Below are 197853 nucleotides of genomic sequence, written 5' to 3' on the forward strand. Positions count from 1 at the left end.
GGACCTGGGCCAGCTTTCTGCGGCCCATGAGGTGTGTCTTGGCTATCTGCCTGTCCGATTCGCCAAGGCGCATCCGGACAAGAGCATGGCGATATTCAAACATCTCGAACCTCCGATTGGACATCCCGCGTACCTCCCGCTCGTGAATCCGGCGGAAATACGTGGCATCTCGAAGGTCCGAAACCCGGTTCGGCCAGGCTAGACTGGCTCCATTACCTGATCATCAAATGGCCCCATTGCGTGAGCACTGGGTGGCTCCATTAGGTGAACATCCGGTGGCTCCATTGGGTGAACATCGAATGGACCCATAGGGGCGGTCGCCGACAAAGGTGGGGCATTTTGAACTTTCCCTGCCGTCCACAATGTTTTCAGACGTAATTGTGCTGGATGACAGGCCCACTCGTGGGGGAGGTTTGCCGGACTTTTCTCATGCAGTAATTGCAAGACTTATATCATCGCTAGAAAGCAATCCTAATGCTAGTGTTGTTTATTTAATTGGTGACCAGGCGAATGGGAAGAACACAGTATCAGAGTTGAGGCAATTCGATAGTAAGTCTATTGACATTGACCGTGTGTCTAATAAGACTATGATGCCTCACAGTAGTATTCGAAACGTTGCAGATAGAATTGCTGGAAATATTGTTTTTTGTAGTGGTGAAGCGGACATTTCAAGTGATCTTGCAAACAGGTTGAGGCTAGCTCGCGATTTAAAATATAAACAATTTGTAAATAACGAGTCATCAAAAATATTTTTAAATAGGAATCTCAAGGATTTGGAGTTTAGCCTTAGGCGCGAGGATGGCTGTCGTTTGCATACTGCCTCTGAAGCATATCCGACGGTTCTTGAGATCGCACGTACATCTGTTGGTATCCCACTTATAACTGATCAGGCTGGTCAGGAGTTGCGTGAACTTGATGATTTTAAAGTTTACCTTGAAAATCCTACAAAAGACAGAATACCTGAATTCCTGCATGATGAAACTGAGCAGTTGAATAATTATTTTCAAAAAACTTTTCTGGATGAGGAAAGTCTTTTTGGAAAACCCTTGCAAAGAGATAAGCAACTTGAATGTGTGTTAAGGCATGTCAAAAATATTCTTACTGAACGTAATAGATTCGCAACAAGGCGTGCGATTTTGGTTGTTCCTCATGACGTTAAGGAGGGTTCTGACATTTCACCGCTGGGACTAGTTTCTGTTCGAATTCTTCCCCGCTTTGAAAATGATAGGGCCATACTTCATTATAGTTTTACGTGGCGAACTGTTGAGGTACTTGTTGGCTTTCCATATAGCTTGTATGGCTCAATTTGTTTTGGTGAGTATCTAACTGATAAGGTCAAGTCGATGTGTGGACCAGCCCTTGAAAATGGTGTTAAGATGGGGTCTTTGTCTTATGTTGCTCACAGTTTGCATATGTTTGTTGATGGATATGGGCAAAACATAGCTAGGTGGATTGTTAATAGCGCGACAAAGTAGTTTATGGTTGAAATTTTTACTGATGAGTTCTTGACCTATAGGGTCATGCAGTTGTTAGGTGATAACAATTTTTCTTGTCGTTGTATGGGGCAAGGTGTTATTTGGTGCTCAGGTTCACTTGGCTTGGTTCATCAGGTGTTGTCTGCAAATTTATTGTTTGAAGTGCGCCGCTATCTGGATAAATATATTTTGGTTTTTCCTGACAACTGCGACAGGTGCCAACAGGTTGTCGATGCATTCTTTTCAAATAAATCATTTGATTATGATCAGTCTGTTGACCAGTTTCGTAATATTGAAAACATCAATAATCTTTTTTCTATTGTACGTTCATGCGGTCTTTCCGAAAATGCAACTATTCTTGACTACGGGTGCGGTAGCGGTGTTTCGGCTTCCATTGCCTTGCCATCTTCTTGGACAATGTTAGGCGTTGATAGATGTGCAGATATGCGATGTCTGGCCAGCGCGAACGGGTTGAGTGTTCTTAGTCCTTCCGAATTTAATGTTTCATATCTTTCGCACTTTGATGCGATATTCTCTTCATATGCAATGCATCTTGTTTATAGCACGTTTGATTTGCGTGCTTTGTGGCAGTCATTGAGGGAAAATGGTGTTTTTGTCGCTAATTTTCATAAGGGTTATGGGGTGAAGCGCATTTCTTTGTTTTTTGAGCAGCTTGGGGCTGTGGTTGTCAGTGCGCCATTTAGCGGCAACGTTTATGATCATGGTCCATATATTATTTTTAGGAAAGGGTCGAAGTAATATGGTATTTCTTTCTTTAAATGATCTGATGAAGAACTGCACAGGTTGTCCCGGCCCTGATGCTTGTTTTAAAGCGGCGCGTGTGCTCATTGAGAGTTGTATTCTCCCCGTGTTTGTTGATAATGGAAATGATGTTGTTCTTGTGTCTGATTATATGAGGTTAAAATATGTTCTCGAGCAGCTTGCTGCTGATGATAGTCAGGCTTTGTCGGGTGAACTTCTCGTGCAAAAAGATTCATTTATTCGACTTAAACTTTCGAGTGACACAACTGTTTATTTTCCTAGGTGCGCTTCTGTTAAAAATTCTTCATTCTATTCATCAATTCACGGTCTTATTTCGAGTGTCTCGGATTCTACTAATGAAGATACTTGTACAGTGATTGAGGGGAGATCATATTTCTTGCCTTCTAAAGTTTTCACACGTTCCCATTTTATCGTGCACTCATGTGAGTCGCATCTCGAAAGATCAAGTGTTTTATCGACAGTTGAAGCGTCACAATTTGCAAACACCGCATACTATATGGGGTCAAAGCGTTCAGTTCTCGGGTTTCTTGTGGAGGCTGTGTCGCATATTACTCCTGATGATGGCGTTGTTGTTGATCTCATGTGTGGATCTGGTTCCGCTACTGCCGGTTTTAGTAGGTATTGGCCTACCATTTCTTCTGATGTTCAAAGCTTCTGCACTTGTTTGTCAAAGGTTCAAGGTGGAGGTTTTGATCGCAACAAGGCTTCATCTTTAATTGACAGGTTAATTCCCCATGCACGTGCTCATTTGGGGGATTTATGTAATAGTCTGAGTCCCATGGTTGATAAAGAAGACGATTTCTTTCATAGTGATATTGATTTGGATCTTGTACGGCAATATGTTGAATTTCATAAAGATTACGTTGTGTATCCTCGCACTGGAAATAATCTTGCTTGGTCTCCTTATGCTGAGGTGCAACGTCGAAGAAAAGTTCACAGCTTATATCCTTATTGTCTGTTTACGGCATATTATGCTAATATATTTTTAGGAGTTAGGCAGTGCATCGAAGTTGATAGTCTTCGATTTGCTATAGATCAATTGACTGACGACAATGAGAGGTTGTGGGCTCTTGGGGCTCTTGTTGCAACTGTTAGCTCTCTCGCTACGACTTATGCTGGACATTTTGCTCAACCGCCCTTTTCTAATATTGAGAATCTTACCATCCCAAAAGTTGCGAAACTTATCGACAAGAGATCTAATCCAATTACTCAAGAATTTTGTATTCGTCTTTTGGCGTTGTCTCGAGAAAGTGAACTGGCTTCGTATCCTGTTGAAGTTGTGCCAGGTCCGTGGAAAATAGCTTTGGATGAGTGTGAAAAAACTTTAAGTGAAAAACCGGTGACTGTTTATCTTGACGCTCCTTATACAAGGGATGAGTATAGCCGATATTATCATGTTCTTGAAACTTTGGTGGCGTATAATTATCCATCTGTCAGTGGAAAGGCTAGTGTTCCAGATAAACGCACTGGGGGACGAGCCCATTCTGAGTTTTTTACAAGGAATAAGCATAATACTGAACTTGCTCTTGCTAATGTAATATCGAGTGTTGTTGCGCGTGGTTGGAATTGCCTTTGGAGCTATTCTGATACTGGTTGTGCCAATATGGCAAATGTGATTGAAAATGTTGTTAAATTTTCAAAATGTCATGTTAAATCATGTGTTGCGCCTCATAGACATAATTCTCAAGGAGGAATGCGTCCCAAGCAGGTTTTAGAGTATGCTGTTTCGTTTATTTCACCTTAACATTTCACTCAGAGTCGCCTTTCGGCGACTCTTTGGACTGCTACCGAAACAACTTCGGAACGTGAATAAACAATAATGGCATTATTACCCCTACACCGAGGCATGCGGTAAATAATTGTATTAAATAACTTCGATGGAAGTCGCTATGCATGGTCTTTGCCTTATCATATAATTCGGCAGCTTTCTTGGCTGCATCTTCGCAACGGGCAACGCAAACTTCAAGTCGTGTGGAAAGCTGTGAGACGACTTCAACGGGATAGGTCCTGACCTCGTTTGCGGATGATCTCACGTTCTCGCTCGCGCTCTTTATGTCCCGCTGCAAAGTCTGCAAGAGGGAAATTACCTCCGACGTACTCTTGGCACGAAGGAATTCCTGCTTGTTCAAAAGAGCAAGCCTGTCCTGGAGCATGGCCGCCTCTTCCGAATCCGGCATCTGCTGCGTCCTGGTGGCTCCTCCCCATCTCCCGTCCGAGCCAAGCCCCATCCCCAAGCTCTTGTTGCGAACGTCCTCTGTCTTGCTCATGGCGTAAACCTCTTTGCTGAAGTGAATTCCAAGTATAGCTTTTGCCGAGCTTGCTCCCCTTGAAGGCGACGCCATCAAGAGAGAAGCTGATTCCCGAGACGAAACCCGTACTGGCTGTGTTCAGGCGGACTTCAACCCCTACCAAGGCCAGCCGGTCGCGGAAGGCGTCCAGTGAACACCCACGGCCAAGCGCTGTGTCCACCGCGTTTTGCAGTTTCATCCGAGCCGAGGACTCTCCCGTCCTCAGGGAGTGCTCAAGTTCTCCCTTTTTGGGGGCTGTACGGCCCACTTCCTGGCTTGGTGGCACCATACGCAAGCCGAATTGACGCTCCAGGCCGCGAACGATGGTCTCCTGGCGTTTGTAGTCGTGGGAGTCGCTGACTACCTGGCCGTCCAGCATGATCCGGTTAACCAGAATATGAATGTGCGGATGCTTCGCGTCGGTGTGATGGCTGATGATGTATTGATTGTTCACGAACCCCATGCCCTGCATCCAGGCGTGAGCCGCCTCACGCCATTGGTCGTCGGTCAGGCGCTCATCAGGATGGATGCTCAGGCTCGTGTGGCAGACCGCCTTGGCGAGCCTAGGTCGCATGACACGCACGGCTCCGAATTCGGAGGCAAGCGCGCGTGGCGTTTCCCCGGCCATGTTGGTTTCCAGCAACACGCTCTTGCCGGGTTGCAGGTCGTATTCCACCGCGCCACGGAAGCCTTTCCCCTTGATCAGCTTGGCAATCACAATTCTTCCCCCAGCAAAGCCCGCTGAAGGCGAATGATTTCCTTGCGGACGCCAAGGAGGATAGTGGACGAAACAACGGCGCGCCCCTCGTTGGCGGCCCGGGCGATTTGGTTGATGTTGACGGCAAGGCGCGTCAATTCGCCATAGGCTTCACGATTGGCCTCGGGTACGGGTGCAGGTGGCAACTGACGACTCAACGCCGCAGTGCGAAGCCATTGCGCTGGGCTCATGCCCATGTGACTGGCCTTGCGCTGGAGTGTTTCCCATTCGGTGGCATTGACGCGGACACCGATTGTAATCCGGCGCACGGCAGAAGGATCGCCCTTGGGGCGTCCCCCTGGTCGAATTCTTCCTTGGAGTCTGTCTTCCATCACGGCCTTCCTCCTTGAGCCCGGGGCGTGCCATGGGCCACGCCAGCCCGGGCTGGAAGGCCTTGCCTCGCAGAGCAAGACGTTTGAGCGCAGCGAAAACATGGCTTGCTACAAACCGGCTGCCCCGCGCCACGACAAGTTGACGCATCCGGCTGAGGCGTGGCGGTCATGGATTTCAAGCGTGACGCCAGGGAAGAAACGGTGAAAACACACTTAAGAGCAAAATTCGCAATATTCGCAGAAAGCCCGCAAACGCCCCCAGAAGGCATTTTCGCGAATACTGCGAATATTGCGCTATAGGTCTTTTTTCGCGGCGTGAGGTCAGGGTTCATGTCATGACTCCGAAGTAGGATCGGCGTGGATGCAGGGATTGACCAAGAACACCCGGGACGGTCGCCCGCGTCCGCCAGTCGCATGATCCCGAGGCAGAATGAAGCCGCGCTCCTCAAGTATGGTCAGGCCCATGTTCACCAGGGCCATTTTGGGCCATCGTCCCTTGACCTTTTCCAGAGCGCCGCGCCCCGTGAAGGACGCCAGCCGGTCTTGCCGGAGCCACTGCAAAATCACTTTCGCGCACTCGATGCTATCGTCCGCGCCCATGAGACTGAACACTGCCCGAGAGTGCTCGATCAGATGCTTGGCGAGCTTCACCGCACTTTCAAGGGTCTGCCCGGAGATGGGATGATGCTGGGGAACATCGTGAAGCGTGACATGGCACAGTCCGGCCAGACGAAGAGTCTGTCCGGGGAGTTTGCCGCCCCAGTCGCGCATGCGGCTGAGCGGCCCCCCGTCCGCCAGATCGGCTTCGATGGAGTTGGCGAAAGCGTACCAGATGGCTCGCGCTTCGTGGCTCAATGGCAGCAAGTAAGGGACGATGTTCCCCTGAGCATCCCTCTTCCATGGAAGTTGAAGCAGGTTTCTCAAGGTGGAGCCGTAGGCATCGCTGAGGTCCGAGGGGATGGGCAAGGTTTCCACCGCCCGCGTTCCAACAAGACTCTTTGGCAGCAGGAAGAGCATGCGCCCAAGCAGGCCGCGACCTCGAAAGGCAGGCGTCTGGGCTGCCCCGGCCAGCACGTCGGGCTGTGCGCTGAGGATAAGTGTCAAGGTAGGTTCTTCAATCAGGATGGGTTCGGCGTGACGGCGGTCGATCCGCACGGCTTCCCCGCTCCACGACTTGAGCACCGCATCCAGGTTGGGAGCGCCGTGGCTGTAGCGCCCTGCAAGGATGTCAAGAAAGCCGCCCTCGGCCTCGATCATGGCGATGCGCTGGTCCTGCTGGGCCATCAAGGCGGCCAGTCCTTCGGGAGTGGCGTCGTCCGCCAGCAGCCGGGGAGCCACCGGAAGCGATTCCATCTCTTCGCGGAGCTGCGCCACCTGACGGATCAAGTCACGCTGTTCGGAGGAATCCTGGCAGCGTTTGGCCTTGGCGATGGCCACGCGGGTCAACTCTTCCTGCACTTGGCGCTGGGCGTGCGCGTATTTCAGGATTTCAGCGGTCTGTCGCTGCTGTTCGCGTTCCCATTCCAGGAGCGGTGCACGGCAGGCGTCCTTGGCAGCGCTTTTACGCTCGCCAGGGGGCAGGATGGCTACTCCATAGATGTTGAGCGTCTCCGTATACCCCTCTCGGATCAGCACGCGGTATTTTCGCTGGCTGGTCGCCGCTACCGCTCCTAGGGCATTGAGCAACGGCAACTCAAAGGGGACCTGGATCGAAGCGCTAACGGCAGAGGCAAATTCACCGATTACGCCAGGGAGGATATCATGGGGAATGGCTCCCGGGGACTGCTCCTCGAAGAGCACAGGGCTGCCGAAAGTGATCTGCTCAGGCATGGGGGCCTCGCAGGATTTCAGCGGTGTCGCGGGTCTCGACGATCCTAGACGCAGAATAATCGTCTAAGTCTTTAATTTCATAGATAACCCTCCGTCCGTGCTTTCGAAAGCGGGGTCCTTTCCCAAGGGATCGCCAGACTTCGAGGGTGCCAGGACTGAGGCCGAGATAGGCGGCTGCTTCTCGGTTGTTTAAGGTCCGCTTAGGTACGATGTGGGGCATGCTGCTCTCCTTTGCCGGGTTAAGTTCGGCAAAGGAAAGCATAGGCAGGACGCGTTAGCACTCTACGGCAAGGTAGAGTGGTTGTTTGCGCTTAAATTCTGATTACGCTCACGGGATCAAGCAGGGGAACCTCCGACTTCTTGGGCTTGAAAGCAACTCCGTGCTCCCGGTATTTCTCCGCAAGAGCAAGAAAGGCTCCAAGGCCAGAACCAGAGACACTGCGCTCAGCAATGTTGAACTTACTAAAATCAACAAAACAAGCTTGGGCAGGGTCGTCAATTACTTTACCTCGAAAAAAAGCAGCCCAATAATGAGCAACATCCTTGTACCTTGGCCAAATATTGTTAGCAATATTGGACTCTGTAAACCTCACATTGACGCCGTTGACCATGTATTCGCTGACACGCTTACAGCAATCATTCTGAATCTTTTCTATATACATCCTGATTGCTCTTGACTTGCTGATTTTTTCAGAGAGGCAAAGAGCAAGGACAGCGCCAGCGCTAAATCCTTTCACAAGCATTTCACTGAACTGTTGCCTGAAATAGTCCCCGCGCGGCTTCGATATCGCCATCGAATAGTCGTGAATATTCCCGATCCTATTGATAGCTACAGACTGAAGTGTCGACAAATACCTGCTTGATGTGTTTTCATCAAGACCTTTGGAAACCATCAGTGCATATGATTGAGAGGTGTATTCAGGAACAGTCAGATACATGTACTCTGTCTGCTTCTCTTTGTCCCCTGGGAAAAGCATGACAGAGTTTATACGTATCATATTCACATAGTGGCAAGACTGAGCATTCAACAGGTCGGAAATAAAATTGTACATATACGACTTAAAAACCTTTCGCAGCGATATCCAGACGCCAAACATCAAAACAACAAGGCCATACAAACGTTAAGGTCGCAACAACTCGCTGCTACTCCTTATGCCGCAGAGGCAGCTGACTCTCCTCACGGTCTACCGTCCGGCTAGGAAATCCACGGACACCCCGGCGCGTTTCAGCCCGGCCAGAGCACGGCACAGGGCCTCCGTCTCGGCGTCCTCCACGGACTCGGGCCGGACGGCGTGAAGCACATCCTGAATTGCCAAGGCCAGGGCGTGGGGGTCCCCGTCCTCCATGGCGGCCCGCAAGTAGTGCGCCGCCTGTTCCGGGTCGCTCAGAAGCTCTTTCAGAGTGTCGTCATAATCACGAATAGGGCTCATACTTTTCCCCCTTGTAGGCCGCCCAGAGGTCGCGGGCCTTGCTGATGTCCTTGGTCTGGCTGGACTTGTCGCCGCCGCACAGCAGGATCACGAGCGTCTGGCCGTCCTGCCCGAAATAGACCCGATAGCCGGGACCAAAGTCAATACGCAGTTCGTACAGGCCTCCGTCCAGGGACTTGCAGTCGCCCATGCTCCCGGCCCTGACAGTCGCCAGCCGAGATAAGACTTTGGCCATGGCCCGCTTGTCCTTGAGGCCGGTGAGCCAATCCCGAAAAGGCGTTTGTCCGTCTGGCGTCTGATATTCCAGGGTGCGCTTTGGTGTCGCTATCGGCATTATAATCTATTCCCCTACACCGATCTTGAGCACTTTCTTGCCTGTGCCCGCCTTGGCGTCAAGCCCCGCATGGCTGGCCAGCAATTCCGCAGCCTTGTCGCTGGCCCGCTTCTTGGCGTCTGGGAGGAACTGCCCATAGCGCCGGGTCATGGCCGTTGACTTGTGTGTAAGAAGTTCACCGATCATGTCCAGAGTGAATTCTCCCGAGTTGGCCAGGGTCACGGCGAAGTGATGGCGCAGACCGTGGAAAATGCGGAAGCGAGACGGGATTCCAGCGGTCTGCTTGATACGGCATACGGCTCCGCAAGCCACCCGTTGTTCACCCGCCTTGCCGGGAAAGACGTACGGGCTCTGTGGGAACGCTTCCGCCTTCCAGGCGAGTTGCTGCTCCAAGATGGTGCGGGCGATGGAGTTCATTGGAATACTCACCGTCTTCCCACCCTTGGGAGCCGTAATGGTAATGAGCGCGGTCCGGAAATCAATGTCCTGGTCTTTCAGTTTGAACACCTCGCCGCGCCTCATGCCGGTAAACATGGCGAGCTCCAGCATCCGGGCGGCGTCCCGCGACGGCCAAGAATCTAGCACTTCCTTTAGCCTCGCTGCTTCCTCTGGCTCCAGATATTCGACGACCTCATTGTCCTTCTTGGGCATCTCGATGACAAAGGGCAGGGGAGGGCAGAGCTTGGCTCTGGCCCCGAAATTTACGATGCGCCGTACCAGTTCCAGGGCGTTCCAGATGGTGGCCGGGGCGCGGCCCTCCATTGCTTTGCGCAGGCGCACCATATCCAAGGGAGAGAGTTTGCTTGCGCGAAAATTCCCCAGCACAGGCAGGACGTGCTTTTCGTAGCGGTTATGGTCCGTGACGGCACCTTTGAGGCTGTCGCCCTTGGATGCAAAGTAGGCTCGGGCGATTTCGTCAATGGTCTTGTCGCGCTTGTCGCGTTCGCGTGCAATCTCCTTGGCGGTCTTTACGTCCTGGCCGTGCCGAGCTGCTTTGACCCGTTCCGCCCGGACTTCCGCCGCCACTTGCGGCGTGTAGCCTTCGGACTTCCAGCCCACTTTCTCCCAGCGTTTTTTGTCTCCCACCTTGTAGGTGATCCATAGGCACAAATCAGGCTTGCCATCACGGAGTTTGTCCTTGCTTTCATAATAGTAGACGCCCGGCCAACGCTTGGCGTCCGCTCTTTGTTTCTGGTTCCGCTCCATCTCCAACCTCCGTTGATACCCAAGTGATACCCCGACGCCTGGGAAGGCACTTCAACACGCGGATTTTTGATACCCTATTGGTACCCAAAAGGGCAAATCCGGTTCAATTTCGTTAAGCAGTGTTCGGGTGAATGACCCGAGGTGGGATAGTCTGTCAAGCTTGAAAATAAAGGATAAAATGCGTCCATTAAACTCGGTTTAGCTGGGTATCAAATCGGGTATCAATGGCAGGTGTCCGGGCTCATAACCCGAAGATCGTGGGTTCAAATCCCACCCCCGCAACCAGAGAAATCAAGGGCTTACGGAATAAACACCTTAGGCCCTTTTTTCTTTTCCAATCGCATTTCCACCCTCCACTTGTTTTGAAAATGCCGGGCATGGGCGGCACGGGCTTTCTGGTCACGGTCCGGGGGGGGCTCGCCCGCCACCATGCGCAACATGCTCACGGGACACGGCGTCATGTCGGCCATGGAGGCCACCGAGCTCATCTTGCATGGCAAACCATCCGGGCGAAGCCCGGTCGGGCAGCATTTGCGATGTTCTCGCATGAGCCTGTCAGGCACTTGCGAGCCGCCTGACAGGCAGCTTTGGACTTTTCGGCCTGGACTCGGGAGGGCTGAAAGTAGCTTTCGTGTGAACGAGCTTAGAACACGCGAACTGTCCTTGGTCTTTTCTTGTTGTTTTATGGGCATTCATCTGGTCCGGATTTCCGTTTCCACAGCAAACTAGAGCCTGGTGGTTTTAGCCATCAGTCAGCTAGGCAATTCCACGCAACTACATTTTAGCGCAAGCTTATATGTATGTATAAATTGAAATTGATAACAGTACTCACTGGATAAAAGGGCAAGTATAATCCATGTGTGCCCTCTTGCCAGACGTGGAAAAATTATTAGAATACTATTCCGCAGCGAGTTTTACGGCAACATATAACAAATGAGGCTAGAAATTATGAACGTTCATAATGACTTGTCGCATCCAAGAGATTGCTTTTGCTGTCGGTATGAGCCAGTCTGGTATCAAAGCGGAGAGGAGTTTGCTGGGCGCTGCAGGAAGCCAGATGGTAAGGGGGTAATCGTGTTGGCAGCAGGGTGCCGGCTGTTTTTTGAAAAGGGGGATGGGCGAGCACCTTTAGGAACTTGCCCTCGATGGACGAGCATGCTTGAGGTCTCAACCTCCGCCCCGCCACGACGATCCCGTTCACGCCAAAATGGCGCATAGCCACTCTCCATGACAACGCAAGCGCATACGCGGGAGCAGGGCAGGCCACCCTTCGCCTCGCTCTGGCCAGACGCCAAGGCACCCCAGGGGTAATCCAAGGGATGCTGCATTACTGGCGTTGGTTGGGCCTGCTTCACTCTGTCAAGAATTGCTGCCGCTCCTGTTTCTGCATTTCCCGGCACATTTGCAGGGAGATTCCCTTTGGCTACGTTGCGAGCTAGTCAATGAAATTCATGCGGCGCCGGTCATGTTCTCGTTAGGCCAATGCCGACGCCCCTAGGGATGGACCATTAGGGCGCTATTTCGTGGGGCTGACAACCCTGCGGTCATTTCCATGGTCAACACAAGGTGTTCCCGCACTTCCGCACTTCCCTCGAAACTTGATCTCTTTCACCGTATGCCGCCATATCTTAGGGCGTTCCTGTCCCTCGTGACGCTCCTGATGACTTGCCGCAATGAAAGCAGCTGCGGCCATCAGGTATCGTTGGTTGCTGGCCGCCCCTCTCAGGCAGGTCAACACGTGGTGCCTCCTCCGTGGCCGAGTCCAGCGTCATGCCCCCTACCTGCTTACAGCCATAAAGTACTTGGCCACCCCCGCCGACTTGCACGTGAGGTGAACCTTCCGAGCTATGTACACCGAATGCTTGGAGACTCTTGGAAAGCGCCGTCATATGTGTATTCGCACTTGTTGACTTATTCACATCAATATGATGCATAATACACGGTCAGAAATTTATTCTGGGAGGTGCTCCATGTTTACCCACAGGATTTATGGTGTCGTGTCGGCTTTGTTTTTAACCTTGTACTTGGCTGTAGGGCTTGATGTCAGTGCAGCGTATTCCCAGCAATATCCATATGGTACGGATAGACAGACCAGGGAACAGTATGAACGCGAGCGCGCCCGCGAGGAAGGCAGGCGGGAGGGGCAGCGCGAGGAACAGGAGCGGAACCGGGATGACTATCGGAATGAAAGCAGCCAGTACCGGGGTGGAAACTGTAATGTGCAGTGGGACTCTTGCGTACGGGATTGCAATACTATTCGCAACGCCAATCAACGTATGACGTGCGTTGGAAACTGCAACAAGGAACTTGAAAGGTGTAATAAACGCTAGTATCGGTCAGCCACGTCCTGGTGCGCGTCTAGGGCGCGAGTCCGTTCGGTCCGGATAGGTCCGTAACGCCCATTCCCGACCCAACTCCATACAGCCGGATCTCTGTTGCCGTAGCAGGTCCGCGCTCCCTCCTTGAAACCAGGAATCTGCGGCGTACCGGGTGCATCCTGGAGCCTCATCCAAAGGAGACGGCCGTGAAGATGCACACGAAAGATTTGAGCGTCGATGCTGACAAGGTGGCCCAGGCCAGGGAAATGTGCCTGTCCCGCCTGCGCATGGTCCCACGGGAGAGACGCGAGGCCGTGGCCGACTCGATACTCGCGCTTGCCGAGCCTGAGTGGTGGGAACAACGCCAGAAGGGTGCGGACGTGTTTCTTCTTATCCTCGAACTGCGCAAGGCCAAGGTGATGCAGATCATGCAGGAGGCTTCCAAGTAGCCGCCGCATCCCTCTGGCACGGCTGTTGCGTTCCCTGTGCATGATATGAACGCGTGCTATGCGCTGCCGTGGCAAACCCACGGCCCACGGGCGTTCCTGCGGAGAATGCCGGTGCTGTTCAGAAACGGATGTTTCAAAAACGTCCGGACAGGGTACATTTTTGTAGCAAGTCCCGCCTGTGATCATCTCAGGCCTGGGCGTAAAGGGACACAATGAAAGCTCTCGACGACCTGATGCTCTCCATCCGCCGCATGGGCGAGGAGGACGAAACCCCTTCGCTTCCCGAGAAGCCCGCCGACCTCCTTCTCTACGCGCCGTGCCCGGTGAAGCTCGTGGTGAAGGACTCCATCGACGCCATCATCGCGCAGTACGCCGCGCGCGGTGTTGAACTTACCGCCCACATCCCCATGGGCTGCACCTCCATCGACCCCTACGACCCCATCTACCGCCAGCCTGACCCGGACAAGCTGCCCGGACTCATCGGTTCCATCGGCTTTGGCGACTTCTGGCGGCGCGAGTTCGTGGACAACCACGTGCGCGCCGGGGTGTTCGAGGCGGCGCTGCCCGAGAAGGTGAACCCGCTGCACGTGAAGGCCGGGCTCCTGGACCCGCGCGGAGCCTACACTGTGTACGGCGTCACTCCGTACGTGTTCATGGCCGACACTCGCCGCCTGGGCGATCTGCCCCTGCCGCGCACCTGGGAGGACATCCTGCACCCGCGCTACAAGGGCGAGGTAGTCATGTGCGGCGACGGCGACGACATGGCCGACGCCGTGGTGCTGAATCTGTACAAGGATTTCGGCATGCAGGGCCTGGACGCCCTGGCCTGCAACAGCAAGGGGCTCATGCACTCGTCCTCCATGGTGAAGTCCGCCGGTTCCCGGGACGAGGACGCGGGCGCGATCTATGTCATCCCGGCCTTCTTTGCCGAGAGCACCCGCCAGCCCGAGCACATCAAGGTCATCTGGCCGGAGGACGGCGCGGCGGCCAGCCCGCTGTACCTGCTGGCCCGGCGCAGCGAGCACCACAGGCTGTCGGAACTGGCATCGTTTTTCGCGCGCGGGTTCGCTTCCATCGAGAGCGCGGGATGGTTCGCGCCCATGGACGGGTCCGTGCCCTCCAGGCTGCCTGCCGGAGCGTCGCTCAAGTGGGTGGGGTGGGACTTCATCGAGGACAACGATGTGAGCGAACTGCGTGACAAGCTGAACGTGCTGTTTCGGTCTATGGTCAGGAAGAGCGCGTGCGCCTCATAACCGTGGCCGGGCCGCCCTCCTGCGGCAAGACCTCCGTGGTGGCCAAGGCCTGCGGGGTGCTCCAGGAGAGCGGCCAGCCCTGCGCGGTGGTCAAGTTCGACTGCCTGCAAAGCCGCGACGGCGACCTGTACCGCGCCGCCGGTGTCCCCGTGTCCGTGGCCTTTTCCGGCGGGCTCTGCCCGGACCACTTCTTCGCCACCAACCTGGAGGAAGCCTTCGCCTGGGGCGTGGAGTCCGGGGCGCAGGTGGGCCTCATCGAGACTGCTGGGCTGTGCAACCGCTGCTCCCCGCACATCCGGGGCGCGCTGGCCGTGTGCGTGATCGACAACCTCATGGGCATAGACGCGCCCGAGAAGATCGGCCCCATGCTTCGCATGGCGGACATCGTCATCGTCACCAAGGGGGACCTGGTCTCCCAGGCCGAGCGCGAGGTCTACCGCTACCGCATCCGCCAGATGAACAAGCGGGCGGTCATCCGCCACGTCAACGGGCTCACCGGCCAGGGCTGCGCGGAGCTGGCGGCCATCATGGCCAGGGCTCCGGACATCGACTCCGTCACGGACATGAAGCTGCGGTTCTCCATGCCCGCCGCCGTGTGTTCCTACTGCCTGAGCGAGACGCGCATCGGCGGGCGCTACCAGAAGGGCAACGTGAAAAAAGCGAAATTTGCAGGGGGCGTCCATGCTGAGTGAAGACGCCGGGTCGGACGTCCAGGACGCGCAGCACGAGAACAGGGTCTACGCCCCCGCCAGCATGACCCTGACCGCCGGGCGCGACAAGTCCGGCAGGCCGGAAGCCGCGGACGTGGTGTTCCGCTCCGGCGAGATCACGGCGCTGCTCGGGCCTACCGGTTCGGGCAAGAGCCGATTCCTGTCGGACATCGAGTCCCTGGCCTGCGGAGACACGCCCACCGGGCGCACGCTCCTTCTGGACGGGCGCGCCCCGGACGCGGACGAGCGCTTCGGGTTGCAGGGGCGGCTGGTGGCGCAGCTGACCCAGAACATGAACTTCGTGCTGGACATGAACGCGCGCGATTTCGTGCTGGCCCACGCCATGAGCCGCGAGGTGACGGACCCCGAGGCCGCCGCGCGCCGGGTGCTGGACGCGGCCAACGCGCTGGCCGGGGAGCCTTTCGGCCCTGGGGCGCAGCTGACGCAGCTCTCGGGCGGACAGTCGCGGGCGCTGATGATCGCGGACACGGCACTCTTAAGCTGGTCGCCGGTGCTCCTGATCGACGAGATCGAGAATGCTGGCGTTGACAAGCGCAGGGCGCTGGACCTGCTGCTGGCCAGCGACAAGATCATCGTCATCGCCACCCATGACCCGGTGCTGGCCCTGTCGGCGGATCGGCGGCTGGTGTTCGAGCACGGGGCGGTGCGGTCGGTCCAGACTCGCACCGGGAGTGAGGAGGCGATCCTTGCGCGCCTTGAGCATATGGAGACCGAAATGTCGCGAGTGCGGGCCATGCTGCGCGCCGGGAAGGCGTTGGGCTGATGCCGCGCCCTTAAGGTCAGATCAAACAACTTGTGAATCTATCTGCCTGGAATTATACAGTTTGTATGTACTGGCATGGTCATGAGTGACATGCACACTTCGCAGTAGGCGGAACGCCTCCGCAACTCTTTCCCGCGACGCTCCACGTACACGCACCACCTCCCCATGCCCGGAGACGAGAAGCAGTGCTGCCCGGCAGAGCAGGGCACCCTGGGTGCTGATGTATCTTCTTCCGGAAAATGATCCTTTTCTGTTGTGCTGTGTGGAAAATGTGGTATGATTCAAGAGTCTGTAGTATTGTGTAAGTAATACAGGCGGTTGTGAGTGTTTTACTTTTGTGTGCTGCTTTGGATGCGGAGTCGTCAGTCCGACGGAAAAGTTCGAATAACATCTGCTTCGCCTCGGCGGGTAAGATTCATCACCAACTGCTGATGGACGATGACGGGAAATGAGGTATGTTATGTCTGACAAACAAAGCGGAAAGATCGGATGGGCTTTGCTTTGGATTTTGGGTGTTCCTTTGCCAATCCTTTTTGTGGTGTATCTCTTGCGCGGGTGTTCCTAGGAGGACCTCGTGCCGCTTTCCCCGTCGGCGTGTGGGAGAGCAACACTCGTGCTGTCGAGTGATTACCATAGGAGAGGCCGGGGGCTTTCGCCCCCGGCCTCTTCATGTCTGTTTTCGCTTACGAACGCTCCCGGCAAATGCCGCATCTCTGGCCTATTTTTCCCACTCCCTGCGGCGTCTGGCCATCTCGGCCTTCAGCCGGGACACCGTGCGCTCATAGCCGCCGGGGTGATGGGGCTTCAGGCACTTCGTGCAGTCCTTGATGGGACCGAGCATGTCGTAATCGCCCTCGCAGTCCTCCAGGAAGTACAGGGGGCAGTAGCAGAACAGGCAGTTGAAAACGTCCGTATCCGCGCCGGGATGGCAGGGAAAGTACTTGCAGGCCCGGTTCTGGTAGAAAGCGTGGGACGCCTCCTGGCATGCGGATTGCTTATCCATGATGCAGACTCTTCTTCCAAGGGGTTAACGTCATGGTTATGACGCCGCAGAATATCGCCGCCGCCCTGGCGGCAAGGCCGGAAGTGACGAGGCTCGGCGCTTCCCGGCTGTCGCAGGACCAGGGCGCGTTCAAGACCATGCTCACCAGCGAACTGGGTGTAAGCCAGGAGGTTCTGCGGGGCAAGGGCAAGGACGCGCTGTCGCTGCTCAAGCAGAATTCTCCCACAACGCCCGGATTCCAGGACGCTCAAGCAACCGTCGGGAAAGGCGCGTCCGGGGCCATGCAGGCCCTGATGCGCGAGCAGGCCAAGGCTCAGAATCAGTCCCAGTCCCAGACCCAGAACCAGGCCCAGGCCAAAAGCACCGCTCCGGTGCGCACGGGCGAGGTGCGCGGCAAGATCGCCTCCAACGAGGCGCGCGGGGTGATCAACCTGAACGCCCGCCACTCCGAGGACCTGGGCCACCTGCCCGGAAACTCCAGCAAGACGGGGCTCCCCGCAGGATTCACCAAGGCCGAGGAGGACCTCCTGTTCGCAGCAGCTGCAGCCGAGTCCAAGTTCCTGGCGGCCAAGCGCCAGTCCGTGCTGGCCCGCGACGACGCCAAGTACGAGCGTTCCGATAAGATCGGCATCCTGTCTGCGGCATACGAGTCGCGCGGGGCCATCGACGCCATCGGCTACGACGGCCGGGGCGGCACCTCCTACGGCACCTACCAGATCGCCTCGGGCGTGGGCACCATGAGCCGCTTCCTGAACTATCTGGAGGCCAAGGCCCCGGATCTGGCCGCACGCCTGTCCACCTCCGGCCCGGCCAACACCGGCGGCCGCGAAGGCGCCATGGCCAACGAGTGGAAGAACATCGCCTCCCAGCATCCCAAGCGCTTCGAGGCCCTGCAGCACGAGTTCATCGGCGACACCCACTATCAGCCCGCGCTCAAATCCGTCACCCTGTCCACCGGGGAGGACCTGTCCAAGCGCTCCCAGGCCGTGCGCGAGGTGCTCTGGAGCACCGCCGTGCAGCACGGGCCGAACGGCGCGGCGGACATCTTCACCTCCGCCGTGGAGAAGCTCCAGGCCAAGGGGCAGGAGAAGTCCGACAAGGCCCTCATCGAGGAAGTCTACGCCCAGCGCATGACCCAGTTCGCCGGGAGGGGACGCCTGCGCGTCGCCGTGACCACCCGTCTTGCCGACGAGAAAGAGTCCGCCCTGGCCATGCTCGGCGGCAGAAGCCTGAGCTGATCCTTTTCCTTCTTCCCCGACTGTCCGCCCATGGGCGGGCTGCCGCGCAGGCGCTTGCGGCGTAGGCCTGCGTTGCCGCAGCGCCAGCAACGCAGCGGTGCGCTCTTTCTTCAAGCCCGCGCTTGCCACGCGGATGCCCTGCGGCTATCACTGTCCCATACGGTTGAACGGGAGGAGAGCGTGGCAGGACTGATCCGTTGTGTTCTGATGATTGTGATGGTCGCGGTTTTTGCCGTGCCGTGTCTGGCGGCATCCAAGGCCAGGATATCCCCGCTTTCCAAGGGGTTCGGCTCCGTCTCCTGGGGCGAGGACGTGAGCAAGCGCAAGGATTTTCTGAAGCTGCGCTCCGAAGACGGCGTGGACTACTTCGTGAGCCTGCGCGAAACCTACGACATGCAGGGCTACGGCAAGCCCACCGTGTTCTACGGACAGTCCGGCGGCAGGCTCTATGCCGCTCACCTGCGCCTGAGGGAAGACGCCTCCTACGACAAGCTGGCGGGCGAGCTCAGCCGCCTGTACGGTCCCGGCAAGAAAATGCGCGAGGGCGACACCTCCGTGATGCGTTGGAAGACCGGACCCGTGCGCGTGAAGCTCAAGAAGGACCCGGCGGGCGGTGTGAAGCTCTCCTTCTACTACCAGCCCGTGGCCGTCACCCTGTCCATGATCCAGCGCGAGGCCGAACCCGTCTCCGATGAACTGACGCGGCTTCTGCCCTCGGGCGACACCCCCATGGCCGTTCCCACGGGGGCCTTGCCGCCCAAGCAGGAGGATTACGTGGGCATCGACGTGCTGAAATACCTTCGCGAGGGCAGCCAGCTCCTGAAGCTGGACCTTCCCAAGACCCGCCCCGCCCAGTAAGCAGGATGGCTGGCAGTCTGGCAGGCAGGCGCGACCAGGGGCTATTGGCCGGAGGATGCTCGTGTGCCTTCTCTGTGTTGCAGGTGATGTCCTGATTGTGGCCGGAGATATGAGAAAGCTTGGGGCGTGTGGTCGGGGGAGAAGCCTCCGGCGGCCAAAGGGGCGAGCCCCTCTGGACACCCTTATTGGCTCTGTGGTCCGGCGGGTTGTGAAGAGCGTGCGATTGCAGGTGTGAGGCGGGAAGAGTCTCCCCGAAATATTGAGAGCGCGGCGTCCCTGGGGACGCCGCGCTTTTGCGTTGGAGGAGAAGGCGGGGAGGAGGCTATTCCTGGGCGGTCTTCACCACGCCAAGCTTGCCGAGAATCTCACCCAGCTTGGCCTGCACGTTCTGGGTGGCCTTGGCCACCAGCGTCATGTTCACCAGGGTCACCGCCTCCACCTTGAACTCCTGCCTGTTCCACAGGGCCAGCAGCCCGTGCGTCAGGTGCGGCTCCATGTTGGAGAGCTGGGTGGCCTCGGCCAGCTCCTGGGGGGACTTGGCCTTGAAGTAGAGCCACTCCGGGGTGGAGGGGTCCTCCTCGAAAAAGAGCTTCTGGCGGATTCGGTTGAACCCCTTGGCTGCCAGGGCGTCCAGGTCGGAGCGCGATGCCCGGCGCTGCCGCAGGCACTTCACCTGCACCTTGGCCCCCTCGCTCTCCGTCTTGTCGGTTAGCAGGCGGCACAGGGCGAACTCCAGCATCAGCGTGTGGGCCACGGCCAGGGAGGCGGGGTCCAGCGCTCCGGCCATGGTCAGGATTCTCTCCTGTTCGCGTGCGGTGAAGTTCTGGATGGCCTTGCCCAGGTCCTCGCGGGTGATGCCAAGGGCCAGGGCCGCGCCCGCAGCCATGGCCACCATCTGGTTCCGGAGGAACTCCTTGCGGGCCGAGGCGCGCTGCGCCGTAAGCTTCGGGTCCTCATCCGCCGGATGGCCTTCTTCGGGCTCCAGGGGGAGGCCGTCCACGAACACGCTCACGAAGCGCCCGGCCTCCGGATCAAGCGACGCCACCAGCGCCAGGGCCTCGTAGTCCTGCCGGGGCGACTTTGAGGGGAGCAACGGCTTGTCCAGGCCGGGCAGCAGGGCAGTGAGGGCCGCGGCGGCCTTCATGGCCATGGGGTCGGTCCGTGCCGCCTCCACGGTGGACTGGAGGCGGGTCTTGTCGATCTCCTTGTCCGTTCCGGGCATCTCGGCCAGCATGGCGTCCAAAGGAAAGCGCACGGCCACGAAGGCGCCGTCGCGGCTCAGCTTGAACTGCTGCTTGTTAAGCATCTCGGCGAAGCTCTTGTCGATGAAGCCGAAGACGAAGCGATCCAGCAAGGCCTTCCAGTAGTTGTCGTCGGAGAAACCGGCGTGGGAAATTTCGTCGATGTCGGCCAGGGCGCTTTCGCCGAAGCGCTTGAGGATCACGTCGTTGAAGTCGTCGCGGATGAGCCCGGAGAAGATGATGTAGCCTTGCAGGCATTTGGACAGCAGGCTCTCCAGGTTCAGGAGCTGGTCCAGCAGGGCGGACGCCTGGGCCGTGGCCCCGGTGCGGGCCGCGACCTCGTACTGGTTCAGCACCACCAGGAACTGCGACGCCCACTCGCGGTAGAGCGTGTGGGCGAGCAGGGGTTCGGCGCGCGACACGATGGTGGCCGTCAGATGCTGTTGGTCGGCCTCCAGGGCGGGCGATTCGGCCAGGCGTTCCCGGTTGGCCTGGAGCACCGCCAGGAGCAGCTCCCTCTCCAGCACCTCGCGTCGGGGGGAGGATGTCTCCTTGAGGCGACGCAGCGACGCCAGGTAGCTTTCGATGCGGGCAGTGGAGTCGTCTTGGCTCATTGTTGATACCTTCGTGCCTCGTCCTGAAAATGGGACAGGCCGAGCGTACAGCAAAAATAGTTGAAAAAAAAGCCTATCCCGCTGACGGCGGGCGCGCTCTCCAGGGCCGGGCCAGGGAGACAGCCGCAGCCCCCAGCGCCAGACCGGCTGCGCAGACCAGGGAAGCGTCGAACCCGGCGAGGAACGCGGCCTGATCGCTCAATCCGGCGGCAACGGCGCGGTGGTTCCAGGCCTCGTACACGGCGGTGGAAACCGCGATGCCGCTGGCCATGCCCAATGTGCGCACCAGGGCCATCACCGCACCGGCCACGCCGCTCTTGGCCCTTGGCGCGCTGCCAAGCACCGCGTTGTTGTTGGGCGAGACGAAGATGCCGAAACCGAGCCCCAGCACGGCCTGGCCCAGGGCCATGCGCAGCATGCCGGAGGAGGCGGTCAAAAGCGTCTGGGAATAAAGACCGGCTGCGGCCACGGCCATGCCCACACCTGTAAGCAGCGCGTGGCTGATCTTTTCGGAGAGATACCCGCTCACCGGAGCGGCGAAGGCCATGGTCAGGGGCATCACCGCCAGCACCAGCCCGGCGTCGCGGGAGCTTAAGCCCCCCACGTGCACCAGGAAAAAGGGCAGCATCAGCGCGTTGCCCAGAAGCGCCATGAAGCACAGGAGCGAGGCCAGGTTGCCCACGGCCAGACCCCGGATGCGAAACAGCGACAGGTCCACCACGGGATGGCGCACGCGGGACTGGCGGCGCAGGAACAACCACAGCGATACGAAAGCCGCGCCCTCGCAGGCCAGGGTTCCGGGGAATCCCCAGCCCCAGCGTCCGCCGTGGGTGATGGCCGTCAGCAGGAAAATGATGCCTACCGCGTACTGCACGGCTCCGGTCAGGTCGAAGCTGTCGGCGCTTTGTTTGCGGTCGTCGGGCAGGATGCGCTGCACCAGGAACATGCCCAGGATGCCGATTGGCACGTTGACGTAGAAGATCGACGGCCAGCCAAGCCAGCCCACCAGGAGTCCGCCAAGCGCCGGCCCGGCCAGCGAGCCAAGCGACACCACCATGCCGATCATCCCCAGGGCGCGGCCCCGCTTGGGACCGGGGAAGCTCATGACCACGATGGCCGGGCCGTTGGCCATGAGCAGCGCTCCGCCCACGGCCTGGCAGGCGCGCCCGACGATCAGCCACCACATGCCCGGCGCGGCCCCGCACAGCGCAGACGACAGCGTGAACAGGAAAAACCCCATGCGGTATTTGGCCTTGCGCCCGTTCATGTCGCCCAGGCGGCCGAAGGCGGGCAGCAGGCAGGCGATGGACAGCAGATAAATGGTGATTACCCATTGGGCGAAGGGCAGATCCGCCCCGAACTGCGCGGCAATGGTGGGAAGGGCCACGTTCACGATGCCGCCGTCGAGGGTGGCCATGAACGTGCCGGTGGCCGCCACGCCCATGCAGGCCCAGGGTCTGGCGGCGAATGGATTGTCGGGGTGTTCTTGTTTCATTTCAGTACTGTCACAGAGCGGGGGTCATACGCCTTTTGACAGGTTCAGGCAATCGGGCTAAACGCCTGATTGAAACGCTTGTTTGAGGACTTATGCTGCAACCGGATCAGGACGAAACAAAGCTCAGGCTTCTGAACGCCGCGGGCGAGGTCTTTTCCGAAAAAGGCTTCCAGGCGGGCACGATCCGGGAGATTTGCGCCAAGGCCGGGGCCAACGTGGCCTCGGTGAATTATCATTTCGGCGGCAAGAGCGGCCTGTATGACGCCCTGTTGGAGCACTGTCATCAGGAGGGCCTGCGCCGCCATCCCCCCACTGTAGGAATCCCCGAAGACCTGAGCGGCAGGCCCATGGCCGTGGAGGCCCTGGCGGCCTACGTCCGTTCCTTCCTGAAGCGGACTTTGGGGGCGGACGGCCCCGGCTGGAGCACCCGTTTGATGGCCAAGGAGATGGGCAATCCCTCTCCGGCCCTGGAGCGCATGGTGCAGTCGTCCATCCGCCCCAACTTGGAGCGGCTCATGGCCGCAGTGTGCACCCTGCTGGGGGAGGGAGCCACCGAGCAGGACGTGCGCCACTGCGCGCTGTCGGTGGTCGGGCAGTGCCAGCATTATTACCGGGCACGGGCGGCGATAGAAATTTTGTTTCCGGATGTAACCTGGGACGAGCAAGGCATCGACATACTGGCTTGCCACATCGTGCGATTCAGTCTGGCGGCGATCCGTGGCTATCGCGAGGCAGGGCTGGGCGGAACGGCAGAGCAGCAAATACGGGAAGGACAGGAAGGGCAATGATGAAGTGTCTTAATATCTGGTTTCTGGCGTGCGTGCTTCTCGCGTCGGCCCTGCTGGCGGGCTGCTCGGACGACAAGAAAAAACAGACTCAGGCCAAACGGCCCGTGCCCGTGAGCGTCGCCAAGGTCGAGTCGGGCTCCATTCCCGTACAGATAACCGCAGTTGGCAACGTGGAGCCCTACCGCAGCGTGGCGCTGCGCTCCCAGGTGGGCGGACTGATCGTGGAACAGCGCGTGCGCGACGGCCAGGAAGTCGCGGCCGGAGAGGTGCTCTTCGTGCTGGACCCGCGCCCGTTCCAGGCCGCGCTTAAGGAGGCCCAGGGCAAGCTCGAGCGCGACCAGGCCCTGCTGAAGAAGGCCGAGGACGACTTTGCCCGCTACACCGGACTCAAGCAGAAGGACGTGGTCAGCCAGCAGCAGTTCGACCAGTCCCAGACCGACGCCAAGAGCCTGCGCGCCTCCATCAAGCTCTCCGAGGCTTCAATCGAGCAGGCCAGGCTCCAGCTGGAGTACTCGGTGATGAAAGCGCCCTTCGCGGGGCGCGTGGGCGGCGTGCTTGTGAACCTGGGCAACGTCATAAAGGCCAACGACGACCGCAACCTGCTGGTGATAAACCAGATCCAGCCCGTGTACGTGAGCTTCTCCGTGCCGGAACAGTTCCTGCCGGACGTGGCCGCCCGCATGGGCAAGGCCCCGCTGGAAGTGACCGTGTCCCTGGCCGGGACCGGGGCCGTCACCGACGCGGAGGTAGAAAAGGGCGAACTTGCCTCGGTGGACAACGCCGTGGACCGCTCCACCGGCACCATCCGCCTGAAGGGCCTGTTCAAGAATACGGAAAAGCGCCTCTGGCCTGGACAGTTCGCCAAGGTGGCCCTGAACCTGGACAACCGCAACAATGTGATCACCGTGCCGGGCGCCGCAGTGCAGCAGGGCCTGCAGGGCAGCTTCGTCTATGTGGTCAACGCCCAGAACCAGGCCGAGTTCCGTATTGTGGAGACCGGGGCCAACGTGGGTGAGAGGATCATCATCGTCAAGGGCGTCTCGCCCGGAGAGACCGTGGTCACGGACGGCCACGTGAGGCTCGCGCCCAACTCCCTGGTGGAGGTGAAGGGCGGGCCGCAGGCCTCCGGGACCAAGACCGCCGACGCCAAAAGTCCCGAAGCCGCCGCCGGGGAGAAGAAGCAGTGAGCCTCTCCACAGGTTTCATCAGACGCCCGGTCATGACCACCCTGGTCATGGTGGCCATCATGATCTTCGGCGTCATGGGCTACAACGTGTTGCCCGTGTCCGACCTGCCCAACGTGGACTTCCCCACCATCCAGGTGACGGCCACCTTCCCCGGAGCCAGCGCGGAGACCATGGCCTCCTCGGTGGCCACCCCGCTTGAGAAGCAGTTCTCCACCATCGCGGGCCTGGACTCCATGAGCTCCAACTCCACCCTTGGCCTCACTAAGGTGACGCTCCAGTTCGACCTGTCGCGAAACATCGACGCCGCAGCCCAGGACGTGAACTCGGCCATCGCGCAGGCGGTCAAGAACACCCCCGCCGAGATGACCACGCCGCCCACCTACCGCAAGGTGAACCCGGCGGACCAGCCCGTGCTGTACCTGGCCATATCCTCGCCCACCATGCGCCTGTCCGACCTGAACGAGTACGCCGAGTCCATGCTGGCCCAGCGCATCTCCATGGTCAGCGGCGTGTCCCAGGTGGTGGTGTACGGCTCCCAGAAATACGCCGTGCGCATCCAGCTGGACCCGGACGCCCTGGCCTCGCGCGAGCTCGGAATCGACGAGGTGGTCACCTCGGTGCGAAACGCCAACGCCAACCTGCCCACCGGAACCGTGTCCGGCCCCACCAGGGAGTTCACGGTGCAGGCTTCGGGGCAGCTCACGCGCGCCGAGTTCTACGGGCCGATCATCGTGGCCTACAAGAACGGCTCGCCCATTCGCCTGAACGAACTGGGCCGCGCCTTCGACTCGGTGGAGAACGACCGCCGCCGCAACTTCTACAACGGCCAGCCCGGCTTCGTGCTGGCCATCATGCGCCAGCCCGGCACCAACACCGTGGCCGTGGTGGACGCGGTGAAGGCCCTGCTGCCCGGCTTCAAGGTCCAGCTGCCCGAAGCCGTGAACATGGAGATCATGATCGACCGCTCGGTCTCCATCAAGGAGTCCGTGGAGGACGTCAAATTCACGCTGCTGCTCACCGTGGGGCTGGTCATCCTGGTCATCTTCCTGTTTTTGCGAAACGTCTCGGCCACGATCATCCCCTCGCTGGCCCTGCCGTTGTCGCTCCTGGGGACGTTCGCGCTCATGCAGCAGTTCGGGTTCAGTCTGAATAACATCTCGCTTATGGCGCTGACCCTCTCGGTGGGCTTCGTGGTGGACGACGCCATCGTCATGCTGGAAAACATCGTCCGGCACATGGAAATGGGCAAGCCGCCGCTCAAGGCGGCGCAGGAGGGTGCGGCCGAGGTCAGCTTCACCATCCTGTCCATGACCATCTCGCTCACGGCGGTGTTTCTGCCGGTGTTGTTCATGGGCGGCGTGGTGGGCAGGCTGTTTCGGGAGTTCGCGGTCACCATCTGCGTGGCCATCCTGTTCTCCGGGTTCGTGTCTTTGTCGCTGACCCCCATGCTGTGCTCCCTGTGGCTCAAGCGTCACGACCAGGAAAAGCACGGCAGGCTCTACACGATCATCGAGAACGGTTTCACCGCGATGCTTCACGCCTATGAGCGTTCGCTGCGCTGGGTCATCTCGCACCGCCGCATCACCATGCTCTTCTCACTGTCGCTGCTGGGCGTGACGGGATGGCTGTTCTCGGCCATCCCCAAGGGCTTCCTGCCGAGCGAGGACATCGGCCAGATCGCCGTGGTCACCGAGGCCGAGCAGGGCATCAGCTTCGACTCCATGGTGGAAAAGCAGAAGCGCCTCATGGAGATCATCGGCAAGGACGAAAACGTGGAAGGCTTCATGTCGGTGGTGGGCGCGGGCGGCCCCGTGGCCTCGCTCAACTCCGGGCGCATGTTCGTGAAGTTGAAGCCCCGGCACGAGCGCCCGCTTTCGGCGGACCAGCTCATCCAGAAGCTTCGCCCGCAACTGGCGCAGGTGACCGGCATCATGGCCTTTTTGCAGAACCCTCCGGCAATCCGCCTGGGCGGCAACTTCTCCAAGGGCCTGTACCAGTACACGCTCCAGAACCCCGACACCCAGGACCTGTTCAAGTATTCTGCGGAGCTTGAGGAAAAACTCAAGGAAATCCCGATACTTCAGGATGTGAACTCCGACCTGCAACTGAAGAACCCCCAGGTGCGCCTGGAGATCGACCGCGACAAGACTTCGGCCCTGGGCATCACCGTTCGCCAGATCGAGGACGCCCTGTACACGGCCTACGGCTCGCGCCAGATATCCACGATCTACGCGCCCAACAGCGACTATCAGGTCATCATGGAGCTCTTGCCGCGCTTCCAGGGCGATCCGTCGCTCATGTCGCGGCTGTATGTGCGCTCCCCTGTAACCACGAAGCTCGTGCCGCTGGACGTGCTGGTGAAACGCTCCATCGGCGTGGGGCCGCTCTCGGTGAACCACTCCGGCCAGCTGCCCTCCGTGACCATCTCCTTCAACCTGCGCCCCGGCACGTCCCTGTCGCAGGCGGTGGAAGCGGTGGAGGACGTTTCGCGCACGGTGCTCCCGGCCAGCTTCTCCACCAAGTTCGAGGGCACGGCCCAGGCGTTCCAGTCCTCGTTCGCGGGCCTGTCCGTGCTGGTGCTGTTGTCCATCGTGGTCATCTACATCGTGCTGGGCATCCTGTACGAGTCCTTCATCCACCCGCTGACCATCCTCTCAGGCCTGCCGTCGGCTGGCGTGGGAGCGCTGGCAACGCTCATGCTCTTCAAGCAGGACCTGGACATCTACGGGTTCGTGGGCATCATCATGCTGATCGGCATCGTGAAGAAGAACGCCATCATGATGATCGACTTCGCCCTGGAGGCCCAGCGAGACCAGAACATCAGTCCGGCGGAGGCCATCTTCCAGGGATGCATGGTGCGCTTTCGGCCCATCATGATGACCAGCATGGCCGCGCTCATGGGCACGCTGCCCATCGCCATGGGGCTTGGCGCGGGCGGCGAGGCCCGCAGGCCGCTTGGCCTGGCCGTGGTGGGCGGTCTCATGGTGTCGCAGCTTTTGACGCTGTACTTCACCCCGGTCTATTACACCTACCTGGACCGCTTCCAGACCTGGCTCGGCAAGCGCTTCAAGAGCAAGAACGGCGAGGAGGCCCCGGCGGGCGCGAGCCAAGCCCAGCCCCATGCGCCTCATTGACCTGACGGTGCCCGTGGCCGACGGCATGGCCGGGTATCCCGGCGATCCGCCGGTGAGCGTCCGGCAGATCCACGACCTGCCGGTTGAGGGCTGGCGTCTGAGCGAGATACGTCTTGGGAGCCACGCGGGAACGCACGTGAACGCGCCCTGGCACATGGCCGAGGACGGGGCGCGTCTGGAAGAACTGGCGCTTACGCATTTCGTGGGACGGGCACTCGTGCGTCAGCCGGTGACGCGCATGCCGGGAGGACAGAAGGGCGTCACACGTGACGCTTCGCCGGACTCCGGCTGCGGGACAATCCCGGCAGGCGTTGGCCTGATCTACGCCGACGCGCCCCTGGACGGGGACGAGCTCCCCCTGGTGCTGGCGGCGCGTCCGCCGTTCGTGGCGCAGGCCGTGGAGCTCCCCATGGACGAGGCTGTCGAGCGCGAACTGTGCCGGGCGGGGATCGTGAGCTTCGAGAATCTGGCCAACACGTCCAAACTGCCCCGCGACCAAATCTTCCTGTTCATAGGGCTTCCGCTGGCTCTATGCGGCGACGGCGCACCAGTGCGAGCTGTCGCCATGCTCGACTTTGCCTGATCTTGACCCAATCAACCTGGACACGCAGAGCCCATAAGGGTTTCCAAAGGGGCTCGCCCCTTTGGCCGCCGGAGGCTGTCTTCCGCGACACCCTGACCCATGCCAGTCACAGACGTTCGTCGCAAGAAACCCCCGTCGCGGAGGCTTTATCCGCAACGGGGGTACAATTATCTACACCGTCACTGTATCTGACGTAAGGGGAACTCCAGTACTACTTGGGGAGCGCCTTCCAATCCTCAATGACTTTCTTGCAGGCAGGAGTGGCTTTTTCAAGGTTTTCCGGCTTGGCAACGCAACCTCTCCTGCCGCCGCCGCCGGTTTTGACGTCAGCGCAAGGTCCGCCGGGTGCAATCATCGCAGCGCATTCCTTTTCGAATTGAGCTCTGTTGGCTAAATCTGCAGCTTCATCGGCAGCGAATGCAGTGGCACTGAACAGCATCAACGAAATCAAAAGCGACAAGATTTTCATTTCTTACCTCATGATCGTTTCTTGGAGTTCATAGAGAGCCAAGTCTAACGTGTGCGATTCACCCGTTACCTGCCACAGCCGATTTTTGCGCATTGCGCTCCTGGTTTACGGTTTCTGGACCAAACGAATCCGTTCTTGCATCATCCTCTCAGTGGCAAGGATGATCTGCGGACCCATTTCTGATAAAGCGCATTTTTTTTACTATGTCCAGTAAATAAACAACTGTCTGCAGGACAAAGCACAGAACCATGGAAATACATGCGAAGAAACACGGTCCGTGTTCCGCAGTGCATCCATGTCGTGCTGAAATTCAAGAGGCAGCTTGTGGGTATTTCAAAAGAGGGCGCTACACCCCCGACTCCTCGGCGTGCAGGCAGTCCAGGAACCCTTCCAGGCTCCCGACCAAACGTTCCAGGCTTTCGATCACCAGGTATTCACCCTCGGAGTGCTGCGTGCCCGCGCCTTCCGCGCCCCAGACGATGCCGGGGATGGCGTGCTCGGACAGGAACCGGGCGTCGCTGGCTCCATGGGCGCGGGTCAGCTCGGCCTTGGGGGCGAATGTGCGCAGGCGGTCCAGCAGGGGGGACTGCCCGCCGTTGAAGATGGAGTCGCGACGAATAAGCGTGACTTCGCCAGCCACGGCGGCCTTGATGGATTCCAGCAGGGCATCGGGGTCGTCGTGCTCGGTGTAGCGGATGTCCAGGGAGGCCTCGGCACTGGCCGGGACCATGTTCACCACGGTGCCGCCGCTTATCATGCCGATGTTCAGGGTGCGATGCCAGTGCTCGGGGGCGTCCACGTCGAAGAGGGGTCTCAGCGCCGCCAGATCGGCCATGAGGGCCTCGATGGCGTTGACGCCCATCCAGGGGCGCGCGCCGTGGGCTGCCTTGCCGCGCGCGGTCAGCTTCAGGCGCAGGACGCCCTTTTCCAGCACCACCATGCTCTCGGGGTTGCCGCCGTCCAGGGCGATGCAGAAGTCCGCCGAGACCTGCTTCAATGCCTGTTGCGCGCCGCGCCGTCCGCCGACCTCCTCGTCGCCGCTCAGGAGTATGCCCAGAGTGCCTGTGGAGCTGGGTTCGCCGCGCTCCCGCAGGCGCTTGAGCAGCACCATGGATGTGGCCACGGCGTACTTGTCGTCGTTGGCTCCGCGACCAAAGAGCTTGCCGTCCTTCACTTCGGGGGTGAACAGGTGCTCCGGCGCGTCCACCACGTCGAAGTGGGCCATGAACAGCACGCGGCAATGTCCGGAATCGGGCAGGGCCAGGATGCTGTCCACGCCGTCCACTGTGACGCGCTGGCTTTCGATGCCGTGGCGCTTCAGCCAGGCGACGATGAAATCGGCGCAGGCCGTGCGCTCGGCCTGGTTGGAGGCGGTGGAACGGAAGCGGATAAGTTCGCCTGTAAGCTCGATGATTTCATGAAGTGTGGCGTTCATGAGGGCAATGTGTACCCGCCGCGGTTGGCGCGCAAGCGAAAAATGCTTGTGCGCCGGGGGGTTGCCTGTCGGGGGAGTGTGCATTATTTAGGCTCTTCCCCAACCGTAAAAGGAGGATACTCCTGACATGGATCCCCGCGAGGCAGTCATGCGGCTGCACATTCACAAGGTTCTCTATCAGCGCACCCTCGAATCCCAGGACGGCCGCCAGGAGGCCATCCGCGAACTGCTCGGAGCCGTGCGGCCCGACATGTCCAGCCAGGCTGCCGCCTGCGTGGCCGAAACCGTGCCCCCGCTGCTGCCCGAGTTGCACCGCAAATGGATCGGCATGTTCGTGGACCGTCTGTTCGAAACAGCCGAGGCGTCGCAGGTGGAAGTGCTGTGCGACGGATCAGAGGAGAACAACGCGGCCCTGGCCCTGGCCTACGTGATGTTCCTGGAGTCCGAGCGCATGGAGAAGGTTATCGCAGAGGACCTGCAAAGCGTGGAAGCCATGGGCGGCCAGGGAATGGCCGAAGTGGCCGCGTCGCTGTGCGCCCGGCTGTCGCGCGTGGAGGAGGCCATCCTGGAGGCGCGCGAGGCCAAGGCCCGGGAATACAAGGCTTCCGGCAAGGCAAGGCCTGGTTCGGACAAGACCCACTGATCGCCACGCCGGGGAACTTGACCCGGCCTGAGGGCTAGGGTATCTGTACTTCATCGGAACACGCCCGGGGCCGTGAGGCCTCGGGCAACCCTTTTTTATTTCATATCGCGTCCCCAGGGGCCTCCCCTTGGGGCAAGTTTGAGGAATCGAAAATGCAACGTGTCCCCATCACCATGGAAGGTTTCAGACGTCTCGAAAAGGAACTTGGCGACCTCAAGAACGAGCGTCCTGCCGTCATCGAGGCCATCAAAGTCGCCCGGGAAGAAGGCGACCTGCGCGAAAACGCGGGTTACGAGGCCGCCCGTGACCGCCAAGGGATGCTGGAAGCGCGTATCCGTTACATTGAGGGCCGTCTGGCCACCAGCCAGGTCATCGATCTGAGCACACTGAGCGGCGACAAGGTCATCTTCGGCGCCACCGTGGAAATCGAGGACTCCAACAGCGGCGAGGTGAAAACCTGGACGCTGCTCGGCCCCGACGAGTCCGAGCCCAGCAAGGGCAGCATCTCCATCCTCTCTCCCGTGGGGCAGGCGCTGCTCGGCAAGGGGGAAGGCGACGAGATCACCGTGGACGCCCCGCGCGGCCGCATCAGCTACGAGATCGTGTCCATCCGCTTCCTGGGCACGCAGTCCTAATATACTCCCGAGCATACAGGCTCACCCCTTCAAGCCCCGGCCACCCGCCGGGGCTTTTTCTTTCCCGTCGCCGGACTGGCGCAGTCATGTTGCACTCAGGGCACGCGCGCGCGGTATTTGGCAAGTCGCGCCGTTACGCCAAGGGAGCCTGTGCCATGTCCATCGAAGCCATCGATTCCATCCTTGACCATATCCTGGAGGGTTGCCCGGAAACGCCGTCCTGCCAGTGCGGCAACGCCCGGTCCCATACGCCCAAGACATTGGACGAAGTGGTGGACCATCTGGTGTCCGGCACGCCCGCAAGCCCCCTCCGCCCCGTTCTGCCCGAGTCTGTCAGGGCGTGCGCGTCCAGCTCCCAACCCCTTTCCTGAGATCCGCAACCGGATTCCCTGAAAGCTCCTCCGGCTATACCCGGACATTCCCCAGCCTCCCCGGCACTTGCCACTTCCCGCCCCATCCTATAGGGATTCGGGGTTTGCCCGGACATCCGGGCACGTGGGTTGAGCAGACAGCAGGCACACCAAATGAGGAGGCACTCATGAAACGCATCTGGATTCTGGCTCTGGCGATGGTTCTGTGCGGGTTCACCGGATTGGCCCAGGCCGCCGACGGCTCCTGGGACGCGGTCAAGAAGGAAGGCAAGCTGGTCATCGGCCTGGACGATTCCTTCCCCCCCATGGGCTTCAAGCAGGACGACGGCAAGCTGGTCGGCTTCGACATCGACGCCGCCGAAGAGCTCGGCAAGCGCCTGGGCATCAAGATCGTGTGGCAGCCCACCGCCTGGGACGGCGTGATCCTGTCGCTCGACTCCAAGAAGTTCGACTGCATCTGGAACGGCATGACCATCACCAAGGAGCGCGCCGAGAAGGTGCTCTTCACCAATCCCTACATCATGGACGGCCAGATCGCCGTTGTGAAGGTCGACAGCAAGGCCAAGGGCTTTGACGACCTGGCCGGCAAGGTCGTGGGCGTCCAGAAGGGTTCCTCCGCCGTGGAAGCCGTGAAGAAGCTCCCCAAGGCCCCCGCCGAGGTCAAGGAATACGACGCCAACCCCAAGGCCTTCCTGGACCTGGATTCCGGCCGCCTGGCCGCCGTGGTGATCGACAACGTCTCCGGCCGCTACTTCGTCGCCACCAACCCCGGCAAGTACAAAGTCCTGCCCGGCTTCATCACCAAGGAGCCCTTCGGCATCGCCTTCCGCAAGGCCGACGCCGACCTGAAGAACATGGTCCAGAAGACCATCGACCAGATGGTCGCCGACGGCACCATGGGCAAGATCAGCAAGAAGTGGTTCGGTGAGGACATCACCAACCCCAAGAAGTGGTAAGAGTTAAGACCAAGAGAAGAGCAGGGGGAAACTTTTTGAAAAAAGTTTCCCCCTGCACCCCCTTCAAAAACTTTCCATAGGCTTCGCGTCGTGAACGGCAAATCATACAGTTTAAGGCATCTGAGAGTCGCTCTGAAAAGAGGGCTTATCGTCCTGTGCGCCCTATGCGCTCTGTCCGCGCTGCTGGGGGCTCTTCCCGCCCAGGCGCAGGACTCCGAAACGCTGATGCGCCAGGGGCGCGACGCCATGGCCGAAGGCCGTCTCCAGGACGCCGAGGCCATCTTCCTGCAAGTCCCCGCGCCCATCGCCGACGCCGAGGACGAAGGGCTCTACGCCAGCGCCCGCATGCAGGTGGCGCGGCTTCGCATCGCCTCCAAGGATTTCAACGGCGCGGTCGCCGCCGCGCGCGAGGTGCTGGCCCACTATTCCGAGCACGCCGAAGCCAAGAACCTCATCATCTCCATCGAGCGCGAGCGCATGCCCGCCTGGGAGCGCTTCCTCCAGGACTGCTGGCGTTTTCTGCCCTCGCTGCTGGTGGGTGCGGGAATGACGCTGCTGCTGGTGTTCTGCACCATCATCATCTCCCCGGTGGGGGGCCTGCTCATTGCGCTTGGGCGCATAAGCTCCTTTAAATTTCTGCGTGCCCCGTGCTGGATGGTCATCTGGCTGTTTCGCGGCACGCCGCTCCTGCTCCAGCTCTTTTTCATCTACTACGGCCTGCCGTCCATGGGCATCACGCTAAAGCCACTGTCCGCCGCACTCATCGGCCTTGGCGTGAACTACTCGGCCTATCTGGCCGAGATCATCCGCGCAGGCATCGAGTCCATCCCGCGCGGGCAGATGGAGGCGGCCAAGGCCCTGGGCATGACCTACGGCCAGGCCATGCGCCGGGTCATCGTTCCCCAGACCTACAAGCGTCTGGTTCCGCCCATCGCCAACGAGTTCATAGCGCTCATCAAGGACACGGCCCTGGTCTCCACCATCGCCATGGTGGAACTGATGCGCGCCGCCGACCAGATGTTCAACACCTACTTCAACGTGACCGCCATCATCCTGGCGGGCATCATCTACCTGTTCTTTACCACCGTGTTCACCTTCATCTTCGAGCGCATCGAGGCGCGCGTGGGCATTTATGAGCAACGCTGACACGCATCCCCTCATCGAGTGTCTGAACCTGCGCAAACGCTTCGGCGAGCACGACGCCCTGGACGACGTGTCCATGACCGTGTCGCGCGGCGAGAAAGTGGTCATCATCGGCCCCTCGGGTTCGGGCAAGTCCACCCTGCTTCGGGCCATGAATTTCCTGGAGACCATCGACGCGGGCGAGATCCGCTTCGAGGGCAGGAGCGCGGGATACAGGCAGGTGGGCGGCAAGCTCGTGCTGGACACGCAGCAGAACCTGTGCGCGCTGCGCACCCAGATCGGCATGGTGTTCCAGCAGTTCAACCTGTTCCCGCACATGACCACCCTGGGCAACGTGATGGAAGGTCCCGTCACCGTGCTTGGCCGCCCCAGGAACGAGGCGCGCGACCTGGCCATGGAGGTGCTCGGCAAGGTGGGCATGGCCGACAAGGCCGACCGCTTCCCGGCCACGCTCTCGGGCGGGCAGAAACAGCGCGTGGCCATCGCGCGGGCCTTGGCCATGCAGCCCAAGCTGATGCTTTTTGACGAGCCGACCTCGGCGCTGGACCCGGAACTGGTGGGGGAAGTGTTCGAGGCCATCAAGAAGCTGGCCTTCGAGGGAATGACCATGGTCATCGTCACGCACAACATGGGCTTTGCCCGCGAAGTGGCCGACACCGTGGCTTTCATGGAGGCCGGGCGCATCCTGCTGGCCGACCCGCCAGCGAAATTCTTCGGCTCCGACTGCGAGATGCCGCGCATCCGCTCCTTCATGGATAAGATCATGTAGCGGCGGCGGGCTCCGGCGGATACGTCTGGACGGGCAGTTTGCCCGACAACGCAAGCTCCGCGCCACGGGCCATGGTCTCCATCTCTTCCAGCCCGGCCACCACGACCACCGGCCCCAGATAGGCGGTCAGGCGCGTCAGCTCGTGCGTCAGGCGTGTGCTGCGGGCCATCCCGCCTGTGAAAACCACCGCCTCCACCCGGCCTTCCAGGGCAGGGGCCATCGAAGCCACTGCCTTGGCGATAGCGTATACCATGGCCTCGAACACCTGCCGGACCTTTTCGTCGCCCGCGTCCATGCGCGCTTCCACCCGGCGCAGGTCGCTCTCGCCCAGGTGCGCCGCGAGCCCGGCCCGGCGCGTCAGCACCTCGCGCAACTGCGCGGGAGTGTACACCCCGTCCTCGATCAGCTTCAGCACCGGCAGAAGCGGCAGCGAGCCCGAGCGCTCGGGGCTCATGGGGCCTTCGCCGTCCAGGGCGTTGGTCACGTCCACCACGCGCCCCTTCAGGTGCGCGCCCACGGAAATTCCCCCGCCCAGGTGGGCCACGATGAAGCGGCCCCGCTCGTAGTCGAGCCCAAGCCTGCGCGCTGCCTCGCGTGCGGCCCCGCGCTGGCCCAGCGCGTGGAAGATGCTGCGGCGCGGCGCTTCGGGCAGGCCGGTCAGGCGTGCGGCGTCCATCAGCTCGTCCGTGGCCACCGGGTCCACGATGAGCGCCGGGCATTCGAAAAGCTCCGCGAACTCGCGCGCCATGAAGGCCCCCAGGTTGCTGGCGTGATCCCCGTGCGCGGCCACGCTCAGTTCGTCCAGCATGGCCTGGCTCACGGCGTAGACCCCGCCGGGGATGGGAGCCAGAAAGCCCCCGCGCCCGACCACGGCGTCCAGCCTGCCGAGCGCGGTCGGATCGCCCAGTTCGGCCTTCAGGCGCTCCACCCGGTGTTCCAGCTGGTCGATCACGCGTGCAAAGCGCCCCAGTTCGCTCCTGTCGTGGGCCAGTTCCACCTCAAGCAGGCATTTCCCGCCTTCGAAAAGAACAGCCTTGGTGGAGGTGGAGCCCGGATTTATGGTCAGGATTCGGTGCGTCATGCGGGTTGTCATCTCATATCCCCGAAATTTTTCAATAAGATGAATCAGATTATTTGCCGTTGCTGGCGGAGTCCTGACGATATAGTGTCATTCCAAGCTTTTCTGTCACATTGCGACACGCGGGAGAATGCATGAGCGAATCACGTAATCTCCCTGCGGGCGGCCTGTACGGACTCGCGGGAAGACTGAACCGGACGTTGGAAGTGGTCTGCGGCCTGTGCATGGCCGCCATGGTGGTCATCGTCTGGCTGGGGATTTTCTCCCGCTACACCGTGGACCTCGGTCTCACCTGGACGGAAGAGCTCTCGCGCTACGTGATGATCTGGGGCGCGCTGCTGGCGGTGCCCATCGGCGCCTACCGGCGCGAGCACATCGGGCTGGATCTCGTGTTCCGGCACTTCTCCCCCTCCATGCAACGCACGGTCCGCTTCGTCCTGGACCTCATTGGCGTCGCCTTCTTCCTGTTCCTCACCTGGTTCGGCATCGGCATGACCGTCAAGGGCGCGAGCCAGTTCGCCACCATCTTCCACATGAGCATGGCCGTGCCGTTCGCGGCGGTGCCGGTCTCCAGCATCCTGACCGCCTTCATGATCCTGGCCTCCATGGGACACGCCAAGCACGAAGCCGAGGAATGCTCCCTGGCTGGAGGGACCCTCAATGATTAGCGTCGCCATCGCCTTCATCGTGCTCATGTTCATCGGCCTGCCCATCGGCTACGTGCTGGGCGTCACCGGCATTCTGGGGCTCTTGCAGATCGGCGGCGTGAACTTCATGGCCATGGCCCCCAAGCGCTACTTCGAGGGCCTGGACCTGTTCACCTTCATGGCCATGCCCTTCTTCATCCTGGCGGGCGAGATCATGAACAAGTCCGGCATCACCCTGCGGCTGGTGGCCTTCACCGACGCCCTGGTAGGGCACATGCGCGGCGGCCTGGCCCACTCCAACATCGTGGCCTCCACCATCTTCGCGGGCATGACCGGGGCTGCCGTGTCCGACGCCGCCGCGCTTGGCAACACCCTGGTCCCGGCCATGGTCAGCCAGGGCTACACCCGGCCCTTCGCCTGCGCGGTGACGGTGGCCGGGTCCATCATCGGCCCCACCATCCCGCCCTCGAACCTCATGGTCATCTACGGCTCGCTCATGGGCGTGTCCATCGCCGGGCTGTTCGCGGCGGGCATCGTGCCCGGCCTCATGATCTGCGTGGCCTGCATGGCGGTCATCGCGTCGCTGGCGCGGAAACTCTGCCTGCCCAAGAGCCGCTCGCACTTCAGCCTGTGGGACATCTTCGTGTCCTTCAAGGCGTCCATCATCCCGCTGCTCATGCCGGTTATCATCCTGGGCGGCATCCTCACCGGCATAGTCACCCCTACCGAAGCGGCGGCCATCGCCGTGATGTACGCCATCATCGTGGGCATGTTCGTGTTCCGCACCGTCACCCTGGGCGACGTGCTGGAGATGTGCATCCGCACGGCGCGGGTCACGGGCATCGTGTTCCTGATCATCGCGGCGGCGTCCATCCTCTCCTGGTGGATGACATTCGAACAGATCCCCCAGGCCATCGCAGCCTTCTTCTTCTCCATCTCCCGCGACCCCGTGATCATCAAGGCCCTGATCCTGGTCCTGCTGCTGTTTATCGGCATGATCCTGGACATCAACGCCGCGCTCATCATCCTGGCCCCGGTGCTGGGCACGCTGACCGCCTCCATCGGCATGGACCCGGTGCACGCGGGCATCATGATCGTCCTGTCCTTGAACATCGGTCTCATGACGCCGCCGGTTGGAGCTTGTCTGTTCGTTTTGTGCTCCATCACCGGGGAGAAGCTCGAAAACATCGCCAAATCGCTCTGGCCGTTCATCATCGTGGAGGTGACGGTTCTCTTCATCATCACCTTCTGGACGGACCTGGCGATGCTCGGACCACGGCTGCTGTTAAACTAGAACGAAACTTCAACCGCAAGAAGGATGGCAGGCATGCGTAAACTCGTCTCGCTCTTATTGACCGCCGCCCTGGCCGTGATGTTCGTGCTGCCCGGAGCTGCCCTGGCCCAGAAAGTGATCAAGCTGCACCACCTGAACAAGGACGACCCCTTCGACAACTCCACCGGAGCCATGGCCCAGGTGTTCAAGTCCCTGGTGGAGGCGGGCACCAACGGCAAGGTGAAGGTGCAGACCTTCCCCAACTCGCAGCTGGGCAAGGACAACGAGGTGCTCCAGCAGGTGAAGGACAACGTCATCCAGTCCGGCATCTTCTCCGTGGGCGGCTTCGCGGCCATGTATCCGCCCATCGGCGTGCTGGACATCCCCTTCGCCTTCCCCAACATCTCCGCCACCTACGCCGTGCTGGACGGCCCCTTCGGCCAGAAGCTCTCCGCCGACATCACCAAGAAGACCGGCTTCAAGGTGCTGGGCTTTGGCGACTCCGGCGGCTTCTTCGCCTTCTCCAACTCCAAGAAGCCCATCAAGACCCCCGACGACCTGAAGGGCCTGAAGATCCGCACCATGGGCCTGGAAACTCACAAACGCATGGTTTCCGCCCTGGGCGGCCAGCCCGTGGCCATCGCCTGGGCCGAAGTCTACACCGCACTCCAGACCGGCGTGGCCGACGGGCAGATGAACCCCATCCCCATCATCGCCTTCGCCAAGTTCGACGAGGTGCAGAAGTATCTGACCCTCTCCGAGCACATCTTCGCCCCCTACGTGTGGGTCATGAACCCCGAGTTCTACAAGTCCCTGACCCCGCAGGAGATGGACGTGGTCAACTACGCGGCCAAGTCCGCCATCGTGGCCGGACGCGGTCTGGCCCGCGTGATTGAAGCCTCGGATCGCGGCTTGCCCGCCCTGGCCAAGAAGATGGAAGTCTACGCCCTGACCGCCGAGGAGAAGGCCAAGTTCCGCGAAGTGGCCGTGCCTGCCGTGAAGGCCTACATCAAGGAAGCCCTCGGACCCGAAGGCGAACAGCTGATGAACGACTTCCTGACCGCCATCGCCGAGTCCGAGAAGGCTGGCAAGTAGGGGAGAGGAGAGGCGCGGGGCTCCGCCCCGGACCCCGGCGGGCTCCGCCCTGTACCCGCCAGGGGAGAAGCCTCCCCTGGACCCGGCTTTCCGCTTCGCGTCGTGTGCAGGCTGGGCAGGGGGAGCGCGGGGGATACCGCCGGGAACGCCCAAAGCGGCTTATCCCGGCGGCCAGCCATCGCCGAAGACGGCGATTTCCAAGAATATAAGGCCTGGAGCGCGGTTCGCGCTTCAGGCCTTTATTGTTAGAAGTGACGATATGTTACGCGAAGCTAACTGAGGGTCCAGGGGGATCATCCCCCTGGCGGGAGAGTGCAGAGAGGGCGGAGCCCTCTTTGCCCGCCGGAGGCCTTCTCCTCCTTACATTCCCGCCATCACGCCGCGCAGCGCCTGGACGAACGCCAGCACGTCCTGCTCGGTGGTGTCGAACGAGCACATCCAGCGCACTTCGGGCGCGTCGGCCTGCGAGGCGTTCCACACGTAGAAGAAATAGCGCTCCTGAAGCGCGGCCACGGCCTTGGCCGGGATGCGCGCGAACACGGCGTTGGTGTCCACGGGGCGGGTGAGCGTGACGCCTGGGACGGCAGCGGCCTCGCGCGCCAGCAGCCGGGCCATGGCGTTGGCGTTTTGGGCGTTGGAAAGCCACAGCGAGTCGGCGAGGAGGGCGGAAAACTGCGCGGAGATGAAGCGCATCTTGGAGGCCAGTTGCATGGCCTGCTTGCGCTGGTAGCGGAATTCGCTGGCCAGTTCGGGCCGGAAGAAGACCACGGCCTCCCCGAACATCATGCCGTTCTTGGTGCCGCCGCAGCTCAGCACGTCCACGCCGCAGTCGCGGCTGACGGCGGCCAGGCTCAGGTTCAGCGCGGCGGCGGCGTTGCCGATGCGCGCGCCGTCCATGTGCAGGAACATGCCGTGCTGATGGGCGAAATCGGCCAGGGCCAATATTTCCTGGGGGAGGTAGACGGTGCCCAGTTCCGTGGACTGAGTGATGGAAATGACGCGCGGCTGGTTGTGGTGCTCGTTGCCCAGGTCGTTCAGGAAGGGGCGCACGTCGTCCGGCGTGAGCTTGCCGTCCGTGCCGGGGCAGGTGAGCAGCTTGCAGCCCAGCATGCGCTCAGGCGCGCCGCACTCGTCCACGTTGATGTGGGCGGTTCTGGCGCAGATGACCGCGTGGTGCGAGCGGGTGAGGGCGTTCAGGGAAAGGACGTTGGCGGCGGTTCCCAGGAACACGAAGAAGGTCTGGGCGTCCGGGCCGAATTCGGTGCGGAAGGAGTCCTGTGCGGCCTCGGTCCAGGGGTCCGCGCCGTAGCCCACGGCGTGGCCGGTGTTGGCCTTGGCGATGGCGGCGAGGACGGCGGGATGGACGCCGGAATTGTTGTCGCTGGCGAAGCTGTGCATGGTGATCCCCTCGGCATGTCTGGCGATCAGGCTGCCTAATCGAGACCGGGGCCGGGCGCAAGATGCGTGTGGCTGGAGGCGGCGGAAATCGGGTGCGAGGGGAGGCTAGCGCGGGGCGATTGAGAGGATGGCGTCGAAATCCTGGTGCATGTCCATGTTCTGGGAATCTTCCTCGATCTGCTCGATGTGTTGCGCCATGAGGTTCACCAGGTGCCTGTCCAGCTTGCCTTGTTCGGCTTCGTCCTCCAGCACCAGCAGGGCCTTGGCCCTGGGCAGGGCGGGCTTGTAGTGCCGCTCCATGGTGACGGCGTCGTAGATGTCCACGATCATGAGGATGCGGGTTATGAGCGAGATCTCGTCGCCCTTGAGTCCGGAAGGGTAGCCTGAGCCATCCAGGCGCTCGTGGTGCTGGAAGATGGCGTCCAGGAGGTTCTGCATGTTGCGGGGGAAGGGGATGTGCTGGAGGATGCGGAAGCTTTCGGTGGGGTGGCGTTCTATCTCGCGTCGTTCCTCAGGCAGGAGGTTCCCCCGTGCCACCATGAGGGCCATGGCTTCCTCGTCGGTGAGCACCGGCATCAGCTGTCCGTAGACGCTGATCTCCTGCTGCCCTATCTCCATCACCAGGGCGGCGTCGTCGCGGCTTATGGTGTCGGAGCGATTGATGCGGCGCAGGCGTTCGAAGTTGTTCTTCCAGGGCGCCCCGATCACCTCGGAGTGCAGGGCCATGCGCATGCCGATGACCTGCATGTGGGAGTCTGGCAGGCGCGACGCCTTGGTGAGCACCTGTTCGCGCACGCCGATCTTGCCCACGTCGTGCAGCAGGCCCGCGTAAAAGATTTCCGCCAGCCCATTGCCGTCGAAGGCGACGTCCTTGAAGCGGGAGTCGTCCTGATGGACCACCTTGCCCAGGGCCACGGCCAGCCGGGCCACGCGGTGGGAGTGCCCGGCGGTGAAGGGGTCGCGTGCGTCGATGGCGGTGGCCAGCGCCTGGAGCAGGGCCTTCATCAGGGTCTGGATGCTCTCGAAGTGCACGGCGTTGCCCATGGCGGTTCCGGCCACGGAGGCCAGCGTGGTGACGTACTGCAGGTGGGAGGCTTCCACCGGGATGTCGCGCGCGCTGGCCAGGATGAGCGCCCCCACGCGCGAGTCGGCGGCCACGATGGGCATGGCCAGGAGCGACTTCAGGCCGGGGACCTCGTCATGCCAGCGGGAATCTGCGGAGAGGTCGCTTATGATCTCGCCTTTGCCGCTGCGCATGATGTCGGCGAAGAACGGCCCGGAGAGGATGCGTTCCAGCTGGTGCGCGCCTGCGGGGCCGAAGGATGCGATGGGCGAGGGGTCCTCGTTGTCGTTGTCGCGCAGGAAGAGCATGCCCATTTCCATGGGAAGCGCGCCGGACTGGCATTCGGCAAGCAGGGCGCGACCGACCTCGCGCAGGCGCAGCGATGTGTTCAGGCCCACGGTGGCCCGGTGCAGCAGGGAGAGCTCCCGGTATTTCTGCAGGGTGTCCGTGGCCAGGGCGCGCCGGGCTTCGTCCTGCTTGAGGAGCATCTCCAGGCTCTGGGCCAGGAAGTCCGCCACCAGCTGGACGTTCTGGACCGCGAAATGGCCGCCCGTGGCCTGGGTCGGAGCCACGACCACATGTCCGGCGGGCTGGCCGGTTGTGGAGAAGGACGAGCTGAAGCGCAAAGCTCCGGGCTGATCCAGATGGTCGTCCTCGATGCCCAGGCCCGCGAGAAGTCTGCCGCCCTGGACGATGCCCACGCCCCAACCTGGGTCGAGGAGCGCCTTGGCCTTGGCGAACAGGGGCGAAAGATCGTTGTTTCTGAGAAATCTGCGTAAAACCATGGGACGCGACTTCGGGCGCGTTGTCAGCGGGGGATGCCCAGCAGGGTTCGGGCGGTAGCGAGAACCTCGTCGGGGTCGAAGGGCTTGGTCATGTAGTGGCGGGCTCCCAGTTCCAGGCCCTGGCGCCTGTCGACTTCCTGGCCTTTGGCCGTCAGCAGCACGATCTGGAGCGAGCCCGAGAGCGTGGGATCGTCCTTGATGCGGCGGCAGACCTCGTATCCGTTCAATTTGGGCATCATGATGTCCAGGAAGACCACGTCGGGTTTTTCCCGCTTGATGAGCGAGAGCCCCTCTTCGCCGTTGGAGGCGGAAAGGATGGTCACGCCGTGCTCTTCTTCCAGATCCTCAAGCGTCTGCTCGAGGAGCATGCGGATATGTATTTCGTCGTCAACGATGAGAATCTTGCCGGGCATCAGAGCTCCAGAGCATGCAGGTGCGTCGCGATCGGGCACTCATACGCCAATTGTTTCGGGAGGTGAAGTGCAACGATGCCAGGATGCGGAGGGACGGTGGAGAAGGGCGGCGGACTGGCCGCCGCCCTGGAGTGCATAAACTATTGGGAGCAGGAGCCGGAGGAGCAGGAGCCGGAAGAGCATCCGCCGCCGCCGAGTTCCAGGCTCGAATTGACCTGGAAGCCCATGTAGGACAGGTCCACGGTGATGGGCTGGGCCTTGGTCATGAGTTCCTTATCCACCACGAAGGAGTAGCCGTCCGCATCGAAAACATCATCGGTATCTTTTGGCTCGTCCAGAGCCAATGCCAGCCGGGGGCCAGCTCAGCCGCCGGAAGAGAGGTACACGCGGATGGGGGATTTCTCCTTGTCCGCGAAGTACGAATCCAGCTGCTTCTTTGCAGCTTCGGTCAGGGTAAACATTGGAGCCTCCTGAGATGATAAAAGTCAATCTGATAGGTAAGCTCAGAGGTCGTCTTTGTCAAATGCGAGATTTATCTATAGTTGAAAGAGGCAGTGGTAATAACGGCTGAAGGCGAGTTGCTTTGGAAGTACGGCGCCCGGTTCAGCGCTGCGCGAACCATCAGCGGCGATGCGTCCCACCCGTTGCCGGTAGGGACGCATCGCCGCAAACGTTCAAAACTGTTGTGAAGTGTCGCCGGTGGCGAGGCCAGGGGGAACGTTTCGGATCAGGAGCAGCCGCCGCTCGAGCAGGAACAGCCGCCGCCGCAACCGCCGCCGAGCTTCAGGCTGGACTGCACGGCGAAGCCCGCGCCGCCAAATTCCACGGTCAGGGGTTTGGCTTCCGCCAGGAGTTCCTTGTCCACGACGATGGAATAGCCGTTCACGTCGAACACGTCGTCGGAATCCTTGGGTTCGTCCAGGGCCAGGCTCAGCTGCGGCCCGGCGCAGGAGCCGCTGCTCAGGAAGATGCGGATGGGAGCTTTGGGATTTTCAGCGAAGTACGCGTCGAGCTGTGCCTTCGCGGTTTCGGTAACTGTAACCATGAATTCCTCCGTTCGGATTATTCTTGACCAGTGAAGTAGGTCTCGATGTGCACTTGGTCAAATACGAAAGTTTGATGACCGGGTTTGCCTTGCCCGGCGATATCGGATAATATTCAAAAAACAGCATCGTTTGGACAGGTTATGAAGCGCCAAAAAATTGTGATGAACGGCAAGGAAATGTCGCGCACCCTGGAGCGGCTGGCTTTCGAGATCCTGGAGCGCCACGGCGAGTGCACCGAGCTCGCCCTGGTGGGCGTGCAGCGCCGGGGCGTGGAGCTGGCCCAGCGCCTGCGCAGGATACTGGAATCGCGCCTCTCCTGCGAACTGCCCCTGGGCAAGCTGGACATCAACCTGTACCGCGACGACTGGACCAATCTGGCGCACCAGCCCCAGATCAACCAGACGGAAATCCCCTTCGCCATCGACGGGCGCAAGATCATCCTGGTGGACGACGTGCTCTATTCCGGGCGCACCGTTCGCGCCGCCCTGGAGGCCATCCTCGATTTCGGTCGTCCCAGGAAGGTGGAACTCCTGGTGCTGGTGGACCGGGGACACCGCGAGCTGCCCATCCAGGCCGACTACATGGGCAAGCTCCTGCCCACCTCGCGCGAGGAGCGGGTGGACGTGTACGTGAAGGAGCAGGACGGCGAGGACAAAGTGCGTCTGGCCGACGGCGACCCGGCGGCATGATGCGTACCATGCGTTTGCCATTAAGCGCGTTTGCGCTGGCCTGCGTGGCGGTGCTCGGCATGGGCGGCTGCTCCCGGCAGGAGGAATATCCGCAGGCCGTGCGAGACGAATTCATCGCGGGGTGCATTCCCGCTGCCAAGGAGAGAGTCGCCGGCACGGTGGCCGATCCCGCCGAGTTGGAGCGGCTGGCCAAGGCCTACTGCGAATGCAGCCTTAAGGGCGTCATGAAGGCGTTTTCACTTAAGGAGTTCGTGGAACTGGAGACCGTCATGAAGATGGGCTCACCGGTGGACGCAGCTACGGCCAAGAAGCTTTCGGCGGCGATCAGCGAATGTCAGCTCGTGTTCCAGCCCAAGAAATAGCATGCGGGGCGCGCTGCGGCGCGCCTTTTCTTTTAGCCGTACACGGCGGATAAAGAAGGCCCCCGCCGAACCGGCGAGGGCCTCAGTCATTTCTAGTCCTGACGGAGCGTGCCGGAACAGTCCTACTGGCGCGGCGGAAACAGCGCCTCGCGCTGGCGCTTGAGAGACTCCGCCATAGCGGCGTCCTCCAGGCCCCGGAAAGTCTGCTCCAGGGCCCCGTAGGCCCGCTCGGAGACAGGCTCCCGCGCGCGTGCGCGCTCCGCGTATTTCACGGACAGGGTCCGGGCCAGGTCCCGCGCCGACACCCGGTCTCCGGCTCCGGCCAGGGCGTGGGCCGACAGCGCCTCCACGAAGAGCGGGTCATGGTGCTTTTGCAGGGGGATGGCTTCCAGGTACCTGCTGGACAGCACGTACTCGCCGCTTTCGAACGCGATGATGGCCAACCGTTGCAGGGCCAGGGAATATTCAAACATGTCCGGGATGGGGCTGGTCTTCAATACGTCCAGCGCCTTCTCCAGTTCGTCTTTTTCCGGCCCTGTCTGGCCTTGTCTCCGGAAGGCGGACGCGTTCCAGCGGTACAGGCGGGCCTTGAAATTGAGCAGCATGCTGGCGACTGCCGGGTTGGCGGGCCGCTTCAGCCGGGCGTCCAGCACCTTGTGCGCCTCCTTGTTCATGTCCATGGCGTCCAGAGTCCTGGCCAGCAGGATGGGCGCCTGTTCTGAGTCAGGAGAGAGGGCCACGGCTTTCCTGAAGTGCGCGGCAGCCACGGGGAGGCGTTTTTCGTACCCGGCCTTGTTACCCAGCACCATATGCATCTCGGCCAGCGACGGGCCGACGTCCGCTCCACGCGTCCTGGCCTTGCGCAAGGCCCAGGGCGTTGCGGCGTCGATGCCGCCCTTGGCCAGGGCGGTCTGCATCATGCCGTCCAGGGCGTCCACGTTGTTGGGGTCCAGTTTCAGGGCTTTGCGGAAATATTCCTCGTCGGCTGGCGACTGCCGCAGGGCGTGGAGCAGCCAGCCGTGCATATTGGCCACCAGCGCTGCCTGCGGCGCGGCCCCGGCTGCCTGCCGGGAGAGGCCCAGGTCCAGGTAGGCGCGGTTGCCCAGGTGGGAAAACACCAGATAGGATCCGTAGGAGCGCCCGAACAGGCGCAGGGCCTCAAGGCTGGTGGCCTCGGGGGCCAGGGCCTTGGCGGCCTGCTGAGGAGGGAAGGCCATCCCGGCCATCCCGGCCTGGGCCTGCTGCGCGGCCAGGAAATCCATAAGCTCCCTGCGAAAAGCCACAAGCCCGCCCTGGGCGTCCACGGGCAGCACTTTGGAAGCGGTCCTGCCGGTCAGCAGGTCCATGATCCATACTTCCGCGCGGGCGTCGGAGATGACGGTCCCGCCCAGCACGTAGCGCGCCCCTTCCCGCGCGGCCCCGGCCAGGGGGGCGCTGGCGTGGCGTTGGCCCCGGATGTAGTCCTGGAGGTCGGCGGCGGTGGGGAAGGGGTCGCGCATGTGGCGCAGGAGATAGGTCTCTTCCAGGGCCGGGTTCAGGGACAGCATGTTCTCCATGACGTTCTGGAGCGCCGGTCCGGTTCCGTCGTAGTTCATGCCGGGCGCAGGCTGGAGCGGCAGCACCAGGGTGCGTTGCAAGGCGGGAGCAGGTGCCGGAGCCTGGGCGGCAGTGGCCGCTGATGGGGAAATATATCCTGCCGCCAGCGCGAGAACGGCCAGGAATGAAGCGAAAAGCGCGGCGGCCCGCAGGAACCGCCGCGCGAAAGGACTGGGGTGCTTCACGAGTGCTTGTGGGTCACTTCCGTGCCCACGCCGGACTTGGTGAACAGTTCCAGGATGAGGGAGTTTTCCACTCGCCCGTCAATGATGTGCGCCTTTTCCACGCCGGACTGCACGGCCTCCATGCAGCACTTCAGCTTGGGGATCATGCCGCCCTTGGCCACGCCGTCCTGGATTGCCCAGCTGGCCTCGCGAAGGTCCATGGACTCGATCAGGTTGCCCTCGGCGTCCAGCACCCCGGCCACGTCCGTGAGCAGGATCAGGCGGCGCGCGCCCAGGGCCTGGGCCACGGCCCCGGCTGCGGTGTCGGCGTTGACGTTGTAGGTCTTGCCTGCCTCGTCCACGCCAACGGGCGCTATCACCGGGATGACCCCGCTGCCGGTGAGGGTGCGGATGAGCCCGGCGTTTATGTGCACGGGTTCGCCCACGTTGCCCAGGTCGATGATCTCGGGCGGGGCGTCCTCGCGGGTGAGCACCATCTCGAGCTTGCGCACCTTCATGAGCCAGCCGTCCTTGCCGGAGAGGCCCACGCTCGCGCCGCCGTGCAGGTTGATCAGGTTGACGATCTCCTTGTTCACGCGCCCGACCAGCACCATCTCCACCACGTCCATGGTGGCGTCGTCTGTGACGCGAAGCCCCTCGCGAAAATGCGACTCGATGCCAAGCTGCGTGAGCATCTGGCCGATCTGCGGGCCGCCGCCGTGCACGATGACGGGATTCACCCCGATGTATTTGAGCAGCACCACGTTCAGGGCGAAGCTCTTCTTCAGGGCTTCGTCCTTCATGGCGTGGCCGCCGTACTTTATGACCACGGTCTGGCCGTGGAACTTGCGGATGAAGGGCAGCGACTCGAGCAGCACGCGGGCCTGGCTGTGGGCGGTGTTTTCCATGATGCGGCGTCCTTTAAAGGATATAACGGGTGAGGTCGCGATCCTCTGCCACGTCTTTCAGCTTTTCGCGAACATATTCCCTGTCGATGACAACCGTCTCGCCGCCCCGGTCGGGGGCGTCGAAGGACAGGTCCTGAATGATCTTTTCCATGATGGTGTACAGGCGGCGCGCCCCGATATTCTCGGTGTCGTCGTTCACCTTCTGGGCGAACGTGGCAACCTCTTCCAGGCCCTCCATGGGGAACTCCACGGTGACGCCTTCGGTGGCCAGCAGCGCCTTGTACTGCACGGTCAGCGAGTTCTGCGGCTCGGTGAGGATGCGCAGGAACTCCTCTCGCCCGAGCGCCGACAGCTCGGCGCGAAGCGGAAAGCGTCCCTGGAGTTCCGGCACCAGGTCGGACGGCTTGGAGAAGTGGAACGCCCCGGCTGCGATGAACAGGATGTGGTCCGTGCGCACCATGCCGTACTTGGTGTTCACCACGCAGCCTTCCACCACGGGCAGCAGATCGCGCTGCACGCCCTCGCGCGACACGTCGGGGCCTGAGCCGCCCTGGCTGCCGCGCCCGCAGATCTTGTCGATCTCGTCGATGAACAGGATGCCGGTCTGCTCCACGCGTTCCTTGGCGGCCTCGGCCACCTTGTCCATGTCCACCAGCTTCTCGGACTCCTCGGCGATGAGGATCTCGTAGGCCTCGCGCACCTTGAGCTTGCGGGCCTTGCGCTTCTGGGGGAACACCTTGGAGAACATGTCCTTGAACTGGCTGCCCAGCTCCTCCATGCCCGGCATGGCCATGACGTCCACGGTGGGGGAGGGGATGATGACCTCCATCTCCACCTGCTTGTCGTCAAGCGCGCCCTTGCGCCAGAGCTTTTTCAGCTTGTCGCGGGTGGAGCCGCCCTCTTCGCCCGTGCCAGCCGACCCTCCCGGAGTGACATCGATGGCGTCGGCGGCATAGGACGGCGCGGCGCGTCCCATGGGGGGCAAGAGCAGGTCCAGCAGGCGCTCCTCGGCGGCGGTCTCGGCCTTGATGCGCACCTTCCCGGCCTCTTCCTCGCGGATCAGGCGCACGCCAAGCTCCATGAGGTCGCGCACCATGGATTCCACGTCGCGGCCCACGTAGCCCACCTCGGTGAACTTGGTGGCCTCCACCTTGTGGAAGGGCGAGCCGGAGAGTTTGGCAAGGCGGCGGGCGATCTCGGTCTTGCCCACGCCCGTGGGGCCGATCATGAGGATGTTTTTGGGGGCGATGTCGTCTCGCAGCGCCGGGTCCAGCTGCTGGCGGCGCCAGCGGTTGCGCATGGCGATGGCCACCATGCGCTTGGCCTGGTGCTGGCCCACGATGTGGCGGTCCAGTTCGGATACTATTTCACGCGGGGTGAGCGAGTTCATGATTTGTCCACTGTCTCCAGGACGATGTTGGAGTTGGTGAAGACGCACAGCTCGGCTGCGATGTCCATGGCCTTCTGCGCGATTTCGGCAGCGCCGATGTCGGTGTTGCGGGCAAGTGCCCGCGCTGCGGCCAGGGCGTAGGTGCCGCCGGAGCCGATGGCGGCCACGCCGTCGTCGGGCTCGATCACGTCGCCTGCGCCGGTGAGGATCAGGATGGTGGTGGCGTCGGCCACCAGGAGCATGGCTTCGAGCTTGCGCAGGAATTTGTCCTTGCGCCAGTCCTTGGCCAGCTCCACCGAAGCGCGGGTGATGTTGCCGGAGAACTCCTCCAGCTTGGATTCGAAGCGCTCGAACAGGGTGAAGGCGTCGGCGGTGGACCCGGCGAAGCCCGCAAGGATGCGGTCCTTGTACAGGCGGCGGACCTTGCGGGCCGAGTGCTTCATGGCCACAGCCTGGCCGAAGGTGACTTGTCCGTCTCCGGCCATGGCCACGCCCTTGGCGTCGCGCACGGCCAGTATGGTGGTTCCGTGGATGTCCATTGGGATTTCCTACAGGATGCGGCGGGATATGCCCAGCCAGGTTTCATATGCTTGAAGGGAAAAAAGCGTCATGTGGGCTTCGCGCACCAGCCCCTCGGCGAGGCCCCGAGCCAGTTCGCGCAGCGCGATGGGGGCGGCCAGCTCAACGGGATAGCCGTAGGCCCCGCAGCTGATGGCGGGAAAGGCCACGGAGCCGATGGCGTGCTCGCGGCACAGGGTCAGGCTGGTGCGGTAGGCCGAGGCCAGGGCCTGTGGTTCGCCGGAGTGGCCGCCGCGCCAGATGGGGCCGACGGCGTGGATGATGTATCCGGCGCGCAGGCCAAAGCCCGGCGTGATGGCCGCGTCTCCGGGCGCGACGTCGCCGCGCGCGGCGATGATCGCCCGGCAGGCCGCCGGAAGCTGCGGTCCTGCCGCCGCATGGATGGCCCCGTCCACGCCGCTGCCCCCGGCCAGCCGGGAGTTGGCTGCGTTGACCACGGCCTGCGTTTCCGAAGAGGCGATGTCGCCCTGGGCCAGGATCAGCACGCCCGGAGCGACGTCGAAGCGGGTCACGGCCTGAAGGTTCCGGCCCATCCGGGGTCCACGGTCGGACCCATGACGGCAAGTCCGGCCCGGGCCGGGTCGAGGATTTCTGCGGCCAGGGCGCGCACTTCGTCCAGGGTGACCTCCTCGAAGCGGGAGGCTGTCTCCTCGGGCGGGACGAAGCGCCCGAGCAGCAGTTGGTTGCGGGCCAGGCGCGACATGCGGTCCTCGCTCGATTCCAGGGTCAGGTACAAAACGGAAAGCAGGTGGTCGCGGGCGTGCTCCAGTTCCTCCGGGGTCACGCCGCCGCTTGCAAGCTTGGCCAGCTCCTGGCGCAGGCAGTCCAGCAGTTCGCCGGTGCGCTCCGGGTCCACGGCGGCGTAGATCTGCTGCACGCCCTGGCCACTCATGGCGTTGGCGAAAGAGTAAACCGTGTAGGCCAGTCCCCGGCGTTCGCGGATCTCCTGGAACAGGCGCGAGGACATGTTGCCGCCGAGCACGGCGTTCAGCATGCCCATGGCGAAGCGGCGCTCGTCGGTTGCCCCGAGGCCCGGAAAGCTGATGCCCACGTGGGTCTGTTCGGTGTCGCGCTCGCGCATGAGCACGGCCGGGGTGTAGCGGCCTAGGGGCGGGGCGGACAGGGGCGAGCCTTCCGGCAGCGACCCGAAGTGGCGCTCCACCATGCCCTGGAAGGCTTCGTGATGCACGTGCCCGGCTGCGGAGACCAGGATGCTGCCGGGGCGGTAATGGGCGGTGCGCCAGCTCTCCAGCCCGGAAAGATCGAAGCTGCGGACCGTCTCGGGCATGCCCAGGATGGAGTGCCCCAGGGAGCTCTGCGGCCAGATTTCGCGCCAGAAGGCCTCCATCAGGCAGTCTTCCGGGTCCTCCTCCACCATGGCGATCTCCTGGAGCACCACGTCGGTCTCGCGGGCCAGGTCGTCCGCCGAGGGGCGCGGCGAGAGCACGATGTCGGCCAGGATGTCCATGGCCTCGTCCAGATGCGTGTCCACCACGCGGGCGTGGAAGCAGGTGTGCTCGCGGCTGGTGTAGGCGTTGGAGTAGCCGCCCAAGAGATCCAGGGACTTGGCGATGTCCAGGGCGGAGCGGCGCTTCGTGCCCTTGAAGGCCAGATGTTCCCAGAGGTGGGCCATGCCTTCCTGGCCGGGGGCCTCGTGGACCGAACCTGCCTCTATCCAGATGCCGAAGCTTACGCTGCGGGCTCCCTGAAGGTGTTCGGTGGCGATGCGCAGGCCGTTGTCCAGGGTGTGGAGGCGGTTGTCGTAGGGGAGTGTCATGAATTCTCGCGGAAGTACGGCTTGCCCAGGCCCGCCGGGGCGTGACCCCTGCGGCCCAGGGCGGTGGCCAGACTCAGTGTGAGGATTGTGAGAACGTAGGGGAGTATGCGCAACACGTAGAGCGGCACCAGATGGATGCCCGTGGCTTGGAAAAAGAACTGGAGCGCGGAGAGAAGCCCGAAGAACAGCGCTCCGGCCATGGCCCACACGGGCCGCCAGCCCGCGAAGATGACGATGGCCACGGCGATCCAGCCCTGGCCTGCCGTGATGCCTTCCTTCCAGCCGGGCGTGAACACCAGCGACAGATACGCCCCGGCCATGCCCGACAGGAAACCGCCCGCGCCAAGCGCCGCGAAGCGCGTTGCGGCCACGGGCGCGCCCATGGCGTCGGCGGCGGCGGGGTTCTCTCCGCAGGCGCGCACGGTGAGGCCCATGCGGGTGCGGCCAAGGAAATACCAGGATGCAAGGGTGACCAGGATGCCCAGGTACACCACGGCGTTCTGCCTGAAGAGCACCTGCCCGATGAAAGGGATGTCCGAGAGCAGGGGGATGGGCGTCTCCTGGACGCGCAGGCCGATCTTGCCGATGAGTCCGCGCCCCAGATAGTTGGAGAGCCCCGTGCCCAGGATGGTCAGGGCGATGCCCGAGAGCAGCTGGTTGGCCCCCAGGCGGATGGCGAAGAACCCGTGCAGGCAGGCCAGCAGCGAGCCCACTGCCCCGGCGGCCGCGAAGGCCAGCACCGGGCTGCCCGTGACGAAACCCACCCAGAACCCGGTGAGCGCCCCCATGAGCATCATGCCTTCCTGCCCGAGGTTGATCACCCCGGCGCGTTCGGCAAGCACCTCCCCCTGAGCCGCGAGGAGCACGGCCATGGAGGACTTGAAGGTCAGGGTGAGGAGGAATGCGAGATCGTTCATGGAGGGCAACCCTTTAGCATGTGAGGCGGCGCTTTCCAAGAGCGGTTATGCCCCGCATCCGGGGCATGCGGGCCGGAGTGGGAGAGCGCTGCGGCGTCTGCGTTCCCAGGCTCGATTGGCGCGGGGCCATCTGGCTCAGCGGACGGATCAATGAGACGTCCCGATCAGGGGGATCATCTCGAACGGGGTGTACAGGTCGGAGTCCATGTGCAGCTTTTCGCGCATGCTTTCCAGGTACGGGCAGTTGTAGGTTACGTGGGTCAGCTCGAAAGGCAGGACGCCCTTGGAGCACACCGCGATCAGCTTGAACGCGAAGAAAACCGGGTATGATTTTCTGATGTCCTCGGGATAACTCACGATTATGGGCGGCTTGTCCGGGTGGCGGGCGGCAAGTTCCACGGGGGGAAAGCTGACCTGCTTCACCTCCTTGCCCTGGCTCAGGCGCAGGAACGAGACCTTGTCGGGGATGTCCAGGTAGAACTTCTCGATGTTGAGGCCCCCGATAACCAGGAGCTCCGCCAGGCTGGCCGGGGTGTACCAGCGCAGGTGGCCGGTGTGCCACAGGCCGGGGCCGTAGTGGAAGCGCCCGCGCATGATCTCATACTGGAGCTCCCAGTACTGGATGTTGGGGGTGGACACGATCAGCAGGCCGTCTTCGGCCAGGAGTTCGCGGATGCGCGAGAGGGTCACCCACGGGTCGTACAGGTGCTCCACCACGTCGTGCAGGATGATGTACTTGAAATAGCCCTTGTACTCGGGGGGCAGTGTGTCGCCTTTTTCGTAGTCCAGGCACCAGACGTGGTCCACCAGAGGGGCCAGGCGGATGGCGTCCTCGCGGTTGATTTCCAGGGCGTGCAGGTCCGTGCAGCCCTTGTCGCGCTTGAGGCGAAGGATCAGCCCGCCCGCGCCGCTGCCGAAATCCAGTATGGACGAGGCCCCGTCGGGAATCATGGTGTACACGTTCCGGCGGAAGGCCGTGTTTTCTATGATGTAGTCGGTCAGTGCGGCGGTATCGAGCATGGATGCCTCCGGTGGAAACTGCGGCCACAGGACGGGTAGCACGGCGCACCGCACTTTCCAAGTAGGGCGGGATTGACTTTCAGCGGCGCTGATGGCTTATTGTTGGGCAAATCCCGACCATGCATTTCATACACAGGAGGCTCGCCATGACTACCTGGATCTGGGTCGCCCGCTGGTTGAAAAAGCCCGGCAACGAAGCCGAAATCGCCGCCGCTGCCGCCAATGTCCGCGCCCACTGGGAGCAGTCCGCCCTGGACCAGGGCCTGGACCCGGCCAAGAACGTCACCCAGGCCGAGGGAGACAAGGAACTGCGCGTGGGAATCTCCGAGGAGATGGACGAGGAATTCCGCGAGGCGTCCGGAGGCTGGCGCTATTATTAACCTGACCGGGAAGGCGCGTGTCCCGGACGGTTGAACGCCTTGGACGGAGGGGAGCGGCCAGGGTCAGCGACCGGTGTTGCCCTCAGCGTTCATGGCGGCCAGGCGTCCGGCCTCCAGGCAGAGGCGCGCGGTCTCGTGCGGGGGCGGAAAGCCGGGCGGGAACTTCGCGAGGATGTCCGCCTCGGTCATGGCGCGCATGGCGTGGGTGTCCATGCCGACCACGGCCTCGCACCAGAACGAGGCGCACAGCATGCCTTCGTGGGGGATGTCCGTGAGAAACCCCGCGTTGCGCACGGTCGCCCCTTCCATGTCCAGGAACACCTCCACGAACCGGCCCCGCGCGCAGAAGGCCTTGCCCGAAAAGCGCGCCTCGTCGGGAATGCCCAGGAACGGCGGATCGAAGGCCCTGAAGTCGAGATCCTCCATGTCGCTCATTTGTGCTCTATCCGTTTGTAGTGCGTGAAATCGAAGTCTCGGGGAAGTTCCTTCCCCCGCCAGTGGCTGGCCAGCGCGGCCAGCACCATGAGAACCGCCGCGACGCCGAGCCCTGCCAGAAGAAGCCCCGGAAGGATGCGCTCCATGGCTTGCCTCCCTGTTTTCCGGGCAGCATACCGTGCGGGCGCGGCGGGTCAACGTTGTCGGACTAGTCCGACAAGGCGGGTATTGCGGACACGTGTCGGATTATGAAAAACATGAATATGTTTTTCATAATTAAAATCAATGGTTTTGGAAGTTTGCCCTGAGAATCCGTATGGACGGTTTGTGGAGACGCAACACTAGCGGGAGCCTTCCGTTTCGATGAGCAGGCGGATGAACGCGGCCGTGGTGGACACCCCGAGCTTGCGCATGGCCCTGGCCCGGTAGGTGCTGGCCGTCTTGACGCTTACTCCCATGTCGCGGGCGATGTCCGTGAGTTTTTCCCCCGACCCCAGGCGGCGGGCCACCTCGGCCTCCTTGGGGGAGAGCCCGGGCAAGGCCCCGTGTCTTCCGCGCCCGGTGGACAGGTCCGCAACGAGCGAGGCGCTCACGTAGACGCCGCCGTCCATGACCACGGACAGGGCTTCGGAGAGCTCCTCCGGGGCGGAGTTCTTGCCCAGGTAGCCCTTCGCGCCAAGGCTCAGGGCTCGTCTGGCGTATTCGGCCTCCTGGTGCATGCTGAGCACGATGACCGGCAGGCCGGGGCGATGGCTGGTCATGTGTTCCAGGAGGTCCAGGCCGCTGCCGTCGGGCAGGGAGATGTCCAGGACCGCCAGGTCGAAGTCGCCAGCCTCCAGGGCGCGAAGCGTCCCGGCCACGCTGGCCGCTTCGGTGAAGCGGCAGTCAAAGGGCATGTCCGCCATGATGTCCATGGTGCCGCGCCGAACCACGGCGTGATCGTCCACGACCAGGATGTTCACGGCTTCCTCCTGCGTCCGGCGGGAAGCGGCAGGCGCACGGACACGGAAGTGCCTCCACCCTCGCGAGCAGCGATGTCCATTTCGCCGCCCACGGAGCGCGCCCGCTCGCGCATGCCGATGATGCCGAAGGAATCCGGCGACTCCAGCGCCTGGGTCGAGATGCCGCGCCCGTCGTCGGCGATGGTCATGATGAAGGACTCCCGGCTGCGTTCAAGGCGGACAACCACCCGGTCAGCGCCGGAGTGGCGGGCTACGTTGGTCAGGGCTTCCTGCAACACCCGATAGAGTGCCGTGGCCGCATCAGGCGAAAGCCTGGGCGGCCTGCCGGGTTTCACGTCCACGGCGATGCCGGTGCTTTCCCGGAAGGTGCGCGCCCTCCAGGCCACGGCCTCGCCGAAGCCCAGCTCGTCAAGGATGGGGGGGCGCAGCTCGCGCGAGATGCGGCGCACGCTCTCCAGTGTGGCCGCCACCAGCTCCTTGAGTCCAGCCAGATGGCGCGCGGCCTCGGGATCGCGTCCGGCCGCGCCCTTTTCCAGGCGGTAGAGCCCCATGTTCAGGGCGGTGAGGTTCTGCCCGAGTTCGTCGTGGATTTCCCTGGAGATGCGGGTGCGTTCCTCCTCGATGCGCTCCTGGAGGTAGGCGGAAAGCGCCCTGTAACGTTCCCGGGAGAGCTCCAGGTCCCTGGTGCGCGCGAGCACCCGCTCTTCGAGCAGCTCGCGCGCCTCCCGCAGGGCGCGCTGGGCCTCCACCCGCTCCGTGACGTCGCGAAGCGAGAGCCGAAGCCCCTGGTGGATGCCCGCCGGGGAGAGCACGCGGGTGGTCTCCTGGGCCAGCCAGGCCTCTGTGCCGTCCTTGCGGATGATGCGGAAGTCCAGCGAGGGGGCTGCTTTCTCGCGGCTGTCGCGCATGGCCGCGAGCCAGCCGGGCAGGTCGTCCGGGTGGATGATGCGGTGGAAGAAGAGCGGGTCGCACAGGACTTCGCCGGGCTCAAAGCCCGTGATGCGCCGGCAGGAGGGCGAGACGTAGCGGGCCGCGCCGGTCGGGTCGAGCCAGATTTCCCAGTCGTAGGTGAAGTCCGCGACGGTGCGGAAGGTCTCAAGCTCCCGGCGAAGGCGGGCCAGGGGGCGCAGCCTTCTCCGGGAGACGCAGTGCGAACGGGTCATGGGGCATCATCTTGCAGCGCGAGCGGGAAAGCAAGGCCGGATGATCTCGTGTCGCGTTTTTGAAAACATGAATATATTTTCAAAAATAAAATAAATGGTTCTGTCGGGTTAGGTTCGTAAATCGTGTGAATGATCTTTGAGAGAGCCTCGCCCGCGCGTCATTAACGCTTCGCCGTTCTGGTCTGGAGCCACAGCAGGCTGAAAAGAAGCGCCGCCTCGATGACCAGGCTGGCCGCCGAGGGCAGGCGCATCCTGGTCTGCAAATATTCGCCGCCCACCAGCACCGCCGCCAGCACCACGGCCCCGACAGGAGCAAGCCCTGGCCGCAGCCGGGCCAGGCAGGCCACGATCACGCCGTCGTACCCGTAGCCCACGGCCACTCCCTGTTGCAGGCGGTGGTGGATGGCCGTCACTTCGGCCATTCCGGCAAGTCCCGCTATGGCTCCGCTTAAGATCAGCACCCAGAAGCCGCGTTTAGCGGCGTCCATGCCCGCGTAGTCCGCAGCCTTGGGGCCAAGGCCCATGACGGTCAGCTCGAAGCCCCAGCGGGTCTTGGCCAGCGCCCAGGCCAGCAGGCCCGCGCCGATAAGGCCGAAGATCAAGCCCGGATGCACGCGGGTTCCGGGGAAGCGCGGCAGGTGCGCCGCGTCTGCGAAGATGGCCGTGCCGGGAAAGCCGAAGCCCGCCGGGTCGCGCCAGGGGCCAAAAAACATGTGCTCCATCAGGGCTATGGCCACGTAGTTGAGCAGCAGCGTGGAGATGATCTCGCTGACCCCAAGGCGCGAGCGCAGCCACGCCGGACCGCTGGCCCAGACCGCGCCGCCAGCCGCGCCGCCAAGGAAGAGTATCGGCAAAAGAATCAGCGACGGCAGCGTGTTTCCAAGCCAGAGCGCAAACCCCGACGCGAAGATCGCGCCCATCACCAATTGTCCCTCGCAGCCTATGTTCCACAGGTTCATGCGCGCGGCCAGGATCACGGCCAGCCCGGTCAGGGTCAGTGCCGAAGCCTTGACCAGCACCTCGGAGAAGCGCGCCCAGGTGCCGAAAGCGCCCTCGAACATCACGGAGTAGGCGGTCAGGGGGTTGGCCCCCATGAACGCGAAGATGGCCGCTCCGGCCAGCAGGGGAATGGCCAGGGCCAGCGCCCAGAGCGCGATCTTGCTGGTGCGTCCGCTCATTGGCGCACCCCCGCCATCATGGGGCTTATGCGCGCCACCTGATCCGGCTCGGCTGCGTCCACCACGCCAAGAATACGGCCCGCAAACATGACGGCCACGCGGTCGGCCAGGGTCAGGGCCTCGGTGAGGTCGCCGGTGACTATCAACACGCCCGCGTGCTCGCGCGCCTCCAGCAGGCTTCGCCACACGTCTTCGGACGCGCCCACGTCCAGGCCCTGGGTCGGCTGATGCACCACGAGCACCTCGGGCCTGCGCGACAGCTCGCGGGCCAAAAGAAGTTTCTGGAGGTTGCCGCCGGAGAGCTCCCCGGAGGCCTGCTCCGGCCCCTCGGCCTTGATGGCGAAGCGCTTTATTGCCTGGCGGGTGGCGGCAGAGCCTCCGGTCCAGTCCAGCAGCATGCCGCGCGTGAAGTCCTTCAGGCGGGTGAGCAGAAAGTTGTGGGTGAGCGACAGCGGCGGGATGCTGCCCTCGTGGTGGCGGTCTTCGGGGACGTAGGCCAGGGCGTCTTTGGGAGCCTTGGCCCAGAGCGCGCCCGGATGCGTCGTGCCGCCGAACTCCACGCTTCCGGCGAAGCAGGGGGCAAGCCCGGCCAGCGCCTCGGTGAGCTCCGTCTGGCCGTTTCCGGCCACGCCCACCACGGCCAGCACCTCGCCCCGGCGCAGGTCCAGGTCGATGTCCTGAAACGTCGGGCGGCCCGGTTCGTTGCCGCCGGTCAGGCCCTTGACCACCAGCACCTGCGGCCCGATGGGCACGGGGGGCTTGTCGATGGCGAAGATCACCTCGCGCCCCACCATCATGCGGGCCAGGTTGCGCTTGCCCCCGGCTTCGGTCGGGGTCGTGCGGGCCACCAGCTTGCCCCGGCGCAGGATGGAGATGCGGTCGGAGAGCTCCAGGGCCTCCTCCAGCTTGTGGGTGATGAACACGATGGTGCGGCCTTCGCGGCGAAGCGTGCGCAGCACCTCGCAGAAGCTGTCGATCTCGGTTGGGGTAAGCACCGATGTGGGCTCGTCGAAGATGAGCACCTGGGCTCCCAGGCGCAGGAGCTTGAGGATCTCCACGCGCTGGCGCTCGCCCATGGACAGCTCGCAGACCTTGCGGTCCGGATGGGCCTCCAGGCCGAAGCGCTCCGAGAGTTCCCGGATGCGCGCTGCTTCGCCCTCAAGGTCCAGGATCATGCCGCCGCCTGCCGCCAGGGCCACGTTTTCAGTCACGGTGAAGGCGTCCACCAGCATGAAGCGCTGGTGCACCATGCCCACGCCCCGGCGCAGGGCGTCGGCAGGGGACTCGAAGCGCACGGCCTCGCCGTTTAAGCGTATCTCGCCCTCGTCGGGGTGGTAGCGCCCGGACAGGATGGACATGAGCGTGGACTTGCCCGCGCCGTTCTCGCCCAGCAGGGCGTGGATCTCGCCCGCGTGGGCCATGATGCTCACCTTGTCGTTGGCCACGGTGGGGCCGAAACGCTTGGTGATGCCTGAGAGCTCCAGGCTGACGCTCGCGTGGCTCACGGGACTCACGAGCGCGCCCGGAATATGGGCGCGGGCAGCTGGGCCACGCTCACCACGGGTTCGATCGCCGGGGTTCCCTCCACTGCGGCGCAGGCCATGGCCAGCACCGGCGGGACGGCGGGAAGATTCGCGAAGCGGGCGGAGGATTCCAGCAAGGCCTGGAGGGCCAGCATGGTGGACCCGGTGGAGATCACGTCGTCCAGCAGGATGACGCCGTCTGCGGCCTCGTTCACGATGGACAGGGAGCGCTCGTAGAGTGCGAGAAATTTGTCGCCGCTGGTGATGGAGTCCGCGCCCACCTGGAGCACGGGGCGGCGAGCGGGTTCCATGTGGGGCTTCACCCGGTTGTGGGCCACGGCGATCTCGTCGAAGCCCAGCTCCTCGGCCACCACCTGGGCCAGTTGCAGGGACTTTTCCACGGCGGTGAGCATGGCCACGCGCTTCTTTCCGGCCAGCAGCGGGCGCAGCTTGGCGGCCAGCAGGCGGCCCAGGTCGCGGTTCAGGCGGGTCTGGCCGACGAGGTCCAGGGAGGCGATGCGGATTTCTCCGCTGTCGGCGGGCAGCCATACCCAGGGAAGCTGGACGGCGTAGCCCAAGCCTTCCACCTCGAGGGTGAATTTCTCTCCGGACTCGCGCACGGGGCGTTCATAGGTCATGTGGGCCTCGGACATGAAAAAGGGACGGTCCGGGCGGACCGTCCCTTACGTCGTTTCGGTCGGTTACTCGGGCAGCTTTCCGTTCACGCCCTTGAGCAGCCAGCGCATGGTGTAGAGTTCCTTGACGGAGGCGCGCGCGCCTTCGGGGATCATCACCTTGCCGTCCTGGGCGACCATGGGGCCGAGGAAGGAGTTGTCGGTGCCTTTCTTCATCAGGTCAAGCTCGGCGTCCACCTTCTGGCGGATGGGCGCGGGCACCTTGTCGCCGTAGGGGGAGAGCTTCAGGGCGTCCTTTTCGAAGCCCCAGTAGAGCTCCTCGGCCTTCCACTTGCCGTCGAGCTTGGCCTGGACCAGCTCCACGTAGAACTTGCCCCAGTTCCAGATGGTGGAGACCAGCACGCATTTCGCGCCGAACTGGGCGGCGTCCGCGCCGTAGCCGATGGCCGGGACGTTCTTGGCGCAGGCGGCCAGGGAGGCGTCGGGGGTGTCGGCCATCTGGCGGATCAGGGTGCAGCCGCGCTGCACCAGGGCTTCGCTCATGGTGGTTTCGCCGATGGGGTCGCGCCAGCTCTTCAGCCAGACCACGGTGTTCACGCTGTCCGGGTTGAACTTCGCGCCGGATTCCTTCAGGCCGCGCAGCAGGCCGTGGGTGAAGCCGTTGATGCCGCGGATGGGCTCGGGGATGGGGTTGGTGGCCACGGTGCCCACGTTGTTATAGCCCATCAGGCCGGCCATGTAGCCGACGAGGTACTCGCCCTGCTCGATGCGGGCCATGTAGTTGCCCATGTTGGGGGCCAGCTTGTAGCCGGAACAGTGCTCGAAGGCGGTGTTGGGGAAGTCCTTGGCCACCTGGAGCATGGGGTCCATGTGCTCGAAGGTGGTGCCGAAGATGATGTCGTAGCCGTCCTGGGCGTACTGGCGGAACACGCGCTCGGCGTCGGCGGCCTGGACGTTCTCGGTGTAGCTCACCTCGATCTTGTCGCCCAGCTGTCGCTTGAGGTCCTCGATTCCCACGTAGTGGGCGTGGTTCCAGCCCTGGTCGTTGATTGTGCCGAGAAGGGCGAAAGCCACCTTGAGTTTGGCGGCCTGGGCCAGTCCGGGCAGGGCGGTGAGCACCGCCAGACAGCAGAGAACGATGAGCGAGCGCCTGCGCATGAAGCCTCCTTGAGCGGATGTGATTGTGACGGATTGCGCGAGCGAAAGATGCCGCATTTGGACCTGATTGTAAATCGGTTGACGCGGTCATGCAGAGTGCATGCTAGGCCAAAATCCGGGACAGCGCGCCATAATATCTTGTAACAGATGCCCGTGCGGTTTACCGTGAGGACATGGCCGACGAATCACGCGATCTTGAAAAGCAGATCACCGACCTGCGCGGGCAGGTGGCAGACCTGTCGCGCCGGGAGCGCCATTGCCAGATGCTCCGGCGCATGCTGGACGACCTGCGCGAGGAATATCTTTCGCTGGCGCAGTCCGCCCCGGACGCCATCATCTCGGCGGACGACCGGGGGCGCGTGGTGTTCTGGAACCTGGCCGCGCAGAACCTGTTCGGGTACGAACCGGCTGAAATAATGGGCCGCAACGTGGCGATGCTCATGCCGGAGCGCTACCGCGAGATGCACGACCGGGGCTTCGAGGCGGCGCTCCGGGCGGGCAGGGCGCTTAAGCCCCACCTGCCTTTCGAGAGCGTGGCGCTTCGCAAGGACGGCACGGAGTTTCCCATCGAGCTGACGCATTCCAGCTGGAAGCGCGGCGCGGACCTCTTTTTTGCGGCCTTCATCCGCGACATCTCCGAGCGCAAGCGCTACGAAAAGCTGCGCGAGGACGTGGAGCGCATCATCCGCCACGACCTCAAGTCGCCGCTTCTGGGCATCGTGGGGTTCGCGAAGCTCCTGCTGGAGGAAAAGGCACTGCCGGAGAAGCAGCGCGAGTGGGCGCGGCTCATTCACGATTCGGGCATGCAGATGAACCACCTGCTGGCCAACTCGCAGGCCATGCTGCGCATCCACGAGGGCAGCTATCAGGTCACGCCCGCTCCGGTGGATCTGGCCAGGCTGCTGGACGACCTGGGCAAGCGCTTCGAGCCTGCCATGCACGAGAAGCGGGTGGGGTATTCCTGCGACTTGCAGGTCGGAGAGGGCGGCCCTTCCGCCTGCACCATCCAGGGGGAGGAAGCCTTCCTGGACGACATGCTCTCCAACCTCATCAAGAACGCGGTGGAGGCGTCGCCGCCCGGCGAGGCCGTGAACGTGGGGGTGAGGCACGAGGACGGCTTCGTGCTGATCGACATCCACAACAAGGGCGTCATCCCGCCGGAAATCCGCGAGAAGTTCTTCCAGCCCTACGTAACCAGCGGCAAGATGGGCGGGACGGGGCTTGGCGCGCACAGCGCCTTATTGATCGCCCGCGCGCACGAAGGCGAGATATCGTTCACCTCGGACGAGGCAGAGGGCACGCACATCCTGGTGCGGCTGCCGGAATCCGGGAAACCAGCCTAGACATTCAGCGTCGTCTTTTTCTCGACAGTCAGCCGAACCCGCAGAACCCATATGGGATTCCAAAGGGGCTCGCCCCTTTGGCCGCCGGAGGCTCTCCTGACGTCCCAACAAGCCCCCTGATCCAGAGTGGACTTCACCTTGCGATAGTCGGGAATCCTACCGCTCCACCACCTCGTCGAACACGTCCTGAAGCTTGAACTCATTGTAGTAGCGGCACTCCACGTCCGAGAGAAGTTCCATCACCCGCTCCGCCTGTTCGCGGCAGCCTTCTGGAGCTTCGTCCCTCTTCAGGTACGCGCCCAGCGTCCGCCTCAGGTCGTCGAAGATGTGGGCGGCTGCCTCCTTGACGACTTCCTTGGAAATGAACTGGGCGTACTGCCGGGAATAGTGCTCGCACGAATTCGAAGTCATATTCTAGAAATCCTGTTGGGTCTGAAGGTCCGTGCCGTCGATCTGCCCCTTGAGGGGCAGCTTCACGGTGCAGGCCACGCCTTCGGGGGTCTGCTCCAGCGTCACGCGCCCGAAGCATTTGCGCGCCGCCGCCCTGGCGATGGCCAGGCCGAAGCCGGTGCCTTGTGGTTTTGTCGAATGGAAGGGGAGGAACAACTCGTCCACCTCGCCTCCCCTGGGGAGTTCGCCGCAGCCCAGGACTATGATGCTCAGGTGCGACGGCGTGGCCTGATCCACGCGGGAGGTGACGGACAGGCTGCGCTCGGTTGCGGGCATGGCCTGGATGGCGTTCATCAGCACTTCCTTGAAGAGCTCCTTGAGAAGCGCCGGGTCGGCTTCGATCACGGGGTGCTCCGGGGCCAGGGCGAGCGTTGTCCGCATGCCCTCCGGCCAGTCCGGCCCGGAAGCCAACCCGTCCAGCACCTGCTCCAGGAACGCGATGATGGGCACTTCCTGGAACGTCGGTTCGGCCATTTCCAGGGAGTTGTAGGTGGATATGTCGCGGGTCAGGCGCTCCAGGCGCAGGGCCTCGTCCAGGATCACCTGGGCCATGCCCTTCACCTCCGGCCCGCCCGAGCGCATGAGGCGCATGGCCGTGCCGCCGATGATGGTCAGGGGGTTTCTGGTCTGGTGAAACAACCCCTGCAAAAGCGGCTCGGCGCACTGGGAGTTGTAGGAGGCGTGGCCCTTGACGCGCACCATGAGGCACAGGTCCAAAAGATCGTTGACGGCGGAGGCCACGGGGCCGCGCTTGTCCAGGGGCACGTCCTCGCGCACGGCGCGGATGAAGAGCTGGCGGCACTTGACCTCGCCCAGCATCATGTACTGGAGCTCAATGCCCATCCGGGCGGAGTAGACGCCCTGGCGCCACAGATCGGAGAGGAATTCGTCGTCCCAGGGGCGCGTCCACAGCTCGGAGTACCAGCGGAACCAGAACTCCCTGAGCGTGCCGTTGAAGTACTCGAGCGTGAGCTCCATCCGGGTGCGGGGCGCGACCTTGCGGAAGAGGCCGTCCAGATAGGCCCCGGCCTTGCGCGCGCGGGAGGAGAGCTTGTCGGCGTAGGGGCGGATGGCCGTGAGCTTGGTCTCGTCCAGGCCGATTTCCTTGCGGAAGAACTCCAGCCGGGCAAGCGGGATGTCGCCGTTCATGGCCTTGTCTCCTCTGGGAGCGGAAACCGCGCCGCGCCGGTCGCTGTCGCGGTTACTCCGGCAGCTTGAAGGACTGCCCGGCGGCAAAGGCCGAAGCCCAGGCCCAGTGCAGGTTGTATCCGCCAAGCTGCCCCGTGACGTCCATGACCTCCCCGATGAAGTACAGGTTGGGCGCGGCCAGACTCTCCATGGTTTTGGAGGAGATGGCCTTGGTGTCCACGCCGCCCGCCGTCACTTCGGCCTTCTTGTATCCGGCCAGCTCCTTGGGGGTGACCTCCCAGGCGGTGAGGCGCTTCACGAGCCACGCGGCCTCTTCCTTGCGCAGCTGGGCCACGGGCTTGGCGCCCATCTCCGGCGGCACGACCGAAGCCGCCAGCCGCGCGGGCAGAAGCCGCGAGAGGATGGTCTTCACCTGGGACTTGGTGGTCCTGGCCTTGTTGATGACCTCTTCGGGGGAGACGTTCGGCACGAGGTTAATGCTTATGGGCTTGCCGGGCTGCCAGTAGTTGGAAATCTGAAGGATGCTCGGGCCGCTCAGTCCCTTGTGGGTGAAGAGCAGGGCGTCCTCGAAACTGGCGGAGCCGAAACTGACCCGCGCGGGCACGGCGATGCCGGACAGCGTGGACATCTGCCAGCCGGGGCCGAAGTTCAGCGGCGTGAGCGCCGGGCGCGGCTCCACGAGCTCCATGCCGAAGGTCTCGGCCACGCCGTAGCCGAAACAGGATGACCCCACCTGGGGCCAGGCCAGACCGCCCGCAGCCACCACGAGGTTGCGCCCCGGCACGGTGCCGCCGGGGTAGGTGACGCGGAACTCCTCGGTTCGCTCGATGTTCTTTATGCGCACGTCCATGTAGAAGTGGACGCCCGCCTGACGGCAGAGCCTGTCCAGCAGCTCGGCCACGCTCAAGGCTCCCTCGCGGCAGAAGAGCTGGCCGTGGTCCTGCTCCACGCTGGAGAGCCCGTTCTGCTCCAGGAATTCCTTGAAGGCCAGCGGACCGAAGCGGCTCAAGGCCGACACGCAGAAGTGCGGGTTGGCGCACAGGAAGTTTTCCGGGCCGACGTGGGTGTTGCCGAAGTTGCAGCGGCCGCCGCCGGTGACTTTCAGCTTCTTGCCGGTCTGGGCGTTGTGATCGAAGACGGCCACGCTCAAACCCCTGCGGGCAGCGGTGAGCGCACAGAACAGGCCGGAAGCTCCGGCACCAATGATGACGACGTCGTACCCTAACATCCGGCCATGATACGGCATAGCCGGGCGCGGGGCAAGCAGCGCGCCGCATGGGGCCGTCCCGGGCAGAAGGGCGTGCGCAAGAGGGCGGGCCGGAAACGCCTACAGGACGCGCCGCGCCCCCGCGTAGAGCTTGTTCCAGAGCGGATCGTCCAGGTCGCCGACCTTCACGGCCCCGCCAGAGGACGCGGCGTGGATGAATTTGCCGTCGTCCAGATAAATTCCCACGTGGTTGACGCCCTTGCGCCCGAAAAACACCAGATCGCCTTTGCGGAGCTTGTCGCGCTCCACGGGTGCGCCCTGGGAGTACTGCTCGCGGGAGCTGCGGGGCAGGTCCAGCCCGTTCCTGGAGTACACGTAGCTTGAGAGCCCGGAACAGTCGAAACCCTGGCGCGGGCTCTCCCCGCCGAAGGAGTAGCGCTTGCCCAGCTGCGCCGAGGCGGTCTTGATGAGCGATTCCAGGTCTCCGGTCTGGCCAGTCTGGCCGGGTTGGGAGACTTGCGCTGCAACGGCTGCCTGGGCCGGGGGGGAATCGCCGCGCGACGGCGTCTTGGCGCTTGCGCTCCGGCGCGCCGGAGCGCTGACGCGCGCGGCAACGTGCAGCAGGGATTCCTCTTCCGGCGTGAACTGGGCTGGCTTGGCCGCAGGCCCAGGCGCGGGCCCGGATGCGGGTGAGGAAACAGGCTGGGGGGCGGCTTCGGGAGCTTGATCGGGGGGCTTTACGGCGTCATCTGCGGGCAGGATTATCCTGCCGCGCACTTCGTTTCCGCTTGTGCGGCTGTCCGCCTGGGTGGTCAGCAGTATCTGGCCGCGCACCTCATGGAACCGGGATGCTTGAGCTTTCGCGGCATATGGCGCGGACGTACCGGCGTCGCCCCCGGAACCTGTCGGCGTGCTGGCCAGGGTTTCGGCCAACGTGTCTTCGAACGCACGCACCCGCGTGGACCGGGGCCTGAGCCTCGGATGAAAGCCGGACTCCGCCGCGCTGGCGGCGGATTGCGCTGAAAGATGGGCGGACACGTCTACGGCCATGGGAATCCTCTGGGGATTCTCAAGCAAGCGCCGTGCCTAAATAGCAAGCTCCAATCCCACCGGGCAGTGGTCCGAGCCCATGACCTCGTCGGCTATCCAGGCCCTGGCCACCTTGGGGCGCAGCTCCTCGGACACGAAGAAGTAGTCGATGCGCCAGCCCACGTTTCTCGCCCTGGCCTGGAAGCGGTAGTCCCACCATGTGTAGTGGCCCCCGCCCGGCTCGAACATGCGGAAGGTGTCCACGTATCCGGCGGCGATGAACCGGTCCAGCCAGGCCCGCTCCTCGGGCAGGAACCCGGAGGTCTTCTCGTTGGACTTGGCGTTCTTCAGGTCAAGCTCGGTGTGGGCGGTGTTGAAGTCGCCGCAGGCCACGATGGGCTTGTGCTTGCGAAGCTCCTGGGCGTGGGCCAGGAAGGCCTCGTAGTAGGCCAGCTTGAAGTCCAGCCGGTGCTGGCCCATCTGGCCGTTGGGGAAGTAGACGTTGAAGAAGTGGAACTCCGGGTATTCCAGGTGCAAAAGCCGCCCTTCGCCGCCGAACTGCGGATCGGGCAGCTCCGCGTTGACGGCCAGCGGAGCGGGGCGGGTGTACACCCCCACGCCGGAATAGCCCTTCTTGACCGTGCTGGACAGGAAGTTCACCGTGTAGCCGGGAACCTGCGAGAAGCCTGCCTCATGGTCCTTCTGGAGCTTGGTCTCCTGGATGCCCACCACGTCGGCCCCTGATGACTGGAGCCACTCGTTGAAACCTTTGCCTGCCGTGGCCCGCAGGCCGTTCACGTTCCACGAATACAGAATCATTTGCCCCGGCGCTCCCCTGTGTCCATTATCCGAAGTTCTCCCGTGACCTTGCCGCCCTTGAACCCGACGAGCACGTAGCCGCCCGAGGCCAGATCGCCAGGATTTATCACCAGCGTCTCGCCGATCATGTCCGTGCCGCGCGCCTCGTGGATGTGCCCGGTGATGCACAGCTCCGGCTTAACCCGCTCGATGAAGGCGCGCACAGCCTTCGAGCCCACGTGCGTTCCAGGCCCGACCACGTCCGCCGTGGTGTTGTGGGGCGGCGTGTGCGACACCAGAATCAGGTGCTTGAACTTTCTGGCCTTCTCATAGGTTTCTTCCAGCCACTCGGCCAGCTGGCCGTCCGGGGCCTCGCTCGGCGTGCCGAAGGGCGTCGGGCTGGACCAGCCCACGCCCATAAGGCCCAGCCCCGGAGCCAGCTCCACTGCGTGCGCGTGGATGCCCCGGCCTGACTCGTCCAGCCAGACCTGCACCGGCTCATAGTCCATGTTGCCGATCTGGGCCATGACGCGCGGGTTGATGGCCGACACGGCCTCGACCACGCGCGCCGCCTCCGTGACCCCGCCCCGATTGGTCAGGTCGCCCGTGATGATGACGCCAGCGGCACCCGGCAGCTCGGGTATGTCCGAAAGCCGGTTCACATGGCCGTGAATGTCGCCGAAGGCGATCCAGTAGGGGGTGTCGCTGGGCATGGGCGCTCCGGTGCAAAGGTTCTTTTCGGCTGCTCGGTTGCCTGCTAGCATGGAACGCGATGCCTCACAACGCGCCCCCCCACACGATGGACAAGTCGACTTTGCGCAAGGCCATGCTGGCCCGGCGCTCTGCCCTCGCGCCCGCAGACGTGCGCGCGGCCAGCCTGCGCGTCGCCGCCCTTGTGGAAACCCTCGACGCCTGGCAGCAGGCCCGCGAGGTGCTTGTCTATCTGGCCTTTGGCGGCGAGGTTGAGACCACCGCGCTGCTGGACGCGCTGTATCGGCGCGGCGTGCGGGTGTTGGCACCGCGCTGCCGCCCCGGCCAGGCCGGGCTCCTGGACGTGGCCTGCGTCACCTGCCTGTCGCAGCTGGCCCCCGGCGCGTATGGCATTCCGGAGCCGCACCCGGAGTTGTGTCCGGCCCTGGATGATTTCTTGCCCGGCGCGGCGCTCATCCCCGCCGTGGCTTTCGACCGGCGCGGCGGCAGGCTGGGCTTCGGCCAGGGGTATTACGACCGCCTGCTGGCCGGGCCGGAGTTCGCTGATACGTTTCTGGTCGGGCTGGCGCACGGCTTCCAGGTGGTGGACGCGCTGCCCGTGGACCCCTGGGACCGGCCGGTGCACGTTGTGGTGACGGATGAAGAGATTATTCGGGTGTGATTAAGAGATAGAGAAGAAGGGAAGGCAGAGGATGCCTCCGGCGGCCAGAGAGGAAACTTTTTGGAAAAAAGTTTCCTCTCTGGACTCTCCTTCAAAAACTTTTAGTGGGCTTCGCGGGTTGGCGCGATAGAATGGAATTTCGGCGGCGGCTGGGGGCTGTAACGGTCGTGTCTTGCGCGGCGGGCGACGAATCGTCTTCAAATCGGTTCGAGCCCGCCGCGCAGGGCACAGACGGAGCAGCCCCCAGCCGCCGACAAGTACGTGAAGCTACTTTCAGGGCCAGGGGGATGATCCACTTTGGCCCCTGGCTGGAGAGTGCAGAGAGGGCGAAGCCCTCTTTGCCCGCCGGAGGCATCTGTCAATGAGGAGCAAGGCATGTCAGTCACGGTGATACCGTTCAGTTTCCCAGGCCTGCCCGGCGTTCGCGCGGCCTTCACCACCGCCATGAGCGGCCCGGACCGGGGCAACATCTCCTATAATGTGGAGTGCGACCCGGCAGCTGTGCAGGCCAACCGGGAGTCGCTCCAGGCGGACCTGGGCTTCTGGTCCTGGCATTCGTTGCGACAGGTGCACGGCACGGACATTGTGTTCGAGCCGGGGGCCGTGGGCTCGGGCGAGCCGTCAAGCCTCCTGGCCGACGGCTCGGCCACCAGCCAGCCCGGAAAGGCGCTGGTGATAAAGACCGCCGACTGCCAGCCGATTTTGCTGGCGCACGAGAGCGGACGCTTCGTGGCCGGGCTGCACGTGGGCTGGCGCGGCAACGTGCTGGAGTTTCCGCAGAAGGGCGTTGCGGCTTTCTGCGAACGATACGGCCTGAAGCCCGAGGAGCTGATGGCCGTGCGCGGCCCGAGCCTGGGGCCGTCCGCCAGCCAGTTCACCAACTTCGAGGCCGAGTTCGGGGCCGGATTCCGCGAACACTTCGACCCGGCCACCCAGACCGTGAACCTGTGGCAGCTCACCGTGGCGCAGCTCCTGGCCGCCGGACTCAGGCGCGAGCGCATCTTCGGCCTGGACCTGTGCACCCACAGCCTCAGGGCGTTCCATTCCTATAGGAGGGACAAGGCCCAGTCGGGCAGGCAGGCCAGTTTGATCTGGATGGAGTGAGGGCGGGAACCGTGAAAGTCGCCTCGGGGGCGACATTGCCACGTCGTCGGTTTCTTCAGGCCGGATGGCGGCCCAATTGTCGGGCAGCATGCCTTGCTCTGTGCGTCTGCGCCAGGGATCACTCGCTCCCTGCACGCACTGCGTCGATGGCGGCGTTGATCCGTTCGATCACTTCAGTGGGCACTCCCTTCCCGCAGAAGATGAAGCGCTCCCTGCGTTCGTTGAGGTCGGAGAGCGGCATGACCAGGAAGTCCTTCTTCTGCCTGCCGGAGAGCCTGATGATCTCGTCGACTTCCGATTCCCTGGTCAGGGTGTACTGGAAACGTTCGGTGGCCAGCATGAGCCCCTGTTGCGTGGGCGTCGGAATGTGCGTCACCTGGGTGTTGTGTTTCTTGATAACGCCATCGACGTGTTCCCCGTAGGACCAGGACGCGATGAGGCCCAGCTTGAGATTGTTGTTGGTGGCGAGTTCCACGAAGCTGTGTTTGCCCGCGAACAGTTTTTGATTTTTGGCGAGAACCAGGGCCACCAGGGGGCTGTCCTCGAAGATGGGCCGCGTGAATACCCCGTAAGCCTCCCTGCCGGGCACCTTGAGGGCGCCGACAAGGCAGCACTGGACGTCATCGCGTTGCAGTTCCGCAAACATACGAGGAGCGGGCATTTCCGTGAAGGTGGCCTCGATCCCGGCCTTGAAGAGGACGTCCCGGCTGAGTTCAATAAGCAATCCCGTGGGTTTGCCGTCCTGAGTGTAGCTGTAAGGCGGGCGCTCCGGGTAATAGAATTCGATGGGCTCGCTCCGTGCCGGGAACGCTGTGAGAAGAATCAGAGCTATGGCAAATACGGCGTGCATTTTCAGATTATCATTTGCTGGAGATGTCTGTTTCTTCATGAAGAGGCATATGCTCATTATATAGGACCGTTGGTCCTGGCGGGCAACGTGTTTTTCCCTTTCCTCTGAAGCTTGATGCACTCTGCGCGGGCCTGCGGGCTGTTTCGGCCTTGATCAAATTTGGGAAAAGAAACATAAGAATGCCATGAATCCATTTCTTCTCCTCCCTCTCCTCGTGGCGTTTGTTTTTCCGGGGCTTTGCTTCGCCCAGGTCACCACCCTGGAGCAGCAACTGGCCATCTACGACCAGCTGTTCCAGACCACCGGTTCCAACCCGGCGGCGTTGGTCTCCAACATCGCCTCGCTCGTGCCGCAGTACGGCAACTGGTGCGGCGTGAACGCCACGCCCCTGGGCACTCCGGCCATCGACTGCGTGGACGCCGCCTGCCGCGAGCACGACCTCTCCCCCGGCTATTCCTTATCCAAGCCCACGTTGGAGCAGGTGGCCCAGGCCGACCGCCAGTTCATCGCCGCACTGAGCTTCACGCAGGCCTCAACTCCCTACGGTGAACTGTTCCGCGCAGCCGCCATTCCTCTGTTCGAGTCGAAAACAACATACGAGCAGGCCAACCGCGTGAGCCTCATCAGGCCCTGTGCGAATTGCCTGTCGCAACCGTAACGCGACTTTCGCTTGCCAGCAGGGCTTGCGGGCCGTATGGAGGGGCCTCCCAAATATATCGGAGATCAATCCCAATGAACATGTCTTCCAACGACAGCATTCGTAATATTGCGATCATCGCCCACGTCGACCACGGCAAAACCACCCTGGTGGACGCCCTGTTCAAGCAATCCGGCACCTTCCGCGAGAACCAGGACGTGGACGACCGCGTCATGGACTCCATGGACCTGGAGCGCGAGCGCGGCATCACCATCGCCGCCAAGAACTGCGCCGTGTCCTGGAAGGGCGTGAAGATCAACATCATCGACACCCCTGGCCACGCCGACTTCGGCGGCGAGGTCGAGCGTTCCATGGTCATGGCCGACGGCGCGATCCTCCTGGTGGACTCCTCCGAAGGCCCGCTGCCCCAGACCCGCTTCGTGCTGAAGAAGGCGCTGGAGCGCGGCCTGTCCATCATGGTGGTGGTCAACAAGATCGACCGCAAGGACGCCCGCCCCCAGGAAGTGCTGGACGAGGTCTACGACCTGTTCATCGACCTGGACGCAAACGAGGAGCAGCTGGACTTCCCGGTGCTCTACGCCATCGGCCGCGACGGCATGGCCAAGACCAGCCTGGAGGGCGAAGGCACCGACCTGACCCCCCTCTTCGACGCCATCCTCGAGCACATCCCGGCCCCGCGCTACGACAAGAGCGCCCCCTTCCAGATGCTGGTGGCGGACCTGGGCTACTCCGACTTCCTGGGCCGTCTGGCCATTGGCCGCGTCATGAACGGCGTGGCCCACCAGAACGAGACCCTGGTGTGCATCGGCGAGAGCGGCGAAGTGAAGCAGCTGCGCGTCACCCGCCTCCAGACCTACAAGGGGCCGAGCCTGGTGGACGCCACCGAGGCCACCCCCGGCGACACCATCGTGTTGTCCGGCATCGAGAACGTCACCATCGGCGACACCATCTGCACCGCGCAGGCCCCCAAGGCTCTGCCCCGCATCACCGTGGACGAGCCCACGGTGTCCATGAAGTTCGGCATCAACACCTCCCCCCTGGCCGGCCGCGAGGGCAAGCTGGTGCAGTCGCGCAAGATCCTTGAGCGCCTGGAGCGCGAGTGCCTGGCCAACGTTGCCATCAAGGTGGAGCAGAACGAGGACAAGGACAGCTTCATCGTCAAGGGACGCGGCGAGTTCCAGATGGCCATCCTCATCGAGACCATGCGCCGCGAGGGCTTCGAGCTCTCCGTGAGCCGCCCCGAGGTCATCTACAAGGAAAAGAACGGCAAGCGCCTGGAGCCCATTGAGAGCGTCTTCGTTGACTGCGAGGAGACCTTCCTTGGCGTGGTCACGGAGAAGCTGTCCATCCGCAAGGGCCGCATGGTGAACCTGGTGAACCACGGCAAGGGCCGGGTTCGCATGGAGTTCTCGGTGCCGTCCCGCGGTCTGATCGGCTACCGCGACGAGTTTTTGACCGACACCAAGGGCACTGGCATCATGAACTCCCTCCTGGAAGGCTACGAGCTGTACCGGGGCGACTTCCCCACCCGGTTCACCGGCTCCCTGGTGGCCGACCGCTCCGGCGTCGGCGTGGCCTACGGCCTGTTCCACCTGGAGCCGCGCGGCGAGATGTTCATCACCGCAGGCGACCCGGTGTACGAGGGCATGATCGTGGGCGAGCACAACCGCGACAACGACCTGGACATCAACCCCTGCAAGGAAAAGAAGCTCACCAACATGCGCGCCTCGGGCAAGGACGAGAACTGCGTCCTGACCCCCATCCGCCCCATGACCCTGGAGCGGGCCATCCACTTCGTGCGCGACGACGAGCTGGTGGAGGTGACGCCCTTGTCCATCCGCCTGCGCAAGGCCGAACTGAACGCCGGAAAGCGCCACCTGCTGCACAGCCAGAAGAAGCGCGACAAGGCCTAGGCCGGGCGCGAGCCTCTGCGCGAGACGTCGAGGGCGGGCCTCATAATAAAGCGAACGGCAAATGCCGGGGCGAGTGGAGAACACTTGCCCCGGCATTTGTGTTTCGTCTCATTCCAAGCCGACGGCGGCGGCCGGTTCATCACTCCGACATGTCGCCCGGGTCCACCGAGCCTTGCCGCACATGGTCACAGGCTTTGCGTATTTCGCCTTTGAACTTCTCGAAATCCACCTGCATGCCGTTCAGGTAGGCGCTCCACCCGGCGCTGGACTTGGCGTAATGCACCGCTTCCTCGATCTCGGCCTGGGTTGCGCCGTTCAGCTTTGCCAGCTCCGTGTGGTAAAAGGCGCAGTACCGGCATTTCGAGATGGCGGAGATGGCCACCCCGATGAGTTCGCGGTACTTGTTGGGGATGGCTCCGGGAGCGAACTGCACCTGCTTGTACAGGTTCCACTCGAGTTCCAGGGAAGAATCCGGGATGGTCTCGAACATTGAGGGCACCAAGCCCAACATCGCCACCATTTCCTTGTGTATTTCATCTCTGGTCATACGGGGCCTCCTTGGGCAAGCTGCCCACGCTGCCGTATGCCACGGATTTAAAGTGGCGTGCAATCAAATCCCGGCAGCAGGATGTCGGGAATAGGCCGGGACCCGGCAAGGCGAAAGAATTGACTGGCGCCAGGAACGGGAGCATGGGGGTATCATCCCAAAATGTTCGGATGGAGGTTCCACCATGCACCGTTTCCATTCCCTCTTGGCCGCAATGGCTGTTTCGGCCTGCGTGTGGCTGCCTGCGCCCGCGTCGGCGCAGGCCATCGGCGTCACAGTGGTCGGCGCACCTGACGACACGGTCACGGCCCGCCCGGTCATTGGCACGTCGCGCTACGTTTCGAACAATCCCGTCACCTACGCCAAGACCGCCACGGGCCTCCTGGTGGTGCTTTCTCCGGGGGAGCTCGACGGCATTGGCCGCCTTGACGGTGTCGAACATGGGCTGACCCTGGAAATTCCCGATTTCATCTTCCGGCTGCTCTTTTTCTAAGGCCGCATCCCCACGATACGGTCATGCGGTTTTGGGTTTGAGCCTTGAAAGCACATTCATGCATTTCGAAACGCGCAATCAGGAGACATCCATGAAATCCCTTCTGTTCATTCTCCTCATTTCTCTTGCCCTTGCGGTGCCGCCCGCGATAACAGCCGAAGCCGCGCCCATCGGATCGCGCACTTCGCAGCCCGCGACGTTCAGCGTCACCCTGGACTTCTTTGCATACCAGGCGTCCAGCATGATTACTTACGTCCGCACCGCTGGGGGTATGTCCGTGTCCACCAGCCCGGCCGTCATGTTTTCGGCGACCCAACCCGCCGGACCGCAGAACAACCAGGGGTATTCGGTGATCTTCACCATCCCGGAAGACGTCATCGAGCTTTACTACTGATGAACAAGACAACCGCGCTCCTTTTGCTGTTCCTCGCCGCGCTGGGAGTTCTCCCAGTTCAGGCGAGCCACGCCGCCGACCTGACCACCCGTGCCGACCAGCTCCTGGGCATCCCCTACCGCCCGGACGGCGTGCGCGACGAGGCCGGACGCTGGACGTTGTTCGAGCACCCCGAGCAGACCTTCCCTTCGCCGGGCCTCAACTGCTCCGGCCTGGACTACTGCCTCATGCGCATGATCGCCCCGTCCGGTCCGCCCGCGCGCCAGGCCGGGCGCGACCGCCTGGGCGATTCCGGCCCGGCGAGCGCCATGGGGCAGGACTGGGATTTCGGCTACGACCTGATCCTGAACCTGTCCGAGGGGTTGTCCCGGCGCTGGCTGCTGCCCGAACCCAGGCAGGTTTCCACCCTGGACAGCGGCAGCACGGCCCTGGGCTTCCCGGTGGCGGATCAGGCTGCCTGGAAAAAGGCGCTTACGCAGATCGGCCCGGACCAGGCCTGTCTGGTGAGCTTCAGCCAGACCGGGCGGCGCAAGGGCTACACGCTCCAGCACTACCACGTTGGCGTCATCCTGCCGGACGGCTCAGGCGGGCGCTGGCTGTATCAGGCCCTGCCCAAGTCGGGCGTCACCAAGCTGAATCTGTCCGACCCGGCGGGCATGGCCCGGTTCCAGGGAATGTTTTCCGGGGGCGACAAGCGGGTGCTTCTTCTCGGCGTGACCCTGCCTCCGGGGCGTTAGTGTCGCGTTGTTGAAAACATGATGAATGGTTCCCTGCGGTTCGCTTCATGCCCTCTGGGCTGGTATCGAGTCCGCGCCCGCGCGCAGGGGCATCGGGCAAGGACGTTGCCCCCAAGGCCCAAACAGGCTACATCCCAGCCCCAGCAATTCATTCCCAAGGAGCATCGCGTGGGCAAGGAAAACATGAGCCTGGAGAAGATCGAAACCCAGCCCGAGTTCGACATGGAATACTACATGGAGATCAGCGGGCTCATGCGCCTTGAGCGCGAGCTGACCGAACTTCTTGAACACTATTGGGACAAGTGGCAGGGCCAGGTGCAGGCCTACAAGATGGAGCCCTCCGACGGCGAGGACGGCTTCCTGCTTGTCTATCTGGACGCGCAGACCGAAAACGAAGTGCAGCAGGCCTTCGAGAAGAACTCCCACCACGGCTTCGCCTTCCACCATCTGGCCATCACCCTGGTGATGTGCGCAGCCCAGAGCGTGATGCCGGAGCTCATCGGCGGATGCATGCCGCTGCCCACGCCCACCCGCGAGGTGAAGAAGAAGTTCAAGAAGCTCGACCTGGAGTGGGACGACAAGGGCTGCCTCAACCGCATCTACGCGGTGTTCACCGGCTACCCCTACAAGGGCGGCTGCGAGGACTGCTACTCCTGCGACACCTGTCCTTCCAGCCAGCTCAGAGAGATCGGCAGGATAGACTAGACGGCGATCCGCCTGATCATCACGAAGCAACCAGCCCCGGCCATCCCTGAGATGGCCGGGGCTTTTCGTTTGCCGGGTCCCTTGTCGGGACTGTACAGCGGGATTGTGTGTTGGGACCCTGCCCGATGTAATGGTTCAACGCTCTCCAGTGGGACGGGGCTTCTGCGGGGCGTATGCCAATTCGCCTTCCCCTGCTCCTGGTTCACCCGGTAAAGCGCCCTTCATGAAAGCCCCCTGAATGTGCGCTTTGATGCGTGCGCCGCTCGAGCCCAAGGCACGTGAAACGCGAAAAGGCCCCGCAGGGCCTTTTCGTTCGACATGAAAACAGCGCGCCGCTTAGTTGGCGGGGGCGGCCTTCTTGGTCTTCTTGGTCTTCTTGGCCATCTGCTCGGTGTAGGAGCCCTTGTCGGAGGTGGACTTGGAGCCTTCGAAAGCGAAAGCAACGGAGCTGAACAGCAGGCAGGAGGCAACGGCGAAGATAACGGCCTTTTTCATTTTCTGATCTCCTTGGATTAACAGTCTTTGAGATGGTTTTGTCGAAAACTAGGCAACCGGTGTGGGGGGAATCCGGCTGCTTTGCGTGGGAAGAGAGCTACGCCAGCATTCATTACCGGTCCCTTTCCTGGCTATTACACAATTGAAAGGCTCTCGAAGGGTTGATCGCGTTGACAGCCACGGTTGCCGGGTCTATCCATCCAAACCATGCGCATCCTACTCGTGGAAGACGACCCCAAGATTTCGGCCTTCATCGCCCAGGGCCTCAAGCAAAATGGTTTCGCCGTGGACCAGTGCGCCGACGGTGCGGACGGCCTGCACATGGCCCTCTCGGAAACCTACTCCGCCGCCGTTATCGACCTGATGCTGCCGGGCATGGACGGCCTGAAGCTCATCGAGGAGATGCGCAAGAGCAGGGTGAACACGCCCGTGATCATCCTCTCGGCCAAACGCTCCGTGGACGACCGGGTCAAGGGCTTGCAGTCCGGCGGGGACGACTACCTGGCCAAGCCTTTCTCCTTTGCCGAGCTGCTGGCGCGGCTTCAGGCCCTCATCCGGCGTTCCACCAGCAGCGCCGAGACCACCCAGCTGGTGGTGGGCAGCCTGAGCATGAATCTGCTCACCCGCGAGGTGATGCGTGACGGCACGGTGCTCACCCTGCAACCCCGGGAGTTCTCCCTTCTGGAATTCTTCCTGCGAAACCCGGGCAAGGTGCTCTCCAAGACAATGATCATGGAGCACGTCTGGAACTACACCTTCGACCCCCAGACCAACGTGGTGGACGTGCTGGTGTGCCGCCTGCGCAACAAGATCGACCGCGACTTCCAGCCCAAGATGCTCTCCACCCTGAGGGGGGTCGGTTATGTCCTCAAGCCTCCTCGGCAGGATTAGACGCAGCACCGCCTTCAGGCTGACCGCGATCTATGCCTTGCTCTACATCGTCAGCTCGATGCTCCTGTTCATTATCGCCTACGTGCTCCTGGCGGGGGTGGTGCGCTCGCAGGATCAGAAGCTGCTGACGGAAAAACTCAACGAATACAGTTATATCGAGCGGACAAAAGGCCTGCCCGCCCTGCTGGACTTCATCCGGCGCGACACCGAGGAATACGAGGAGTCCGAGTACTTCGTGCGCATCCTCGACCCGTCCGGGGTCGAACGCCTGACGGTGTCCCCGCCCGGCTGGGAGACGCTTCCCCCGGGCCGGCTCGAACCACGCTCCCTCGAGGCCGCGCAGTGGCAACTGCTGGAACAGCCTGGGGCGGGCGGCGGCGTGTTCGAGATCACCTCGCGCAAGCTGGGAAGCGGGACTTTTCTCATCGTTGGGGGCGACGCCCACCAGCGCGAGGCCCTGCTCTCGGAATTCAAGCGCATCTTCCTGTTCATCACGGCCACGGTGGTCCTTCTTGGGGTGGTGGTGGGAGCCATCCAGGCCGACAGGTCCCTTGCGCCCATCCGCGACCTGATAGGCACCGTGAACTCCATCGGGGGCGGCAGCATGACCGCCCGCGTGCCCACGCGCGGCACCGGCGACGAACTGGACGAGCTGGCCAGCCTGTTCAACTCCATGCTGGAGCGCATCTCCACCCTGATCCAGGGCATGCGCGACGCTTTGGACAACGTGGCCCACGACCTGCGCACGCCGCTCACCCGCGCCAAGGCCGTGGTGGAGACGGCGCTCCAGTCCAACCTGTCGCAACAGGGCCTGCGCGAGGCGCTCATGGACATCGCCGAGGAGAACGAGCGCATCCGCACCACGTTGAACACCCTCATGGACATCTCGGAGGCTGAGACCGGAACCATGCGGTTGTCCATCGAACGGGTGGACATGGCCGTTCTGGTGGAAGAGGGCGTGGAGATCTACGACTATCTGGCCCAGGAGCAGGGGATAATCCTGATCTGCGACGCTGCGCCGGGGTTGTTCGCCCTGGCCGACGCAGGGCGTGTGCGCCAGGTGCTGGCCAACCTGCTGGACAACGCGCTCAAGTATTCGAAGCCCGGCGGGCAGGTGCAGGTCAGCGCGTGGATGGACAACGGACGGGTTCGGGTGGCGGTGAGCGACCAGGGCGAAGGCATCCCCTCCGGAGACATCCCGCGCATCTTCGAGCGTCTCTACCGGGGTGACAAGAGCCGCTCCCACCGGGGGCTCGGGCTTGGGCTGTCGCTGGTGAAGGCCGTGCTCACGGCGCACGGCGGGGATATCGCCGTCACCAGCACGGTGGGTCAGGGCAGCGAATTCGTGTTCAGTCTGCCGAAGGCGTAGTATCGCGTATGTGAAAACCATGAATATGGTTTTCACAAACACAATCACTGGTTCTTCTGGCTTGGGTTCGTGGGTAACATGAACGTTTCATGCGAACGCCACTCTTGCGACTCCTGCGCGCTGCCCCAGGTGCAGGCCTGCGATTCCTACATCGGCCCCTTGGGCCAATACTCCGAACGTTCCCTGAATACCTTGTCCAGCCGGGCCACTTCCTTGCGGTCTTCTTCCGTGCGGACGTAGTTCCTGGCCTTTTCCATCTGCATCAGGGACTGGCGCGCGTCATTGGAATACACTGCCGCGTAGGCCAGGTTCAGGTGCGCGCGGAACATGTCGCCCGATTCGCCGTAGATGCGTCCCAGCATCTGGCGCACCTCGGCTGATTCCGGCGCGAAGGTTGCCACCTTGCGCATGAGGGTGAGCGCCTCGGGGTAGCGGCGCTCCTGGGCCAGGATCAAGGCGTATTCCGCCGAGGCCACCATGTCTTTCGGGTTCAGCTCCACGGCGCGGTGAAGAAGCGTGCCCGCCCGGTCGAAATCGCGCAGCTTCAGGAAGAACCGTCCCCCCTCGCGCTGCCACAGGGCGTCGTTGCCGCCCTCTTTCAGGGCTTCGTCGAAAGCCTGGCGGGCGCGGGCGTTCTCGTTGGTGCGGCCAAGGGCCATGGCCAGCCCCAGGCGGTCCAGCCGGGTCATGGAGGAGCCCTTTTTCCCGTAATAGGCGATGGCGGCGGCGGGGTCGCCGTAGCGGGCGCGGATGATGGTCTGCACGCGCAGGAAACGCTCGTCGCGGTCCGGGCGCGACACCACGTCCTTGGGCATGCGGCTCACGCGCTCGGACAGGTAGCCGATGCGCTCGGTGATGTCCGGGTGGGTGGACAGATAGGCCGGGATGGATCCGTATCCCTTGAAGATCTTCATGCGCTGCATCACGTCGAAGGCCTGGGGCAGCCCGCGCGGCGGGTATCCCGCCGAGGAGAGGTAGTTCATGCCCACCTCGTCGGCCTCGCGTTCGTCGTCGCGCGAGTAATTGAGCATGGCCTGCGTGGCTGCGGCCTGGGAGCCCATCATCATGGCTCCGGCGGCGTCGCGCTGTCCGGTGGCCGCGCCCAGGGCGAACCCCGCCAGCACGCCCAGGATGGAGGCGATGCTCAGGATGCGTCCCTGCTCCACGCGCTTGGCGATGTGGCGCTGGGTGACGTGGGCCAGTTCGTGGGCCAGCACGCCCGCCACCTCGGAATCGTGGTTCATGTTGAGCATGAGGCCCGTGAACACGAAGACGTAGCCGCCGGGAGCGGCAAAGGCGTTGATGGCGTTGTCCTGCACCACGGCCACGCTGAACGGGAAGGGCTGGGGCGGCATCTGCCTGGCCAGCCGGTCCACCACGTCGCGGGCGTAATCCACGACCTCGGAGTCCTCGATCATGGGGAGCTTGGAGCGGATGAGCACGTTGAACTTGTCGCCGAGTTCCTTCTCTTCCTTGATCCCGAAGTTGAAATAGCTGGCGTTGGCCGGGGTCACGGACAGGGGCGAAGGCGCGATCAGCGTCATGGCCAGGATGAGCGCTAGGGCGCGGGCCAGGGTGCGGACCAGATTGCGCAGCACGTTCTGGACGGTGATGGAAAAGCGTCGCGGCATGGCCTTGTGTATAAACCCTTTGGTGCTGTTGGCAACCGGGGGGAGTGGGGTTTCCTCGGAGTGTAGCCGCTTTGGCGCCGGGATTGGTTACACGCGCGGCGAAGTGTTCTGCCAAACGAGCTCTGACTTGTCCTGCGTGTCCTGGGTACTCTGTCGCCAGATTCAGCTAGTCGCCCTGATCGTCGGAGGTGAGGGCATGCGCCCACCTCCGAAGTGGATACCATGGCTGACTACGCGATCAGAAGTGCAGACGAGTGCTCACTGACCGTCATCGAGTATCTCCAGGAAAATAAGGGTTTGGTTCAGAAGCTGCGCAGCGATTTCACCAAAGGTGACGGGGCCGGAAAACGGATCGGTGGTTTTGCCCTCCAGCCCGGAATAGAGGTAGTTCAGGATGCAGTTGCATGAGAATACGACCTTATCCTCCGTGATCTGTTGTTTTGTGCCCAAGTGCTCCTTGAATGCTGTTTCGTAATTGGAGACAGGGCGGGCGTGCTTGTAGACAACGTCTTTGAATACTGGAGCATAAAACGTCACTTCTTCAGATACGTCGTCAACGTTCTGGAAGCTGGTGTTAGCCATGATGCCGTTATAGTTGGCCACAAGCGGGAGCTTGGTGTCGAGTCTGTTTTGAGTGATGTATGCTGCGAGATTGTCCTTTTCTCCGTTGACGAAAACAACCCTGGCGGAAAAACCGTCAACCGGAAATGTCAGGCTGTCTCCGTCGCCTTGTTCGAAAAGATTGATGATGCCCAACTTGGCCGCTTTCCCAGGGATCAAATCCGCATGGAGCACGAGCGCCCCTTCGCTAAAGGCCGCGCCGGTCGTGCCGTTGTAGACTTTCGGGGTGATCTCGCCCAACTCGTCCAGGTGAACGCCGGATATCCACCCCACAAGAGGGCGTTTGCCGAAGTCTTGATAGCGGGGGGCGTTCAAGGCGAAAGCCAGGTGCGCGATGCTGCGGGCAGGGATGATGATGAAGCTGAATGAGTGGTCCGCCCCATCCGTGAATACCTTGGACAAATTGTTGTGATCGTAACGGACGATCTCCATGGTCTCAACCACGTCGCTTATGTCCGTGGCGAAAAGAGCCGTGCGGGACATCATGCCGCCCTGGTCGTGGGTGATGAAATAGGGGATCGTTCCGCCTATCCAGTTGCCCTTGGGAAGTTTGCGCAGCACATTCTCATCTCCGGCCAGAAGCAGCTTGTGTCCCTCTTCGATTATCGCCCTTGCCTGTGCGACGGTAAGGATGCATTGCCTCATGGTTCCTCCAGTCAGAAAATGATGGCGTATGTCCGCATTTGTCAGAGTTTGGTTTGTTTCGCCTGGTTCCGTCTCAGATCGCTTGGAGTGGAACCAGGACATTCATCTTGTCCGGGAGCTTGAAACTCTCGCGCATTTTGGAAATCCTGAGCAGGGCGATTTCAGTGATCTCCTGGCCTTTGGCCATGATCAGAAGATTGCTGTCGTCGAAAATGTCCTGGCGCAGAATCATGCCAACGCGAACCTCCTTGAATGGGACAAGTCTGGGTACGAAACCGTCATCGCTGAAGACCATCTCCTCGAATCCCTTGAACACCAAGGGAAAATTCGCAGCCCACTTGCCGCGCATGGACTCTATGGCGGCTTCCTTGTCCACGCCGAGCAGGTCGAGGTCATCGTATTCCAGGCACAGGTTCAGATACACCGCGCCTTCCGGCAGCCTCGCTATCTCCGGGTTTGTGAAACAGTCCAGCTGGTTTCCGATAATTTCTCCCACGTCGTTCATTCGCGGTATCTGGGAAAGAAGGGTGGTGGCCACCGTGGCGTGCATGCGATAAATCTGGGCTTCCTCCGGCGTCAGCTGCTCACCGCGAAATCGCTTGAAGATAATGTCCTGGGGGACCGCCACCATGCCTATCTGGGAGAGCATTCCCGCCAGTTCGAGCTTCAAGGTGTTGGTCAGTCCGAGCCTTTTGGACAACGCCATGAGAAGCCGCTTGACCCGCTCCCCCCGACTGAAGGCCTCAGGGCTGACAAGGTTGAGAATATCCACGAGTACCTTGATGCACCCGCGCAATGTCCCCCGCAGCAACTCCTTTTCGGCTGTTACCAGTTTGTATTGGGCAATCCCGGCATCCAGGGCGCGGATAAGGATTTCCGCAGGGCAGGGCTTGGTCATGAACCGAAAGACGCTCCCCTCATTGACTGCGGCCATTGCCGCATCAAGGTCACCATGTCCGGTGAGCATCATCCTTACGGTGGTGGGCTCCATATCCCTTACCTTTTCCAGAAAACGGACCCCATCCATGCCCGGCATCCGTAAGTCCGAGATCACAACAGCGAACGGCCCCTGCTCTTTGACAGTCTTAAGTGCCTCGTCGGGGCCGCCGGCCACGACGATGTTATAGCGGCGGCAAAGGCCGCGACGCATTGAGTCCAGGAGATTCGTGTCGTCGTCAACTATCAGGATTTTAATGTTCATCTGAACAGACCTCCGTTAGCGCTGCCTCAGCGTGATTCTTCCAGCCAGGCAGGCGATCAGTGAAACCGAAGTGATCAATTGCGTCAAGATTCCATCGGTCCTGGTCATAGTGAGGGTTCTCCACGTTCATTTCATGGTCCAGGGCGTTGGCCACATGGACAATAGTTGCATGAAGAGGAATGTCTCCAGAGTACTGCATAAGATGGTGGTGGTGAAAAACACTCGTAATGGTCTTGTCAGGAAGACCCCATAGGCCTAGTAAGTATGCGCCAAGTTCTGCGTGGGTGCATTCAAGTTGGTCGCGTTCGGCTCTCCAGATTGCAATATTATCTTTCCTGCATGTCGCTAGAACTGATTCGTACATGTCTTGCGCGGAACATAACAGGATCAACTTTCCTACGTCGTGAAGAAGGCCTGTCACGTAGAGTTCGTCTTGTTCCGCCTGGGTCAATCCCTCCGCCCGCGCCAAGGCTTTGCATATACACCCTGTACTGAGGCAGTGCTTCCAAAGGCGGTCAAGGTCGTATCCCTTATGCTGTGTTGCATCGAACCTTGAAAAGAGCTGCACCGTGAGCACAAGTCCCGATATCACGTCCAGTCCGAGCAAGTTCACCGCGTGGGCGGGGCTCGAGACCTTGGTCCGCAATCCAAAAAACGCCGAGTTCACCAGTTTCAGCATGCTGACCGACAGCCCCATGTCCTGGGAGATCAAGTCGGAGACGAGCTTCATTGAGGGCTCAGGCGCGTTCAATTCTGCCAATATGCGTCTGTGAATCTCAGGGAGGGTGGGAAGCGTGTCGATCCTGGTTATCAGCTTTTGCACGCAGGGGCTTACAAAAACCTCGCGCAGGGTGACAACGCGCTCAATGGCGCGCTTCAATTCATCGGACTGAACGGGCTTGGCAAGGAACTGGTGGGCATAGCGGGATGCCTTCAGGGCAAGTTTATTCCCTGAGTGCCCGGAAAGCACGATGCGGGTTATATCAGGGTGTCGAGCATGAACTTCCTCAAGGAGCTTTCCGCCGTCCATGTCCGGCATAAGCAGGTCCGTGACGAGGATGTCATGCTTCTTTTTCCCCAGTATGTTGAGTGCTTGAAGCGCGCCCAGGCAGAACGTCATGTCCCAGGCTTGGCGCATGGGATAGAGCATGCGCTTGAGCGCATCCAGAATGTTAGGCTCGTCATCTACAAATATGATTGAGGGCTTCATTGTAGTGTCTCATTTCCTTCCTTTTGGAGGGGAAAACGCAGGAAGAATGTCGTGCCATGGCCAACTTCAGAGCGCACATCAATGGAGCCCCCGTGCTTTTTCACAACGATGTCATGGCAGAGAGCCAACCCTTGCCCCGTGCCTTTCCCAACCTCTTTGGTGGTGAAGAAGGGGTCGAAAATGCGGTGAAGATTCTGCTCGGGGATGCCGCATCCCGTGTCAGCCAGGGACAACACGAACCATCTCCCATCGCGCCTCGTTTTGACAGTTATGGTCCCCTTGTCTTCGCGATCGTGGTACTTTTCAGTATTTGCGTGGCTGGCGTTCACCATTATATTGAGGAGCGCCTGGTTGAAATCGCCGGGAAAACAAGAGAGAAACTGCATTGAAGGATCAAGATCCAGCTGGATTTCCGAGTGGTATTTCCATTCATTGCGGGAGATCATGACAGTATTCTGAATAGCTTTGGGCACGTCCAGCAGGCTTTTTTCTTCTCCGCCGACATGAGCGAATCGCTTCATGGCGCTGACGATTTCAGCCACGCGGGCTACCCCCTCGCGGGACTGGGTCAACGCCTTGGGCGCTTCTTCCATGAGGAATTTCAGGTCTGAGTCGCCGCCCGTGGTGCGTTCTGCTTGTTGCGCAAGAGCAGCGGACAATTCTGCCCATGCTGATTCCAGGAAGCTCAGGTTGTCCCCGATATACTGGATAGGAGTATTGATTTCATGAGCGATTCCAGCAGCCAGGCCGCCGATGGATTCCAGGCGATGTGCCAGCGCGAGCTGGCGCTCCATGGTCTTTCTGGCGGTAATGTCGAAAAAAATTTCGAAAATGAGGAGTTGGTTGGACCGCATCACGGAGATGACCGTCTTTATCACGGGGACGGTTGTTCCGTCCAACCGCTCAACCCTGTATTCCTCATCGTTTATGTTGCCATCAAGGAGCGGACACGATTCCTCGACTGCACCATCTCTTTCTCGAGTCCACTTGAAACTGCGGCAAGGTCTGCCAATAATAGCAGCCTTTGGTTCACCCAATATCTTCTCGGCAGCCTCGTTGACATCAACTATGGCAAACGTCTTTGGGTCGACGATGATAATCCCCGCATTAATGCCCTCGAGGATCTTTCTGAGAGTGGCCTCTCGCTCTGCAATCTCACTCTCAGCACACTTTCTCTCGGAAATGTCTGTCATGATGGCGATCAATCCCCTGACGTTGCCATCTGTGTCCATGAAGGGGGCCTTGTTGAAGATGATGTCCCGTTTCTCTCCATTGGCCGTTGTGGTTTGTGTTTCGTACGAAATTGCAGTTCCTGTTGCGTACATCTCTATTTCTTTGCTGGAGTGGAAATCGGCAGTTTCACGAGGAAGCATGTCGTAAGCAGTTTTGCCGAATATATCATCTTTTCCTGTTCCACGAAGAGCCTCATAGGCTCGGTTGCACCGAATGTAACGACCAGAGACATCCTTAAGGTAGAGCGGAGAGGGGATTGTGTCGATAAGTGTATTCACGAATTCAAGTTGGTCGCTTATCTCTTTTTCTAATCGTTTCCTCTCGGAGATGTCCTTTTCCACGCGGAGCAGGTATGATTTCCCCCCTGTTTCAATGGCCGCGAAGGTGCTCTCCAGGTAGACATCCTTCCCGAATGAACTGGTGAATCTATTGTCCGCCTTGACCGTGGTCCTTTCAGCCAGAACACGTTCCGCCAGTTCAATGCGTCCCGTCTTTTTCCATGTGTCGAGTTCACGGAAGTTCTGCGCGAGCAGGCCATCCACAGTGCCTCCGAGGAAATCTGCAAGTGTTTTGTTTGCCAGTGCGCAGCGACCGCTTGTTGCGCTGTACACAGCAATACCTACCGTGGCGTGTTCCAGAATAGTGTTGTTGAATGCGAGCGCCTTCTTGAGTTTTTGCTCATAGCGCTTCCGGTCGGACACATCCCGTATGACCACACTGGCTCGGTCCCCCAGTGAAATCCCAGAAATGATTGCCGAGGAAATCTCGCCTTCGAAAGTACTTCCGTCTTTTCGGTTAAAACGGAGTTCCCCTTTTGCTTTGCCGAACTGATCTCTTTCTTGGATAAGCTTGGCAGAGCGATTGTCTGTTGGGTCAACAAGGCCTTTGCGACCAGCCTGCTGTAGTTCCTCGCTTGTCATTCGGAACAATCCACATGCGGCTTTGTTCGCATAGTGAATTGTACCGTCTGTAGAGGTAAGAAACGTTGCATCCAGGCTTGTGTCGACAAGAGAACGAAATATGTGGCTGCTTTCCGCAAGCTGCTGCTCAAATTGCTTGCGGAGCACAAGTTCCCAAACCCCTTTGGAGAACAGTTCAAGCTGGTGAACATCCGTTACAGTGTAGTCACTCTTCTTGTTGCCCACACCGATAACCGCAACGATAGCATCGTTGTGAAATATCGGAATCGTAAGAAAATTTTTCAGGGCAACATGGCCTTCAGGCTGCCCTCGTTTAAGCGGGTGGGGAGCTGGGTAGTCGTTTACCATGAGAGGCTTTCTCATTCTCACCGCTTCGCCCCAGAGCCCTGTCTTATCCAGTTCGTAGCTTGTTTTCTTTTCAACAACCGCACATGAAGCCATGGCCGAGTTTGACCAGGAATAGAGCGTGAAAAGACGTGTGGCCTCGTCATAGAAATAGATATAGCCAACGTCGCTTTCCGTGATCGACAGGGTTTCTTCGAGGGCAGAATCGAGGATTTGGACAATGGATTGGTCTGAGACCCGGTACAACCGGATGAAGGCTTCTAGCGTTTTGTTCGCTGAGGATGCGCAGACGTCATCGTTCCGGTGATTGGGCAGTCTTTCGGTCATCCGGCATCTCCCAGGTCTTACGCATTCGTCTAATGCAGTGTTATTGCGACTGATTATTATCATCGGGTCGATGTGATTCCCAGCCTTGCTCCGGGATCTTCACATAAGGGCTGTGTCCATAGATATATCCACGTTAGCCTGATTTCTGTTCATGCGCTAGGGGCTGAACGTTTCGTATGACTTTCTCTTCCTTCATCGACGCGCCCAGCCCAGAAAACAGGAACCCCTCCCGGCTTGACCGGGAGGGGGTTGCGCGAAGTCTGAAAGGCGGCCGTAGCGCCCGACTTCTGAGACTCACGCTCGAAGAGTCAGGGCAGACGGCACATTTCAGGCCAGCGCCTTGCGCGCCCCGGAGGGGAGCTGCGTCTGCGCGCCGCCCTCGTTCTTCATGGCCGTGATGAGGTTCTGGAGAACCTGGGCCTGATGGGCCAGGTCCGACACGGCCTGGGCGGCCTGAGTCATGGCCTGGGCTGTTTCCGAGGAGATGGTGCTCACCTCCTCGATGGCCCTGTTGATCTCTTCGGATGCGGCCGACTCCTGCTCCGAGGCCGTGGCGATGGACCGGACCTGATCGGACGCGGTCTCGATGAGGCGCACGATGGACCCCAGAGCGTCTCCGGACTTGTTGGCCTGGTCCGTGGCCAGCTCGATGGTCTTCACGGTGCGCTCGACGTTCTGGATGTTCTTGGAGGTGCCGTTCTGGATGCCGTGGATGGCGTCGCCCACTTCCTTGGTGGCGGCCTGGGTCTTCTCGGCCAGCTTGCGCACTTCGTCCGCCACCACCGCGAAGCCTCGTCCGGCCTCGCCTGCACGGGCCGCCTCGATGGCGGCGTTCAGGGCCAGCAGGTTGGTCTGGTCCGCAATGTCGGAGATGACGTTCAGAATCTGTCCGATGCCGGAAGCCTGTTTGCCGAGCGAGTCCATGTCCGACTTGAGCTCCACTGCCTGGATCTGCACGTCGCCGATGCCCTTGACCACCTGGGTGACGATGGCAGCGCCCTCCTCAGCCTTGGACTTGGCCTCCTCGGTGCTCTGCGACGATTGCGAGGCGTTTTTCGCGACTTCCAGGATGGTGGCGTTCATCTCCTCCATGGCGGTGGCGGTTTCCGATATGCGCCTGGCCTGCTGCTCGGAGCCGTGGGATGACTGCTCGATCTGCGCGGAGAGCTCCTCCGAGGCCGAGGTGACGATGGCCACCACGTCCTGAAGCTGCTCGGCCGCCTGGAACATGCCTTCCGCCTTGGCCCGCTCGGCCATGGCCTTGGCTTCCTGCGCTTCGGCGGTGGCCTGCCGGGCGGCCTCGGCTTCCTTTGCCGCTTCTTCGGTTTTGCGGTCGGCCTCGGAGATCTTGGCCTTCAGGTTCTCCACCATCTTGATGAGCACGGCGTAGACGCCGCCTGAGCCGGAGACCGGCTTGAACTTCAGGTCGAGGTTGCCGCCTGCGATCTCGGTGGCCACGTTCTGCAGATAGCCGGGGTCCTCCCCGAGCTGGCCCAGCACGTTGCGGGTAAGAAGCAATGCCAGCAACGTTCCCGCGGCGATGCAGACGCACAAGGTCAGGATGATCCAGAACCTGCCGGAACTGAAGGCCTCAACTGCGTCTTTGGCGCTGTCCTGGCCGCCTTTGATATTCACGCCAACCAAGATGGTCAGATACTTCTGGGCTTCCCGGAAAACCTGCCGGGAGTCGCCGGCAATGAGTTTCCCTGCTTGTTCATTTTGATTGCTGGATGAAAGTTCCATGATGGTCTTGGACAATCCTACATACTTCTCCCAGGCTGCGAGGAACTTGGGGAAATTCTCCCTCTCCGCAGGCTCCGTCATCAGGGGCTCGTATTGCTTGATGAGTTTCTGCACCAGCTGGAGAGTATCGGTCATTTCCTTTTCAAGCTGCCTCATGTCCGTTTCGGACGTCGTGAGAATATGAAGCATCTGGGTTCGCCTGAAACGGTTCGTTTCCGATTCAATTTCACTCACCACCTTGATGGTCGGCATCCAATTCGTGGCCAGTTCGTTGGCGTCCTTGAATATGCTGGCCATCCCGAAATAGCCCACTGCTCCCAGAAGACAGGAAGTAAGAAGGATGAATGAAAAGGAAAGGATGAGCTTGTGCGAGAGTTTCATATCCCCTCCTGCTGGGATAAGATGGGGAGGATAACCTCAACGAACCTGGTTATCGCGAAAGGTGGCTGCCTGCCGGTGCGTCCCTCGGGACGACTGAGAGGAGAGATTGATTAGCCATACATCCGAATCGGAAGTATCGGCAACGAAAAAGACGGATTCCGACCCTGAAGAGCTGCGCGAGCGCCCAAGGAATCAGGAACGCGGGAGTGCGTTTTCCCTCACGAAGGCCCAAATGTCGTCCGCGTGCCGGGGGAACTGTCCGGCAAGAACCTGTGGGTCGCCCAGTTCCACGTCAGGAAGCTCCACACCGGGCCATTCCGTTGTTCCCAGCAGGGCGAACCCGCCGCCAGGCTGGAGGCGCGTTATGTGGAACGTGCCACCTGGGATGAAGAGTTGCGGGCGCATTCCCGAGAGCAGATCCGGCCCGGTCGTGAGTTTCTCGCCCGTGCCGTCCGGATAGAGCAGCAGCGCCTCCAGCGGGCTTCCCAGGTAGTGATGGTACATCTGGTCGCAGCGGATGCGGTGCAGCGCAATGTGAGCGTTCGGAGTGACCATGAAGTACAGCACGGACCCCAGGGGGCGCGGTCCTTCGAATCCTGCTGGCAGCGCCCCGCCGGGAACCGCGTGGGCGCTGCGGTAGGTCTCCGCCACAAAACCGCAGGTGGGGTGCTTCTTGAGTCCGAGAACGCGGATGATCTCTTCGGGCGTGAGCGGCATGCGGGTCTCCTCGCGGGCGCGTGCAGGATAGAGGGTGTTCATACCGTAACCCCATTTTGCGCCGGGAGGCAAACCACCGGGCAAGGCGCGGCAACAAAAAAGGGGAGGCCAGATGGCCTCCCCGGTGATTGCGTGCTTGCTGGATGAAACCGCTAGCGGTTCATCATGTCCAGGAATTCCTTGTTGCTCTTGGTGCCGCGCATCTTGTCCAGGAGGAACTCCATGGAGTCGATGGAGCTCATGGGAGCCAGGAACTTGCGCAGAATCCACACGCGGTTGAGCTGGTCCTCGGGCAGGAGCAGTTCTTCCTTGCGGGTTCCGGAGCGGTTGATGTCGATGGCGGGGTAGATGCGTTTTTCGGAAAGGTGGCGGTCCAGGTAGAGCTCCATGTTGCCGGTGCCCTTGAACTCTTCGAAGATGACTTCGTCCATGCGCGAACCGGTGTCGATGAGGGCGGTGGCCATGATGGTCAGCGAACCGCCTTCCTCGATGTTGCGCGCCGCGCCGAAGAAGCGCTTGGGGCGCTGCAGGGCGTTGGCGTCCAGGCCGCCGGAGAGCACGCGACCGCTGGAGGGGGTCACGGCGTTGTAGGCGCGGCCCAGGCGGGTGATGGAGTCCAAGAGGACCACCACGTCGCGCTTGCGCTCGACCAGGCGCTTGGCCTTCTCCATGACCATCTCGGCCACCTGCACGTGGCGCTGGGGCGGCTCGTCGAAGGTGGAGCTGACCACCTCGGCCTTGACCGTGCGCTCCATGTCCGTGACTTCCTCGGGGCGCTCGTCGATGAGCAGCACGATGAGGTACACGTCAGGGTTGTTGGCGTTGATGGAGTTGGCGATGGTCTGGAGCAGCATGGTCTTGCCGGTGCGGGGCGGGGCCACGATCAGGCCGCGCTGTCCCTGGCCGATGGGGGCCATGAGGTCGATGACCCGGGAGGAGTAGTTCTTGTCCCCGTTCTCCATCACCAGACGGCTGTCGGGGTAGAGGGGGGTGAGGTTGTCGAAGAGGACGACGTTCTTGGATGCTTCGGGGGGCTGGAAGCCGATTTCGGAGACGCGCAGCAGGGCGAAGTAGCGCTCGCCCTCCTTGGGGGGGCGGATCTGGCCGGAGATCACGTCGCCCTTGCGCAGGCCGAAACGGCGTATCTGCGAGGGGGAGACGTAGATGTCGTCGGGGCCGGGCATGTAGCTGTACATGGGGGAGCGCAGGAAGCCGAAGCCGTCGGGCAGGATTTCCAGCACGCCCTCGCCGAAGATGGAGCCGTTCTGGGAGGCGCAGTTCTGCAGGATGCCGAAGATGAGTTCCTGCTTGCGCATGCCGCTTGGGTTCTCAACGTTGAATTGGACGGCCAATTCCATGAGTTCGGGCATGCTCTTGAGCTTTAGGTCGGAGAGATTCATCGAGGACTCCGTGAGGATGATGACGAAGGCTGGAGGGTTTGCGCCTGGGCACGTGGCCCGGTAGGCGGTGTCGGTGCGTCAGTAATTTCGACGCAATGGGGAATAATCACGGTTTTGGGCATGGTGACTCGCCGGAAGACGAAAGCGATACGTTGTCGGGGGATCGTCTGGCTCCTGCGGCAAGCCTGAAGACTCGCCGGATGGCGTACAACACGGCCTAACAACTTAGCCTTGTCTCACGAATTACCGTTTTAATGCAACACAACCGACTGGGCCGTCAGACGCGACACGTGGCAAAGACTGTTTTCTGCTTCAGTGCATACAACGCTTTGCTGGTGGTTTGCGACGAAAAGTGGCGTGGTTGAATCAATGGCTTGCCCAATGGCTCCATATCTCATTTTGAAGTGGTGTCAAGGGCGAGGCCGGGAGGTCCGAAAAAAAGTGGCTCCAGTGGGCATTATTCGGGGGTCTTGGGCTTCAAGACATCCTCGAAAAGGGTGTTGATCTCGTTCTTGACGTCGTCCTGGGGGATGTTCAGCGCGTAGGCCACTTCCAGGGTCAGAAGCCCGGTGGCCTGCTCCAGCAGGCGGCGCTCGCCGAAGGAGAGCTCCTTGCCGCCGCCAATGAGCAGCAGTTCCTTCAGGACGTAGGCCACGTCGGCCAGGTCGCCGCTTTTGAGCTTCTCGGAATACTCGCGGTAGCGCCGGTTCCAGTTCTGGCCGGTGTAGCCGGTGAAGGTGGAGCGGTCCTTGAGCGATTCCATGATCTGCGTGGCTTCTTCCGCAGGGCAGACGTGGCGCAGGCCCACGTTGGAGGCGTTCATCACCGGCACCATGAGGGTCACGTTGTTGGTCAGGATGCGGACGATGTAAAAATTAACCAACTGGCCGCCAACGGTCTGGGACTCGATGCGCTCGACTTTGCCCACGCCCTGGGCCGGATAGACAACCAACTCATCCAGTGAAAACACTTGGGAGATACTCCTTGCTGTGAAGGGCGGCCAGCGTGGACGCGTGGATCTGTCCGCCGGAACCGGGCCGGTCTGAAATTCGGGACCCGGAGTGCAGCGAACCGCGCACTGGCGAGGACGTGTTACGGCACGGTTGACTTGTTACCCCATGTACGCCAAAGAGTCTACCCTTGCTCGTCCCGCCCGGGGCACGCGTTGAACTGCCCCGCCTCGCGCATGGCCGCGTCCAGGCCCTGCGCCAGATACAGCCGCACTGCGGCCACGGACGCAGGCAGCACCTTGGCCACGATGCCCTGTTCTTCGGCGCGGAAATCCTGCAGCACGTAGCTGGCCACATCCATTTTCCCTTCCGGGCGTCCGATGCCCAGGCGAAGCCTGGCGAAATCCTGCGAGCCGGTCTCGGCCGCGATGGATTTCAGGCCATTGTGTCCGGCCAGTCCCCCGCCCATTTTCAGGCGCATGCGCCCCAGCGGAATATCCAGCTCGTCGTGAATGACGATCAGGTCCGCCACCTCCAGCTTGTAGAAACGCAGCACCTGGGCCACGGCCTTGCCGGAGAGGTTCATGAAGGTCTGGGGCTTGAGCGCCAGCAGCTCGGCCTCGATGCCGGGCAGGCGCAACGCGTGAAGCTCGCCGTCCTTGCCCATGGAGAGCGGGCGCGCGGTCCCGGCGTCCAGCAGGGCGTCCACGGAAAGAAACCCGTAATTGTGACGGTTGCGGGCGTACTTGGGGCCTGGGTTGCCAAGGCCTGCGATGAGCATCTTGCGCGACGTGGATGTGTTCATGATGTTGGGTGGCCGGGAGAGGGGGTTGCTTCGGAAGGTTGGCAAAAAAAGATAATAACCCAGCAACCCCTCGCTGGCAACCCGGCAGGCTTGAAACCTGCCGGGTCAGGGCCTGGAAGGTAAAGCTCTGAAGCCTAGTTTTTACCCAGGTCCGGCCATCGCGCGGCAATGGCCTGGCCTATGGCCTCGTACCCCGAGGCCGTGCAATGGGTGTCCCCTGGCTGGTAATAGAGGCAACGTTCTGGAGACGCCGCGAGGATAGGGGCAAGATCCAGCACCTCGAAACCGTGCCGGGTGAAGGCTTCCAGCGCGACGGCCCGCACCCGCTCCAGGGACTGGGCGATCTTGGGGAGGTCCTGGGCCATGCGGCTGCCCGGCTGGACCGCCGAATAGTCTACGTCCTTTGCCAGAAGCGCGGGGGAGGCCGGGATGAGCACGATCTTCATGTTCAGGCCCCGTGCCTTGAGCGCGGCCATTTCGTCCACACACTGCAAAGCCAGGGGAATTTCGTGGTCCAGGTTTTCCTCGAAGAGGTAGGTGGCGTAACCGGGGTGCCAGGAGACAGGCATGTCCCCGGGTGTTTTGCAGCTCATGGGAACCGGAGAGTAGGCCCCGGTGGGCGCTGCGAAGGCCGGGCGAGCTCCGTAGGTGCTCAGCAGGTACTTGCCCCAGGCCCGCAGGGGGCCAAGGAGCATCTGCCAGGCCAGGGCGTCCTGCGAATACTGCTTGCGAAGCGAATAGAGGGCCATGTCCGAGGTGAAGTCGTTGCCGAGATAGACGAGCACCACCACGTCGCGGCCCTTGAACCGCTGGTCTTCCGGGAGGCCCTGCGTGAGCTTGTCAATGATTCGGACGTACTGGTTCAGGCCGTAGCCGCCGTTGCTGCCGCTGTATGTCGGCGTGCCGGTGAGGCGGGAATAGACGGCCGGAGGGGACAGGCGGGTCCCGACTGATGCCCCGTTGCAGAAAGAATCGCCCACGAAGAGCAGCCGTGCCTGGCTTGGCAGGATGGAGTTGGCGAATCCCAGGAAATCGCTCGCGATGTCGTCCGAGGCTGTCTGGACGGTCTCGCCGTAGGCCAGATAGGAATCCATAGTGTAGACCGGGTTTCGCGGCTCGTTGGGGGCGCGCACGAAGCCCATGAGCCATTCGCGGTAGAGGGGGTGCGAATTCGCTGACACCACGCCTGTGGAGATCAGCTGGTCGCGCTTGGCCTCCGGCAGCATTTTCAGAAGGCTCCAGGGGGCATGGAATATGGCCGCTGCCAGCAGGGTCAGGCAGATGTAACTGGCGAGGGCGAAGCAAATGGCTTTTCCAATGCGCGAGGTCAGATATTTCATGGGAGCCTCATGATGCCGAATGCCTTGGTAGTCAAGCGAAGATTCCATGCAGTCCCGGAATGGACAGCCTGAGAAGGGGAGGCGATGCGCGGTGATGAGGTTACAGGATGGTTGCCGGGTTTGCGGGTCAATCTTTCATAAAGTCGGCGCGAGGCTGCTGGCAGGGACAAAGATGCCGGGGCCGCCCACAGGGCGGCCCCGGCATGGGGGCGAAGTGTTTCATTCTCCGGCCGTCGTCGGGATGGTCTGTCTATTGGGTCGGCTTGCCGGCGCACCGGACGCTGTCGGGATAGGCCGCCCTGGCGTCGCGTTCGGCTGAAGCGATGTCGCGAAGACCAGGAATGCTGTTGAAGGACTTCTCGATCAGGTCCTTGTTGGCCTGCGTGCTATATACGGAAAAGTCGGCTTTGCCCTTCACGGGCGATTCGATGTCGATGAACAGCGCCTCGGAATCGCATGCGTAGTCGAACACCTTCATGTCCACAGTTCTGGTGTTCTGATTTGTCGCGGTCTTGTAATGGATCATCATGTTTTTGATGTCGTACACGATGCTCCAGCGCGAACCCCACTTGTCGCCGTCCAGCCTGGTGTCGGTCAGGATCGAATACGCATACGCGACAGGGTCGCCGCTCCCTTTCCAGTCCCGGACCATCTTGTTGGCGCGCGCGAATCTCGGCAGCGAGTTCTCGAACGGATTGCCGTCGAACGGAGCTTTCGCCTCTCCAGGATTATCCCTGGCGAACGCGGCGGATGCCTCGTACGGGCTGTTGGTGAGCACAGGGAAGGGGAGGTCCTTGCCGGTGTAGTGCCTCATCTTGCCGTCGATGAACTCGATAACCGCGACGTTGCCCAGCCGGTCGGCCACCAGGAAGTGAACCACCCTGGGGTAGAGAAAGGACATCCTGACCGCAGCGTCGCTGGCGACGACATCCGCCACCGTGGCCGAGTTGTCCATGTGGTACTGGACCCACTGCTGCATGATGAGGCCCGGCCTATCGTCTTTCTCGGCATACTTGCCCTGCGGCACGAGGAGCGACTCGATCACCAGGCCCGCCTCGTTCATGCCTCCCTGAGCGAACTCCTTGCCCAGCATGTCGAAGGTGACGCTTCCGAACTTCGATGTCCAGGACGTGGCGACCTCGGGGGAGGCGATGCGCGACGTCTTGGAGACGTTACGCTTGTTGACGGTGACGTGGGCGCTGCCTGCGCTGTAGTCGAGATTTTTCCCGAAGATGAGGTTTCCGGAGTCGTCCTTGAAGACAAATGTGGTGCAGGCCATGGGGCGTTCGCAGAGAAAGAGGACGAACAGGGCTGCGGCCAGGAGAACTTGAAACTGCTTCTGCATGGTGCTTGCCTCGGTTTTGCGCGTGCTGTTGGGGGCAGGTAAGGGCCTGGAAATGAGCCGTTCGCTCGACCGGCCTGTAAATAGAATCGCATGTACAGTTCAAGGCGTCAATCTGCGTCCGAGGCAACAAAAAAAAGCCGGGGCCGCCCAAAGGGCAGCCCCGGCCATGGGAGCGCATGCTTGCGAAAGCCTATTTGGCCTTGGCTTCTTCCTCGGCGGTCTCGGCTGCCGGGTTGATGACGCCGACGATGGCGTAGGACTGCTCGTACACGGCCTTTACGCCCTCGGGCATGACCACGTCCTTGACGTTGATGTGCTGGTTCATGTTCAGCTCGGTCACGTCGATGACGATCTTGTGGGGGATGGCGGCGGGCAGACACACCACTTCCATGGCCTCGCGGTAGATCTCCAGCTTGCCGCCCACGGTGACGCCCTTGGCCTTGCCCACGATCTCGATGGCCACGTTGACGTGGATGGGCTTGGTGGGGTCGACGCCGTAGAAGTCCACGTGGTCCACCTGGTTCTTCCAGGGGTGGTTCTGCACCACCCAGATCAGGCTGGGATGGGTCACGACCTTGCCGTCCATCTCGATGTTCAGATCGAACACGCGGGACTTGCCGACCTTCTGGAGAATCTTGCGGAAGGGCAGGTCGGCCACCACCACGGGGATGTTCAGACCCTTGTCGTCATAGTAGACGCCCGGGACAAGTTTCTGCTCGCGCAGGCGGCGGTTGGGGCCTTTGCCTCTCTCGGCGCGTTCCTGCACGTTGAGGCTGAATTGTTCCTTCATGGGATATCTCCTTGGTGTAGCCTCGCGTCGAGGACTAGCTGATCTTGTTAAAGAGGACGCTCACCGAAGATTCGGTGTGGATGTTGTGGATGGCCTTGGCCAGAAGCCCGGCCACGGACAACACCTTGATTTTCGGGCAGGCCATTCCCTCGGGGCTGAGCGGGATGGTGTTGGTCACCAGCACCTGGGAGAAGGGCGAGTTGCACAGCCGCTCGATGGCCGGGCCGGAAAGCACCGGGTGGGTGACGCAGGCCATCACTTCCTTGGCGCCGTTCTCCAGCAGCACGTGCGCGCCCTGGACCATGGTTCCGGCGGTGTCGATCATGTCGTCCACCAGCACGCAGGTCTTGCCTTCCACGTTGCCGATCACGTGCATGGCCTTGGCCTGGTTGGGGGCGTCGCGGCGCTTGTCCACGATGGCCAGTCCGCAGCCCAGGCGCTTGGCGAAGCTGCGGGCGCGCTCCACGCCGCCCGCGTCGGGGGAGACCACCGTGAGCTCGCCCTGGACGGTGGAGCCCACGTACTCGGCCAGGATGCCCGAAGCGTACAGGTTGTCCACGGGACCGTTGAAGAAACCCTGGATCTGGCCTGCGTGCAGGTCCACGGTGAGCAGGCGGTGCATGCCAGCCACCTGGAGGAAGTCCGCCACCAGCTTGGCGCTAATGGGCGCGCGCGGCACCACTTTGCGGTCCTGGCGGGAGTAGCCGTAGTAGGGCACCACGGCGGTAACTCGCGAGGCGCTGGCGCGCTTGAGGGCGTCCAGGATCAGGCACAGCTCCATCAGGTGGAAGTTCACCGGATTGGACGTGGGCTGAATGACGAAGACGTCCGAACCACGGACGTTGGCTCCGATCTCGACCCGGATCTCGCCGTCGGAGAACTTGCTGACCATGGAAGGCAGCAGGGTGCAGCCCAGATGGTCGCAGATGGCTCTGGCCAGTTCCGGGTTTGCGTTCCCGGTGAGAATCTTCAAATCACCATGGGTTGCCATAGGTGTCCCGTATGAAAAAAGTGGCTGGGGAGGAAGGATTCGAACCCTCGAATGCGGGGACCAAAACCCCGTGCCTTAACCAACTTGGCGACTCCCCAACAAAAAAAACTTCACAGACGCGCAGAAAAGACCGCCGTATCGGGTCCATCCAGGACCGAAGCGGCGGCGTCCGCCCAGGCGGCATGCCGGAAGATTCCGAACACCGCCGATCCCGATCCGCTCATGCCAGCCGCCGCCGCGCCCAGAGCCAGCAGCCTTTCCTTGAGGAGGCGGACCGCAGGATAATGACTGAACACGACAGGCTCGAAGCTGTTGGCTGTGAACGTGCCGGAAACGCAAAAAGGCCGCATAGTCGTAGGGCAGAGTCTTGTCAAGGGGCCTGTGAATCCTTTGCCCGCCTGGGCCGCGTGGAGCAGGTCCCATTCGGCGTAGGCCCAGGCTGTGTTGACCCGCCCGGAAGGCACGGCCACGAGCATGGTCAACCCTGCCAGATCGCACTGCGCAGGCTCAAGTATTTCCCCGATTCCCGTGGCCCAGGCCGGGCGGTTCAGCAGGAAAAACGGCACGTCCGCGCCCAGTTTCGCGGCCAGGGCGGAAAGTTCCGGTTCGCCAAGCGCCTTGCCGCCCGCGTTGGCGTTCAGCCAGCCAAGAAGTGCCGCAGCGTCCGCGCTGCCGCCGCCAAGCCCCGCCCCCGAAGGGATGGACTTGGTCAGATGCGCGCGAAGCCCCGGACGCCAGCCTGACGCGGCCGCGAAGGCCTCGTAGGCCCTGGCAACCAGATTGGACGGGCACTCCAGGGCCTTGTCCGAACAGGTCAGAACCAGCCCCTGCGAGTCGTCCGCCCGGTCCAACTCCAGGGTGTCGTGCGGTTCGGACACGGGATAAAAGAGCGACTCCAGTTCGTGATACCCGTTCTCGCGGACCCCGGTGATCTCCAGAAACAGGTTGACCTTGCAGCCAATGCGAAGTGTTGCGCGAGGCGTTTTGCTCATTTTTTTTCAAGCAGCGGCACGGAACGGAACAGGGTCTGCTGGCCGCGTTTGACCAGGAGCAGCACCACGCCCTTCTTGCGGGCGTCCTGGCTCAGGACCTCGTTGAACTGCGCCAGGGAGTTCACCGGGTTCTGGTTGGCTTCCAGGATCACGTCGCCGGGCTTGAGTTCCGCCTCGTCGGCGGGAGAGCCGGGGGCGATCTCGGTGACCACCAGGCCCTTGCCCGCAGCCACGCCCAGCGCGCGGGACTCCTCGGACTTCAGGGGGCGAAGCGCCAGACCCAGTTCGTTGCGGGCCGGTTCCTCTTCCTTGGAGCCTGGGCCGCCCGGCTGAGGCTGGCCCAGCTTGGCGGTGTCGCGCTGGCCGAGCACCACAGTGAGCTTCACGGCCTTGCCTTTGCGCCACACGGACAGCTCGGCCTTGCCGCCGGGCTTGATGGAGGCGATGGCGCGCAGCAGGCCGTTGGCGTCCTTCACGGGCTGTCCGCCCACCTCCAGGATCACGTCGCCCACCAGCACCCCGGCCTTGGCCGCAGGTTCGCCCTCCATCACCGTGGTGACGAGCGCGCCCTTGGGGTCGGGGAGGCCAAGCGCCTTGGCGGTGTTCTCGTCCACATCCTGGATGGAGACGCCAAGCCAGCCGCGCTTCACTTCCTTCTGGTCGCGCAGGTCGGCGATGACGGCCTTGGCAGTGTTGGAGGGGATGGCGAAGCCGATGCCCTGGCCGCTGGCGATGATGGCCGTGTTGATGCCTATGACCTTGCCGTCCAGGTCCAGGAGCGGACCGCCGGAGTTGCCGGGGTTGATGGACGCGTCGGTCTGGATGAAGTTGTCGAAAGGTCCGGCCCCGATCACCCGGCCTTTGGCGCTGACGATTCCCGCCGTGACGGTGTTCTGCAGGCCGAAGGGGTTGCCGATGGCCATGACCCAGGAGCCCACGCGCATGGCGTCGGAGTCGCCGAATTCCAGGAAGGGGAGGTCCCCGCCGTTGTCGATCTTGACCACGGCCAGGTCGATCTCGGGGTCGCGCCCGACCACCTTGGCCGTGAGGGGCTTGTCCTGGCCGCGCAGCTGGACCTTTATCTCGTCGGCCTCTTCCACCACGTGGTTGTTGGTGACGATGTAGCCGTCCTTGGAGATGATGAACCCGGAGCCCATGGAGCGCTGACGGCGCGAGGGGGAGTCTTCCTTGAACTGGCGCTCGAACTGGTCGAAGAATTCCTCGAATGGGCCGCTGCGCGGGTGGTTCTTGAAGAAGTCGCGCAGCTTGTCCTGGTTTTTCACGGCGCGCGTGGTGCTCAGGTTGACCACGGCGGCCCCGGCCTTGTCGGCCAGGTCTGCGAAATCGGGAAGGTTCACGCGGGCCTGCGCGGGCGCGGACGAGAGCAGGCAGCACAGTGCGCAGGCGGTGGTGAAAGCGGCGGTCAGGCGTGCGGAAAGAGCGCGAGGCATGAGGGTCTCCTGGGGTTGGGCGGGGCTTGCGACACACCCGCGAGGCGGCACTATAATCGTCTTGAACGGAAAGTAAACCGCCCAGGAGCAGGGGGCTGGGATGCGGCCCGCAGCGGGGCTCTCCGGGAAATGCCGCGTGACGCGGACATGATGGAGTTGGACGGAAGCGCCCTCGGCGAGAGCCCGGCATGCGCGTGGCGCGTCCCTCTTGACCTTAGGCGGGCCGCTCTATATGAAGAACGCCCTCGCGCATGGTCCCGTAGCTCAGGTGGATAGAGCGACCGCCTCCTAAGCGGTAGGCCACAAGTTCGAATCTTGTCGGGACCACCATGATGGAAATCAAGGGCTTGCAGTTTGACGCTGCAAGCCCTTTTTCGTGTGGGCGCTTTTTGCGTCCCGATTCGGATTGTGTGTCCGTGCGCTCCTAGCTCGCGCCCTGGCCACGCCGTGACACGGTTCCCGGTCACGCCGGGGCGCGGTACTCCTCCTCGGGGACCATTTCAAGCCAGTCGGCGGTCTTGCCGTCCAGCTGCTCCTGCACGGCTATATGGGTCATGGCTGTCGTGGGCGTTGCGCCGTGCCAGTGCTTTTCGCCGGGCTCGATCCAGACCATGTCTCCGGGGCGGATAACTTCCACAGGCCCGCCCAGGCGCTGCACCAGGCCGCAGCCAGCGGTCACGATCAGGGTCTGCCCGAGAGGGTGGCGGTGCCAGACCGTCCTGGCGCCCGGTTCGAAGGTGACGATGGTGGCAGTCACTCTGGACGGGTCGTTTGCCTCGAGGATCAGCGGGTCGATGCGCACTGCTCCGGTATACCGTTCGGCGAGGCCGACAGTGGATGCCTGTGAACCTGCTCTCTTGATCTCCATTCCAGAATCCCCTTTGAGAGTGTGCGGTTTCACCGCCAAGTTTCGGCTTTCTTCTCATATCTTCCGGCACTGGACAACGCCCGTTCACTGCTTACTTAAAGAGTGTGTCGCTGGCGATTCGAGCAACCTCAACGGAGGGAGTTCCATTGGGCAAGTTGGATGACCAGATCAGCAGGCGTCAGGCGTAGCGCAACCAGAGGCCGCGAAAGCATGGGCGACAAGCCCATGATCCCCGGCAAACCAGACGGAGTGACCGTCACCGGGCGCTACCGGAGCCTGAGGCGCAGCAAACTGGAAGCATCGGCATCTCAAAGTAAGAACTGAAATTTGGAAATCGGAACGAACAGTTCCCAGCCTTGGTTTCAGAAACAGCCTTCCGACCGCGCCTCGTCCCTCAACCGGGACGGGGCGTTTTTTTTGTCTCTGCGCTCACCCGCTATCTGATGCTGCTCGACGCCATCTGGCGCAACGACTGGAGCGAGGCCCGCGCCATCCTGCGCGATGTGGGCGTTCCGCTGCCCAAGGCCGCGCAGCTCTCCATGCAGGCCGGGCACAACATGGCCGAGCTGATGGGGGCGCTCAACACGACCACGCACTGACCGGGCTTCGCCGGGTCGGGAGTGTCGCGCCGCGCGATGTTCCGGACTGACCGTGCCGTTGTGTTCTCGAAGATGACGAAAAGGGGCTCTGCCGCAATGGGCAGGCCCCTTGTTTTTGCATTGCCTGTCTTTCTCTGTCTCGAGCGCGCAGGCCGGACACGGTGCCGAAGCTTGGCGCCTGGCTGCCCGTTCAGCTTGAACTGCTGCTGTTTTCCTGGGCTTCCAGCTTCTCGGTCTGCAACTGAGCCAGTTGCGAGTTCAGGTCGGCCAGCTGGGTGTTCAGGTTCTTCACCTTGTCCATCTTGGATGCGTCGGCCTTGGCCTGCTGTTCGGCCTGCTGGACCTTCTTCTCCATCTCCCTGATCTTCTGCTCCATCTCCTCGATCTGCTCCTCGATCTCCTCGACGGTGTCCTCGGTGCTGCTGCTGGAGCTGCTCCCGCCGCTGGCGGCCCCGGACTTGACCGAGCCGGAAGAAGACGAGGCCTCCCCGGTGCTGCCGGACTCAGCCGAATCTCCTGAACCACCTGACGTGCCCGAGGAGCTGGAACCATCTGAGCTGGTCGAGTTGTCCTGCGAGGCCAGATCCTTGCCCTCGGTGGAGATGGTCACCGTGTCGCTGCCGGACGATCCGCCCGACGCCTGCGCCGTGGCCAGGGAGGGCGGTCCCGAGGCGATGTCCTTGAGGCTTTCCATGTCGCCGGTTTCGGCGGCTTCGGCGAATTTGTCGGCCATGTAGGTGAAGGCTGCCTTCTGTCCTGGGTCGGTGGCCTCCTGCGCGCTCTGGGCCAGGTTCCCTGCGATGGTCTGGGCGGTGGCTGTGAAGGCTTGCGGGTCCGAGGTGGACATCTGCTGGAGCTTGCTCATCAGCTGTCCGAACTGCGAGACCTTGGCCTGATCCGTGTCTTTGGAGGTCACGGAGCCGGTTGCCGTATCAGTCGCCTGGGTCTGGCTCGTCTCCTGGGCCTGAGCCGAACTGGTCAGCAGTTGATAGGTGGAAAGCGTTCCGTATGCAGAGCCCGTCGAGCTGATGGTGGACATGGGTCGCTCCTGTGGATGTGTTGCTGTTCGTATCGGCTAAATGTTGTTCAGCATTAGGCCTGATGCGAAATAATGCAGAGAAATTGTATGATTGTATCGCCAAGTTGCATGGATAATATGTCTAGAGGCTTTATATTGCCGAAAAGTTACAGTCAGCTTGAAAAAAAAGTGAGGCTCCGCCGTAGAGGGCGTTTTCAGGCATTCGCATGATCCTGGAAGGAATATCCGCGGAAGTTGTAACTTTCTGCCAACGCGCCTTCTCCAACTTGAGTCCGCCAGGTGGGGCCGAAGAGCTCCCGGCGGCTACAGGACGCGCCTGCACTCCCTCGCAGAGCCGCATTTCAGCGCGTCAGGCCTGCAAGTAAGGACAAGTATGTTGTATATAGCCTTGAAAATGCTTCTCGAAGACAAGACCAAGTATCTGGGCATCATCACCGGCATCGCCCTGGCCTCGCTCATCATGATCCAGCAGCCCGGCATCCTGCTCTCCATGCTCACCCACATCTACGGGGTGGTCTCCGACGTGGGCCTGCCCGACATCTGGGTCATGGACCCCAAGGTGGAGATGATAGACGACTCCAAACCCATGCTGGACACCCAGCTCTACCGGGTGCGGGGCGTGCAGGGGGTGGAGTGGGCCGTGCCCTTCTACAAGGGCGGGCAGAAGGCCCTTCTGGCCGGGGGCGAGACCGTGAACATCCAGCTTCTGGGCCTGGACGATTCCACCCTGATCGGCGGCCCCGCCGTCATGGTGCAGGGCAGCCTTGAGGACCTGCGACAGCCCGACGCCGTGATCCTGGACGAGAACAGCGCCAGCGGGCGCATGGCGGGCGGACCAGGCGGGCCAGGGCATGACCTGACTCCCATCCGGGTGGGCGACACCTTCGAGGTGAACGAGAAGACCGCCCGCGTGGTGGGCATCGCCAAGGCCAGCCAGGCCTTCGACTCGCGGCCCACGCTGTACACCACCTACACGCGCGCCAAGAACTACGCCCTGAGCGAGCGCAAGATGCTCACCTTCATCCTGGTCAAGGCCAAGACCGACGAACCCGCGCCGGACGTGGCCCGGCGCATCACCCGGGACACCGGGCTCGCGGCCTATACGGCGGACGAGTTCAAGCAGAAGTCCCTGGACAATTTCCTGCGCCACTCAAACATCCTGGTCAACTTCGGTTTCGTGGTGCTCATCGGTTTCGTGGTGGGCGCAGCGGTAACGGGCCAGCTGTTCTACAACTTCACCATGGAAAATCTGCGCTATTTCGGCGTGTTCAAGGCCATGGGCGCTTCAGACAAGCTGTTGATCGGCATGGTGCTGCTCCAGGCGGCGCTGGTAGGCTCCGTGGGTTTCGGCATCGGCGCGGGAGCCAGCGCAGCCTTCGCCATGAGCACCAAGGGGAGCGGCGGGCCGTCGCTGCTGCTCAACTGGCAGCTCCTGGCCGGGTGTGGCGCGGCTGTGTTCGTCATGGTGCTGGGGGCCGCGTGCATCAGCCTGCGCAAGGTGCTCACGCTGGAACCGGGCGTCGTGCTCAAGGGCTGATCATGGATTCATACATGAATACTCCCGAGTATCCGGCGGTACGCTGCCGGGGCGTCACCAAGTCTTTCGGAGTTGGCGCGGCCCGCACCCAGGCGCTTCGCGGCGTGGACCTGGACGTGCCTCCGGGGGAGCTGGTCATGCTGGTGGGGCCTTCGGGCTGCGGCAAGACCACGCTCATCTCGGTTATCGCCGGGATAATCACTCCCGACGAGGGCGAATGCCGCCTCTTCGGGCAGGACGTGTCCAGCCTGGACAAGCGCGAGCTCTCGCGCCTGCGGGGCCAGACCATCGGCTTCGTGTTCCAGGCCTTCAACCTGGTCCCCACGCTGAGCGTGGCCCAGAACGTGGCTGTGCCGCTGCTCATAAACGGGGTGCCCCGCCCCCTGGCCCTGGAGCGCGCCCGCGAGTGCCTGGCCGGGGTTGGCCTTGGCGACCGCTGCGACGCAAAGCCCCTTGATCTCTCCGGCGGCCAGCAGCAGCGCGTGGCCATCGCCAGGGCCGTGGTGCACCGCCCCAGGCTGGTGGTGTGCGACGAACCCACCAGCGCCCTGGACCACAAGACCGGTGCAGTCATCATGGAAATGCTCAAAAACCTGGTGGTGGGCGACGGCAAGAGTCTCATCATCGTCACCCACGACCAGCGCATCTTCAACTATGCCGATCGGATGGCCCACATGGACGACGGGCGCATCGAATCCGTGACGCATGCAGAGACGTGAGAATACCGTGCATATACGCAACAAGATCCTTCCGGCCCTGGCAATCCTGGGCTTTCTCCTGGCAGTGTCCTCCGCCCTGATCGCCCGCAAGCCCGCCCCCGTGGCCCAGCCTGTGGCCCAGCCCGCAGCCGCCCCCTTCGAGACCTACATCGGCGGGGCGGGCATCGTGGAGGCCAGCTCCAACAACATCTCCCTGGGCGCCTCCGTGGCCGGAATCGTGTCCAAGGTGTTCGTCCAGGCGGGCGACAAGGTGAGGGCGGGCCAGCCGCTCTTTCAGATCGACGACCGTGAAACCCTGGCGGAGATCGCCGTGAAGCGGGCCAACGCGGCAAAGGCCAGGGGGGCGCTCACCGAGGCCACGGCCAGCCTGAAGGACTACCGCACCCAGTTCGCCATCGTGAAGAGCGTCACCGACCGCAGGGCCGTAAGCCAGGACGAGGTGGAGAAGCGACGCAACGCCGAGGAGCTGGCCAAGGCCAAGGTGGAGAGCGCCAAGGCCGCCGTTCTGGCTGCCGAGGCCGAGCTGGACGCCGCCAGGACCACCCTGGAGCGGCTCACGGTGCGGGCTCCCATCGACTGCGAGGTGCTCCAGGTGAACATACGTCCCGGCGAGTTCGCGGCCACGGGCGTTTTGAGCACGCCGCTCATGCGCCTGGGGAACCTGGACAGGCTGCACGTGCGCGTGGACATCGACGAGAACGACGCCTGGCGCTTCGTCAAGGGCAGCCGGGCCGTGGCCTCGCTGCGGGGACAGCGCGACCTCAAGACGAACCTGTCCTACGAGCGGGTGGAACCCTACATATTGCCCAAGACATCGCTCACCGGCAGCAGCACCGAGCGCGTGGACACCCGCGTGCTCCAGGTGATCTACAGCTTCGCCGGGAGCGACCTGCCCGCCTTCGTGGGGCAGCAGGTGGACGTGTTCATCGAGACGCCTGCCGGAGGCAAGTCGTGAAGCGCCTCGCGGCATTGGCCGCGCTCACGGCGTTCGCACTCGCCGGTTGCGTCAGCGTGGGGCCGGATTACCGGCGTCCGCAGCTGGACGCCCCGGCCGGATTTGAAGGCGGCAACCTACCGGCGAAGGCGGCTCCAGGTCTGGAGTTGGCTGGCTGGTGGAAGGCCTTCGGGGACCCGGTGCTGGACGAACTGATGGTCGAGGCCGCGCGAGCCAACCTGGACGTGGCCCAGGCCCAGGCCCGCATCGCTCAGGCCCGCGCCGACGTGACCATCGCCAGGGCAGCCGCGCTGCCCATGCTGAACGCGTCCGGCCAGAGCGCCACCGCCTACACCGATCAGCGCGCCACGGCGGATAATGCCGACTCTTCGTCCATGGAACCGGCTTCTCCCAACACCCTGTACAAGGCTGGCTTCGACGTCTCCTGGGAGCTGGACGTGTTCGGCGGCCTGCGCCGCCAGCGCGAGGCTTCGCGCGCCAGCCTGGACGCCAGCGTGGAAGACGTGCGCGCCACGGTGCTGACGCTTCTGGGCGACGTGGCCGCAAGCTACGTGGAGCTTCGGGAATACCAGCAGCGCCTGGCCATCGCCAAGGCGTCGGCGCAGTCGCAGCAGCACAACGCGGACGTGACGCGCGAGCGCTACCGCGTAGGGCTGACCAGCCACCTGGACGTGTCCCAGGCCCAGGCGCAGCTGGCCTCCACCCAAGCCGCCATCCCCACCTACGAGGCCGCCGCGCGCAAGGCCATCCATCGTCTGGGCGTGCTGCTGGGGCGCGACCCCGGAGCCCTCACGCAGCGGCTGTCGCCCTCGCGGCCCCTGCCTGCGCCCGAGGCGGCCTACGCCGTGGGGCTCCCGTCCGAGCTGCTGGATCGTCGGCCTGACCTGCGCAAGGTGGAGCGGCAACTGGCCGTGGCGTCTGCCAACATCGGCGTGGCCGCCGCCGCGCAGTATCCGTCTTTTGACCTGACCATGGGGCTTGGCCTGCAAGGCAACGTGCTGAATTCGTTTCTCGGACTGGCCAACTGGTACTGGAGCCTGATTCCCGCCGTGGCTGCCCCGGTGTTCGACGCGGGCAAGTCGAGCGCGGGCGTGGCCAGGAAGCAGGCCGTGTATGACGAGGCTTTGGCCAAGTACCGGGCCTCCTACCTGACGGCCCTGGAGGAAGTGGCCAACGCCCTGGTGGCCATATCGGCGGAGAAGCAGAGGAAGGAAAGCCTCAATCTGGCCATCCAGGCCAACGAAGAGGCCCTGGGGCTGGCCAGGGAGCGCTACACCAAGGGGCTGACCAGCTTTTTGGACGTGCTGTCCGCCGAGAAGAGCCTGTTCGAGGCCCAGGAGAGCGCCTGTTCATCCAGCGCAAGCCTCTTGAAGAATCTGGTGACGCTGTACAAGTCCGTGGGCGGCGGATGGGATTGCCCGGACCTGCCGTATCAGCGGACCGCGCAACGCTGAACGCTGCAGCCGCAGGCTGGCAGTGCACCTGTCCGGGGCCGCGCATGTCCTGCTGGAGAGGGGGGTCAGACTATCCGGCGGCATCTTGCGCTTACCGTCATTTCCCGTTTACTTCATGCGCAAACACTGTAGCGTGTACGCATGAAAAAATTGACTTCTCCCACGATCATCAGCCCCACGCCCGCATGAGCATCCGCCGCAAGGTGCTCCTGCTTTTTGCGCTGACCTCCCTTGGCGTCCTGGCCTTTCTGCTGGGCGGGGCCAAGGTCATCCTTGTTGAGCGTTTCGCCCAGTTGGAAAAGGACGAGGTGGCCCTGAACATGGACCGCATTCAGGCCGCCGTGGGCGGCTTGCTCGATGCCATGCTGGCCGTGGCCAAGGATTACGGCAACTGGGACGACACCTACGCCTATCTGGATGCGCCCACCGACGCTTACGTCCAGGCCAATTTCGTGGAGGCCACCTTCCAGAACCTGAAGCTCAACATGGTGGTGCTGGCCGATGCGCGTGGCCGTATCCTCTTTTCCCAGGGCTACGACCTGGAGGAGAAGAAACTGACGGACATCCCGGAGGGGTGGCTGGAGCTGCTGACCGGCGGCGGACTTCTGGGCGGCGATTCCGCCCAGGGCGATCCTGCCGGGTGCAAGGGCCTTCTGCTGACTCCGGAAGGGCCGCTCATGCTGGTTGTGAAGCCTGTGCTCACCAGCGAGGCCAAGGGGCCGCCCAGAGGCGTTATCATTATGGGCCGCCTGCTCGGGGCTGAGGAAATAGCGCTTCTGAGCCGTCTCACCCTGCTGGAAGTCTCCTGGCTGAACTTGAAGCACATGCCCGGCGGCGCGGCGGCCTGGGAAGGGCGGACCGTTGTGCAGCCCCTCTCGTCCGAGGCCGTGGAAGGGCTGCGGCTGGCCCTGGATATGCGGGGCGTGCCCATGGGCATCTGGCGCATCGAGATGGGCCGCCAGCTCTACTCCAAAGGCATGGCCGGGACGCTGTACTTTCTGGCGGTCATGGCCGCCGGGGGCATAGTCTTCGTTTTCGGGTTCGCCGTGGTCCTGGAGCGGACGGTGCTCGGACGCTTGTGGCGGCTGAACGCGCAAGTGATGGACATCGCCAGCAGGTCCGACCCCTCGGGGAGGGTGGAAACCACCGGCGCGGACGAGATCGGCGAGCTTGGCGATTCCATAAACGGCATGCTCAAGGGGCTGGAGGACTCCGCCCGGGAGCTCAAGGCCGTGGCGGCCAAGCTTCGCGAGGCCTCGGACGCGGCGGACAGCGCCAACCGGGCCAAGAGCCTCTTCCTGGCCACCATGAGCCACGAGATCCGAACGCCTATCAACGCCGTCATTGGTTTTGCCGAGTTGGCCGAGGGGGAGCGCCCCGCCGGGAAGATGAAGGAATTCCTGGAGGGCCTCAAAGGCGCATCCGCGCACCTGCGCGGGCTCATCGAGGACATCCTGGACTTTTCCAAGATTGAGGCGGGCAAGATGGAGTTGGAGATCGTCCCGCTGCGCCTTTCGGATCTGGCCGGGGATGTGGCTTCGTTGGTGAAGCCCCTGGCCGACTCCAAGCAGATCGGGTTTGCCGTGCATCTGGACCCGACCCTACCTCCCTTGGTGTCCGGGGACAGCCTGCGCCTGCGGCAGGTGCTGGTGAATCTGGCGTCCAACGCCGTGAAGTTCACCTCGCAGGGGGGCGTGATCCTGCGCCTGACGACCGCTTGCGCGGCTCCGGGCTCGGCGGAGGTGCGCTTTGAGGTGGAGGACTCCGGCATAGGCATCGACCCACAGACGCGTGAGGAGATTTTCTTCGCGTTCACCCAGGCCGACAGCTCCACCACACGGCGCTTCGGTGGCACGGGCCTGGGGCTCGCCATCAGCCGGGAGTTGGTTGGCCTCATGGGGGGATATCTGGAGGTGGAGAGCGCTCCTGGACAGGGAAGCCGGTTCTTCTTTTCCCTGCTGCTGAAAACCGCTTCCGGCCTGACTGCGAGCGAGGCCGGCTTGGACAGGCCCGTGGACCTCACTGGGAAGACTGTGCTGATCGCCGAGGACAATTATTTCAATCGCCAAATATTCAAGGAAATGGTCGAATCAGCAGGCGGGACGGCCATTCTTGCGGAGAACGGCATGCAGGCCGTGTTCGCCGCAGTAGGCCAGGAGCTTGACGTGGCACTCATGGACATGCACATGCCTGATATGGATGGGGTGGAAGCCGCCCGGACCATTCGCACCCATCCCTTCTGCCGGGAACTGCCCATCATCGCCCTGACCGCGGGAGCCTTCGACACGGATCGCAGCACCTGCCTCGAGGCGGGGATGAACGATTACCTGACCAAGCCCGTGGCCAGGAAAGTCCTTCTGGAGACCCTGGTGAGATGGGCCGGGACGGCTGAAGGGAATAGGCCCGCTCCGGACAACGGACCGGACGCCGGACTAGACAGCGGCTTGGTCGCTGTATTGCCAGGCTCGTCCGGCGGGTGGGAACTGCCCGTGCCAGACGGCGTGAACCGCGCCGTGGCGCTTGAGATCTTCGGGGGCGACCAGGCGCTGCTGGCGCGGATGTTCAGGCTGTTCGCCCAGAACTTCAGGACGGCCTGCACGTCCATAGCGGACCGGATCGCCCAGGGCGACCTGGAGACTGCCTTCCGGGAAGTCCACAGCCTGAAAGGGGCTGCGGGAAACATCGGCGCCGCCGAGGCGGTTGGAGCGGCGCGGCGCGTGGAGGCGGCCCTGAAGAGCGAGGATATTGCCACGGCTGTGGCGGCGATGGCGGAACTTGAGAGCTTCATGGCTTCACTGCTCGCGCAGATCGACGCGCTCGACGAGGATGTGATGCACGCAGTAGAGAATACGGGACGGTAGCATTCATGGACGAGCAATCGATACAGAAGCTCAGGCAACTGCTCGGGCAGACCAATCTCCTGGTGGTGGACGACACCCCCATCATCCGGGGTATCATAAGTGGCATACTGGAGCCCTTTGACCTTAAGAACATCATCCCCGCGGGCGATGGGGAAGAGGCCTGGGAGATCATGCAGCGCCAGGCCGTGGACATCGTGGTGGCGGACTGGCTGATGCCGGGAGTAAACGGATTGGAACTCTTGAGGAAGATGCGCTCGGACGACCGCTATGCCCAAACCCCATTCATCATGATCACCGGTATGCCCGACAAGCGCGTGGTGGTGGAGGCCATGAAGCTCAAGGTGACGGATTTCATGGTCAAACCCATCGAGAGCACGCAACTCAAACAAAAAATCCTAAGAGCCCTGTCCCAGAAGCTGAAGTAGCACCCGCGTCCTTGAAAAACATGACAGCCGCCCGGACACCGGGGCAGACACTCACTGGATGGTCATTCTCTCGCAATGGCTGATGAACTTGCGCGCTTCAACAAATTCCGGATTGAGCGTTGTGGCGATGTTCAGGATGCCGATGCACTTGTCGAACTCGCCCTTGTCGTAGTGGACACGGGCTAGGTTGAAATAGATGTGCTCGTCGTTCTTCTGTATTTCCAAGGCCTTGTTGAAGAATTCGATGGACTCGTCCAGGTATCCCTGCTTGCGCAGGTTGATGCCGAAGGTGTTCAGCTTCTGGCGGTATTCGGTGGAGAACGCGTCGTCCAGCCCCATGAGCACGGTCAGGATGCGGCGCAGCTTCAGGAAATCCTTCTTCTCGGTGTACACGTCGCCCAGGCCGTAGTTAGCCGGGACGTTCACCTCGTCGATCATGAGCGCCTTGAGGAACGCCTTCTCTGCGTCGTCCAGAAGCCCCATGGAGAAGAACTTCTCGCCCTGGTCTATCTTGGCTTTCAAAGACTTGAGCGCCGGGACGGTGTTGGCTTCGTAGTAACGGGGCTCGGGCGTGTATGACTTCAGGAAGTCTGCCAGGATGGCCTGTTTGCGGATGCCGGAGGGCACGTGGTAGGCGTTCAGGGGCTGAAGCTCCACGGCGCGCTGGTCAAGCTGGCGCGCGTACCAGTAGGTCAGCTGGGTGTGGCGCGACTGGGTCGCTCCGGTGCCGACGTCTTCGGCCCTGCGCAGGGAGAAGACCCCAAGAATCGTGGGAAACTCGTTCGCTTCGCTCATGAGATATCCAGTTTGCATGGAAAAGGGTTGAAGCGAAACGACTGACTCGCCTTTCCTACAGGGCCATACGCCCCCGGGAGGCGTAAAGCGCTTCTCCTAGGGGCCAGAACACGTGCAAAAAATACGTTTCCTCAATCACCTACACTATTCCCCTTCGGGACGCTAGGGAGTTAGGAACCTCCCGGTGACCGATTCGGGGTCGGCCATGATCTGTTCGGGCGTGCCTTGCGAGACGATGCGTCCGCCGTATTCGCCGCCGCCCGGACCCAGGTCAAACACGTAGTCCGAGGAGAGTATCACCTCGGTGTTGTGCTCGATTACAACTACTGTCGCGCCGCGCTCCACCAGCTGGTGCAGCACCTGAATGAGCTTCCCCACTTCATGCATGTGCAGGCCGGTCGTGGGCTCGTCCAGGATGTAGAGCGTGCCGGGCAGGCTTCTTTTGCCGAGCTCGCGCGAGATTTTAATGCGCTGCGCCTCGCCGCCGGAGAGCGTGGTGGCGGGCTGGCCCAAGCGCACGTACTCCAGGCCCACCTGCTCCAGAATCTCCAGACGCCGGGCAAGCGGGGGATAGTTCTCGAACAGCTTGCGCGCGTCCGACACGGGCAGGTCCAGCACTTCGGCGATGTTCAGGCCCTTGTAGCGCACCTCCAGCGTCTCGCGGTTGTAGCGCCTGCCGTTGCACACCTCGCAGGTGACGTGGATGTCCGGCAGGAAGTGCATCTCCACGGTGATCACGCCGTCACCCTGGCAGGCCTCGCAGCGCCCGCCGCGCACGTTGAAGCTGAAGCGACCCGGCTTGTAGCCGCGCTTCTTGGCGTCCGCCGACGAGGCGTAGATGTTCCTGATCTCGTCGAAGATCTTGGTGTAGGTGGCCGGGTTGGAGCGCGGGGTGCGCCCGATGGGGGTCTGGTCGATGGAGATGATCTTCTCGATGCGCTCCGCCCCGGAGAAGCCGTCCACCACGCCGGGAAGGTCCACCTTGATGCCCTGCGACAGCGCTAGGTGCTTGTAGAGCGTGTCCACCACCAGGGAACTCTTGCCGGAACCCGACGGGCCGGTGACGCAGGTCAGGCAGCCCAGGGGGATGTCCACGTCCAGACCCTTCAGGTTGTTGGTGCGCGCGCCCCGGAGGCTCAGGAAACCGGTGGGCTCGCGGCGCTTTTCGGGCCGCTCGATGGACAGGTCGCCGCGCAGGTACTTGCCGGTGAGCGTGTCGGATTCCAGAAGATGCTTCACGTCGCCCTGGTAGACGATCTCGCCGCCCAGAACGCCGGAACCGGGGCCAAGCTCGATGACGTGGTCCGCGCTTTCGATGGTGGCCTCGTCGTGCTCCACCACCAGCACGGTGTTGCCGCGCTTCTGCAGCATGCGAAGCGTTCCCAGCAGGCGCTCGTTGTCGCGCGGGTGCAGGCCTATGCTGGGCTCGTCCAGCACGTAGGTCACGCCTACGAGGCCGGACCCGAGTTGCCCGGCAAGCCTGATGCGCTGGGCCTCGCCGCCCGAAAGCGTGCCCATGTTGCGCCCCAGGCTCAGGTAATCAAGGCCCACGTTCACCAGGAAGCTCAGCCGGTGGTTCAGCTCCTTGGTGAGGGGCGCGGCGATCACCGCGCGGGCTCCGTCGAAGCTGCGCTCCGACAGCCACTTGAGCGAGCGCTCGATGGGCAGCGAGCAGAACTGGAAAATGTTCAGGTCGTCCACGCGCACGGCCAGCGACTCCGGGCGCAGGCGCGCTCCGTTGCACACCGGGCAGGGGCGGCTCTGGCGAAAGCGCGAGAGTTCGTCGCGCCAGATGGAGCCCATGGCCTGGCCCATCTCCATCATGTCCAGCACACCCTTCCAGCCCAGGTCCGCGTCGCCGTGGAACAGGGCCTGCCAGGCTTGCGGCGAAAATTCCTTCAAGGGCGTGGTGAGCGAGAACCCGTGGCGCTTGCCCAGGCCCGAGAGCTGGTCGCGGAAGCGGGCGAACACGCGCTCGTTCTTCCAGGGCAGGATGGCCCCCTGCGAGAGTGACTGGCCCTTGTTGGGGGCCAGCAGGTCCGGCTCGTAGTACTCCACGCTGCCGATGCCCGCGCAGGTGGGGCAGGCCCCCTGGGGGCTGTTGAACGAGAAGAGCTGGGGCGTTGGCGGCGGGACGCTCACCTTGCAGGCGTTGCACACCGAGGTGGTGGAGAAGGTGCGGTCCTGCTTGCGGTCCACGTCGTGGATGATGATGCGCTCCGACCCCTGGGCCAGGGACAGCTCCACGGAGTCGGCCAACCGGGTGCGCATGTCGGGCTTGGCAACCAGGCGGTCCACCACCAGTTCCACGGTGTGGCGCTTGTTCTTGTCCAGCTCCGGCAGGGGCTCCAGGGAGAGCACCTCGCCGTTCACGCGCACGCGGGCGAAGCCCTGGGACTTGAGCTTTTTCAGCTTCTCGGCCTGGGTGCCCTTCTGGTGTTCCACCAGCGGAGCCAGCACCAGGAACTTGGTCCCCTCGGGCAGGGCCAGGATGTCGTCCACGATCTGGTCGGTGGTCTGGGCGGCGATGGGCTGGCCGCACTGGGGGCAGTGGGGTTTGCCCAGGCGGGCGTAGAACACGCGCAGAAAGTCGTAGATTTCCGTGACCGTGCCCACGGTGGAGCGCGGGTTTCTGGTGGCGGACTGCTGCTCCAGCGATATGGCCGGGGACAGCCCTTCGATCTTGTCCACTTGGGGCTTGTCCATCTGGGGCAGGAACTGGCGCGCGTAGGCCGAGAGCGACTCCACGTAGCGGCGCTGCCCCTCGGCGTAGACTATGTCGAAGGCCAGGGTGGACTTGCCCGAACCCGAAGGTCCGCAGACAACCACCAGCTGGTCGCGAGGGATGTCCAGGGTGAGGTTCTTGAGGTTGTGCTGGCGTGCGCCTTCAATGCGGATGACTCGTGTGTCGCTCATCGGTGCTCCAGGGAAGTGCTGCGAAAGGGGCAAATAAGGCTTTGGCGGGGAAATGCAAGCGGCTGTTTTGTCCCTATCCCCCCAGGGTGTCCCACAGCAGCAGCACGTTCAGCCCGATGACCACGGCGGCGATCACAGACAGGATAATCGTAGTGGAGCGCTTGTTGACCCACTTGCCCATCACCTTTTTGGACGACGTCAGGTACAGTTGCAGCAGGATGGTGAAAGGCAGCTGGATGGACAGCACGATCTGGGAGACGATGAGCCCTTGGAAGGCGTCGGGGATCACCAGGATGATGAGATAGGCCACAATCAGGGTGAGGCCCACGCCCACGCGGGTGTGGATGTCGCCCATGTTGTAGGGTTCCTTGAAGATGCCCGCGAAGATGGCTCCTCCGGCCATGCCCGCCGTCACCGAGGAGGCCACGCCCGCGAACAGCAGCGCCAGGGCGAAGACCACGGCCGCCGCGCTGCCCACCAGCGGGGTCAGCATGTTCTGGGCCTGCTCCAGCTCCGACACCTGCACCCCGCCTGAATAGAAGGCCGCTGCTGCCAGCAGGATCATGGAAGAGTTAATGGCCCAGCCCACCAGCATGGACACCAGCGTATCCGTGAACTCGTACTTGAGCTGGTGGTGGATGATGTCGTCGTTGTCCAGGTTCCACTGGCGGCTCTGGATGATCTCCGAGTGCAAAAACAGGTTGTGGGGCATGACCACAGCGCCCAAAACGCTCATGATGATGGGGATGGAGCCGTCCGGGAAGGCCGGGACCACCCAGCCGCGCGCGGCCTGTCCCCAGTCGATGTGGACCATGGACAGCTCGAACACGAAGGATATGCCGATGAGCGACACGAACCCGATGATGTACTTCTCAAGCCGCCGGTAGGTGTTGGCGAACAGCATCCAGAGTACCACGCACAGCGTGAGCAGCGCCCCCAGCCATAGCGGCACGCCGAACAGCATGCGCAGGGCGATGGCTCCGCCCAGGAGCTCGGCCAGGGCGGTGGAGATCGAGGCCAGCACGGCGGTGCCCAGCACGAACCGCGCCGCCGGGACCGGCAGGTGGTGCGCCGCGCCCTCGGAGAGGCACAAGCCCGTGGCGATGCCCAGGTGGGCGGCGTTGTGCTGCAACACGATGAGCATCACCGTGGACAGCGTGACCATCCACAACAGCTTGTAGCCGAACCCGGCCCCTGCGGCCACGTTGGCCGCCCAGTTGCCCGGGTCGATGAAGCCCACCGTAACCAGGAGCCCCGGCCCGATATACTTCCAGATCTCCAAGGCCATGAAGCGCGGCTTGTGCTGTTCGGACAGTCCGGCGAGGCTTTTGAAAAGATTCATGGGACCCTTTCTGTGCTGTATCAAGGGTGCGCCCCCGATAAACCGTGGGGGCCGGGGGCGCACGTCGTCGTCCGCAGTGGACGTTCCCTCGCAAGCGTGTTGATTGCTGCGGCCCTATTTCTTGACTGCGCTCATGTACTCGTCGGCGGCCTTGGAGACGATGTCGTAGAAGCTGGGCTCTTTCTTGGCGGCCTTCAACTCGTCTTCGGCCATCCGGGCCTTGTGCATGGCTTCGTCGAAGGCCTGCTTGTCCAGGCCGCTCATCTCAAGCGCCTCCTCCGGGGAAAGCTGCCCCATCCTGGCAAACACAGCCGCAGTTACTCCCAGAACTTTACGGATGTTCTCCTTGGGCATGGATACTCCTCCTTGATGAAAGTTCTCGTCGTATAATTTCTTCCATATATTCAGGATGGCGGCGAAATTGTCCAGCGAAAGAGCGAAGGGCGGCTTGCAGGGATTTTATGAGCCATTCAATTGAGAATAATAGCAGGGGAATCAAAGTGGATCAACACGATCAGACTGTTTGCGCAAGACAATGTGCGCGAAGAGAGCCGTATGTTTCATGACAGGAGATAGGCAGGACTCAATAAGGCTCCAAATACTGTGGCTCCATTGAGGGACAAGACAACGTAGCGAGACCCCGCCTGACAGCAGGTAACGTAGAGGCATCATAGGGCGAAGCGTGTCGATGTTCCAGTTAGGAAGAATCCCCCGGAATTGTTGCACATCCCTCGATAGCACCATCCAAGGGAGTGCTCCGTTGGCCCCGGAGAGAGGGCCGTGCTCTTGGAAGTGCCAGTCGGTGGCGTCGGGAAGGAACGGTTCGTGGTGTAACCGCCCCCAGACGAACCGCGACCACGGAGTTACCCAGGGTTCAATCATGGCAATGGTGCCGCCTGGCGCGATGCAGCGGTCGGCCTCGGCGAGGAAATCCCGGATCCTGGGAATGTGGTGGAATACGTCGGTCATCACCACGCACTTGAGCGAGGCATCCGGGAAAGGCAGCCTGCACCCGTCGCAGACGATATCCACATGTGGCACGAAGAACACTTCGGAAGTGATGCATTCAGGGCAGTGCTCTTTGAAGAAGCCCGCCCCGGACCCCAGTTCGAGCACCGCCCCCGGACCGCCGGGAACTGCACCTCGAAGTGTGGTGTACCATTCCCGGTAGAGGCGTTCAAGGAACGGCTTTTCCCGGATGATCGCGCGTCGCAAGACGGTGGTGTCTGGGGAGTCGAGATCGACCCCCCTGGCCTGGGGGAGGGTTAGGAACTGTCGCAGCATGCGGTCTCCACATCAAGGCACGACTAATAATAGCTCTGACGCAACGTCTTCCAGGCCGCCCACCACATGCGCAACATGCGGTAGCCGTTCCAGAATACACGTTTCATTTTTGTGGAGCCGTATATCCTGTCCTGATAGTGCACGGGCAGATCGTGTACCTTCAGGTGTAAGCGGCTGGCCCCGAAGAGCAGGTCGAAGTCGCCCCACAGGTCCTCAATGCCCCACGTGCCGATGAAGGCCTCAATGCGCTCGAAATCCTTGCGCCAGAGGACTTTGGTTCCGCAGAGCGTGTCTTTGATGTAGTGCCCGAAAAGAAGGGTGAACATCATGCTGAAGACCTTGTTGCCAAAGAAGTTTGCGTACTTCATGGCTTGGCCCTGCATGGGGTAGATCATGCGGCTGCCGTTGATGAATTCACCGTGGCCCTCGGTCAACGCGTTCAGGAAGCCGGGAAGTTCCTCGGGCATGACGGCGAGATCGCCATCAAGAATCATCAGGACGTCGCCTTTTGCAGCGCGAAAGCCAGTCCAGACATTCTGTGCCTTGCAGATTCCTGGGCCAGGAATCAGGCGGATGTCCTTTTCAGGGTGCAGAGCGCTTACCCGCAGGACCTCCTCGCCCGTGCCGTCAGTGGACTTGTCGTCGCAGAACACGATCTCCGTGTGCTTGCCCATGTGGGGGATTCGTTCCACCGCGCTCGCGACGTTGGCCTGCTCGTTCTTGCAGGGAATGACCACCGAGACGGTGACCTCGGACGGAGCTACGGGTTTGGGAATGGGCCGCGCCACCAGAACCACCGACATGCACAGCCGCGACAATAGGGGAACCCGCGCCAGATAGCGATTGGCCAGGGTGCTCAGGAACGGAATCTTTTTGGGGGCCAGGACCACTCGGTAGGTTTTCAGCAACTCGAACCCGGCCAATCCCAGAAAGCACCGCAGGTCGTCCACGGAGAGCCAGTTCGGCTCCAGCGTGGGCATGCGCAGTCCCTTGCGGGAGGCCCACTCCAGCACCGGCTGCCACAGGTAGTTGTAGGTATACAGCACCAGTCTGGATTGCGAATGGCACTGTTCGCGGGCGTTCTTCAGCACCTGGAGGACGTCCGGGGTATCTGAGATGTTGTTCAGCAAAACATAGTCGAAGGGATCCTGGACGGGATGATCCTGGGGGTCGCCGCATACGAAATCCAGGCCAGGATAGTGTTGTCTGGCGATGTCCACCATGGCCGGGCTGATCTCCACTCCTACTCCCTTGGAAGGCGACACGGCGTTGAGGAAGAACCCCGTTTCACACCGATAGTTCAGTACGGATCGTCCAGGAACGATGATGTGCTTGATGAGGCGCGAAATGTAGTCGTAATAATATTTGTTATCCGAGATCCATTTCTCGCGGCGGCAAGCGTTGTCCTCGAGGAGCTTGCGTCGGTCATGACGGCTTTTCTCGATGGCTGCGGGGCCCCAGACGATATTTTCGGGAAGTGTTGATGCCACTCTGGTGTCACTCGTTTTGAAAGAGTTGTTAAAAAGCGAATTGTGAAGTGATGACGAAAAATACCCGTTTGCCCAAAGCGGCAACGGGAAGCTTGCTGAATTGTGTTATGCGCCTTGCGTTCAGTTCCAGGCGCCTGTCGCCGTCCGTCAACTCCACAACAGGGTGCTGTTGGGTGGAATCAGGCCCGAGCACCTGGTCGAGAGTCTGTGGTTCGGCCACCAGCCAGACCGTCAGGTCCGCACGGGGAAGCACGGTTAGAGCGGACATGTCCTTGTCGTAGGGTGAAAGAGGCCATTCTGCCGTCACTTCTCCCTTTGGGGGGATGGGCAGGAATCCGTTCAGACGCTGGACGCCGGACATTGGATCAACGAGCATCCCCCCTTTGAGGGGCGGGTCCATCCGGGAAATCCTCAGGGATGTGTCTCCTGCCAGGGCGGGATATCCTGGGTAGGCCACGCCGACGTGGCGCAGCGTAACGAAACTGCCCGGAAAAACAAACTCGGCCACGCGGCGGACCTCACCGTGTCGCATGGCCTGGATAAGGCCGGGACCGGCGGTGTTCTTCGCCGTTTCCTCAGTAAGTCCATAACGTTCCCACACCAGCGCCTTGTACTTCTGCTGGGCGCCGAAGAAAACGAACTGCTGCCACATGTATGGGGTCCAGCCGTATTTGTGGTATCTGGCGTCGAGCCGTGCTCCGGTCTCCTTGGCCATGAACAGGTTCCCGATGGCCACGCAGACGAGAATAATGGCAGGCAGGGTCCGTGCTCCGGGTGCGCGGAGATGAGAAAGCGTGAGGCAGTACAGGATCGTCAGCACATTGATGACGGTTTCGAACCAGAGCATGTCGCGCAGGATTGGGCGGGAGCTGAGCACCGCGCAGGCCAGGGCTGCAAACGTGACGACGGGGCACAGCAGCTGTGCTGCCTTGGGCAGGCGCGCACGTCCGAAATACAAAAGTGACGCAAGCGCCAGGAGGTGCAGTGCCAGGGTGGACGGGGCGTAGAGGGCGATCCTGGACAGCTGGCTCCAATATTCCGCCAGGGATAGTGGGGTGTACAGGGGTGCGCGGAAGAAGGTCATCTTCAGGTCCGCGAGCAGATACTGCCATCCTGCAATGACGGAAGTCAGCACGGCAAAATGGAGCAGATATGCGGCCAGAAAGCCGGTTTCCATGATGCATGTCCAGCGGGCCAGTCCTGTAGGGAGCGAGTCGTGGCGGGTTCTGATTCTGGCCCACCAGAGTACGATCGGGCTGGCGATGAAGATCAGGAGGAGCAACAGTCCGAAAGAGGTGAGGCCGTACTTCTCGGTGAAGCTCCAGACTCCGGGAGGCAGTTCCTGAAAGCGCGCGAGAGCGAGTGTGCCCGCGAAGAAGATCAGGTTGAAGACGCCAAGCGCCGCAAGTCTTCCCAGCCCCTCGCGGGACGGGGACAGCGTGAAGGGCAGAACTGGCCTGCACAGAAGACGCCGCACCAGCATGACCATCGCTGGGGCCATGAGCACGTAGATGAAGGACTGCAGCTTGGTCAGGATAGCCAGACCCATGCAACAGCCCGCAATCAGGATCCAGACGGTGCGGGAGCGCGGCGAAGAGAAACTGTATGAGCTGGCCATGGAGAAAAGTCCCAGCGCCCAATAGAGGATGCTGAACAACTCCGTCCGATTCATCGTGGAATGGTATATGAAGGAATGCTGCGTGCTCAGCGCCAGAAGGGCGAGAGCGGTCATCATGAGGCTGGCCCTGAACGAGAGGAAGAAGAAAGCGCTGAGGAGCATGACGCTTGCCAAGCAAACCGCAGGGGAGACCATCCGGATGAAATCGGTCAGTTCCGCCACGCAGGACAGCGGATTTAGAGACTGGGAGAGGCCCTCGAGGCTCACGGCGGAGAGAACTCCTGCGCTGTTAAACAGGCCTATCAGGCAGTTCAGCAGGAGGTACATCCCGAACCCGGAGTGGTTTACGTGGTCGGGGTGGTACCCGCTTTGGATCACGATTGCATCAAGGACCGTGGCCAGGTCCATATCCCAGATGAAGTGCCAGCTGTAGGAGGCGTTGGCTTTGAAATAGAAGAACCCGGCAAGGCAGAAAAGTGAAACGATGAGTCCCAGTTTCAACAGGTACCGGTACCGGAAGGTCATCCGAAACACCTCTCGGAAGTGATAAGTTGGCTCTGGCCGCGTTCATCTCCAGTGTGAACGTGCAGCAAGGGAAGATGCCAGCGGTGATAGGAACTAAGACAAATTATGATGCCAGCGCGCCAGCCAACTATCAAGTATAATTTTGAAATGCGTTGGTGAACTCTTTCGTGCCGTGCTTCCAAAGAAAAGGGGGAGCCGAAGCTCCCCCAGGGTACGCACGAAGCGTTGCGGACGCGTTACGCGGCGCAACAGGGCCGGGCGGGTGTTACTCCACGTCGAACCACTGGGCGGCCATGACCGGTCCGAAGTACAGGGCCTCGTCTTCCAGTTCCTCTTCGATGCGCAGGAGCTGGTTGTACTTGGCCAGACGGTCGGAGCGGCACAGCGAACCGGTCTTGATCTGGCCGGAGTTCACGGCCACGGCCAGGTCGGCGATGAAGGAGTCCTCGGTCTCGCCCGAGCGGTGGGAGATCACCGTGGTGTAGGCGGCCTGCTTGGCCATCTCGATGCAGTCCAGGGTCTCGGTGACGGTGCCGATCTGGTTCAGCTTGATCAGGATGGAGTTGGCGATGCCTTCGTTGATGCCGTCGGCCAGGATGTCGGGGTTGGTGACGAACACGTCGTCGCCCACCAGCTGGATGGTGTCGCCCAGCTCGTCGGTGAGTTCCTTCCAGCCTTCCCAGTCGCCCTCGGCCAGACCGTCCTCAATGGAGATCAGGGGGTACTTCTTGGTCAGCTCGGTGTAGTAGGCCACCAGCTCCGAGGAGGTGAAGGTGCGGTTTTCGCCGGTGAAGGTGTACTTGCCGTCGGCGTAGAACTCCGAGGCGGCGGCGTCGATGGCCAGGGCGATCTCGGGGCCGGGCTTGTATCCGGCGGCCTCGATGGCCTTGATGATGTACTCGAAGGCCTCGTCGTGGGACTTCAGGTTGGGGGCGAAGCCGCCTTCGTCGCCCACGGAGGTCACGTGGCCGTCGGCGGCCAGGATCTTCTTCAGGGCGTGGAAGGTCTCCGCGCCCATGCGCAGGGCGTCGGCGAAGGTGTCCGCGCCGATGGGCACGATCATGAACTCCTGGATGTCCAGGTTGTTGGGGGCGTGCGCGCCGCCGTTGATGATGTTCATGAGCGGCACGGGCAGCACCTTGGCGTTCACGCCGCCCAGGTAGTTGTACAGGGGCATGCCCAGGAAGTTGGCGGCGGCGCGGGCGGTGGCCAGGGACACGCCCAGGATGGCGTTGGCGCCCAGGCGGCCCTTGTTCTCGGTGCCGTCCAGCTCGATGAGCAGGTTGTCCAGCGCGGTCTGGCGCAGGGCTTCCATGCCCACCACGGCCTCGGCGATCTCGCCCTGAACGTTCTCGACAGCGCGGGTGACGCCCTTGCCGCCGAAGCGGTCGTCTTCACCGTCGCGCAGCTCGAGCGCCTCGCGGGTGCCGGTGGAAGCTCCGGAAGGAACGGCGGCACGGCCCACCGCACCCGATTCCAGGGTGACTTCCACCTCGATGGTGGGGTTGCCGCGCGAATCCAGAATTTCCCTGGCCCAGACAGCAGCGATGGTGCTCATAATGATTTCTCCTTGGGGATGGTCGTTGACTGATTATAGTGAGCGGCGCTTTTCGTTCGCCGCCGCTTCCTCATACACAAGACGCAGGCCGTCGAGAAGAAGTTCGGGCCTTACGTTGGCGATTGCCGGACAAACGCGTGCCAATTGCTGGGCAAAGCCTCCGGTGGCCACCACCGTGACCGGCTCGCCCATGTGATCCTCCAGGCGGTCCAGGATGCCCTCCACCATGGAGGCGAATCCGAACAGCAAGCCCTGGTTCAGGCTCTCAACCGTGGAGCGTCCGATGGACAGCTTCAAGGACTGCGGCTCAAGATCAATCTGGGGCAGCTTGGCCGTGTCCTGGGCCAAGGCCCTGGCCGAGGAGAGCACGCCCGGACAGATCAGCCCTCCCAGGTAGCTGGAGCCGCGCACCACGTCGAAGGTGGTGGCCGTGCCGAAGTCCACGCTCACCACGCAGTGGGAGCTGGCGCAGCGGCGCGCCGCGTAGGCGGCCACCAGCCGGTCCGCCCCCACCTGTTCTGGACGTTCGTAACGGTTTTCCAGCGGCACGGGAACATCTTCCGGCACAAATCGGGGCACGCGCCCCAAAAAACGGTGGCAGGCCTGGCGCAGCATGGGGTTCACGGGCGGCACCACGCTGACCGCCAGGATGGCGTCCAGGCGCTCGGGGTCCAGGCCCTCGCGGGCCAGCAGCGCGGCCAGGTCCAGGCCCAACTGGTCCGCCGTGCTGGAGCGCGGCGTGGGAAGCACGTAGGACGACAGGCCGGACTCGCCCCGGTAGAGGCCGATTTTTATGTTGGTATTGCCGATGTCGAAGAGAAGAAGGGCCATGGCTACTCCAGGCGCGGGACATGCGCCGGGATGTTTTGGGATGTGATGCAAAGACGACCGTTGATAGACTATTTTCCAGGGCTTGAAAAGGTGATAGGGGCAGTGTTGACCACTCGCATACCCTCATGCGCCGGTCCGGCCCGGGCAGCGCCGGAAGGGCGCGGCGGGGAGGCGTCCGTCTTCGGGCCGTCTGCCCCGTGGGGTGTTTCGCTGCGGTGGGTTTTCATCGGTATGAACCAGGCGTTTTGCGCCTGTGCATTCTTTTACCGCCCCATGAGGACACCTGATGGAACCGAGTGCGATGATCCCGGCGGCAGAGGCCATCCCCGCCGCGCCGTGGCTGTTTCGATGTCTTTTGGACCTGACGTTCTTCGTCCACATCCTCTTCATGAACACCATGCTGGGGCTGACGCTCCTGGGGTTCGTCCGGTCGCTCAGATCTCCCCAGGCCACTCCGGCCCTGGGACAGCAGGCGGGCATGATCCCCAACCTCACCGCGCTCACCGTGAACATCGGCGTCGCGCCGCTGCTGTTCGTGCAGGTGCTCTACGGGCAGTTCCTGTACGTCAGCTCCACGCTCATGGGCGTGTACTGGTTCGGGGTGGTGCTGGCGGTGATGGGGGCCTACGGGCTGGCCTACCGCCAGAAGTACGCCCTGCACGCGGGGAACGAGCGCGGCACGCTGGTCTGGGGGGTGATGAGCGTGCTCATGCTCTACGCAAGCCTTGTGCAGAGCCACAACGCCGTGCTGCTGGTGCGCCCGGACATGTGGGCCGGATATTTCAACAACCCTTCGGGCACTATGACGGCCTGGAGCGACGCGACGCTCCTGCCGCGCTGGCTGCACTTCGTCACCGCGTCCCTGGCCATCGGCGGCTTGGCCCTGGCCATGGTCGGGCGCAGGCGCACCCGCCACCACGACCCCCACGGCGAGGAACTCGTGGCCCAGGGGCTGGCCTGGTTCGGCTGGGCCACCCTGGCCCAGTTCCTGGGCGGCGTGTGGTGGCTGATGGCCTTGCCAAGGCCCGTGATGCTCGGGTTCATGGGGGGCGACCCCTTGGCCACCGGGCTTCTGCTGGCGGGAATCGCCGGGGCCGGAGCCGCTGCTGCGTTTGCCTTCATGAGGCGGCTCATGCCTGCGGCCGCCTGCGGCGTGGCCACCATCGCCGTGATGATCGCCATGCGCGGCGTGCTGAGGCAGTTCTACCTGGAGCCGTATTTCGATCCCGCGTCGCTTCCCGTGATACCGGAACCGAGCACCGTGGCCATGTTCTTCGGCTGCTTCGCCGTGAGCCTGGCAGTGGTCTGGTGGGCCGCGAAACACCCCGTCAAGGACGCGCCCGCCTCCGGCGTGAAGGGAGCCTGATCCATGGACTATCCCGTACTGCAATGGGGCTTCTGGGGCGGCGGCCTGCTGATCGCCCTGGTGGCCACCATCCACGTGTTCATCGCCCACTTCGCCGTGGGCGGCGGCATGTTCATCGCCGTCATGGAGACCCGGGTGCAGCGCCTGGGCCTTGGGGTCATGAAGGATTACCTGCGCCGCTACGCCAAGTTCTTCCTGGTGTTCACCATGGTGGTTGGCGGGCTTACGGGCGTGGGCATCTGGTTCTCCATCTCCATCGGAGCACCGGGGGCCACGGCCACGCTGATACACTCCTTCGTACTGGGCTGGGCCACGGAGTGGACCTTCTTCCTGGCGGAGATCGTCACCCTCATCACCTACATGCGCTCCTTCGAGTCCGAGCGCTCCACGCGCCGCCTGATCCTGGCCTGGATGTACGCCGCCTTCGCCTGGGGCTCGCTGGCCATGGTGCAGGGATTCATCTCCTTCATGCTCACGCCTGGAGACTGGCTCACGACGCATCGCTTCTGGGACGGCTTCTTCAACCCGACGTTCTGGCCCGGCCTGGTGTTCCGCACGGCCATCGCGGCGCTGTTGGCCGGTGTGTTCGGCCTGATGACCGCCCAGCGCGTGGAGGACGAGAAGCACCGCAAGAGCCTGTCGCGCTTCTGCGCCCTGTGGGCCGTGCTGCCCATCCCGGTGCTGGTGGCGTCGGGCTGGTGGCACATCTCCGTTTTGTCGCCGGAGCAGCAGGCTTTGGCGCTGGGGCGCTCCCCCGAGGTGGCCGCCGGGATGCGCGTGTTCTGGTGGGTGGCTCCCACTGTGCTGGCCGGAGGCGTGCTGCTGGCCGGAGGACTGCCGCGAAAGGCCGCCCGCGCGGTGGCCGCGCTGACCCTGGCCGCGTCGTTTCTGTTCATCGGCTCCTTCGAGTACATGCGCGAGGCGGCCCGCAGGCCGTATCTCATCACCGGACACATCTACTCCAACGGCATCGCCGTTGCCGGGGCCGGGAAGCTGAACACGGCGGGCGTGCTGGCTTCGGCCAAGTGGAGCCGCAACAAGGCCGTCACCGCCGAAAACCGCCTGGACGCCGGGCGCGAACTGTTCTTCCTGCAATGTTCCAGTTGCCACAGCCAGGGCGGACCCATGCTGGACATCCTGCCGCGCTCGGCCAAGTACACGGCCTCGGGCATGGAGTCCCTGCTCACGGGGCTTGGCAAGATAGGCAAATACATGCCTCCGTTCTTCGGCACGCCGGACGAGAAGAAGGCCCTGGCCGCCTACCTGACCGAGGGGCTTAACGGCGTAAAGCCCGCCCTGGCCCAGGGGCTCCCACAGACCGAGACCCCGGTCCCGGCTTTCGACGAGTCCGCGCCCTATCTGCTGACCGCCGTGGCCGACAAGGGCATCAACATGCTCTACGACAACGGCCAGTGGACCCTGAACATCGGAGCGCAGGCCATCACCGCGCACCTGCTGAAACGCGACGGCGTCCCGGCGCTTACCACCGAGGGAGTCACCCTGACCTACGCCGTGGAAGGCCAAGCCGCAGGCAGCTTCAAGGCTGTCGGGAACGCCTTCCGGGCCGAGGGCATAAACGTCTCGCCGTATCCGGCGCCAGATAAGGAGAATGTCAAGGGCAAGGACGGCTTCCAGCCGTATCCTCTGGCCGTGATCCAGGCCACGGACGCTTCCGGGAAGATTCTAGCCGAGACCACGCTGGTGCTGCCCGTGTCCTCGGAGCTCGGGTGCAAGAATTGCCACGGCGGAACCTGGACGCACGGCGTGGCGGGCATCGCTCCGGCAACGGCCAAGGACGTGCTCAAGGGGCACGACCGCCTGAGCCTGACGGACCTCTCCAAGAAGGCCGGGCAGGTGGACTGCCGTTCCTGCCATGATGACTTCGCCACCGGGGGCAACCGCTCCCTGAACCTGTCTGCCTCGGTGCACGGACTGCACGCGGTCTATCTGGCCGGACGCGGGGCCGACGCCTGCGACATGTGCCACCCAACTGACCCCAAGGGCGCGACCCGCGCCCTGCGCGATCCCCACGCCGCCGCAGGCCTGGACTGCACCAACTGCCACGGTCCCCTGGAGGATCACGCCCTGGGGCTTTTGACCAGGGAGAAGGAACAGGGCGTGAAGGCCGCCGATCCGCTCATCGCGCTGATAAAGCCCCGTGAATCCGACCCATCGCCGCGCGCGCCCTGGGTGAACCAGCCCAAGTGCGTCACCTGCCACGTGGGCTACAAGTCCCCTGAGCAGGCCCAGGCCTACGGAACCTGGACCAGCGGAGCCAAGGACCTGTTCAAGGCCAAGCGCGACGACCTGGACGCCATGACCTGCGCCAGCTGTCACGGCTCGGTCCATGCGCTCTATCCGGCCCGCAACCCCTACGGGAAGGACCGCGACAACCTCCAGCCCCTGCAATACCAGAAGCTGGCGCGCACCATCGGCGGCGCGAAGAACTGCAAGGCCTGCCACACCATGGACATGGACGCGGCGGCGCACCACCCCGGCATGGGGGTGGAGTAGGGGACTCCGTTCCGGCGCGGATACTCAATGCGGACGGCCTGGGCGAACTTTTGCGCCCAGGCCGTTTTCATTTTGCCCGTGGTTGACGAATGGGCAGATCTGCCATAATTGAGTTGTGAACAAACTGGCGGCAGCCATAAGAGAACGACCATGACAACGAGGAAGAAACATGACGAAAAGCCTTTTTTGGCTGGGCGATGCCCTGCATATCCTCCGTGGGCTGCCGCCCCAGGTACGCATCGAGACAGGTGTTGCCCTTTTCGAGGTCCAGCAGGGCGGAAAACCTGATTGCGCCAAACCACTTAAGGGGCTCGGCAAGGGGATCACCGGCATTCATGAAATTGTCATGGACCACGACAAGGAAACGTACCGAAGTGTATACGTGGCCAAATTGAAGAAAGGCGTGTACGTGCTTCACGTTTTTCACAAGAAGTCCAAACACGGCATCGGCATCCCTCGGGAGGATGTCGAGAAGATAGTCTCCCGGTATCGTCAGGCAGTAGAGAACGATAAGCCTGAGTGAGGTTGTCATGAACGATCATATCGAAATTGGTTCGGGAAACGTCTTCGCGGATCTAGGGCTGCCTGAATCCGACGAACTCCTGTACAAGGCGGAGTTGCTCATGCGCCTTAAGCAATTGCTCAAATCCCGTGGACTGACCCAGAAAGCTGCGGCGGTGCTGTGCGGCACCGATCAGGCGACTCTTTCCAAGGTCTTTCGCGGAAGAATTGACCTCGTTTCCACGGACAGGCTCTTCAGGTGGCTCACGGCCTTGAACGTCGATGTGAGGATTGTGTTGACAGACAGGATAGCCCTCGGGCCGGGACACGTTCTGGTCTGCTGATTGCGTCACTGCGCGTTCTCACAAGCCCCGGCCAAATCGGCCGGGGCTTTTTTCGTCTGTCTCCCTTGACTCGGGACGGGAAAAAAGGTGTTTTGCTGAAGTGGAAAAGTGCCTGTTCGTATCGGTCCCATCGCGGAATCAACCCGGGAGGAGAGTCATGAAGAAAGCCGTCGCAGCGTGTGTCGCCGTGTTCATGTTCGCGTGTATCGCCCTGGCCCAGCAGAACGGCACCAAGGACGAGGCCGTGGCCCTGGTGAAGAAGGCCGTGGCCCAGTACAAGAGCGCGGGCAAGGACAAGACTTTCGCCGACATCAACGATCCAAAGGGGCCTTTTGTGGACCGCGACCTCTACGTTGTGGTCTACGACATGGACGGCAATTGTCTGGCCCATGGGGCAAACGCAAAGCAAATCGGCAAAAATTTGATGGAGCTTCGCGACCCCGACGGCAAATTCTTCGTGAAGGAGCGCGTGGAACTGGGCAAGACCAAGTCTTCCTTCTGGCAGGACTACAAGTTCGTGAATCCTGTAAGCAAGCAGATTGAGAACAAGAGCATGTACATGGAAGCGGTCGACGGCATGCTGTTCGGGTGCGGCGTGTACAGCAAGTAGTCATGTCAGCCCGCCTCTTCGTCCGTCCCCGTGGAGAGGTTCGTCCCGTCATTATCGACCCAACGGGGGGAAGACATGCCTCAGTTCTCCATCAGCCTGCGAATATACGCGGGATATTCAGTGATCATCGCCTTGTCCGTGTTCATATGGTTCATCGGGTATTCCAATTCCTCCCGGCTTGGGCAGGAACTGGGCAACATGACCGATGTGAACATGAAGTCCCTGGCGTCGCTTAAGGATGTGCGGTTTTCCGTACGAGAGATTATCGGCGCGCTCCGCTCCCAGCTGATTCCGGCCATCACGCCCGAATTCCGTTCGGCCCAGCGCAGGCTCTACGCCGAGAACATTGAGGCCCTCAAACAGTCCGTGGCCCGGCTGGGATCCCTGCGCGATCCTGCGAAGCCGGACGACCTGTGGCAACAGTTCCTGAAAGAGGAACAGAGCTTCCTGGCCATTGCGGGCAAACTCGAGACGACGCTGGACGAATGGAGCAAGGACACGTCCGACATCCTGCTGGGCATGGAGGTGCTGGCTCTTGCCGCCGTGGACGTGCAGAAGCAGGGTGAAGCCCTGCTGGCCGTGTTGCAACGAATTATCGCGCGCAACGACCAGCTGATAGCCGAAGACGAGAAGGACGCGAAGGAGGCGGCCAGAACCGGGCAACGCTCAGCCCTGGGGGCATTGGTGCTGTCCGTGCTGGTGGCGGCGGTGGTGGGCTGGCTCATCACCAAAAAAATTCGTGACCCGCTCTCGGTTCTGGTGCGCTACGCGGGCGAGGTGTCCGCCGGAAACCTGGACGTGAAGGCCGAGGGGAACTTCATCGCGGAACTCGACCAGCTGAAACGCAGCCTGGAAGCCATGGTGGAAAAGCTCAAGCAGGAGATCCGCCAGGCCGAGAGCAAGTCCGCCGAGGCCGCCGAACAGGCGCTGCTGGCGGAAAAGGCGAGTTGCGAGGCGAAAATGGCCCAGGATAACGCCGAGGCCGCGCGGCGAAGCGGCATGCTGGAGGCTGCGGGGCTTCTGGCCTCCATCGTGGAACAGGTCCTGGGCGCCCTGCAAACCCTGGACAGGCAGGTGGACAAGGCCTTCCGTGACGCGAAGGTGCAGCGGGAACGGCTGGCCGGCGCGGTGGAGACCATGGAACGCATGGACGGCACCACGCAGTTGGTCGCCAGAGGAGCCGGGGACGCAGCCTCCACAGCCGAGGACGCCCGTGCGCGCGCTCAGGAGGGGGCCGAGGTCATCAGCACGGTGGTGGACTCCATAGGTGCGGTGCAGGTCAAGGCCACCTCTCTCAAATCCAACATGACGGACCTCTCCGCAAGGGCCGAGGGCATCGGCAGGATCATGACGGTCATTTCCGACATCGCGGACCAGACCAACCTGCTGGCCCTGAATGCGGCCATCGAGGCGGCCCGGGCCGGTGACGCAGGCCGGGGGTTCGCCGTGGTGGCCGACGAGGTGCGAAAGCTCGCCGAGAAGACCATGGCCGCCACCCGCGAAGTGGCGGACTCCATCGCCGGAATCCAGGAAGGCACGAACATGAGCGGCCAGGGCGTGGATCAGGCCGTGGAGGCCATCTCGCACGTGGCCCAGCAGGTGGACGGCGGAGGGAGCGCACTGACCAGGATCGTCAACCTGAGTCAGGACATGTCCGTACGGATACGCCAGATAGATTCGGCAGCCGCCGAACAGAATGCGGCCAGCGGCGAGGTGAACCAGTCCATCCAGGAAATCGCCCGTTACGCGGAGGAGACCGCCGGAGCCATGGACCAGGCCAGGGAGGCTCTGGACCACCTCGGGGAACTGGTGTCCGAGTTGAGCGGGGTGATGGAAAATCTCAAGAAAAGCTGAGACGTGGAAGCACAGGCAATAAAAAAAGCCGCGCCGTCCTCATGGACGGCGCGGCCTTATTTATTGCGGAATTAATCCCACTCGATGCCCTTGTGCTCGTCGGGGCGGTATTCGATCTCCACGGACTTGGCAGTCTTGCCGGGGCGCTCCGCCTTGAGAGCCTTGGCCGGGCTGTCCGGGTTTTCTGGCTCCGGCGCGGGTTCGCTTCTGGGCTGTGCCTCAGCCTTGGGCTTGGCGGCTGGCTTGCGGGTGCGGGGTTTGGGCTTGGGCGCTTCCCCGCCTTCAGGGGCTTCGGCGGTTCCGGCTGCTCCTGCGGTTTCGGCTGCTCCGGGCTTAGGCGCAGCCTTCTTCGGGGCGGCCTTCCTGGGGGCGCGGGCACGGGCCGGAGCTTTCGCCTTGGCCTGCTCCTGGGGGGGGGCGTCCGAAGGCACCGTGGCGGCATCCGCCGGAACCTCGGCAGAGGCCTTTTCAGGCGTCTGCTTGCGGGGCTCGCGGGCAGGCGCGTCCTGGCCAGAGGGCTGGGCAGCAGGCTGCACAGTGGACTGGGCGGCGGGCGCTTCCCCGGAGGAGGCCGCAGCATCGGAACCGCTGGCGCTGTCCTGCGTCATGGCTTCGGCGCTGGAGGGCTTCTTCTTGCGGCGACGGCGGCGCTTGCGCTTCTTTGCCGGCTCGCCTCCCTCGGCGACGTTGCCGGAAGCGTTCTGCAACTCATCCGAGGCGGTGTCGAAAGCGGATTCGAAGTCGTCCTCGTCCGGCGTCTCGTCAGCGGGTGCGGTAAAGATGGAGGCTTTGGGCTTGGGCTGCGCCTTGGGAGCGGGCCTGGGCTCTGGCTTGGGTTCCGGCTTGGCCACGGGCTCGGCAGCCGGGCGCGCGGGGGCGCTGTCCTGGCGCGGTTCGCGTCGGGGCTGGCGGTCTCGGTCCCTGGAGCGCCCACGGTCGCGGTCCCTGTCACGGTCCCGGTCCCGGTCGTAATCACGCTCGCGGCGTTGTTCGCGCGGCTCCTCGGGAGCGCCTTCCGGCTGGATCTGCACGGCGTGCAGGGTGGCCTGATAGCGCTCGTCCAAAAGCAGGGCCAGGAGGGCTGCGTCCTCGGAGGCGGCCAACTCCTGCGCCAGGGGCAGGAAGCGCTGCAAGCGTACTTTCTTCAGGGGGGCGAGCGTGCGCACTTCGGCTTCCAGAAGCGCCGTGAGGCGCTCCGACACCACGGCGGACACGTCCTCGTCGGTGGGCACGGGCTTCTTGATCAGCTCGATGCCGAAGCGCTGGCCGATACGCTTCATGGCCAGCTCTTCCATGATGTTCACCAGCGTGATGGCCGTGCCGGAGGCTCCTGCGCGCCCGGTGCGGCCTGCGCGGTGCACGTAGGATTCGGGGTCCTCGGGGGTCTCGTACTGGAAGACGTGGGACAGCTCGGGGATGTCGATGCCGCGCGCGGCCACGTCGGTGGCCACCAGGAAGCGCAGGGTCCCCTTGCGCAGGCGCATGAGCACCTGCTCGCGCTTGGCCTGGGTGAGGTCGGCGGAGAGCTCCTCGGCGTCGTACCCGAAGCCCTTGAGCACTTCGGTGACGTAGTGCACGTTGGCCTTGGTGTTGGAGAAGATGATGGCCGAGGTGGGGTTCTCGATCTCCAGCAGGCGCACCAGGCAGCGGTCTTTGTCCATGCCCGGCACTTCGTAGTACACGTGCAGGATGTCCGCCACGTGGACCTGTTTGGCGGAGAGCGAGAGGAAATTCGGGTGGTCCATGAACTCTTCGGCCAGGCGCAGCACGTGGGGCGGATAGGTGGCCGAGAAGAGGAACGTGGAGACGCGGCGCTTGGGCGGCAGGTAGCGCTTGATCTCCTTCATGTCCGGGTAGAAACCGATGGAGAGCATGCGGTCGGCTTCGTCGAACACCAGTACGCGCATGCCGTCCAGGGTGAGGTTGCGGCGCAGCAGGTGGTCCAGGATGCGGCCCGGGGTGCCCACCACCAGGTGCGCGCCCGCGCGCAGCGCGTCGGTCTGGGGGCCATAGCCCACGCCGCCGTACACGGTGGCGACTCGCAGCTCCGTGCCCTCGAAGAGCATCTCCGCCTCCATGGCCACCTGCTTGGCCAGCTCGCGGGTGGGGCAGAGGATCAGGGCCTGGGTCTGGTGGACATTGAGGTCGAGCAGATTGAAGATCGGCAGGAGGAAGGCTCCGGTCTTGCCGCTGCCGGTGCGCGACTGGACCATGAGGTCCTGGCCGGTGAGCAGGTAGGGCAGGGACTTGGCCTGCACGGGCATGAGTCCGGGCCATCCGGCCCTGGCAACGGCTTGGCGCAGGGGTTCGGGAAGATCCTCAAGGGAAATTTCGGGAAGAGACTCCTCGGGTTCAATGAGGGTCTCGAATTCTTCGGGAGTCTGGGATTTGTCTGATGTGTTGTCCATGATGGCCCTGGTTTGAGTAAGAAGCACGGGGGTCGCCAAAGTGCAGACCCGCAGAGGGTATAGCTCCTTTCCATGAAAAGAAAAAGGCCCCTCCTCTCGAAGGGGCCTATGAGATGCAGTCGGCAAGAATGTGTTTTAGAAGGCGTACTTGACGGCGAGGTTGCCGCCCCAGTTGTCCGCACCCTTGTTGGAGAAGTCACCAATGTGCTGGTAGCGTCCGGCCAACTGCATGCTGACGTTGTCGGTCAGGAAGACGTCGAAGCCCACTTCGCCCACTTCGGTCAGGTTGGAGCTGTAGCCGTTGCGCGGCACGGGAACACCTGAGAAGAAGCCGCCCAGGCCGATGCCAGCGAACACGCCGAACCTCTCGTCGTTGATGAAGTGGTAGCGCAGCATGCCGATGGGGCTGAACGCGTTCACGGTCTCATAGTTGCCGTTGCCGCTCCAGGGGGTGCGCTTCTGGGTGATGACGTAGCCCAGGGCCTCGAAGCCCACGGAGAAGCCGTCGGCCACGAAGTAGCCCAGCTCGCCGCCGTAGCTGAACATAGAGCTGATGCGATCGTTGGAGTTGGCGTACAGGCCAACCTTCGGTTCGATGTACACGGTCCCGGCAGTCAGGCTTTTTGCCGCCGCCAGGTTGGCGGAAAGGCCGAAGGCCAGGATCAGCCCCAAAACGAGAGATCTTTTCAATGCGCTGCTCATGAATTCCTCCTTGAGCTGGAAACTCCAGCTGTGTCGACTTTATAAGCGGCTCCAAAGTAAAGTCAAATGCCTCAACATGAAATCATTCTTACAAAATGTTCATCGCCGCAGGATTGTCAAGCCGTAATCCGAAAGGAAACAGATGGTTATGGGGCATTAAAATCCTTGGGAATACTCCAACATCCAATGAAAGGGTAATTAGCAGCCGAAAGCAACGCAAAGGGACACGAATGAACACGTCCTCTGCTGTATCACAAGCGATGGCGGGGTCGCGTCATGCTTGCCCAGTAACAGCCCGATACGATAGATATTTACTGCACGCTCATGCGAGCCCCGGCTTCTCCGGGCGGCGCGGGCGCGACTCAGGAATTCCGGCCAGAGAAAAAATGGAAAATATCCGACCCGCCCGTATCGCGACGCTTCTTCTGGGCATCCTGCTCGTACTGGTTCCCGGAGTTCACGCCCGGAGCCTGGCCTATACCGTCAGCGCCGTGCTGCCGCACGACCAGTCGGCCTTCACCCAGGGGCTGCTCTTCACGGGGGGCTATCTGTACGAAAGCACTGGCCTGAACGGACGCTCCAGCCTGCGACAGGTGGAACCGGCAACGGGAAAGGTGCTGCGGCTGGTGGAGCTGGACCGGGAGGATTTCGGCGAAGGGCTTGCCCTCTGGGCAGGGCAGCTCTATCAGCTGACATGGCGCAATGCGAAGGTGCACGTCTATGACGCCGCAAGCCTGGAGCGCGTGCGGACCCTGCCCCTTCAGGGCGAGGGGTGGGGCGCGGCGGCAACGCCATTCGGGCTGGTGACCAGCGACGGCTCCGCCAGGCTGACCTGGCGCGACCCGGCAACCATGCTGCCCACGCGCACCCTGGACGTGATCGACGCGGGGCGGCCCGTGGCGCGCTTGAACGAACTGGAGTGGGTGGACGGGTTCATCCTGGCCAACGTGTGGCACGAGGATCGCATAGCCGTCATCTCCCCGGCGACGGGCAAGGTGGCCGCCTGGATCGACTGCGCGCCGCTACGGGCGCGGCTCGGGCCGCTGGCCGAAGACTCCGACCTGAACGGCATCGCCTGGAACCCGGCTGCGAAGAAGCTCTATGTGACCGGGAAGCTCTGGCCCGCAATTTTTGAACTCGCCCTGGAGGGCTTGCCGAAACCATGAGAAAGACACGTTGCAAGAACTGCCGATACTGGAAAGGTCCCATCCCCTACTCGAGCCGCTACTGTCCGCCTGAGGAGATGCAGAAGGGCGAGTGGGGTTTCTGCAAACGGCACGCGCCGCGTCCGCTGGTGGAAGGGGTGGACTCCCTGCGCGGCAAGACCTTCCTCGCCGTGTGGCCGGAGACCGAGGCCCAGGACGTGTGCGGCGAATTCGCGTTGATACCCCTTCAAAAAGATTAGCGGGCCGGGCGGGCGTCAAGAAACGGACGCCCCGCGCCTTGCCCCGCGCAGGATCAGCGCGCACCCCACCAGGATCATGGGCAGCGACAACAGCTGCCCCATGGTCAGCCAGCCGAAGGCCAGATACCCGAGCTGCGGGTCCGGCTCGCGGATGAACTCCACCAGGAAGCGGAACAGGCCGTAAAGCGCCAGGAACATGCCGGTGACGCATCCTGCGGGCCTGGGGCGCGCGGAGTAGAGCCACAGCGCCGTGAACAGCACCAGCCCTTCGAGCCCGGCCTCATAGAGCTGGGAGGGATGGCGCGGCACGCCGCCCGCCCTGGGGTCGGGGAAGACCACCGCCCAGGATACGCCGGAGGGCGCTCCCCACAGCTCGCCATTGATGAAATTGCCGATGCGTCCGAAGAAGAGCCCCGGAGGGGCCAGCGGCGAGAGGAAATCGCCTATCTGGAAGAAGGTCATCTTGTGCTTGCGCGCAAAGAACCAGACCACCAGGCACAGGCCGATCATGCCGCCGTGGAAGCTCATGCCGCCCTGCCAGACCTGGAAGATGGCCAGGGGGTCGCGGATGTAGGCTCCCAGGTCGTAGAACAGGACATAGCCCAGGCGTGCGCCCAGGACCAGCCCCAGTACGCACCAGGTGATGAAGTCGTCCACCATGGCCGGGGTCCAGCCGGAACCGGGCCGTGCCGCCCGGACACGGGCCAGCATCCATCCGGCAGCGAAGCCGAAGAGGTACATCAGCCCGTACCAGCGCACCTGAAGCGGGCCGAGGGACAGGGCTACGGGATCGAAATCGGGGTGCATTATCATGAAGTTTCCGTGGAACTGCCCGTTGTTGCAGCATTCGAAGTTCGTAAAACAGGCCAAAGGGCGAACCCTTTGGCCTTGTGATGTCGCAGAACGTGTTTAAGGTTTCGCAAAGGTCAGTCTACAGTTCGCGCAGCATGGCCTTGGCCCGTTCGAAATTCGGGTTGATGGCCAGGGCCTTCTGCAGGAATTCGGTGGCCTGTTCCTTTCTCGCTGCCCGGTAGAACACCGTGGCGATGTTGAAGCAGACCGTCTCGCTGGCATTCCAGAGGTCAGGGTTGATGGACAGGGCCTTGTCCAGGAAGTTGAAGGCGTCCTGGAACTGGCGCCCCTCGCTGTAGGCCATGGCCATGTTGTAGTAAAGCCCCGCGTCGTTGGGCGCGATCTTCAGGGCCTTGCGGTATTCCTCGATGGCCAGTTCCGGTTTGCCCTGCTTGCGAAGGGTGATGCCCAGGCGGTTGAAGGTCTCGATGTCGGACTTGTCCAGCGCGCCTTTCTTGGAATCCAGCGACTGACGCAGATATTTTTCGGAGAGCTCCGGGGCGTTGGAGATGCAGTGCTCGGCGATGGTGCGCGTCACGCGACCGACCTGGGCCATGGCCTCCTTGGTGGCAAGCTTGATGGCGTCGTCGAAAACCTCCACGGCTTTGTCGCGCTCGCCCAGCGACATGTAATTGTCGCCGATGCTTATTTTGCGGTCCACGTTGAGAGGGCTCAGCCGGTCCAGGCGTTCGAGGTACTTGGTTTCCTCGCGGACGTTTCCGGTTATCTTGTGCAGCTCGGCGATCTTTTTGATGGGGTCCAGGAAGAGCTTCCCGTTGCGCGAGGCCTCCATGTAGGCGTTCAGGGCCTCGTCCATCCTGCTCTGGCCCTTGAAGCTGTCACCGAGCACCAGGAGGGCGGCGGGGCTGCCGGGTTTGATCTCCAGTATCTTGCGGGCCAGGGTGGCTGCGTCGTCGAACTTACCGGTTTCGTTCAGTTTTTTTCCTGCTTCAATGAGCTCGCCGATCTGCCCGCGAGGCTTGACCGTGAACGCGATCTTTTCGATGAGCATGTCCGGAGAAATCGGCTTGGTGATGACGTTGTTCGCGCCGATCTCGTGGAGGTATATGAGGATTTCCCGGGCAACCTCGGTCGTCAGGATGATGATGAGCACATCGGGATACTGATTTTTAAGGAACTGGACCAAATCATGGCAGTATTTGCCGTTGATTTCACGCTCCACAAAGAAAACCACCTTGTGGTTTTGCGAGATTAACTGTCGAAGTTCTTTGTGGAGCTGTTCCTGGTTGGTTACGTTGAAAACGCAGTCGTCTTTTATGTGCAGGTGGCGCAAAAGTGTGCTGCGCAGGTTCTTGTTGAAGTGTGGATCTTGGGACAAAACCAGAAAAACACCCCGGTTCTGCTGGATAAAGTCCCGGACATCCACGTCATACACCTTCATCTGCATCCTGAACCCCCGCCTTGGGAATGAATATTTATGTCAACACCAGCACTCTAAATGCTGGGAGAAAAAAAGCAAGGCTCGATCCTGTGATTCCCGAAAAAGCGGCGTCGTGGGGATAACAGAATCGTCACGAAGCGGAAACGCCTTCTCAACCTGCGTGGGGGATGAGGCACCTAGCCAAAGAGTTCGATCCGGCCCCGGATGTCCTGGGCCGCAACCGGAACCAAGAACGGGAGAACGCCATGACCACGCACATGATCGAATCGTTCACCGCCACGCTTACCGCCATGATGGAAAAGACCATGGCAAAAATGCGCGACTCCATGGATGAACTGGCCGGAGAGGACGCCCTGCCGCCAGACTTGGCCGATCGCGCCTCCCTGGAGGCCGAGCGCAATTTCACACTGCTCATGCGCGAACGCGACCGCCAGGCCCTGGTCTCCATCCGCGAAGCCTTGGCCCGGGTTGAAGCGGGAGAGTACGGCATCTGCGAGGAGTGCGGGGACGACATCGCCCAGGCGCGGCTGAAAGCCCAGCCCATGGCCACCTTGTGCGTGCATTGCCAGTCCCGCCGGGAAGACGAGGAGCGCGCCCGGTTCAGCGTGGCCTCGGGGTTCTTCCATTGCTGATCTGCTCGCCGGTCCATGTTCCGGGCCGTGTCGGCCTGGATGCCGGTAAGAGGGTCAGCCCACTGGCCCAGCTCCAGCAGCCCTGACTCCGGCGTGCTGCATCTCTTCTGGCGGGCCTCAGGTGTACGGGGGCCGGTTGACGGGGCGGTTGTCATCCACGCCGCGACGTCCCGCTGCGCCGTCCCAGGCGCGCTCGCTCAGGAGGCCTGCGTGTCGCCCAGGAGCTTATCCAGTTCGTCGGGGGCCATGTCGAAGCTGTTCTCCTTGGCGGGGAACGTTCCGGAACGGACGTCCTCGGCGAAACGTCCCAGCGCGTCCTTGGCCATGCCGCCCAGATCTGCATAGCGCTTGACGAATTTGGGTTTGAAGTCGCCGTAAAGCCCCAGCAGATCGTGAAAGACCAGCACCTGGCCGTCGCAGTCCGGGCCTGCCCCGATTCCGATGGTCGGGATGGGCACCGAGCGTGTGACCAGTTCGGCCACTGGCGAGGGCACGCACTCCAGCACCATGGCGAAGCATCCTGCGTCGGCGAGAGCCTGTGCGTCTTCCAGGAGCATGGCGGCGGCTTGCGCCGTGCGGGCCTGCACCTTGTAGCCTCCGAGCGCGGCCACGTGCTGCGGGGTGAGGCCCAGATGCCCCATCACCGGAATTCCCGCCTGGACGATGGCCCGTATCTGAGGAACGATCTCGCGTCCACCCTCCACTTTCACGGCCTGGGCGCGGGCTTCCTTGAGCATGCGCCCGGCGTTGGTCACCGCCGAGTTCCGGTCCGCCTGATAGGATAGAAAGGGCATGTCCGCCAAAACCAGGGCGCGCCGCGCTCCCCTGGCAACCGCCCCGGCGTGGTGGAGCATCTGCTCCATGGTGACGCTCACCGTGTCTTCGTAGCCCAACACCACCATCCCCAGCGAGTCTCCCACCAGCAGGATGTCCGCTCCGGCCGCCTCGGCGATGGCGGCCTGTCCTGCGTCGTAGGCGGTGATGACCACAAGCTTGCGCTGGCCCTTGGCTGCGGCGATGTCAGGTGCGGTGATTTTCATTTTCGGCATGGCTCCTCCCTGTCTCGTGCGGGGAGAAATCATAGTCGAAGTGCTTCCGTTTGTCTTGGGCGGAGATGCTTCAGGGGCAGGTCTTGATCCAGACCGCTCTTCCCTGGATGATGGACTCCAGTTTGGAGTGGGTCAGCGTGACGGCGGGTATGGAGGGGTTATCCGCGCGCAGGGTTGCCTTGCGGCCGTCGTCGGCCAGGATTCGCCGGACAGTGGACCCTTCATAGGGGAGGCGCACGCCGTAGAGAACGCCGCTGACAATTTCCCGGTCGTCAGTGTTGATGCCCACGTGGGAGTCGCGGGGGATTGCAGGCTCCATGGAAGCGTCCTGCATGACGACGATGGTGAGCGCCTGTGTCGCGTATTTTTGCAGAAACGACGACTGTCCGGCGCAAAAGCCGCTGCCGGGGTCGCACTCCTGGTCCCCGATGCGCATGGGGTGCAGCCCTACGTATATCCAGTGTGGGTTGACGCGTTCCTTGCGGAGCAGCTTTATGGCCCAGTCCGCCGGGATGACGTCGCGGCGCTTCGCATCGGAGATGCTCGACTGCCTGATCTCCAGGATGTCCGCCAGCTCCTTTTGATTCTTGAAGCCGAGGGTGGTTCTCAGGCGCTCGAACCCTGCTTCGAAAACGGAGGCGCAGGGCTCCTGCGGTTCATGGAGTTTTTCGTCGCTGTGCGAAGAGGTGAGCATCGGCCAGTCTCCATTTGTTAATCTATATCACATAGAGCTAACGTCAAGACTAGCATCAAGGTTTTCAAACCGCAACGCTTCTTTTTATATGCCGCATGCCAAATAACGACAAGCTATATAGGTAGATATAACAGGTTTGCGTAGGCATCTGGATATGCCTTTTTCGTAGTAAATAAAAAAGCCGCCCTCCCAGCCAAGGGGGGCGGCCTCAGGACGGACAGGAGAGGCGGCCTACAGTTCCTGCAGAACCCACCAGACGCGACCGACGATTTTGCCGATGACGGCAGAGGCGGGGAGAGACTGTCCGGCGGCGCTGGAATTTTCAGTGCGAAGGATGATCTCGTCCTTTTCAAAGTCGTTGATGAGCCTGCGGATGACCAGTCCCTCGTGGGGGAGCACCACTGCGAAGGCTTCTCCGGAGCGCAGCTGCTTCTGGTCCTTGTTGATGCCGATGTAGCCGCCCCGGCGGATGATCGGCTCCATGTCCTGCTGTTCCATCTTGAAGACGGTCAGGCCCGGGCAGGCGAACGATTCGGGGATGGCCAGCATCTCGATGGGCTTCTCTTCCAGGACGCCCTTCTCGGAGTCGTAGGTCACTCCGGTCATGGCGCTGACGGGAACCTGGCGGGATTTGGGCTTGTCCGAAGCGTACCCGGCTCCGCTCTCCATGAGGCCGACAGGCAGGGCCAAGCCTTCGCGCAGCACCTGGGGCGCTTCGCCGGTGGTGACCCAGTCAGGGTTGAGGCCGTGGCTACGGTACAGCTTAAGAAGCCAGTCGGCCGGGATGGACTGACGGCGCTTGGCGTCGGAAATGCTGGACTGCCTGATTCCGAGGATGGCCGCCAGGTCGACCTGGGTGCGGGCTCCGGTGGCCCGCTTGATACGTTCTAGTGCTTCGTCGAATGCGTTGTACATGATTCACCTCATGGCCCCGGGCTAAGTCCTGGGGCGCTCCGTTTAATGGCGCGAACCCCGGACCCTGTTCCTCGGGAACGTCTGGCCTGCCGAAGACGGGTCGCATGGGGACAACTTGCACGTCTATTACGGTCGAGCCTCTGTACTCGGACCGCAGGGGGTCGCGGAAGCGCCCAAATCGCTTGGCCTTATCCCTGAAGGAAATCGGCGACCGCAAATGTATCCCGTACAAGGGGCATCTTGCGAAACCAGAGTCGCGACTTGGCGTAACATTGTATATATAGGGCCTTCGGGAGAACGCAAGTCAAAAAAGTAGGGTTTCCCTCCTTTTTTGTGCGGATTGCTCGTAACTCTCTCTATAAAAAGGAGATAAAGTGCTAATAATCCAAGTGTGCGCGGGCTTTGGGAGAAGATAACGTGTTGCGTGAAGAGAGTACGTGAAGTCGCATCAGAAATGCGAATCTGGAGCGGTTCGGCTGGGCGCTTGTTTCAAGAATCTGATGTATTCTGCGTGGTGAGGGTGAGTTGTCCAAAGAATGCCTGCCCGAGGGATATGCATCCGTCGCCAGGAGTGGTGTGCTCATGCATATGTGGTGTAAGGGAGTGCAATGAAAGAGCACGAGGGAGCGTACGGGAAAGCGTTTTATTTAAAAAAACTCCTCCGCTGAGTGTAACTTGGCTCGTAGCAGTCTGTTTGCAGAGTTCTGAGGCGGCCAGGGCCAACCCTCTTGACAATCCGTTATGGAAACGGCGGCTGACCATTCCAGCCGGAACGCCGCCAAGGATGTCGTCTGCTGCCTGGGCAACCAGGGACAAGGAATCGAAAACCAGGGGAGCTCCGTCCTCTCCTCCGGAGAGAGCCCCGCAGTCGTAGCCCTCCGTCTCGCCGTGATCCTGGATGTGCTCGAGCCTGATGGCCGCCTGCCCTTCGTAGCTGATTTCAGGGCATACGCCGGTCAGGGCGCTTATGGCGTCGAACAGTCGCCCGCAGCTGCTGGTCAGGGGACTGTTCAGGCCCTTGTCCAGCATGGCGAGCACAAGCCCCGCCGCCTGCTCCCTCCCCTTGAGCCAGTGCCAGCCTTCGGCCAGGGGATCGCGTCCCAGGGCGTGCAGGGCGGCCATGGCCAGACGCCAGGGCTGGCGGATGGCGGCCTCGCTGCCGGGCAGGCGCATCTGGGCGAAATGCGCCAGACGCTTGAACTCCATGCGCACCGGGTCCACATAGAGGAATTCGCCGCCCCAGATGGTCCGGTCCCCGCCGTAGCCCGAACCGTCCAGGGCCAGCCCCACCACGGGTTCCATCAGACCCTTCTCGGCCATTACCGCCATGATGTGGGCGTAATGATGTTGCAGCCGGAGCACCGGCAGGCCGGACTCCTCCAGGGCGTAACGGGTGGAGAGGTAATCCGGGTGCATGTCGGCCACCACCGCCTCGGGGCGCACCTGAAGGATGCGCTCCAGGTGTTCGATCACCTCTTTGTGGAAGGCGGCGGTCTCCAGGTTCTGCATGTCCCCGATGTGCTGGCTCACGAAGGCCTGATCGCCTTTGGTGAGGCACACCGTGTTTTTGAGTTCCGGGCCGACGCCCAGAACGCAGGGGCCTTTGGACGGCAAAAATATGGGGGAGGGCGTATACCCCCTGGCCCGGCGCAGGAACTGGATTCCCGGCGCGCCGGTATCCTGGGGCGGCACGCGCACCACGCTGTCGTCAGTACGCACCAGGATGTCCCGGTCGTGCAGCAGGAAGAGATCAGCCAGGGAGCCCAGGCGGGACAGGGCTTCCCGGTTGCCCAGCGAGATGGGCTCGGAGCTCAGGTTGCCGCTGGTCATCACCAGGGCGGCCTCACCGCCAGGCTGCGCATCACGCAGGGCGCCCAGCAGCACCTGGTGCAGCGGGGTGTAAGGCAGCATGGCCCCCAGCTGGTCGGTGTCCGGGGAAATGTCGGGGGAGAGCCCCGCGCCGGTTTTCAAGGTCACCAGCACGATGGGCCGTTCGCGCCCGGTGAGCAGCCCAGCCTCTTCCGGCGAGACATGCGCCAGCTTCGAGAGCGTCTCCAGATCGGCGGCCATGATGGCCAGCGGCTTGGCCGGGCGTTTCTTGCGGCGGCGCAGTTCAGCCACGGCTTCATGATTGGCTGCGTCAGCTGCCAGATGAAAGCCCCCCAGGCCTTTGAGGGCCAGTATCTTGCCAGCGCGCAAGGCCTTGGCCGCGCGGGCCACGGCCTTGTCGCCCTCGGCCAGGGTCTTGCCGTGGCGGTCGGTCAGCCAGAGCCTGGGACCGCAGGCCGGGCAGGCGTTGGGTTGGGCGTGGAAGCGGCGGTCCAGCGGGTCTTCGTATTCGGCGCGGCAGGCCTCGCACAGGGGGAAGCAGGCCATGGACGTGGCGTGCCTGTCGTAGGGCAGGCTTTTGGTGATGGTGTATCGCGGGCCGCAGTTGGTGCAGTTGGTGAACGGATAGTTGTGGCGGCGGTTGGCCGGGTCGGCCATGTCCGCCAGGCAGTCCGGGCAGGTGGCCATGTCCGGGCTTACCAGCACATGGTGTCCGACCCCCGCCGTACTCTTCCGGATGACGAACTCCCCGCCGCCTTCGTCCGGGCTGGGAGGGACGCTCTCACGGGAGTGCGCCACGATCATGGCCAGTGGCGGCAGGGTGTCGATGAGGTCCGTGGCGAATCGTTCGAGGCGCTCTGGCAGGCCCTGCACCTCGATGACCACGCCTTCCGGAGCGTTCAGCACGTACCCGGAAAGGGCGTGTTCCCTGGCGAGGCGATAGACGAAGGGCCGAAACCCCACGCCCTGGACGCGGCCCACGACCACATGGCGTTCACGTTGGCTGGCAGACATACTCCGCACAACATAGCGCATCGCCAGGGGATAGGAAAGGGCGTCCGGAGATGCCCGGGCCTGCGCCGCGTCAGGACTTTTTGGCGCTTCCGCACAGACGCACGTAAAGGCTTTTGATCCGCCCCTTCACGAAGCGCACGGGCTTGAAGGCCACGTTGGCCAGCGCGGCAGGCAGCACAAACCCTTCAGCCGGAAAATCCTGCGGACGTTTCAGCGGATACGAGACGTCCCCGGTCAGGCCGCGCAGCACGGCCTCGCGCCCAAGCGGCGTGGCGTCCGGGGGCAGGCCCAGCACCGCATGCAGGGCGCAGTCCAGGTCAACGGGGTTTGCCGCAGCGCCCAGGAGCCCCAGCGGATACGGCTTGCCGGTGGCCGGGCCGCTCACGTGCATGGCCACCACGCCGTCCACGAGGTTCACGGACGGCGGCATGGCCCGGCACACGTCCATGATCATGCTCTCGAAGCGCGTGCCCTTCTCGCCGTGCACCTGGTGCGCCAGGGCCTTGCGGAACCCGGTGACGCACCCGAAGGTGTTCTTCACCGCCAGGGTAAGGAGCATCTGGTCGTGCACCTTGAAACGCGGGATGTTCACCAGCAGGTCCGCGTCCAGCGCCAGCGAGGCCACGCCGATGGAGCCGCCCAGAGTCAGCGGCAGTTGGCGGGGGCGCGTGAAGTTGACCAACCTGACGGGCAGCCCGGCCAGGGCCTTGTCCATGCCGCAGGCACGGGCCACGATGCGCCCCGTTCCAAAGGCCGGGGAGTCCCCCACCAGAACGTGCGCGCCGAAATCCGCCAGATAGCGGCAGGCCGCGCGCACCACCTCGGGGCGTGTGCAGGTCAGGCCCGGATTGGAAGGGGCCACCAGGTTGGGCTTCACCAGCACGCGCTGCCCGCGCGACGGGCGGCACCCGGCCAGTTCCAGCAGCCGCCCCACGGCGGCGTCCAGGCCGGGGCTTTCATAATCCGGCGCGTGATCGAGATAGACGGTGCGGCTCATGGCCGCAGACTACACGCAAAGCCATCGGACGTGTAGGGGGCGCGGCGGGGGCTTGACGATCCGGCTGCGCCTGTGTCCCGTTTCCTGGAACACGTGGTCCTGCCATTCAGGGACGAGACATCAGGCGCATGCCGGAATCGTTGTCGTCGACGGAGTGCTTTAGCCGAGCATGGCCATGACCGCGCGCATGAAGGCCGGAAGGTCCGAGGGCTGCCGGGCGGTGACCAGATTCTTGTCCACCACGGTTTCCGAGTCTTCGTAGAGGGCTCCGGCTGCGGTGATTTCTTCAGCCACGCTCTTGTAGCAGGTGGCCTTGCGTCCGCGCAGCAGGCCCGCTGCGGCCAGCACCTGGGGGCCGTGGCAGATGGCCGCGATGGGCGCGCCGGACCCGGCGAAGTCCCTGGCGATGTCCAGGGCCTTGGGGATGGCCTTCAGGGCCTCGGGAGCCTTGCCGCCGGGCAGGAGCAGCAGCTTGTACCCGCAGGACCCCGCGTCTTCCACGTCGTCCAGGGAGAGGTTGGCGGTGACGGTGTAGCCGTTTTTGCCCGTGATTGTTCCGGCCTTGGGCGCGGCGAGGTCCACCTGGTACCCGGCTTCTTGCAGGCGGTAGTAGGGGTAGAGCAGTTCCGAATCCTCAAATGCATCAGCTGAAACGATAAGCGCTTTAGGTTTCATGGGGACTCCTTTGGATGATATCCGTCTCTCCTTACCGCATATTTGCTTGCGTGGGCAACCGTTCAGGCCCGGACCACGGGAAGTTCCGTCCATGATGTGGTATAGCGCGGGGAGCGGTGCATCTGGCGCATGTCCCAGGGACGCGCGATGCCCGCCGACGCCGGAAACAGCGTCTCCCGGCCCCATTTGGCGTTCACCCGATCCAGGGCCTCCATCAGACGTCCGCCCCGACCGGCATGTTCCTGCGCCTCTTCCGGCACGTCCAGCAGCGAGAGTTGGGCCGTGGCCGCCGCCTCAATGCCCGTGAGCATCACCCCTGCCTTCTTGTAGCGAAAGCCAGGGCGATAGATGCGCTCCAGCACCTCCAGCGCGGCCCGCACGATGCGCGTGGTGTGCGCGGTGGGCGGACTGAGCCCCACGCTTTGCCCTGCGGTGTATTGCGGATCATCCTCCACGAACGAGTTGGTCTCCAGCCACACCTGGAGCGACGCGGCCTGCCCCTTCTGGGCGCGCAGCTTGCCGGCTGCCAGTGCGGCGTAATGGCTCAGGGCCTCGCGCAGGTCCTCGATGCTCTCCACCGGACGTCCGAAGGAGCGCGACGAAACAATGGCCTTTTTCGACTTTCCCACGCCCTCCAGGCTGATGCAGGGGACGCCGCGCAACTCCAGCCAGGTGTGCAGCCCCGTCACTGTCATGCTCTTCAATACGAATTCACGCGGCAAACGGCAGAAATCCAGCGCCGTGCGCACGCCGCGCTCAATCAGCCGCTTGCCATGGCGCGGTCCGATGCCCCACACGTCGCGTATCTCCGTCCGACCAAGCAACGCCTCGCGTTCAGGTCCCTCGGGAAGGTCCAGCACGCCCCCCAGGCCCGCGTCCTTCTTGGCCAGCTTGTTGGCGAGCTTGGCCAGCGTCTTGGTGGGGGCGATGCCGATGGACACCGGGATGCCGGTGCAGCGTTTCACCGTCTCACGCACCTGCCGGGCATGTTCCTCGGGGCGCTCAAGCCCCGTCAGGTCCAGAAACGCCTCGTCGATGGAATAGACCTCCATGCGCGGCGACATCCCGCCAGCCACGGCCATCACCCGCGCGGACATGTCGCCGTAGAGGGCATAGTTCGACGAAAACACCGTCACGCCGTGGCGCTTGAACAGGGCGCGGCACTTGAACTCAGGCGCGCCCATGGGCACGCCCAGGTCCTTGGCCTCCTGCGAGCGTGCGATGACGCAGCCGTCGTTGTTGGAGAGCACCACCACGGGCCGTCCGATCAGGTGCGGGGCAAAGGCGCGCTCGCAGGAGGCGTAGAAGTTGTTGCAGTCCATCAGCGCTAGCTTCATGTCAGCCCCGCATGAGCGCATGGATGACATGGGTAGCCACACCCCACACTTCCGCCTGGGATGCCTCTTGCAGCGCGACAGGCTCGCCGCCGTCCTCCGCAGACAGGACCAGCCCGACTCTGCCGCGCCTGAGACGCCTGACCGTGAGCTCCCCGTCCACGCAGGCCACCACCACGCTGCCCGGACGCGCCTGGACGGAGCGGTCCACCACCAGGAGGTCGCCGGACGCGATGCCAGCCCCGCGCATGGAGTCGCCCTGCACGCGCATGTAGAACGTGGCCGGGGCGTTACGCACCAGGAGCTGGTTCAGGTCCAGGCGCTGGTCGATGTAGTCCTGCGCGGGCGACGGAAAACCGGTCGCCGTCTGGAGTGTGTAGGGTTCAAGAGGTGTCTTTGCGGGCATGACAATGCGTATAGTTTGGCGCTACGAAATGGGCAAGATTTATTTGTCGCAGGAGCCTCCGGCGGCCAGAGAGGGCGCTGCCCTCTCTGGACTCTCCCGCCAGGGGGATGATCCCCCTGGACCCTGCATCCGCTTCGCGGGCAGCACCGTTACTGTTCAGAGAGCTCGCAAGAAAGCCCTGAAGCGCGCAAAGCCGCGCTTCAGGGCTTATCAATTTTTAAGATCACCGTTTTCGACAATGGCCGGGGCTGGTGGCTGTCGCGGTCGGGTTCTGGCGGGCGGGCGACGAATCGTCTTCAAATCGGTTCTAGCCCGCCCGCCAGGACACGAGCGGGACAGTCGCCAGAACCAGCCCCTTGCCCGAACTACCGCACACGACACGAAACCAAGAGCCGAGTCGAGGGAGCCCGGTTTATTTCAGCAATCCTAATTCCCAGCCCGAACTGCCGCGCACGACGCGAAGCGAATAGCCGGGTCCAGGGGAGGCTTCTCCCCTGGCGGGGGCAGGGCAGAGCCCTGCCGGGGCCGGGCGGAGCCCGGTTTATCCCAGCAGCTCCAGCATCTTCGCCGGGTCGGTCGTGGGCGGTTCGCACCTGCCGTCGCGGCAGACGAAGGCTGTGGCCTTGCCGTCCAGCGGGCACATGCCTGCCGTGTAGCTGGCGAGCGAGGCCAGTTCGCCGCTCTGGTCGCGCTTGAGCAGCAGCGTGCTCGGCAGATAGCGCGAGCGGACGGCTGCCAGGAACGGCTCCAGGGAGGCGTCGTCCGGTCCGGAGAGCACCACGTCCGCGCCGGGCGCGAGGGCGAAGTCCAGCCCGCAGAGCAGCATGGTGAAGCCGGACGGTGCGCGCTCCACGGTCTGGCCCAGGCTGCGCGAGAGCTGCGCGGCGTGTTCGGAGAAGTCGTGCCGGGAGGCGAGGCGAGAGAGCTTGGTGAGCACCAGCATGGCCACGGAGTTGCCCGAGGGGATGGCGGCGTCGAAGAATTCCTTCTGGCGCACCAGGAGGGTTTCGGCGTCGTGGGCGGTGAAGAAGAACCCGCCGTTCTCGGCGTCCTGGAAGCGCGCGATCATCTGGTCGGTCAGGTCCAGGGAGGCTTGCAGCCAGCCCAGGTCGAAGGTGGCCTGATAGAGTTCCAGGAGCCCCCAGGCCAGGAAAGCGTGGTCGTCCAGATTGGCTGGGATGCGGGCCTCGCCGTCACGGTAGCGGTGCAGGAGCGCGCCGGACGGATCGCGCAGGCGCGCCAGCAGGAAGTCGGCGGCCCGGCCTGCGGCGCTGGCGAGGTCCGGCTCGTTAAGGATGCGGGCGGCCTGGGCCAGGGCGGCGATCATCAGCCCGTTCCAGTCGGTGAGGATCTTGTCGTCCTTGTGGGGATGCACGCGCTTCTCGCGGTCCGTGAAGAGCCGGGCGCGGATGCTTTCCAGGCGTTCGTCCAGTTGGGGCGGGGGCGGCGCGGACAGATGAGGGATGTTGGCGCCGGTCTTTTCCTGGGTGGACTCCTCGACGAAGTTGCCGTCCGGCAGCAGGCCGAAGAGACGCACGAAGAGGCTCGTGTCCTCTTCGGAGAGCACGGCTCGCGCCTCGTCGATGGTCCAGACGTAGAATTTCCCTTCCTCGCCTTCGCTGTCGGCGTCCTCGGCGCTGAAGAATGCGCCCTCGGGGCTGGTCATGTCGCGCAGCACGTAGCGGGCGATCTCCTGGGCGGTCCGCTTGAACAGCGGGTCGCCGGTGGCCTGGAAGCCTTCGGCGTAGGCCATGAGCAGCATGGCCTGGTCGTAGAGCATCTTCTCGAAATGGGGCAAAAGCCAGTGCTGGTCGGTGGAGTAGCGGTGGAAGCCCAGGCCGATGTGGTCGAACAGGCCGCCCAGGCGCATGGCGGTGAGCGTTTTGGCGGCCATGTCCAGGGCCAGGGGCTCGCCGGTGCGCTTGTGGTGGCGCAGCAGGAACAGCAGCTGGTGCGGCGAGGGAAACTTGGGGGACTGTCCGAAGCCGCCGTGGTCTGGGTCGAAGCGGGCGGCCAGTTGGCGGTAGGCGGTGTCGAGGGTCTTTGGGCCGGGGCCGGCCTGGGCGGGCGTGGCGCGCTGGTGTTCGGCCAGGGCGTTCAGCACGTTGGCGGCGGCCTGTTCCACCTCGGCGGGACGTCGGGTCCAGACCTCGCTGATCTTGGGAAGAAGATCCATGAGCCCCATGCGCCCGAAGCGGGTGTGCTTGGGGATGTAGGTGGCTGCGAAGAAGGGGCGTCCGTGGTGGTCGATGAACACGGACAGGGGCCAGCCGCCCGCGCCGGTCATGAGCTGGCAGGCGGTCATGTAGATGTTGTCCAGGTCGGGGCGTTCCTCGCGGTCGATCTTCACAGGCACGGCGGTAGCGTTCAGGAGCGCGGCTGCGTCGTGATCCTCGAAGCATTCGCGTTCCATGACGTGGCACCAGTGGCAGGTGGAGTAGCCGATGGAGAGGAACAGCGGTTTGTTCTCCGCCTTGGCTTTGGCGAAGGCCGCGTCTCCCCAGGGCAGCCAGTCCACGGGATTGCGGGCGTGCTGGAGAAGGTAGGGGCTTTTCTCGTGGATCAGGGCGTTGGCGTGGTCGGGCATGCTGCCTCCGGGCTTTGGTCTTCGGGACCGGATAGACCATTTCGGGCCTGCAAACCAGAAAAATTCGTGTTTCTCCCAGTGGTTTTCTCCGGGGGGGTGGTATAGTACCGAATTGGAAAAAGTGTATGAAGCTCAGCGTAAAAGCCTCATTTCTCCTCTCAGGACTGGTCCTTGCGGTTATCGCGGCTACCAGCTTGTTCCTGCTGGACTACCAGCAGCGTGCGATCACCGTTGTCATCAAGCAGGATTTGGAGTCGGAAGCGACGACACTTGCGCGCGAAATCCGCAGCTTTGTCGATGAGAACCTGAACGACACAAGGGCGATAGCAGGAAACATCCCTCGCGAGCCTCTTGCCTCAGGCAACCTTGAAGCAGTGCGCGACCATCTGGCCCGCCAGGCGTCCTTTTACCCCCGGTTCGAGAACGGCCTGTTCCTGCTGGATGCAAACGGAAACTTCCTCACCGACTACCCCCATCATCCGGAACTCCACGGCCAGCCCTTCGCGCACCGCGACTACTTCCAGCGCACCAAGGCGCGCGAGCGGGGCGTGATCGGCGAGCCGTACGTGTCGATGCGCACCGGGCTGCCGGTCCTCACCTTCACGGCTCCCATCTTCTCCCCTTCAGGGCAGCTCCTGGCAGTGCTGGGGGCCTCGGTGAACCTCCTGTCGACTTCGGCCCTGGGCGAGCAGCAGCAGCGCAAGATCGGCCAGACCGGGTACGTGTACATGGTGGACCGCAACCGCCAGTTCCTGATGCACCCTGACAAATCCAAGATTCTGCGTTCGCTGGAGGCGGGCCGCAACCCGTTCCTGGACCGGGCGGCGCAGGGCTACGAGGGCGTGGGGGAGACGGTCAACAGCATGGGCGTGCCGGTGCTGATCGCTTCGCGGCAATTGCCTGCGCTGGGCTGGGTCGTGCTGGCGCAGCTTCCGCTGAAAGAGGCGCTGGCCACCACGCGCAACGGTCTGGCTGCTGTGGGCATGTTCTTTTTTGCGGCGCTGGCCGTGGTGCTGCCGGTGGGCTTTTTCGCCATGCGCAGGATCGTCAAGCCACTGGAGGCGCTGGAGCACGCGGCGCTCATCATCAGCCAGGACCTGCGAAAGGCGGAGGGAGCCCTCACCAGACCGTTTGCGTCAAGCGCTTTGGACGCTTTGCGCACCATGCGTTCCTCTGATGAGATCGGCAGGCTGGCGCGTGCCTTCTTCCAGCTGTCCGTGCGCCTGAAGCAGACCTTGTCCTCCCTGCGCACCGCCGCCGAGGACTGGGAGCGCACCTTCTCGTCCGTGCAGGAAGCCGTGCTGGTGCTGGACAGCGAGGGCAAAATCCTACGCGTGAACCGCGTGGCCGAAGACCTTTTTCGCGTTCTGCGCGAGGAGGCGGTGGGAAAACCCTGGCGCGAGATTCTGGCCATGGGTGGGAGCGCGCCCGAGGATTGGCCCACCATCCAGACGCTGAAAGGCTCGGGCCGCTTCAAGCTGACCACTTCCCTGCCGGGCGTTCCGGGCCGGTTCGAGCTGTCCTTCTCCATGATCCAGGGGCGCAGGGAGGGCAAGGGGTTCCTGCTCATGGTGCTGGACGTCACCGAGAAGATCCAGGCCGAGGAGCGCATCCGGGACCTGGCCTTCCACGACTCGCTGACCCGCCTGCCCAACCGGCTGCTCCTGGCGGACCGACTGGAGCAGGCCATCGCCACGGCGGACCGCAACAACTCCAAGGTGGGGGTGCTTTTTCTGGACCTGGATGACTTCAAGAGGGTCAACGACACCTTCGGCCACAAGGTGGGCGACGAACTGCTCAAGCAGACTGGCAAGCGGCTGAGCGCGTGCCTGCGCTCCAACGACACCCTGGCCCGCTACGCCGGGGACGAGTTTGTGGCCGTGCTCATGGACCTGAAGGACCCGGCCGAGGCCGCCAGCATCGCCTCGCGCATGCTGGAGTCGGTGGCCGAGCCGTTTGACCTGTCGGGAAAGCTGATCCGCATCGGGGTGAGCATCGGCATCGCCGTCTATCCCGAAGACGGCCTGGAGGCCGGGCTGCTGCTCAACCACGCCGACAGGGCCATGTACCGCGCCAAGGGCCGGGGCAAGAACAGCTTCTGGTTTTCCGACGGAGCCGTCGTGGACGACAGTCTCTCCGCTTTCCCCAGGCAGTAAGCCGACCGCCGATTCCATCCGCCCGGGCGCACGCGCGTCCGGGAGATTCCCTTCCCCGCCGGGTTGTCCGGTTTCAGCAGGCCTGTTCTACCTGGGCAGCGCCCCGTTGTTTATGTCGATGCAGGTGCCGTTGATATACTCCGGGCAGTCCGTGGCCAGCCAGACCATGGCCTCGGCCACTTCGTCCGCGCGGGCGAAGCGCCCCGTATACACGGCCTGAAGGATGGCCTTGCGGCGCTCCAGCGGGATGGTGTGGAGCATGTCCGTCTCCACTGGGCCTGCGGCCACGGCGTTCACCACCACGCCCTTGCCGCCGAGCAGCTTGGCGAAGCTCTTGGTGGCGTTCAAAAGCGCCGCCTTGCTGATGCCGTACCAGACGTCCGGGTGTCCGGTGTGCGCGGCCACGGAGGCGTTGTTCACGATCCTTCCGCCGCCGCCCCGCACCATGGACGCGCTGGCCTCGCGCATGAGGGCCACCGGGGCCTCGACGTTTATGCGCATCAGCATGTCGGATTTCTCGCGCGGATAATCGGTGTAGGGCAGGGCGTACATGATGCCCGCGTTGTTCAGGAGCACGTGGATGTCGCCGATGTCCGACACCAGCGCCGGGATGTCCTCTATGCGCGAGAGGTCGAAGGGGATGGTCCTGACGTTCTTGTGCGAGGCCAGGGGAAAACCGGAAAAATCGCGCGCGACCACGCACACGTCAAAGCCTTTGTCCAGAAGCATCCGGGTGGTTTCCAGGCCGATGCCCTTGTTTCCGCCGGTGACGACTGCGGTCTTGCCCATGGGGGAATCCTTTCGTGAGGCTTGAGAGTTCTGGAGTTCAGTTGGCGGCGGGAGTGGAGCGGAACCGTCCGCCCAGCATGTAGAAGATGGTCTTGGGAATCTCCAGCAGCACGATCCTGGCCGATTCCTGATCCTTCCACCAGGCGGTGGCGATCCTCTCCGAGGGCGTGCCCACCACGCGTATCTGCCAGCCGGGCAGGGCGTCGGTGAAGACCATGCGCGCGCGGCGCACGTGGTAGGGAGAGGTGACCACCAGCAGCGACCCGGGCTCCTTGCCCAGTTGCGCGGCCAGGGCCTCGGCCTCCTGGGCGGTGCTCAAGAGGTCGTCCCCGAAGTATTCCATGGCCTCGTCCGGGACGCCCTTCTTGCGCAGGATGGTCTTGTAGAGCTCCTCGCGTCGGGGGAAGGCGATATGGTTCTGGTCCAGCACGCGCTCGCTGGGCCAGCGGGCCACGCGCCCGATGTACACCTTCCTGGCCATGCCCAGCTGGTAGAGCTCCGCGCCGTAGGCCGCGCGGTTGAAGTTGCCGCCCATCACCACCATGGCGTCGCTGCGCGAAGGCGGGTCGCCGGTCTGGAGCCAGTAGCCCGCCGTGAGCAGAAGCCCCACGCCGATGACCACCGCAGCCAGCAGCAGGTGTTCGCCGACATGGACCACGGCCTTCAGGCTGGTGCGCATCATGGCGTTGTCCTCGGGGCGAACACCTCCTGGAAGTGCGACTTGTAGGCCGCGAAACGTCCCTGGGCGATGGCTTCGCGCGCGCCCCGGGTCAGCTCCAGGAAGAAGTGCACGTTGTGGATGGTGTTCAGCCGGTAGGAAAGCAGCTCCTGTGCCCTGAAGAGGTGGCACAGGTAGGCCTTGGAGAAGGTGCGGCAGGTGTAGCAGGTGCATTCGGGGTCCAGGGGGGTGTCGTCCTCCCTGTATTCAACGCGTTTGATGTTCACCTGCCCCTGGCTGGTGTAGAGCGTGCCGTTGCGGGCGTTGCGCGTCGGCAGCACGCAGTCGAACATGTCGATGCCGTTGCCGATGCCCTCCAGGATGTCCAGGGGCTTGCCCACGCCCATGAGGTAGCGCGGCTTTTCGGCGGGCAAAAGCGGCGCGGTGTGGGCCATGAGGTCGTACATTTCCGGCGTGGACTCGCCCACGGACAGGCCGCCGATGGCGTGGCCCTCGAAGCCCATGGAGCAGATGGCCTCGGCGCTTATGGCGCGAAGGTCCTTGAAGAAGCCGCCCTGCACGATGCCGAACACCATCTGGCCGTTGCGCCCCGGCTCGTGGTTCTCGCGCGAGCGCGCCGCCCAGGCGTGGGTCAGTTCCAGGGATTTCTCGGTGTAGGCGTGGTCCGCGCCGTAGGGCACGCACTCGTCCAGCACCATCATGATGTCGGAGCCGAGGTTGCGCTGGATGTCCAGGACCTTCTCGGGCGTGAAAAAGTGCTTGGAGCCGTCCAGGTGCGAGCGGAACTCCACGCCGTCGGGCTTCAGCTTGCGAAGTTCCGACAGGGAGAACACCTGATAGCCGCCCGAATCCGTGAGGATTGGGCCGTCCCAGCCCATGAACTTGTGCAGGCCGCCCCTGCGCGCGACCAGCTCGTCGCCGGGGCGCAGGTACAGGTGGTAGGTGTTGCCCAGGATGATCTGGGAGCCTGCGTCTTTCAGGTCCTGCGGGCACAGGGATTTCACCGTGCCCACCGTGCCCACGGGCATGAAGGCCGGGGTGCGCACCACGCCGTGGGCGGTGTGCAGCTCGCCCAGGCGCGCGGGGCCGTCTGTGGCCTGGACGGTGAACGTGCCGGGAGCCTTGGCGTCAGCGGAAACGGGGGAGATGACGGAAGTATCGGAGATGTTCATGTCGCTTATTTCCCGGCCACACCGCGCTTGGGGCAGATGTCTTCCAGTTCGCAGGACGGGCACTTGGGCGCTCTGGCCGGGCAGACCTCGCGACCGAAGTACACCAGCATGTTGTTGATCTCGCCCCAGTGCTCACGCGGGTAGAGCGGCATCAGGTCTCGCTCGATCTTCACGGCGTCCTTGGCGTCGGTGAGGCCCAGGCGGTAGGCCAGCCGGGTCACGTGGGTGTCCACGGCGATGCCCTCGTGGATGCCGAATGAGTTGGACATCACGATGTTGGCGGTCTTGCGGGCCACGCCGGGCAGGGTGATGAGCTCCGCAAGGGTGCGGGGTACCTCGCCGCCGAACACGTCCATGACGCGTTTGGCCGCGCCGATGAGGTTCTTGGCCTTGTTGTGGTAGAACCCGGTGGAGCGGACAACCTCTTCCAGGTCCTCCTGGCTGGCCGTGGCCAGTTCAGCCGGACCGGGCCAGCGGGCGAAGAGGTTCGGCGTGACCATGTTCACGCGCGCGTCGGTGCACTGGGCGGCCAGCACGGTGGCCACCAGCAGCTCCCAGGCGTTGGTGTGGTCCAGAGCGGGGACGGTCTTGGGGTATCTGAGGCGCAGGCGCTCGAAGATGATGGGGGCGCGTTCGGTTGACGTCATGCCCGGTGGGATAGCCGAAAGCGCGGCGGGGGGCAATGTTGAGGCACACGAACACTTTTCGCCTCAGGGAGCCTGCCAGCCCTCGCCCACATCCATCACCCGAAAGGCCTCCGATGAGACGCCGTATTCGCAGCGCGCGTTGGCCAGATGGTACAGGGGCGTGTCGATGCCCTCGTCGGTCAGCTTGAACACCCCGTGGTGGGTGGCCACGGCGCGTCGCGCGCCCAGGTCGCGCATGGCCAGCACGGCCTCTTCGGGGTTCATGTGGGCCGGGGACATGAACCAGCGCGGCTCGTAGGCCCCGATAGGCAGAAGCGCCACGCGCATGGAACCGAAGCGCGAGCGGATCAGCCGGAAGGCCTCTCCTGAACCGTAGCCCGTGTCGCCGAAAAAGCCGATATGTCCGCCCGGAGCCTCCAGCACGAAGGAGCACCACAGGGCCTTGCGACGGTCGAACACGCCCCTGGCGGACCAGTGGTGCGCCGGGGCGGCGTGGACGCGCAGGCCGACCGGATGCTCGCTCCTGGAGTGCGCGTCGCTCCCGGCCTGACAAGACGCAGAAGCTCCTGCGCCTGGAAACACATCCAACGATTCCCACCAGTCGAGCTCCTCGCACACGCGCCGCCCCAGCGCCCCGTCGATGAGCGCGGCGTTGCCGAGCGGCGCGACGATGCGCGGGCGGTGGCGCTTCCACAGGGCGGCGAGCGTGGGCAGGTCCAGGTGGTCGTAGTGGTTGTGGCTGACCAGCACCGCGTCGATGGGGGGGAGCATGTCCAGGGAGAGGCCGGGCTTTCGCGCTCGTTTGAGACCAATGAGAAAGGGGCCGGTGCGCTCGGACCAGACCGGATCGGTGAGCACGTTCACCCCGGCGGTCTGGATGAGCGTGGTGGAGTGGCCGATGTAGGTAAGGCGCAGCTCGTCGCCGTGAACACGCTCGGGCGGGACGTCCTGCCGGATGTTCGGGACGTGGACGGGCCAGGGCGTGGAGCGCGAGGTGAACTTCCAGCGCAGCAGGTCAGAGAATTTGCGGTCTTCGGTGGGCCACGGCGTATGGAAGCGCTGGCCGTCGAAGTGGTCGGACACGGGGTAGGGGCGGGCAGGTTTTGCGCCCGATACGCCCGACAAGCCCGAACAGGGCGGGCCGATGGCTGCGCCGTCTCCGGGGATGAAGCGCGCGAGAAATCTCTGGATGAACTGCTGCATGACGACCGTCTTTGCCGGATATTTGCGAAGTGCTTTGTCCGGATAATGCTCCGGATGCGCCCAGGCAAGCCACACAACAAAAAAAAGCCCCGCATGAGCGGGGCTTTTTCGATCAAATTGCAGCTGCGCTTACGGCAGGAACACCACTGCGGAGATGGTGGTGGTCCACATGCCGGACACGCCCTGGGTGACGCTGGGCAAAGAGGTGGACTCGATGATCTTGCCGGACATCATGTAGATCTCGCGGCGCTCGTCGTAGGCGGTCTCGGGATCGAAGTCGATGCCCAGAGTGGTCGCCAGCATGGTGGAGGCCAGGTCCTCGGCGAAGTCGCCGATTTCCTTCTCTTCCTTGCCGAAGGAGGTGTGCTCGGAAATATATCCGTAGTGATCCTTGCTGGCGGGGAAGGCCATGCCCACGGCGGAACCGACCAAGCGGCCCTTCTCATCGGTGGCGTTGCGGGCCATCACGCAGAAGGTGATCTGACCTGGGTTGAGCAACTGCGTGCCCTCTTCCATGGTGAGGAGAGTGCAGTTGGGGGGGTAGATGCTCGACACGTACACCAGGTTCAGCTTTTCGATTCCGGCATCGCGCAGGGCGAGCTCGAAGGATTGCAGCTTATTCTTGTGACGGCCAAGGCCTCGGGTGAAGAAGGCTTTGGTCGGGACGAACGTTTGTCCGAACATTGGAAGTCCTCCGTGGGAGTGCCTCCCCGCCTTGCGGGGGAAACGAGTCATAAAGATTTTTTGTCGCGAAGTATAGGCTTTTTTGCCCCTGCTTTTTCCAGGGTCTGCTTGATCTCCGCTTCCGTTCCCTTCACCTGGACAATCACCCGGTAGAGGGACTTCCCATCCACTTTCGCCTCCTCCACGGAGGCTTTGACGCCCTTCTTGGCCAGACGGTCCACCTCGGCCTGGGCCTGGGACTGCTTGTCCAGGGCGGCGATCTGGTAGGTAGCCTGAATTTTTGGCGATTTCGTGTCTTTTGCGTCCTTGGCGGCTTTGGAATCCTTCGAATCCTTGGCTGCCTTGGCGTCTTTTGCGTCCTTGGGGTCGGCAGGCTTGGCCGGATCAGCCTTGGGCGTCTTGCGGTCCGGCTGGGCCGGGGACGTGGCCACCTGTCCCTTGGGCAGGGGGGCCGGAGTCTTTTCCAGCGAGGTGGTGGGAACAGCCGCACCTGCTGAACCGGCTGCCGGGGCCAGCGAGCTCACGGGCGCGGAGCCGCCTTGAAGCCCCGGTGCGCCGGGCGCGTCGGCGGGCTTTTTGGCGGAGTCCACGGTGACGGTCTCCTGGGGCTTTTTGCCCTGGAGGGTGTCCTGGAACTGGAGGTCTTCAGGCTTGAGCACCGTGGGCGGCTCCCGGTTCTCCTGCTGCGCGGCGGGAGCCGTGGAGGGCATGATCTGCGCTACCTGGGGGACGGCGTTTTCCGGCTTGTAGCCGCGCCCGACCAGCACCCCCAGGATGAACACCCACACGATGCCAAGCACCCCCACCACAACCACGGAGATGAGTCCGGGGCCGGTGAACTCGAAGCTGAACTTCCGAGGCCCCTCGGGGGGCTTGGTGACATTGAAGCGGTCCACGACCTTCATGCGGTTCTCCGGCTGAGGCGGCGTTGCGGCCCGTCGCCACCCCGAAAGCGCGGTGGTGGCAGGCCGCCGTAAATGGTGACTGTATGATAATAGCGCCCGGATGAGACGTTACATCTTTTCCGGGGCGCTCACACCCAAAAGCTCCAGTCCGCTTCGGACCACTTCAGCCACGGCCGCAAGCATGAGCATGCGGGCGCGCATGAGGTCCTCGTCGGACGCGGCCAGCACGGGGTTGGCCGAATAGTACCGGTGCAACAGGCCCGCCAGCTCGCGCAGGTAGAAGCTGACCACGTGGGGGGAAAGCGTCTGCGCGGCATTGGCCAGCGTGTCGGGATACTGCTCCATGAGGCGCATCAGGTCAAGGTCCTCGGGGGTGTCCAGCCGGGCCAGCAGCGCCGGGGAGCACTCGGGCATGGCCACGCCGCGCTCGGCGGCCTTGGCGAACAGCGAGCAGATGCGGGCGTGGGCGTACTGCACGTAGTACACCGGGTTGTCCATGGACTGCTGCTTGACCAGATCGAGGTCGAAGTCCAGGTGGCTGTCGGACTTGCGCGAGAGGAACATGAAGCGCGCCGCGTCCACGCCCACTTCGGCGCACACGTCGGCCAGGGTCTCGAACTGCCCGGCGCGGGTGGACATGGCGATCTGCTCGCCGCCGCGCAGGAGGTTCACCAGTTGCACCAGGATGACCTTGAGGTCGTCTGCGTCGCGGCCCAGGGCCTGGACGGCGGCCTTCATGCGGGGGACGTAGCCGTGATGGTCCGCGCCCCAGATATCCACCACGGTGTTGAAGCCGCGCGCGTACTTGTCGGCGTGGTAGGCGATGTCCGAGGCGAAGTAGGTCAGCTCGCCGGTGGATTTGCGCAGCACGCGGTTCTTGTCGTCGCCGTAGCGGGTGGTGTCCATCCAGGCCGCGCCGTCGTCTTCGTAGGCCAGCCCGCGCGACTTCAGGTCTTCCAGGGTGCGCTCGACGGCTCCGGCGGCAACCAGGGACTTCTCCGAGAACCACACCTGATGCTCCACGCGGAAATCGGCCAGGTCCTTCTTGATGCCGTCCAGGATGGACTTCATGCCGTACTCGTAGCAGATGTCCTGGCCTTCTGCCGGGGGCAGGTCGCACAGGGCGCTGCCCTTGAGGGTGAGCAGCTCACGCGCCAGATCGATGATGTATTCGCCCTTGTACCAGTCCTCGGGATAGGTGACGGGCTTCTTCAGGAGTTCCAGGCAGCGCACCCAGATGGATTCGCCCAGAAGGCGCATCTGGCGGCCAGCGTCGTTGATGTAGTATTCGGTGGAGACCTCGTAATCCATGGCCCGCAGGATGCGCGCCACGCAGTCGCCCACGGCCGCGCCGCGTCCGTGCCCGATGTGCAGGGGACCGGTGGGGTTGGCGGAGACGAACTCCACCTGCACCTTGCGACCGCGTCCCAGGTTGAACTTGCCGAAGCAATGTTTGACTTCCAGCACCTCTTCCACGGTCTTCTGCCAGAAGGCCGGGGCGAAGGTGACGTTCAAAAAGCCCGGTCCGGCCACTTCCACCTTGGAGAGGGCGGGGTCGGCAGCCAGGAGCTCGCTCTTGAGCACTTCGGCCAGGTCGCGGGGCTTCATGCCGAGCTTGCCCGCCGTGAGCATGGCCACGTTGCAGGCCATGTCGCCGAACTGTTTGTCCTTGGGGGGCTCGATGGTGGCCTTGTCGGGCCAGGCGGCCCCTTTCTTTTCCAGGATGGAGCCCAAAAGGCTCCGCAGATGAGTCAACGCGCGCATGATGTTCTATCCCGCTTGCTTTTCTTAGCGATTATATCCTGCCGGAACACATGTCCGGCAAACTTGCCAAGCCCCCTATATGGGTTTCCAAAGGGCGGAGCCCTTTGGCCGCCGGAGGCTTCTTAAGCGATAGAAAAATCAAGTTCCGGCGGACGGCCTGGGGCTTTCACCCCGTCCGCCGCCGGAGGCTTCCTAAACGACAGCGTGTTTCGCGCTAGGGCAGCACGAACGAGTCGGCGGCCTCTTTCGTGGCCACGTTTACGGCCACGGCGTCGTCCTTGCCGTCCAGGTTGGGCTTGACCATCTTGGTCAACACGCCCTTGGGGCCGATCTCCACGAAGGTCCGGGCTCCGGCCTCGTACAGGGCGGCCATGGTGTCGATCCAGCGCACCGAGGAGGTCATCTGGCGCGCCAGAAGCCCAAGAAGCTTGTCCGGATCGGCCACGCCCTGGCCGGTGACGTTGGCGAAAACCGGCACGGACGGCGCGCGCCAGTCGGCCTTCTTGAGGACCTTCTCGATCTCGGCGGCGGGCTCGGCCATGAGGGGCGAGTGGAACGCGCCGCTGACGGCCAGGGGGATGGCCCGGCCCTTCACTTCCTTGCACAGCCCGGCGGCCTGGTCCACGGCGTCTTTGCGGCCCGAGATCACGTACTGTCCGGGGGTGTTGTAGTTGGCCACGATGAGCGTGCCCCCGGTGGCCTCGGCGGCCTTGGCCACGATGGCCTCCACGTTCTCCAGGGAGACCTTGAGGATGGCGGCCATGGCGCCTTCGTCCGCGCCCTTGCCCCCGGCTTCGGCCATGAGCCTGCCGCGCAGGCTGACCAGTTCCAGCACCTGCCGGATGGGCAGCGCCTCGGAGGCGGCCAGGGCGGCGTATTCGCCCAGGCTGTGCCCGGCCATGCCCATGGGGGCGAGGCGGGGCTTCACGACCTGCCACAGGTTCAGGGTGGTGACGGTCATGGCGGGCTGGAGGTTGCGGGTGTCGGCCATGGAGGCGTCGTCGCCATCCCAATATATATTGCGAAGCGGGAGGCCGGAGATTTTCTCGGCCAGCTTCCACAGATCCATGGCGTCTGCGCTGGCCTCGGCCAGATCGCGGCCCATGCCTTTTTCCTGGGAACCCTGGCCGGGGAAAAGCACGGCCACGGTGTGAGCGTTCGTGGTCACGGGTGAAGGCTCCTTGCAAGGTGGGATTGTCGTTTCCGCCGCGTTGGTAGAGCATCCTTTGACGGGCGTCAATTCTTGGGCCATACCCCGGCCCATGACAACTGGCAATCCCACATCTGAAAGTGTCGCCCGCGCCGCCCTGGCGCTGGGCCGCGAGCTGACCCCCGAACAGGCCGCAGGACTGGCCGCGTACCTGGGGCTTCTGGAATCCTGGAACCGCAAGACCAACCTGGTGGGGCCGCGCTCCTGGCCGGAGATGCTCTCGGAACTGGTGGCGGACAGCTGGCACCTGGCCGACCTGCTGGAGTCGCTTGATCTGCCGGAGGACTGCGTGACGTTCGATTTTGGGGCCGGTGCGGGCATTCCGGGCCTGCCGCTGCGCGTGTTCTGGAAGACCGGGCGCTACGTGATGATAGAGCCAAGGGCCAAGCGGGCGGGTTTTCTGCGCCAGTGCGCGGCCATGATGCGGCTTAAGGGCACGGAGGTGTTCGAGGGACGCGCGCAGGACGTGCGCGAAAAGGCCGACGTGTGCCTGTCGCGTGCGTTCCAGCCCTGGCGGGAGTTCCTGGAGACGTCCCGGCTGTATTTGCGAAGCATGCCGGGCAGCGCCGCAGAGGCCCGGTGCGGGGCAAACGCCACGCAGCATGACCCTGGAGCGGGGCAGCCGGGGAGAAAATCAGCGGTGGTGGTGTTCTCGAACGAGGCGCAGCCGGAAGCGGCGGTGCCGGAAGGCTTTGGGGCGGCGGCCATTACCGCCTATCCCAGCCGTGGGAAGACGGGCTACTTCTGGGTGTTCGCGCCGAGCATCTGCTCCAGCTGACCCTTGAAGATGAGCTTGGTGGCCTGTTCATCGGCCATGTCGGCCAGATCCATCAGCTTTTCCAGGAATTCGAGGATGGCCACGCGCTTGTCCTCGTCCGCGAACTCGAAATCCTGCTCCAGGTCGCCGGAGGCGAAGTAGGCCTCCAGCTTCTCCAGGTAGGCGTGGTCAAGAAGCGCCAAGGGGATGTCGTCGGGAGCGCGGGGGAACCCTACGCTCCCGCCTCCAGGGCCAGGGCCGCGTCGTACTGCGCTTCCAGGCTGTCCATCAGCTGCTTGACCGAGATGATCTCCTCCACGCGCCAGGCGTTCTGGCCGGCGAAGGCGAAGCCGTGGGCGAGGTTGCCCTTCTTGGCGTTCATCAGGGCCATCATGATGCAGTAGGGCGTGGTTTTGTGGTCGCAGGAGTGCACGCAGTTGAAGGGACAGGTCTTGGGGTGGCGCTCGCCGCGCGCGGCCTCCTCCAGGAAGGTGTTGGCGATGGCCCTGCCGGGCAGGCCCACCGGGCTCTGGATGATGACGATGTCCTTCTCTTTGGCCTTCAGGTAGGTCTGCTTGAAGGCGTCATCCGCGTCGCACTCGTGGGTGGCCACAAAGCGGGTGCCCATCTGGACTCCGGCAGCGCCCATGCGCAGGTACTTCAGGATGTCCGCGCCGGTGTAGACGCCGCCTGCCGCGATGACAGGGATGGGGCCGCCGCCTGGGGCGGTGTAGGGCTTCACGGCTTCGATGACTTCGGGGACCACGGTCTCCAGGGAGTGCGCTGGGTCGGTGATCTGGTCGCGCTTGAAGCCCAGGTGTCCGCCCGCCAGGGGGCCTTCCACCACGAAGGCGTCGGGGACACGGCCGAAGCGGGCCAGCCACTTCTTGCACAGGATCACCGCCGCGCGGGCGGAGGAGACGATGGGGACGAGCTTGGTCTTCGCGCCCTCGGGCAGGTGGGCGGGCATGTCCAGGGGCAGTCCCGCGCCGGAGAAGATGGCGTCGATGCCTTCCTTCACGGCGGTGGTCACAAGGTCCGCGTAGTTGGTCAGGGCCACCATGATGTTGACCCCGACCGCGCCGGAGGTCTTGGCTCTGGTGGCGCGGATCTCGTCGCGCAGGGCCTCGTTGTTGGTCTCGATGAAATTGGTGGCATACCCGGGCCTGCCCATTCCGATGCCTGCGGCGGCGATGACGCCGATGCCGCCCGCTTCGGCAACCGCCGAAGCCAGACCGGATAGGGATATGCCCACGCCCATGCCTCCCTGGACGATGGGGGTTCGGACGGTAAGGTCGCCAATAGTGAGGGAAGGAAAGGGCATGTCAGCTCCACGCGTTGAAAAGAAAGCTGCTCTCGCGACCGGGTCCGCTGCTCGCGGTACCGTCTGGGCGAACGCGCTTGAAAACACGTTCCGCGAAAAAAGTCGAGGGGAGATTGCGGCCTTTCCCCTCAGGCATGGTGATACGGATGCCCCGCGAGGATGCTCATCCCGCGGAAAAGCTGCTCCAAAAGCACCACGCGCGCCAGTTCGTGCGGCAAAGTATACGGACCGAGGCTCATTCGTTCGTCGAAACGCGTCCGGGCCTCGGGGCTGAAGCCGTAGGGGCCGCCGATGACGAAGCATGGCGCGCGGCCCGGGTCGTCCAGCCATGTGGAAAGCTTCGCGGCCAATCCTTCGGAGCCGTAAGCCTTGCCCCCCACGTCCAGACCCACGACGCGGTCCTTGGGACCTAGCACGCCCAGGAGGTTCTGGCCCTCCTTGCGGCAGCGCATCACCGGGTCCCTGGCGTCCTTGGCGTCGCGCACAAGGGCGACGTCGCACCGCACGAAGCGCTCCAGGGCCTGGGTGTAGTGGCGACAAGCCTCCACGGCCCATGGGGCCTTCACGTCCCCGACAAAGACCAGCCGTATCCGATTCATTGCCGGAGCTACGCTATCCCCAGCCTTGGCAGTTGTCAAAGCCCTGGTCATGCTGTAGGCAATAATGGGCATTCGAGCCAAGGAACCCACATGCGCCGCGCGATTTTCCTCGTCCCCTTCCTCTTCGCACTGGTCCTGCCCTGGCAGGCCCATGCCCAGCGCATCGGGCTCTCCAATCTGGTGGTGGACAACCAGGAGGGGCGCGTCAAAGTGCGCTACGGCGTGGACATCAAAGCCGTGGACGCGGTGAGCGAGGCCCTTCAGGCTGGCGACACCCTGGCGCTGGAGTGCAAGGCCCGGTTGTCGCGCAAGCGCGACTACGCCTGGAACACCCAGGTGGCCGAGGCAGAGGCGATCAGCCGTCTCACGCTGCACGAGGGCGGCCCCTTCGAGATCCACCTCCCCGTGGGCAGGCAGGAGCGCTACAGGGGGCGCGACCTGGCGCTGGTGATGAAGGAAGCCTGGGGGGCTATGACCCTGGACCTGGGCTCCTGGGAGTCACTGGAGCGGGGCGGCTCCTATTCACTTACTTTGGAGATCAGGATGGTCCGCCAGGACGTGTCCGCATGGCTCAAGGGCGTGTTGTTCTTCTGGAATTTCGATGCCGTTCCTCCGGTAAAGTACCAATTGGATTTTTCATACTGATTTGCTCTTCTTTCTCTGACTTTCCGTTCTTGTTTTTGTGGAGATGGCTGCGACGGTCGTGATACATCTCATGTATTTGCAGTTGTCCGGACTTTCCGGGAACAAGATATCCTTCTTTCCTCCTGAAATATCGCTGATTGGTAATCTTCCTGTCGCTGACCTTGACCTTGTTGCTGGTTGTCATCTAGTCTTTTTTGCGTAGGAGGATTCTATAATGGATGCAGGCATTCGGCGTGTGGTAGTGGCTGGCGGAAGCGGCTTTATTGGCCGTCGGTTGTGCCGTGCCCTGCTGGCCGGGGGATACCGGGTGAGCGTGCTCACCCGGGGGACATCCCGCGCGGTCGGCCTCTCGCCGGACGGGGCCGTGCCGGAAATGCACACCTGGGACGGTCGCAGCGCGCAGGGCTGGGGGCATCTCGCGGACGGAGCTTTCGCGCTGGTGAATCTGGCGGGCGAGAGCATCGGCGACGGTCGCTGGACTCCGGAACGCAAAAGCGCCATCCTGCAAAGCAGGACCTTGGCCGGAGAAGCCATGACCCAGGCCGTGTCCCAGGCTTCGGTGAAACCGGAGGTGCTGGTCCAGGCCTCCGCCGTGGGCTATTACGGCGACACCGGACAGGACGCGGTGGACGAGTCCTCTCCCCCGGGGAAAGGATTCCTGACGGAAGTGTGCCTGCGCTGGGAGGAATCCACCCACTCCGTGGAGGACATGGGCGTTCGCCGCGTGGTGGCGCGCACCGGCCTGGTGCTCGGGCGCGGGGGCGGCGTGCTGGAGAAGATGCTCACCCCCTTCAAGATGTTCCTGGGCGGACCGCTTGGCGACGGCAGGCAGGGTTTCCCCTGGATTCATCTGGACGACGAGGTCCGCGCCATGGTCTTCCTCATGGAACGCGGGGACGCCGCCGGAGCCTTCAACCTCACCGCGCCAGAAACGGTTTCCAATCTTGAATTTTGCAGGCGTCTTGGCGAGGCCATGTCCAGGCCCTGCGGTCTGGCAGCCCCTGCGGCCATGCTCCGCCTGGCATTTGGAGAAATGGCCGACGAACTCCTGCTGACCGGCTGCCGCGCCTTCCCCAAGCGCCTCGTGGAGATGGGTTTCGACTTCAGCCATCCCAGGCTGGGTCCGGCGCTCAAGGATCTGTTCGCGTAGGCGGTCATTCCCGGAAGTGTCCGCCGGGGAACCTGACGTCCCGCACCGGGGAGGTCCGTTCCCGAACACAACCTCTGGAGACGCAATGAATTCGCGCAGAATACTGGTTGTCGAGGACGAGGCCATCGTCGCGTTGGATATCCAGAACCGCCTGAAGCACATGGGCTACGAAACCGTGGGCGTCTGCGCTACGGGAGAGGAAGCCGTGGACAAGGCCGGCAAGCTCAAGCCCGACATCATCCTCATGGACATCATGCTGGAAGGCGGCATGGACGGCATCGAGGCCGCAGGCATCATCAACGAGAACTTCGGCATCCCGGTAATCTACCTGACCGCCTACGCCGACCAGAAAACCCTGGAACGCGCCAAAATTACCAATCCCTTCGGATATATCATAAAGCCTTTCGAGGACCGCGAGCTCCAGACCACCATTGAGATGGCCGTCTACAAGTTCGAGACCGACCGCAAGCTGGTGCTCTCCGAGCGCTGGCTGGCCACCACGCTCAAAAGCCTGGGCGAGGCCGTGGTGACCACCGGGGAGGACGGATGCATCCAGTTCATCAACCCGGTGGCCGAAACCTTCCTGGGCATCGACGTGGACGTGGTCATCGGACGGACCATCCAGGAGGTCTTCCCGCAGAACAACGGATGCCTCACCACGCTCGGCAGCCATTCCTGCCGCATGCCCACCTCGGCGGGGGCATCCGTGCCCGTGGAGGCCAACGTGTCCCCTATCATCGACGACTGGGGGAACAACATCGGCAAGGTGCTGGTCTTTCGCGACATTTCGGAGCGGGTGAAGAACGAGGAAAACCTCCAGCGCTACGTAGCCAGCCTGCGCGGCACCCTGGCTGCGACCGTGGAGGCCCTGGCCGTGACCGCCGAAAAGCGCGACCCCTACACTGCGGGCCACCAGCAGCGCGTGGCCGCCCTTGCCCATGCCATCGCCGCTGCCCAGGGCATGGACGACGAGCGCCTGGAGGGCCTGCGCGTGGCCGGACTGCTTCATGATATCGGGAAAATCTACATCCCGGCGGAGATCCTGGCCAAGCCCTCGGTGCTGACCTCCATCGAGATGGGGCTCATCAAGACCCACTCCGAGGTGGGCCACGAGATTCTGAAGAACATCCCCTTCCCCTGGCCCGTGGCCGACATGGTGCTGCAGCACCATGAGCGCATCAACGGCACCGGATATCCCTCCGGGCTGAAGGACGATCAGCTCCTGGAAGAGTCGCGCATCCTTGCCGTGGCCGACGTGGTGGAGGCCATGAGCTCGCACCGCCCCTATCGTGCCTCGCTCGGCCTGGCGCGCGCCCTGGAAGAGATCAAGCGCAACCGCGACGTGCTCTACGACCCTGCCGTGGTGGACACCTGCATCGAGCTCTTCGAATCGGGGAGCTTCGCCTTCGAGGCGCAAGGGCGGGCCTAGAGGCATGGAGACCGGATACGAAGGGCCTTCGTACGCCGAATTGGCCCGCAGGGCATCGGATGCGCTTGCCTCGGCCTTGTCTGCCGGGCTCCTGGGCGAGGAGGACACCGCCGCAGTGGTCTACGACCTGGACGGCCTGGACAATCGATTCCAGTTGATATGCGACAGTTTCCCCCCCGGAGCGCTGCACGCCGTGGCCGTGAAGGCAGCTCCCATGGCCGCGCTGCTTTCGCGCCTTGTCGCGCAAGGCTCCGGGCTCGAGGCGGCCTCCCTGCCGGAGCTGCACATGGCCCTGGCCGCAGGTTGCCCGCCTGAGCGCATCGTGTTCGACTCTCCCGCCAAAACCAGCGCCGAACTGCGCGAAGCCGTCCAGCTCGGCGTGCACCTGAACGCCGATAACTTTCAAGAACTCAAGCGCCTGGACGGGATCGTCACCCAGCCTTTCCAAGGGCCTGGAAGCCTGGGCCTGCGGGTGAACCCGCAGGTGGGCCTGGGCAGCATCGCCGCCACCAGCGTGGCCGGGGAGTACTCCAAGTTCGGCGAACCCGTGTCCAAGCGCGGGGAAATCGTCGATGCCTTCGTGCGCCGTCCCTGGCTCACGGGGCTGCACATGCACGTGGGCTCGCAGGGCTGCGGCCTGGACCTGTTCACGCGCGCGGCCCGCATCCTCCTGGACCTTCGCCGCGACATCCACGCAGCCTGCGGCCATGAGCGGATATCCCGCCTGGACATCGGCGGAGGGCTCCCCGTGCGCTACACGCCGGACCAGGATGTTCCGTCCATGGGCGAGTACGCCGCCGCTCTTCGCCGGGAGTGCCCGGAGCTGTTCGCCCCCGGCCTGCGAATGTTCACCGAGTTCGGGCGCTGGGTCTTCGCCAGCCAGGCTTTCGCGGTCAGCCGGGTGGAATACGTCAAGGAGCAGCCGGGGTTTTGCACTGCCGTGGTGCACCTGGGGGCGGACATGTTCCTGCGCCCCTGCTACGCGCCCGAAACCTGGCGGCATGAGATCGTGGCCGCCGGGCCGGACGGCGCTTTGAAGTCGGGACCAAACGGCCCCTGGAACGTGGCCGGGCCGCTGTGCTTTTCGGGGGATTTCCCGGCGAAGTCCCGCGCGCTGCCCGACCTGTCGCCCGGAGACTTCCTGATATTTCTGGACGCCGGGGCCTATACCATGGCCATGTGGTCGCGCTACAACAGCCGCCAGATGCCAGTGGTGCTGGGCCTTGAAGAGGGCAGGCCGCGCGTCCTCAAGAAGCGCGAGACCCTGGAGCAGGTGCTGGCCTTCTGGAAGTGACGCGCCGGAGCCCGCGTCCGGGCCCCCCGCGTGAAGCGGTGAAGACCCAACGTCCAACCTCCAAGGCAGCGAAACGCCACATGCCCACCACTCCCGGCTACACGCTTTGCAAGGGCCTTCTGGACGCAACCGACCGCTACGGCGCGGACTGGTGCCTGCGCGTGGTCCTGGCCGACGGCTCCTTTCAGGATATGGACCGCCGCCGCTTTCTGGACATGGCTCTTGGCGCGGCGGCCTGGATGCGCTCCGTCGGCGTGGCTCCAGGCGACCGGGTGATCCTGTGCCTGGAGAACTCCCCGGCCTGGGGGGCTGCCTACTTCGCCGTCCTGCTGGCCGGAGGCGTGGCCGTGCCCGTGGACATCGCGTCCGTTCCCTCCGACGCCGCCTACTACCTGGAAAAGACGCGCGCCCGCCTGGTGCTCTCTTCGCGCCACGACCTGTTCACGGGGGATTTGCCCGCAGGCTGCCTCTTGGCCCACAGCCTGGACGCCGCCCTGGCGCACGCGCCGCTTTCGCGGGGGGAAATCCATCCCGCCGCGCCGGACGATCCGGCCGTGCTGATCTTCACCTCCGGCACCACCGGCAGGCCCAAGGCCGTGCGGCTCACCCACGCCAACCTGCTGGCCAATGTGGACAGCGTGGCCCGGTGCGGGCTGTTGCTTCCCGGCGACAATCTGCTGGCCGTACTGCCCCTGCACCACGCCTACCCCTGCATGGTGAACCTGCTGGTGCCGCTGCTGCTGGGCGCGCGCACGACCTTCGTGGAGACACTCAAGCCCGAAGCCATCCTTGGTGCGCTCAAGACTGCAGGCGTAAGCATTCTGGTGCTTACGCCGCAATACGTGGGCGTGTTTTACCGGCGCATCCTCAAACGCTTCGAGGACCTGCCCCTGGGCCTGGGGAGGCTTGTTGCGGCGGTCCTCAAGCTCACGGCGCACGTGAAACCCGACCCGCTCGGGGTGCTGCGCCGGGCCGTGCGCAAGGGAGTCGGCCCGAAATTCCGCTTCTTCGTAACCGGCGGGGCCAAGTGCGATCCGGAGGTGATTGCCGGGATGGAGGCGCTGGGCATCGGGGTGCTGGAGGGCTACGGCCTCTCCGAGACCGCCCCCCTGGTGAGCATCAACAAGCCGGACACGGGCAGGCCCGGCAGCGTGGGGCAGGCGCTGCCCGGAGTGGAGGTCCGCATCGACCGGCCAGACGCCGAGGGTTACGGAGAGATACTCATCCGGGGCGCAAACGTGATGCCCGGCTACTTCGAGGACCCGGACGCCTCGGCCAAGGCCTTGCAGAACGGCTGGTTCCACACCGGTGACCAGGGACGCATGGACCCGGACGGGTCCGTCTTTGTGCGCGGGCGCGAGCGCGACATCATCGTGCTGCAAAGCGGCAAGAAGTTTCCCGCCGAAGAAATCGAAAACCACTACCGCCAGGCCCCGAGCGTGGGGGAAATCTGCGTGCTGCCAGGCCCGGACGGGTCGCTGCGGGCGGTCATCACCCCGGACCCGGAATTTTTCAAAACCACCGATTCAACCGACCTGCGCCAGAACATCCGCTGGGACCTGGAGGTGCTCTCGCGCGAGTTGCCGCCATACAAGAGGGTGGGCAATTTCGTGGTCATCTCGGCGGACCTGCCAAAGACGCGCCTGGGCAAGGTGAAGCGCCATCTGGTGGAGAAGATGCTGGCCGAGGGCCAGGATGGAGTCTCAGCCGAGGGTGTGGAGTGGCCTGAACTAGGCCAGGCCGGGGAGGCCGCCCTGGCCGCCATCCGGGAAGCGGCGGGCCTGAGCGCGGACGCGGGCGTCGCGCCGACGTCGCACCTGGAGCTGGACCTGGGACTCGATTCACTCAAACGGCTGGAGCTGCTGACACTTCTGGAGGACGCGCTTGGGAGGCCCGTGGAAGAGGAACGCTTCCAGCGTCTGGCCACGGCGGCGGAGGTGGTGGCCCTGGCCCGCGAGCTGTCCCTGGACTCGGGCAGGGACTCCGCTGTAGGAAGCGGCGCTGGAGCCGGTTCGCCTGACGTGCGCACGGCGGGCGCGGGCTCCGGCCTGCACGGCGACCTGCCGCCCGAACGGGAGCATCGGGTGCGCCTTGATTTCGGGACGCTTGACCGGCTGGCCACTGCGGCGGTGGGCGGGCTTTTGGACGCGGTAATCCGGCTGGGGTTCGGCCTCACGGTGCGGGGAGCACAGAACATCCCCGAGGGCGCGGCCATCATCTGCTGCAACCACGCGAGCTTCCTGGACGGCTTCGTGGTGCTCTCGGCCACTCCCCGCAGGCACCGCATGCGCCTGTATTTCCTGGGGCTGGCCAGGTTTTTCGACGCCCCCCTGGTGGGCACGCTGGCTGCGCGGTTCAGGCTGATCGCCGTGGACGCCGGGCGCATCTCGGAGACCATGCGGTTTTCGTCTTACGTGCTGCGACACGGCAAGCTGCTGTGCGTGTTCCCGGAGGGCGCGCGCACCGTGACCGGGACGCTCCAGCAGTTCAGGCAAGGTCCGGTGACCCTCTCGAAGGAACTCGGCGTGCCCGTGGTGCCAGCAGCCGTCAGCGGGACTTTCGAAGCCTGGCCCGTGGGCGGGAAGCTGCGCCGCCATAAGCTGGCGGTGACGTTCGGCGCGCCCATGATGCCCCAGACGCCGGAAGAGTTGCGGGAAGCGGTGAGGGCGCTGCTGGCCGAAGGCTAGCGTATCTTCACTTCCTGGCCGAAGCCTCCCGGGGCAGCCAGCGCGCCTGGATGGCCGCCAGCGTGCCGTCGTCCTGCATCTCGTCGAAGGCGTTCTCCCACGCCGCCACTGTCGCCTCGTCGCTGCCTTTGGAAAAGGCGATGTACAGCTCCACTTCCTTGAAGGTGAACACGTTCACCATGTCCCCCGGTTTCAGTCCGCAGGATTCCGGCATGGTGGCGATTCCGATGTTGGTGGACACCAGGAGGTCGATCCGCCCGGCCTTGAGCTTCCTGATGTTGAGCATCTGGCTGCTGGAGCTGTCCAGGTTGGTGAATCCTTGGCTCTTCAGGAACTGCTCGCGCGCGTCGTCCTTGTAGGTGCCGATGATGACACCAGCTTTGGCTTCCTCCAGGCTGCCAAGGGGTCTGGCCTTGCTCCTCATGGCAAAGAATCCCCACTTGATGCTGAGGATGGGGCCGACCCAGGTGAAAAGAGGCTCACGCTCCGGGGTGCGCGTGGTGGCGAAGAGAACCACATCAGGCGTGGTGGAGGCCATGGAGTAGGCCCTGGCCCAGGGGAAGACGTCGATGTGGGTGTGGTCGCCGACGCGCTTCTGTATTTCCCTGACGATCTCCACGCTCACTCCGGAGAGGGCGTCGCCCTTGACGATGGTGGAAGGAGGGGAGTCCTCCGTGGCGATAGTCAGCGCGAAGGCTGGGGTGGCGGCGAGAAGGACCGCGAACAGAAGAAAAGTCATTACACGCATGAACTGCTCCTCGATCATGAGGCTGCCACTCGTTCGATGAATCATGCGGCAATCACATGCATGATTGCTGCACGCGATACGTGCTGGCGCGAGTCGCGCGGTCGGGCATGAAAGGCCGGTCCTGGCCTTGACCGGTAGCGGTTGGCCTCGGCTATTTCACTCCCCTCAAATCCTGTTCCAGTTCCGCCAGCACCTCGGCCAGCGCCTGATTATAGGCAGCGGCCAGTGGGGCGGCGTCCTTGCCGCCGGACGCGAAGGGGACCGCCTTGCGGTAACTCCTGGAGAACGCCACGCCGTACGTCTCGTTTTTGTTTTTGAGCAGGAAGAACTGCACTTCCAGAACGGCCTTGGGCGCGGCGCGATCCCGGTAGTCGCCGTACAGGGAGTTGACCATGCCCTCCAGGAGGTGGGTGTCCACCACCTGGCTGGTGGAGTCCACCACGTTGGAGAATATTCCGGCCCGCCCGAGCCACTGCTCGGTAAGCTGGGTCATGTTCTGGGCGGGCTGCACGAAGAAGGAATTGTAATAGTCAGACTCGAACTCGGTCTCGCCCAGGCGGTAGACCATCTCCTTGCCCTGGTAGGCGGGGCTGACCTGCAAGGGGCGCACCTTGAGCACCGATTTGTCCGTTGCCGCAGGGAGGGACTCCAGGCGCTGGGCCGTGATGTTGTAGAGCTTGCGATCCGGCGCGGGGCGCGACAAGGGCGCGGCGCACGCGCCGAGCAGGCACAGGGCCAGCACGGCCAGCAGCGCGCGCGTGTGAATCGTCACGGTGCGTGTCATCTCTTCTCCGGGTTCACCTTGGCCGGGGGGGCGCCGAAGAACAGTCGCGAGGGATTGCGCTTGGCGTCGCCGGTCAGGTCGTTCAGGTTCTCGAACACCTGCTTGCTCTGCTGGAGCAGCCCCTGCACCTCGTCGCGCTGGCTGGCCACCAGGGAGTTCACCTCGCGCAGGAGCTTTCGCAGGTCGGCGATGGTCTGGGGCAGGTTCTCGGTGCCGGTCTTCAGGTTGGCCAGGGTCTGCCCCAGGTTCTTGAGGGCTTCCCGCGCGTCCTTGCTGGCCATGATGTCGTTCAGATGTTCGTTGGTCTTTCGCAGATCCGCGATCAGGCTGTTCACGTTGTCCGAGAGGCCGGGGACGTTGGCGTCCTTCACGGCGTCGCGCATGACCACCAGCAGGGCGTTGATGTTCTGGACGGCCACGTCCACGCCTGCGTCGTCGATCTTGCGCAACAGCTTGGAGAAGTTCTCGAAGGTCTCTTCCAGGCGGGCGATGGTGCTGGGTGCGGAGGGCACGTAGTAGTATTCCGGGGTCCAGCTGATGGGCAGGGGCTTGTTGGCGCGCGGGTTGACGTAGTCCATCTCCAGGTAGCCCGTGCCGGTGAGGCCCTGGGGGGCGATACGTACACGCAGGCCGTTCTCCACCTCGCTCCAGATGGCTTCCTTTAAGTCCTCGCGGCTTTTCAGGGCGATGGCCGATTCGGGGTCCAGGGCCATCTCCACCAGCACGTAGCGGAAGGGGACGTCCTTTATGTCGTGGTATTTGTTGAACACGAACCGGATTCGCTGCACGGAACCGATCTTGACGCCCTTGAACTTCAGTGGCGAGCCGATGTCCAACCCCTGCACGGATTCGTCGAAGTAGCTCTCCAGCATGATCTTGTCCTTGTTCAGGGCGCCGAGCCCGAAAAAGACCAGGATCAGAAGCAGCAGCACGGTCGCGCCGATGATGAACAGGCCAAGCTTGAAGTAGTTGGTTTTCAGGCTCATGAAACGACCTCAAGCCTCCCGGTTGAAGAATTGGCGGACCTTTGGGTTGTCCGAATGGTCGCGCAGTTCGGCGGGCGGGCCTTGGGCGATGATTCCCTTGGTCTGCGGGTCGAGCATGATGACCCTGTCGGCCACGGCGAAGATGCTGGCAAGCTCGTGGCTGACGATGACGAATGTGATGCCAAGGCTTGCGGCCAGGGTCAACACCAGTTCGTCAATCCCAGCCGAGGTGACGGGGTCGAGCCCGGCCTGGGGCTCGTCCAGGAACAGGATGGCCGGGTCCAGGGCCATGGCGCGGGCTATGGCCGCGCGCTTCTGCATCCCGCCAGACAGCTCCGAGGGGAGCTTGTCCTCGGAACCGGCCAGCCCTACGAGCTTGAGCTTCAGGCGCGCCACTGCCTCGCGGGCGTCGCGCGGCAGGCGGGTGAACTCTTCCAGGGGCAGGCAGATGTTCTCAAGCAGCGTCAGCGAGCCAAACAGCGCCCCGGACTGGTACATCACCCCGAAGGACCGCAGGATCTCGCGGAGCTTGCGCCCATGCGCGCCCACGATGTTGCGTCCCTGGATGGTCACCATGCCGGACATGGGCGGGAACAGTCCTATCATGTTTTTCAAGAGGGTGGACTTGCCGCAGCCCGAGCCACCCAGGATGACGAACACCTCGCCGGGCTGCACGCTGAAGCTTACGTCCCTGAGCACGACGTTCTCGCCGTAGCCCATGGTCAGCCCAGAAACCTCGATGGCCGGGCCTTGCATCACCAGCCCATCACGTAGAACACCACCGCGAACACTCCGTCCGCCACGGCGATGAGGATGATGCCCGACACCACCGCGCTGGTGGTGGACTGCCCCACGGAGCTGGCTCCGCCGCGCGTGCGCAAGCCCCGCTGGCAGCCGATGGCGCACACCAGCAGGCTGAACACGCTGGCCTTGAGAAGTCCCCCCAGCATGTCGCCCAGGGTGACCGACATCTGCACCTGGTTGACGAAGGCCACCAGCGGATACCCAAGCGACAGCATCACCAGCGCGCCGCCTACCAGCCCGGCCAGGCTGAAGAACAGCGTCAGCATGGGCGTCATGGCCATGGCCGCAAGCACGCGGCTGACAACCAGGAAGCGCACCGGGTCCAGGCCCATGGTCCTCAGGGCGTTGATCTCCTCATTGACGGTCATGGTGCCTATTTCGGCGGCGAAAGCCGAGCCCGAGCGCCCGGCCAGGATGATGGCCGTGACCAGCGGGCCGAGTTCGCGCAGGAGCGACAATGCCAGCAGGTTGGCCACGAAGATCTCCGCGCCGAACTGCTTGAGCGGCATGGCCGACTGGAACGCCATGATGAGGCCCATGAGAAAGCCGATGAGCACGATGATGGGTAGGGCGTTGACTCCTGCGGTCTCGGCCACGTTCAGGGCGTCGCGCCAGCGGATGGAGCGAGGGTTGGCAGCCGCGCGGACCAGCGCAACGGCGAATTCGCCGATGAAGGCGATGAGGGAATAGATGTCGTCGATGAGGATGGCGGCTTTGCGGCCCACCTCCTCAGGCAGGCTGGGTTTGTCCTTATGGGAGGCTGGCGGCAGGAGGTCCTGCGGGGAGAACTGGTCGTAGAGGTCGCGAAACCGCTGGTTCAGCCCGTCCAGCCGGAATTCTGCCCGCGCCGCCTCGGCGCGCCGCCGCAGCTCCACCAGCAGGGCGAGCCCTGCCCCGTCGCAATAGTCCACTGCCTGGGCGTCCACCGTGAGCCTTTGCCCCGGACTGGCGGCCAGGCGCACTGCCTGGTCCCATATGCCGGACACGCCGTCGGCGTCGAGCCGTCCGGTAAGCGTGACGGCGATCCCCGCAGGCGCGGGCTTGAAAGTCAACGATGTGGGGGAAGCCGGAGGCGTCATGGTGTGAGGCTCGTAAACAGTCGTTTGAGGGCATGTCATCTCTACGCCAGCGGGCTTGGAGGGTCAATGTGCGCCTGTCGGGATGGGGGTGTGGTTCATGACTCTCAGCGTTGGGGCGCGTACGTTCGGGGGCGACGTTTCTTGGGTGGGGAGGGCGAGTGCGAGTGCGTGCCAGGGATTGTCCCGTAGACGTGTTTTAAATACCGGCCTCTGGCCGGTTTTTCCCTTGCTAAATAATGCAAAGCCATGCATATGATTACCTATAGCTCACTTTTCAACCATTGAGGAGGAAAGTATGGGAATCAGGATTTTCGTTTTGGCTCTCGTGGCCGCTCTCACCGTTGGCGTGGCGCCTGTTCAGGCCGCCCAAAAAGCCGCCATGAGTGAAGAGAAAGCGATCAGTGCGACGTACATGAAGGGTGTCGATCAGATTGCAAGTCGTCAGTGGAACGCGGGCATCGCCACGCTGACCCCGGTTATCGACAACCCCAAAACCAGCAAGGACATCCTGGCCAACGCGCTTGCTAACCGTGGCGCTGCATACTCCAACAAGAAGAACTACGACCTGGCCATGGCCGACTTCAACAAGGCTCTGGAAATCAAACCCGACCTTATCAATGCGCTGTATGAACGCGCCCGCGTGTTGGCCATGCAGGGCAAGCACGCCGAAGCCGTTGCCGACCTGACCAAGGTCATCGGAATGTCCCAGCCCAGCATCCTTACGGGCGGGTATCACTACAACCGGGGCGTGAGCTACATGGGCATGCTGCCCCCGCAGCCCGACAAGGCCAAGGAAGACTTCGCCATGGCCAAGAAGATGAACCCCAAGCTGAAGATTCCCGTCAAGTATAAAGACCTGTAGTGTTGAGTTCGTGAAGAGCATGAATATGTTTTTCACGAAATATGGACATGGTTCTCTTGGTTTGGAACCACACGGCATGAACGCATTTTGAGAACGCCAAACTCAGAACTCTTCTATAAGCGGCCCGACCGGGAAACCGGCCGGGCCGCTGCCGTTTGTGCCCCTACGCCAAGATCCGGCGAACGTATGCCAACCCCAGGAACCCGATGCCCAGAAGCATCACTGTGCCGGGTTCCGGCGTGGCGACCGGAGGATTGGGGATGTCGAAGCTGCCGGTGATGTTCAGAGACAGGATTGTGTCACCTCCCGCTATGCTGTTCCAAACGGTCGGCCCCACCACAAAGTCCAGGAAGTTGCCTGCCTGCATTGCTAGGCCGAGGATGCTGAAGTCATTGTACCAGGAGCTGTTTTCGCTGAGCAGCAGTCCGGTTGTGGCTCCGGATCTGTAGATGTATTTGCTCATGTACGCCCTGTTGTAGCTGTTGAAATAGCCGCTGAGGGAGTACGTTCCATCGACAGGGGCGGTGAAACGCACTGTTGCCAATTCACCGGAGGGGCCAGGATGCAGGCTCACGTCTCCAGGCTCAACCCAGTTGAACAAGGTATCGGTGGAATTGTTCTTCCAAACCTGGGGAATCCAGTAAGTGTTCGATATGGTGGAGTCGTTCCATCTGTCTCCGCCGTAGGGCGGGTACAGTACCTCGTCAAACACGGTCAGGGAGCCTCCAATCGTCGATACCCAGCCATATTGCCACGGTCCGTTCGGGTTTGAGATCGTGCTGAAATCGTCCGACAGGTTGAAGACCGTATTCGCCTTCGCTTCTTGAGGCGGCAATGCGGTAAGCAATATCGCACATACGAATACGCATTTCGTCAATTGTCTGAACACACCGTTTTGATGAAATCCTGAGTCTGACCCAAACATACGCCTTTTCCTCCTGTAATGGTTGCACAATGTCGCTCGCGCGTGCCTGTCACTGTGCAGCCCAGGTCGAGGGAGTGGTACAGCTGGTTCCTTGAGACCGAGACTGCCGGGTCAGTGTTTGATCGAATGTCAGGATATGTAAATACACAAACTGATCGTAAAGTTCCCTGTGCGCAAACAAGGCTTGGTATATGTGGGTGGTGATTGCAAGGTGTTGTGAATAAATATTGATAACAATATAGTGTCTGGCTTGCGGTGCATGTGGAAGGCGAAATTGCTCCGCGAGGGCATGCTCTCACGGCGTGCCATGCGCTCGGGGGGGCAGTGCCGTGTTGGTGCTCGGAGTGTGCTTGCGGTCCACGCGAGAACTCTCGGGGAAAGCTGCCCTGATGACGGCTTGCCGGGGGCGCACGGTCATGAAGGGACATGCGCTTTATGAATTCGGCCTTGCAGGGTATACGCGGGCATCGCCCCGCACCCGGCCAGCACCGATTTGTCGGCGCTGGCCGGGTTTGCGGGACAATCACTCCGGGGGAGTCGTCATGAAAAGCTACCGCAAGGAACTCTGGTTCACTGTACCCACGCGAAGAGGTTTCGTGAACATCACGAAGGACGTGGAGGCATGCCTGCGCGAATCAGGCGTGCGCGAAGGGCTGGTGCTGGTGAACGCCATGCACATCACCGCCAGCGTGTTCATAAACGACGACGAGTCCGGCCTGCATCACGACTACGAGGTGTGGCTGGAGAAGCTCGCGCCGCATGAGCCCGTTTCCGGCTACAGGCACAACGTGGGCGAGGATAACGCCGACGCCCACATGAAGCGCCAGATCATGGGGCGCGAGGTGGTGGTGGCCATCACCGAGGGGCGACTGGACTTCGGGACCTGGGAGCGGATCTTCTACGGCGAGTTCGACGGGCGCAGGAAAAAGCGGGTGCTGGTCAAGATAATAGGGGAGTAGGCGAAGGTCCTGTCATGCTGGCGGCTGAACTGGCGCATACGGACGCCGTGATGGGATATGGCCAGGTTTTCTCGGCGCGCCATCTGGCCGCGATGCGAGGAGGTCGTGTCGCATTACGGGATATAGCCGTTGGCCTTCCATGTAAGAAGCACGACCGCGATCATACTCAGAAGGACGAGGGTCTTCAGTGTCATGGTGCCTCCCATGTGTCGGATGCAGCCGTGCAAAGGTTGGGCCTCTAGATATTCGTTGTTATTACAGTACGTTGGCTTTTCCGGGGGGCGCTTGTCCTGTATGGACTCCCAACACATGCCGGAGAACTTTACAGTCCGGATGGCCTTGCGCATCAAGCCGAAAGCTCCATTCGATACCATGAAAAAAGGCCGCCCCCTTCCGGGAGCGGCCTTCGTGTTTCGATGAGCCGTCGTCCGCGTTAGCGGATGAACAGCATTTCCTGGTAGGAGGGCAGGGGCCACAGGTCGTCGGCCACCACGGCTTCCAGGGCGTCGGCGTAGGAGCGCACGGAGTTCATGGCAGGCAGGACCTTCTCGCACATGAACTTGGCGTGGGCCAGGGTGTCTCCGCCTTCGTGATCCAGGAGCTTCTCCAGCTTGTCCACTTCAGCCTGCATGGCGCGCAGCTTGGCGGTCACGTCTTCCAGGGTAGCCATCTTGAAGTCGTGTCCGATGGCCTTCAGGTTGGCGCAGGCGCCGGCCAGTTCGCCCTGGTAGCGCATGGCGGCGGGGAAGATGACCGTGCGGGCCATGCGGACAACCAGGTTGCCTTCGGTGGCCAGGGTCTTCACGTACTGCTCCAGGTAGATCTCCTGGCGGGACTTCAGTTCGGCCTCGGAGAAGATGCCGTACTTGGTGAAGAGCTCCACCACTTCCTTGCTGGAGAGCACGGGCAGGGCTTCGGGGGTGGTCTTCAGGTTGGGCAGGCCGCGCTTGGCCGCTTCCTGGTGCCAGGCGTCGGAGTAGCCGTCGCCGTTGAAGATGACCGCGTCATGCTCCTGCATGATCTTCTGCAGAACCTTCTGGACGCCCTCGTTGAACTGGGTCTTGTTGACCTTGCCCAGCTTCTCGAGTTCGGTGGCGATGTAGTCCAGGGATTCGGTCATCATGGCGTTCAGGGCCACCTGGGCTCCGGCGATGGAGTGGGACGAGCCCACGGCGCGGAACTCGAAGCGGTTGCCGGTGAAGGCGAAGGGGCTGGTGCGGTTGCGGTCGCCCGGATCCATGGGCAGCGGGGGCAGGGTATCCACGCCGATGTGCATGACGCCCTTCTGCTTGGAGCCCTTCACTTCGCCCTTCTTGATCTGCTCGAACACGTCGGCCAGCTGCTCGCCCAGGTAGGCGCTCATGATGGCCGGGGGAGCTTCGTTGGCGCCCAGGCGATGGTCGTTGGAGGCGGAAGCGACGGTGGCGCGCAGCAGAGCGCCGTACTTGTGCAGGGCGCGGATGGCGGCGGCGCAGAACACCAGGAACTGGGCGTTGGAGTGGGGGGTGTCGCCCGGATCGAACAGGCTGCCCAGTTCGGCGTTGCCCAGGGAGTAGTTCAGGTGCTTGCCCGAGCCGTTGATGCCCGCGAAGGGCTTCTCGTGCAGCAGGCAGATCATGCCGTAGCGCTTGGCCACGGTGCGAAGCGTGGTCATGACCAGCTGGTTGTGGTCGGTGGCCAGGTTGCCCGACTCGAAGATGGGGGCGATTTCAAACTGGCTGGGGGCCACTTCATTGTGGCGGGTCTTGACGGGAACGCCCAGCTTGTAGAGCTCGCGCTCGACTTCCATCATGAAGCTCATCACGCGGCGGGGAACCACGCCGAAGTACTGGTCCTCGAACTCCTGGCCCTTGGCGGGCTTGGCGCCGAACAGCGAGCGGCCGGAGATGAGGATGTCGGGGCGCGAGAACACGAAGTTGCGGTCGATCAGGAAGTATTCCTGCTCGGCGCCGGCGAAGGAGGTCACGGGCGACTTGGTGGTGACTCCGAACAGCTTCAGCACGCGCTTGGCCTGCTTGTTCAGCGACTGGAGCGAACGCAGCAGCGGGGTCTTCTTGTCCAGGGCCTCGCCGGTCCAGGAGACGAACGCGGTGGGGATGCACAGGAAGGTGCCGTTGGGGTTCTCGTAGATGTAGGCGGGGCTGGTGACGTCCCAGGCGGTGTAGCCACGGGCTTCGAAGGTGGCGCGCAGGCCGCCGGAGGGGAAGCTGGAGGCGTCGGGCTCGCCCTGGATGAGCATCTTGCCGGAGAATTCCGCGACCGCGCCGCCCTTGCCGTCGGGGACAAGGAAGGCGTCGTGCTTTTCGGCGGTCAGGCCGGTCAGGGGATAGAACACGTGGGTGAAGTGGGTGGCGCCCTTCTCGATGGCCCAGTCCTTCATGGCGTTGGCGACGACGTCGGCAACAGAGGGATCAAGCTTCTCGCCGAAGGCGATGGTCTTCTTCAGGGACTTGTACACGCCCTTGGGCAGACGCTCGGACATGACCTTGTCGTTGAAGACGTTGGAGCCGAACACGTCGGTGGGCTTGGTGTCGTGAAAGTTGAGGGGCGCGTGAGCCGGCTGATAATTGATGATGGCCGAAATGGCGTCCAGGCGAGCCTTGATTCCACTCATAGGGCGATCTCCATAATGGGTTGAGATTCGAGATGGTGTGACGCGGCCATTCCTGCGTGGCAAGAGGGCCGCGAAGCCGGAGTGTTCCAGGGGGAGCCGCCAGGGCGCGTGGGCGCTTGGCAGACCCGTCCGAAAAGGCTGTGCAGGAGCGTTGCCGGCGAGCAGGGCGCGTGAGTGGCGCAAAATTGTGGAATGCGTGGATCCCTTGAGGCCATCAGGCGTCGTGCTCCTTCTTTCGCTGTCTGCATTTTCAATAATGTAAATTGGTCGATTGAAAAAGTAAAGACGGCAAAAGTGGAAAATCTGCCTCGTGAGGTTCTTTTTTCGACAAATGAGGGTTCCGGGTTGCTCCAGAGTGCCTGCCGGGCCTGTCCGAGAGCTGATTTCCGGCTTTGTCTCCCCAAAATTTCAATAAATTGCCCGTCCGGACTAAAATGCCGATTTTTACGGTAATCGCTAAAAATCGCAGATGGGAGGATGAGGCGTCGTAGCCCGCGAAACGTGCAACCGCCACGCTTCCGGCATGGACGCACGCTCCGAAGCGGCCGCGCCTGCCCGATGATCCGAGAGTTGCCCCCGGGGCTGGAACGAAGATTGCTTCATAGCTCGCAGAATGCCCAGGGAACGACCTGGAACGGAGGATTTGCTTATGTTCGACGCATCGCCCGACAGCTCTTTGACGCACCTCTGGCTGCCGAGCCTCATCAAGGCCCAGGCAATCATGGACGTGGGCGTCCGTCTGGCTATCCGGCACGAGTCTGCCGTGCGCGGCGAAGCTCCGGCCTGCCGCGAGCAATGCGCGGGTTGCTGCTCCTCCAGGCACATGGCGGCCACCTCCCTGGAAATAGCCGGGGCCGCGTGGCATCTGAAGCGCGAATCGTCCCCGCGCAGCCTAGCTGCGCTGGACCGCCTTTGGGGAAACGGGCCGGACGAAGGCGGCGAGGAGGGCTGTCCGCTTCTGGTGGACGGCGTCTGCGCCGCCTATTCCATGCGTTTCTTGTCGTGCAGGCAGCTTGTGGTGTTCGGGCGCTCCTGCTCCATGGGCGAAGACCCTTTCCGCACGCGCCGGGCAGACGTGCTGACACCGCTTCGAACCTACGCCTTCAAGGCATATTCCCTGCTGTTGCCCCACCTCGGCGTGATCGGCATGCCCGGAAGTCCCGGCGAGATGGACGCCTTGTTGGCCGGGTTGACGCAGCCAGTTCGCGCCCATGGCGGGCCGGTTCACATCTGCGCTGTTTCGGGAGTGGCCGGGGCGCGCGCGGCCTGAGCGCTTTCCACTCTTCCGATTTTTACAGACGCGGCGAAGAAGACGCGCCTGAACGGGAAAACGCCCGGTCCTGCATGCAAGCAGGGCCGGGCGTTTCATATTGTCCGTTCGGACTTTGTGCTCCGAAATCTGCCTCAGCCGATCTTGGCGTTGATCTTTGCCACGACGGAATCGACCACCATCGCCGACCACACGGACAGCAGGCCGCAGACGCCCGTCAGGAAGATGAACGCCGGGAACGGCTCCATGTGGGGGACCGTCCATCCGGCTGCATACCCCAGGATGGGCTGGTGCATGAGGTAGATGCTGTAGGACGCGGCAGCGAACTTGGCTACCGGACCCCAGGTGCCGAAGCGGTCCATGGTGTCGGAGAAGAAGATCACCATTCCGGCGCAGAAGACCACGGACAGCCAGTACATGTGCGTAATCAGCAGCACCGGGCCGGGGATGCCGAACAGCAGGCCCCAGAGCGTGAGCCCGATAAGTCCGGCCCAGGCAGCCCTGCGCTTGCCGCCGAAGGCCGCTCCGAGCGACAGACCCTGCCCAAGCACCGGGTTGGCGGCAGGGTCGCGCCAGAGGCAGGCCAGGAACATGCCCAGGGCGAACTCGCCCAAACGGAAGGGCAGGTTGAAATAGAACAGGTAGTTGCCCATGGCGAAGATGGAGCCGGGCATGGCCTTGGCCAGCACCTCGAGAATCGCCCAGAACACCCAGCAGCCGCCGCACAGCCACAGTGCTGCACGCTTGGGGCCGAGTCTCGTAAACAGTTTGAAGAGCAGGGGGAAGGCCAGGTAGAACTGCGCCAGAAGGCCCATCCACCAGTAGGCCGGGACGATGTCGAAGAAAACTGCTGGATTGAGCGTGTGCACGAAGAACACGTGCTGCAGGAAGGAGCTGACGAAGTCGGCCCCGGCCTTGCCCATGACCAGGGCGACCACGCTCCAGAACAGGAGGCTGACGTAGTAGTTGGGACAGATGCGCAGCAGGCGGTGGCGCAGGAAGTCCAGGTAGCCGGGAACGGGCCTGCCCGTGGGACCTGCGAAGGGCAGGGTGAGCACGAAGCCGGTGACGATGTTGAAGAGGATCACGCCCAGCCAGCCTTGGCTGAGGATGGCTCCGAATGCCGGTCCCATGGGGTTCTCGGTGCCTGCCTTGGGAACGTCGGACCAGAGATGATACAGAAAGATTCCGGTCATGGCGATGACGCGCATGACCTCTATCTGGCCCAGCGTCTTCTTTTTGGCGGGTGCTTGGGTACTCATGGGGCCTCACGGGTTAGGGGTTCGAAGTCGGAATCGGAGAACCACGTGCCGCGCACGTGACTGCTCCGGCTTGGCTGATAGTCCGGCTGGTCGCCGCCTCCATGGTGGTAGGCGCAGAAATAGCTGCCGTCGGGCAGGGCGTCCCAGCCGGAGTAGCCGTAGTCGCCGGAGTTGGCGCTGCGGTCGTTGGCCAGTTCCAGAACGCGGGCGCGGACGTAGGCGTCGGGATGCCCCATGTCGTGGGTCCAGTTCCAGGAGTAGTCTCGCTCGTAGCGCGGTTCCTGGATGGCGTAGGACACGCTGCGCCACAGGTGCCTGCCGCCGTTTAGCTCCTTGGTGGCCGCGTTGCCGAAAAGCGCCGCGCGGGTCTCCGCCTGGAGCTTGTCCGCCGGGTATGTCCCGGCCGGTTCCCCGTTGACCACGGCCTCCACGCTACCCGGCGTGTAGCGCAGCGTGATGGAGAGCGGCTGTCCCTTGGGCACGGGGAGGGGCTCGGCGTCCTTGGCCGGAGGAAGGACGCTGTCTGGCTGAAGCCGCCACCAGCCGCCGAAATGAATGGCGCAGGCCTTTTCCTGGGCTTCTTCCACCAGCACCTCTGCGCTGAGTTGCGCTCTGGCCCGTTCCGGATCGGTCATGGGGCGCAGGGCGTAACGCACCGCGCGGTCCAGCCCCGCTTCGTTCTCAATGAGCAGTCCTTGCGGCGTCAGCGTGGGATTGTCCGGCGCGGGGTGCAGGCCGTGGACCTCGTAGTCGCGGTCGAGGTCCTCGAAGCTGCCCAGCCACGCGGCGGTACCGCCGTCGGGCCCCACGTTGCGGTAGGTCACCAGCAGCCTGCCGGACGGGGTGACCCCGATGGTGGGGCGATGCCCCGCGATGGGCGTCGGTCTGGGCAGGCTCCAGGTGGCTCCCTGGTCCTCGGAGAGGCATATGTACATGGGCTCGAAGACGAAGGAGTTCTCTCGCAGGATGGCCAGGAGCCTGCCGTCCGGCAGGGTGGTCATGGAGGCCTCGCACAGCACGAGATTGGGATCAAAGGCCAGCACGGAATAGGGACGCCAGGTGCGCCCCTGGTTGCCCGAAGCATAGACCAGCTGCTCAGAGGGAGCCTGGCGGATCTTGGGCGAGCCGACTTCGCCGCGATGGGTGTGCGCGGTGGTCAGGAAATGATCGGGCCGTATCTGCAATACCCGGTCGGGGATGGGCATGTACGCGCCGGTGTAGGGGGCGCGGCTGAAGGTTTCGCCGTGGTCCAGGCTCCAGAACTGGTTTTGGGAGTGGTCGTCGATGACCAGCACTCGCGCGTCCTCCAGCAGGGTGATCCTGGCGCAATGCCCGACGGCGGGATTCAGATAGCGCGGCGGGCTCCAGGTTTTGCCCAGGTCCAGACTGGACGAGTACAGCAGGTCGGCCCGGCTGGCCACGTGCTGGTCGGACTGGCGGTAGACGCAGAGAAGGCGTCCGTCGCCGGTGCGGCGCACGTCGGGGAAGCAGATGTAATGCCCAGGCCGCGAATCAATGACCACATGCCGGGAGAAGTCGTCGGAAATGCTTGGCATTGCAGGCCCTCCAAGCTGTCTACGTGCCTGCAATAATGCGCGATGTCAAAGCTTTCGGAGTATGCCGGGAATGCGGGAGCGTGTCAGGCGCTGGCGGAGGCGAGTGAGTCGTCCAGAGGGCCGCAGGACAAGTTGTCCGGCAGAGGAAAACGGATCGTGAAGGCGGTCCCCTCAGGGCCGGTCTCAACTTCCAGGCCGCCGTGGAGTTGGCGGGCGAGGTTGGTGACAAGTTGCAGGCCAAGGGTATCGGCCTGGTTCACGTCAAAGCCAGGAGGCAGGCCTACACCGTTATCCCTGACGCACAGGACCGCATGGTTGTTTTCAGTCCAGGCGTGGGGGCGGATAATGCCGGTGGTGCGCCCTGTGAAGGCGTGCTTGAGACTGTTGGTGACCAGCTCGTTCAGGATCAGTCCGCAGGGGATGGCGCTGTCCACTGACAGGTAGAATTCCTCGCTGTGGATGTCCGGGGTGACGCTCAGGTTCTTGGGGCTGTACGCCTGGATGAGGAAGACGGTCAGTTCACTCAGATAGCTGGCGAAATCGATCCGGCACAGATCCTTGGACCGGTAGAGCTTCTCATGAACCAGGGCCATGGCCCTGACCCGCGCCTGGCTGTCCTGGAAGGCGGCGGACAGCAGCGGGTCCTCGAAGCGCAACGCCTGGAGCGACAACAGGCTGGTGACCACCTGGAGGTTGTTCTTGACGCGGTGATGGACTTCCTTGAGCAGGACCTCCTTTTCGGAGAGGGAGGAACGCAGTGCGGTTTCCACGGTCTGGCGTTCGATTATCTCGGCGCGCAGCTTGGCGGTGCGTTTGCGCACCAGAGCTTCGAGGCGCTCGCGGTGGAGCTGGTTTTCCCTGATGAGCGTGACGCGCTCCAATGCCCTGGCCAGGGCGTATTCCAGGATGGCCATGTCCTCGATGGGCTTGGTGATGAAATCCCAGGCACCCAGGCGCAGGGCGGCGATGACGTCCTGGATGGCCCCGGTGCCGGAAATGACGATCACCGGGAGGTGCGGGTGCGACAGCGACACCGTTCGAAGGACGTCCAGCCCGGAGATGCCGGGCATGGCCAGGTCGAGAAGGACGGCGTCGTATGTGTTTGCGTTGATGCGTTCCAGCCCGACCGTACCGTCCTGGGCCTGGTCCACGGTATGTCCCAGGTCTCCGAGATAGGCGGCAATAGCCCTGCGGATCGCGGCTGCGTCATCGACGCAGAGAATCCGCAGCTTGCGCTGCCCGAGTCCTGCGGTCGTTGGCACATGCGTCTCCATGAGGGAGTCAGGGCTTGGCCTGGGCCTGCATCTGCGGAGCTGAGTCCCCGATGATGAGGTAGCGGCCTGGATACGTCACAGGCTTGCGGTCTTTCTTCAGAAGCCACGAGTCGGGGCGGGTCTTGGCCCATTCCTCGTAGTTGCGGTCCAGGATGGCGTAGGTGTCCAGGAATTTGTTGAGTCCCTGGGAAATGCGCACGCAGCCTTTGGAGTCGGTTCTCCCGAGGCGGGGTTCGCCCTTGTCGGGGTCGGTGGAGTGCATGAGCAGGCGCATCTGGCTGATGGTCTCGCCCGCCTTGTATTTCTTGAGGCTCTTCTGGTCGCCGAAATCCCAGACGCGGCTGTCCTTGGAGCCCAGGCCGCGCCATCCGTCCTGGTTGGGGGTGCCCATGGCGCGGTAGGAGAAGTTCTCCAGGGCGTTTTCGAAGACCCCGGTGGGGGTGACGAAATAGTCCCCGCCCTTCTCGATGTTCCCCGAGGAGATGAGGTCTGCTCCAAGGAACTCGATGCGGTCGCTGGCTGAGTCGTATAGGCCCACAAGAATAAACTGTGTCTGCGGGTTGCGGTCGGCGTAGGCGAAATACTGGGTGCCGGAGAAACTCAGTCCCGCCTTGGCCATCTGGGCAGCCACGTCCTTGCGGGCGAAGTCGAAGTAGGCCTGATCCAGTTGCTCCAGGCGCTGGCGGCGCTGCTCGAGGATCTGCTGTATCTTCGGCGCGCTGGCCCACATTTTCTTTGTTCGCTCCAGTCGGTCGATGGTGGGTTTGCGTACGCCCTGCTGGAAGATGGCGCGCATCTGGGCCAGCTCCTCATGGGGAAGAGGCGAAGCGGTCTGGCCGGCGGAATCCTGGGAAAGGGAAGCCTGGGTGGCTCGCACAGGCCGGGCCTGCGAGGCCGGGGGAACGTCCTGCTGTCCGTAGGCCGCGTGCCAACCGGCGGCCAGGCAGACCGGCAAGGCTATCCCCGCGACGAACGCCGTGGCCAACTTGGCTTGGGGGGATTTTTTCCTGCTCTTCTTAGGCGTGGGCATAACGCTGAGTCCGTCACACTGAATTTTTAATACCCTATATGATGGACCGTCAAAAGAAAAGGGCGGGAGCATGCCGCTTCCGCCCTTGAGCTTGAGAAACCGGAAGGCGGCATCGCTGGAATTGGCCAGGATGTGCCGCCGTGCACCGGGTCTAGAAGACCCTGCGTGCTCCCGTGTACTTGCGCTCCCATACGGGTTCGTCCAGGCTGGAAATTTTGACGGTGTCGCCGGAGCTGGAGCTATGGATGAACTTGTTGTCTTCCAGGTAGATGCCGACGTGGGTGATGCGCTTTTTGTTGCCGAAGAAGACCAGGTCGCCCTTGCGGAGCTGGGCCTTGGCGATCACTTTGCCTTCCTGGAACTGCTCGCGGGAGCTGCGGGGCAGGTTCACGCCGAGCTTGCTGTACACCCAGGTGGTGAAGCCGGAGCAGTCGAAACCGGTGCCGGGTTCGGTGCCGCCGGAGCGGTACAGGGTGCCGATCTGGCTGAAGGCCAGGGTGACGAGGCGCTGGTCGTGCTTGCTGCCGGTGAAACCGGTGAGTTCGAAGGGATTCTTGGAACCAGCCACCACGCTCGGCACGGGCAGGGCGCAGAATTTCGCACCGGTGAAGTGCAGAAACGGCGAGGTCGGTTCGAATTCGGTTGCGGCGGCTTCGGTTGCGGCAGCGTTTTCAGCGAGGTTTTGACGGGAGGCAGACTGTTTTGAACCGCAAGCGGTGGTGGTGAGCAGGATGGCGAGCACCAGCATGGTGCGTACGGTCATCCAGGGGGCAAGGGGTGTGGTGCGTGGCATCTCTTCCTCGTCTCCTTGTTCATTGTTGGCCGATTCGGACAGTTTCGATACGAATCCAGATCTAACCGCACGTGCGGCTTATTAGTTCATTCGAAAACTCTCAGGGCATTCGGAGGGACTTTCGTGTGTCGCGCCCGGCGAGATTCATGCTCGCTACCGGATGAGCGCGTGTGCGGGGGCGGCGTGAATGGGGATCACAAACCCTGCCGGGAGCCTCGCTGGTGTCCTTCCGTGAGGTCGATTTCTAGTCACAGGGAAAATTTATGTCCAGAGTTTTTCGGGGGATTTTTCGGTATTTCTCCTAAACACCCTGAATGAAATGACAAAGTTTTGTTGCATTCTTAACTGCTTGTGATAGGAATATATATTTGTTCTAAAAACGCCCCGATAGGGAAACTGCTTGCGCTTTTCCGGGGCTGAACGCATCCTGCGAGCCTGCCATGAACACATTTTCGATCACCCCCAAAGGGGGAGGCGAACAGGTCTTGTCGCCCGTGCGGGGGGGATTGACCCTGGCCCAGCATCTTTATCTCGCAGGGGCGTTCTCCTCTCGCCCGCTCTGCTCGGGAGCAGGGCGGTGCGGATTGTGCCAGGTCCGCTTCATCACTGACCCGCCCGAGCCGCTCCCGGTCGAACTGCAGCGCATCTCGTCCGAACGTCTGGAACGCGGCTGGAGGCTCTCCTGCGTGCGCCAGCCGACGCCGGGATCGTCGGTCGAGGCAGCCCTGGCGCCGCCGACACTCCTGCCGGAAACGCTGTCCGGCGGGTGTCCGGGGGGCCATCTCGGCATCGACCTGGGCACCACATCAATACATTGGCGTTTCGAGTCTGGCTCGCGCGTGCTGTCCGGCAGCTTCCACAACCCGCAGCTCGGGGCCGGTTCTGAGGTCATGTCGCGCCTGGCCCTGGCCGCGCATCCCGACGGGGCGGCGCGGCTGCGGCAGGCCGCAGCCCAGGCCGTCTTCACTATAATAAAGGACGTCGGCTGCATTCCGGAGAGCATCTGCCTGGCGGGCAACACCTGCATGACCTCTCTGGCGTTGGGCCTGGACGTCTCCGGCCTTTCTGCCGCGCCCTACCGCGTGGACTGGCCCGGGGACGCCGTGGCGACCCTTGACGAGGCGCTCCCGCAGGTCTACATCCCGCCGCTGCCCGCGCCCTTTGTCGGGGGCGACATCAGCGCCGGACTGGCCGCCCTGGAATTTTCCGACCGCAAACCCACGCCTCCCTACCTGCTGGCAGATCTTGGCACCAACGGCGAATTCGCCCTGGCGCTGCCGGACGGGCGCTTCCTGCTTGCCAGCGTCCCCATGGGGCCTGCGCTGGAGGGCGTGGGCATGCGCCGGGGCATGCTGGCCGGACCGGGCGCGGCAGTGGCTTTTGGCCTTTCGCCTCGCGGCCTAGAACCGGTGCTGTATGCTGCCGGCGCTTCGGGCGCGTCCGTGAAGGGCATATCCGGCACCGGCTACGTGAGCCTGCTGGCTCGTCTGATCACGCTCGGGGTGGTCTCGCCAAGCGGACGGTTCGAGCGCGGGGCCGCGTCGCCGCTGGCTGCGCGGGTGCTGGCCGGGCTTGGCGATGAGGACGGCGAACCCTGCCTGGATGTGGGCGGGTCCGCATTGTTCGCTTCCGACGTGGAAGCGCTCCTGAAGGTGAAGGCCGCTTTCGGAGCCGCCGTGAAAATTTTACTGGCCGAGGCGGGCCTCGCGTTTTCCGACCTGCACGCCGTGCTGCTGGCTGGCTCGCTCGGGGAGCACGTATCGTCGCCCGATCTCGAGGTCCTGGGATTTTTGCCTCCGGGCGGCGCGGGCACTGTCCGGGCCGTTGGCAATTCCTCCCTGGACGGAGCCTGTCTGGCCGCAGGCAGGAAGGACGTGCGGCGCTGGCTCGGCGGGCTTGCGGCCAGGACGCAGCTGGTCGACGTGGTTGCCGTACCCGATTTTCAGACGATGTATCTTGATTCCATGAGGTTTTCCCATGTCCGATGACCATACAGGCATCCTGCGCGACGCAGTGCCGCTCTTTTCCAAGCCCGCTCCCGCCCTGGCCGAGGCCCTGGTCGCCTACCGCAAGGTGCTGGACTCTGTGCATCCTCTTAAAGGAAAGCACCGCGCGGGCCTGCCCCAGGACGTGAAGCGCCTCTCCCTGGCCCTGACCGCAGAGCGCGGTCCCGGTCCCCAGACCAACTATCTGGCCAACCCGGCCAACCTGTCCGCATACCTCTATTACTTCCTGCCCTGGAACATCTACCGCCTGTCTCGCCTGCTTACCGGACTCAACTTCGACCTGAAGGACGGCGACTCGCTTTTGGACCTGGGCTGCGGACCGCTGACCCTGGCCCAGGCATTGTGGCTCGCAAGGCCCCACCTGCGTGAGCGCAAGCTGCGCCTTGTCTGCGTGGACCAGACCGGTCAGGCCATGCGTGCAGGCCTTGCGCTCTTCGACGCCCTCACCGGCGAGGCTGGCCGCAACTGGACCATCGACATCGTGCAGGCCCCGGCCCACAAGGCCCCCGGCGGGCCGTTCCAGGTGGTGGCCGCAGCCAACGCCCTGAACGAGCTGTCCAGGGGGCGCGGCGAGGAGGGCCACCACGCCATGGAGCGCATGGCCGAGATGCTCACCGGGCGCATGGCCCACGATGCGCGCCTGCTACTGGTGGAGCCGGGCACGCGCCTGGGAGGCAAGCTGCTGTCGCGCCTGCGCGATATGCTCCTGGAGGAGGGGCTCTCGCCCCTGGCTCCCTGCACCCACGCCGAGCCGTGCCCCATGCTGGCCCCGCGTTGGCGCTCCTGGTGCCACTTCGTGTTCCCGTCAGACGGCGCGCCCGAGTGGCTGACCAACCTGACGCGCGTCTCCGGCCTGGACAAGGACCGCGCCAGCCTGAGCTTCATGCATATGAGCGCCGCCGAGCCGCGCTACGACGAAGCCCGCTCCCGCGTGGTGTCGCACCGCTTCACGCTGCCCACCGGGCTCGGGGCCTACGCCTGCGACCACACCGGGCTTCGCCTGCTGACCTTCCCGGCAGCGCCGCGCGGCATGGTGTCCGGCGCGCTTCTGGAGGCCGGGCTGCCCGCGCCCAAACAGCGCGACGCCAAGACCGGAACCTGGCTTACGCCCATCCGGGACGGACGCGGCGATGCGGGTCGTTGATCTCGGGCTGATCTCCTTTGCCGAGGCCCTGGCGCTGCAGGAAGCCGCCGTGCAGGATGTCCTGGACGGCGGGGAAGAGCGCCTGTTCGTGCTGGAGCACACCCCGGTGGTCACTTTCGGCCGCCACGGGGGCGAGGCTTTCCTGCGCTTCAGCCCGGACGAGCTTCGCGCCCAGGGCATCGACTGCGCCAAGGCCACCCGGGGCGGCAGCGTCACCTGCCACTTTCCGGGGCAGGCGGTCCTCTATCCGGTGACGCGTCTGTCCGGCAGGCCGGGCGGGCTGAAGAGCTTTTTCGACGCCCTGGAACAGACCGCCATCACGGCGCTGGCCGAACTCGGCATTGAGGCCGGGCGCTCGCCGGGCCGCCCCGGCGTGTGGGTCGGGCCGCGCAAGATCGCAAGCGTTGGCGTCGGCGTTCGCCGCTGGGTGAGCTACCACGGGCTGGCCCTGAACGTGGGGCCGGACCTGTCGCTCTTTTCCATGATAACCGCCTGCGGCCTGCCCGGAGTACAGATGACCTCCGCCGCGCTGGAGCTGGAACGGCTGGGAAAACCCGCCGCACAGGCGGACATGCAGACCATGAAAGACGCGTTGGTCCGGGCCTTCCTGGACGGCGCGCGAGGCCGTGACAATGAACAGTAGCCCGCGTCTTCCCGCCTGGCTCAAGGTGAAGCCGCCCCAGGGCGAGGAGTTCTCCCGCACCGCGTCGGTAGTGGCCGGGCAGGAGCTGCACACCGTCTGCCGCCAGGCCCGCTGCCCCAACATGGCCGAGTGCTTCGGCAAGGGCGTGGCCACATTCCTTATATTAGGCGGCGTGTGCAGCCGCTCCTGCGGGTTCTGCAACATCACGCCCGGTTCGCCCTCAGGTCCGCCCGACCCGGACGAGCCGCAGCGCGTGGCCGCCGCAGCCGCAAAACTCGGCCTGAAGCACGTGGTGATCACCTCCGTGACCCGCGACGACCTGCCGGACGGCGGGGCGCAGCTGTTCGCGCAGACCATCCGTGCCGTGCGCTGCGAGCTGCCCCAGGCCTCTGTCGAGGTGCTCATCCCTGATTTCCAGGGCGACGCGCAGGCCCTGGCCGCCGTGCTGGACGCCGCGCCTGACGTGTTGAACCACAATCTGGAGACCGTGCCCGCTCTCTATTCCACGGTGCGTCCCCAGGCGCGCTACGAACAAAGCCTGGAGCTTCTGGCGCGGGTCCGGGCCTTCGCGAAGGCGGGTTCTCCGGTCAAGTCCAAGAGCGGGCTGATGCTGGGCCTCGGGGAGACGCGCGAACAGCTGACGCGGGTGCTTGAAGATCTGGCCCGGGTGGGCTGCGACATGGTCACCGTTGGGCAGTACCTGCGCCCGTCGCGGCGCAATCTCCCGGTCGTGCGTTATGTGGAGCCCGCCGAGTTCGATGAGATCGCGGAACTCGGCCGGGGGCTGGGCATCCCGGTGATGTACTGCGGGCCACTTGTCCGCTCAAGCCACGACGCCAAGGCGCTCCTGGGCGCGTAGCTTCCCGGCTGCGCGCCGTACGGTTGCGGCGGTGGCCGCGCGTGTCGATTCCGAAATGCACGGTTACGTGCCGCACAGGCGTTTCGCCCGCCGTGTTTCCATCCCCGGCCCGGTTGCCGGGAGGAGGCGTATGGGATACAAACCGACAGTTTCATCAGCATCACGAGGAGGTGACGCAGTGGGGTTTCAGGCTACAGGCATGCCAGGACTTTGGCTGTATGCCCCCAAGGTCTTCAAGGATGACCGGGGCTTCTTCATGGAGAGCTACAATCAGGCCACGTTCGAGGCTCAGGGCCTGGCGCTTGCGTTCATCCAGGACAACCACGCGCTCTCGCGCAACCAGGGCGTGTTGCGCGGCCTGCACTTCCAGAATCCGCCCAGGGCGCAGACCAAGCTGGTGCGCGTGACGCGCGGCGAAGTGCTGGACGTGGTGGTGGACCTGCGCCGGGGTTCCCCGACGTATGGCCAGTGGAAATCCTTCGTGCTCTCCGAGTCGAATTTTCTCCAACTGCTTGTGCCCAAAGGCTTTGCTCACGGCTACCTGACGCTGACCCCCGACGTGGAGTTCCTCTACAAAGTGGACGACGTCTATTCCCCGGCCCACGACAGCGGCATCGCCTGGAACGATCCGGACCTTGCCATCGAGTGGGGCGTCGCCAACCCCATCCTGTCTCCCAAGGACGCCCAGCAGGGCCGCTTCAAGGATTTTCAGTCGCCCTTCGAGTTCGAAGGCTGAACCCACACGAGAGGCTAACATGACCGGCTCCCCTGACCGCAAGGACCTGTTCGCCCCCTGCCACGCCGTGATTCTGGCCGGAGGCTCCGGCACCCGGCTCTGGCCCATGTCGCGTACGCTGCTGCCCAAGCAGCTCCTGTCGCTGGACGGCGGGCAGACGCTCCTGAAGCGCACCGTGTCGCGCGCCCTGGAGGCTTTCGATCCCGGACACGTCTGGGTGGTCACCAACGAGGAGCACGTCTTCGAGGTCCGGGGCCAGCTGCGCGAGGTCAACCCGGCCCTGGAAAAGGGCGCGCTGGCCGAGCCCATGGGCAGAAACACGCTCCCGGCCATCCTCCTGGCCCTGGACAAGATCGTGGACCAGGACCCCGAGGCCCTGGTGGCCGTGTTCCCCTCCGACCACCTGATCGAATCCAACGGCGGCTGGCTGGACACCCTGGCCGACGCGCTGCCCCTGGCCCGCGACGGACGCCTGGTGACGTTCGGCATCAAGCCCACCAAGCCCGAGACCGGCTACGGCTACATCCGCAAGGGCGAGCCCCTCGGCCCCGGCGCGTTCGACGTGCGCTCCTTCGTGGAGAAGCCGGACGCGGCCACCGCCGCCGCCTATCTGCAAAGCGGCGAATACTACTGGAACAGCGGCATGTTCGTGTTCTCCGCCCAGGCCTTCCTGGACGCGGTGCGCACCCTTCAGCCCGTGTTCTGGGACTGGTGGGAGCGCCGCAAGGAGGCTCCGCTCGGCTGCGGCTACGCGGGCCTGCCCGACATCTCCGTGGACTACGCGGTTGTCGAGAAGATGGCCCGACAGGCCATGGTGGAGGCGCGCTTCGACTGGGACGACCTGGGCAACTGGGAGGCCATCTACCGCATGGGCCACAAGGACCAGGGCGGGAACGCCGTGCAGGGCGACGTGCTGGCCCAGGGCTGCCGGGACAACCTGCTCATCTCCCAGGGGGGGAAGCTGGCCTGCGTGGGCCTTGAAGACATGATCGTGGTCCAGACCCGCGACGCCACCCTGGTCTGCCCGCGCAGCGAGTCCCAGAAGGTCAAGGATCTGGTCACGGCGCTGAAAGACGAGGGCAGCCAGCTGGTCAACGCCCACGTCACGGTGCGCCGACCCTGGGGCAGCTACACCGTGCTGGAGGGCGGCCCCCACTACAAGATCAAGCGCATCGAAGTGCCCGCAGGCGGCAAGCTGTCGCTGCAGATGCACCATCACCGCTCCGAGCACTGGGTGGTGGTGTCGGGAACGGCCCTGGTGCAGGTGAACGACAAGGAAATGCTGCTCACCGAGAACCAGTCCATCGACATCCCAAAGACCGCCACGCACAGGCTGTCCAATCCCGGCAAGGTCCCGGTGGAGATCATCGAGATCCAGACCGGGCCGTACCTGGAGGAGGACGACATCGTCCGCTTCGAGGACGTCTACGGGCGCAACAAGAAGCCCGGATGTGAGACATAAGCCAGGCGGCCTGGGTGATTTGCAGATAAGTATGAGGGACTTGCAATATTTGCAGTCGGAGGTCGCCTCCGGCGGCCAAAGGGCTGCGCCCTTTGGAATCCGCAATTATCCCATCCTGTTGCCGACTCGCCCCGCTGCTCGGCTGGCGGCTGGCGATGAGCTTTGCATGAGCCCCGTATGTCTGTAATGCAGGATCGCGCCGCGAGCACCCCGGGCACGGGGGGCGCGGCGCGACGTTTCCGGCGCGGCTCCCGCGAGCTCCTGGCGCTGTGCGCGGTCCTGGGCTTGATGGCAGGGCTTGCTGCCGGGTGGCTCGGCTATCCCAGGCTCGCCTCGGTGGTCCTGACCCAGCCCATCCGCTTCAGCCATTCCGTCCACGCCAAACAGGACGTGGCCTGCCGGACCTGCCATTTCACAGGCCCAGGCGGGGCCTTCAACGGCTTCCCGGACATCGGCGTGTGCGCCTCCTGCCACGCCGAGCCCACCGGGGGCCGCTCCGAGGACGAGAAAGAGGCTGACAAGCTGGTGGTGGAGTACGTGCGCGCCAAAAAGGCCGTCCCCTGGCTGTCCCTGGCGCGCCAGCCGGACCATGTGCTCTTCGACCATGGGCCGCATCTGCGCTTCGGCTGCCCGGCCTGCCACCCGGACATGTCCCGACAGGATTATCCCGAACTCAGACAGGACCGGATTTCCGGTTACCGCAACTGGACCATGTCCATGGAGCGCTGCCAGACCTGCCATCGGCAGCAGTCGGCGTCCGTGGATTGCGTCTCGTGCCACAGGTAGGGCGCATGGGCTTTGGACGCAGGGAATTTCTGGGCATATCGGCGGGCTTGGCGGCAGGACTAGCGCTAAGCCCCGCTCCCTGGCGTCTGGCGCGCGACCTGACCCGCCAGAGCCAGGACCCGCCCTGGCTGGCCTCGCTGCCAAAGGGGCAGCTTCTCGAAGCCACGACAACCAGCCTCGCCTGTCCCGGCGCGCCCGGCATCACCGTGCTGGCCGCGCAGGGCCGCCCGCTCATCGTGCGCGGCAACCCGGAGCATCCCCTGAGCCGGGGCGCACTGAGCCCGGCGGCACAGGCCGAGGCGTACTCGCTGTATCATCCCCGCCGCGTGGCCGGACCGCTTAAGCGGAACGCAACCGGAGCGCTTGAGCCCGTGTCCTGGGCCGTGGCCCTGGAACTGCTGACTGAGCGGCTCAAGGCGGCGGGCGGGGGAGTGCTGGCCGTAGGTCCGGCACGCGAGGGAACGCTTCAGAACCTGCTGGCTGAGTTCATGGCCGGATTTGGAGACGGAGGCGGCCCCGGTGGATACGGGCGCATGCCTTGCGAGGCGGACACGGCGCGGGCCGCGCTGGCCCTCATGGGCGGCACAGGCCAGCCCGGATACGACCTGGATAATGCTTCCGGCCTTGTGCTGCTGGGGGCCGACGCGTTCGACTCCATGCCTGCGTCTGTGCATTTTCGTAAAACCTGGGGGCAGAAAGCGCAGGCGTTTTCCTGCTTCTTCGGCCCGGTTCGCGGCGCGAGCGCGGCCCTCTGCCAGGAGTGGCTGCCCCTGGCCAGTGGACGCGAGACCCACCTGGCTCTGGGCCTGGCCTGGCATCTGGCGGACCTGGGCCGTGTGGCCGGGGACGCAGCCGGGATACCGGACCTGCGCGAATTTCTCGATCTGGTGCGCCAGCGGTTCGGACCTGCCGAGGTGGAGCGCGAGACAGGGCTGCCTCCTCAGGCGCTCCGGCTGGTAGCCATGCAGATTGCCCAAGGGGCGCTGGCCGTGCCGGGTTCTCCTGCTGGTCAGGGCGCAGGACTGGCCCCCATGGTGGCGGGGCTTGCGCTTTCGGTGCTGGCCGGACGCGTGAACCGTCCCGGCGGCGTATATGTGACAGCGGGGGCAGGGGAGTGCGCAGCCGCGCGGGCCAGCGCCGTGGGGCTTCCGGAGCGCTTCAAGGAGATCGCCCTGGGGCTGGCCCAGGCACCTGAGGTGCTGCTGCTCATGGAAACGGACCCCGCCGCGGGGCTGCCCTGCACGGATCTGGCTGTCCGGGCCATGAAAAAAGCCGGATTCCGGGCAGCATTCACCTCTGTTCTCAATGCCTCGGCCCAAATGTGCGATCTGGTGCTGCCCGCGCCCATGCCCCTGGAGCGCTGGGACGACGCCGAGACGCCGTACGGGCTGGCCTTCTCCACCTACGGACTGGCCCGGCCCCTGGTCAGGGCCGGGGCCGATGCGCGCCATCCCGGGGATGTGCTTCTGGACCTGTCTGTGCGCCTGAGACGTCCGCTGAAATATTCCTCCTTCCGCCAGATGCTCCGTGAACGGGTCGCCTTGCTGGAAGGCTTGGGAGGCTACGTGTCCGGGCGCGTCGCGCCCTGGCAGGTGCTGGCCGGAACGCCCCAGCCAGCGCCTGAGGCCGACCTGTGGAAGGTCCTCTCGGAGGGAGCGCTGTGGAGCAGGCCCGAGCCCGTCCCGACCCCGGTGCTGTCCTGCGGGGCGGCCTTTCTGGCCAAGGCCACGGCTCCGGCTGCCATCGATCTTTCCCTGCCGTGCACGCTGGCTTTGCAGTCCAGCCAGCGCACCGGCGCGCCCGGCATGGGCGTCCCGCTCCAGAGCCTCACAGCTATCCGGAAAGACGAGGCGCGCGAAGCGATGTCCGTGGCCCGTATGAACGCGTCAACGGCCCGGCAGGTTCGCGTCAGGCAGGGCGACAGGGTGCGTCTGGCCGGTCCCTCCGGACGGATGGAGGCCCTGGTGGATCTGGACGAGTCCGTCATGGACGGACACGTGGCCCTGCTTCTGGGCCTTGGCCAGCACGAGGGCGAGCCGGGCGGCAATGCCCAGCGTGTGACGGCCACCACCCCGGAACCCCTGAGCGGACGCGCGACCTGGGCCGCCTGCCGGGTCAGCCTGGAGCGCATATGAGCGGCGTGGTCTGGGGCATGGTCATCGATCTGGACCGCTGCACCGGGTGCGGCGTCTGCCAGAGCGCCTGCCGCCTGGAGAACAACATCCCGCCGCAGCAGGGCGGGCGCGACTCAGACTGGATCACGGTGTCGCGCGAAGTGAACGGCCAGGCCTTTCCCGAGTCGGACATGGTGTTTCTGCCCAAACCCTGCATGCACTGCGAGCGTCCGCCCTGTGTGGTGGCCTGTCCGGTGGGAGCCACGGTCAAAAGCGGGCAGGGCGGTATCGTGAGCCAGAACGCGGCCCGCTGCATCGGGTGCAGGGCCTGCATGAAGGCCTGTCCGTACGGAGTCCGCCGCTTCACCTGGACGGACCCGTCCTGGCCAAGAGGCATGGACGCCACGCTTACGCCGTTTGCCTCGGTGCGGCCAAAGGGCGTGGTGGAGAAGTGCACCTTCTGCGCGCACCGGCTTGTGCTGGGCAACTGCGGCGTCTCCGGCGCGCAGGGGGAGGATGGACCGGGTGGATTCGTCACCGCCTGCGTCCAGGCCTGCCCAACCGGAGCCATCGAATTCGGCGAAATCGCCGCGTTGCTGCGGGGGCGCGAGGCGTTCGTCCTCCTGGCGCAGCAGGGGACCGGGCCGCAGGTGCATTACGTCACCAGTCGCGCCTGGGTGCGAGGCGGAAAATGACGACCCGCATGTTGCCCTGGCTTGCCGCCGTGCTGCTGGCGGCGCTTGGCTGGTACGCCCTGGTTCCCGTGTGGACGCAGGGCCTTGGGATGGCCGCAATCGGCCCGGACGGACAACCGGCCCTGTGGATGGCGGCGGTCAGGGCAGGGTGGCTTGCGGTCCTGGCGGCCATGGGCTGCTGCATCGCGTACTGGCCGAAAGCGGGCCAAGGGCGGCGGGCAGGGTTTGTCCGGGCCAGGTTCATCGGGACCTGCGCCCTGGTCACGGTCATGGTGCTCTCTCTGGCCATGGCGGGACAGCCGCTGCGGCTTTGGTTCCTTGTTGCGAACGCCGTCTGGTGCGCTCCATTCGGTGCCGGGGGCGCGGCCCTGCTGGGTTCTGGAGTGTTCTTCCTGGCAGCGGGGCGGATGTCCCGAATGCTCGGGGCGCTGCTGGGAATGGTCACGGCGGGAGCGTGGGGGATGTCCTCGCCAGGAATACTTGCGCCTTTTTACGCCGGAATCGCATTTCCTGCTTGCATTGACTGGGCGGTTCTGGCATTTGCCCTCTCCTGCGGCGCGTTCGCCGCCTGGATGATCCCGGACGACACGTCCGAAGCAGTCCAGGCACAGGACCGGCAGAAAGATTTTTGACAGATTGATTGCGGGCGCTTGACAAGCTAACGAACTTGAGGCATTTAACCCGTCGCTCTTTGAGATTGGAAGGCAAATCCCGCTGGGGTTGTGAAAATAACCCTTGCGTTAGACTGGAGATTGGGCTAGCTCTCGCCGTCTTGGCGCTGGCGTAGCTCAACTGGTAGAGCAGCTGATTTGTAATCAGCAGGTTGCGGGTTCAAGTCCCTTCGCCAGCTCCAGGAAAAAAGATGGTGGGGTTCCCGAGTGGCCAAAGGGAACAGACTGTAAATCTGTCGGCGTCAGCCTTCGGTGGTTCAAATCCACCCCCCACCACCACGAGTTGATTGTAAGAAGCGCAGGAGACGGTTATATCGTCGTTCGGACTGCGGATATGACGCGGGAATAGCTCAATTGGCTAGAGCATCAGCCTTCCAAGCTGAGGGTTGCGGGTTCGAGTCCCGTTTCCCGCTCCACGTCACGTCCCCACCGGCCTCGCTTCATTGAGAAGGCCCACGTAGCTCAGTCGGTAGAGCACTTCCTTGGTAAGGAAGAGGTCACCGGTTCAAATCCGGTCGTGGGCTCCATACATACAAGTCCAAAAAACAAGATCAAGCTGGCGGCAGCCACACTAAAAGACGACCTTTGAGGGGGATTACCATGGGTAAGGCCAAATTCGAGCGCAATAAGCCGCACGTCAACATCGGCACCATCGGTCATATCGACCACGGCAAGACCACGCTGACCGCCGCCATCACCAAGCTTTCGCACCTGCGCGGCTTCGGCGAGTACGTGGCTTTCGACCAGATCGACAAGGCTCCCGAGGAAAAAGAGCGCGGCATCACCATCGCCACCGCTCACGTGGAATACCAGACCGCGAACCGCCACTACGCGCACGTGGACTGCCCCGGCCACGCCGACTACATCAAGAACATGATCACCGGCGCTGCCCAGATGGACGGCGCGATCCTGGTGGTCGCGGCCACCGACGGCCCCATGCCCCAGACCCGTGAGCACATCCTGCTCGCCCGTCAGGTCGGCGTGCCCCACCTGGTGGTGTTCCTGAACAAGGTCGACCTGGTTGACGATCCCGAGCTGCTGGAGCTGGTCGAGCTGGAAGTCCGCGAGCTGCTGACCAAGTACGGCTACCCCGGCGACGACAT

General features: G+C 63.1%; 184 protein-coding genes and 7 tRNA genes. 81 read left to right on the forward strand and 110 right to left on the reverse strand.

What is annotated here, in order from left to right; translation table 11 throughout:
• Nucleotides 1-362: 362 nt before the first annotated feature.
• The 3 genes from G453_RS28055 to G453_RS28065 are packed head-to-tail and all read left to right on the forward strand — an operon-like array spanning nucleotide 363 to nucleotide 4002.
• Entirely contained in the window at nucleotides 363-1475 is a 1113-nt protein-coding gene (locus G453_RS28055) for a thymidylate synthase family protein (RefSeq protein ID WP_156920931.1), read from the forward strand.
• Between the two features lie 3 nt (nucleotides 1476-1478).
• Nucleotides 1479-2234, forward strand: a complete 756-nt coding sequence (locus G453_RS28060; protein ID WP_156920932.1) for a class I SAM-dependent methyltransferase — start codon at nucleotides 1479-1481, stop codon at nucleotides 2232-2234.
• Complete coding sequence (locus tag G453_RS28065; protein ID WP_156920933.1) at nucleotides 2191-4002, forward strand: hypothetical protein; 1812 nt, start codon at nucleotides 2191-2193, stop codon at nucleotides 4000-4002. The genes G453_RS28060 and G453_RS28065 overlap by 44 nt, the downstream gene beginning before the upstream one ends.
• 248 nt (nucleotides 4003-4250) lie before the next feature.
• Here the strand turns inward: G453_RS28065 and G453_RS24065 are convergent, their stop codons facing one another.
• The 8 genes from G453_RS24065 to G453_RS0113585 all read right to left on the reverse strand — a co-directional run bounded on the left by G453_RS24065 (nucleotide 4251) and on the right by G453_RS0113585 (nucleotide 10435).
• Nucleotides 4251-5264, reverse strand: a complete 1014-nt coding sequence (locus tag G453_RS24065; protein ID WP_051272415.1) for a relaxase/mobilization nuclease domain-containing protein — start codon at nucleotides 5262-5264, stop codon at nucleotides 4251-4253.
• Nucleotides 5261-5635, reverse strand: coding sequence for a plasmid mobilization protein (locus G453_RS0113555; RefSeq protein ID WP_027191496.1), 375 nt, complete (start codon nucleotides 5633-5635; stop codon nucleotides 5261-5263). Before G453_RS0113555 ends, G453_RS24065 begins: the two co-directional genes overlap by 4 nt.
• Nucleotides 5636-5968: 333 nt before the next feature.
• The gene (locus G453_RS0113560; protein ID WP_027191497.1) at nucleotides 5969-7465 is read right to left on the reverse strand and encodes a YfjI family protein; all 1497 of its coding nucleotides are present in this window, start codon (nucleotides 7463-7465) and stop codon (nucleotides 5969-5971) included.
• Nucleotides 7458-7727 (reverse strand): helix-turn-helix transcriptional regulator, encoded by a 270-nt coding sequence (locus G453_RS0113565; RefSeq protein WP_328285404.1) that lies wholly within the window; start codon nucleotides 7725-7727, stop codon nucleotides 7458-7460. Before G453_RS0113565 ends, G453_RS0113560 begins: the two co-directional genes overlap by 8 nt.
• A 49-nt stretch (nucleotides 7728-7776) precedes the next feature.
• Nucleotides 7777-8403, reverse strand: a complete 627-nt coding sequence (locus G453_RS0113570; protein ID WP_156920934.1) for a hypothetical protein — start codon at nucleotides 8401-8403, stop codon at nucleotides 7777-7779.
• A 246-nt stretch (nucleotides 8404-8649) separates the two neighbouring features.
• Nucleotides 8650-8895 carry a helix-turn-helix domain-containing transcriptional regulator gene (locus tag G453_RS24070; protein ID WP_043645825.1) on the reverse strand — a complete coding sequence of 82 codons (246 nt, stop codon included), beginning with the start codon at nucleotides 8893-8895 and terminating at the stop codon, nucleotides 8650-8652.
• A complete protein-coding gene (locus tag G453_RS0113580; protein ID WP_027191500.1) occupies nucleotides 8879-9229 on the reverse strand; it encodes a type II toxin-antitoxin system RelE/ParE family toxin in 351 nt (116 codons plus the stop codon). Before G453_RS0113580 ends, G453_RS24070 begins: the two co-directional genes overlap by 17 nt.
• A 6-nt stretch (nucleotides 9230-9235) precedes the next feature.
• Nucleotides 9236-10435: a tyrosine-type recombinase/integrase gene (locus G453_RS0113585; RefSeq protein ID WP_043645826.1), complete on the reverse strand. Its 1200-nt coding sequence runs from the start codon at nucleotides 10433-10435 to the stop codon at nucleotides 9236-9238.
• Between the two features lie 200 nt (nucleotides 10436-10635).
• Here G453_RS0113585 and G453_RS0113590 point away from each other — a divergent pair.
• Nucleotides 10636-10720: transfer RNA gene (locus G453_RS0113590), tRNA-Met, on the forward strand.
• A gap of 14 nt (nucleotides 10721-10734) precedes the next feature.
• On the opposite strand, the gene G453_RS0113595 is transcribed toward G453_RS0113590, so the two are convergent.
• Nucleotides 10735-10905 (reverse strand): hypothetical protein, encoded by a 171-nt coding sequence (locus G453_RS0113595; RefSeq protein WP_156920935.1) that lies wholly within the window; start codon nucleotides 10903-10905, stop codon nucleotides 10735-10737.
• Nucleotides 10906-12965: 2060 nt separating this feature from the next.
• Between G453_RS0113595 and G453_RS0113600 the strand changes: the two genes are divergently transcribed.
• From G453_RS0113600 to G453_RS24075, 4 genes are all read left to right on the forward strand, one after another.
• The gene (locus G453_RS0113600; protein ID WP_043645871.1) at nucleotides 12966-13202 is read left to right on the forward strand and encodes a hypothetical protein; all 237 of its coding nucleotides are present in this window, start codon (nucleotides 12966-12968) and stop codon (nucleotides 13200-13202) included.
• Between the two features lie 212 nt (nucleotides 13203-13414).
• Complete coding sequence (locus G453_RS0113605; RefSeq protein WP_027191504.1) at nucleotides 13415-14455, forward strand: ABC transporter substrate-binding protein; 1041 nt, start codon at nucleotides 13415-13417, stop codon at nucleotides 14453-14455.
• Complete coding sequence (locus G453_RS0113610; RefSeq protein WP_027191505.1) at nucleotides 14443-15147, forward strand: GTP-binding protein; 705 nt, start codon at nucleotides 14443-14445, stop codon at nucleotides 15145-15147. Before G453_RS0113605 ends, G453_RS0113610 begins: the two co-directional genes overlap by 13 nt.
• A complete protein-coding gene (locus G453_RS24075; RefSeq protein ID WP_051272452.1) occupies nucleotides 15137-15949 on the forward strand; it encodes an ATP-binding cassette domain-containing protein in 813 nt (270 codons plus the stop codon). The genes G453_RS0113610 and G453_RS24075 overlap by 11 nt, the downstream gene beginning before the upstream one ends.
• Before the next feature lie 718 nt (nucleotides 15950-16667).
• On the opposite strand, the gene G453_RS24080 is transcribed toward G453_RS24075, so the two are convergent.
• Nucleotides 16668-16952: a cysteine-rich small domain-containing protein gene (locus G453_RS24080; protein ID WP_043645829.1), complete on the reverse strand. Its 285-nt coding sequence runs from the start codon at nucleotides 16950-16952 to the stop codon at nucleotides 16668-16670.
• Nucleotides 16953-16984: 32 nt separating this feature from the next.
• Here G453_RS24080 and G453_RS0113625 point away from each other — a divergent pair, with 32 nt between their 5' ends.
• Together G453_RS0113625 and G453_RS0113630 are read left to right on the forward strand one after the other, a co-directional pair.
• The gene (locus G453_RS0113625) at nucleotides 16985-18190 is read left to right on the forward strand and encodes a VgrG-related protein (RefSeq protein ID WP_084502346.1); all 1206 of its coding nucleotides are present in this window, start codon (nucleotides 16985-16987) and stop codon (nucleotides 18188-18190) included.
• Between the two features lie 180 nt (nucleotides 18191-18370).
• The gene (locus G453_RS0113630) at nucleotides 18371-19048 is read left to right on the forward strand and encodes a hypothetical protein (protein ID WP_156920936.1); all 678 of its coding nucleotides are present in this window, start codon (nucleotides 18371-18373) and stop codon (nucleotides 19046-19048) included.
• A gap of 322 nt (nucleotides 19049-19370) precedes the next feature.
• Here G453_RS0113630 and G453_RS0113635 read toward each other — a convergent pair whose 3' ends face one another.
• Both G453_RS0113635 and G453_RS0113640 read right to left on the reverse strand, forming a co-directional pair.
• On the reverse strand, nucleotides 19371-20903 hold the full coding sequence (locus G453_RS0113635) for a hypothetical protein (protein WP_027191508.1): 1533 nt from the start codon (nucleotides 20901-20903) through the stop codon (nucleotides 19371-19373).
• 73 nt (nucleotides 20904-20976) lie between these two features.
• The gene (locus tag G453_RS0113640; RefSeq protein WP_027191509.1) at nucleotides 20977-22398 is read right to left on the reverse strand and encodes an MFS transporter; all 1422 of its coding nucleotides are present in this window, start codon (nucleotides 22396-22398) and stop codon (nucleotides 20977-20979) included.
• Nucleotides 22399-22490: 92 nt separating this feature from the next.
• Between G453_RS0113640 and G453_RS24085 the strand changes: the two genes are divergently transcribed.
• The 4 genes from G453_RS24085 to G453_RS0113660 are packed head-to-tail and all read left to right on the forward strand — an operon-like array spanning nucleotide 22491 to nucleotide 28090.
• Nucleotides 22491-23186, forward strand: a complete 696-nt coding sequence (locus tag G453_RS24085; protein WP_051272417.1) for a CerR family C-terminal domain-containing protein — start codon at nucleotides 22491-22493, stop codon at nucleotides 23184-23186.
• Nucleotides 23186-24373 carry an efflux RND transporter periplasmic adaptor subunit gene (locus G453_RS24090; RefSeq protein WP_169725340.1) on the forward strand — a complete coding sequence of 396 codons (1188 nt, stop codon included), beginning with the start codon at nucleotides 23186-23188 and terminating at the stop codon, nucleotides 24371-24373. The genes G453_RS24085 and G453_RS24090 overlap by 1 nt, the downstream gene beginning before the upstream one ends.
• On the forward strand, nucleotides 24370-27507 hold the full coding sequence (locus G453_RS0113655) for an efflux RND transporter permease subunit (protein WP_027191510.1): 3138 nt from the start codon (nucleotides 24370-24372) through the stop codon (nucleotides 27505-27507). The genes G453_RS24090 and G453_RS0113655 overlap by 4 nt, the downstream gene beginning before the upstream one ends.
• Nucleotides 27494-28090 (forward strand): cyclase family protein, encoded by a 597-nt coding sequence (locus tag G453_RS0113660; RefSeq protein WP_027191511.1) that lies wholly within the window; start codon nucleotides 27494-27496, stop codon nucleotides 28088-28090. The genes G453_RS0113655 and G453_RS0113660 overlap by 14 nt, the downstream gene beginning before the upstream one ends.
• Before the next feature lie 211 nt (nucleotides 28091-28301).
• On the opposite strand, the gene G453_RS0113665 is transcribed toward G453_RS0113660, so the two are convergent.
• Together G453_RS0113665 and G453_RS0113675 are read right to left on the reverse strand one after the other, a co-directional pair.
• Nucleotides 28302-28559, reverse strand: coding sequence for a hypothetical protein (locus G453_RS0113665; RefSeq protein ID WP_027191512.1), 258 nt, complete (start codon nucleotides 28557-28559; stop codon nucleotides 28302-28304).
• A gap of 346 nt (nucleotides 28560-28905) precedes the next feature.
• Nucleotides 28906-29994: a M20 family metallopeptidase gene (locus tag G453_RS0113675; protein ID WP_043645830.1), complete on the reverse strand. Its 1089-nt coding sequence runs from the start codon at nucleotides 29992-29994 to the stop codon at nucleotides 28906-28908.
• Between the two features lie 127 nt (nucleotides 29995-30121).
• Between G453_RS0113675 and G453_RS0113680 the strand changes: the two genes are divergently transcribed.
• The 6 genes from G453_RS0113680 (at nucleotide 30122) to G453_RS0113705 (ending at nucleotide 34511) form a co-directional block, all read left to right on the forward strand.
• A complete protein-coding gene (locus tag G453_RS0113680) occupies nucleotides 30122-30637 on the forward strand; it encodes a hypothetical protein (RefSeq protein ID WP_051272419.1) in 516 nt (171 codons plus the stop codon).
• Between the two features lie 152 nt (nucleotides 30638-30789).
• Nucleotides 30790-31272 carry a transcription elongation factor GreA gene (greA, locus tag G453_RS0113685; RefSeq protein ID WP_027191515.1) on the forward strand — a complete coding sequence of 161 codons (483 nt, stop codon included), beginning with the start codon at nucleotides 30790-30792 and terminating at the stop codon, nucleotides 31270-31272.
• Nucleotides 31273-31427: 155 nt separating this feature from the next.
• Nucleotides 31428-31643 (forward strand): hypothetical protein, encoded by a 216-nt coding sequence (locus tag G453_RS0113690; RefSeq protein ID WP_027191516.1) that lies wholly within the window; start codon nucleotides 31428-31430, stop codon nucleotides 31641-31643.
• 167 nt (nucleotides 31644-31810) lie between these two features.
• Entirely contained in the window at nucleotides 31811-32599 is a 789-nt protein-coding gene (locus G453_RS0113695; protein ID WP_027191517.1) for an amino acid ABC transporter substrate-binding protein, read from the forward strand.
• Nucleotides 32600-32689: 90 nt separating this feature from the next.
• On the forward strand, nucleotides 32690-33745 hold the full coding sequence (locus G453_RS27310; RefSeq protein WP_084502347.1) for an amino acid ABC transporter permease: 1056 nt from the start codon (nucleotides 32690-32692) through the stop codon (nucleotides 33743-33745).
• Nucleotides 33732-34511 (forward strand): amino acid ABC transporter ATP-binding protein, encoded by a 780-nt coding sequence (locus tag G453_RS0113705; protein WP_027191519.1) that lies wholly within the window; start codon nucleotides 33732-33734, stop codon nucleotides 34509-34511. Before G453_RS27310 ends, G453_RS0113705 begins: the two co-directional genes overlap by 14 nt.
• On the opposite strand, the gene buk is transcribed toward G453_RS0113705, so the two are convergent.
• Complete coding sequence (gene buk / locus G453_RS24095; RefSeq protein ID WP_051272420.1) at nucleotides 34504-35592, reverse strand: butyrate kinase; 1089 nt, start codon at nucleotides 35590-35592, stop codon at nucleotides 34504-34506. The two genes, G453_RS0113705 and buk, sit on opposite strands and share 8 nt — an antisense overlap.
• A 131-nt stretch (nucleotides 35593-35723) precedes the next feature.
• Between buk and G453_RS24100 the strand changes: the two genes are divergently transcribed.
• From G453_RS24100 to G453_RS0113725, 3 genes are read left to right on the forward strand one after another with little or no spacing between them, the layout of a single operon-like run.
• Nucleotides 35724-36257 carry a TRAP transporter small permease gene (locus G453_RS24100; RefSeq protein ID WP_084502348.1) on the forward strand — a complete coding sequence of 178 codons (534 nt, stop codon included), beginning with the start codon at nucleotides 35724-35726 and terminating at the stop codon, nucleotides 36255-36257.
• The gene (locus G453_RS0113720; protein WP_205620071.1) at nucleotides 36250-37530 is read left to right on the forward strand and encodes a TRAP transporter large permease; all 1281 of its coding nucleotides are present in this window, start codon (nucleotides 36250-36252) and stop codon (nucleotides 37528-37530) included. Before G453_RS24100 ends, G453_RS0113720 begins: the two co-directional genes overlap by 8 nt.
• Nucleotides 37531-37563: 33 nt before the next feature.
• Nucleotides 37564-38604 (forward strand): TRAP transporter substrate-binding protein, encoded by a 1041-nt coding sequence (locus G453_RS0113725; RefSeq protein ID WP_043645834.1) that lies wholly within the window; start codon nucleotides 37564-37566, stop codon nucleotides 38602-38604.
• Nucleotides 38605-38964: 360 nt separating this feature from the next.
• Here G453_RS0113725 and G453_RS0113730 read toward each other — a convergent pair whose 3' ends face one another.
• From G453_RS0113730 to G453_RS0113755, 5 genes are all read right to left on the reverse strand, one after another.
• The gene (locus G453_RS0113730; RefSeq protein WP_027191522.1) at nucleotides 38965-40002 is read right to left on the reverse strand and encodes a threonine aldolase family protein; all 1038 of its coding nucleotides are present in this window, start codon (nucleotides 40000-40002) and stop codon (nucleotides 38965-38967) included.
• Nucleotides 40003-40107: 105 nt separating this feature from the next.
• Nucleotides 40108-41850, reverse strand: a complete 1743-nt coding sequence (locus tag G453_RS24105) for an HD-GYP domain-containing protein (RefSeq protein WP_043645835.1) — start codon at nucleotides 41848-41850, stop codon at nucleotides 40108-40110.
• A 23-nt stretch (nucleotides 41851-41873) separates the two neighbouring features.
• Entirely contained in the window at nucleotides 41874-42263 is a 390-nt protein-coding gene (locus G453_RS0113740) for a response regulator transcription factor (protein WP_027191523.1), read from the reverse strand.
• A 140-nt stretch (nucleotides 42264-42403) separates the two neighbouring features.
• Nucleotides 42404-42724: an IscA/HesB family protein gene (locus G453_RS28825; RefSeq protein ID WP_235731766.1), complete on the reverse strand. Its 321-nt coding sequence runs from the start codon at nucleotides 42722-42724 to the stop codon at nucleotides 42404-42406.
• Nucleotides 42725-42990: 266 nt separating this feature from the next.
• On the reverse strand, nucleotides 42991-43308 hold the full coding sequence (locus tag G453_RS0113755) for an IscA/HesB family protein (protein ID WP_027191525.1): 318 nt from the start codon (nucleotides 43306-43308) through the stop codon (nucleotides 42991-42993).
• 141 nt (nucleotides 43309-43449) lie between these two features.
• Between G453_RS0113755 and pyrR the strand changes: the two genes are divergently transcribed.
• Together pyrR and G453_RS0113765 are read left to right on the forward strand one after the other, a co-directional pair.
• A complete protein-coding gene (gene pyrR, locus G453_RS0113760; RefSeq protein ID WP_027191526.1) occupies nucleotides 43450-43998 on the forward strand; it encodes a bifunctional pyr operon transcriptional regulator/uracil phosphoribosyltransferase PyrR in 549 nt (182 codons plus the stop codon).
• An 8-nt stretch (nucleotides 43999-44006) separates the two neighbouring features.
• A complete protein-coding gene (locus G453_RS0113765) occupies nucleotides 44007-44360 on the forward strand; it encodes a hypothetical protein (protein ID WP_156920937.1) in 354 nt (117 codons plus the stop codon).
• Between the two features lie 122 nt (nucleotides 44361-44482).
• On the opposite strand, the gene G453_RS0113770 is transcribed toward G453_RS0113765, so the two are convergent.
• The 8 genes from G453_RS0113770 to G453_RS0113805 all read right to left on the reverse strand — a co-directional run bounded on the left by G453_RS0113770 (nucleotide 44483) and on the right by G453_RS0113805 (nucleotide 52711).
• The gene (locus G453_RS0113770) at nucleotides 44483-46141 is read right to left on the reverse strand and encodes a tetratricopeptide repeat protein (RefSeq protein WP_027191528.1); all 1659 of its coding nucleotides are present in this window, start codon (nucleotides 46139-46141) and stop codon (nucleotides 44483-44485) included.
• Nucleotides 46138-47028 carry an acetylglutamate kinase gene (gene argB / locus G453_RS0113775; protein WP_027191529.1) on the reverse strand — a complete coding sequence of 297 codons (891 nt, stop codon included), beginning with the start codon at nucleotides 47026-47028 and terminating at the stop codon, nucleotides 46138-46140. The genes G453_RS0113770 and argB overlap by 4 nt, the downstream gene beginning before the upstream one ends.
• A gap of 13 nt (nucleotides 47029-47041) precedes the next feature.
• Entirely contained in the window at nucleotides 47042-48418 is a 1377-nt protein-coding gene (gene hslU, locus G453_RS0113780) for an ATP-dependent protease ATPase subunit HslU (RefSeq protein WP_027191530.1), read from the reverse strand.
• Nucleotides 48415-48957, reverse strand: a complete 543-nt coding sequence (gene hslV / locus G453_RS0113785) for an ATP-dependent protease subunit HslV (protein ID WP_027191531.1) — start codon at nucleotides 48955-48957, stop codon at nucleotides 48415-48417. Before hslV ends, hslU begins: the two co-directional genes overlap by 4 nt.
• Nucleotides 48958-48966: 9 nt before the next feature.
• Nucleotides 48967-49530 (reverse strand): macro domain-containing protein, encoded by a 564-nt coding sequence (locus G453_RS0113790; RefSeq protein WP_043645839.1) that lies wholly within the window; start codon nucleotides 49528-49530, stop codon nucleotides 48967-48969.
• A complete protein-coding gene (locus tag G453_RS0113795; protein ID WP_027191533.1) occupies nucleotides 49506-50774 on the reverse strand; it encodes a M16 family metallopeptidase in 1269 nt (422 codons plus the stop codon). Before G453_RS0113795 ends, G453_RS0113790 begins: the two co-directional genes overlap by 25 nt.
• A complete protein-coding gene (locus G453_RS0113800) occupies nucleotides 50771-51691 on the reverse strand; it encodes an ABC transporter permease (protein WP_027191534.1) in 921 nt (306 codons plus the stop codon). The genes G453_RS0113795 and G453_RS0113800 overlap by 4 nt, the downstream gene beginning before the upstream one ends.
• Nucleotides 51692-51838: 147 nt before the next feature.
• On the reverse strand, nucleotides 51839-52711 hold the full coding sequence (locus tag G453_RS0113805) for a class I SAM-dependent methyltransferase (protein ID WP_027191535.1): 873 nt from the start codon (nucleotides 52709-52711) through the stop codon (nucleotides 51839-51841).
• Nucleotides 52712-52857: 146 nt separating this feature from the next.
• Between G453_RS0113805 and G453_RS0113810 the strand changes: the two genes are divergently transcribed.
• Nucleotides 52858-53091, forward strand: coding sequence for a hypothetical protein (locus G453_RS0113810; RefSeq protein ID WP_043645841.1), 234 nt, complete (start codon nucleotides 52858-52860; stop codon nucleotides 53089-53091).
• Between the two features lie 63 nt (nucleotides 53092-53154).
• Here the strand turns inward: G453_RS0113810 and G453_RS0113815 are convergent, their stop codons facing one another.
• The 8 genes from G453_RS0113815 to G453_RS0113850 form a co-directional block, all read right to left on the reverse strand.
• The gene (locus tag G453_RS0113815; protein ID WP_027191537.1) at nucleotides 53155-53526 is read right to left on the reverse strand and encodes a hypothetical protein; all 372 of its coding nucleotides are present in this window, start codon (nucleotides 53524-53526) and stop codon (nucleotides 53155-53157) included.
• Nucleotides 53523-53672: a hypothetical protein gene (locus G453_RS28070; protein WP_156920938.1), complete on the reverse strand. Its 150-nt coding sequence runs from the start codon at nucleotides 53670-53672 to the stop codon at nucleotides 53523-53525. Before G453_RS28070 ends, G453_RS0113815 begins: the two co-directional genes overlap by 4 nt.
• Before the next feature lie 195 nt (nucleotides 53673-53867).
• A complete protein-coding gene (locus G453_RS24110; protein WP_043645843.1) occupies nucleotides 53868-54488 on the reverse strand; it encodes a response regulator transcription factor in 621 nt (206 codons plus the stop codon).
• Nucleotides 54485-55651: a PAS domain-containing sensor histidine kinase gene (locus G453_RS24115; protein WP_051272422.1), complete on the reverse strand. Its 1167-nt coding sequence runs from the start codon at nucleotides 55649-55651 to the stop codon at nucleotides 54485-54487. Before G453_RS24115 ends, G453_RS24110 begins: the two co-directional genes overlap by 4 nt.
• 161 nt (nucleotides 55652-55812) lie before the next feature.
• Entirely contained in the window at nucleotides 55813-56829 is a 1017-nt protein-coding gene (locus G453_RS0113835) for an ABC transporter permease (RefSeq protein ID WP_027191538.1), read from the reverse strand.
• Nucleotides 56826-58334 (reverse strand): ABC transporter ATP-binding protein, encoded by a 1509-nt coding sequence (locus G453_RS0113840; protein WP_235731767.1) that lies wholly within the window; start codon nucleotides 58332-58334, stop codon nucleotides 56826-56828. Before G453_RS0113840 ends, G453_RS0113835 begins: the two co-directional genes overlap by 4 nt.
• Nucleotides 58335-58339: 5 nt before the next feature.
• Nucleotides 58340-58990: a type I phosphoribosyltransferase gene (locus G453_RS0113845; protein WP_027191540.1), complete on the reverse strand. Its 651-nt coding sequence runs from the start codon at nucleotides 58988-58990 to the stop codon at nucleotides 58340-58342.
• Nucleotides 58991-59053: 63 nt separating this feature from the next.
• A complete protein-coding gene (locus G453_RS0113850; RefSeq protein ID WP_027191541.1) occupies nucleotides 59054-60145 on the reverse strand; it encodes a BMP family ABC transporter substrate-binding protein in 1092 nt (363 codons plus the stop codon).
• A 173-nt stretch (nucleotides 60146-60318) separates the two neighbouring features.
• Between G453_RS0113850 and G453_RS26425 the strand changes: the two genes are divergently transcribed.
• The gene (locus G453_RS26425) at nucleotides 60319-61488 is read left to right on the forward strand and encodes a two-component system sensor histidine kinase NtrB (protein WP_051272423.1); all 1170 of its coding nucleotides are present in this window, start codon (nucleotides 60319-60321) and stop codon (nucleotides 61486-61488) included.
• Between the two features lie 156 nt (nucleotides 61489-61644).
• Here G453_RS26425 and G453_RS0113860 read toward each other — a convergent pair whose 3' ends face one another.
• The 6 genes from G453_RS0113860 to G453_RS0113885 all read right to left on the reverse strand — a co-directional run bounded on the left by G453_RS0113860 (nucleotide 61645) and on the right by G453_RS0113885 (nucleotide 66834).
• Nucleotides 61645-61899, reverse strand: coding sequence for a hypothetical protein (locus G453_RS0113860; protein WP_027191542.1), 255 nt, complete (start codon nucleotides 61897-61899; stop codon nucleotides 61645-61647).
• 3 nt (nucleotides 61900-61902) lie between these two features.
• Nucleotides 61903-63087, reverse strand: a complete 1185-nt coding sequence (locus G453_RS0113865; RefSeq protein ID WP_027191543.1) for an ATP-binding protein — start codon at nucleotides 63085-63087, stop codon at nucleotides 61903-61905.
• A gap of 52 nt (nucleotides 63088-63139) precedes the next feature.
• Entirely contained in the window at nucleotides 63140-64333 is a 1194-nt protein-coding gene (locus G453_RS0113870; protein ID WP_084502350.1) for a BaiN/RdsA family NAD(P)/FAD-dependent oxidoreductase, read from the reverse strand.
• Between the two features lie 81 nt (nucleotides 64334-64414).
• Entirely contained in the window at nucleotides 64415-65344 is a 930-nt protein-coding gene (locus G453_RS26430) for a C40 family peptidase (RefSeq protein ID WP_051272425.1), read from the reverse strand.
• Between the two features lie 36 nt (nucleotides 65345-65380).
• On the reverse strand, nucleotides 65381-66142 hold the full coding sequence (locus G453_RS0113880) for an exodeoxyribonuclease III (protein ID WP_027191545.1): 762 nt from the start codon (nucleotides 66140-66142) through the stop codon (nucleotides 65381-65383).
• On the reverse strand, nucleotides 66139-66834 hold the full coding sequence (locus G453_RS0113885) for a metallophosphoesterase family protein (RefSeq protein WP_027191546.1): 696 nt from the start codon (nucleotides 66832-66834) through the stop codon (nucleotides 66139-66141). Before G453_RS0113885 ends, G453_RS0113880 begins: the two co-directional genes overlap by 4 nt.
• Before the next feature lie 86 nt (nucleotides 66835-66920).
• Between G453_RS0113885 and G453_RS0113890 the strand changes: the two genes are divergently transcribed.
• Both G453_RS0113890 and G453_RS0113895 read left to right on the forward strand, forming a co-directional pair.
• Nucleotides 66921-67493: a 5-formyltetrahydrofolate cyclo-ligase gene (locus G453_RS0113890; RefSeq protein ID WP_027191547.1), complete on the forward strand. Its 573-nt coding sequence runs from the start codon at nucleotides 66921-66923 to the stop codon at nucleotides 67491-67493.
• Between the two features lie 375 nt (nucleotides 67494-67868).
• Complete coding sequence (locus G453_RS0113895; protein WP_027191548.1) at nucleotides 67869-68597, forward strand: polyphenol oxidase family protein; 729 nt, start codon at nucleotides 67869-67871, stop codon at nucleotides 68595-68597.
• Between the two features lie 118 nt (nucleotides 68598-68715).
• Here the strand turns inward: G453_RS0113895 and G453_RS0113900 are convergent, their stop codons facing one another.
• A complete protein-coding gene (locus G453_RS0113900; protein ID WP_027191549.1) occupies nucleotides 68716-69447 on the reverse strand; it encodes a substrate-binding periplasmic protein in 732 nt (243 codons plus the stop codon).
• Between the two features lie 184 nt (nucleotides 69448-69631).
• Between G453_RS0113900 and G453_RS0113905 the strand changes: the two genes are divergently transcribed.
• Entirely contained in the window at nucleotides 69632-70105 is a 474-nt protein-coding gene (locus G453_RS0113905) for a hypothetical protein (protein WP_027191550.1), read from the forward strand.
• Between the two features lie 80 nt (nucleotides 70106-70185).
• A complete protein-coding gene (gene typA / locus G453_RS0113910) occupies nucleotides 70186-72018 on the forward strand; it encodes a translational GTPase TypA (RefSeq protein WP_027191551.1) in 1833 nt (610 codons plus the stop codon).
• Nucleotides 72019-72157: 139 nt separating this feature from the next.
• On the opposite strand, the gene G453_RS24130 is transcribed toward typA, so the two are convergent.
• Nucleotides 72158-72565: a carboxymuconolactone decarboxylase family protein gene (locus G453_RS24130; protein WP_043645844.1), complete on the reverse strand. Its 408-nt coding sequence runs from the start codon at nucleotides 72563-72565 to the stop codon at nucleotides 72158-72160.
• A 184-nt stretch (nucleotides 72566-72749) separates the two neighbouring features.
• Here G453_RS24130 and G453_RS0113920 point away from each other — a divergent pair, with 184 nt between their 5' ends.
• From G453_RS0113920 to G453_RS0113935, 4 genes are all read left to right on the forward strand, one after another.
• On the forward strand, nucleotides 72750-73058 hold the full coding sequence (locus G453_RS0113920) for a hypothetical protein (RefSeq protein ID WP_027191552.1): 309 nt from the start codon (nucleotides 72750-72752) through the stop codon (nucleotides 73056-73058).
• Between the two features lie 91 nt (nucleotides 73059-73149).
• Nucleotides 73150-73452: a hypothetical protein gene (locus tag G453_RS0113925; protein WP_027191553.1), complete on the forward strand. Its 303-nt coding sequence runs from the start codon at nucleotides 73150-73152 to the stop codon at nucleotides 73450-73452.
• Entirely contained in the window at nucleotides 73452-74189 is a 738-nt protein-coding gene (locus G453_RS0113930; RefSeq protein ID WP_043645846.1) for a hypothetical protein, read from the forward strand. The genes G453_RS0113925 and G453_RS0113930 overlap by 1 nt, the downstream gene beginning before the upstream one ends.
• 168 nt (nucleotides 74190-74357) lie before the next feature.
• Complete coding sequence (locus tag G453_RS0113935; protein WP_051272426.1) at nucleotides 74358-74894, forward strand: hypothetical protein; 537 nt, start codon at nucleotides 74358-74360, stop codon at nucleotides 74892-74894.
• A gap of 336 nt (nucleotides 74895-75230) precedes the next feature.
• Here the strand turns inward: G453_RS0113935 and G453_RS28465 are convergent, their stop codons facing one another.
• Nucleotides 75231-75389, reverse strand: a complete 159-nt coding sequence (locus tag G453_RS28465; protein WP_169725341.1) for a hypothetical protein — start codon at nucleotides 75387-75389, stop codon at nucleotides 75231-75233.
• Nucleotides 75390-75596: 207 nt separating this feature from the next.
• Between G453_RS28465 and G453_RS0113945 the strand changes: the two genes are divergently transcribed.
• Entirely contained in the window at nucleotides 75597-76280 is a 684-nt protein-coding gene (locus G453_RS0113945) for a response regulator transcription factor (RefSeq protein ID WP_027191556.1), read from the forward strand.
• Nucleotides 76252-77649 carry a sensor histidine kinase gene (locus G453_RS0113950; RefSeq protein WP_027191557.1) on the forward strand — a complete coding sequence of 466 codons (1398 nt, stop codon included), beginning with the start codon at nucleotides 76252-76254 and terminating at the stop codon, nucleotides 77647-77649. Before G453_RS0113945 ends, G453_RS0113950 begins: the two co-directional genes overlap by 29 nt.
• A gap of 146 nt (nucleotides 77650-77795) precedes the next feature.
• Here G453_RS0113950 and G453_RS0113955 read toward each other — a convergent pair whose 3' ends face one another.
• From G453_RS0113955 to G453_RS0114035, 17 genes are all read right to left on the reverse strand, one after another.
• On the reverse strand, nucleotides 77796-79280 hold the full coding sequence (locus G453_RS0113955) for a beta-barrel assembly-enhancing protease (protein WP_084502355.1): 1485 nt from the start codon (nucleotides 79278-79280) through the stop codon (nucleotides 77796-77798).
• A 258-nt stretch (nucleotides 79281-79538) separates the two neighbouring features.
• Complete coding sequence (locus G453_RS0113960; protein ID WP_027191559.1) at nucleotides 79539-80546, reverse strand: DUF6976 family protein; 1008 nt, start codon at nucleotides 80544-80546, stop codon at nucleotides 79539-79541.
• A gap of 73 nt (nucleotides 80547-80619) precedes the next feature.
• Entirely contained in the window at nucleotides 80620-81747 is a 1128-nt protein-coding gene (locus G453_RS0113965) for an HD domain-containing phosphohydrolase (protein WP_027191560.1), read from the reverse strand.
• Nucleotides 81737-82957 (reverse strand): response regulator, encoded by a 1221-nt coding sequence (locus G453_RS0113970; RefSeq protein ID WP_027191561.1) that lies wholly within the window; start codon nucleotides 82955-82957, stop codon nucleotides 81737-81739. Before G453_RS0113970 ends, G453_RS0113965 begins: the two co-directional genes overlap by 11 nt.
• Nucleotides 82954-85782, reverse strand: coding sequence for a PAS domain S-box protein (locus tag G453_RS26435; protein ID WP_051272427.1), 2829 nt, complete (start codon nucleotides 85780-85782; stop codon nucleotides 82954-82956). The genes G453_RS0113970 and G453_RS26435 overlap by 4 nt, the downstream gene beginning before the upstream one ends.
• Nucleotides 85783-86109: 327 nt before the next feature.
• Nucleotides 86110-87906: a methyl-accepting chemotaxis protein gene (locus G453_RS0113980; RefSeq protein ID WP_027191562.1), complete on the reverse strand. Its 1797-nt coding sequence runs from the start codon at nucleotides 87904-87906 to the stop codon at nucleotides 86110-86112.
• A 192-nt stretch (nucleotides 87907-88098) separates the two neighbouring features.
• Complete coding sequence (locus tag G453_RS0113985; RefSeq protein ID WP_205620072.1) at nucleotides 88099-88665, reverse strand: cupin domain-containing protein; 567 nt, start codon at nucleotides 88663-88665, stop codon at nucleotides 88099-88101.
• A 110-nt stretch (nucleotides 88666-88775) separates the two neighbouring features.
• Complete coding sequence (gene rho / locus G453_RS0113990; protein WP_027191564.1) at nucleotides 88776-90023, reverse strand: transcription termination factor Rho; 1248 nt, start codon at nucleotides 90021-90023, stop codon at nucleotides 88776-88778.
• Nucleotides 90024-90480: 457 nt separating this feature from the next.
• Nucleotides 90481-90993: a CarD family transcriptional regulator gene (locus tag G453_RS0113995; RefSeq protein WP_027191565.1), complete on the reverse strand. Its 513-nt coding sequence runs from the start codon at nucleotides 90991-90993 to the stop codon at nucleotides 90481-90483.
• Between the two features lie 164 nt (nucleotides 90994-91157).
• The gene (gene pth / locus G453_RS0114000; RefSeq protein WP_027191566.1) at nucleotides 91158-91778 is read right to left on the reverse strand and encodes an aminoacyl-tRNA hydrolase; all 621 of its coding nucleotides are present in this window, start codon (nucleotides 91776-91778) and stop codon (nucleotides 91158-91160) included.
• Nucleotides 91779-91912: 134 nt separating this feature from the next.
• A complete protein-coding gene (locus tag G453_RS0114005; protein WP_027191567.1) occupies nucleotides 91913-93118 on the reverse strand; it encodes a hypothetical protein in 1206 nt (401 codons plus the stop codon).
• Nucleotides 93119-93368: 250 nt separating this feature from the next.
• Complete coding sequence (locus G453_RS0114010) at nucleotides 93369-94463, reverse strand: linear amide C-N hydrolase (RefSeq protein WP_027191568.1); 1095 nt, start codon at nucleotides 94461-94463, stop codon at nucleotides 93369-93371.
• Between the two features lie 190 nt (nucleotides 94464-94653).
• Nucleotides 94654-95253, reverse strand: a complete 600-nt coding sequence (locus tag G453_RS0114015) for a 50S ribosomal protein L25/general stress protein Ctc (protein ID WP_027191569.1) — start codon at nucleotides 95251-95253, stop codon at nucleotides 94654-94656.
• Between the two features lie 34 nt (nucleotides 95254-95287).
• A complete protein-coding gene (locus G453_RS0114020; protein ID WP_027191570.1) occupies nucleotides 95288-96244 on the reverse strand; it encodes a ribose-phosphate diphosphokinase in 957 nt (318 codons plus the stop codon).
• 21 nt (nucleotides 96245-96265) lie between these two features.
• Nucleotides 96266-96342, reverse strand: a tRNA-Gln gene (locus G453_RS0114025).
• A 12-nt stretch (nucleotides 96343-96354) separates the two neighbouring features.
• Entirely contained in the window at nucleotides 96355-97236 is an 882-nt protein-coding gene (gene ispE / locus G453_RS0114030) for a 4-(cytidine 5'-diphospho)-2-C-methyl-D-erythritol kinase (RefSeq protein ID WP_027191571.1), read from the reverse strand.
• Nucleotides 97233-98687 (reverse strand): DegQ family serine endoprotease, encoded by a 1455-nt coding sequence (locus G453_RS0114035; RefSeq protein WP_027191572.1) that lies wholly within the window; start codon nucleotides 98685-98687, stop codon nucleotides 97233-97235. Before G453_RS0114035 ends, ispE begins: the two co-directional genes overlap by 4 nt.
• Nucleotides 98688-98940: 253 nt before the next feature.
• Here G453_RS0114035 and G453_RS0114040 point away from each other — a divergent pair.
• Nucleotides 98941-99017 (forward strand) — tRNA-Arg (locus tag G453_RS0114040).
• 133 nt (nucleotides 99018-99150) lie between these two features.
• Here the strand turns inward: G453_RS0114040 and G453_RS0114045 are convergent.
• Nucleotides 99151-99555 carry a (R)-mandelonitrile lyase gene (locus tag G453_RS0114045; protein ID WP_027191573.1) on the reverse strand — a complete coding sequence of 135 codons (405 nt, stop codon included), beginning with the start codon at nucleotides 99553-99555 and terminating at the stop codon, nucleotides 99151-99153.
• A 159-nt stretch (nucleotides 99556-99714) separates the two neighbouring features.
• Here G453_RS0114045 and G453_RS28470 point away from each other — a divergent pair, with 159 nt between their 5' ends.
• Nucleotides 99715-99879 carry a hypothetical protein gene (locus G453_RS28470; protein ID WP_169725342.1) on the forward strand — a complete coding sequence of 55 codons (165 nt, stop codon included), beginning with the start codon at nucleotides 99715-99717 and terminating at the stop codon, nucleotides 99877-99879.
• 119 nt (nucleotides 99880-99998) lie between these two features.
• The gene (locus tag G453_RS28075; protein WP_156920939.1) at nucleotides 99999-100154 is read left to right on the forward strand and encodes a hypothetical protein; all 156 of its coding nucleotides are present in this window, start codon (nucleotides 99999-100001) and stop codon (nucleotides 100152-100154) included.
• A gap of 190 nt (nucleotides 100155-100344) precedes the next feature.
• Here the strand turns inward: G453_RS28075 and G453_RS26440 are convergent, their stop codons facing one another.
• Complete coding sequence (locus tag G453_RS26440; RefSeq protein WP_051272428.1) at nucleotides 100345-101193, reverse strand: FlxA-like family protein; 849 nt, start codon at nucleotides 101191-101193, stop codon at nucleotides 100345-100347.
• Nucleotides 101194-101566: 373 nt separating this feature from the next.
• Between G453_RS26440 and G453_RS0114060 the strand changes: the two genes are divergently transcribed.
• From G453_RS0114060 to G453_RS0114085, 6 genes are all read left to right on the forward strand, one after another.
• Complete coding sequence (locus G453_RS0114060; protein ID WP_027191574.1) at nucleotides 101567-102730, forward strand: ABC transporter permease; 1164 nt, start codon at nucleotides 101567-101569, stop codon at nucleotides 102728-102730.
• 14 nt (nucleotides 102731-102744) lie between these two features.
• The gene (locus G453_RS0114065; protein WP_027191575.1) at nucleotides 102745-103449 is read left to right on the forward strand and encodes an ABC transporter ATP-binding protein; all 705 of its coding nucleotides are present in this window, start codon (nucleotides 102745-102747) and stop codon (nucleotides 103447-103449) included.
• Between the two features lie 7 nt (nucleotides 103450-103456).
• Nucleotides 103457-104404 (forward strand): efflux RND transporter periplasmic adaptor subunit, encoded by a 948-nt coding sequence (locus G453_RS0114070; protein ID WP_027191576.1) that lies wholly within the window; start codon nucleotides 103457-103459, stop codon nucleotides 104402-104404.
• The gene (locus tag G453_RS24145) at nucleotides 104401-105858 is read left to right on the forward strand and encodes an efflux transporter outer membrane subunit (RefSeq protein WP_051272430.1); all 1458 of its coding nucleotides are present in this window, start codon (nucleotides 104401-104403) and stop codon (nucleotides 105856-105858) included. Before G453_RS0114070 ends, G453_RS24145 begins: the two co-directional genes overlap by 4 nt.
• 185 nt (nucleotides 105859-106043) lie before the next feature.
• Entirely contained in the window at nucleotides 106044-108719 is a 2676-nt protein-coding gene (locus G453_RS26445; RefSeq protein WP_051272431.1) for a CHASE4 domain-containing protein, read from the forward strand.
• Nucleotides 108720-108724: 5 nt separating this feature from the next.
• Nucleotides 108725-109144, forward strand: coding sequence for a response regulator (locus tag G453_RS0114085; protein WP_051272432.1), 420 nt, complete (start codon nucleotides 108725-108727; stop codon nucleotides 109142-109144).
• 51 nt (nucleotides 109145-109195) lie between these two features.
• On the opposite strand, the gene G453_RS0114090 is transcribed toward G453_RS0114085, so the two are convergent.
• The 9 genes from G453_RS0114090 to G453_RS0114130 form a co-directional block, all read right to left on the reverse strand.
• Entirely contained in the window at nucleotides 109196-109939 is a 744-nt protein-coding gene (locus tag G453_RS0114090) for a tetratricopeptide repeat protein (protein ID WP_027191578.1), read from the reverse strand.
• A 162-nt stretch (nucleotides 109940-110101) separates the two neighbouring features.
• Complete coding sequence (gene uvrA, locus G453_RS0114095; protein WP_027191579.1) at nucleotides 110102-112855, reverse strand: excinuclease ABC subunit UvrA; 2754 nt, start codon at nucleotides 112853-112855, stop codon at nucleotides 110102-110104.
• 73 nt (nucleotides 112856-112928) lie between these two features.
• Nucleotides 112929-114197, reverse strand: a complete 1269-nt coding sequence (locus G453_RS0114100; protein WP_027191580.1) for an Nramp family divalent metal transporter — start codon at nucleotides 114195-114197, stop codon at nucleotides 112929-112931.
• Between the two features lie 114 nt (nucleotides 114198-114311).
• A complete protein-coding gene (locus G453_RS24155) occupies nucleotides 114312-114551 on the reverse strand; it encodes a hypothetical protein (protein WP_043645848.1) in 240 nt (79 codons plus the stop codon).
• Between the two features lie 141 nt (nucleotides 114552-114692).
• A complete protein-coding gene (locus tag G453_RS26450; protein ID WP_027191581.1) occupies nucleotides 114693-115481 on the reverse strand; it encodes a class I SAM-dependent methyltransferase in 789 nt (262 codons plus the stop codon).
• 23 nt (nucleotides 115482-115504) lie between these two features.
• A complete protein-coding gene (locus G453_RS24165; RefSeq protein ID WP_051272433.1) occupies nucleotides 115505-116971 on the reverse strand; it encodes a glycosyltransferase in 1467 nt (488 codons plus the stop codon).
• 28 nt (nucleotides 116972-116999) lie between these two features.
• Nucleotides 117000-119114, reverse strand: coding sequence for a hypothetical protein (locus G453_RS0114120; RefSeq protein ID WP_027191582.1), 2115 nt, complete (start codon nucleotides 119112-119114; stop codon nucleotides 117000-117002).
• Between the two features lie 265 nt (nucleotides 119115-119379).
• Nucleotides 119380-120672 (reverse strand): phosphopyruvate hydratase, encoded by a 1293-nt coding sequence (eno, locus tag G453_RS0114125; RefSeq protein ID WP_027191583.1) that lies wholly within the window; start codon nucleotides 120670-120672, stop codon nucleotides 119380-119382.
• A gap of 33 nt (nucleotides 120673-120705) precedes the next feature.
• Nucleotides 120706-121503, reverse strand: coding sequence for a type III pantothenate kinase (locus G453_RS0114130; RefSeq protein WP_027191584.1), 798 nt, complete (start codon nucleotides 121501-121503; stop codon nucleotides 120706-120708).
• A 286-nt stretch (nucleotides 121504-121789) separates the two neighbouring features.
• On the opposite strand from G453_RS0114130, the gene G453_RS24170 reads away from it, so the two are divergent.
• The 6 genes from G453_RS24170 to G453_RS26455 all read left to right on the forward strand — a co-directional run bounded on the left by G453_RS24170 (nucleotide 121790) and on the right by G453_RS26455 (nucleotide 128692).
• Nucleotides 121790-122869, forward strand: coding sequence for a hypothetical protein (locus tag G453_RS24170; protein WP_156920941.1), 1080 nt, complete (start codon nucleotides 121790-121792; stop codon nucleotides 122867-122869).
• 3 nt (nucleotides 122870-122872) lie between these two features.
• Nucleotides 122873-125383, forward strand: a complete 2511-nt coding sequence (locus G453_RS0114140; protein WP_027191585.1) for a c-type cytochrome — start codon at nucleotides 122873-122875, stop codon at nucleotides 125381-125383.
• Nucleotides 125384-125552: 169 nt separating this feature from the next.
• Nucleotides 125553-125906 (forward strand): type II toxin-antitoxin system RelE/ParE family toxin, encoded by a 354-nt coding sequence (locus tag G453_RS0114145; RefSeq protein ID WP_027191586.1) that lies wholly within the window; start codon nucleotides 125553-125555, stop codon nucleotides 125904-125906.
• Nucleotides 125907-125913: 7 nt separating this feature from the next.
• Nucleotides 125914-126228 carry a helix-turn-helix domain-containing protein gene (locus G453_RS0114150; protein WP_027191587.1) on the forward strand — a complete coding sequence of 105 codons (315 nt, stop codon included), beginning with the start codon at nucleotides 125914-125916 and terminating at the stop codon, nucleotides 126226-126228.
• A gap of 157 nt (nucleotides 126229-126385) precedes the next feature.
• Nucleotides 126386-126838: a cache domain-containing protein gene (locus tag G453_RS0114155; protein ID WP_027191588.1), complete on the forward strand. Its 453-nt coding sequence runs from the start codon at nucleotides 126386-126388 to the stop codon at nucleotides 126836-126838.
• A 75-nt stretch (nucleotides 126839-126913) separates the two neighbouring features.
• Complete coding sequence (locus G453_RS26455; RefSeq protein WP_051272435.1) at nucleotides 126914-128692, forward strand: methyl-accepting chemotaxis protein; 1779 nt, start codon at nucleotides 126914-126916, stop codon at nucleotides 128690-128692.
• 71 nt (nucleotides 128693-128763) lie between these two features.
• On the opposite strand, the gene G453_RS29120 is transcribed toward G453_RS26455, so the two are convergent.
• Nucleotides 128764-131100 (reverse strand): DEAD/DEAH box helicase, encoded by a 2337-nt coding sequence (locus G453_RS29120; protein ID WP_051272436.1) that lies wholly within the window; start codon nucleotides 131098-131100, stop codon nucleotides 128764-128766.
• Between the two features lie 135 nt (nucleotides 131101-131235).
• Nucleotides 131236-131802 carry an outer membrane beta-barrel protein gene (locus G453_RS0114170; RefSeq protein ID WP_027191589.1) on the reverse strand — a complete coding sequence of 189 codons (567 nt, stop codon included), beginning with the start codon at nucleotides 131800-131802 and terminating at the stop codon, nucleotides 131236-131238.
• Between the two features lie 386 nt (nucleotides 131803-132188).
• On the opposite strand from G453_RS0114170, the gene G453_RS0114175 reads away from it, so the two are divergent.
• Nucleotides 132189-132968 (forward strand): glutaminyl-peptide cyclotransferase, encoded by a 780-nt coding sequence (locus G453_RS0114175; RefSeq protein ID WP_027191590.1) that lies wholly within the window; start codon nucleotides 132189-132191, stop codon nucleotides 132966-132968.
• The gene (locus G453_RS0114180) at nucleotides 132965-133207 is read left to right on the forward strand and encodes a hypothetical protein (RefSeq protein ID WP_027191591.1); all 243 of its coding nucleotides are present in this window, start codon (nucleotides 132965-132967) and stop codon (nucleotides 133205-133207) included. The genes G453_RS0114175 and G453_RS0114180 overlap by 4 nt, the downstream gene beginning before the upstream one ends.
• Before the next feature lie 15 nt (nucleotides 133208-133222).
• On the opposite strand, the gene lgt is transcribed toward G453_RS0114180, so the two are convergent.
• Nucleotides 133223-134020 carry a prolipoprotein diacylglyceryl transferase gene (lgt, locus tag G453_RS0114185; RefSeq protein WP_027191592.1) on the reverse strand — a complete coding sequence of 266 codons (798 nt, stop codon included), beginning with the start codon at nucleotides 134018-134020 and terminating at the stop codon, nucleotides 133223-133225.
• 118 nt (nucleotides 134021-134138) lie between these two features.
• Nucleotides 134139-135242 (reverse strand): tetratricopeptide repeat protein, encoded by a 1104-nt coding sequence (locus tag G453_RS0114190; protein WP_235731768.1) that lies wholly within the window; start codon nucleotides 135240-135242, stop codon nucleotides 134139-134141.
• Between the two features lie 48 nt (nucleotides 135243-135290).
• Here G453_RS0114190 and G453_RS28835 point away from each other — a divergent pair, with 48 nt between their 5' ends.
• Nucleotides 135291-135491 carry a hypothetical protein gene (locus G453_RS28835; RefSeq protein ID WP_235731769.1) on the forward strand — a complete coding sequence of 67 codons (201 nt, stop codon included), beginning with the start codon at nucleotides 135291-135293 and terminating at the stop codon, nucleotides 135489-135491.
• A 215-nt stretch (nucleotides 135492-135706) separates the two neighbouring features.
• Nucleotides 135707-136093: a TraR/DksA family transcriptional regulator gene (locus G453_RS0114195; RefSeq protein ID WP_027191594.1), complete on the forward strand. Its 387-nt coding sequence runs from the start codon at nucleotides 135707-135709 to the stop codon at nucleotides 136091-136093.
• 197 nt (nucleotides 136094-136290) lie between these two features.
• Here the strand turns inward: G453_RS0114195 and panB are convergent, their stop codons facing one another.
• The 9 genes from panB to G453_RS0114240 form a co-directional block, all read right to left on the reverse strand.
• Complete coding sequence (panB, locus tag G453_RS0114200) at nucleotides 136291-137172, reverse strand: 3-methyl-2-oxobutanoate hydroxymethyltransferase (RefSeq protein ID WP_407635555.1); 882 nt, start codon at nucleotides 137170-137172, stop codon at nucleotides 136291-136293.
• 40 nt (nucleotides 137173-137212) lie between these two features.
• Nucleotides 137213-137836 (reverse strand): LexA family transcriptional regulator, encoded by a 624-nt coding sequence (locus G453_RS0114205; protein ID WP_027191596.1) that lies wholly within the window; start codon nucleotides 137834-137836, stop codon nucleotides 137213-137215.
• A 231-nt stretch (nucleotides 137837-138067) separates the two neighbouring features.
• Nucleotides 138068-138751: a LexA family transcriptional regulator gene (locus G453_RS0114210; protein WP_027191597.1), complete on the reverse strand. Its 684-nt coding sequence runs from the start codon at nucleotides 138749-138751 to the stop codon at nucleotides 138068-138070.
• Between the two features lie 489 nt (nucleotides 138752-139240).
• Nucleotides 139241-141595 (reverse strand): carbamoyltransferase HypF, encoded by a 2355-nt coding sequence (hypF, locus tag G453_RS0114215; protein ID WP_027191598.1) that lies wholly within the window; start codon nucleotides 141593-141595, stop codon nucleotides 139241-139243.
• A 70-nt stretch (nucleotides 141596-141665) separates the two neighbouring features.
• Nucleotides 141666-142592: a DUF362 domain-containing protein gene (locus G453_RS0114220; RefSeq protein WP_027191599.1), complete on the reverse strand. Its 927-nt coding sequence runs from the start codon at nucleotides 142590-142592 to the stop codon at nucleotides 141666-141668.
• 159 nt (nucleotides 142593-142751) lie between these two features.
• Complete coding sequence (locus tag G453_RS0114225) at nucleotides 142752-143267, reverse strand: type 1 glutamine amidotransferase domain-containing protein (RefSeq protein ID WP_043645850.1); 516 nt, start codon at nucleotides 143265-143267, stop codon at nucleotides 142752-142754.
• Between the two features lie 62 nt (nucleotides 143268-143329).
• Nucleotides 143330-144604 (reverse strand): Y-family DNA polymerase, encoded by a 1275-nt coding sequence (locus tag G453_RS0114230; RefSeq protein WP_043645852.1) that lies wholly within the window; start codon nucleotides 144602-144604, stop codon nucleotides 143330-143332.
• Nucleotide 144605: 1 nt separating this feature from the next.
• Nucleotides 144606-145007 carry a translesion error-prone DNA polymerase V autoproteolytic subunit gene (gene umuD, locus G453_RS0114235; protein ID WP_043645854.1) on the reverse strand — a complete coding sequence of 134 codons (402 nt, stop codon included), beginning with the start codon at nucleotides 145005-145007 and terminating at the stop codon, nucleotides 144606-144608.
• Nucleotides 145008-145548: 541 nt separating this feature from the next.
• Complete coding sequence (locus tag G453_RS0114240; RefSeq protein ID WP_027191603.1) at nucleotides 145549-147594, reverse strand: thioredoxin domain-containing protein; 2046 nt, start codon at nucleotides 147592-147594, stop codon at nucleotides 145549-145551.
• Between the two features lie 125 nt (nucleotides 147595-147719).
• Between G453_RS0114240 and G453_RS26465 the strand changes: the two genes are divergently transcribed.
• A complete protein-coding gene (locus G453_RS26465; protein WP_027191604.1) occupies nucleotides 147720-149750 on the forward strand; it encodes a diguanylate cyclase domain-containing protein in 2031 nt (676 codons plus the stop codon).
• Between the two features lie 87 nt (nucleotides 149751-149837).
• On the opposite strand, the gene G453_RS0114250 is transcribed toward G453_RS26465, so the two are convergent.
• From G453_RS0114250 to G453_RS0114290, 9 genes are all read right to left on the reverse strand, one after another.
• A complete protein-coding gene (locus G453_RS0114250) occupies nucleotides 149838-150539 on the reverse strand; it encodes an SDR family NAD(P)-dependent oxidoreductase (RefSeq protein WP_027191605.1) in 702 nt (233 codons plus the stop codon).
• Between the two features lie 37 nt (nucleotides 150540-150576).
• Nucleotides 150577-151221, reverse strand: a complete 645-nt coding sequence (locus G453_RS26470; RefSeq protein WP_051272437.1) for a YdcF family protein — start codon at nucleotides 151219-151221, stop codon at nucleotides 150577-150579.
• On the reverse strand, nucleotides 151218-152390 hold the full coding sequence (gene tgt, locus G453_RS0114260; RefSeq protein ID WP_051272438.1) for a tRNA guanosine(34) transglycosylase Tgt: 1173 nt from the start codon (nucleotides 152388-152390) through the stop codon (nucleotides 151218-151220). The genes G453_RS26470 and tgt overlap by 4 nt, the downstream gene beginning before the upstream one ends.
• Before the next feature lie 5 nt (nucleotides 152391-152395).
• The gene (gene nth, locus G453_RS0114265; protein WP_027191607.1) at nucleotides 152396-153037 is read right to left on the reverse strand and encodes an endonuclease III; all 642 of its coding nucleotides are present in this window, start codon (nucleotides 153035-153037) and stop codon (nucleotides 152396-152398) included.
• Nucleotides 153038-153100: 63 nt separating this feature from the next.
• Entirely contained in the window at nucleotides 153101-154240 is a 1140-nt protein-coding gene (locus G453_RS24195; protein ID WP_084502369.1) for an MBL fold metallo-hydrolase, read from the reverse strand.
• Nucleotides 154241-154369: 129 nt separating this feature from the next.
• Nucleotides 154370-154924, reverse strand: coding sequence for a pyruvoyl-dependent arginine decarboxylase (locus G453_RS0114275; protein ID WP_027191608.1), 555 nt, complete (start codon nucleotides 154922-154924; stop codon nucleotides 154370-154372).
• 47 nt (nucleotides 154925-154971) lie between these two features.
• A complete protein-coding gene (locus G453_RS0114280) occupies nucleotides 154972-155829 on the reverse strand; it encodes an SPOR domain-containing protein (protein WP_027191609.1) in 858 nt (285 codons plus the stop codon).
• Nucleotides 155830-155937: 108 nt separating this feature from the next.
• Complete coding sequence (argS, locus tag G453_RS0114285) at nucleotides 155938-157593, reverse strand: arginine--tRNA ligase (RefSeq protein WP_027191610.1); 1656 nt, start codon at nucleotides 157591-157593, stop codon at nucleotides 155938-155940.
• 214 nt (nucleotides 157594-157807) lie between these two features.
• Nucleotides 157808-158761: an ACP S-malonyltransferase gene (locus G453_RS0114290; protein WP_027191611.1), complete on the reverse strand. Its 954-nt coding sequence runs from the start codon at nucleotides 158759-158761 to the stop codon at nucleotides 157808-157810.
• Nucleotides 158762-158855: 94 nt separating this feature from the next.
• On the opposite strand from G453_RS0114290, the gene G453_RS24200 reads away from it, so the two are divergent.
• Nucleotides 158856-159581, forward strand: coding sequence for a 16S rRNA (guanine(527)-N(7))-methyltransferase RsmG (locus G453_RS24200; protein WP_043645857.1), 726 nt, complete (start codon nucleotides 158856-158858; stop codon nucleotides 159579-159581).
• Here the strand turns inward: G453_RS24200 and G453_RS0114300 are convergent.
• The 3 genes from G453_RS0114300 to G453_RS0114310 form a co-directional block, all read right to left on the reverse strand.
• Nucleotides 159542-159763: a hypothetical protein gene (locus tag G453_RS0114300; RefSeq protein WP_043645859.1), complete on the reverse strand. Its 222-nt coding sequence runs from the start codon at nucleotides 159761-159763 to the stop codon at nucleotides 159542-159544. The two genes, G453_RS24200 and G453_RS0114300, sit on opposite strands and share 40 nt — an antisense overlap.
• Before the next feature lie 29 nt (nucleotides 159764-159792).
• Nucleotides 159793-160884 carry an NAD(P)H-dependent flavin oxidoreductase gene (locus G453_RS0114305; RefSeq protein WP_027191613.1) on the reverse strand — a complete coding sequence of 364 codons (1092 nt, stop codon included), beginning with the start codon at nucleotides 160882-160884 and terminating at the stop codon, nucleotides 159793-159795.
• A 128-nt stretch (nucleotides 160885-161012) separates the two neighbouring features.
• Nucleotides 161013-161483 (reverse strand): 23S rRNA (pseudouridine(1915)-N(3))-methyltransferase RlmH, encoded by a 471-nt coding sequence (locus G453_RS0114310; RefSeq protein ID WP_027191614.1) that lies wholly within the window; start codon nucleotides 161481-161483, stop codon nucleotides 161013-161015.
• A gap of 90 nt (nucleotides 161484-161573) precedes the next feature.
• Between G453_RS0114310 and G453_RS0114315 the strand changes: the two genes are divergently transcribed.
• The 5 genes from G453_RS0114315 to G453_RS0114335 all read left to right on the forward strand — a co-directional run bounded on the left by G453_RS0114315 (nucleotide 161574) and on the right by G453_RS0114335 (nucleotide 168688).
• Nucleotides 161574-162128 (forward strand): DUF4390 domain-containing protein, encoded by a 555-nt coding sequence (locus tag G453_RS0114315; protein WP_027191615.1) that lies wholly within the window; start codon nucleotides 161574-161576, stop codon nucleotides 162126-162128.
• A gap of 214 nt (nucleotides 162129-162342) precedes the next feature.
• Nucleotides 162343-163278, forward strand: a complete 936-nt coding sequence (locus tag G453_RS0114320; protein WP_043645861.1) for a TIGR01777 family oxidoreductase — start codon at nucleotides 162343-162345, stop codon at nucleotides 163276-163278.
• A gap of 85 nt (nucleotides 163279-163363) precedes the next feature.
• Nucleotides 163364-164707, forward strand: a complete 1344-nt coding sequence (locus G453_RS0114325) for an HD domain-containing phosphohydrolase (RefSeq protein ID WP_027191617.1) — start codon at nucleotides 163364-163366, stop codon at nucleotides 164705-164707.
• Between the two features lie 4 nt (nucleotides 164708-164711).
• The gene (locus G453_RS0114330; protein ID WP_051272440.1) at nucleotides 164712-166001 is read left to right on the forward strand and encodes a type III PLP-dependent enzyme domain-containing protein; all 1290 of its coding nucleotides are present in this window, start codon (nucleotides 164712-164714) and stop codon (nucleotides 165999-166001) included.
• A gap of 80 nt (nucleotides 166002-166081) precedes the next feature.
• The gene (locus tag G453_RS0114335; protein ID WP_027191619.1) at nucleotides 166082-168688 is read left to right on the forward strand and encodes an AMP-binding protein; all 2607 of its coding nucleotides are present in this window, start codon (nucleotides 166082-166084) and stop codon (nucleotides 168686-168688) included.
• Nucleotides 168689-168695: 7 nt separating this feature from the next.
• Here G453_RS0114335 and G453_RS0114340 read toward each other — a convergent pair whose 3' ends face one another.
• The 5 genes from G453_RS0114340 to G453_RS0114360 form a co-directional block, all read right to left on the reverse strand.
• The gene (locus G453_RS0114340; protein WP_027191620.1) at nucleotides 168696-169436 is read right to left on the reverse strand and encodes a substrate-binding periplasmic protein; all 741 of its coding nucleotides are present in this window, start codon (nucleotides 169434-169436) and stop codon (nucleotides 168696-168698) included.
• Between the two features lie 151 nt (nucleotides 169437-169587).
• A complete protein-coding gene (locus G453_RS24205; protein WP_051272442.1) occupies nucleotides 169588-170220 on the reverse strand; it encodes an ABC-type transport auxiliary lipoprotein family protein in 633 nt (210 codons plus the stop codon).
• Nucleotides 170217-171206, reverse strand: coding sequence for an MlaD family protein (locus G453_RS24210; protein WP_051272443.1), 990 nt, complete (start codon nucleotides 171204-171206; stop codon nucleotides 170217-170219). The genes G453_RS24205 and G453_RS24210 overlap by 4 nt, the downstream gene beginning before the upstream one ends.
• A gap of 9 nt (nucleotides 171207-171215) precedes the next feature.
• Nucleotides 171216-171962 (reverse strand): ABC transporter ATP-binding protein, encoded by a 747-nt coding sequence (locus tag G453_RS0114355; protein ID WP_043645863.1) that lies wholly within the window; start codon nucleotides 171960-171962, stop codon nucleotides 171216-171218.
• Entirely contained in the window at nucleotides 171962-173089 is a 1128-nt protein-coding gene (locus G453_RS0114360) for an ABC transporter permease (protein ID WP_051272444.1), read from the reverse strand. The genes G453_RS0114355 and G453_RS0114360 overlap by 1 nt, the downstream gene beginning before the upstream one ends.
• A gap of 295 nt (nucleotides 173090-173384) precedes the next feature.
• On the opposite strand from G453_RS0114360, the gene G453_RS0114365 reads away from it, so the two are divergent.
• Nucleotides 173385-173951, forward strand: a complete 567-nt coding sequence (locus G453_RS0114365; protein ID WP_027191623.1) for a tetratricopeptide repeat protein — start codon at nucleotides 173385-173387, stop codon at nucleotides 173949-173951.
• A gap of 163 nt (nucleotides 173952-174114) precedes the next feature.
• Here the strand turns inward: G453_RS0114365 and G453_RS0114370 are convergent, their stop codons facing one another.
• Nucleotides 174115-174876 (reverse strand): PEP-CTERM sorting domain-containing protein, encoded by a 762-nt coding sequence (locus G453_RS0114370; protein ID WP_027191624.1) that lies wholly within the window; start codon nucleotides 174874-174876, stop codon nucleotides 174115-174117.
• A gap of 542 nt (nucleotides 174877-175418) precedes the next feature.
• On the opposite strand from G453_RS0114370, the gene G453_RS0114375 reads away from it, so the two are divergent.
• Nucleotides 175419-175835, forward strand: coding sequence for a secondary thiamine-phosphate synthase enzyme YjbQ (locus G453_RS0114375; RefSeq protein WP_027191625.1), 417 nt, complete (start codon nucleotides 175419-175421; stop codon nucleotides 175833-175835).
• A 433-nt stretch (nucleotides 175836-176268) separates the two neighbouring features.
• Here the strand turns inward: G453_RS0114375 and G453_RS0114385 are convergent, their stop codons facing one another.
• On the reverse strand, nucleotides 176269-178449 hold the full coding sequence (locus tag G453_RS0114385; protein ID WP_027191627.1) for a glutamine synthetase III family protein: 2181 nt from the start codon (nucleotides 178447-178449) through the stop codon (nucleotides 176269-176271).
• Nucleotides 178450-179098: 649 nt separating this feature from the next.
• Between G453_RS0114385 and G453_RS26475 the strand changes: the two genes are divergently transcribed.
• On the forward strand, nucleotides 179099-179719 hold the full coding sequence (locus G453_RS26475) for a hypothetical protein (protein WP_051272445.1): 621 nt from the start codon (nucleotides 179099-179101) through the stop codon (nucleotides 179717-179719).
• Nucleotides 179720-179853: 134 nt separating this feature from the next.
• Here the strand turns inward: G453_RS26475 and G453_RS0114395 are convergent, their stop codons facing one another.
• The 5 genes from G453_RS0114395 to G453_RS27315 all read right to left on the reverse strand — a co-directional run bounded on the left by G453_RS0114395 (nucleotide 179854) and on the right by G453_RS27315 (nucleotide 185634).
• Nucleotides 179854-180981, reverse strand: coding sequence for an acyltransferase family protein (locus G453_RS0114395; protein ID WP_027191628.1), 1128 nt, complete (start codon nucleotides 180979-180981; stop codon nucleotides 179854-179856).
• Nucleotides 180978-182537, reverse strand: coding sequence for a sialidase family protein (locus tag G453_RS0114400; protein WP_027191629.1), 1560 nt, complete (start codon nucleotides 182535-182537; stop codon nucleotides 180978-180980). Before G453_RS0114400 ends, G453_RS0114395 begins: the two co-directional genes overlap by 4 nt.
• Nucleotides 182538-182620: 83 nt before the next feature.
• Entirely contained in the window at nucleotides 182621-183799 is a 1179-nt protein-coding gene (locus G453_RS24220) for a histidine kinase dimerization/phosphoacceptor domain -containing protein (RefSeq protein ID WP_051272446.1), read from the reverse strand.
• Nucleotides 183800-183818: 19 nt separating this feature from the next.
• A complete protein-coding gene (locus G453_RS24225; RefSeq protein ID WP_051272447.1) occupies nucleotides 183819-184841 on the reverse strand; it encodes a hypothetical protein in 1023 nt (340 codons plus the stop codon).
• Between the two features lie 151 nt (nucleotides 184842-184992).
• Nucleotides 184993-185634 (reverse strand): C40 family peptidase, encoded by a 642-nt coding sequence (locus tag G453_RS27315; RefSeq protein ID WP_156920943.1) that lies wholly within the window; start codon nucleotides 185632-185634, stop codon nucleotides 184993-184995.
• A gap of 440 nt (nucleotides 185635-186074) precedes the next feature.
• Here G453_RS27315 and G453_RS0114420 point away from each other — a divergent pair, with 440 nt between their 5' ends.
• The 15 genes from G453_RS0114420 to G453_RS0114490 form a co-directional block, all read left to right on the forward strand.
• A complete protein-coding gene (locus tag G453_RS0114420) occupies nucleotides 186075-187622 on the forward strand; it encodes an ASKHA domain-containing protein (protein WP_027191631.1) in 1548 nt (515 codons plus the stop codon).
• On the forward strand, nucleotides 187612-188784 hold the full coding sequence (locus G453_RS24235; protein WP_051272449.1) for a small ribosomal subunit Rsm22 family protein: 1173 nt from the start codon (nucleotides 187612-187614) through the stop codon (nucleotides 188782-188784). Before G453_RS0114420 ends, G453_RS24235 begins: the two co-directional genes overlap by 11 nt.
• Nucleotides 188771-189427 (forward strand): lipoyl(octanoyl) transferase LipB, encoded by a 657-nt coding sequence (lipB, locus tag G453_RS24240; RefSeq protein ID WP_043645865.1) that lies wholly within the window; start codon nucleotides 188771-188773, stop codon nucleotides 189425-189427. Before G453_RS24235 ends, lipB begins: the two co-directional genes overlap by 14 nt.
• Nucleotides 189417-190286: a lipoyl synthase gene (lipA, locus tag G453_RS0114435; RefSeq protein ID WP_027191632.1), complete on the forward strand. Its 870-nt coding sequence runs from the start codon at nucleotides 189417-189419 to the stop codon at nucleotides 190284-190286. The genes lipB and lipA overlap by 11 nt, the downstream gene beginning before the upstream one ends.
• A gap of 199 nt (nucleotides 190287-190485) precedes the next feature.
• Nucleotides 190486-191022, forward strand: coding sequence for a dTDP-4-dehydrorhamnose 3,5-epimerase (gene rfbC, locus G453_RS0114440; RefSeq protein WP_027191633.1), 537 nt, complete (start codon nucleotides 190486-190488; stop codon nucleotides 191020-191022).
• 19 nt (nucleotides 191023-191041) lie between these two features.
• A complete protein-coding gene (locus G453_RS0114445; RefSeq protein ID WP_051272450.1) occupies nucleotides 191042-192484 on the forward strand; it encodes a mannose-1-phosphate guanylyltransferase/mannose-6-phosphate isomerase in 1443 nt (480 codons plus the stop codon).
• A gap of 177 nt (nucleotides 192485-192661) precedes the next feature.
• The gene (locus G453_RS24245; RefSeq protein ID WP_084502365.1) at nucleotides 192662-193270 is read left to right on the forward strand and encodes a cytochrome c3 family protein; all 609 of its coding nucleotides are present in this window, start codon (nucleotides 192662-192664) and stop codon (nucleotides 193268-193270) included.
• 5 nt (nucleotides 193271-193275) lie between these two features.
• A complete protein-coding gene (locus G453_RS0114455; protein WP_027191635.1) occupies nucleotides 193276-195405 on the forward strand; it encodes a molybdopterin-dependent oxidoreductase in 2130 nt (709 codons plus the stop codon).
• Nucleotides 195402-196079, forward strand: coding sequence for a 4Fe-4S dicluster domain-containing protein (locus G453_RS0114460; RefSeq protein ID WP_027191636.1), 678 nt, complete (start codon nucleotides 195402-195404; stop codon nucleotides 196077-196079). Before G453_RS0114455 ends, G453_RS0114460 begins: the two co-directional genes overlap by 4 nt.
• Entirely contained in the window at nucleotides 196076-196711 is a 636-nt protein-coding gene (locus G453_RS0114465; protein ID WP_043645867.1) for a hypothetical protein, read from the forward strand. The genes G453_RS0114460 and G453_RS0114465 overlap by 4 nt, the downstream gene beginning before the upstream one ends.
• A gap of 145 nt (nucleotides 196712-196856) precedes the next feature.
• Nucleotides 196857-196932: transfer RNA gene (locus tag G453_RS0114470), tRNA-Thr, on the forward strand.
• An 11-nt stretch (nucleotides 196933-196943) separates the two neighbouring features.
• Nucleotides 196944-197029: transfer RNA gene (locus G453_RS0114475), tRNA-Tyr, on the forward strand.
• Nucleotides 197030-197089: 60 nt separating this feature from the next.
• Nucleotides 197090-197166: transfer RNA gene (locus G453_RS0114480), tRNA-Gly, on the forward strand.
• Nucleotides 197167-197201: 35 nt separating this feature from the next.
• Nucleotides 197202-197277: transfer RNA gene (locus tag G453_RS0114485), tRNA-Thr, on the forward strand.
• 73 nt (nucleotides 197278-197350) lie between these two features.
• On the forward strand, nucleotides 197351-197853 hold a 503-nt coding region (locus G453_RS0114490; RefSeq protein ID WP_027191638.1), incomplete at its 3' end, for a GTP-binding protein.

It is taken from the genome of Fundidesulfovibrio putealis DSM 16056, assembly GCF_000429325.1.
Lineage (GTDB): Bacteria > Desulfobacterota > Desulfovibrionia > Desulfovibrionales > Desulfovibrionaceae > Fundidesulfovibrio > Fundidesulfovibrio putealis.

Bases quoted from the DNA above. Each gene is read 5' to 3' on its own strand.
- G453_RS28055 (WP_156920931.1), top strand. From the start codon at position 363: ATGTTTTCAGACGTAATTGTGCTGGATGACAGGCCCACTCGTGGGGGA.
- G453_RS28060 (WP_156920932.1), top strand. From the start codon at position 1,479: ATGGTTGAAATTTTTACTGATGAGTTCTTGACCTATAGGGTCATGCAG.
- G453_RS28065 (WP_156920933.1), top strand. From the start codon at position 2,191: ATGATCATGGTCCATATATTATTTTTAGGAAAGGGTCGAAGTAATATG.
- G453_RS0113555 (WP_027191496.1), bottom strand. From the start codon at position 5,635: ATGGAAGACAGACTCCAAGGAAGAATTCGACCAGGGGGACGCCCCAAG.
- G453_RS0113560 (WP_027191497.1), bottom strand. From the start codon at position 7,465: ATGCCTGAGCAGATCACTTTCGGCAGCCCTGTGCTCTTCGAGGAGCAG.
- G453_RS0113565 (WP_328285404.1), bottom strand. From the start codon at position 7,727: ATGCTTTCCTTTGCCGAACTTAACCCGGCAAAGGAGAGCAGCATGCCC.
- G453_RS0113570 (WP_156920934.1), bottom strand. From the start codon at position 8,403: ATGTATCTGACTGTTCCTGAATACACCTCTCAATCATATGCACTGATG.
- G453_RS24070 (WP_043645825.1), bottom strand. From the start codon at position 8,895: ATGAGCCCTATTCGTGATTATGACGACACTCTGAAAGAGCTTCTGAGC.
- G453_RS0113580 (WP_027191500.1), bottom strand. From the start codon at position 9,229: ATGCCGATAGCGACACCAAAGCGCACCCTGGAATATCAGACGCCAGAC.
- G453_RS0113585 (WP_043645826.1), bottom strand. From the start codon at position 10,435: ATGGAGCGGAACCAGAAACAAAGAGCGGACGCCAAGCGTTGGCCGGGC.
- G453_RS0113595 (WP_156920935.1), bottom strand. From the start codon at position 10,905: ATGGCCGACATGACGCCGTGTCCCGTGAGCATGTTGCGCATGGTGGCG.
- G453_RS0113600 (WP_043645871.1), top strand. From the start codon at position 12,966: ATGCACACGAAAGATTTGAGCGTCGATGCTGACAAGGTGGCCCAGGCC.
- G453_RS0113605 (WP_027191504.1), top strand. From the start codon at position 13,415: ATGAAAGCTCTCGACGACCTGATGCTCTCCATCCGCCGCATGGGCGAG.
- G453_RS24075 (WP_051272452.1), top strand. From the start codon at position 15,137: ATGCTGAGTGAAGACGCCGGGTCGGACGTCCAGGACGCGCAGCACGAG.
- G453_RS24080 (WP_043645829.1), bottom strand. From the start codon at position 16,952: ATGGATAAGCAATCCGCATGCCAGGAGGCGTCCCACGCTTTCTACCAG.
- G453_RS0113625 (WP_084502346.1), top strand. From the start codon at position 16,985: ATGGTTATGACGCCGCAGAATATCGCCGCCGCCCTGGCGGCAAGGCCG.
- G453_RS0113635 (WP_027191508.1), bottom strand. From the start codon at position 20,903: ATGAGCCAAGACGACTCCACTGCCCGCATCGAAAGCTACCTGGCGTCG.
- G453_RS0113640 (WP_027191509.1), bottom strand. From the start codon at position 22,398: ATGAAACAAGAACACCCCGACAATCCATTCGCCGCCAGACCCTGGGCC.
- G453_RS24085 (WP_051272417.1), top strand. From the start codon at position 22,491: ATGCTGCAACCGGATCAGGACGAAACAAAGCTCAGGCTTCTGAACGCC.
- G453_RS24090 (WP_169725340.1), top strand. From the start codon at position 23,186: ATGAAGTGTCTTAATATCTGGTTTCTGGCGTGCGTGCTTCTCGCGTCG.
- G453_RS0113660 (WP_027191511.1), top strand. From the start codon at position 27,494: ATGCGCCTCATTGACCTGACGGTGCCCGTGGCCGACGGCATGGCCGGG.
- G453_RS0113665 (WP_027191512.1), bottom strand. From the start codon at position 28,559: ATGAAAATCTTGTCGCTTTTGATTTCGTTGATGCTGTTCAGTGCCACT.
- G453_RS0113675 (WP_043645830.1), bottom strand. From the start codon at position 29,994: ATGAACGCCACACTTCATGAAATCATCGAGCTTACAGGCGAACTTATC.
- G453_RS0113680 (WP_051272419.1), top strand. From the start codon at position 30,122: ATGGATCCCCGCGAGGCAGTCATGCGGCTGCACATTCACAAGGTTCTC.
- greA (WP_027191515.1), top strand. From the start codon at position 30,790: ATGCAACGTGTCCCCATCACCATGGAAGGTTTCAGACGTCTCGAAAAG.
- G453_RS0113690 (WP_027191516.1), top strand. From the start codon at position 31,428: ATGTCCATCGAAGCCATCGATTCCATCCTTGACCATATCCTGGAGGGT.
- G453_RS0113695 (WP_027191517.1), top strand. From the start codon at position 31,811: ATGAAACGCATCTGGATTCTGGCTCTGGCGATGGTTCTGTGCGGGTTC.
- G453_RS0113705 (WP_027191519.1), top strand. From the start codon at position 33,732: ATGAGCAACGCTGACACGCATCCCCTCATCGAGTGTCTGAACCTGCGC.
- buk (WP_051272420.1), bottom strand. From the start codon at position 35,592: ATGACGCACCGAATCCTGACCATAAATCCGGGCTCCACCTCCACCAAG.
- G453_RS24100 (WP_084502348.1), top strand. From the start codon at position 35,724: ATGAGCGAATCACGTAATCTCCCTGCGGGCGGCCTGTACGGACTCGCG.
- G453_RS0113720 (WP_205620071.1), top strand. From the start codon at position 36,250: ATGATTAGCGTCGCCATCGCCTTCATCGTGCTCATGTTCATCGGCCTG.
- G453_RS0113725 (WP_043645834.1), top strand. From the start codon at position 37,564: ATGCGTAAACTCGTCTCGCTCTTATTGACCGCCGCCCTGGCCGTGATG.
- G453_RS0113730 (WP_027191522.1), bottom strand. From the start codon at position 40,002: ATGCACAGCTTCGCCAGCGACAACAATTCCGGCGTCCATCCCGCCGTC.
- G453_RS24105 (WP_043645835.1), bottom strand. From the start codon at position 41,850: ATGGTTTTACGCAGATTTCTCAGAAACAACGATCTTTCGCCCCTGTTC.
- G453_RS0113740 (WP_027191523.1), bottom strand. From the start codon at position 42,263: ATGCCCGGCAAGATTCTCATCGTTGACGACGAAATACATATCCGCATG.
- G453_RS0113755 (WP_027191525.1), bottom strand. From the start codon at position 43,308: ATGGTTACAGTTACCGAAACCGCGAAGGCACAGCTCGACGCGTACTTC.
- pyrR (WP_027191526.1), top strand. From the start codon at position 43,450: ATGAAGCGCCAAAAAATTGTGATGAACGGCAAGGAAATGTCGCGCACC.
- G453_RS0113765 (WP_156920937.1), top strand. From the start codon at position 44,007: ATGCGTTTGCCATTAAGCGCGTTTGCGCTGGCCTGCGTGGCGGTGCTC.
- argB (WP_027191529.1), bottom strand. From the start codon at position 47,028: ATGGAAAACACCGCCCACAGCCAGGCCCGCGTGCTGCTCGAGTCGCTG.
- hslU (WP_027191530.1), bottom strand. From the start codon at position 48,418: ATGAACTCGCTCACCCCGCGTGAAATAGTATCCGAACTGGACCGCCAC.
- hslV (WP_027191531.1), bottom strand. From the start codon at position 48,957: ATGGACATCCACGGAACCACCATACTGGCCGTGCGCGACGCCAAGGGC.
- G453_RS0113790 (WP_043645839.1), bottom strand. From the start codon at position 49,530: ATGGGCCGGAACCTTCAGGCCGTGACCCGCTTCGACGTCGCTCCGGGC.
- G453_RS0113795 (WP_027191533.1), bottom strand. From the start codon at position 50,774: ATGACACTCCCCTACGACAACCGCCTCCACACCCTGGACAACGGCCTG.
- G453_RS0113800 (WP_027191534.1), bottom strand. From the start codon at position 51,691: ATGAACGATCTCGCATTCCTCCTCACCCTGACCTTCAAGTCCTCCATG.
- G453_RS0113805 (WP_027191535.1), bottom strand. From the start codon at position 52,711: ATGCTCGATACCGCCGCACTGACCGACTACATCATAGAAAACACGGCC.
- G453_RS0113810 (WP_043645841.1), top strand. From the start codon at position 52,858: ATGACTACCTGGATCTGGGTCGCCCGCTGGTTGAAAAAGCCCGGCAAC.
- G453_RS0113815 (WP_027191537.1), bottom strand. From the start codon at position 53,526: ATGAGCGACATGGAGGATCTCGACTTCAGGGCCTTCGATCCGCCGTTC.
- G453_RS28070 (WP_156920938.1), bottom strand. From the start codon at position 53,672: ATGGAGCGCATCCTTCCGGGGCTTCTTCTGGCAGGGCTCGGCGTCGCG.
- G453_RS24115 (WP_051272422.1), bottom strand. From the start codon at position 55,651: ATGACCCGTTCGCACTGCGTCTCCCGGAGAAGGCTGCGCCCCCTGGCC.
- G453_RS0113835 (WP_027191538.1), bottom strand. From the start codon at position 56,829: ATGAGCGGACGCACCAGCAAGATCGCGCTCTGGGCGCTGGCCCTGGCC.
- G453_RS0113845 (WP_027191540.1), bottom strand. From the start codon at position 58,990: ATGACCTATGAACGCCCCGTGCGCGAGTCCGGAGAGAAATTCACCCTC.
- G453_RS0113850 (WP_027191541.1), bottom strand. From the start codon at position 60,145: ATGCGCAGGCGCTCGCTCATCGTTCTCTGCTGTCTGGCGGTGCTCACC.
- G453_RS26425 (WP_051272423.1), top strand. From the start codon at position 60,319: ATGGCCGACGAATCACGCGATCTTGAAAAGCAGATCACCGACCTGCGC.
- G453_RS0113860 (WP_027191542.1), bottom strand. From the start codon at position 61,899: ATGACTTCGAATTCGTGCGAGCACTATTCCCGGCAGTACGCCCAGTTC.
- G453_RS0113865 (WP_027191543.1), bottom strand. From the start codon at position 63,087: ATGAACGGCGACATCCCGCTTGCCCGGCTGGAGTTCTTCCGCAAGGAA.
- G453_RS0113870 (WP_084502350.1), bottom strand. From the start codon at position 64,333: ATGCCGTATCATGGCCGGATGTTAGGGTACGACGTCGTCATCATTGGT.
- G453_RS26430 (WP_051272425.1), bottom strand. From the start codon at position 65,344: ATGGCCGTAGACGTGTCCGCCCATCTTTCAGCGCAATCCGCCGCCAGC.
- G453_RS0113880 (WP_027191545.1), bottom strand. From the start codon at position 66,142: ATGATTCTGTATTCGTGGAACGTGAACGGCCTGCGGGCCACGGCAGGC.
- G453_RS0113885 (WP_027191546.1), bottom strand. From the start codon at position 66,834: ATGCCCAGCGACACCCCCTACTGGATCGCCTTCGGCGACATTCACGGC.
- G453_RS0113890 (WP_027191547.1), top strand. From the start codon at position 66,921: ATGGACAAGTCGACTTTGCGCAAGGCCATGCTGGCCCGGCGCTCTGCC.
- G453_RS0113895 (WP_027191548.1), top strand. From the start codon at position 67,869: ATGTCAGTCACGGTGATACCGTTCAGTTTCCCAGGCCTGCCCGGCGTT.
- G453_RS0113900 (WP_027191549.1), bottom strand. From the start codon at position 69,447: ATGCACGCCGTATTTGCCATAGCTCTGATTCTTCTCACAGCGTTCCCG.
- G453_RS0113905 (WP_027191550.1), top strand. From the start codon at position 69,632: ATGAATCCATTTCTTCTCCTCCCTCTCCTCGTGGCGTTTGTTTTTCCG.
- typA (WP_027191551.1), top strand. From the start codon at position 70,186: ATGTCTTCCAACGACAGCATTCGTAATATTGCGATCATCGCCCACGTC.
- G453_RS24130 (WP_043645844.1), bottom strand. From the start codon at position 72,565: ATGACCAGAGATGAAATACACAAGGAAATGGTGGCGATGTTGGGCTTG.
- G453_RS0113920 (WP_027191552.1), top strand. From the start codon at position 72,750: ATGCACCGTTTCCATTCCCTCTTGGCCGCAATGGCTGTTTCGGCCTGC.
- G453_RS0113925 (WP_027191553.1), top strand. From the start codon at position 73,150: ATGAAATCCCTTCTGTTCATTCTCCTCATTTCTCTTGCCCTTGCGGTG.
- G453_RS0113930 (WP_043645846.1), top strand. From the start codon at position 73,452: ATGAACAAGACAACCGCGCTCCTTTTGCTGTTCCTCGCCGCGCTGGGA.
- G453_RS28465 (WP_169725341.1), bottom strand. From the start codon at position 75,389: ATGAAAAAGGCCGTTATCTTCGCCGTTGCCTCCTGCCTGCTGTTCAGC.
- G453_RS0113945 (WP_027191556.1), top strand. From the start codon at position 75,597: ATGCGCATCCTACTCGTGGAAGACGACCCCAAGATTTCGGCCTTCATC.
- G453_RS0113950 (WP_027191557.1), top strand. From the start codon at position 76,252: ATGTCCTCAAGCCTCCTCGGCAGGATTAGACGCAGCACCGCCTTCAGG.
- G453_RS0113955 (WP_084502355.1), bottom strand. From the start codon at position 79,280: ATGCCGCGACGCTTTTCCATCACCGTCCAGAACGTGCTGCGCAATCTG.
- G453_RS0113960 (WP_027191559.1), bottom strand. From the start codon at position 80,546: ATGAGGCAATGCATCCTTACCGTCGCACAGGCAAGGGCGATAATCGAA.
- G453_RS0113965 (WP_027191560.1), bottom strand. From the start codon at position 81,747: ATGAACATTAAAATCCTGATAGTTGACGACGACACGAATCTCCTGGAC.
- G453_RS0113970 (WP_027191561.1), bottom strand. From the start codon at position 82,957: ATGAAGCCCTCAATCATATTTGTAGATGACGAGCCTAACATTCTGGAT.
- G453_RS26435 (WP_051272427.1), bottom strand. From the start codon at position 85,782: ATGACCGAAAGACTGCCCAATCACCGGAACGATGACGTCTGCGCATCC.
- G453_RS0113980 (WP_027191562.1), bottom strand. From the start codon at position 87,906: ATGAAACTCTCGCACAAGCTCATCCTTTCCTTTTCATTCATCCTTCTT.
- G453_RS0113985 (WP_205620072.1), bottom strand. From the start codon at position 88,665: ATGAACACCCTCTATCCTGCACGCGCCCGCGAGGAGACCCGCATGCCG.
- rho (WP_027191564.1), bottom strand. From the start codon at position 90,023: ATGAATCTCTCCGACCTAAAGCTCAAGAGCATGCCCGAACTCATGGAA.
- pth (WP_027191566.1), bottom strand. From the start codon at position 91,778: ATGAACACATCCACGTCGCGCAAGATGCTCATCGCAGGCCTTGGCAAC.
- G453_RS0114005 (WP_027191567.1), bottom strand. From the start codon at position 93,118: ATGAAATATCTGACCTCGCGCATTGGAAAAGCCATTTGCTTCGCCCTC.
- G453_RS0114010 (WP_027191568.1), bottom strand. From the start codon at position 94,463: ATGCAGAAGCAGTTTCAAGTTCTCCTGGCCGCAGCCCTGTTCGTCCTC.
- G453_RS0114015 (WP_027191569.1), bottom strand. From the start codon at position 95,253: ATGAAGGAACAATTCAGCCTCAACGTGCAGGAACGCGCCGAGAGAGGC.
- G453_RS0114020 (WP_027191570.1), bottom strand. From the start codon at position 96,244: ATGGCAACCCATGGTGATTTGAAGATTCTCACCGGGAACGCAAACCCG.
- ispE (WP_027191571.1), bottom strand. From the start codon at position 97,236: ATGAGCAAAACGCCTCGCGCAACACTTCGCATTGGCTGCAAGGTCAAC.
- G453_RS0114035 (WP_027191572.1), bottom strand. From the start codon at position 98,687: ATGCCTCGCGCTCTTTCCGCACGCCTGACCGCCGCTTTCACCACCGCC.
- G453_RS0114045 (WP_027191573.1), bottom strand. From the start codon at position 99,555: ATGGAGATCAAGAGAGCAGGTTCACAGGCATCCACTGTCGGCCTCGCC.
- G453_RS28470 (WP_169725342.1), top strand. From the start codon at position 99,715: ATGACCAGATCAGCAGGCGTCAGGCGTAGCGCAACCAGAGGCCGCGAA.
- G453_RS28075 (WP_156920939.1), top strand. From the start codon at position 99,999: ATGCTGCTCGACGCCATCTGGCGCAACGACTGGAGCGAGGCCCGCGCC.
- G453_RS26440 (WP_051272428.1), bottom strand. From the start codon at position 101,193: ATGTCCACCATCAGCTCGACGGGCTCTGCATACGGAACGCTTTCCACC.
- G453_RS0114060 (WP_027191574.1), top strand. From the start codon at position 101,567: ATGTTGTATATAGCCTTGAAAATGCTTCTCGAAGACAAGACCAAGTAT.
- G453_RS0114065 (WP_027191575.1), top strand. From the start codon at position 102,745: ATGAATACTCCCGAGTATCCGGCGGTACGCTGCCGGGGCGTCACCAAG.
- G453_RS26445 (WP_051272431.1), top strand. From the start codon at position 106,044: ATGAGCATCCGCCGCAAGGTGCTCCTGCTTTTTGCGCTGACCTCCCTT.
- G453_RS0114085 (WP_051272432.1), top strand. From the start codon at position 108,725: ATGGACGAGCAATCGATACAGAAGCTCAGGCAACTGCTCGGGCAGACC.
- G453_RS0114090 (WP_027191578.1), bottom strand. From the start codon at position 109,939: ATGAGCGAAGCGAACGAGTTTCCCACGATTCTTGGGGTCTTCTCCCTG.
- uvrA (WP_027191579.1), bottom strand. From the start codon at position 112,855: ATGAGCGACACACGAGTCATCCGCATTGAAGGCGCACGCCAGCACAAC.
- G453_RS0114100 (WP_027191580.1), bottom strand. From the start codon at position 114,197: ATGAATCTTTTCAAAAGCCTCGCCGGACTGTCCGAACAGCACAAGCCG.
- G453_RS24155 (WP_043645848.1), bottom strand. From the start codon at position 114,551: ATGCCCAAGGAGAACATCCGTAAAGTTCTGGGAGTAACTGCGGCTGTG.
- G453_RS26450 (WP_027191581.1), bottom strand. From the start codon at position 115,481: ATGCTGCGACAGTTCCTAACCCTCCCCCAGGCCAGGGGGGTCGATCTC.
- G453_RS0114120 (WP_027191582.1), bottom strand. From the start codon at position 119,114: ATGACCTTCCGGTACCGGTACCTGTTGAAACTGGGACTCATCGTTTCA.
- eno (WP_027191583.1), bottom strand. From the start codon at position 120,672: ATGAGCACCATCGCTGCTGTCTGGGCCAGGGAAATTCTGGATTCGCGC.
- G453_RS0114130 (WP_027191584.1), bottom strand. From the start codon at position 121,503: ATGGCCCTTCTTCTCTTCGACATCGGCAATACCAACATAAAAATCGGC.
- G453_RS24170 (WP_156920941.1), top strand. From the start codon at position 121,790: ATGGAACCGAGTGCGATGATCCCGGCGGCAGAGGCCATCCCCGCCGCG.
- G453_RS0114140 (WP_027191585.1), top strand. From the start codon at position 122,873: ATGGACTATCCCGTACTGCAATGGGGCTTCTGGGGCGGCGGCCTGCTG.
- G453_RS0114145 (WP_027191586.1), top strand. From the start codon at position 125,553: ATGACGAAAAGCCTTTTTTGGCTGGGCGATGCCCTGCATATCCTCCGT.
- G453_RS0114150 (WP_027191587.1), top strand. From the start codon at position 125,914: ATGAACGATCATATCGAAATTGGTTCGGGAAACGTCTTCGCGGATCTA.
- G453_RS0114155 (WP_027191588.1), top strand. From the start codon at position 126,386: ATGAAGAAAGCCGTCGCAGCGTGTGTCGCCGTGTTCATGTTCGCGTGT.
- G453_RS26455 (WP_051272435.1), top strand. From the start codon at position 126,914: ATGCCTCAGTTCTCCATCAGCCTGCGAATATACGCGGGATATTCAGTG.
- G453_RS29120 (WP_051272436.1), bottom strand. From the start codon at position 131,100: ATGGACAACACATCAGACAAATCCCAGACTCCCGAAGAATTCGAGACC.
- G453_RS0114170 (WP_027191589.1), bottom strand. From the start codon at position 131,802: ATGAGCAGCGCATTGAAAAGATCTCTCGTTTTGGGGCTGATCCTGGCC.
- G453_RS0114175 (WP_027191590.1), top strand. From the start codon at position 132,189: ATGGAAAATATCCGACCCGCCCGTATCGCGACGCTTCTTCTGGGCATC.
- G453_RS0114180 (WP_027191591.1), top strand. From the start codon at position 132,965: ATGAGAAAGACACGTTGCAAGAACTGCCGATACTGGAAAGGTCCCATC.
- lgt (WP_027191592.1), bottom strand. From the start codon at position 134,020: ATGATAATGCACCCCGATTTCGATCCCGTAGCCCTGTCCCTCGGCCCG.
- G453_RS0114195 (WP_027191594.1), top strand. From the start codon at position 135,707: ATGACCACGCACATGATCGAATCGTTCACCGCCACGCTTACCGCCATG.
- G453_RS0114205 (WP_027191596.1), bottom strand. From the start codon at position 137,836: ATGCTCACCTCTTCGCACAGCGACGAAAAACTCCATGAACCGCAGGAG.
- G453_RS0114210 (WP_027191597.1), bottom strand. From the start codon at position 138,751: ATGTACAACGCATTCGACGAAGCACTAGAACGTATCAAGCGGGCCACC.
- hypF (WP_027191598.1), bottom strand. From the start codon at position 141,595: ATGTCTGCCAGCCAACGTGAACGCCATGTGGTCGTGGGCCGCGTCCAG.
- G453_RS0114220 (WP_027191599.1), bottom strand. From the start codon at position 142,592: ATGAGCCGCACCGTCTATCTCGATCACGCGCCGGATTATGAAAGCCCC.
- G453_RS0114225 (WP_043645850.1), bottom strand. From the start codon at position 143,267: ATGAAACCTAAAGCGCTTATCGTTTCAGCTGATGCATTTGAGGATTCG.
- G453_RS0114230 (WP_043645852.1), bottom strand. From the start codon at position 144,604: ATGAAGCTAGCGCTGATGGACTGCAACAACTTCTACGCCTCCTGCGAG.
- umuD (WP_043645854.1), bottom strand. From the start codon at position 145,007: ATGCCCGCAAAGACACCTCTTGAACCCTACACACTCCAGACGGCGACC.
- G453_RS0114240 (WP_027191603.1), bottom strand. From the start codon at position 147,594: ATGCCCGACCACGCCAACGCCCTGATCCACGAGAAAAGCCCCTACCTT.
- G453_RS26465 (WP_027191604.1), top strand. From the start codon at position 147,720: ATGAAGCTCAGCGTAAAAGCCTCATTTCTCCTCTCAGGACTGGTCCTT.
- G453_RS0114250 (WP_027191605.1), bottom strand. From the start codon at position 150,539: ATGGGCAAGACCGCAGTCGTCACCGGCGGAAACAAGGGCATCGGCCTG.
- G453_RS26470 (WP_051272437.1), bottom strand. From the start codon at position 151,221: ATGATGCGCACCAGCCTGAAGGCCGTGGTCCATGTCGGCGAACACCTG.
- tgt (WP_051272438.1), bottom strand. From the start codon at position 152,390: ATGAACATCTCCGATACTTCCGTCATCTCCCCCGTTTCCGCTGACGCC.
- nth (WP_027191607.1), bottom strand. From the start codon at position 153,037: ATGACGTCAACCGAACGCGCCCCCATCATCTTCGAGCGCCTGCGCCTC.
- G453_RS24195 (WP_084502369.1), bottom strand. From the start codon at position 154,240: ATGCAGCAGTTCATCCAGAGATTTCTCGCGCGCTTCATCCCCGGAGAC.
- G453_RS0114275 (WP_027191608.1), bottom strand. From the start codon at position 154,924: ATGTTCGGACAAACGTTCGTCCCGACCAAAGCCTTCTTCACCCGAGGC.
- G453_RS0114280 (WP_027191609.1), bottom strand. From the start codon at position 155,829: ATGAAGGTCGTGGACCGCTTCAATGTCACCAAGCCCCCCGAGGGGCCT.
- argS (WP_027191610.1), bottom strand. From the start codon at position 157,593: ATGCGCGCGTTGACTCATCTGCGGAGCCTTTTGGGCTCCATCCTGGAA.
- G453_RS24200 (WP_043645857.1), top strand. From the start codon at position 158,856: ATGACAACTGGCAATCCCACATCTGAAAGTGTCGCCCGCGCCGCCCTG.
- G453_RS0114305 (WP_027191613.1), bottom strand. From the start codon at position 160,884: ATGCCCTTTCCTTCCCTCACTATTGGCGACCTTACCGTCCGAACCCCC.
- G453_RS0114310 (WP_027191614.1), bottom strand. From the start codon at position 161,483: ATGAATCGGATACGGCTGGTCTTTGTCGGGGACGTGAAGGCCCCATGG.
- G453_RS0114315 (WP_027191615.1), top strand. From the start codon at position 161,574: ATGCGCCGCGCGATTTTCCTCGTCCCCTTCCTCTTCGCACTGGTCCTG.
- G453_RS0114320 (WP_043645861.1), top strand. From the start codon at position 162,343: ATGGATGCAGGCATTCGGCGTGTGGTAGTGGCTGGCGGAAGCGGCTTT.
- G453_RS0114325 (WP_027191617.1), top strand. From the start codon at position 163,364: ATGAATTCGCGCAGAATACTGGTTGTCGAGGACGAGGCCATCGTCGCG.
- G453_RS0114330 (WP_051272440.1), top strand. From the start codon at position 164,712: ATGGAGACCGGATACGAAGGGCCTTCGTACGCCGAATTGGCCCGCAGG.
- G453_RS0114335 (WP_027191619.1), top strand. From the start codon at position 166,082: ATGCCCACCACTCCCGGCTACACGCTTTGCAAGGGCCTTCTGGACGCA.
- G453_RS0114340 (WP_027191620.1), bottom strand. From the start codon at position 169,436: ATGCGTGTAATGACTTTTCTTCTGTTCGCGGTCCTTCTCGCCGCCACC.
- G453_RS24205 (WP_051272442.1), bottom strand. From the start codon at position 170,220: ATGACACGCACCGTGACGATTCACACGCGCGCGCTGCTGGCCGTGCTG.
- G453_RS24210 (WP_051272443.1), bottom strand. From the start codon at position 171,206: ATGAGCCTGAAAACCAACTACTTCAAGCTTGGCCTGTTCATCATCGGC.
- G453_RS0114355 (WP_043645863.1), bottom strand. From the start codon at position 171,962: ATGCAAGGCCCGGCCATCGAGGTTTCTGGGCTGACCATGGGCTACGGC.
- G453_RS0114360 (WP_051272444.1), bottom strand. From the start codon at position 173,089: ATGACGCCTCCGGCTTCCCCCACATCGTTGACTTTCAAGCCCGCGCCT.
- G453_RS0114365 (WP_027191623.1), top strand. From the start codon at position 173,385: ATGGGAATCAGGATTTTCGTTTTGGCTCTCGTGGCCGCTCTCACCGTT.
- G453_RS0114370 (WP_027191624.1), bottom strand. From the start codon at position 174,876: ATGTTTGGGTCAGACTCAGGATTTCATCAAAACGGTGTGTTCAGACAA.
- G453_RS0114375 (WP_027191625.1), top strand. From the start codon at position 175,419: ATGAAAAGCTACCGCAAGGAACTCTGGTTCACTGTACCCACGCGAAGA.
- G453_RS0114385 (WP_027191627.1), bottom strand. From the start codon at position 178,449: ATGAGTGGAATCAAGGCTCGCCTGGACGCCATTTCGGCCATCATCAAT.
- G453_RS26475 (WP_051272445.1), top strand. From the start codon at position 179,099: ATGTTCGACGCATCGCCCGACAGCTCTTTGACGCACCTCTGGCTGCCG.
- G453_RS0114395 (WP_027191628.1), bottom strand. From the start codon at position 180,981: ATGAGTACCCAAGCACCCGCCAAAAAGAAGACGCTGGGCCAGATAGAG.
- G453_RS0114400 (WP_027191629.1), bottom strand. From the start codon at position 182,537: ATGCCAAGCATTTCCGACGACTTCTCCCGGCATGTGGTCATTGATTCG.
- G453_RS24225 (WP_051272447.1), bottom strand. From the start codon at position 184,841: ATGCCCACGCCTAAGAAGAGCAGGAAAAAATCCCCCCAAGCCAAGTTG.
- G453_RS27315 (WP_156920943.1), bottom strand. From the start codon at position 185,634: ATGCCACGCACCACACCCCTTGCCCCCTGGATGACCGTACGCACCATG.
- G453_RS0114420 (WP_027191631.1), top strand. From the start codon at position 186,075: ATGAACACATTTTCGATCACCCCCAAAGGGGGAGGCGAACAGGTCTTG.
- G453_RS24235 (WP_051272449.1), top strand. From the start codon at position 187,612: ATGTCCGATGACCATACAGGCATCCTGCGCGACGCAGTGCCGCTCTTT.
- lipB (WP_043645865.1), top strand. From the start codon at position 188,771: ATGCGGGTCGTTGATCTCGGGCTGATCTCCTTTGCCGAGGCCCTGGCG.
- lipA (WP_027191632.1), top strand. From the start codon at position 189,417: ATGAACAGTAGCCCGCGTCTTCCCGCCTGGCTCAAGGTGAAGCCGCCC.
- rfbC (WP_027191633.1), top strand. From the start codon at position 190,486: ATGCCAGGACTTTGGCTGTATGCCCCCAAGGTCTTCAAGGATGACCGG.
- G453_RS0114445 (WP_051272450.1), top strand. From the start codon at position 191,042: ATGACCGGCTCCCCTGACCGCAAGGACCTGTTCGCCCCCTGCCACGCC.
- G453_RS24245 (WP_084502365.1), top strand. From the start codon at position 192,662: ATGTCTGTAATGCAGGATCGCGCCGCGAGCACCCCGGGCACGGGGGGC.
- G453_RS0114455 (WP_027191635.1), top strand. From the start codon at position 193,276: ATGGGCTTTGGACGCAGGGAATTTCTGGGCATATCGGCGGGCTTGGCG.
- G453_RS0114460 (WP_027191636.1), top strand. From the start codon at position 195,402: ATGAGCGGCGTGGTCTGGGGCATGGTCATCGATCTGGACCGCTGCACC.
- G453_RS0114465 (WP_043645867.1), top strand. From the start codon at position 196,076: ATGACGACCCGCATGTTGCCCTGGCTTGCCGCCGTGCTGCTGGCGGCG.